This window comes from Arthrobacter sp. PTI12 (assembly GCF_056679915.1).
Genome location: NZ_CM155256.1, coordinates 2,850,285 through 3,077,804, shown reverse-complemented (window position 1 = coordinate 3,077,804; position 227,520 = coordinate 2,850,285). Strand labels below are relative to the sequence as shown.

Below are 227,520 nucleotides of genomic sequence, written 5' to 3'. Positions count from 1 at the left end.
CACGCTGGTGGGTTATGACTCCTTCACGCCGGGCACCAACTTCTCCGAAGACAACCTGGACCCGTATTCGATCACGCTCGAGGACTTCGAGGTGCAGTTTGACCGGCAGCTCACGCATTACGGCCAGCCCATCGACTTCACCGCCACCATGACCACCAGGACCGCTCCGGGGGCTGAACCGGAAGAGCAGATCCTGAAGGTCAATGAACCGCTGACCATCGGCGGCACCAGCGTGTACCTGGTAGGCAATGGCTACGCCCCCGTCATTACGGTGCGCGACGGCGAGGGCAACATTGCGCACCAGGGACCTGTTGTGTCCATTCCACAGGACGGACTCTTCACCTCCCTCATCGTGCTGAAAGTACCGGACGCACAGCCGAACCAGCTCGGTTTTGTCGGGTTCTTCCTGCCCACCGCAGCAGTAGACGAGAACGGCGTCTCCTTCTCCCGCGACCCGGACCCGTTCCTTCCGCAGCTGAACCTCAACTCCTACTACGGTGATCTCGGACTCGACGACGGAGATCCGCAGAACGTCTACGTTCTGGACACGGACACCCTGACCGAGCTGAACAGCCGGAACAGCGAGGCGGGCGGCATTGTGCTCGACGCCGGGGAAACGTTCGAACTGCCCGATGGCAAGGGCTCCATCACCTTCGACGGGCTGCGCCGCTATGCAGCCCTGGACATCACGCATGACCCGGCTGAGCTGGGCGCCCTGGTGTTTTCCTCGCTTGCGCTTGCCGGGCTCAGCGCGTCCCTGTTCATCGGCCGACGCAGGGTCTGGATTGCCACCGGCACACGCACTGACGGCAGCATCACGGTCGAGTACGGCTTGCTGGCGCGCGGTGAAGACCACCGTCTGGCGGGCGAAGGGGCAGCGATCGAAAAACTGCTCCGGCAACGCTGGCTGGCAGACAGCACCGAAGACGACGAGAATGAGACAGCGCACGCGGGGGCGTCAGCGCCCGGAAGCGGTAAGGACAACTGATGCAGAACATAAACCAGACCCTGGGACAGTACAGCGAGCTCTTCATGCTGCTCGCTGCCCTGGCGTACACAGTGGGATTCCTCGCGTTCACCTGGGACCTCGTCAAGAGCAGCCGGCGCATCCGCGAGATTGAAGCCGGTCTCGCGGAATCCGCCAAGGACCGGGAGCTGGTGCTTGCTGGCGCCGTGGCCGGAGGCAAGCGCGGAAAGGCATCCGCTGACGGCGCTCCAACGGGCTCAACCGCCGACGACGCCATGGACTATCAGGGAGAGCGACGCTCCGCCGCCCGCATCGCCGTCGCGCTCACCATCGTTGCTGCGGTGATCCATGCAGTAGCTGTTGTCACCCGCGGCGTTGCCGCTGGCCGCGTGCCGTGGGGCAATATGTACGAGTTCTGCACCACCGGCGGGCTGGTGGTCGCCGTCGTCTTCCTGTTGGTGCTCACCCGCAAGGACCTGCGCTTCCTCGGAACCTTCGTGATTGGCCTCGTGGTAGTCATGCTGTGCGCAGCCACCATTGGATTTCCGACGCCGGTGGCTAACCTGGTGCCTGCGCTGCAGAGCTACTGGCTCATCATCCACGTGTCCGTGGCCGTTGCTGCCTCCGCCCTTTTCACCCTGACCTTCGCGATGTCCGTACTTCAGCTGATCCAGGCCAGCCGGGTTGCACGTCTCGCCTCCGGCGGTGAAGACCGGCTGCCGTTCATGCGGCTGGTTCCCTCCGCGCTGAGCCTGGAGAATCTCTCCTACCGGATCAACGCGATCGCGTTCGTGCTGTGGACCTTCACCCTCATGGCGGGCGCAATCTGGGCGGAGAAGGCCTGGGGCCGGTACTGGGGCTGGGACACCAAGGAAGTCTGGACCTTTGTGATCTGGGTGGTCTACGCCGGTTACCTCCACGCCCGGGCAACCCGTGGCTGGACCGGGACAAGGGCGGCCTGGCTCTCGATTGTCGGCTACCTGTGCATCGTCTTCAACTTCACGATTGTCAACATCTACTTCTCGGGACTGCACAGCTACGCCGGAGTCTGATCCAACGCGAAGTTAAGCCTTCAGCTCCTGATGATGCGTTGCTGCCTCGCCGTTGATATGGCGGCGGTGCGGTTGTCCACGCCGAGCTTGTCGTAGATATGGACCAGATGCGTCTTCACGGTTGCCTCGCTGATGAACAGCTCTTTGGCAATACGCCGGTTCGGCATGCCGGTGGCAAGGAGTTCCAACAGCTGGATCTCGCGGGCGCTCAGGGACGTCGTCGGGCTTGAGATGCGGCCCATCAGACGCGCGGCTACTTCCGGTGCGAGCGCTGTCTGTCCGCGGGCCGCGGACTGCACCGCTCGACGGATTTCTTCCGGCGGAGCGTCTTTCAGCAGATATCCGCCGGCTCCGGCCTCCACAGCAGCGATGATGTCCGCGTCGGTGTCATAAGTGGTCAGGATCAGCACCTGCGGCGGGTCAGCCAGCGCGCGGATGCTCCGCGTCGCCGTGACTCCGTCCATGCCTTCGCCCATCTGGAGGTCCATGAGGACAACATCCACCGGGTGACCGAGGGCCGCGCGTTTTTGTACTTCTGCCAGGGCGGCAGCGCCGTCAGCCACATCTCCGGCCACGAAGACGCCGTCGAAGTCGTTGAGCATTGCCCTCAGGCCGGCCCGGACAACCGGATGGTCGTCCACCAGAAGTACGCGGATCTCAGTCATCCGCTGTCCCGTCATCAAACGGCAGCAGGGGCAAACGGATGCCGACGACGGTGCCCTCACCTGCCTCGGATTCGATGTCAAGAACTCCGCCCAAGGCGCTGATCCGCTCCCGCAGGGCCCTCAGCCCGAATCCGGTTCCATCTGTCCGCTTCATCGCAGACTCAAGTGCACCATCCACATTGAACCCCCTGCCGTTGTCGTAGATATCGAGCGTTACCTCTGAGCCCACGAAGGTGAGCGTGACGACGGCGGTGCCCGCCCCTGAGTGCTGCAGGGCGTTGGACAGAGCCGATTGCGCGGCACGCAGGAGACCAACCTCGTACGGAGCCGGCATCCGGACGGGTGTGCCGTCAATCTCAAACCGGCAACGCAGGCTGGTGCCCTGGGCTGCTGCCTGCTGTTCGACGCTTGCGCAGGTTCTGCGCAGGCTGCCGACGAGGAATTCGGGATCACCTTCAGCCGCACTCAACCCGCGCACAAAGCGGCGCGCGTCCGCAAGATTGTCGGACGCCGCCTGCTGCACCGTGCGAATGCGTTCCCGCGTCGTATCCGTTGCCCCGGCTTCGAGTGAGGCTTCGGCTGCACGTGAGATGAGGACAATGCTGGACAGGCCCTGCGCCAGCGTGTCATGGATTTCCCGGGCCAGACGCTCCCGTTCAGTGAGCACTCCGGCCTGGTGCTGCGTCCGTGCAAGCTCAGAACGGGTGCGCCGGAGCTCCTCGAGCGCCTGCCGCTGGTTGACGCCCTCCAGGTAGAGGCTCTGGTAGACGATCGTCATGACTACCGCGAAGACCGCACCGAACGTCGGACCGAGGATCATCGGCGCCTGGAGCTCTCCCTCGCGGCTCCACTGGGCCGCAATGACGACGCCGGTCAGGAGGACGATCGCAACCACTGCATGCCTGGTGCTGAGCAGGTGCAGGTGCAGGAAGAAGAGGGCGAATGCCAGCCAGGAGAAGTCGGCACTGAGCACCATGAGGACAATCCAGAGCCCGGTGACTCCGGCCAGCCAGAACCGGGCGTAGCGGGTTCCATGCGACGACGACGGCGGCACCACCTGCCGCTTGGCGGCCCGCTTCTCGCTGATGGTTCCGGCCAGGTACAGTCCGCCGAGGCACAGGGAGAAGAGAAGAACCGGATACACGACTGCCGGGCCGGGTTCGGAACTTGCGGTCGCCGCCACTCCCACCAGAAGCAGTGCCAGGAAACCGGCGTGAAGGGTGATCCGGAGCATCCGCAGGACGGTTGGAGCGGCCATGTATCCGGCCGTGCTCGCGGGGTCTCGCATACAGCAACCCTAGCCGCGCCGGGCGACAGCGACATCAACCGAATGGTTGACCGACGATTGCGGAGGCCGGCGCCCACTGCCCGCGGAGTGTTTACCGCACAATGGCGGGAGGATGCCTGCTAACCCGCGATCGCCCTCAGCAGGGGCGCCATCCGGTAGGGAATCGGTTGGCGCAGGAACATGCTGGTCCTGGTCCGCAGGATTCCCGGACACAGGCGGATTTCCTCGGACACCCGGTAGAGATCGTCAGGGTCCCGGGCCACCACGCGGCACAGCAGGTCTGTCTCGCCGGCAGGCGCAAGGCATTCGATGACCTCTGGAATGGCGCGCAGTCCCTCAACAGCGAGGTCTATGCGGTGCTGATCCAGCTCGGCAGCGACATGCGCGGAAATTCCCATGCCCAGTGCCTCCGGATCAATCCGTACGTTGTGCGGCCTGAGGACTCTTTCACGCTCGAATCGGTCGAGGCGGGCCTGGACGGTGCCTCGGGCCAGGCCCGTCCGCTGGGCGATCGCGAGAATGGTCATCCGAGGCTCGGCGTCGAGTGCCTCGAGCACAGCCCGGTCAATGGCATCTCTGGTGTGGCGCGGTTCCTTGTTCATCGGTCTGCGGAGCTCTCCAGGTGGGGGCTGGTCAGATTGACCACTATTGTCGGAAGGATTTCATTCAGCGTAGTCATTCTGACTATCCAGACCAAGGGCTGTTGTGCAAATCTTTGCACAGACCGTCAAATAGGTGACATGGAAGTGGAAACGGGACACCATCTCGGGAACACTGTGCCGCGGCTGTCAGGGAACATCAACCCGCAGCCGTGTCAGGTAGCCCACAAGGCTTTGCCTGAGCGCTACGCAAGACCGCCTACGTACCGGCCTAGGCGGTCTTGCCGTCGCTGGCCGTGCCCTCGTCGTTCTTCTTCTCCGCTTCGCGTGCACGTTCCTCAGCGTCGCGCTTTCGCTGTTCGGCCTCGCGGGCTTCCTGGCGACGCCTGACCTCGAGGTCTCGCAGAAACTGGGGATCATCATCCGGTGCCGTGGGGCCCCGCTTCTGGCGCTGGGCTGGGCGGTCGTCCCTGCCCGGCCGACCGAAGAGGAACCAGAGGCCGGCGCCCAGAAGGGGGACGAGGAGGATGGTGAAGAACCAGGCGGGTTTCGAAATGCTGCGCACCGATTCTGCCCGGCTCATGATGCAGTCGAACAGCGCGTAAATGATGACGGCGATCCCCAGGATCACGAGGAGCAGCAGCAGGCGGGGCATGCATCAATTGTAGGCGAGTAAACTTGAGACGTGCCTTTCCTAAAATTCACCGCTCTGCGCCTCGGCTTCGTCGCGGTGTTCTCCGTGATCTGCTATTCCTTGGGTCTGGGCGCGATCTTCTCGGTGATAGCCGGTGCAATTCTGGCGTGGTGCGTCACATACCTGTTCTTCCGCGAGATGCGCAATCGTGCCGCGTCCTCCCTGCAGCGCCGTTTCCGTGACGGAGCTCCGCCGGTCCGTTCAGCCAGTGAATTGCGTGATGCGGACGCCGAGGACAGCCTGGATCCCAACACCCCGGTGAATTCCGACCGCCGCAAGCCCTAGCTCCGCCGTGGAGGCGTAGCCCGGCCGCTCAAAGCTAGGCCAGCACTCCCGAGAGCACCACACCGGCGCCGAAGAGCACGCTGAAGCCGAGGTTGATGATGCTCGTCTGCTTCAGGACCGGAATGAGGCTGCGGCGCTTTTTGCCCTTGAGCATCAGCCAGCTCGGCATCAGGCACAGAGGGATGAGGAGCAGCACCAGCAGCACCCACGGGTAGTCGTAGACCAGGAGCAGCGGCAGCAGCAGGGCCACCGCGAGCATCATCACATAGCTGATACGGGCGGCGGTATCGCCGAGACGGACAGCGAGGGTAAGCTTGCCGGCTTCCCGGTCGGTGGGAATGTCCCGCACGTTGTTGGCCATCAGCAGCGCCATGGCAATGATTCCCGTGCAGACCGCACCGACCCATGCCGGGCCGCTCAGTTGACCTGCCTGCGTGTAGGTGGTTCCGAGGGTAGCGACCAGTCCAAAGAAGACGAAGACAAACAGGTCGCCCAAGCCCATGTAGCCATAGGGATTGCGCCCGCCCGTGTAGCCCCACGCAGCGGCTACGCAGCCGAGGCCCACGAGCAGCAGGAACCACGCCTGGGAGAGCACAATCAGTGCGATTCCAGCGAGCATCGCCAGCGCGAAACATCCGAAGGCCGCCCACTTCACCTGCCGCGGCTTCGCGGCCCCGGAACCCGTCAACCTCAGCGGGCCGACGCGGTCGTTGTCCGTGCCGCGGATTCCGTCGGAATAGTCGTTGGCATAGTTCACTCCCACCTGCAGGAGGATGGCGACGAGTGCGGCGAGCAGGGCGTTGACGGGTTTGAACGCGCCGAGGTCAAAAGCCGCAGCGCAGCCGATAATGACGGGCGCCACCGCCATGGGAAGTGTGCGGGGGCGCGCTCCCTCCACCCATTGCGCAGCTGTTGCCACGGTGCTCCTCCGGTTATCTGTTCTCTGGATTTTCGCTTGGATGCCCTGAACCTGCGGGCGGATTCGCTACAGCGCTGACTGCTCGAACAGTGCGCGCACGGCCATCCGGTCGGGTTTGCCATTGGGCAGCATGGGGAGTTTGTCGAGCGTCAGCACAATCCTTGGGGCCGCGTGTGACCCAAGATGCTCCTGCGCATGCTGCCGCACTGCGTCCGGATTGACCGAGCCTACGACGGCGGCAGCCACCTGTGCGCCCCACTCCGGATGCGGTACCCCCAGCACCAGTGCTTCGCTGACCCCCGGCATGCCCTCAAGGACACTGGACACTGCGACCGCGGACACCTTGAGTCCGCCTGTGATGATGACGTCATCCACGCGGCCGTGGACGGTGAGGACGCCGCCGTCAATAGTGCCGTCGTCGTCCGTTCGGAACCAGCGCCGGCCAGAGTTGAACGGGAACTTTTCCCGGGTGAGATCCGGCTGGCCCAGGTAACCGTCGGCCAGGACCGGTCCGCTGATCCAGAGCCGGCCGTCGTCGTTGGTGAGCTGTACGCCTTCGAGGGGGACGCCGTCGTACACGCACCCGCCGCAGGTTTCACTCATGCCGTAGGTGCGGACGATCTTCAGGCCGTGTGCGCGGGCTCTGCTGCGGAGGGCGTCGGTGACCGCCGCCCCGCCGAGCAGGATTGCGTTGAAGCGCTGGAGCGCCTTGATGGTGTCGGGGGCCGGGTCCTCAAGCAGCCGGTGGAGCTGCGTGGGAACCAGGGACGTGAAGCGCACTTTGTCGGTCAGTTCACCGGCAGCTTCCGTGAATCGCTCCGGGCTGAACGTCTCGGTAAGGTCCATCACCCACGGCCGTGTCCCCGCGTACAGCGAGCGCACCAACACCTGGAAGCCGGCCACATAGTGCACGGGCAGGGTGAGCAGCCACTGGCCCTCGGACTTCAGGGCGTAGGCAGTCCCCATGGCGGATGCGGCAAGGGCATCGACGCTGAGCATGGTCTGTTTTGGGGTGCCGGTGGAGCCGGAGGTGCTGAGCACTGCGGCGATCTCATCATTGGGCAGTTCGCCGTTGAAGCTCTGATGCTCGTCGGAGTGCGGTGCTACCGCAGGTCCTTCACCGGCAAGGGCCGCTGCGAGAGGTGCAAGCAGTGTATGCGGATCGAAGCCGGGCGGAGTGTGAACGGGGAAGAGTTCCATGGGCGCCTAGAAGTAGTAGGGGAAGCTGGACCAGTCGGGACTGCGCTTTTCGAGAAACGCTTCCTTGCCCTCGACCGCTTCATCGGTCATGTAAGCCATGCGCGTGGCCTCGCCGGCGAAGACCTGCTGGCCGGCCAGGCCGTCATCGGCCAGGTTGAACGCGAACTTGAGCATGCGGATTGCCTGCGGGCTCTGGTTCGCGATGTCTGCCGCGTACTCAAGCGCCACGTCCTCGAGCCGCTCGTGGTCAACGGCCTGGTTCACGGCGCCCATGGCCACCATGTCCTCGGCCGAGTACTCCCTGGCGAGGAAGAAAATCTCGCGGGCCTTCTTCTGGCCGATCTGGCGCGCGAGGAGCGCCGAGCCGTAGCCGGCATCGAAGCTGCCTACGGTCGCGTCAGTCTGCTTGAACTTGCCGTGCTGCCTGGAGGCGATCGTTAGGTCCGACACAACGTGAAGGCTGTGCCCGCCGCCTGCTGCCCACCCATTGACGACGGCGATGACCACCTTGGGCATGGTCCGCATCAGCCGCTGGACTTCAAGGATGTGGAGCCGGCCGGCGCGTGCCGGGTCGATGGTCTCCCTGGTCTCACCCTCTGCGTACCTGTACCCATCCCGCCCACGGATCCGCTGGTCACCGCCGGAGCAGAAGGAGTGCCCGCCGTCCTTGGGAGAAGGGCCGTTGCCTGTGAGGAGGACCGTTGCAACGTCCGGGGTCATTCGTGCGTGATCCATTGCGCGGTACAGCTCATCCACCGTGCCAGGGCGGAAGGCGTTACGGACCTCAGGCCGGTTGAACGCAATGCGGACAGTCGGCAGATCGCGTGTGCCGGCGCCGCGGTTCTGGCTGCGGTCCACGTGGCGGTGGTAGGTGATGTCCTGCAGATCCTCGAACCCCTCCACGAGCCGCCAGCGGGCAGGGTCGAAGACATCGGATACCTGGGGTGGGAGATCTGTGGTCACCAATCGAGTCTAGCTTTGGAGACGGGGGGAACTTCAAAGTGGTGGGCCGGCTAGCTCACGCAGAACTCATTACCTTCCGGATCCGTCATCGTGTACCAGATGTGCGGGCCTTCATTGCCCTGGTACAGGAACCGTGCGCCGCGCTTTTCCAGTGCGGTGCGGACGGCGTCCTTATCATCACCGTCAAGACGGATGTCCAGGTGCGTGCGGTTCTTGACCGTCTTGGGCTCGGGGACCTTGACGAAGAGGATGCGTTGCCGCCCCGTCTTTCCCTCCTCGTCCGGCCGGCAGATTGCCTCACCGGTGCTCCAGACGCGGATGCCGTTGTGCTCGATGAGGTCGCTCTGCTGCGCATAACCTTCTGCGAGCATCTTGTCGATGAAGTCCTGGTCCGTAGGCTCCACCCTCCAGTCCAGGGTTTCCGCCCACCAGCCTGCCTGCGTGTGGGGATCTTCGCTGTCGATCACTATCTGGATGCTGTACGTCATGAAACAAGAGGGTAGGCGCGCCCGCCGGCTCAATCCAGAAGATTCCGGACGATTCGCGTCCGCGATACATGGCTGGAGCCGAGCTTCGAAGGGCTGGACCGCGACGGTGGGGAGGACTAGCGTGGCACCCACCCGCCGGAGTTGCCGGCGCCCGGATTCAGGAGGAAGCATGGCGAACCATACTTACAGCATTTCCGAGGTCGTCGGAACGTCGCCGGACGGGGTGGACGCGGCAGTCAACAACGCAGTGACCCAGGCAGCGAAGACCCTTCGGAATCTCGACTGGTTCGAGGTCAAGGAAATCCGCGGTCATCTTGTGGATGGCGCCGTCGCCGATTGGCAGGTCACCGTCAAGTTGGGCTTCCGGCTGGAGGACTGACTCGCGTGGACTGACTCGCGTGGACCGCCTGCCGACGGCCGACCTTCGGCGGTCGACCGCGGCCGTTAAAGAAACCGTTGACGAAAGCCCGCAGCAGGGGCAGGCTGTTTCCTACGTGGTTCTAACCCGCGCCCGTCTTCTCGCCGGCGTTGAGCCCGCCCCGATGCGCAGATCCCGGGGCGGCTCCGCCGGCGCTTTTTGCCCTATCCCATTGGCGAGCCGAACACGGAACAATCCCGATCCGTCATGTCAGTTGACCGCTCCGGCGCCCCGTGCGATTCTTTATAGAACGAACGGTCGGTAATTATGCCGCCCTTCCTGCACGCTCTGACGACGACGATGACGGAGGCTGGCATGGCCGAGGCTTTTCTGGTGGGCGGGGTCCGTACCCCGGTGGGACGGTATGGCGGAGCGCTATCGGCGGTTCGCCCTGATGACCTGGCGGCATTGACCCTGCGAGAACTGGTCCACCGCACCGGCCTGGACCCCGAGACAATCGACGAGGTCATCCTCGGCAACGCGAACGGCGCCGGCGAGGAAAACCGCAACGTCGCCCGCATGGCCACGCTGCTTGCCGGCCTGCCCAACACCATTCCGGGGATCACCGTCAACCGGCTCTGCGCATCCGGTCTGTCGGCCATCATTATGGCCTCCCACATGATCAAGGCAGGAGCTGCCGACGTCGTTATTGCCGGTGGTGTCGAGTCCATGAGCCGTGCGCCGTGGGTGATGGAAAAGCCGACGACGGCATTCGCGAAGCCTGGCGCCGCTTTCGACACCTCGATTGGCTGGCGCTTCACCAACCCCACCTTCGCGGCCCAGGAGAAGACCACGTTCTCGATGCCGGAGACGGCCGAGGAGGTTGCCCGCGTGGACGGCATCACGCGGGAGGATGCAGATGCCTTCGCACTCCGTTCCCACCAGCGGGCCATTGCCGCAATCGAGTCAGGGCACTTCAAAGACGAGATCGTTCCCGTTAACACCACACACCGCAAGAAGAACGTCACCGTTGATACGGACGAGGGACCCAGACCGGACACCACGCTCGAGGTGCTCGCGGGGCTGAAGCCGGTTGTAGCAAAGGACGGCGTGGTGACGGCGGGCAATTCGAGCTCGCTGAACGACGGCGCGTCCGCCGTGATCGTAGCGTCCGAAGCCGCACTCACCCGGCTCGGCCTGACCCCGCGCGCCCGCATCGTCACGGGTGCCTCCGCCGGAGTGCCGCCGGAAATCATGGGCATCGGACCCGTCCCGGCCACGCAGAAGGTCCTCAAGCTCGCCGGCCGGTCCATCGGCGACCTCGACGCCGTCGAACTCAACGAAGCCTTCGCCACACAGTCCCTCGCCTCGATCCGCAGGCTCGGCCTCGACGAGGACATCGTCAACCGGGACGGCGGCGCCATCGCCCTGGGGCACCCGCTGGGTTCCTCGGGCTCGCGGATCGCCATCACCCTCATGGGCCGGCTGGAACGGGAAGGCGGAAGCCTGGGACTTGCCACCATGTGCGTGGGCGTGGGACAGGGAACGGCCCTGCTCCTGGAGCGTGTGTAGTGCAGACCCTGACAATCGACGACGGCGGGAACCGCCTCAGCGTCCAGCTCAACCGGCCCGAGGTCCGCAACGCAATCGACCAGCAGATGGTTGACGAGCTTCACGAGGTGTGCGCCGACCTTGAGCGCAACCCGCGGATCCTCGTGCTCTCCGGCACGGGCGGCGTCTTCGCCTCCGGAGCAGACATTGCACAGCTAAGAGAACGACGGCGCGACGACGCCCTCGCCGGAATCAACTCGACACTCTTCTCCCGGATTGCGAAACTTCCCATGCCGGTGATCGCGGCGCTGGACGGCTATGCGCTTGGCGGCGGTGCGGAACTCGCTTTCGCTGCGGACTTCCGGATCGGGACACCCGCACTGAAGATCGGCAACCCGGAAACGGGCCTCGGCATCCTGCCGGCGGCCGGCGCAACCTGGCGGCTGCGGGAGCTTGTCGGTGAGCCTCTTGCCAAGGAGATCCTGCTCTCAGGACGCGTACTGAACGCCGATGAAGCCCTCGCCGTCCGGCTCATCACCGAAATCCACCCGACCGTGGATTTGCTCCCGGCAGCGCACCGTCTCGCTGATCGCATCGCGCGCCAGGACCCACTCGCAACCCGCATCACCAAGAGTGTGTTCCATGCACCACCCGAGGCGCATCCCGTGATCGATCAGCTTGCACAGGGCATCCTGTTCGAGTCCGAGGCCAAGTTCGAGCGCATGCAGGCCTTCCTGACCAGGAAAGACACCGAACGGAAGATGAAAAAGTGAGCACAGTGGGGACCAACAGCGTTCCGGAGACCGTTGGCGTTCTGGGTGGCGGGCGGATGGGCGCGGGAATCGCACACGCATTCTGTGTGGCTGGTGCCGCCGTCGTCGTTGTTGAACAGAACGACGACGCCGCGGAGGCGGCGCGCGGACGGATCACTGCTGCGCTGGACCGCAGCATCGCCAAAGGGAGCACGCAGGAAAGCCTGGACGCGCTCTCGGCGCGGCTGCAGGTAAGCACCGATTACAAGGCTTTTGCGTCCTGCGGCCTGGTGGTCGAAGCCGTGCCGGAGGACCTTGCGTTGAAAACGGCCGCGCTGCGCGGCGTGGAGGAACACCTCGACGCCGGTGCCTGGCTCGCCACGAACACGTCCTCCTTGTCGGTCGGTGAGTTGGCAGGCGTTTTGCAGCGCCCCGACCGGTTCTGCGGCCTTCACTTCTTCAATCCGGTGCCGGCGTCAACGCTCATCGAAGTTGTCCTGGCGCCTTCCACCTCGGCAGAGCTGGCCGAGAAGGCCCGCGGCTGGGCCGAAGCACTCGGCAAGACTCCCGTGGTGGTCAAGGATGCGCCCGGTTTTGCCAGCTCGCGCCTGGGTGTTGCTATTGCCCTTGAAGCGATGCGCATGGTCGAGGAGGGCGTGGCGTCCGCTGAGGATATCGATACTGCGATGGTGCTCGGGTACAAGCATCCGGTCGGTCCGCTGAGGACCACCGACATCGTGGGCCTCGATGTGCGGCTCGGGATCGCCGAATATCTGGAGTCGACGCTGGGGGAGCGCTTTGCTCCGCCGCAGGTCCTCAGGGACAAGGTTGCACGCGGGGAGCTCGGGCGTAAGTCGGGTCAGGGGTTCTTCGCGTGGGACGAGTAGCCCATGCCGCAGGCAAGGGCTAAGGTTTTTTTATGACTGAGCGGACGACGCTGGCAGAGAAACCGCTGATCGGACCTGTTGAGCCGCCGCAGCTTCATATTATGACCTACAACATCCGGCGCCGGGTGGCTCATGTGAACCCGTGGAGCCATGATTTCTGGGGTCGCCGCGAACCGCTGGTCCGCCGGCTTCTGGCGGCCGAACAGCCCACCATCCTCGGTGTGCAGGAGGCGTTGCCGGACCAGATGCCGGCGATCCTGGAGGGGCTGGGCGAGGGTTACAGCAGCATCGGCCGCGGCCGTAACGCGGACGGCGGTGGTGAACAGTGCCCGATCGTCTACGATGCACGGCGCCTGGAACTGCTGGAATGGGATCAGGACGCGCTGTCCAACACCCCGGACACCCCAGGATCAAATGGGTGGGGCAACCTCATCCCGCGGATAGTGGTGACGGCTCGCTTCCGGGACCGTGAAACCGACAAGCAACTGACCGTCGTCAATACCCATCTTGACCACATGTCCCGAAAGTCGCGTCAGCGGTCAGCGGAGGCAATCCGGTCCCTGGTCGCGCAGACCGAGGGGGCCGTCGTCGTGACCGGAGACTTCAATACGGGCGCGGCGTCGCAGCCGTACGAGGCGATGACCAGCGGTGAAGTGCTGGCGGATGCCTGGGATGAGGCCAAGGAGCGGCTGACCGAGCTGTGGGGGACGTTCCCGCACTACCGTGCGCCGAAGCAGGGGCGCAAGCGGATCGACTGGGTCATGGTGAACTCGGGAGTCACCGTCGTGGAAACGGGAATTAACACCACCCGCTACAACGGCGCGTGGCCATCAGACCACACGCCGGTGCAGGCAATTATTACTGTGGATTAATCGAGGTGCTTCACTGCCTGGCGGATCTCGTGGAGGTACCCGTTCTTGTAACCCTTCGCGGTGGGGTGCAGAGCGCCCAAGTCCGTGAACGGCTGAATCCAGGGCTGCGGCGAACCCAGGCCGTGCCTGTCGAACCGCTTGACGACGTCGACGTAGGTGAAGCCTGCAAGTTCCGCCTGAGTGCGGATCACTGTGTTGAGCTCGTCAGTGCCGGCGTTGATGATTCGCTGCTCGGTTGGGGTGAGAACGAACGGCTGGCCAGTAGCCGGATTGATTACGGGAAGCGCGATAGTCTTGCCGAACTCTGGCGAGAACAGGTGCGGATAACCCGTCACGACCACATCAGCGTACTGAGCCGAGCCGCGAACTCCGTTGTACAGTCCGGCAAGCGCGGGGGCGAGCAGTTGCTGCGCTCCACTCACCGCCTGCGCCACAGCGGTTTCGCACGCCAGAGTGCCTTGGGTGCACGCACGTATGACGAATTGGTATCCCACGTCATTACCACCCACGGTCAACGTGACGAGGTCAGTCTCTGAGTTCAGATTCCCGAGTTCTGCCGCAACAAGACCTACCGTGTCGCCACTGCAGGTCGCGTTGGTGACCAGGTCGATCCGTTTGCGCTCGTCGAGCAGTTCGGGGTAACCGAGCGCTGATTGAAGGCAGTCTGCCGGGTCTGGATCCATGTAGTAGTTGGCCCCAACCCCGGATGCGTACGAGTCACCGAGCGCGACATATTGGGTAGTTCCGCGATCGCCTGCCGACGCCGGCAAAACCGCTGAGCCTGCAAGGAGGCCCGAAGCCAGGAGTGTGCTGGCCGCAATTCGGAGAAGTTTCATCGCATCAACATACTCCTGAACCGGGGTGCCGGATAGAGCGAAGCGGCGCGCCGTGCCGCTTGTTATTCTTCAGCCATGGCTTCGATTGATCTGGCCCAACTGCATCGACACGGCTCGCACCGTAACGTCCCCTGGGACGGCGCCGTGAATGCACGGGATCTCGGTGGCGTCAGCCCTGACATCAAGGCCGGTCGGCTGTACCGGATGGGCCGCCATGAATGGCTCACCGACGCCGGTTGGCAGCAAGCGTACGACGACGGCGTCCGCACCGTTGTTGACCTTCGAAACCCTGATGAGCGAGGACGGCGGGAAACGGATCCGGTCCTGAACACCGCAGTCCTGGACCGGTTTCAGGTGGTGAACTGCCCTACTGAGGACCAGTCGGATGAGGAGTTCATGCAGCTGGTCGGGCCCTACCTGAACTCACCGGAGTACTACCTGGAGAACCTGCGCCGATGGCCGGAGAAGATCGCCGCAGTGGTGCGGGCCGTGGTGGAGTCGGAGGGCGCCGTCGTCGTGCACTGTGCTGCGGGGCGGGACCGCACCGGCATGGTGACCGCAGTGCTGCTGACCCTCGCGGGCGTTGACCATGAGCACATTGCTGACGACTATGCGCTCGCCGTCCACGGCATCAACGAACACCACCTCGGGCAGGAGACGCCGCACGAGACGCCGAAGTCTCCCGAGGAACTGCACGACTGGGTCATGCACACCCGGGCGCATCTTCTGGAGCTGCTGGACGGCCTTGACGCCGAGGCGTATCTCCGTGACGCCGGGTTGTCGCAGGGGGAGCTTGACGCTGTCCGAGCGAAGTTGACGTTTTAGCGCCTATTTCTTCTCAAGCAGCAGATTGGTGATGCGCAGCGTGCAGAGGCGGCCGCCGTCGTCGTTGGTGATCAGCACCTCATGTGTAGCGAGGGTGCGCCCCAGATGGATGGGGGTGGCGGTGATGGTGATGGTGCCGCTGCGCGCGGACTTGTGATGGGTCGCGGAGACGTCCACGCCCACGGCAGTCTTGCCCAGCGTGCTTGCGTGGATGACGGCTGCCCAGGAGCCAACGGCTTCACCGACCGCGAGCGACGCCCCACCGTGCAGGAGGCCGAAGGACTGCCGGTTACCTTCCACGGGCATCGTCGCGACCACCCGCTCGACCGACTGTTCGAGGATCTTCACGCCCATCTTCTCGTCGAGTTCGCCGAGGGTAATCTGCCAGGGTTCGCCGGTCACTGAAGGCTCCTTGTGGGATGTGGAGGGATGGTGCGTTCATGTACTCTGGACATATTACCGAACGTCCGTTCAGTAATGTTTGTCATGTTTCTTGAGCTCCCCAAACGCGAAAGGTCAACGATGACTTCGACCGCCCTCAGCGTGGACATTGTCCCCAGCTTCATCCGCGACGCCTGGTGGACCCCCGACCAGCACACGCTGTCCGAAGACAACGCCACTGAAGTACGGGACGCCAGCACCGGCGAACTGCTTGCCATGGTGAGCACCAGCGGCCTGGACGTTGCCGACGTCGTCGATTACGCCCGGACCACCGGCCAGAGTGAACTCGGGAAGTTTACGTTCCACCAACGCGCACTGAAGCTCAAGGCGCTCGCCCAGTTCCTGAACGGACAGCGGGATCACCTCTACGAACTCTCTGCGCGGACCGGGGCCACGAAGGTGGACTCCATGGTGGACATCGACGGCGGAATCGGCGTCCTGTTCACGTTCGGTTCCAAGGGCCGGCGGGAACTGCCGAACTCGCAGGTTGTCATCGACGGGCCTGTCGAGGTTCTTTCGAAGGACGGGTCCTTTCTCGGCGAACACATCTACACCCGCATCCCCGGGGTTGCCGTGCAGATCAACGCGTTCAACTTTCCGGTGTGGGGAATGCTCGAGAAGCTGGCACCGGCGTTCCTGGCCGGGGTGCCGACCATCGTGAAGCCGGCGACGCCCACCGGCTACCTGACGGCCGCCGTCGTGAAGCTCATCATCGAGTCGAACATCCTGCCCGCCGGGTCGCTGCAGCTCATTTCGGGACCGGCCCGCGACGTGCTGGACACGCTTGATTACCGGGACATGGTGCTGTTCACCGGTTCCGCTTCCACAGCGAACAAGCTGAAGTCCCACGACAACGTGACCACGGGCGGCGTGCGTTTCTCATCCGAAACCGACTCCCTCAACGCCGCAATCCTCGGCGAAGACGCGGTTCCCGGAACGCCCGAGTTCGACGCGTTCATCAAGTCCCTCGTCACCGAGATCACGGTCAAGGCGGGCCAGAAGTGCACGAGTATCCGCCGCAGCCTGGTTCCCAAGGCTCTGGTGAACGACGTCGTTGCTGCCGCCCGCGACCGCATTGAGCAGCGCATCACGCTCGGTGACCCGCGTGCCGAGGGCGTCACCATGGGCGCGCTTGCTTCGGTCGGGCAGATGCGCGACGTCCGCGCCGCCGTCGAGACCATGCTTGCAGCAGGCGGCGAACTCGCTTACGGAACCCTGGACTCTCCCCGGGTGACCCACGCTGACGGGACCGTGGACGTCGCTGAGGACGGCGCCTTCATGGCTCCCATGCTCCTGACCTGGGAAAACTCTGATGCGGTTGAACTTCACACGGTGGAGGCCTTCGGTCCGGTGGCCTCGGTGGTGGGGTATGAGGACACCGCACACGCCGTACGGCTGGCCGCCATGGGCGAGGGGTCACTGGTGGCGACGGTCTGCACCAACGATCCGGCCATTGCACGTGAGCTGGTGATGGGCATTGCGGCCCACCACGGCCGCGTTCTGCTGCTGAACCGTGAGGATGCGCGTTCCTCCACCGGCCACGGTTCGCCGGTGCCGCACCTGGTGCATGGAGGGCCGGGGCGTGCCGGCGGTGGCGAGGAGCTCGGCGGCATCCGCTCAGTGCTGCACCATATGCAGCGCACAGCCCTGCAGGGTTCACCGAACATGCTGACCGCGATTACGGGCGTCTGGCACACCGGGGCGGACCGCAACTTTGATGAAGAGCACCCGTTCCGGAAGAACCTCGCGACACTGCGGATCGGTGATGCAGTGCGCTCGGACCTGCGTCAGGTGACGCTTGAGGACATCACGGCGTTTGCGAATGAGACCGGCGACAAGTTCTACGCGCACACCAACGAGGAAGCTGCAGCCGCGAACCCGTTCTTCCCGGGCATTGTTGCGCATGGCTATCTGCTGCTGTCCTGGGGAGCCGGGCTGTTCGTGGAACCTGCTCCGGGGCCCGTCCTCGCGAACTACGGCCTCGAGAACCTGCGGTTCATCACTCCCGTTGCTGCCGGTGACTCGATCCGCGTGACCCTTACGGCCAAGCGCATCACGCCGCGCGAGGACGAGGAGTACGGCGAGGTGTCCTGGGATGCGGTGCTCACCAACCAGAATGACGAGATCGTGGCGACCTACGACGTCCTGACCCTCGTGGAGAAGTAGGCCCGCCGGCCCGGACCGCCTATCCCACTGGGTGCCCCAACTGAGTGGGACACGGCGGTCCAATCCCACCCGGATGGACGTTCTACTGGGATTTTCGGGAAGCGAGGCCCTGCCGGACTAACCGAATGAACGAGTCGGGCTCCCGTAGGATCAATTTTGCGCTGACACGCAGGATCGGGATGCCCTTCACTGTGAGCAGGTTCCACCGCCGGCGGTCCTCCTCGAACTCCTTGTGACCGCTGTGGTGCTCCCGACCGTCTGCCTCTATTCCCAGAATCCCTTCAACAAAAAGATCAAGCCGCCCGACACCTGGGATGTAGACCTGCGAGCTGACGTGAAGACCCTCCTCCCCGAGGCGGTAGCGCGCGACTGTCTCAAGAATGGACTCGGCATGAGGATCAACCAGTCCGATGATCCGGCGCAGGGGAGCATCGCGGGCGCCGGTTGCAGAAGCGCGAAGCTGTTCGAGCGTGACCTTCTTCTGGACCACGGCGGACTCAACAATGCAGAGCGCATCCAGTTCCGGCAGGCACCTCATGCTCTGCACGCAGATGTCCGCAAGTGACAGCGGCTTGACCTGGCGGTGGACCCGGAAGACTCCTTCAAGCGGTCGGCCGTGATCGACGGTCACATGGACAAATGACGGTTCCCGGAACACCCATAACCCTAGGTGTTTCGCAGCGGTGATACAGGCAAGCTCGGCTCCCGCGCAGGCAGCGCTGACCAGTGCACTATCAGATCCCGGAAGTGCGTAGACGCCTCGGGCCGGCCGCAGAATACGCTGTGCGGATAGAGCTTCGTCAATGCGCTGACGGGGGACACCGTGGGCGAGCAGAGTACCTCGGCGCGCAACTCCTCCTTGTATCTGCAGGGCTGCGACGATGTCCATGCTTCCATACTGCCCAGGACGCATGGGGTGCGGATGGACTCGGACGGCTATGTGGATAACCCCTGCTCCCAGCGACCGGGTGAGACTGCTGGGATTGGGCTGCTTATTCCCAGCGGACGACGCATGTGGGTGGGATTCGCGGCAGGAGCTTCGGACTGTCCCGACGAGGAGGGCGTGGTGTAACCGGGCTCAAGCGTGGTGGTGCAGTCCCTCAAAGACCATGGCAATGACATCGTCGGCAAGCTTCTGCGGCGTCAGCGGCCCCCCCGGCTTGTACCACTCGACCACCGAGTTGATCGTGCCGAACAGCAGCCTCGTTGTGGTCCGCGGATCGATGTCCTTACGGATGGAGCCCTCGGACCGCGCAGCCTCAACCAGGGACGCCACCTGATGATCAAAGGCACGACGGCGCTCAAGGGCTTCGCGCTCAACCTCCGTATTGCCGCGCAGCCGCAGTAGGAGCGTCACAAAGGGAAGACGCTCGGTCAACACAGCGATGGTGCCGCGCAGCACGTACTCGAGCCGCTGATCCGCCTTGCCGGACGTTGCACTCGCATGCGTCAAGACGGCTTCGAGGCCTCCGAGCGCATGATCCAGTGCCAGGCGCAGCAGATCGCCCTTCGACGGCACGTGATGGTAGATCGCCGACTTGCTGATGCCCAGGTTCTCCGCAAGGACGCCCATCGACGTGGCCTCGTAGCCATGCCGGTTGAAGACATCGACGGCGATGTTGAGCACAGTCTGCTGATCGTATCCGGGACGTCCGCGACGGGTTGCGGCCTGTGAGCTGGGCATACGGGCTATTTTCGCATGAACGTTCGGTCAGGCCCCACTGCGGTCCGCACGTCAGACTCCAAAGAGTGCAGCACGCAGTTACAGCTTCGGCCGCAGGTCATAGATGCGCTTCAGCTTCCCGCTTGAGCGTGCCAGGGAACCGCTCTCGACGACGGACACCGCGCAGCTTGACCCGATGTGGATCTTGATCTGTTTGCTCAGCTCGGACGCTGCAGCAGCAGCGTCGTCGGCGCTCACGCCTTCGCGCGGCTCGATGCGGACAGTCAGCTGGTCCATCCGCTGCCCCTCCGGACGTGTGAGCTCCAGTTGGAAATGCGGGCTGAGCGCAGGGATTCGAAGTGCAATCTCCTCAATCTGCGTAGGGAAGAGGTTCACGCCACGCAGGATGATCATGTCATCGCTGCGCCCGGTGATCCGGTCCATCCGCCGCATGCCGGGGCGGGCGGTGCCCGGAAGCAGTCGGGTCAGGTCATGCGTGCGGTACCGGATGATCGGCAGCGCTTCCTTGGTGAGCGAGGTGAAGACAAGCTCACCGGACTGGCCGTCATCGAGCACCGTGTCAGTGAAAGGATCGATGATCTCCGGCCGGAAATGGTCCTCCCAAATGTGCGAGCCGTCTTTCGTTTCAACGCACTCTCCGGCGACGCCGGGGCCCATCACCTCGGAGAGCCCGTAGATGTCGCACGCGTCGAATCCCATTCGCTGCTCAAGTTCGGTGCGCATCCGGTCAGTCCAGGGTTCCGCCCCCAGCACCGCGGTCTTGAGGGACGTGCCCTTCGGATCAACGCCGGCCGCAACCATCGCGTCCAGGATGGTGAGCAGATAGGTGGGGGTGCTGAGGATGGCGTCCGGCTCGAAGTCCTGGATGAGCTGCACCTGGCGTTCGGTTTGCCCGCCGGAGATCGGGATGACGGTGCAGCCAAGCTTCTCTGCTCCGAAGTGTGCCCCCAGCCCGCCCGTGAAGAGCCCGTAGCCGTAGGCATTATGGACCTTGTCGCCCTTCTTGACCCCGCTGGCCCGCAGGCACCGCGCAACCAGCGACGCCCACCGGTCAAGATCCCCGGAGGTGTAACCGACAACCGTGGGCCGACCGGTGGTGCCCGACGACGCGTGAATGCGGGCCACGCGCTCCTGCGGAACCGCGAACATCCCGAAGGGGTACGTCTGCCGGAGGTCTTCCTTGGTGGTGTAGGGGAACTTGGCCAGATCGGAAAGCTCCCGAAGGTCCTCAGGGCGCACGCCGGCGTCGTCGAACTTGCGGCGGTACAGGTCCACATTCTCGTACGCGTACTTCACCGTCCACTGCAGCCGCTCCAGCTGGAGTTCCTCGATGCGCCCGCGGTCATAGGTCTCCTCGGGATCCAAGGTGGCTGCATCCGCTGCTGTCGCCTTGATGGCCGTGGTGCTCATGGGGTCCTCTTCTCGGGCTGGTTCGTGGCTGAAGCACCGCGGTCGGCTTTGTTGGGAACGGTGCGCGATCGGCCGCGGAACTCGGCAATCAGGCGGGTGCCGCCGTCGTCGTTCGCGGCAGTGATCGAAATGTCATAGAGGCCGCTCCGGCCGGCGGAGGCTTTTCGGTCAGCGACCGCGGTCAGCACATCGCCCGGAAAGGCGGGGGCAAGGAAATTGATGTCGACGCCGGATGCGACGGTGATCGCCTCCGTCTCACCGGGAGGATTGCAGGCGAGCGCGAAGGCCGAATCCGCGAAGGCAAAGACCATGCCGCCGTGAGCGATCCCGAAGCCGTTGAGCATTTCCTCGCGCAGGCGCATGGTGATGGTTGCATGCCCGTCAGCGAGACGGAGAACTTCGATTCCCATCCAGCGGGAGGCGTGGTCCTGTTCGAGGATGGGGTGCGCAGGGCGGACGTCAGTGTCCTTCATACAGGCCTCTCAGAATTATTTACCGATCGTTCATTAGGTAATACCGGAACCGCCTCCACTGTCAAGCAGATGAAGGCATTGTGGCGCGCGTGGTACCGGCAGAAATTGGCTGCAAACACGCCGGGTGGTGTCAGTCTCCCGGCGGTGCCGGCGGGTCCGGTCACCCCGGTGGTGCGGGGCTTGCCGGTGGTGCCGGAGTGGTTGGTGGTCCGACGGCGGGTGCGGAGGGGAGCGGAGGTTCAGGCACGGCCGGCCCTGAAGGTTCGGGAGAGGGCGGAGCGGGCGCCGGTGTCGTTGGGGGTGGAGGTTCGACCGGGGCGGGTCCGGTGGGTTCCGGTTCAGGTCCAGGCCCGGGCGGCGGAGCCTGGCTCGGCGCTGGGTCTGGGGGATCGGTCACGGGTGGAGGAGTAGATGCGAGATCCGGCACGGGCTCACGCGACGTATCCGGTTCCGGAACGGGAATCGGAGCGGGAACGGGGACCGGCGCAGGTGGCGGCACCGGACCCGGGGTGGGCTGCGTCGGTTCAAGTTCTGCCTGCTCCGGTGTTGGTGTCGAGGGATCTGTTGGCGTGGCCGGAGTTGAGCTCTCGTTCAAGGTGCGCTCGAAGTACGCCCGGAGATTGGCTATCGCTTCTTCGATCTCCTGCTGTTGTGCAGGCTCGATTGCGCCGATGAAACCAAGCGTTGCCAGCCGCCTACTGAGAGCGTCGAGTGCATCCAGTGCCTCCGCGAAATCGCCGTCAACAGACAATTGCGTGACGTCCAGGACATCGGCCTGTAATTGCCGCGAGGCGGCGGCACCGTAATCGGGAGCGAGACTGCACCCGCCGCTGAAAAGGATCAGGCTCAGCGCCGCCGCTGCAGCGCCCAGGCGGGTTCTTCGGCTCCTCATGGGGTCACGCTTTCCTGTAGTTCTTCCAGCAGCACACCGAGTTCTCCTGTTGCCGGAGGGTAGTTGACCGGCTCGGAACCAGCTCCGGACATAAGAGCGGGTACAAGGATGACTGCTGCAATCAAGAGCATCAGTGCCGCTGCGAGTGCAATCAACGCCCAACGAAGCACCCCAGGCTTTCTTCGTCCCTGCGGAGCTGTGGGGACAGCTGTCGCGGAATTTCCCGGCCCGCCGTCGTCCTCCCGGCCGCCGTCGTCGTCAGGTGCAGGCAGCGCTGTCCCGGGCCGCTCCTGCACCGGCTGCTGCGCCGTGGTCGGCTGCGGGTCCTGCCGGATGCGTTCCTGCTGCTCTGTGGGAGGTTCCGATGCTTCCGGCGAGTCCTTGCGGAACCCGCCCATTCCGTCCGCTGTCATGGAGGGTGAACCGAGTGCGCGGGAAACATCCTCCGCGGACGGGCGGGACGCCGGATCCCGGTGCGTCATACCCCTGAGCAGCGGGCTCCAGTGGCTACCCAGATGGGCAGGGATCACCGGGTCTCGGTGAAGGCGCGCTGCGGCTGACGCTGCCGCCGGGCCAGGGAAGGGCGCCTCTCCTGTAAGGCACTCAAGCAGCACCAGTCCGAGAGAGTAGATGTCGCTGGCAGCGGTGGCCCCGAGACCTTCCGCCTGTTCCGGACTGAAGTAGGCGGCGGTACCGACGGATTGCCCCGTCGCAGTCAGATGAGCTTCTTCCACGAGGCGGGCGATGCCGAAATCCGTGAGCTTGGGATGCTCGGCCCGGTGTGGATTGCTGCTTGTGCCGAGGAGAATGTTGGCCGGTTTCACATCGCGGTGGATTACCCGCTGACTATGGATATAGGCCAGAGCCTGGGCCACGCCCCTCCCCATGGCCTGCGTCTCTTCCGCAGTGAGGGGAGCATGGAAGTTGGCCCGGTGAAGATCCTCACCCTTGATCAACTCCATCACGAGGAAGGTCCGGCGGTGCAGGTCAACCGTGTCAGTGCTGATGTCGAAAACGGTCACCAGATTGCGGTGGTTCAGCCCCGCCAGAATCTGGGCTTCCGCCCGTTGGCGAGCTTCATCCTCGGGGCTGATCGAACCGGTGTGGAACACCTTGATGGCCACATCCCGATCAAGCACTTCATCCCGCGCCTGATGCACCGAGGCCATGCCTCCCTGACCGAGGAGGGCATCCAGCCGATACCGCCCGCCAAGGACCTGGGGTAAGCCGAGGTCGGGTTGGGAGCCTGGGTCTCCCACCGTCGTTGCAGCATGTGCCGATCCGGCACTCTTGCTGTCCATCTGTCAACTATACCGGCGCCGGGCTGTTCTGGCCCGGCGCCGGGAACCAGCGGCCCGGACGACGGGCCGAGCTCCTCCCACGCCTGAAGTTTCCATACAGAGTGTTCGGAGCCCCGGCACCGAAGTATCGCAGCAGCGCTGGAAATTCGGGAGGCTATCCTGTGGCGCTCGCTCCTGAAAGCACCCGGGTGGCAGCCAACGCGTCAGCGACAAAAGCGTAATCCCACGCGACATCCTTCCATTGTTCATACCGCCCGCTCGCACCGCCGTGGCCGCCGTCCATCTCGGTCTTGAGGACAATCGGTTCACTTCCGGTGGTTTCCTCTCGCAGCCTCGCCACCCATTTGGCCGGCTCCACGTACAGCACGCGGGTGTCGTTGAAACTCGTCACTGCGGCGATGCGCGGGTACTCGGCTGCGCGGATGTTCTCGTACGGGGTGTATTCCTTCATGTACCGGTAGACCTCGGGGTCCGTGATGGGGTTGCCCCATTCCTCCCATTCCAGGGCAGAGAGTGGAAGTTCCGGATCCAGAATGGTGGTCAGGGCGTCCACAAACGGCACCTGCGCCACAATTGCGCGGTACTTCTCGGGAGCCAGGTTGGCGACGGCGCCCATCAGGAGCCCGCCGGCGGAGCCGCCGATAGCGGCAATCCTGCTCGGGTCCACCCAACCGGAGCCGGCCAGGTGCGTGGTGGCATCGACGAAGTCCGTGAAGGTGTTCTTCTTCTCGAGCTTCTTCCCCTTCTCATACCAGGTGCGCCCCATCTCTCCGCCACCACGGATATGTGCGACGACGAAGATCACTCCGCGGTCCAGCAGCGACAGGCGCGAGATAGAAAAAGCCGGATCCATGCTGATTTCATAGCTGCCGTAGGCGTAGACAACGGCGGGGTTGCTTCCGTCCTGCTGCAGATCCCGGCGCCGAAGGACGGAGAGCGGGATCTGCGTGCCGTCCGCCGCCGTCGCCCACTGGCGTTCGGCGACGTAGTCCTCCGAGCGGTATCCGCCGCGCACCTCCGTCTCCTTACGCAGGGTGAGTACACCGCCGTCGAGCAGGTAGTCATAGACGCGCGGTGGAGTGAAGTAGGAGGCGTAGGAAAGCCGGATCACAGGGGACTCGAACTCGGCACCCGCCAGGTTGCAGGTGTAGAGCGCCTCGTCGAAGGCAGGCTCGAGCGGCACCGGCTGCGCAGGCGTGCCGAGGCCCACCCGGGGCAGGATCTGCACGCGCATGGTGGTGTCCTTGCGTACCGAAACCAGGACGTGCGTAGCGGTGACGGTGGCACCGTGGACGCGGACGGCGTCGTCGTGCTCGATCACCGGCAACCACTCCTGCTCGGCCAGCGGGCGCTGGAACTGCTCGGCGTCCACGAGGCTGACCATCGAGTTCTTCGCGCCGCGATCATGCGTGAGCAGGTAGTGCAGACGGCCCTCGATCCGCAGCGGCTCCGGCTCGTAGAGGACGCGGTCAGAGCGCGGAATCAGCGTGGTGAGACCGGCCTCCTGATTCTCAAGGTCCAGCACCCGGTACTCGCTGTACTCGGAGCAGCCGATGCCGATGAGCAGCTGGGTGCGGTCCGCGGCGAGGTCGAAGCCCGTCCACATGGCGACGTCGTCCTCCTGGTACACCAGCTCGTCCTGTTCGACGGCGGTGCCAAGCCGGTGCGATTTCACCTGGTAGGGGCGCCAGCTGTCATCAACGACGGTGTAAAACACCTGGGATCCGTCCGGTGAGAACGCAAGACCGTAGAAGATGTTGGGGATCTCGTCGGGCAGGAGCTGGCCGGTGGACAGGTCCTTGATGCGCAGGGTGAAACGCTCATCCCCGGCGTTGTCCACGCTAAAGGCCAACAGGTTCCCGTCCTCGCTGACGGTGAGGCCGCCCAGTGAGAAGAAGGGCTTGCCTTCCGCCTCTGCGTTGCTGTCGATGAGGACCTGTTCGCCCTCGACTGGTTGGCCGGCGACCACCTCAGGGGGCGTCCAATCCCGGGCGACGTCCCCGGTGTCCGATGCCCGTACCCGGCAGTGGGTGCTGTACTGCTTTCCCTCTTCGGTACGGGAGTAGTACCACCAGTCCTTCTTACGGGCGGGGACGGACAGATCGGTTTCCTGCGTGCGGTTCTTGATCTCGCTGAAGATGTCCTGGCGAAGCTGTTCCTGCCCGGCGGTGACTGCCTCGGTGTAGGCGTTCTCGTCCTTAAGATGCTCAACCACCTCGGGGTTGTCCTTGGCTCGCATCCACTCGTAGGGGTCAATCACGGTGTCCCCATGGTGGGTTCGTTCGGTGGGGACTTTCTTGGCAACGGGAGGGGTGAGAGTCATGGCTCCATCCTGCCAGAGGTAGGCCGTCCTGCCTGAGAGCGGGCAACTCAGCCGGGAGCGGCCGTGGTGGATCCCCGGACAATCAGGTCGGACTCGAACAGAACCTCGGCGCGACTGCTGCGTCCGCCGGAGAGTTCCGTGAGCAACGCCTGGACGGCGGCTTCGGCCATCGCTGAGACGGGTTGCCGCAGCGTGGTCAACGGCGGGTCGGTGAAGGCCATCAGGGGCGAGTCATCGAACCCGACAATGGACACGTCCTCGGGCACGCGGAGCCCCCGCGAGCGTGCGGCGCGGATGGCGCCAAGAGCCATGACGTCGGAGGCGCAGACAATGCCGGTGTGGCCGGAGTCCAGAAGCTCGACGGCGGCGCTGTGGCCGCCCTCGATGCTGAACATAGTGACGGCGGTGTGTTCGGCGGGATCGATCTGGTCGAGGTGCTGTTCCAGGCCGACGCGGAATCCTTCCGCCTTCCGGCGACTGGGGATGAAGTGTTCGGGGCCTGTGGCGAAACCGATGTGCCGGTGCCCAAGCGAGGCAAAGTGACGGACGGCGGTCTGGACGGCGACGGAATCGTCATTCGCGATGGCCGGGGCATCAATTTCCGGCCGTGTTCCATTGACCAGCACAAAGGGGATGCCGCGCGCACGCAGCCGTTGATATCGCTCAACGCTTGCACGGCCGTCCGCATGGGCGGCGCACACGAAGATCAGGCCGCGTGCGCCCTGATCCAGGAGAAGGGACACATACTCGTCCTCGGGAACGCCGCCGCCCGGCAGTGTGCAGAGTGCGGGAATGTAGTCATTGGGAGCAACCAGAGCGCTGATCGCGCCGGCGAAGGCAGGAAAAATCGGGTTGACCAGGTCAGGCACCACAATGCCGATCTGCCCCTTGGCCCTGCCGGACAGGCGGTCGGGCCGCTCATAACCGAGGTCATCCATGGCCGTCAGTACAGCCTGGCGCGTCTCCCTCGAGGCCCCGCTCCGCCCGTTCAGCACCCGCGAAACCGTGGGCACGCTCACCCCGGCGTGGCGTGCTACATCCTCCAGCCGGGGCTTTTCTGTCTGGGGAGGAAGGGTCACTGGTCCATCGTATCCGGCTGATACGGACCACTGAAAAGTTTCATGAAAGTTTCAGTAATCTCTTGACCGGCCAGCGACCCCTTTCTAGGGTGAGAAGCGCCTACTACCAAGATCGGACGTGCACTGGAGCGCGTCGAGGAGGATCCATGTCCAACGCACCATCCGTTTATCGCGGCCGACGGCGCGCGGCCGGGCTGGCCGCCGGTGTCTTTGCCGTACCGCTGCTCGTCAGTCTCGTGCCTGTTCCGGCGCTCGCCGATCACAGCGCTCTGCCGGCGTCCGTCACCCTCGTGGGCTCACTGCAGTCCGAGCTCGGCTGCCCCGGCGACTGGCAGCCCGAGTGCACGGCGACGGCACTGAACGAAGTCGAAGGCTCGCCCGGCACCTACAGCGCCACCTTTGACCTCCCCGCAGGGGATTACGCTTACAAAACGGCCCTCAATGGCACCTGGGCCGAGAACTACGGCGACGGCGGTGCGGCAGGAGGTGCCGATATCGCCCTGACGTCCCAGGGAGGGCAGATCACCTTCACCTACAACCACAGCACCCATGTGATTACCAGTGATGTTCCGGCCTCGCTGGTCTCCGGCGCCGCAGCCCACTGGCTTGCGCCCGGCGTCCTGGCGTGGGACCTTGCGGACGCCCCGGAGGGCTCCTCTTACCGCCTTTACTACGCGCCCGACGGCGGGTTGGAAGTGGTTGACGGCGCGGTTCCGAATGGGAATTACGTTGACCTGCAACGCAGTTCCGACTCGCTCGGCGCCGAGCTGGCCGCCACGTCTCCGCACCTGGCATCCTTCGACACTCTGGCCCTTCCGAAGAAGGCCGCGCGCCAGGCAAAAGACCTGCTCAAGGGCGAGCTGCTTGTTGTGCAGGTCGGTGCCGACGGAACGGTCCTGCAGGCCACCGGCGTGCAGGTTCCCCGCGTACTGGACGCCCTCTACCCGAAAGCCCTCAAGCGCACACTCGGTCTGAGCTGGAAGGGCCCGCGCCCGCGCTTCGACCTGTGGGCGCCGACAGCCCGCCAGGTGAGCCTCCACGTGTACCGCGAGGGGTCCGGCGGCGAGGCCCTGGCCACAGTTCCCCTGAAAGAAGGGCACGACGGCGTGTGGTCGCTTCTCGGCGAGAAGGACTGGAAAGACGCTTATTACCTCTACGAAGTGGAGGTCTACGTGCCGGAAACGGGGGCAGTGGAGCGCAACCTCGTCACCGACCCCTACAGCGTAGGCCTGTCTACTAATTCCGAGCGCAGCCTGATCGTTGACCTGGACGATCCGGCACTGGCGCCGTCCGGCTGGAAGTCGCTCGAGAAGCCAGCCCTTGCACAGCCCGAAGACCTTTCACTGTATGAACTGCACGTCCGGGATTTCTCGATTTCCGACACCACAGTGCCTGCCGAGCGCCGTGGGACGTACGCAGCCTTTGCCGAAACGGGCAGCGACGGAATGAAGCGGCTTGCGGACCTGGCGGATGCCGGGCTGAACGCCGTGCACCTCCTGCCGGTGAATGACATCGGAACGATTGAGGAGCGCCGCGACGTCCAAGCCGAGCCGCAATGTGATCTGGAGAGCTTCGCTCCTGACAGCGAGGAACAGCAGGCCTGTGTCTCTGCCGTCGCGGGCAAGGACGGCTTCAACTGGGGCTATGACCCGCTGCATTACACGACACCGGAAGGCTCTTACTCCACCAACCCTGAGGACTCCACCCGCATCCGCGAATTCCGCGACATGGTGGTGGGCCTGAACACCACGGGCCTGAGGGTGATTCAGGACGTGGTCTACAACCACACCGCCGGCGCCGGCCAGACCTCGACCAACAACCTGGACCGGATCGTGCCCGGGTATTACCACCGGTTGAACCCGACCAGCGGCGGCGTCGAGACCTCGACCTGCTGCCCAAATACGGCAACCGAGAACGCCATGATGGGCAAGCTCATGGTGGACTCCATTGTGACCCTCGCGCGCACCTACAAGCTGGACGGCTTCCGGTTTGACCTGATGGGTCACCACAGCAAGCAGAACATGCTAGACGTTCGCGCGGCGCTCGACGAGCTGACGCTGAAGAAAGACGGCGTCGACGGCAAAAGCATCTATGTCTACGGCGAAGGCTGGAACTTCGGCGAGGTGGCCAACAACGCGCGGTTCGAGCAGGCCACCCAGCTGAACATGGCGGGCACGGGCATCGGCACCTTCAATGACAGGCTGCGTGACGCCGTGCGCGGCGGCGGACCGTTCGATGAGGACCCCCGCGTGCAGGGCTTCGGCTCCGGTCTCTGGACCCAGCCCAACGGCGCGGAGGTCAATGGCACGCCAGAGGAGCAGCGCGCACGCCTGCTGCTCAGCCAGGACCAGATCAAGGTGGGGTTGACCGGAAACCTGCGGGACTACACCTTCATCGATCGCACCGGAGCGGAAGTGACCGGCGCCGACGTCGACTACAACGGCAGCCCCGCGGGCTACACCGCCGATCCGCAGGAAGCGATCACCTACGTCGAGGCCCACGACAACGAGACCCTGTTCGACAGCCTCGCCTTCAAGCTGGCGCCAGGAACATCGATGGCCGACCGCATCCGGTTCCAGACCCTCTCGCTCAGCACTACGGCCTTCGGTCAGGGCATTTCCTTCTGGCACGCCGGGGGAGAGGCCCTGCGCAGCAAGTCGCTGGATCGCAACAGCTATGACTCCGGTGACTGGTTCAACCTTCTGGACCACACCGGCACGGACAACGGCTTCGCCCGTGGACTGCCGCCGCGTGCGGATAACGCGGACAAGTACGAATTCATGAAGCCGCTGCTGGCGGATCCCGCGCTCAAGCCCGCGCCGGCGGACATCGCAACGGCTCGCGAGCAGGCTCTGTCCCTCCTCGAAATCCGCAAGAGCACGCCGCTGTTCCACCTGGGTGCGGCCGAGCTGGTTCAGCAGAAGGTGTCGTTCCCCACGGGCGGCCCTGACCAGACTCCGGGCGTGATCGTGATGCACATTGACGACACCACCGGACCGGACGTGGATAGCGAGCGGACCGGCGTCGTCGTCGTTTTCAATGCGTCTGACACTGCCGCAACCCAGACGGTTCCGGGGGCGGAAGGGCAGTCCTTCGGGCTGCATCCGGTCCAGCGCAGCGGCTCGGATGATGTGGTGAAGGCTGCGTCCTTCGACCCCGCGACGGGCAGCTTCACCGTCCCGCCGCTCACGGTGGCGGTGTTCGAGGCGAAGTAGCAACCAGGCAGGGAAAGGGCCGGAACAGCAGAGCGTGCTGTTCCGGCCCTTCGTGCGTCCCGGGACCGCACCGGTGTTGACTCTGAACTCACCTCGCCGATATCCTGAACGAACGGTCGGTAATTATTTCGGGCTGGCACTTGGGCCGGCCTCGCACAGTGAGGTGACCATCATGACAACCGCGACTGACGCTCCGCAGGACCTGACAGCGGAGCAGGAACAGTTCGACAGGCTGATCGCCGAGGACTCCCGTATTGAGCCCCGTGACTGGATGCCCGAGGCTTACCGCAAGACCCTCACCCGCCAGATCTCCCAGCACGCGCATTCCGAAATCATCGGCATGCAGCCGGAGGCCAACTGGATCACGCGCGCGCCGAGCCTCAAGCGCAAGGCCATTCTGATGGCTAAGGTCCAGGACGAAGCCGGGCACGGCCTGTACCTGTACTCAGCGGCGGAGACTCTCGGAACAACTCGCGATTCGATGATGGCTGACCTCATCGCCGGCAAGGCCCGCTACTCCAGCATCTTCAACTACCCCGCGCGCACCTGGGCTGACATGGGTGCCATCGGCTGGCTGGTCGACGGCGCTGCTATCGCCAACCAGGTGCCGCTCTGCCGTGCGTCGTACGGTCCGTACGGGCGTGCGATGGTCCGCATTTGCAAGGAAGAATCCTTCCACCAACGCCAGGGCTTCGAGATCCTGCTGGAACTCGCCAACGGAACCGAAGCGCAAAAGAAGATGGCCCAGGACGCCGTGAACCGCTGGTACGCGCCGAGCCTCATGATGTTCGGCCCTCCGGATGAGGATTCACCGAACTCCCAGCAGTCCATGGCCTGGAACATCAAGCGGTTCTCCAACGATGAACTGCGCTCGCGCTTCGTGGGCATGATCGTCGAGCAGATCAAGACCCTCGGCCTGACGCTGCCGGATGACCAGATCCGTTACAACGAAGCAAGCGGCAAGTGGGAGCACGGGCCGCTGGACTGGAACGAGTTCAAGGAAGTCCTCGCCGGCCGGGGACCATGCAACGCCCAGCGCCTCGAGCGGCGTCGCGAAGCGCACGACGACGGCGCCTGGGTCCGTGAGGCCGCAGCGGCTTACGCTGCAAAGCAAGCCGCGAAGCGTTCTGAAATGAAAGAGGCGGCATAAATGGTCGGCGGATCAACAACGGGCGACGACGGCTCCAAGGCTCCCAGCGCGGAGCAGCCGGGTCATCCGGCGGCCGAACCGTGGCCGCTATGGGAAGTATTCGTCCGGTCCTCGCGCGGTCTCAGCCACGTGCATGCCGGCTCGCTGCACGCCCCTGATGCTGACATGGCCGTCCGCAACGCCCGCGATCTGTACACCAGGCGCAACGAGGGTGTGAGCCTATGGGTAGTACCGGCGTCGTCAATCATTTCCAGCGATCCGGACGCCAAGGGGCAGTTCTTCGAGTCGCCGCAGGGCAAGGACTACCGGCATGCCACCTACTACACCAAGAGCGAAGGAGTGAAGCACCTGTGAGCGAGTCGAACGCGAGCGCCACGCGCATCACTCCGGGCAACGCGCTCCGGCCGGAGGACATTGCGGCGTCGGACGTCAAGCCGAGCGAAGCCGTGGGGGAGTACGCGCTGCGCCTGGGCGATGACGCCCTGATTCTTGCGCAGCGCCTGGGCTGGTGGATTTCGCGTGCACCGGAGCTCGAGGAGGACGTGGCGCTGGGCAATATTGCGCTGGACCAGATTGGGCATGCGCGCTCCTTCCTCGCCTACGCCGGGCATGCCTGGGGCAAGACGGAGGATGATCTCGCGTACTTCCGCGGCGAGGACGAGTTCCGCTCGTGCCACCTCGTGGAGCAGCCCAACGGCGATTTCGCGCGGACCATTGCGCGGCAGCTGGTGATTTCGCAATATCAGTTCACCCTGTACGCCCGGTTGATGAATTCCACCGATGCCACCCTTGCTGCCATCGCGGCCAAGGCCGTGAAGGAAGTTGATTACCACCGGGACCACGCCCGCCAGTGGGTGCTGCGCCTGGCGCTGGGGACGGAGGAATCCCGCCGCCGCATCATCGAGGGGATCCTTCTTACGTGGCCGTGCGTGGGTGAGCTCTTCGAGGATGATGATCTTGTGACCGGCCTCGACGGCGTCGCGGTGCGTCCTTCGGGCCTCCGCCCGGCCTTCGATACAGACATTGAGTCTCTCTTCGCCGAAGCCGAGCTTGAGGTGCCTGCTGTCCCCTTCGCCGTTGGCGGCGGGCGCTACGGGCGCCACAGCGAACACCTCGGGTACATCCTTGCCGAAATGCAGGTCCTGGCCCGCGAACATCCGGGAGCGACATGGTGACCACAATACTTACCCTTGAGCAGACTGTCTGGGACATCGCCGCAACAGTGGCCGATCCCGAGATTCCTGTGCTCACCATTGAGGATCTCGGTGTTCTTCGCGCGGTGAACATCGACAACGACGGCGCCATCACCGTCACCGTTACCCCCACCTACTCGGGGTGCCCGGCCATGGACGCCATCCGCGACGACATCATCACCGCACTCGCGGTGCAGGGCCACACCAACGTGCGGGTCAACCTGGTGCTGTCTCCGGCCTGGACCACGGATTGGATGAGCGCGGCGGGCAAGGCGAAGCTCGAGGAGTACGGCGTTGCGCCGCCCACGGGGAAGGCCGCCGCAGGCAAAGTCAGCATAGGCCTGAGCGTGAAATGCCCGCAGTGCTCATCACTGAACACCCGTGAGCTCACCCGTTTCGGCTCCACCTCCTGTAAGGCGCTCTACGTCTGCCAGGACTGCCGGGAGCCCTTCGACTACTTCAAGGTCCACTAATGGCAGTGAAACTGGCGCCGTCCACCAAGCGGAGAACCGCCTTCCACGAACTGACGGTCGCCGAAGTCCGCAGGCTCACCGAGGATGCCATTGAAGTGACCTTTGCCGTTCCGGAGGAACTGGCCGGCCGGTTTGACTACGTGCCCGGGCAGTACGTAGCGCTGCGAACCACGATGGACATCGACGGGGAACCGAAAGAGGTTCGGCGAAGCTATTCCATCTGCGCCGAGCCGCAGCCGGGGGAGATCCGCGTTGCCATCAAGAAGGATCTCGGCGGTACCTTCTCCACCTGGGCCAACGAATTCCTCAAAGCCGGCGACAAGCTGGACGTGATGAGCCCCATGGGCCAGTTCATCTCGAAGCATCCCATGGCGGGGCTGAACGATCCCGAGAGCATTGACACCACCACCGAGCACTCCTTCGTAGCGGTGGCCGCCGGCTCGGGGATCACGCCGGTCATCGCCATTGCGCGCTCGGTGCTCGCCGCCAGCCCTGCAACCCGGTTCGACCTCATCTACGCCAACAAGGCCGCGATGGACGTCATGTTCCTCGAGGAACTCGCGGACCTGAAGGACCGGTACCCCGCGCGGTTCGCGCTGCACCATGTTCTTTCCCGCGAACAGCGCATTTCCCCGCTGTTGAGCGGGCGGATCGACGCCGAAAAGCTGCAGACCATGCTGACCAGCGTCATCCGCACCGAAGAGGTGGACGAGTGGTTCCTGTGCGGTCCCTTCGAACTCGTCCAACTGTGCCGCGACACCCTCGCCGAGCGCGGCGTCGCCCCGGAGAAGATACGGTTCGAGCTGTTCACCACCGGCGAGCCGACCAAACCCGAGGGCCAGATCGGCCGGCCGGTGAAGGACGACGGCAACGCCGATTCCTACTCCATCAACTTCAACCTTGATGGCCTGCAGGGCACAGTCTCCAGCCCGACCCATGCACGCGAGTCCATCCTCAACGCGGCGCTTCGCGTCCGACCTGATGTGCCGTTCGCGTGCGCCGGGGGAGTTTGCGGCACCTGTCGCGCCAAGGTGGTCAGCGGAACCGTGGACATGGAGGAGAACTACGCGCTGGAGCCGGACGAACTGGCGAACGGCTACGTGCTGACGTGCCAGTCGAGGCCAACCAGCCCCGAAGTCACCGTCGACTACGACGCCTGACCCCCATCACAGAAGAGGAGCGGTCGCTTGATCGACCTGACCATTGACGGCAACGTCGCCGAGATAGTCCTGGACGCGCCAGAGAAGCTGAACTCCCTCAACGAGGAGGGGCTGTCTGAACTGTCAAAAGCGTACGACGACGCCGCCTCCGCTGCCGCGGAAGGCCGGGTCCGCGCGCTGCTGCTGCGGGGCGAAGGAAGGGCTTTCTGCGCCGGGCGCGATATTTCGCAGGTAACCCCCGAAACCGACGACGCCGTTGCCTACCTGGACGGGCTGGTCACCCCGCTGCTCAAGAAGATGGCGGCCTTTCCCGCTCCTACTTTCGCCGCCGCACACGGCGCCTGTCTCGGGGTAGGACTGGGTCTGTTGATCGCAACGGACGTGGTGTACGTTGCCGACTCAGCGAAGATCGGGTCCCCGTTCGCCAAACTGGGTGCAACGCTGGACTCGGGCGGGCATTGGCTGTTCACTGAACGGCTCGGCGCGCACCGCACGCTCGACCTCATTTATACAGCCGATCTGATGAGTGGTGCGGACGCCGTCGCTTCTGGACTCTTCAGTAGGGCTTTTCCGGCGGAGGAGCTGTTGCCGTCAACGAGGTCCACGGTGGAGCGGGTTGCCGAGGGTGCTACGGGTGCATTCCGCGCGTCGAAGGAACTGGTCGCATCCATTCGTGACCGGAGGCTTGGCTTGTGGGAGTCGGTTGCTGACGAGAACACCGTCCAGGGCGAGCTCTGCAGCAGCCCGGACTACGCCGAAGGATTCCGGGCATTCCAGGAGAAAAGGGCGCCCATTTTCAAGGGGTGACGGCGGCAGGAGTCCTATGTCACAGCCGATTCTGGAATCTCGCCGGAATTCAACTGGTTGTCGCAAGCATGACCTCGACAACACTCGATTCCACCGTCCGCAACGCAGAGACCAGTGTCCCGCTGGTTCCACTGCTCGACGAGCGCTGGAGCCCGCGTTCGTTTGACCCTACAGCTACCCTCACAGACGAGCAGCTCACTGCGCTGCTTGAAGCAGCACGCTGGGCGCCGTCTGCGGCGAACAGCCAGCCCCGCCGCTTTGTTGTGGGCCGCCGCGGGAGCACCACATTCGATGCGATTGTCAAGGCACTCATGGGATTCAACGCTGCGTGGGCAGGAAACTCGTCAGCGCTGATTGTAGCTATTGCGGAGACCTCCACAGTCGAAGGCGAGCCGCGGCAGTGGGCAGAGTATGACCTGGGGCAGTCGGTGGCACACCTCTCGGTTCAGGCACATCATGAGGGTCTTCACACCCACCAGATGGCGGGCGTCGACTGGGACCAGATCACCGCGGCCTTTGATCTGGCGGACAATCTGAAGCCGGTCACCGTGACCGCCGTCGGAGTTGTGGATGAGGCAGAAAAGCTGGTCGATGCGCTTGCTGAGCGTGAGACGGCTCCGCGCACGCGCTTGTCGCTGGACGAACTGGTTCTGGTCCGCGACTGAACGCGAATTCGATACGCTAAAGCAACCAGTTATGCAACGGTTTGAACTCAATACTGCGTAATCTGCGGTGAAGAGCCGACATTTGTCTTTTCGTGGCATTTACTGGGACAGGTGGCCGGAGCAGTCTGCCGGGGGGCCTCATGGGGGATGGTGACATTCAGAACGGGATGTCACCTCCAGTACGGCGGACGTCCGGTCACCACTTTCCTCGTCGTAGTGACTCCAAGATCCAGTCTCCACCTCGGGCTAGCCTAGGCGAAGCTGGTCCAACAACTCCAGTTCCTCGGATCGGCTCAATCCGGACCTGCGTTCACGCTCTTGCGTCAGCCGGCTTCGAGGACAAAGAAGATGAAGGACAGGAACGCTGTCTTCTCACCGTTCAGGATGCGCTTCGGAAGGAGTTCGCGCGGGGTGTCTGGAGATGGTGCTGGCTCGCTCACAGTGACGATGCGGTATCCCACCGATGTGAAGGCGTCGATCATCGCGTGAAGTGGCCGGTGCCAGAAGGTCAGGACCGCGGGTTCGCCATCGAAGTCGTAGTCCTCTGAGTATTGCCGGAGCGCGAAGTAGTCCTCGTCGGGCTGGGTGATCACGCTGACCGTGGGGTGGTTGACCGACAGGATCAGGCGACCCCCCGGCTTCAGCACGCGCCACAGCTCGGCAAGCGGTGCTGACCAGTCCTCCAGATAGTGCAGGACAAGGGACGAGACAACATCGTCGAAGGAATTATCGGCGAAAGGCAGCGGTTTGCTGAGATCGGCCAGGCACAGGTCCGCTGTCGCCCCCAGACGCTGTCGTGCCAGTTCGAGCATCGCGGGGCTGGAATCGAAGCCGGTCATGACAGCCCCTCTCGCGCTCAGTGCCGCGGACAGCGGCCCGGAGCCGCACCCTGCGTCAAGGATCCGATGCCCGCTAACGTCGCCGGCGAGGGCGAGCATCGCCGGCCGCTCGTAGTAGGCGTTGAGAAGGCTGGACTCGTTCTCCGCCGAGTAGCTGTCAGCAAAAGCGTCGTAGAGGTCGGCTTTCACGAATCCTCGCTCTCGCGGTCGACGACATCAGGTTGTGGATGCTGAGCGTCCGCTACATCCTGGTGGTCGTCAAAAGTCACGGACATGGTCGAGCCATACGCCGGCGCATAGGACCCGGAATAGTGCTCGGCATGAGGGCGATACCCGAAGGACGAGCTGCCATCTTCCCCCGGCCCGTCTGTTCCCCGTTGAGAGTTGCTACCCAGCAGGCTCCGGGTGAGGGCGGCACCGTCGGCCATCAACTCATTCACCGCGACTAGCAGGTGATCGTCGCTCAAGGGAGTCGCATCAGAAGCTGCAGCAAGCACGGCACGGCGAACGAGTTCCTTAGTGAAAGAGGCCGTCGTTCCCTCCGTTCCTACCGCTGCCGCGTGGACAGCTTCGGGACTGAACGCTTGCCGCGGTGCGTAAAGCCTCAACAGGGCGGCGCGTTCACCCTCATCCGGAAGCGGAATCTCGACAGCGAGGTCCACCCGGCCGGGACGCTGCGCAAGGGCGCGTTCGAGCATGACCACACGATTGGTCGTAAGCACGAACGTGACGTCCGCGTCATCATCGAGGCCGTCCATGGCGTCCAGCACTTCAAAGAGTAGAGGTTGCGGGCCATGGCCGAAGCTGCGGTCTTCCGCAATGAGGTCACAATCTTCAAGCACCACGATGGACGGTTGAAGAGCTCGTGCCATCCGGGCTGCTTCACCCACATGGGCGAGCGTGCCTCCGGACAAGATGATGGCCGTTGTTCCCGGGCTGGCGCCCAATAAGTAACGAACTGTGTGTGTTTTGCCCGTGCCGGGTGGGCCGTACAGCAGAATCCCGCGCTTGAGATGTTGTCCAGCTGCGACAAGTTCGTTCTTGTGGGCGGCAATTCCGAGGGCATGCTCGCTGATCCTGGCAAGGAGACCGTCAGGTAACACGATCTGGTTCCTGGTCAGATCCGGCCGCCGGTGGAATGTGACGCCCGCGCTACTAGGACCGAACTCCTCGACGGTGAAGGAGAGTATTTGTCCTTTGAGGATGCTTTCGCGCTGCATACGGCGCCGAAATACGGCGAGGAAGTCGGCTGTGACCGCCGCATCCGCACAGAGCACTTCCATTGAAGCGAACTGCCGACCATATCGGGGTTCCGCGTTGCGCTGCAGGAGTGCGATTGGTTCGCCGTTGTGGTGAAAGAGGCGCAGACCGAGCGCAACAGTTTGTCGTTGCTCGTCAGGACCGACTGGCAGATTGGCGTAGTCGGGCTGCGAGAGCGGAAAGTTGGGATACATGTCGGACTGCTGGACCATGTCGCTCAAGGACATATGGTGCCTCTGGTCACCGCCGCCGATGCCAGTCAGCGTGCTGTTCTCGCCCACGAGCGAGGCGAGAATTATATCCGCGTCGACCAACCGGTGAACAGGCACTTCCTCAACAACCAGCGGAAGGGACGATGGCGGAGCGCCGAGGTGGGCAGCCAAGGCATTGACCAGTTCCCGACCACGTTCCGAGGTAGGTTGTGCCGACTGCACAAGCCTGACCATCGCACCGAAATCACTAACAAACTTCGCCGTATTGTCCCCCATGCAAGGAGGCTAGCAGCCCCCGTCAAGAAGCCACTCGGGTGGCCCCACAAGAAGTGGGAGGTGAATCCAGCGGGTCCGTCCGTGTATTTATCGGCTTGCGCCGCTCATCCAGTTCTGAGTGTTCTGCTAAACGCGGTTCATGGAGCGACAAGAGGAGGACCGTTATTCCTCGGGGTGGTTGAGCGGTGGAGAATCAACGTCGTTGGTCTCGCGCTCTTCTCCATCTCGATCGTTGTGGATGCGCTTCAGGGAGACTCCCTCCAGGTAAGACGGTACAGGAGGGTCTTTTTCTTCATCACTTGTCATGTCCAAATCCTATGGACCACAGATCCCGCTTGGCGGCAAGAATGCACTCGCATCGGCGGCATTCCTAGGTAGCCCCGAAACGTCGTACCCGGCGGCCCGCAGAATCGCTCAGCGTTCGAGCACTGTGCTTCGGTCCTGATGAGTCCGCTGCCTTTCGGTAGTCTGTAGCGAACGTCTCAGTCTTGTGTTTGGGGGAAGTCAGTGCAGGTTGGTGGGATCGATTTCGTTATCGTCATGCGTCGACCAAGGGGCTAAAGAGTAGTCAGCGCACGCCCTTGCTTGGTCATTGTGTGCGGACGACGCCGGTGTTGCAGTGACCTCGGCGCTGAACGGTTACCGCTAAATTGCGCCACTCCTGCATCCCGACCACAAGTGAAGGAGACGGTATGACCGACAACAGCGGTGCTTCCCGCGACCGGGGCCCGACATTCGACGGATTAAAAATCGGTCGGGCAGCAACCGGCGCCCTCATCGACGCTGGCTACGACTCGCTGCCGGACCTACCCGCCAACCTCGATGAGTTAAGTGACATCCACGGAGTCGGCCCAAAGGCCCTGAAGCTATTGATGAATGCACGCAATCTGTAACCGGCGGGATGTCTGCCAGGGCAATTCCCCGTCCAAAGGCCCCCATGAGGACCACGCTCAATAAACCAATAAAACCGTCTTCGGAATTCCTCCTCCGCCGGGCACTCCTAGCGCGTATCCATGTCCTCAAACACCAGGAAGGTCTGGGTGTCCAGCACGCCGGGCATGGACTGCAGCTGATCGAAAATGACCCGCCGAAGATCCACATTGTCTTCAGCGCGAACCAGCAGGATGACGTCGAAATCGCCGCCCACCAGCGCAACGTGATGCACCTCCGGGATGGCACGCAGCTGCTCCCTCAACTCCCGCCACGAATGCTGGCGCACTTTGAGCGTCACATAAGCCGAGGACCTGAGCCCTGCCTTGATCGGGTCAATAAGCGCAGTGAACTTCGTCAGCACGCCGCTTTCTGTCAGCCGCGCAATCCGGGAATACGCATGCGCCCGGGAGATGTGAACGTTCTCGGCCACCGCCGTGACTGAGAGCCGGCCGTCGCGGGTGAGCTCGGCGAGGATCTTCCGGTCCACTTCATCGAGCGGCTGTTCCGCCATCTGTCTACACCCTTGTTAGTTATCCAGCTCACATTGTCGATATGTCTGCAGAATCAGCCACAGAACGACTATTCTTCCACGATATTGCCGGATTGTGGATACGAATCGGATGGCAAACGCATAATTGAGCAACAGATACAGTTCCTCAGCCATGGGCCGAGGATGCCAAGGCAGCGAAGCCGTCCCTCACAGTGGAACGGCTGAGGGAGGCAGTATGACCATTTCAACCGGCAACTCCGCCAACAACCAGTTCGGCGAGTCAATGAAGCCCACCGGTCGCAGCAGTGACCAGGGCCCTACGGCGGAGGAATACATGCTCCCGTCCGCCCAGCCGGTCCAGCTCGTGGACCCCAGCGGCGAGCACATTCACAATGACCGCTACCCCCTGCCCGACGGCGAAGCTCTCCTCAGCGCCTACGAGAAGCTGGTCGTCGGCCGCCGCATCAACGATCAGGCCAACGCACTGGTCCGGCAGGGCCGGATGGCTGTCTACCCCTCATCGCACGGGCAGGAGGCCTGCCAGGTGGCTGCCGCCGTCGTGCTTGAAAAGGATGACTGGCTCTTCCCGACCTACCGGGACACCGTTGCTGTCATCACGCGCGGCGTGGATCCCCTTGGCGTGTTGACGCTCCTGAGGGGCGACTGGCATTCCGGATATGACCCCTACGAGTACAAGACCGCCACCCAGGCAACGCCGCTGGCTACCCAGCTGCTCCACGCCGTCGGCGTGGCCCACGCGGCCAAGCTGCGCGGTGAAAACACCGTGGTGCTGGCCCTGTGCGGTGACGGCGCCACCAGCGAGGGTGACTTCCACGAGGCCCTGAACTTCGCAGCCGTGTTCCACGTGCCGGTGGTCTTCCTGGTCCAGAACAACGAGTACGCCATCTCGGTTCCGCTGAAGCACCAGACCGTGGCGCCGTCGCTGGCGCACAAGGCGATCGGCTACGGCATGCCCGGCGAACGCGTGGACGGCAATGACCTCGCTGCCATGCTGTCCGTGCTGGGCAAGGCAGTTGACCGAGCGCGCGACGGCGGTGGCCCGGCACTCGTTGAAGCCCACACCTACCGCATGCAGGCACACACCAACGCTGACGATCCGTCGCGGTACCGGGCCCAGTCCGACGTCGACGAGTGGGTTCCAAAAGACCCGATCACCCGCATGCGCACCTACCTGGGCAACCTGAACCTCCTCACCACAGAAGAGGAGCAGCGTGTCGCCGGGGCGGCCGAAGAGACGGCCAGCACCCTGCGGGACGGCCTCAACTCCGAGCCGGAGATCAACCCGGCGGACCTTTTCGAGTACGTCTACACCGAGAAGACGAGCCAGCTGCGCGAGCAGGCCGCACTCCTGGCCGACGAGCTCTCACGGGAAGGTGCCTAGCCATGACTGACACCGCAGTTCGATCCGGCTCGGCCGAAAAGGCAACCGCGAACAAGACAGGGCTCCAGCCGCTCACCTTCGCCAAGGCGCTGAATACCGCCTTGGCCGATGCCATGGAAGCTGACCCCTCCGTGATCATCTTCGGCGAGGACGTCGGCCCGCTCGGCGGCGTCTTCCGGATCACGGACGGGCTTACCGCGCGCTTCGGCGAGGAGCGCTGCTTCGATACACCGCTCGCGGAGTCCGGCATCATGGGCATGGCAGTCGGTATGGCGATGAACGGGATGACTCCCGTCGTCGAAATGCAGTTCGACGCCTTCGCCTACCCCGCCTTCGAGCAGGTGGTCAGCCACGTCGCGAAAATGTCCAACAGGACCAAGGGCAAGGTGAAGCTGCCGCTGGTCATGCGCATCCCCTACGCCGGCGGCATCGGGGGAGTGGAGCACCACTGCGACTCCTCGGAGTCCTACTACGCACACACACCCGGGCTTACGGTTCTGGCCCCCGCCACCGTGCGCGATGCCTACCTGATGCTTCGCGACGCCATCCGCTTCCCCGATCCCGTGGTCTTCCTTGAGCCGAAAAAGCTCTACTGGACCAAGGAGACACTGGATCTGGACGAGCTTCGCAAGGAAGCCGACGACGCCGCCATTACCGGTTCAACGGTGGGCCGCGCCGTGGTTGCCCGCTCCGGAACCGACGCCACCCTTATTGCCTACGGACCCTCCGTGCCGACGGCGCTGGCCGCCGCTGAAGCGGCTGCGGCCGAAGGGCGCAGCCTGGAAGTCATCGACGTGCGCTCGCTCGTGCCGTTCGACGACGAGACCGTCACCGCCAGCGTGCGGAAGACGGGACGCGCCGTCGTCATTGCGGAAGCACCGGGGTTCGCCTCGGTCGCCGCCGAGATCGTTGCCCGTGTGCAGGAGCGCTGCTTCAACTCACTGGCTGCCCCCGTGCGGCGTGTGACCGGGTTCGACATTCCGTATCCCGCACCCAAGCTCGAGCACTTCTTCCTGCCAAGCGTTGACCGGATCCTCGACACCGTGGATGAACTGCAGTGGGAGGACGCATGAGCGCCATGACAACGAGCCCCTCGGTGAAGGTGTTCCTGCTGCCTGACCTCGGTGAGGGCCTGACCGAAGCCGAACTGGTGAACTGGCTCGTGGCCGAGGGGGACACCGTCTCCGTCGACCAACCGGTGGCCGAAGTGGAGACGGCGAAATCCATGGTGGAGGTACCCTCTCCGTTCGCTGGCGTCGTTGCCCAGTTGCACGGTGAAGCCGGGACCACCATCAACGTTGGCGCTCCCCTGATCTCGGTGCGGCCCGACGGCGCAGCGGCCGAGACAGTGGCTGCCACAGCAGCTTCCACGGGTAACCCTGACGCTGAGGCGTACCGCGAGGAGGAACGAGCCGGGGTCAGCGTGCCTACGGACGCGGAGGTCGCCGCAGCGCCGGACGCCGCGGAATCAGCTGCAGAGTCGGGTGAAGGTTCGGGCAATGTCTTGATCGGCTACGGCACCCCCGGAACCGGTACCGGAGGCCGGACCCGGCGTCGCCGGGGCGACGCCGGTTCAGCCGCGGTCTCAACCTCCGCTGCGGCAGCGGAGGCGCCGGCGAGCATGGAAGCGCCGGAGACCGCTGAAGTGCCGGCAACGCAGACGCAGGACTCACCTGTGGCAGCGTCCGAGCAGCGTGCAGTGCTGTGCATCTCGCCGCTGGTCCGCAAGCTTGCGCGGGATGCCGGCCTCACTCTGTCCTCTGTCGAGGGTACGGGCGTGGACGGCATGGTCCTGCGCCGCGACGTCGAGCGCGCTTTGCAGGCTTCCGCCGGAACGTCTGGTGAAACGCAGGAGACCCTGCCCAGCACCAGCAGGAATCAAACCACCAGCATCGATCAGAGCACCGCTGGGGGAGTGGACCAGGATCGCCGCAGTGGTCTGCAAATCGCTGAGCGCATCCCCGTCCGGGGCGTCCGCAAGGCGGTAGCCGAGGCCATGACCCGCAGTCGGCGCGAGATCCCGGAAGCAACGGTCTGGGTGGACGTCGATGCCAGCGCGCTGCTTGACCTGCGCACCGAGCTCAAGCGCAGGCAGCCGGATGCAACGCCCGGCCTGCTGGCATTTGTCGCACGGTTCGCACTGGCCGGGCTCGCCCGGTACCCGGAACTGAATACGCGCATCGTCGAGCGTGAGGACGGTAGCTCGGAGATCCTGAAGTTTGACGGCGTGAACCTCGGTATCGCCGCGCAGACCGACCGCGGGCTTCTGGTTCCCGCGGTTCAGCGGGCCGACCGGATGAGCGCACGGGAACTGGATGCGGAGATCCGGCGTCTTGCCGCCGTCGCACGCGAGGGCAAGGCGACACCCGCGGAACTCACCTCAGGTACGTTCACGCTGAACAACTACGGTGTGTTCGGCGTGGACGGCAGTGCAGCGATCATCAACCACCCGGAGGCCGCGATCCTCGGGCTGGGACGGATCATTGACCGGCCGTGGGTCGTCAACGGCGAGCTCGCCGTCCGGAAGGTGACCGAGCTGACGCTGACCTTTGACCACCGTGTCTGCGACGGTGGTGTGGCCGGAGGCTTCCTGCGCTACGTTGCCGACGCAATAGAGAACCCGGGCGGCGTCCTCGCGGACCTCTGACGATTACGCTTAGCGGACAGCCGCCACCAGAGAGGAACCCATGTCCGAGCGAGAAGACGAACAGTCCCACCCCTGGACCCAGTTGGGAGACCGCGTGTGGATGCTTCGGACCGATCCTTTCGGCCTGAACACCGGACTGGTTGTGGGAACGGACCGGGCGCTCGTGATAGACACCGGGGCGGGGCCGGAACAAGCAGCCCGGATCCTCGACGCTGTGCGTGGGCTGACTGACCTGCCGCTATGCGTGGTCAACACCCATTCGCACTTCGACCACGTGTTCGGCAACGCGTATTTTGCCGCCCACGGCGCTGAGGACTTCTGGGCAACTGACCGGTGCGCCGCAGTCGTTCGCGAGAGCGGCGAGGAACAGCGTGCGGAAGTTGGCAAGACAGAGCCGGCGATGGCCGAGAACCGCGGTGATCACACGGCTATCCACCCGGCCGACAGGCACGTTTCGGGATCGCCGGTGGATCTGGACCTCGGCGGTATCTCGGTTACCCTGTTCCACCTGGGCTTCGGTCACACGGACAACGACCTTCTGGTTGGCGCCGGCAACGTGCTGTTCACCGGTGATCTGGTCGAGGAGGGCGCGGATCCCGGTTTTGAGGATTCATTCCCGGCGGAGTGGATCCGCACGCTGGGCAAGATCACGGCGCTCGATGACCTGTATGACGTCTTTGTCCCCGGTCATGGTGCGCCGGTGGACGTCGACTTTGTGGCCACGCAGCTGAACAAGATGCGCAGCGCCGTTCGGGTCACGAAGGTAGCCATGGACGAGGCATCGGTGGACATGACCAAGGCCATCCCGATTCTCCCGTACGGCCCGGAGCAGTCGCGGGCGCTACTGACTCGCCTGCGTACCCTCGCGCACTGGAAGTGGCTGGAGCGCCAGGGCAGCAGCAACTGACGACGAACCGGGCGTGCGCAGCCGGGCCTCGATGTGCTTCGCGAGCGCCTCGGCAATCTCTGCCGCGGTCCCGTTCGCATCCACGAGGGCGTAGTCCTCGAACCCGGGCAACTGCCGGTAGGAAGCGTCCAGCGCAGTGAGGAATTCAAAGGTTTCCTCGTCGGTATTCCGCGACGCAACGCGGGCCTGCGCCGTGTTCGGGTCAACGCTGAGGTAAACCACAAGATCGGGCTGCGGCAGAATGCGCAGCAACCAGGGCAGCAGTCGGCCGGCGTCAAGACCCCGCTCCCGCCGCAAGGCCAGCTGGCACTGCAGGTGGCGGTCAAAGAGAACGACACCCCGCCGTCGTCGTGCCTGCAGCGTGGAGCGCAGCACTGCAAGCACGCGGAGGAAACTCTCGACTGCATCCAGGAAGCGGCTTCCTAGCAGGGATTGAGCGGTGTGCGAGTGCCGTGACGCCCAGCGGTCGAGGGTTCGCCGGCCGCCGGGATTGCGAAACAGCGCCGCCTCGATGCCGTCCTCCCGGAGCTTGCGAACAACTGACCGCGCGGCCGTTGTTTTGCCCGCTCCGTCGATCCCCAGCAGGACCACGCGGAGAACCTGTGGATTCCTTGGGAACCGGGTCATTTTCACCTTTCACGGGTGTACTCTCTGTGAACAATCATCGCAAGGGCGGCTGGACGAAGACTGATAGCGCCAGTATCACTCTGTCTCTGCAGTTCATCCGGCTTCCCACAGCGAAGACCAGGTGAGAGGGATGCATGCTCCCGGGGAAGCCGGTGGTGAATCCCGCCGGAATGGAGAGCAATGAAAATCACGCGTAGTGCCCTTGGCCTGGTCCTTGCTGCAGCGCTCATTGGAGTGGCCGGCTGCGGTTCAGGCGGCGAGCCGACCAGTGAGGCGCCGCCGGCCGAGACCAGTAGTGCGGCCGAGCCCACGGCAGAGGAGACAACCGCAGCTGCGGAGCCCAGCGAAGCGGCCTCGGAGGCGCCCAGCGGGGCAGCTTCGGAGGAGCCCACGGAAGAAGCGCCGGCCGAGGAAATCGTCATCACCATCCGCAACTTCGAGTATGAGATGCCCGACTCCGTGCCCGCGGGGGCGGAGATCACGGTAGTCAACGAGGACACCGCACCCCACACGGTGACCACCACGGAAACCGAGGACTTCGACGCCATTGTGCAGGGCGGGGAGACCGTAACCTTCACTGCGCCGTCCGAACCGGGTGAGTACCCCTTCATCTGCACGTACCACCCCAACATGACGGGGACGCTGGTGGTGAGCAGCGATGGCTAACGCGGCAACGCACGGGCGCGTTGCCCGCGGGCGCGGACGCTCGGCTCCGCTGCTGATGGTGATCCGCGTGGTCATTGCGCTGGGGTTGGCTGTCGACGCCTACGTGCACTTCATCCTTGCTCCCCAGTACCAGCAGGCTTACCCCGACGGCATGGGCGGCGGGACTCTTTTCCGCATCCAAGCAGTGGCGGCCATCCTTGCGGGGCTCTACGTACTGATCCGCGGAAGCCGCCTGTCCTACGCCATCGCCGCGCTGGTTGCGCTCTCGGCCTTCGCCGCCGTCGTGCTGTCCGTCTATATCCAGCTCCCACAAGTGGGCCCGATTCCGGCCATGTATGAACCGCTGTGGTTCTTCGAGAAGACGCTCAGCGCGGTTGCCGAGGGCATAGCGGGAGTTCTCGCCGTCGTCGGCTTCTTCCTGGTTCCGCGGAAGGACACTGCACTGCGCTAGCGTGTGAACGGTGCCCCAGGAACCGTTCAACCTCCGAAAGATTGCCGTTGGCGCATACGGCCCCTCACTCCTGTACGGCGCGGCAACGGGGTCCATCATCCCGGTCATCGTGCTCTCTGCCACTGAGCTGGGCGCCGATGTGGCGACGGCGGCGCTCATCCTCACGCTCACCGGCATCGGATCGCTGGTCACCAACGTACCTGCGACGCTGATCACCTCCCGGTTTGGGGAGCGGTGGGCGCTGGTAGCGGCGTCGCTCTGGTGCTCGGCGGCGATGATCCTTGCGCTGTCGGCGCCTAACCTGGCCGTATTCGCGGCTGCGATCTTCATGGTCGGTATGGCAGGGGCGGTATTCGGGCTCGCGCGCCAGAGCTACCTCACTGAGGCGGTGCCCGTTCACTTCAGGGCGCGCGCTCTCTCGACCCTCGGTGGAGTGACCCGGATCGGTGTCTTTCTGGGGCCGTTCGCCGGTGCGCTTGCCATGAGTTTTCTGGGGCTCGACGGCGCCTATTGGGTGGGTGCCGGAGCTACCCTCGTTGCCGCTGTCCTCAGCTTCCAGGTTCCCGAGTTGGGTGGTCCGCGCGCGTCCCCAGGCCAGGGCACGGCGGCTGCGGCTGCGGCGCCGCCGACCCTCCAGGCAATCTTCCGAAGCCACGCCCGGGTCTTCGGCACCGTAGGCGTGGGAGTGCTGCTGATCGCCGCGGTCCGGGCCACCAGGCAGGCCGTGCTGCCGCTCTGGGCACAGGAGATAGGGCTGGACCCCGCAACGACGGCGCTCATCTATGGCCTCTCCGGCGCCATCGACATGCTGATTTTCTACCCCGCGGGCAAGGTGATGGACCTTTACGGCAGGCGCTGGGTGGCGGTGCCCTGCATGCTGATCATGGGAGTGTCGCTGCTCCTCCTGCCGCTCACGCGTGACGCGCTGAGCCTGCTGGCCGTCGCGTTGCTCATCGGGTTCGGCAACGGGATCGGCTCGGGGATCGTCATGACGCTCGGAGCAGACTTCTCACCATCGCCTGGGCGGCCGCAGTTCCTCGGGATCTGGCGCCTGCTGACGGATGTGGGGACCATGGCCGGTCCGGGAACCGTGTCTGCCGTGACGGCTGCCGCGTCCCTGGCGGGAGGTATCTGGACAACGGGCGCGCTGGGGCTCGTGGGGGCGGTTGTCATGTGGCTGTGGGTGCCGCCGAGAGAGCCGCGGGGGCGTCAGCGGTAGCGTGCCGCCGAAAAGGCCCGGCCGAGGCTCAGCTCGCGGCGCCCTGCAGCCGAGCCTGGGAGCCGAACAGCCAGCACGCCGTAGCGCTCAGCGTGTAGCCCACCCCAACGATGAGCGAGAGGCCGGACCAGAAGAACAGCGGAACGCCGGCCGTGCCTGGAACTGGAGCAGGGCCGATTGCCTGAACATACACGTAGAGACCAAGGGATAGCGCCAGGCCCAGCAGGCCCGGGACCCAGCACAGTGCCAGCCAGGCCCGGGACGCACCCCAGAACCTTCCAAATCCTTCCCACACGTTCCAGCGGTTTCCTGAGCGCAGGATCAAGAGCCCGCCGATGAGCGTCCAGGCTCCAACCACCAGGTACGCGGCCACGACGTCGGCCGGCCGGTGCCACAGGTTGATGAACGTCGCAGCCCCCGCAAGAACGGAATAGGTGCCGCCGGCCGCTGCAGCCAGCGGGCGCCAGCGGGGGGACACAACGAGGAAGATCGCCGCAGCGGCAGATGCAGCCAGCGTTGTATGCCCGGACGGAAGTGAGTTGAAATCAAGCGTGGGCACGCCGCGGTCCGGACGGTCAAAGAGGACGTTCTTAAGGATCTGCGTTGTGAGATTGGCGCCGATGATGGTGCCGAGCGCTATTCCGGCAGCCGCCCACCGCCGTCGTCCGAGTGTCACAAACAGAATCACCGCTGCCGCGATGAACACCGAAATCAGAGGCAGGCTGTCGAGGAACCGAAGGAAGGGGCCCTGGGTATCGGGTGCAGCTATGCCCGCTTCCGCCCACGCGGACTCGTCTGCGAACTGCCCAGTGGTGGTGCGGACAAACGCCCAGTAGGTCCACCCCACAGCGACAAAGCAGCCAAGCGCCCCGAGGACAAACAGCACTGGGTGCCGTGCGGCTGTGGAAAAGCGGCGTGCCGTTCTCGAGTGCTGGGTGTTCACCTGTTTAACACTGACACAGCGCCGCGTTGGTTCCTGAATCGGATGGGTTCGAGCCGTTCACCACAAAGGCCCGCCCGCACCCGCGAGGGTGCAGGCGGGCCTCACCTGGTGAAACCACGGCTACCGGGTTGTGACAGGTACCGTGATGGAGCCGCCCGCCGAGGACGTGATGGTGATGGTCGCCGTCGCGGGGGCGGTTGAGTTCCGCGTGCGGATTGTCCAGCTGCCGTCAGCCGCAACGGTTGCCGTACCAATCAGCGACCGTGCGAGATTCGTGCTCCGCGCAGTGATCGTGTTACCGGCAGTGATGGTTGCCGTCCCGGTGATTCGCCATTCACGGCGGTCGGAGCGGAACTGCGCCGATGCCGTGAGCTGGTCGGCTGGGGTGACGGTTGCCGAAGCCCCTGTGCCGAAGGTCGCCGGTGCACTGTTGCCTGCCGCGCTGGTTGCGACAAGTTTCAGTGAGTACGCCGTACCGTTGGTGAGCCCGTTCAGCACTGCGGTGCGGGCTGCGGCGTCTGTTGTCATTGTCACTGGTGTTCCCGTTGCCGGAGTGGCGGTCAGGATGTAACCCGTGATCGGCGTGTTCGCGGCAACGGCCGCTTGCCACTCGACTGTTGCAGTCCCGTTGCCCACAGTGGTCCGCACGACCTTCGGTGCCGCGGGCGCCTGGAGGGTGACTTGCACGGGAGTGAAGGCTGTCGGAGTTGCAGACGTGTCACCTGCGGCGCTCAGCGCGGTGACGACAATACCGTACGCCGTGCCGGGCGTGAGTCCTTCAAGCCGCGCGGAGGTTGCGCCGCTTGCGGCCGTGACGGTCTTTGCGACACCGGCACTGGTGGTCGCATCGACGCGGTATCCCGTCACTGCGGCGCCGTTGGCGGTCGCAGCTGTCCACGTGACATCCGCCGATCCGGCCAGGGTGCCGTCCTTCACTGCCACGCTGCCTGGAGCCGTTGGTGCAGTGGCTTCGGAGACTGCTGTCGCAGAAACGGTGACGTTGCCGCCGGAGGCAGGCATGCTCGCCTGACCGTTGAGTGCAACGACGCTGACCGGGTAGACCTGTCCACCCACCAGACCCTGAATGGTGGCCGTGGTGGCGGTGGAGCCAACCTTGATGCTTACCTCCTGGCCGAGCACGGTATCCGCCGCGATCACCTGGTAGCCGGTGATAGCCGGGGCATCCGCGGGAACGGTTGCTGGTGCCCAGGTCGCCGTGAGGGTGCCGTTGCCGGACGCCTTCGCGAAAACCTCAGTGGGCTGGTTGGGGGCCTGCCCTGCCGGACCGGCGGGGCAGCCACCGAAGCCCGGGCCGTCGATCTCCTTGAATTCGGAGATGGTCAGGCCAAGCTGAGCCTCGACAGTTGCCGGCTCGGCCTGCCAGCTCGCGACCGACGGATCTCCCGCGAAGGCTGCGTCCTGTTCCGCCTTCGAGAAGAACCCGTACGTGACGGTGAACGCGCCGTTTGCGGCCGTACCATCCACGGTGTAGCCCGCCGGTACCTCATCATCCGGCCAGCCGATTGCCCGTTCGCCGATCCCCATGTCCCGCATGTCCGGATTGACGATCTCCACACCCATGCGTGCCGTGTCCACGTCGGTGCCGTAGGTACCCTTGACGACAACCCTGCCCTCGACGTCTCCTGCGATATCGGTGGCCGGAAGGTCCTCCCTCGTCACGGAGGTGATGACGGCGGTTCCGGCGTTGGCGCCGTCTCCACTGCCATCCGCGAACTCAACGCTGACCACATCCTTGCCGGTGATGTTGGGCGTGACCACATCCCAGCAGACGCCGCCGGGGTGGTTCACCTCGAGGAAGCCGGTTGCGTCGACCACCCCGTGGGCAATGCCGATCAGGTTCCCGTCGCGGGTGACCTTGATGGTGGCATCCTGGCCTGCCTGGGCGGTGTAGCCCTCAATGGCCACCATGTCCCGCTTGGTGAAGATTTCAACGTTGCCGGGACCTACCGGCGGGTTGGCTGCCATGACGACGGACGCTCCGCCGGCCAGAAGGGCCAAAGTGGTGGTTCCGGCAAGCAGGGGAAGGGTGCGCCTGCGTGAACGCGGCGCGTCAGTGGGTGGAACGGACCTAACGGGACTTCGTGAATTCATCACGCATCCTTTCGTGACGGAGCGGACGGGCCCCGAGGATGATGCGCAGGACGGTCGCCTGCTGAAGAAACAATCGCGGATGGAACTTGGGAATAACTTGGCCACTCGTTATCACTACGCTGGTGGCATGAAGCAACCCACTGTCGAGGAACTGCTGGCGTCGGCGCGCGTCGTCTCCGTGCCGATGAGCGTCCGCTTCCGCGAACTGACCCATCGCGAGGCCCTGATTCTGCAGGGACCGGCCGGCTGGGGCGAATTCTCACCCTTTCCCGAGTACGACGACGACGAGTCGGCTACGTGGCTCCGCGCCGCAGTGGAAGCCGCCTGGCACGGATTCCCGACGCCGGTGCGCAGCCGTGTACCGGTGAACGCGACCGTGCCTGCGGTGCAGGCGTCCGGCGTCGAACCTGTCCTGGCGCGGTTCGGCGCGGTGAGCGCGGTCAAGATCAAGGTGGCGGAACGCGGGCAGTCCCTTTTCGACGACGTCGCGCGCGTGGCGGAGGTGCGCCGCCTCCTCCCGGAGGCAAACCTGCGCATCGACGCCAATGGCGGCTGGAGCACGGCCGAGGCACTGACCGCGCTGGAGTCTCTTGCCCCCTACTCACTGGAGTACGCCGAGCAGCCCGTGATGGACACAGCAGACCTGCGCGCAGTGCGGCTGGAAGTGCAGCGGCGCGGACTCCCGGTGCTCATCGCCGCTGATGAAAGCGTCCGGAAAGCCGAAGACCCGCTGCGCGTCGCCCGGGAGGACGCGGCGGATCTGATCGTTGTGAAGGTCGCGCCGCTCGGAGGCGTGCGGAGGGCACTGGACATCGTGGCGCAGGCGGGACTTCCCGCGGTCGTCAGTTCTGCACTGGACACCTCGGTGGGAATTCAAGCCGGAGTGGCCCTGGCGGCGTCGCTGCCGGAGTTGCCGTATGCGTGTGGGCTGGCAACGCTGTCGCTGATGGACGGCGACGTATCGCCTGAGCCGCTACTGCCCGACGGCGGCTGGTTGCCGGTGCGGCCGCTCACCGTTACGGAAGAGCTTCTTGATCGTCATGAGGCTCCGCGGGACCGTGCGAACTGGTGGCTCGAGCGGCTGAAGCGGGTGTCCGGGAAGCTGTAGGGATCCGGCAATGCGTGACGGCCGGTATTCGCCGGTCGTTGGGTTTGCGTTCACCGAAGGACCCTCCAAAGGTTCATTTTCCTTGTCAGGGTGGGACGGACCCCACATCTGTACACCGGAAGGTTCCTCAAGTGAGCGACACCAAGCGCCGTCTCCTGCCCATGCTCGGCCACACCAACGGCAAGCGCAGCGCCGTCACCTGCGCACTGAAGTGCGACAACGCCTGCGCGTCCGCGGTCTGCAACACCAGCAGCAACAACTACTTCCGCGACATCGTCTCCAACGAGCTCTCCCGCCGCAGCGTCATGGGCGCAGGAGCCGTGGGCGCCCTCACCATGCTCATCGGCGCCAACGCACCGCAGCTGGCGCCGGGCGGAACGGGCATTGCACCCGCCGTAGCGATGAAGCGCCACGGTGGAAAGGGGAAGCTGAAGTTCACGCCGATCGACCCGGTGGACGCGCTCGTTGACGACTTCACTGTTCCCGAAGGTTTCGCCTGGCGTCCGGTGATCCGCTGGGGCGACCCGCTGTTCCGTGGTGCTCCAGCGTTCGACGCCAACAACCAGAGCGCCGCCGCGCAAGCGCAGCAGTTCGGTTACAACTGCGACTACACCGACATCGTCGAGATTCCCGGCAGCAAAGGCCGCCGCGCCGTCCTGTTTGCCAACCACGAATACACCAACGAGAGCATCATGTTCCCGCCGGAACTTCCCGCCGGCGAAGTACGGGCCATTGCCAGCGCGGCTCACGGGCTCTCCGTCGTCCAGCTTGAGCGGAAGAACAAGAACGCGCCGTGGAGCTACATTGTGGGCGCGGGCCTCAACCGCCGCTACCTCCTGGATACCCCGTACGAGTTGACGGGCCCGGCGGCCGGATCCGAGTTCGTGAAGACCATCGATGACCCTGCAGGACGCACCATTCTCGGTACGCTGGGCAACTGCGCCGGCGGCACCACGCCGTGGGGCACCATCCTCTCCGGCGAGGAAAACTTCAACGGCTACTTCATCACCCCGGGAACGTCCGACGCCGACCGCCGCTACGGTCTCACATCCCGGCCCACCGGGCGCGCGTGGGAAACCGATGAGCCCCGTTTCGACACCCGCAACGCCGGCTACGCCAACGAAGCGAACCGGTTCGGCTACATCGTGGAGGTCGATCCATTCGATCCGAACTCCATACCGAAGAAGCACTCCATGCTGGGCCGCTTCAAGCACGAGGGTGCAAACGTCATTGTTGCGGGCGACGGCCGCGTGGTTGCCTATTCAGGCGACGATGAGCGCTTCGACTACCTCTACAAGTTCGTTTCGAAGAACACCGTCCGCACGGGAAACAGCGCCGAGGACCGCAGGGCAAACATGGAGCTGCTCTCCGAGGGTTCGCTGTATGTGGCCCGCTTCCAGGGCAACTCCGTTCCGGAAATCGACGGCACCGGTGCGCTTCCCTCCGATGGTGCATTTGACGGCGTCGGCGAGTGGCTGCCGCTGATCATTGACAACGAGTCCGCCGTTCCGGGCATGAGCGCCGCTGAGGTTGCGGTTTTCACCCGCCTGGCAGCGGACAAGGTGGGACCCACAAAGATGGACCGCGCCGAAGACGTGGAGCCCAACCCGGCAACCGGCAAGGTGTACGTCGCGTGCACCAACAACACCAACCGCGGCGTACCGGGCCAGGCTCCGGTGGACGAGGCAAACCCCCGCACCCGCAACCGTGACGGGCACATCGTGGAACTCACTGAAAACGGCGGCGACCAGACCTCCACACGGTTCACCTGGAACCTGCTGATGGTCTGCGGTGATCCCGCCACCAACTCGAGCACCTACTTCAGCGGCTACCCGACGGACAAGGTGTCCCCGATCTCCTGCCCGGACAACCTGGCGTTCGACACTGCCGGCAACCTGTGGATTTCCACCGACGGTCAGCCGGGCACCATCGGCTACTGTGACGGACTCTTCCGGGTGGGCCTCGAGGGCAGCGAACGCGGCCGGGTGGACCAGTTCCTCGCGGTTCCGCGCGACGGCGAGACCTGCGGACCGATCATCCACGACGATGAGCGCAACGTCTTCGTTGCCGTTCAGCACCCGGGAGAGGACGGTGCCTGGGGCGCCCAGAACTCCCTGTTCCCCGACTACGTCGAGGCGGGCACTGCTCCGAAGCGCGGCGAAGGCGCCCTGCCGCGCCCGTCGGTCATCCAGGTCTTCCCGGCTGAGCGCGCAGGCAAGGGCGATGACAAGCCTGGCCGCGGACACGGCAAGGGGAAGCCGCGGACGGACGACAACCGCGGGGGCCGCGACGCCAAGTAGCGCCACAACACAGGGGAACTTTGGTGCAGCTCCGGTGGGTTCGACCGGCCGTCGACCCGCCGGATCTGCGCAAAAGTTCCCTGACGTGGTGCGTAGGGATGTGAGGATGGGGGAGTGGACTCTATCGAATCAGCCCGCCGCGTGACTGCAGCCCTCGCTGCCGCCGGAATCACCGACGTCGTTCTCGCTCCCGGATCGCGTAGCGCACCTCTGGCCTACGCGCTCGCCGAGGCAGCGGAGCGCGGGGAGCTCCGCATCCACGTGCGCATTGATGAACGGGTGGGTGCCTTCACCGCGCTGGGCCTCGCGCTCGGTGCACAGCGGCCGGCCGCCGTCGTCACCACCTCCGGAACCGCTGTGGGGGAACTGCTTCCGGCGGTCATGGAAGCGAATCATGCCGCTGTACCCCTCGTGGTTCTCTCCGCTGACCGGCCGGAGGAGCTGCGCGGAACCGGCGCCAACCAGACCACCCGGCAGCCGGGACTGTTCGGTGTCCACGTCCGTGCCGCCATGGATGTCCCCGCCGGAACCGATCCTGCCCCCTTCCTCGCCCGGGCGCTCGCCGAAGCGCGCGGAGCCAGCGGTCCGGCCGGTCCGGTGCACGTGAACCTGGCGTTCCGGGACCCGTTGGTGCCCAGTATTGACGGCGCCGTGGGCTCGGCTGGGGCAGCGCGCAGCGAGGCGGGAACGGAGCCCGGAACGGCGACAGCAACAAGCGCAGTCACAGCACCAGACATAACAACCGCACCACAACGGACGACGACGACGCCTGCACCTTCCGGTGACGGCGCGCGCACCGTTGTGGTCGCCGGGCACGGTGCGGGGGAGCTGGCGGCGGTGTTCGCGCAGCATCTAGGCCTGCCGTTACTGGCTGAGCCCTCGTCGAACGCCCGGTTCGGCTCGTCGGTGATCGTCGCGTACCGGCTGCTTCTCGAGCGGTTCGGCCCGCAGATCGAGCGCGTTGTTGTCTTTGGTCGGCCCACCCTCTCCCGGCCGGTCGCGGCGCTGCTGACCAGGACGGACGTGGAACGCGCCCTGTATGTACCGGAGCCACAGGCCTGGTTCGAGGGGGGCAGGCGCTCCGAACGGCTGATCAGCACGCTCGAGGAGCTGTTGTCCTTCGCCGGCCGCGGCGCAGACGGCTGGCTCAGCGAATGGCGGAAAGCCGGGGCCCGCGCCGAGGCCGCTCTGCAACTGCATCTCGCGGACGAGCCGGTGCTGACCGGACTGCACGTGGCGGATGCAGTGTGGGAGAACACGACGGACAATCTCGTGCTCGGGTCCTCCAACCCCATTCGCGATGTGGACCTGATGGCCACGGGTGACTGGCACCCGCTCGAGGTGTACGCCAACCGGGGTCTCGCCGGGATCGACGGCACCATCTCCACCGCAGCCGGAATCGCGCTCGCAGCCGGAATCCCCACCCGGCTCCTTGTCGGTGACCTGACCTTCCTCCATGACGCCGGCGGCCTTCTGCTGGGGACGGGCGAAGAGGAACCGGACCTGCAGGTGGTAGTGCTCAATGATTCAGGCGGCGGCATCTTCGGGCTGCTTGAGCACGGGAACCCGGCAACGCTGGAGCGTTATGGATCCGCCGTCGAACGCTTGTTCGGCACGCCGCACTTCGCTAACCTCGCCGCTCTGGCGGAGGGGTACGGCGTGCCGCATCGTCTGATCAGCACAGCCGACGAGCTGGACGCAGCGCTGGAGGATCCGATCAGGGGCCGGTCGGTCCTGGAGGTGCGGACCGACCGCGCCGCGCTGCGTGCCATGCACGCGCGGGTGAAGCAGGCGGTGCTGGACGCCGTCGGGCGCTGACCGCAGCTCAGCCTCATCCAGCGGAGCAGGGCGCCGAGACTGCCCCGCTCAACGGAACAGCCGGTAGGTCTGCCAGCCGTGGCCGATGGTCGCGGCAGCTCCCCACCGGTTGCCCGGCATCGGGTAGTACCGAAGTTCTCCCGCAGCTGAGCGCGCCCGCAGACCATATGAACCGGGACCCTGGAACCCGGCAATGGCCTTCACACTGTCCATCCCCTGCCACCCATGGCCGATCACACGCCGGGCTTCATTGACGAACGCACCGGCTCCTGTGGAACGGTACAGTGCCAGCTGTCCGTTGGTCCGGATGGCGAGGATGTCCTGGTTGCCGTCGCGATCCCAGTCGGCCTGAGTGAGGCGCAGGTTTTGCCAGCCGTGGCCTATCCTGGCGGGCGCTGACAAACCGGCGCCGGCGGTGTTCGCGTAGTGCCACAGCACGCCTGCACCGTCCTTCGCCACCACGGAGGGGAACCGGCTGCCGCGGAGCCAGGCTCCCACGGTGATGTCGTAGCTTCCCCAACCATGACCTATGCTGATCGGCGCCCGGAATCCGCCGCCGAACTGACCGCGGTACAGCGTCAACCGGCCGTCATTCCACTGCGCAAGGATGTCCTGGAGCCCGTCGGCATTCCAGTCGGTGCTGAAGCCCGCCTTGAGCGTGGACCACCCGGCGCCGAGCCGCGCACGCGGACGAAACCCGTTGAGGAAGTTTGACGGATATGTCCACGACGTTCCCGTCGAGTCGACTGCGACCACGTCGGAGGAGTGCTTGATGGGCGGGTTGGAGCCGTTGTAGTAGTGCTCCATGGTGGGGATGCCTCGGGTCCGCATCTCGGTGGCCACGGACCTGCCGACATAGCGCAGGTGCCACGGCTCGAAGGTGTAGCCGGTGGTGGACTGATACCCGTCCGGGTAGCGGATGATGAACCCGTACCGGTGCGCATTCGCTGCCACCCAGCGGCCGCCCGCCGTGGTGGCGAAGCAGGCGTTGAGGCCGCATGAGCCGCTGAGGTTGCCGACGTCGACCGCCAGCCCGGTCTGGTGCTCGCTGTGGCCGGGACGGGCAGAAATGGTGTCCGCGACCGCCTGGCCGTACTGGGCCACGTACGAGTTGTACAGCGCAGCCTGCTGGTCATAGGAGCGGTACGCGCTGACCACGGCAAGCGGCGCGCCGGCGCTCCTGGCACCCGCGAAGAGGTTCTGCAGATTCGCCGACACTTCACGCCGGAGCACATAGTTGGTCCCGGGGAAGAATACGAGATCCGGCGCAATGTACCGGAGGGGATTGAGCGGCCGGGACTTGGTCACCAGCACCTGGATGTTGCCGGGGTCAGTCACCGGGAGCGCGGCAACGGCCGGCGGTGCGGTAAGCAGCCCGGTGAGCAGAGTGAAACAAACGACGACGACGGCGGCGAACCGCGCTCTCAGGCGCGGCCGTCCGGCGGTGGGAAGCTCGGACATGGGATTCCTGGGGTAGGGGAGACCAGGCGGGTTGGTGCGTATATTTTTGCACGCACCAACCCGTTTGGAAACGGCCCTCAAATCACAATTAGAGAACCTTCGAGAGGAAGCCTCGCGTGCGCTCGTGCTGCGGGTTTCCAAGGACATCATCCGGCTTGCCCTGCTCCACGACAACGCCGCCGTCCATGAAGACAACGCGGTCGCCGACCTCGCGCGCGAAGCCCATCTCGTGGGTGACCACCATCATGGTCATGCCATCACGCGCAAGCTGCTTCATGACGTCGAGGACGTCTCCGACCAGCTCCGGATCGAGTGCGCTGGTCGGTTCATCGAAGAGCATCATGTCCGGGTCCATCGAAAGCGCCCGGGCGATGGCGACGCGCTGCTGCTGGCCGCCGGAAAGCTGAGCCGGGAACGCATCGACCTTGTCCGCCAGGCCCACCTTGTCCAGGTTGCGGCGGGCGATTTCCTCAGCTTCCGCCTTGCCCCGCTTCTTCGCGCGGATCTGGGCGAGCGTCAGGTTCCGCAGGACCGTGAGGTGGGGAAACAGGTTGAACTGCTGGAACACCATGCCAATGCGGGTACGCACCTTGTCCAGGTCAGTGTCCTCATCGGTGATGTCGACGCCCTCAACGATGATGGTTCCCGAGGTGGGCTCTTCCAACCGGTTGACGCAGCGCAGCAATGTGGATTTGCCCGATCCGGACGGGCCGATGACGCAGACCACCTCGCCCTGATCAACGTGAAAGTCGATGCCCTTGAGCACCTCGTTGTCCCCGAAGGACTTGCACAGCTTGCGTACTTCAATGGCGGGTACGCCCGTTGTTTGCAGTTCGGCCATGACCTACCGGCCTCTCTTGTTATGGCGTTCCAGTTTGGCAACCAGCTGGGTCAGCGGGAGGGTGATGATCAGGTACAACAGCGCGGCAAGAACGAGAGGCGTCGAGTTTGCCTGCGAAGACACGGTGTCGCGCGCGAAAGTGGTCAGTTCCCTGTCGCCGAGCGCCATGCCCGCGATGAACAGCAGCGAGGTGTCCTTGATCAGGATGACCAATTCGTTGGTCAGCGGTGGAGTGATGATGCGGAATGCCTGCGGCAGCACCACGGACACCAGTGTCCACGAGGGCCGCATACCGAGCGAGCGTGCCGCTTCAACCTGACCTTTGGGCACAGCCTCGATGCCCGCGCGGATTGTTTCAGCGATGTAGGCCGAGGAGACAACGATCAACGCAATCAAACCGGCGCCGGTCGAACCTCCCGGCGGACGCCACTCGAAGGCGATCGGCACGGCGAACGCGAAACCGAAGATGACGAGGAGCGCCGGGAGGCCCCGGAAAAGTTCGATGTAGGCAGTGGCAACCCAGCGGTAGGGACCCACCGGAGAAAGCTTCATCAGCGCCAGGATCAGACCGCCGATCATTCCACCGATGAAGGCAATGACCGTGTAGACGACGGTGTTTTTCGCGGCCTCGGTGACGACCGTGGGAAAGGCTTCAGCCGCAACATCGAGGTTGAAGAAGTTGGTACGTATTGCTTCCCAGTCGGCAACGAGGATGACGGCAGCGACGGCAAGGATGAAAATTGCGTACAGGACTCCGCGGAACAAGCGTTTGCGGGTAGATGGTCTCACGTGTTTTACCTATCTTTCAGGAGGTGAACACGGCTGCGGCAGTCCCAGAAGCTGGAACTGCCGCAAGTCCGTGGAAGCTTACTGCTCCTCGAAGTAGGTGTTGTAGATTTCGTCGTAGGTGCCGTTGTCACGCAGCTCCGCGAGCTCGGTGTTCACAGCCTCGACGAGCGCTTCGCTGCCCTCCTTGGGGAATGCGAAACCGTACTGCTCATCAGTCTCGAACTCCGCAGCGATGGTGTACTCGCCTTCCTGCGTGTGGTTCAGGTTCACCGGCAGGTCCTGCAGGATCGCGGCAACGTTGCCGGCCTGCAGCGCCGCATAAAGCTCGGCGTCGCTCGGGAAGGCCACTACCTCGGTGTCTGCGGGGACATTATCGCGGGCGTACTGCTCGCCGGTGGTGCCCTGCTGGACGCCCACGGATTTGCCGGCGAGGTCTTCAAGAGTGGCGACGTCAGAGTCAGCAGGAACCAGAAGCGACTGCAGGGAGTCGTAGTACGGGTCGGCGAAGGTCAGGTTCTCTTCCCGATCAGGAGTGATGGTCATGGCGCTGGCGCCGACATCGCACTGCCCTGCGGCAAGCACGGCACCGGACTGCAGGCCGTCGAAGCCGACATCCTGCACCGAAAGCTCAAGGTCAAGTCCGGCAGCAATCTCCTTCATCAGGTCCATATCGAACCCGACATACTCACCGTTTTCCTCGTATTCGAACGGCTCGTAGGGGATGTCAGAGCAGACGGTCAGGGCACCGGGGGATACGAGGTCGAACTCGGAACCACCTGCTGCCTCGCCGCCCTCTTCGGACTCGGAACCGCCGCCACACGCGGTTAGTGCCAGGGTGCCGATTGCCATAACGGCGAGCGACTTGGAAATCTTGGAAAACATGCAGTACCTCAGCTCGGGACGGAGTAAAGACTCGGGACGGAGTAATGAAACGTCATGGACGATTCTATCGGTAAAGAGATGTGCATCACAGGCTACAGGAATTGCCTATTGGTAACCAAGCGCGACAGCAATCGAGTCAGGATCGTAATGGTGCCCGCAGGCCCAGCGCCTCGATCATCGGCCGGAACTTGCTCCACGTTTCCGCCAGCTCCGCCACCGGCTGGGAAGCCTCGACAATGCCGCACCCGGCGTACATCCGGACCCGCGTCGGGGTCTCGACGACGGCGCCCCGCAGGGCGATGCCCCACTCACCGTTTCCTGTTGCATCCATCCAGCCCACCGGCCCGGCATACGGTCCGCGTTCCAAATGTTCCAGCTCGCGAATCAGGTCGCCCGCCACCGTAGTGGGCGTCCCGCACACGGCGGCGGTGGGGTGGAGCGCCTCCACCAGGGCCAACGACGACGGCACGTTGCCCTCGCTGTCCACCGTGAGCTCCGCACTTACATCGGACGCCAGGTGCCACACGTTGGGAAGTTCAAGGACAAACGGTTCGCTGTGCGAGGTCATGGTCCGGGTGAAGGGCTCCAACTGCCGTGTAAGGGAGTCGATCGCAATCTCATGCTCGTGCTGCTGCTTCTCGGAACCGGCCAGAACCCGGTTCGCGTATCCGCTCTCACCGGCGGGGGCGGTTGAGCGGTCGAGGGTTCCTGCCAGCACCCGGGCGCGGGCTGTCTGGTCCTCGACCTTGATGAGCATCTCCGGCGTGGAGCCGATCAGCCCGTCCACCGAATACGTCCAGCAATCGGAGTACCGGACAGCGAGCTCGCGGAGCACCTGCGACGTCGAGATCGGGGATCCGAGTTCCGCGACGACATCGCGGGCCAGCACGAGCTTGCTCAGCTCACCTTCCCTGATGTGCGCGACCCCGCGGCTGACGGCCGTCATCCATTGCTCTTCGGTCAGGATTCCCGGGGCAATCCGGTCTCCCGAACAGGGTTTGCGTTCGGGCTCCACCTCGTCGAGGTAGGCGGCGAGTTCCGCTTCGGCGGCTGAGGCACTTAGCTCTGCGCCGTCGTCGTCCGTGATGTAGGTGATCCAGCTCTTGCCTTCCCGGCTGCCGACAAGAATGCGCGGCACTATCAGGCGCGACAGGTGACGGGACGTCTTTGAGAAGGCGAACGAGCCGAACGCCACCAGCCCGCTGCCCGGCTGGGCGAGAGGGTCAACGACGTCAGCCGCCGCAACAACCTCGCGCCACCAGGCCTGAGCCTCAGCGAAGCGGCCGGGGCCGGAGGTGGTGAAGCGCGCCGTTTCACCGAAGGCAACGATGCCTCCGCCGCGCCGGATCCAGGTGTGGACATCACTGCGGACCACGAAGTCCAGGAGGCCGGTGTCGAGCTGGAGGTCGCCCCGCTCAAAGGTGATGCTGCGGAGGGCCGGCGCCTGATTCAGCGGCGTCGCCACTGCGGCAGGGGACGGATTGCTCATGATGCTCTAGCGTACTCCCGAGCGGCAGCCCGCCCGTTCCGCTAGGCGAGGGGCCGCATTTTTCGGCACTGACAATGTTTGAGACAATGACAAAGTGAATCGAGCATCGCTGGATAAGCGTCCTGACGAAGTTGCAGCCATGTTTGACGACGTGGCGCCCAAGTATGACGTCGTGAATGACGTGCTGTCGCTGGGGCAAACCCACCGGTGGCGGCGGATCGTTGTTGATGCCGTAGACGCCAAGGCCGGCGAGCGGGTGCTCGATCTCGCAGCCGGTACGGGCACCTCCAGCGAGCCTTACGCGGACGCCGGCGTACACGTGGTCGCGTGTGATTTCTCACTTGGAATGTTGCGGGTGGGCAAGCGCCGCCGGCCGGATATCGACTTCATCGCCGGAGACGCCACCGACCTTCCGTTCGCCGACAACTCCTTTGACGCCTCCACCATCTCCTTCGGCCTGCGCAATGTGGACAGGCCCACCAGGGCGCTGGAGGAGATGCTCCGCGTCACCAAGCCTGGGGGCCGCCTCGTCATCGCCGAGTTCTCCCAGCCGATCGTTCCGCTGTGGCGAACCCTGTACACCGAATACCTGATGCGGGCGCTCCCGGCGATTGCCACCAAGGTCAGCTCCAATCCCGCCGCCTACGTCTACCTCGCCGAGTCCATCCGAGCCTGGCCCAACCAGGACGAGCTCGCGGGCTGGATCACGCAGAGCGGCTGGGAATCGGTCGCGTACCGCAACCTCAATGGCGGCATCGTCGCGGTGCACCGCGCCACCAAACCGGAGGGCACCATCACGACGACGGCGGCCGCCTCACAGACGCGCGGTCGGCGCCGCAGCAGCAGGGCTGCCAACTAGGTGTCAGTCCTCATCATCGGAGCGGGGCCTGCCGGGTCCACTGCCGCCTACTACCTGGCCGCCGCAGGGATCGAAACCACGGTTGTCGAGAAGACCTACTTTCCCCGGGAGAAAGTATGCGGCGACGGCTTCACGCCGCGCGCCGTCCGGGAGATCCAGCTGCTTGGGTTGCCGCATGGCGAGGAACTCGGCTGGCGGCGGAACAAGGGCCTGCGGCTGCTGGCCGGCGGCCGCACGGTGGAGCTCCCGTGGCCCGAACTGTCCGACTTCCCCTCCTACGGGCTTGTCCGTACGCGCCTCGGCTTCGACGAGCAGCTCGCCTCGCACGCCCGGTCCGCCGGAGCACAGATTCTCGAGGGCCACTCCGTCACCGAAGCAGTACGGGATGAATCCGGGCGGGTGACCGGCGTCGTCGTCAATGTTCTGGGTCCCAACGGGCGCCGAACCGGCGAGCAGAAAACACTCAGCGCGGACGTCGTGCTGGCTGCGGACGGCAACTCGACGCGGACCGCCGTGAGTCTCGGTATGGCCAAGCGGGATGACCGGCCGCTCGGCGTCGCTGTACGTACATACTTCACCAGCCCCCGGCATGAGGATCCGTGGATGGAGGGCTGGCTCGAGCTGCCGGACGCCTCCGGAAAGCCGCTGCCCGGATACGGCTGGGTGTTCGGTGTGGGCGACGGCACGTCGAATGTGGGCCTGGGGATTCTGAACTCCTCGGCGTCGTTCGGGAAGCTCGATTACAAGCAGGTGTTGCGTGACTGGACTGCCGGGATGCCCGCCGGGTGGGGGTTCACCGAGGAGAACCAGGTCGGCGAAATCCGCGGTGCGGCGTTGCCGATGGGGTTCAACCGCACGCCGCACTATTCACCCGGACTGTTGCTGCTGGGGGACGCCGGGGGCATGGTGTCGCCGTTCAATGGTGAGGGCATCTCCTATGCGATGGAGTCGGCGCGGTATGCGGCCGAGTTCATCGAGCGGTCGTTCACCGCTCCGCCGGGGATTGGGCGGGACACCGTGCTTGCCGGCTACGCGCCGTACATCCAGGACCAGTGGGGGAGCCACTTCACCCTCGGGCGGATCTTCGCGGGGCTCATCGGTAAACCGGCCATCCTTCGCCTCGCGCTGCGCACCGGCATGCCGATCCCGGTGCTGATGCGGTTCGTTGTGCGGATGCTGGCCAATCTGACTGACTCCTCACCGAAGGGCTTCGAGGATCGGCTGATCCATGTGCTCGAGAAGCTGGTCCCGGCAACCAGCAACCAGTAGTTTGCCCGAAACCCCTCGGGAACTTTTGCGCACGTCCGGTGGGTTCGACGGCCGTGGAACGCACCGAAACTGCACAAAACTTCCCGGGTTGTGCGCCTGATCCCCGCTGCGCTCGCATCGGGTCCCTCGCCCGATAGGCTTAGACCCATGACGGATTCCCCCCACACCAGCTGGACCCGCGCTGGCCATCCTCGGCCGCTCATCGACGAGCTGGACCCGAGCACCGGTGTGATTGCTACCGGGATGCGCCTGCCGGCGGGTTTCGCCCTGATCGCTGAGGACCCGGAGCTTGGTCCGGCGGTGTCGACGTGCCTGGCGAAGGTTGAGAAGCAGCTGCGGGAGGCGATCTCCAGTTCCGACCCCCTGGCCGATGCCACCTCCCGCCACCTGGTGGAAGCCGGCGGCAAGCGGATCCGTCCACTGTTGACCATCCTTGCCTCCCACCTCGGGGACGCAAGCAAGGCGGAGGTGGTGGTTGCCGCCGTCGTCGTCGAACTGACTCACCTCGCAACGCTCTATCACGACGACGTCATGGACTCCGCCCCCTACCGCCGCGGTGCGCCCACGGCCCACGAAGTGTGGGGCAATTCCGTGGCCATCCTGACCGGGGACCTCATTTTCGCCCGTGCGTCGATCCTTGTCTCGGAATTGGGATCGCGTGCGCTGGGCATCCAGGCGCGCACCTTTGAGCGGCTGTGCCTGGGCCAGTTGCATGAGACCGTCGGCCCCCGGGACGGCGAGGATCCGGTGGAGCACTACCTGTCGGTCATTGCGGATAAAACCGGTTCGCTGGTTGCCGCGTCCGGCCAGTTGGGTGCAATTTTTGCGGATGCACCGGCGTCGGCTGTGGACGTCATGGTGTCCTATGGCGAGAAGGTCGGAGTGGCGTTCCAGCTTGCTGACGACGTCATCGATGTCACCGGGCTGAAGGACAAATCGGGTAAATCCCCGGGTACCGATCTGCGCGAGGGCGTGCCCACGCTGCCCGTGCTGTTGCTGCGGCAGGCGGCGGCGTCCGGTGATGACTCCGCGCAGCGGGTGCTCGCGCTGGTCGACGGCGATCTGACGTCCGATGAAGCCCTGGCTGAAGCCGTGTCCGCTCTTCGCGGGCACTCCGCCACCCGGCAGGCGTGGGCTGTTGCGCAGCAGTGGGCGGAAGATGCGGTGACGGCGCTCGACCCGCTGCCTGACAGCATGGTCAAGACGGCCCTTGCGAGTTTTGCGCAGGCGGTCGTCAGCCGAGACGTCTGATTCCCGGTCAGTTCACCTCCCGCGTGCACAATCCTGCAACTTCCGGGCGTTTCGGGGGACGCCGGCCAGGGCATTCCGCGTCGTTGCTTGCGGAATGAGGAAGGAGCCCTCAAGAACCTGCAGGATTGTGCACGGTTCAGCGCCCGTGAGGCCGTCCTCGGCGTAACGCCAAGCGAATCTGATCCAACATCGCTTCCTGCTCGAACATGACGTCCTCGTAGCCGTACCGGAGAATGAGGTAACCGTTGAGGAGTGTCGCATTATTGCGGCGGTGGTCTCGTCGAAGCGCCTTTCGATCGGAGTGAAAGGCAGCGCCGTCGATCTCCACCACAAGGAAGCCGTCGAGTAGAAAGTCCACTCGTCCTACTCCTTCGATGCTTACCTGAGTCTCCACGTGGAACCCAGCCGCTACGAATAACAGTCTGGCGACCACTTCAATGGGTGATTCAGCGCATCCGGTCACGCGGCGCAAGGCTTCCCTGGCCTTCCCATTTCGGTCTCCGTCCAACCGGTCGAACAGAAAAGACAAAGCCATGTCACCACGCCGGACGGCACTCTCGACCATCACCACCGCTTCATGCAGGGGACGACAACGCAGCACGTGAAGGAGTGCATCGCCCAACCCGACCAATGGTAGGTATGGATGAGGCGGCACGCTGAGGGACCGGTGATTCACATGGGTCCCGCTTCCGCCGTCCGGGCAGCTCAGGTGGAGCATTTCGGGTGAATCCAAGCACCACAGACCGAAGTGGCTGGCTGCTGATACACAACTGAGCCGGCCGTTGTGACTCACTGCCGACACGAAATCCGAAGGCGCCCCGGGTATGGCGAGTATTCCTCGTCGTACTTTCAGGACTTACCCGGTGCTGATGGCATGATCCATGGCACGCCGGCTGACGCCGCGTTGGCGAAGCGTGCGGACTGGCGCGAAGCCACCGACATGGCGCAATTGTGCAGCAGGATCCATTCGGCCAGTGTCAAGCCAACCGGACCAGGGTTCGGACTGGAGCGTCCCAATGTGTAACTCAGCCGCCGGAGGAATTTGTGGAGGAATGCTGACCGAGCACAATCCTGCAGTTTCTCTCACCTGGACGAGTCCAGATCCGCATGTTCTCAGGGCACAACGGCGTGGCATTCCACCGATCGAGCCTGAAAGTGCACGATTGTGCTCGGGCGTAAGCAGCTAGCAGCTAAAGCGCAGCGCGGAGCTCGCCAGCCTTGCGGGCCCGGATGGCGGGGTCCACGATGGGGCGCTTCGGCGTGAAGTAGAAGCCGTCGTCGTGCCAGCGGGGGAGGACATGCTGGTGGTAGTGCCACACGTGCTGGCTTCCGGCCGGCTCGTTGTGCTGGCGGGTTGAAACGCCGTCAGGGTTCCACGCGCGCTTGATGGCAATGGCCATGTCCCGGGTGACGGTCATGATGCGGCCCGCGACGTCGTCGGGCAGTTCATACAGCAGCTCATAGTGGGCGCGCGGAGTCACCAGGACGTGCCCGGGGTTCGGCTCGAAGCCGTGGGAGGCGATGAACGCCAGCACCAGGTCATCCGAGTAGATCAGGTCGCCGGGCCTGCAGAGATTGGTCGGGAACCGAAACTCGCCGGACGCCAGATCGCAGAAGGGGCACTCATACCCCGCAGGAGCGTGCGTTGTCCAGGTCATTCTGCCTCGTCGTCGAACACCCAGTCGAACATGTCAAGCATGAACTCACTGAACGTTCCTTCCTCGTTCTTCCAGGAGGCCCGCGCATTGTTGCGCCGCCACACTATGGGATCCGGGACATTCAGCTGATCTGCCTTGATGCCCCAGACAAACTTCTCATCCACGTCTTCCATGAAGAGCAGGAATCCGTCTTCGATCTCCAGCTCGTCCGGATCCCACACATAGTGGAACGCCTCCATGAGATCTTCGGAAGCACCGACCGCGAGGTAGAACTCGTGCACGGCCATCGGAAGCGGGAAATCCTGGCCTTCGCGCAGCTCCGCCAGCTCGTCTTCCGAAAGGCCGTCTTCCGGCACCCAGGGTTCCTCGAAATAGGCAGGTACGAGGGCACGGAATTTATCCAGGAACAGCTCGGTCACAGTGGCTCCAGGTGGTGTCAGGGGGATGCCCTCATCCTATCCCGTGGACGGGGGGTCGGCGCGACGCGCGTCCTGAGCTGCGAGGGGTGCATGCCAGCCCGACCGCCACGCCATCACCCGCAGCGTGAATACCAACACAGCGACGACGATCCCCGTCACCACGTTGAACAGGCCCAGCTCTGCCAGCGCAACAGTGAGCGTTGCACCGAGGAAGGCGGGTAGGGCATACAGGTCACCGGTGAAGAGCTGCGGCACCTCATTTGCAACGACGTCGCGCAGCAGACCTCCGCCGACTGCGGTTGTCACTCCCAGCAGCACTGCCGCTACGGGGTTGAGGCCCTCGTTGATGGCCTTGAGCGCACCGACGATGCAGAACAGGGCAAGGCCTCCTGCATCGAAGAGCACCAGCGGCCGGCTTGCTTTCTCGATCCCGGAATACAGGAAGTAGACCAGGCCAGTGGCAAGCAGCGGCGGCACCAGATAGAGAGGGTTGTAGAACGCTACGGGCTCGACGTCGATGATCAGGTCCCGTGCCACTCCTCCTCCCAGCGAGGCGAGGGAAGCCAGCAGCAGCGAGCCGATCAGATCGAACCCCTTGCGCGCCGCCAGCAGCGCTCCGGACATGGCAAAGAAGAAGACGCCGAACAGGTCCAGGACCAGCGGCGCGTTCATGAGGTCTCTGCGTTACGGGACACAACTGTCAATAGTCGCAGGCGGGTGCTTCAATGGCCAACATGCAGACGCCCAAACACCCCGTCCTGATCGCCTGTTCGCACGGAACCAGCAGCGCTGAGGGGCAGGCGGCCGTCAATCAGCTGCGGGATGAGATGCGTGCCCTGCGCCCCGAGCTGGACATCCGGGAAGCCTACGTCGACGTCCAGGAGCCCGATCTTCCCGGGGTAGTGGCCTCGCTTCCGGACGGCCCGGCCGTCATCGTGCCGCTGCTGTTGTCCGTGGGGTATCACGTTAAAGTGGACATCGCCGAAGCGGTGCAGAGCCGCCCGAACACCTTCGCCGCAGCTCCGCTAGGCCCCGACCCGAGGCTGGCGGAGCTGCTGCAGCAGCGGCTGGAGGAAGCGGGCGTGCAGGTGAGTGACGCCGTCGTACTTGCTGCAGCGGGTTCCTCGGACGCCTGCGCGGCTGTGGACGTCGAGGAGCTGGCAGGGCAGCTTAACGGACTGCGGACCGGGCGGATGGTCGTCGGGTATGGGGCCAGCGCGAGCCCCTCCGTTCCGGAAGCAGTGGCAGGGGCTCATCAGGACGGCACCGCTCCGGCGATCGCCTCCTATCTGCTGGCTCCCGGCTACTTCCATGACCAGCTCGCCAAAGCCGGCGGCGCCGTGGTGAGTGCGCCGCTGCTACCGTCGACGGCGCTCGCGGAGATTGCGCTTGCCCGGTACGACGACGCCGCCAGCCGCCTTCAGGTGCCTGACCCCACCAGGGACTGCGGCAGGGCCTGCCGGCCCCTCGTCAAGGCATGCGCCAGGCCCTGACCAACGCTGGTTCTGCGAGCGCGCCAGTCCTGTCAAGACCCTGCTGGCATTGTGACGTGCTGTGTCCCCACGTGAACGGGTGTTTCCGGACCTTTGAAGGGCTTCCGAGGCCGGTCCTACTGTCTTTACATGACGAGTTCACTCGCGACCGAAGCAGCCCCTGAAGCCGGGCGAAAGCCGCGCGCGGCCAGGCCCGCTGCCAAGCCTCACGGCCAGTGGAAGGTTGACGGCACCACGCCTCTGAACCCCAATGAAACCTGGAAGCAGGAGGACAACGGGCTCAACGTCCGTGAGCGGATCGAGCAGATTTACGCGAAAAACGGCTTCGATTCAATCGATGGCACGGACCTTCACGGGCGCTTCCGCTGGTGGGGCCTCTACACGCAGCGCCGGCAGGGTATCGACGGCGGCAAGACCGCCACGCTCGAACCGCACGAACTCGAAGACAAATACTTCATGCTGCGCGTGCGCATTGACGGTGGTGCGCTCAGTACTGACCAGCTGCGGGTCATCGGCGGTATCTCCACCGAGTTCGCCCGCGACTCCGCGGACATCACGGACCGCCAGAATATCCAGCTTCACTGGGTCCGAGTTGAGGACGTCCCCGAGATCTGGAACCGCCTTGAGTCCGTCGGCCTCTCCACCACCGAGGCCTGCGGCGACGTTCCCCGCGTGATCCTCGGTTCACCCGTGGCGGGGATCGCAAAGGATGAAATCCTCGATCCCACCCCGCTCATCCGCGAACTGAGCGACCGGTTCATCGGCGATCCCGAGCTGGCGAACCTTCCGCGCAAATACAAGACCGCGATCACCGGCCACCCGAGCCAGGACGTGGTGCATGAGATCAACGACTTCGCCCTGGTCGGTGTGGTCCATCCCGAGCTCGGCGCAGGCTACGACCTCTGGGTAGGCGGCGGCCTCTCCACCAACGCCCGCCTGGCGGAACGCCTGGGCGCGTTCGTCACTCCGGAGGTCGCCGCCGAGGTATGGCTTGGCGTGACCAGCATTTTCCGGGACTACGGCTACCGCCGCATGCGCACCAAGGCCCGCCTGAAGTTCCTCCTCAACGACTGGGGTGCCGAGAAATTCCGGCAGGTCCTGCAGGACGAGTACCTCGGTTTCGAGCTCCCTGACGGTCCCGCTGCGCCCAAGCCCGATACTCCGGGGGACCACATCGGCGTCCACGAGCAGAAGGACGGGAAATTCTTCATCGGCGTCTCGCCCACGGTTGGCAGGGTCTCCGGAACAATCCTCACCTCACTCGCCGACACCCTCGAAGCTCACGGCTCCACCCGGCTGCGCACCACCCCGCACCAGAAGCTCGTAATCCTCGACATCGAGAAGGAGCAGGTGGAGCCGCTCATCTCAAAACTGGATGAGCTGGGGCTGTCCGCCCGGCCATCGCTGTTCCGCCGCTCCACCATCGCGTGCACGGGCATCGAGTTCTGCAAGCTCGCCATCGTGGAAACCAAGGTCACCGCAGCCACGGCCATCGCCGAGCTTGAGCGCCGCCTGAAAGACCTCGTTGACAGCGGCACGCTCACCCAACCGATAGCGCTGAACATCAACGGCTGCCCCAACTCGTGCGCCCGCATCCAGACTGCGGACATCGGCCTCAAGGGCATGATGCTTCCAACGCCCGACGGCGACCCCACTCCCGGCTTCCAGGTTCACCTCGGCGGCGGGCTAGCGGATTCCAACCGCGGTGAGGCAGGCCTCGGACGCACTATCCGCGGCCTGAAAGTCACCGTCGAGAACCTGCCCGACTACGTCGAACGCGTTGTCCGCCGCTATGTCGGCGGTCGCCAGGATAACGAGACCTTCGCCCAGTGGGCGCACCGAGTCGAGGAAGGAGACCTGCAGTGACGCTGTCACCCGAGAACGTTTCCTTGGAAGCCGCAGGCCGGTCCCGCCGCCCTGAAGCCGAGTTGAAGGCACTCGCCGCCGCGGGTGTCGAAGAGCTCGGCTGGAACTCCTCCGCCGAGCAGGTGATCGCCTGGGTAGCCCGAAACTTCAACCTGTCCCAGGCCGCCGTTGCCTGCTCCATGGCCGACGCCGTCCTGCCGCACCTGGTGTCGCAGCAATTCCCCGGCATTGATGTCCTCTTCCTTGACACCGGCTATCACTTCACTGAAACCCGGATTACCCGGGACGAGGTTGCCGGCCAGCTCGACGTCACAATCGTCGACGTAATGCCCGGGCAGACTGTCGCCGAACAGGACGCTACCTATGGCAAGGACCTGTTCGGCCGGGATCCCGCCCAGTGCTGCGCGCTCCGCAAGATGAATCCCCTCAAGAACGCCCTGGCCGGCTATGAGGTCTGGTTCACCGGGGTCCGCCGTGACGAGGCACCCACCCGGACCAACACGCCGCTGGTCACCTGGGACCACGTGCACAACCTGGTCAAGATCAACCCGCTCGCCGCCTGGACGTTCGACGAGCTCCTCGACTACGCGGGCGAACACCAGGTCCCCGTGAACATGCTCCTATCCAATGGCTACCCCTCGATCGGCTGCAAGCCGTGTACGCGGCCGGTAGCCCCAGGAGAAGACCCGAGAGCCGGCCGTTGGGCCGGCCTAGCGAAGACAGAGTGCGGAATCCACCAATGAGCTCATCAACCAACACCTTCCTTCCCAGCGGTGCAGGCTCCGCCTCCACCGCTGATGCCGCCCCCGCCCCTTCGCCGCACGGCCGATCTACGACCGACCAGGCGCGCGGCTCCGACAGCGGTGGCAGCCTACCCAACGCTCGCAAGCTCGCGTCGGGGCCCTCGGCTGACACCTTAGATGCCACTCCCTGGGCGGCATCAGCGGCTCCGGCTCAGCGGGCACGTCACCTCAGCGCGGAAACGGCTTTGCAGACAGACCGCATCGGGGGAGCCACGCACCGCTTGAGCTCATTGGATACGTTGGAATCCGAAGCCATTCACATTATTCGGGAAGTCGTTGCCGAGTTTGAGCGGCCCGCTTTGTTGTTCTCCGGCGGCAAGGACTCCGTGGTCATGCTGCACCTTGCCACCAAGGCGTTCTGGCCCGGCAAGGTTTCGTTTCCGGTGCTGCACGTGGATACCGGGCACAACTTTCCCGAGGTTCTCGAGTTCCGGGACCGCACGGTTGAGCGGCTCGGGATCCGCCTCGTGGTTGGGTCCGTCCAGGAGTACATCGACCGCGGCGAGCTGAGCGAACGAGCTGACGGGACACGGAACCCGCTGCAGACCGTCCCGCTGCTTGACACCATCAACGCGAACAAGTTTGACGCAGTCTTCGGCGGCGGCCGCCGGGATGAGGACAAAGCCCGCGCCAAAGAACGCATCCTCAGCCTGCGCGACGAGTTCGGTCAGTGGGATCCGCGCAACCAGCGGCCCGAGCTGTGGAACCTGTACAACGGCCGCCACACCATCGGGCAGCACGTGCGGGCCTTCCCGATCAGCAACTGGACTGAACTGGATGTCTGGCGCTACATCGAACGCGAGAACATCGACCTGCCCGGACTGTACTACGCACACGAGCGCGAGGTCTTCCGCCGTGACGGCATGTGGCGTGCCGTCGGTGACGTGTCCCAGCCAACCGAAAAGGAGACCGTTGAGACACGGATGGTCCGCTACCGCACGGTCGGTGACATGTCCTGCACCGGTGCAGTCGAATCGGCTGCGGCAGACGTGTCGGCAGTCGTGAGGGAAGTCGCCCTCAGCACTCTCACTGAACGCGGCGCCACCCGCGCGGACGACCGGATCTCGGAAGCCGCCATGGAAGACCGCAAGAAAGATGGGTACTTCTAATGAGCACAGCAGTCGAAACAGCACTTGAGCACTCAACCCTTTTCAGATTTGCAACCGCAGGCTCCGTCGACGACGGCAAGTCCACCCTCGTGGGCCGCCTCCTGCATGACAGCAAGTCAGTCCTGGCTGACCAGCTCGACGCCGTTGCGCGCACCTCCGCCGAGCGAGGCTTCGGCGGGGAAGGGGCCACCGGCAGTCAAAAGCTGGACCTCGCGCTGCTGACCGACGGCCTGCGTGCCGAACGGGAACAGGGCATCACGATCGACGTGGCCTACCGGTACTTCGCCACGGCCAACCGCACCTTCATCCTCGCGGACACCCCGGGGCATGTTCAGTACACGAAGAACACGGTGACCGGCGCTTCCACGGCTGACGCCGTCGTCGTACTGATTGACGCTCGCAAGGGTGTGCTGGAGCAGACTCGCCGTCACCTCGCGGTGGCGCGGCTGCTGCGCGTCGCGCACATCATTGTGGCGGTGAACAAGATCGACCTCGTGGACTACAGCGAGGCCGTGTTCCGCGACGTCGAGTCCCAGCTCAAGCAGGCCGCCCGCGAACTGAAGGTCGATGAACCGGCAGTCATTCCCGTGTCCGCCCTTGAGGGGGACAACGTGGTGGACCGCTCGGAGAAGACCCCGTGGTACGGCGGCCCGTCGCTGCTGGAGACCCTCGAGCAGCTGCCGGCGCTCGCCGAGCTCGAAACCGATCTCGAAGCCTTCCGCTTCCCGGTCCAGACCGTCATTCGCCCGCAGGGTGCAGTGGCTCCCGGGCTCGACGCCGACGCTTACCGTGACTACCGCGGCTACGCCGGGCAGGTGGCGGCCGGGTCCATCCGGGTGGGGGACGCCGTCATAGTGCAGCCCTCCGGACGCGAAACGACGGTCACCGGCATCGACTTCGCCGGGCAAGACCTCGAGGAAGCCTTCGCTCCGCAGTCAGTGGTGCTGCGGCTCGCCGACGACATCGACATTGCCCGCGGAGACCTGATTGCTGAAGTTAGTTCAACCGCCAGCCTCCCGCAACCCACTCAGGACCTCTACGCAGCCCTCTGCTGGCTGTCGCCGAAGCCGCTGAAGGAGGGCTCCAGGCTTCTCATCAAGCACGGCAGCAAGACCGTCCAGGGGCTGGTTCGCCAGGTCATCAACAAGCTGGACCTCGCCACGTTCGCCGATCAACCGGCGTCGGGCCTTGAGCTCAATGACATCGGAACCGCCCACATCCGGCTCGCGTCAGCGCTGCCCGTGGACAACTACGGAAACTTCCGCCGTACTGGAGCCTTCCTGGTCATCGACCCGTCCGACGGCAACACCCTGGCCGCAGGCCTGGTGGAGTCCGACCACCTTGAACTGTCTGCCCGCGAGGACGAGCGTTATGACAGCTAGCAAGCCCGGTGCGCCGTGAACGGCGCACCCACTGTGGAAATTGCTAACCTGAGCAAGAATTTCGCAAGCATCCCGGTCTTCGAGGGGCTCGACCTGTCGATTTCCAGCGGCGAGTTCGTCTGCCTGGTCGGCGGATCGGGCTCGGGCAAGTCGACCCTGTTGAACATCGTCGCCGGGCTCGATCATGCCGACGGCGGTACTGTGCTGGCGCCGCCCGCAGCAGTCATGTTCCAGGAATCGGCGCTGCTGCCGTGGCTCAGTGCGGCCGGTAACATCTCGCTTGCGCTGAAGTTCGCCGGCGTGCCGCGGCAGGATCGTCAGCAACGGACGCAGGAACTTCTGAACCTGGTGCGGCTTCCCGATGCCGGCTACCGGTTGGTCCACCAGCTCTCCGGCGGGATGCAGCAGCGGGTAGCGCTGGCACGCGCCCTCGCGCAGAACCGCAGCCTGCTCCTCATGGACGAGCCGTTCAGCGCGCTCGACTCCATCACCCGGGATTTCCTGCACGACGAGCTGGAGGATATCTGGCGAGCCACCGGCCGGACCATCGTCCTGGTGACCCACAACGTTCGCGAAGCAATCCGGTTGGGCCAGCGCGTTATTCTCCTGGCCTCCGATCAGGGTTCCATTGCCGGCGAATGGCAGGTCTCGGATACCCAGCGCCATGACGCCGTCGCCGGTGCAGCCCTGGCTGAAACAATCAGGACCGTCCTCCACCGGGAGGTGCACGGTCTTGCCGCAGTTAGCTGAACCCAGACGGTCCGCGCAGTCCGTTCCGACCGTTTCCAGGGCACGCCGGCACGGGGGAGTCCTGCTGACCCTGGCGCCGGTTGTCACCCTCGCCGTGGTCCTCGGTCTCTGGGCCGCTGCCTCGTCGATCAACGGCGGAACGGGGCCCTCAGACCTCTTCGCTGCGCTGGGACGGCTGTGGCACTCCGGAGAGGTCGTCCAGGGTGTCGCCACCAGCCTGAGCCGGGGAGTACCGGGGTTCCTCCTGTCCGTGCTCGTGGGCACTGTGCTGGCGCTGGGCTTGTCCGCCTCGATCTGGCTCCGCGCCGCCGTCGCCCCCTATATGACGTTCCTGTTGACGCTGCCAACCGTGGCCTGGGTGCCGCTGGCCATTCTCTTCTTCGGCGTCACCGACGCCACGGTGTACTTCGTGGTGCTTACCGGCGCCGTTCCGGCCATCGTCAACGGCCTGCTCGCCGGCGTGGACCAGATCCAGCCACTGCACCGCAAGGTGGGCAGGGTACTCGGCGCGGGAACCTGGGACACCGCACTCCACATCGTGCTGCCTGCGGCACTCCCGGCCTACATCTCCGGACTCCGGCAGGGCTGGGCATTCTCCTGGCGAGCGCTGATGGCCGCCGAGATCATTGCCGGCGGCCAGCAACTGGGCCTCGGCCTTGGCACGTTGCTGCAGCGCGGGCGCGAGCTCGACGACGTCGGCGGTGTCATGGCAACCATCCTGCTCATCCTCGTCGTGGGAGTAGTGATTGAAGTGTTGGTTTTCGGGCCGCTCGAACGTCACCTGCTCCGCCGCCGCGGCCTGCTCACCGGAGGTTCGCAATGACCTACCCTCTTGGACTGCAGTTGCGCGGTCGCAAGGTCCTCGTGGTGGGCGGCGGCCCGGTGGCCGCACGCCGGCTGCAGGCACTGCTCGACGACGGCGCACTGGTTACAGTTATCGCCCCCTATGCGTGTGAGGACATCACCGACGCTGCCGCCGCCGGCCGCGTGGACTGGCAGCAGCGCGAGTACCGCACCGCCGACCTCGACGGCGCGTGGCTGGTCCTCGCCCATTCCGGTTCCGCCGAAGTGCAGGACCGGATAGCCGCCGAGGCCGAAGCGCTGTGCATCTGGTGCGTCAAGGGCGGCGACTCAGCGGCGTCCGCAGCGTGGGTTCCCGCAGTCGCCCGTATCGATGACGTGACTGTTGCCGTCAACACCAACGGCGACCCCAAACGGGCGGCGGCCCTGCGCGATGGCGTTGCTGCCGCCCTCGAATCCGGTGAGCTGCCGCTGCGTCGGCATCGCACGGCCGAGGGGATGGGAACAGTCGCGCTGGTGGGCGGGGGACCGGCCGATGCCGGCCTCATCACCACCCGCGGCAGGCGCCTGCTGGCCATGGCCGACGTCGTCGTGGCTGACCGGCTCGGACCGCGTTCCCTGATCACGGGCCTTTCTGCGGACGTCCAGGTGATCGAGGTGGGCAAGCTCCCCGGCCACCATCCGGTCCCCCAGGAGGAGATCAACCGGATCCTCGTCGAGCAGGCTCTGTTGGGCAACCGCGTTGTGCGGCTGAAGGGCGGCGACCCGTACGTCCTGGGCCGCGGCGGTGAAGAGGAAGCCTACTGCCGCGATCACGGCGTGCCCGTCGAGGTGGTTCCCGGCGTCACATCCGCCATCTCCGTGCCGGCCGCCGCCGGCATCCCCGTGACGCACAGGGGAGTGGCGAAGGGCTTCAGCGTCATCACCGGTCACGAGGACATCCGGCAGCAGACAGGGCTCATCCCGCCGGGCAGCGACCACACACTGATCCTCCTGATGGGAGTGTCGCTGCTGCGTTCCTCCTCGGCGTCACTCATCACCGGCGGCCGGAAGGCGTCCACGCCCGTCGCCATCATCGAAAACGGGTGGATGGAGTCGCAGCGCGTGACCACCGGCACTCTTGAAACCATCGCGGACCTCGCCGAGCTGCGCGATGTGAAGTCTCCCGCCGTGATTGTGGTGGGAAACGTCGTCGCGCTTTCACCCCACTGGCAACCCGCCTAGCCGCTCCCGCACTACACCCGCACACCTCATCACAGCAAAGGAACACAGCCGTGTCGCAATCCTCCGCGTTCTCCTCCGGCGCCTCCCGCCGACCCTTGCGCGTCGCCGTCATCGGCTCCGGTCCGGCTGGCGTCTACGCTGCCGACATCCTGACCAAGTCAGCGCCCGTTGCCTCGGGTGAGCTGAAGGTCAGTATCGACCTCTATGACCGCTACCCGGCGCCGTACGGTCTCATCCGCTACGGCGTTGCGCCTGACCACCCGCGCATCAAGGGCATCGTCAATGCCCTGCATAAGGTTCTGGACCGCGGCGATATCCGCTTCTTCGGCAACGTTGAATACGGTACGGACCTCACGCTGGAGGACCTGCAAACCCATTACGACGCCGTCATTTTCGCCACCGGCGCGATCAAGGACGCGGACCTCAACATTCCCGGCATTGAACTTGAGGGCTCCTTCGGCGGAGCGGACTTCGTCTCCTGGTACGACGGGCACCCGGACGTGCCGCGCCAGTGGCCGCTCGAAGCCACGGAGATTGCTGTTCTGGGCAACGGCAACGTGGCCCTCGACGTAGCGCGCGTGCTCTCCAAGCACGCCGATGACCTCCTTGTCACTGAGATCCCGGACAACGTCTACCAGGGGCTGAGGAACTCGCCGGTGACGGATGTGCACGTGTTCGGCCGCCGCGGGCCGGCCCAGGTGAAGTTCACTCCGCTGGAGCTACGGGAACTTTCGCACTCACGGGACGTCGACATTGTGCTCTACCCCGAGGACTTCGAGTTCGATGCCGAGTCCGACCGGCAGATCCAGACGAACAACCAGACCAAGACCATGGTCGGCACGCTGACCAACTGGATCGCCGAGCAGCCCGAAGACCCGGCTGAATTCACCGCATCCCGCCGGCTCCACCTGCACTTCCTCCACAACCCGGTGGAGGTCCTGGGCGAGGACGGAAAGGTCACGGGCATCAGGTTCGAGCGCACCGCACTCGATGGAACCGGCAACGCCGTCGGCACCGGCGAATACCTCGACTACCCGGTCCAGGCGGTCTACCGCGCGGTGGGCTACTTCGGCTCAGCCCTGCCGGAGGTCGAGTTCGATCACCGCCGCGGTGTCATCCCGAACGACGGCGGCCGCGTGCTGGATGGCTCCGGCGTCCCCGTGGCAGGCGTGTACGCAACGGGCTGGATCAAGCGTGGCCCTGTCGGTCTCATCGGGCATACCAAGGGTGACGCGCTGGAGACGGTGACCCACCTGCTGGAGGATCTTGAGAACCTCCCGGCGGCCGCAGCGCCGGCGGATGACGCCGTCGTCAATCTTCTGAACGGACGCGGCGTGCAGTTCACCACCTGGGAGGGCTGGCTCGCGCTCGATGCGCACGAGCGCGCTTTGGGCGATGCCGCCACCGAGATCGACGGCGTGGTCCGTGAGCGGATCAAGGTTGTGCCCCGCGAAGACATGGTCTCCGTCGCCCGCACGGCGCTGGTCGACGCACCGGCCGACGCATAGCATTAGCGGCGCGCAGGCGATCCGCGCCCCGAGGTCCTACCGCCGGGGAGCGGACTCCTTGGAGAGGACCCAGACGTTGGTGTTCCCCTGACGTTCAACCGTGACTGTGGTGACCAGGGCGTTGATCAGGAACAGGCCGCGCCCGGATTCCAGCTCCTCGGGATCACCTGTTGCCGGCGTCAAAGGATCCGGATGCGCTGCCGCGTTGATTTCCAGAATGCGCGCCTGAAGCCGGGTGGCGGTGGCGCTCAACTCGACGCCGAGGCGCATCCCGGCGCGGTCGAGCGGAACTCCGTGCTCAACGACATTGGAGGCGGCCTCGATGACGGCGGTGGTGAAAGCCATCTGGTCCTCGAACGGGACATCTTCAAGGTCACTCCAGAACCGGTCAAGCTCATCGTGGAGATCGTTGATGGCCGCCGGAACTGCCTCGGCTTCGAACCGTCGCTGTGAATCGCGGTCAGTCACTGGCGAATGCCTCTTCTACCGTCGCGTAGGGAGACAGCACCCGGTTCATGTTGGTGAGCTCCAGGACCATCTGTACCTGCTTCTGCGCACAGGCAATCCGGAGATCCCCGCCTGCCTGCCGAGCGACCTTGAGGCAGCCGATCAGGGCGCCGAGTCCGGAGGAGTCCATGAAGTCCGTGGCCGCAAGGTTGACCACGATGTGGCGGCTGCCGGCTCCGACGGCCTCATCGACGGTGCTGCGCAGCGTAGGCGCTGAGACCATATTGAGCCGGCCGTTGGCCACCACCTCGGTGTACGTGCCCCTGTCCTCAATCGTGAACTGCATCAGCTTTCCTTTCCTCGATGACGTATCCCTCGTATTTCACTGCCTTGATGAGCACGCTCAACACAATCAGGTCGAAGACGACCCAGAAGACGTTGACGAACGTTCCGAGTGGTTCGTTGAGTCCGGTGGCCAGCCGGACTATGCCAACCACCGCGGCAAGGACAAGCAGCACCATGACAATCAGCTGCGGCCGAATCAGGCTCCAACTCGGTCCGCCGTCCTGCCGTGCCTTCGGCGTGACCGCAAAGCCCAGCGGACGGCCAAACCAGACGTTACGGGCCGCCGTCGTGCAGGCTTTGATCCAGGTCGGGAACAACGCCAGGCTGTACTGTTGGCCGCGCCAGGTGCTCACCCCTCGGCCCACCACCGCGAAGAGCAACTGGTTGACAATCATGAACGGCAGGAAGCGGATGAAGAAATCGAAGCTGATGCTGTTCACCGGAAGGATACCGAGCGTCAGGTAGATGATCGGTGCGGCGAAGTAGACGACGGCGGCGAAACCGCTCAGGTAGCTCCACATCGTTGCGAAGTACATCAGCCGCTGAACCAGGCTCATACCCTTCTTCAGCAACGGATTCTCGCGCAGGAGTACCTGGATGGTTCCCTGCGCCCAGCGGAGCCGCTGCGTCAGCATGGTCTTCAGATCCTCGGGCGCCAGTCCGTGGGCAAGGATCTCGTGGTGGTAGACGCTCTGCCAGCCCATCGCATGCATGCGCATGGACGTGGCCATGTCTTCCGTCACGGAAATCGTGGCCAACGGCATGACCGGTTGCGCCTCGTCATCGCGGTCCACTGAGATGGCATCGAGGACGGCCTGCACCGATTCGAGCGCGCCCAGGGGCGACCACGCTCGGTCCGACAGCTGCTCGACCGCCTGATCCAGGTTGTCCGGGACAGCAACCCCGGGTTCGCTACCGAGGTCCATGGCAGCGATCTCGGCAAGATCCGCCTCCATCGCCGACATGTCAGCCGCGACCATCTGCTGCACTGCGCTGTCCACCGAGCGGCGGACCCGGTAAGTCACCTCGGCGAGGGGCGCGCCGGCCGCTTTTTCCGTGCGCGCCGCGGCGACCGCCTTCTCGACATCGTCCAACAGTTCGGCCACCAGCGGGTTCGCGGCCTCCGGAGACTTCCGGGCGCGGCGTACCGCAGCGCGGGCGGATTTCAGCGCTGCGGTGACCGCGCTTTCCACCTCCTCGACATACCCGGCGAGTCCGAGCTGCATGAGCGCCTCACGGCGGAGGATGGCGTTGGAGCCGCAGAAGAATGCGGCGTTCCAGCCGTCCTTGCCCTGCTGGATGGGACCGTAGAAGAGGGGCGCCTGACTTCCGAGGGGGTCATCCTCGGGAACGTTCACGAAATACTGTGGTGTCTGCACGAGGCTCACGCGCCGGTTGTTGAAGTAACCGAGGGTCCGGTCCAGGATGCGCGGGTCCGGCACCTGGTCCGTGTCGAGAATGAGCAGAAACTCGCCGGAGGTGCTCATCAGGGCATTGTTGAGGTTTCCGGCCTTGGCGTGCCGGGGCCGGTTTGCCCATTCCGGCCCGCGGGTGATGTATCCGACCCCGATTTTTTCGGCGGCCTCCTGCAATTCGGGACGCGAGCCGTCGTCGAGAATCCAGGTGTTGTGCGGATAGGTGATCCGCTTCGCCGCCTCCGCGGTCTCAAGTACCATCTCCACGGGCTCGTTGTAGGTGGTGATGAAGACGTCCACCGTTGCGCCGACCGGCGGCTCGGGAGCGGTGCGGCGCTTCACCCGCCATACCGTAAGCCCAAAAAGAGCAACATCGATGAGGCTGTAGGTTTCGGCTGCGACCAGCGGCACGGCAATCCACCAGGCCTCCCAGTTCAGCGATTCCAACCAGCGCCACGCGATGTAGTTGATCCCCAGGATGACAGTGAGCACAACCAGCAGCCGCACCCAGAACGCGTTCATGCGCCGACCCCGGCTGTCCGGCGAACCACAACAGCGGTGACGTCATCTTCCACGCGTGGATCTTCCCCCAGAATCAACAGCTTGTCGCAGGCGTCTGCAGCCGAGGACGACGTGGCAACGACCTCTGCGGCGGCTGCAGCAAACTCGTCCAGTGTGTCGTAGATGTCCAGCAAGCCGTCACTGATGATGGCGAGGGCATCACCGGCAGCCAATGTCACGGTCATCACCTCCCAGTCCCAGCCCGGAACGGTGCCCAGCGGCACCCCGCCGGAGGCTAGGCGTCTCCATGAGCCGTCGGAGCTGACATGCAGTGCGAGGCCATGACCGGCGTCGATGAGGTCCACGGCGCCGTCGGAAGCGGTGAGCCGGCCGTGGAGAAGCGTGACGAAGGACGACGCACGCTCAAGGTCGGCGTCGAGGGATGCCGCCGCAGAGGTGAAGGCCCGCCCAAGGTCCGGTTCCTCGGCAGTTGAGCGCAGCACCGCGCGAACCGTGGCGGCTACCAGGGCGGCTCCCATACCTTTGCCCATGGCATCGGCGACGGAGAAGTGCATGCCGTCAAGGGTGGGGTACCAGTCGAAGAAGTCTCCGCCAACGTCGCGGGAGGGGCGAAATTGTCCCGCAATGTCGTAACCGGGCAGTTGGAGACCGTGCCGGGGCAGCAGGCTCTGCTGCACCTGCGCGGCGCGTTGCCTCTCATCGGCGTCCGCTTCAGTGGCCGCGGTGCTGGCAGCGAGCTGGCGGTTCTGGCGACGGAAAAGAGAATTGATGCGCGCTACGAGTTCGCGCGGGCTGAAGGGTTTGACGATGTAGTCGTCAGCACCGGTATCCAGTCCCTGCAAGCGGTCTATCTCACTGCCGCGGGCAGTGATCATGAGGATGTAGGCGTCTGAGATAGGCCGGATCTGTGCGCAGGCGTCCAGTCCGTTGCCGTCGGGCAGGTTGAGGTCCAGGGTAATGATGTCCACGCCGCGCCGCGCGGCTTCAACCCCCTCACGAACCGTTCCGGCCTCCGTCACCTGGAAACCCTCGCGCTTAAGCAGCGACGCCAGAAGCATCCGGATATCGGGGTCGTCCTCGATGACAAGAGCGCGGCGTTCCGGCGGTGAGACGGTCATGCTCCATTTAACCCACAATTTCCGGCCGGGTCGCACACGCCGCGTCACATCCCTGCGAAGCTGCGATTTGCCGGTTGCGCCGATCTATAGAGTTGGCAGTGTCGGAACGGCACCCGAGCGTTAGGAGCACCAGTCACCATGGACAATGTTCTGTCCTATCTGACGTTCAATACCCGGCAGTTCCACGAGATGTCGATGCGCTCACGGGTGCTGCTTAGTCAGGCTCCACTATCGATCACAACCGCGCTGCTGGCAGCAGGGAGCGTCGCTTTCCATCCGGTGGTATGGGCCAGCGCAGCGTTCCAGTGGGGCATGATCCTCAGCTGCGGAATTCTCCTGCTGTGTGCGCTCATCCCCTGGGACCGGTTGCCGTACGGACTGTTCCTGACCATTCCGGTGCTCGATTTCATCCCGATCGCGCTGCTGCGCTTCGGCGCCAACACGGAGGTCCTCGGGATCGGGCTGATGGCGGTTTTCCCGGTCCTGTGGCTGGCGGCTTCCGGCCTATACCCGCGGCTTGGCCTTGCGCTGAGCCTGATTGGCCCGTTTGCGATGATCTGGGTTCCACTGTTCGCGGCGAACGCCGGCGTCAGTGCATCGGACCTGACCCAATCAGCCCTGCTGCCCACCATCATCTTCGGCATCGCGGTGACAATCCGGGTCATGACGGCCAGCATGATGGACCAGCAGAAAGCCATGGAGGAAAAGGACCACGCACTGCAGCAGGTGCTCCACCGCAGCGCCCAGCGGGAGCGGTTGCTGAATGCCACGATGAACACCGTCGACGTCGGTCTCCTCGCCATCGACGCGGACGGGCATGACATCCTGTTCAACCGGCGCCAGCACGAGGTCCACCGGATCGGGCTGCCCGATGGGGTGGATGACGCACCGGAGAAGGACCTCCTGCTGTTCCGACCCGACGGCGTCACGCTCATCCCCACCGCAGAACGCCCGGCCTACCGCGCCGTTGCGGGTGAAACATTCTCCGATTACCTCATCCGGATCGGCGAGGGAGACCACCAGCGCGTTCTGTCAGCCTCTGCCCGCATGATGCTGGACGAGGGCGGACACCGTGAGGGCGCCGTCGTCGCTTTCAACGATGTCACTGAGCTGGTGAACGCGCTGAACGCGAAGGAGGAGTTCGTGGCGATGGTCTCCCACGAACTGCGCACTCCGCTGACGGTCATCGTCGGATATCTGGAGATGATGCTCGATGACGACCCGCCGCCGGAGACGCTGGCCGGCCTGAACGTCATCGGCCGCAACGTGACGCGCCTTCGCAGGCTCGTAGACGACCTGCTCACCGCAGCCTCCGGGCCGCCGGAAGTGTCCCCGGTGCGCGCGGACCTCGCCGACATATCCCGCGAATCAGTGGATGCCATCATGGCGCGCGGCAAGGAAGCCGGCGTCGACATTGTTGACGAGGTTCCCGTGGGCACCATCGCCCGGTGTGATCCCGCGCGGATCGGTCAGGTTCTGGATAACCTGCTCTCCAATGCGGTCAAGTATTCGCCGGCGGGCGGAACCGTTACGGTGCGTGCGCAGAAGATGCCGGGCTCCGTGGTCTGCGAGGTGGAGGATCAGGGAATGGGCATGAGCCCGGAGGACAGCGCCGAGGTGTTCTCGAAGTTCTTCCGGACCTCCAGTGTGCGGCAGGCGGCGATCCCCGGCGTGGGGCTGGGCCTGGCCATCGTCCGTTCGATCGTCGAGGAACACGGCGGCCGCATCCATTGCCGCAGCGAGCTGGGCCGCGGCACCACGTTCACGTTCGAGCTGCCGGATAGTCCTCGCGACGCCGAACCCGGCACCAGTGTGTCCACCAGCGACGCCAACCATTAGACGTGGGGGGGTTGCCCGCGCGGTGCAACAGACGACGACGCTCCCACAGCCTGAGGCTGCGGGAGCGTCGTCGTCGTGACAGGCAGTGGCTGCCTACCGTGCAGCGGCTTCCTCGGCCGTGCCGAGGTCTTCCTCCTGACGCTCCGGCTCAAGGGCCGGTGCAGCGGGAGTACGACGACGTTTCGCGCCGACAATCGCCGGATCCTTTGAGAGGTCCATCATGAGCGCCACGCAGAGGCCCACCATGATGAGGACAAACGGCGCTGCGGCGATGATCGTCAGCGTCTGCAGCGCACCGAGACTGCCGATGAAGAGCAGGACTGCTGCTACCGCGCCGGTCATGGTTCCCCACAGAATGGTGAGCCACTTCTTCGGGTTCTCGGAACCGAAGGAGGAGAGCGAGCCCAGCACGATCGAGGCGGCATCCGCGCCGGAGATGAAGAACACCGCAACGAGCAGGACGACGAGGATCGCCGTCACCGAGGCCAGCGGGTATTCAGCCAGCAGCGCGAACATCGCTGACTCCTGACTCTCCGCGTTGGCCGCGGCGATGTCCACGCCGTTATTCTGCGCGGTAATCGCGGTGCCTCCCCAGACACCGAACCAGACGAGGCTGACGAGGCTCGGCACAGCGACGACGCCGAGGATGAACTCACGGATGGTGCGGCCGCGCGAGATCTTGGCGAGGAAGGAACCGACGAACGGCGTCCATGAAACCCACCACGCCCAGTAGAAGATAGTCCAGGCTGAGAGCCAGTCCTGGCCGCCGAAGGCTCCGGTGCGAGTTGCCATCTGGGGGAGGGCAAACAGGTAGTTGCCTGCGGCGGAAGGGATCAGCTCGAGGATGAAGACCGTCGGGCCCACGATGAACAGGAAGGCGAGGAGCACCAGCGCGGCAATCATGTTGCCGTTGGAGAGCCATTTGATGCCGCGGGAGATACCGCTGACGGCGGAGACGACGAAGCACACGGTCAAGAGCCCGATGAGCCCTACCTGGACCCAGATGTTGCTTTCGATCCCGAAGACTTCGGTGAGCCCACCGTTGATCTGGACAACGCCGAGACCCAGGGAGGTAGCGGAGCCGAACAGGGTTGCGAAGATAGCGAACACGTCGATTGCGCGCAGGGCCTTGATATTGGTGCGCCCGCGGAACAGCGGAGCGAAGGCGGCGCTGAATCCGATGCCGCGTCCCTTGCGGAACGCGGAGTAGGCCAGGGCCAGTCCGACGACGGCGTAGATCGCCCACGGATGCAGAGACCAGTGGAAGAGCGTGTAGTTCATGGCCTGACGGGCGGCGGCGTCGGTACCTGGCTCCACACCTGCAAGCGGCGGCGTCAGGTAGTGGGAGATGGGTTCGGTGACGCCATAGAACATCAGGCCGATCCCCATGCCCGCGCTGAACATCATTGCAATCCAGGAGGCGCGGGAGAAGGCTGGCTTCTCATCGTCGGCTCCGAGGCGGATGCGGCCGTACTTGCTGAAGGCGAGGAATGCCGCGAAGACAACAAAGCCGGTTGCGGTGAGGACAAAGGCCCAGGAGAAATTGGTTACCAATCCATCGAGGACGCTGCTGGTGACATCGGCAAAACCGGTGGGGAAAGCGACACCGAGGATGACCAGCGCCAGCACGACCACCAGGGACGTGTAGAAGACGGGACGATCAAGAACACCCTTGCTGGGTGCTTGTGCGGAGGCCGTTCCCGGCGGCCCTGACTGTATTTGGGCAGGATTGTGTGCGGAATCAGACATACTTCCACCGTACGCTCTGTACACAAGCGCATTCGGTGTGTTAGGTGCAATGGCCCATCAGGGGTTGGATCGTGAGAAAAGTTACCGAAACTTAGCGGATTCGGGTTGCCAGCCCGGGATATTCGATAACCACGCCCTCCCTGTCGATCTGCAACTCCGCCGTGAACCCATGGTTGTCGGAGCTGTAGAGAACTACGCCGTTCCGCTCGTTGTTCGCTGAACGCAGTTGGCTGTACATCTGGCTGCTGCGCATCACCCGAAGGCTAGGAACCTCCACCCATGCCATGACCATTGAGGTCTCATCCGCCGGCGCCAACTCCTCGGAGTGCAGGTTCAACCGCAGGATGGGCATCGTGTTGGTCAGCGGGCACAGCCCCAGATCACAGTCGAGGGCACCGATCAGCAAGGAAGGGTCTTCGATGCCTGGTGCGGGGAGGTCGCATTCGCCGGAACTTGAGCCGGTGCTGGTCCACACGCCGTCACTGTCCCGCTCCAGCTCGAGGTGCCGGCTCCAGCCGTGACCATGCACCGTCGCGGTCAGGCGGCGGGTTACCCAGCCCTCCGCCGTCGTGAGCGCCCAGCTCATGGCATACGAGTCTGTCCTGGATGTGCCGTGTGCGCTCAGCCGACCCGGCTCCAGATTGATCGTGGCGGAATCCAGGCGGCCCGGATCGTCGATGCCCTGCCAGGTGTGGAGCAGACTCGTATGCAGTTGATTAGCCATTCGATTACCTTATGGAGCGTTGGGGGCGGCGCGCCAGAGAGATCGCTCGTCGGGCACCGGATTCCCCTGTTTCCGTACCAAGTTCAGAAGCAGGGGCGCGGCCTACCGGAGGCCGCGCACATTCAACGCCAGGTACAGGTGTACGCGGTCTGCGGTGATGGCGGGATCGTAGCCCGTGAGTTCGACGATCTGCTGCAGACGGTAGCGAACGGTGTTCCGGTGCAGCTGCAGCACGTCCGCAACGGCGGCCACCGACCCGTTATGAGCCAGGTACTTCTCGAGCGTGAGCATCAACTCTGCGCCGTGGCGGTCATCGAACGCCACGACCGGATCGAGCGCTTCGGCGGCCAGATCCGCCAGCGGCACGTCCTCACTTGCCATGAGGAGGGACGTGAGGCTGAGCCGGTCCGGTTGGTTGACCGCCTGGCCCCGGGTCAGCGACTCCCGCGCCTCGAAGTAGCTCCAGCGCAGCCCGCTGGGCTGGGCATAGCCGCCCCCGAAGCCTACTTTCGCTGTGAAACCGGCGCCGTGAAGGTAGGCGCTCAGCGCCTGGCTGAAAGACTCCCCGTCACCTTCCGGCACCGCGATCACCAGGCGGTCGTCCACAACGGCCGTGACGGCGTCGTCGTACGCGCCCGGCAGTGGAAGCGTCCGCAGGGCGCGGCGCTGACCGGTTGCCACATCGGCAAGCACAACGCACTGCCTCCGCGCAGTGTCGATGCCGGCGCTGCCCAGGCGCGCTGCAGCATCGCTGCCGGTGAGCGAGCCGCGCACCACGTCCTGCAGCAACTGCCCGACGACGGCGCGCTCACTCGCCCTGCGCCTGGCCTGGTTGCTCAGTTCCACGCTGATCAGGCTCTGTGCGTAGTCCGTGATGGCGTCGCGTTGGTACGGTTCGCCGATGGCCAAAGTGCAGCGGTCCTTCAGGCCCGTCGCCACCGGCATGCGGTGCCACGCGCGGTTCTGCTCAGCGGCCTGCTCAACTGCCCCGAAGCCCGGGGCGCTGCCACTGGTTGCGAACAGCACCGTTCCATATTGGGACAGCGCGACGTCGGTGCGCAGCATCGCGGCAAGCTCACGCAGGAGCTGGGGGAGCCCCCCGCCGCCCAGCAGTGCAGCGGCCAGCACCTGGTGGCCCGTGAGCAGGTTTTCGAGCCGCGCATAGTGTTCGGCGGACAGGGAATCAGCAACGATTTTTCCGATTGCGATGAATGGCGTCTCGTACGGAACGCGGAACACCGGGAGTCCGAGCTCGTCCGCCTGATCCAGGAACGCGGCGGGCACCTTCTCGTGGCCGAGACCCGTTGCAAACCCGATCGCGAGTGCGCCGGAGGCCTGGACGTGCCGGACAAAGTTCCGCTGTGAGGTGGCTGATTTCTGCCGGAGGCCGGTGGTGAGCACCACTTCGCCGCCGCTGAGGAATGGCTTCGGATCTTCCAGCTCGGTCACCGCAACCCACTGGACCGGGACGTCCGCCACAGCACTGGTGCCCACCTGTTGGAGCTTCAGTGCGGGCGTGGCAAGGAGGGCCGACAGTGTGATCGCCATAACGTCCACTATAGGCTGACGCGCTTGTGCGGATGCATCACGCTTTTGCGGAAGCGCTGTGCGTTCAAACCTAGGCGGCGTGGCGTGGACCACGTATGGTCGGCAGTGAATTTGGGCACTCCTGTCCGGAAACGAAAGGAAATACGCCGTGGTCGCAACCCTGCAGAACTTCATCAACGGCAAGTTCGTCACGCCGAGCGGCAGCGAACTGCTGGACATCGTCAACCCGACCAACGGTGAAGTGGTCGCACAGTCACCCGTGTCAGTCCAGGCTGACATCGACGCCGCGATGAGCGCCGCCAAGACGGCCTTCTCCTCCTGGAAGCGGGAGACTCCCGGGCAGCGCCAGCTCATGCTGCTCAAGCTTGCGGACGCCATCGAGGCCCACAGCGAGGAACTCGTTGAAGCCCAGCACCGCAACACCGGGCAGGTCCGCGAAATGATCGCCTCGGAGGAAGTCGCAGCCGGAGCTGACCAGATGCGCTTCTTCGCCGGCGCCGCCCGCATCCTTGAGGGCAAGTCCGCCGGAGAGTACTTCGAGGGCCACACCTCGTATGTCCGTCGCGAACCCGTTGGGGTCATCGCCCAGGTTGCACCGTGGAACTACCCGTTCCTCATGGCCATCTGGAAGATCGGACCGGCGCTCGCCGCAGGCAACACGATTGTGCTGAAGCCCAGCGACACCACTCCGGAATCCACCCTGGTCCTCGCCCGCCTGACGCAGGGCATCCTGCCCGACGGCGTACTGAACGTTGTGCTGGGCACCGGAGCCACCGGCGCAGCCATGGTTGAGCACAAGACCCCGGCCATGGTCTCGATCACCGGCTCGGTGCGGGCGGGCATCGCCGTCGCCACCGGAGCCGCGAAGGGCCTCAAGCGGGCCCATCTCGAGCTCGGAGGCAAGGCTCCTGCCATCGTCTTCGGGGACGCTGATGTGAAGAAGAGCGCGGCGGCCATCGCCGAGGCGGCCTTCTTCAATGCAGGTCAGGACTGCACCGCCGTGACCCGTGTGCTGGTGCAGGATTCGGCCCACGATGACCTCGTGGCTGCCATGGTTGAACACACCAAAACCCTGACGACGGGCGACGCCGATGACTCGAAGAACTACTTCGGTCCGCTCAACAACATCAACCACTTCAACGCCGTCAACGCCGTCATGGATGCACTGCCCTCGCACTGCTCCGTAGCGGTCGGCGGCAAGCGCTCCGGTGACAAGGGCTACTTCTACGAAGCCACCATCATCACCGGCGCCCGGCAGACTGACGACATCGTGCAGAAGGAAACCTTCGGACCGGTTATCACCGTGCAGAAGTTCTCCACCGAGGATGAAGCAATTGAGATGGCCAATGACGTCGACTACGCCCTGGCCTCCAGTATCTGGACCACCGACCACGGAACAGCCATGCGCGTCTCCCGCGACCTGGATTTCGGGGCTGTGTGGATCAACACCCATATCCTCCTCACTGCCGAAATGCCCCATGGCGGATTCAAGAGCTCCGGCTACGGCAAGGACCTCTCCATGTACGGCGTTGAGGACTACACCCGCATCAAGCACGTCATGAGCGCGCTGGACGCCTGAGAACTTCTTCGTCGAGATTCTTAGTCCAGATTCCTAGTCCAGAAAGGACTTCCTATGACCACCCAGGCACTCCAGCCGCACTTCCGGCTCGAGCAGAAGCGCCGCATCATCGGCGACTTCCCCGGCCCCAAATCCACCGCTCTCAACGCACGCCGCTCCGCCGTCGTTGCCAAGGGTGTTGCCTCCGGCGTTCCCGTGTATGTTGCGGACGCCGACGGCGGGATCCTGCACGACGTCGACGGTAACTCGTTCATAGACTTCGGCTCAGGTATCGCGGTGACAAGCGTCGGCGCGTCCGATCCCGCCGTCGTCGGCGCCGTGAAGGAACAGGTGGAGCACTTCACCCACACCTGCTTCATGGTGACCCCGTATGAGGGGTACATCGCCGTCGCAGAGAAGCTCGCCGAGCTGACTCCGGGCGATTTCGAGAAGCGGACGGTGCTGTTCAACTCCGGCGCTGAAGCGGTGGAGAACGCCGTCAAGATTGCACGGATGGCCACCGGCCGGCCAGCGGTAGCCGCGTTTGACCACGCCTACCACGGCCGCACCAACCTGACTATGGCGCTAACGGCGAAGTCGCTGCCCTACAAGGCCGGCCCCGACGGCACCTTTGGTCCGTTCGCCTCCGAGGTGTACCGCCTGCCCATGAGCTACCCGTTCCGCGAGGAAAACCCGTCAATCACGGGTGAGGAAGCGGCGCAGCGGGCCATCTCCGTGATGGAGAAGCAGATCGGTGCGGAGTCACTCGCCGCGATCATCATCGAGCCGGTGCAGGGTGAGGGCGGCTTCATTGTTCCCGCTGACGGCTTCATGCCCACCCTCGCAGCGTGGGCGAAGGCAAAGGGTGTCGTTTTCATTGCCGACGAGGTGCAGTCCGGATTCTGCCGCACCGGCGAATGGTTCGCAGTGAACCATGAGGGAGTTGTTCCTGACCTCATCACCATGGCCAAGGGCATCGCAGGGGGCATGCCGCTCTCGGCAGTCACCGGCCGGGCGGACCTGCTCGACGCCGTGCACCCCGGTGGTTTGGGCGGCACCTACGGCGGCAACCCCGTTGCCTGCGCTGCGGCGCTCGCTGCGATCGACACCATGACGGAGCTGGACTTGTCCGCGCGTGCGCGGCGAATCGAGGAGATCGTGGTGCCCCGGCTGCGCGCGCTGCAGGAGCAGACGGACATCATCGGCGAGGTCCGCGGCCGCGGCGCCATGCTCGCCGTCGAATTCGTTCTGCCGGGCACCAGAGAGCCCAACCCGGTGGCAACGAAGGCGATTGCGGCGGCATGCCTGGAGGAAGGGGTCATCATCCTCACGTGCGGAACCTACGGCAACATCATCCGGCTGCTGCCCCCGCTGGTCATTGGCGAGGAGCTCCTGAACGACGGACTGGACGTCCTCGAGAAGGCAATCCGCGCGGTCAAGTAGAGCTGAGCGCATAAACGACGACGACGGCGGTCGGCTGGGCGGTTCCCTTGAGGGACTGACCCGGCCGGCCGCCGTCGTTCTTGTGCGTTGATTCGGCAGGAAACGCCCCGAATGGAGGGTGATCAGGGGCATGTCCTGCCAACTCATGGATGGTGTCTCTTGCACACGGGCGTCGGAGCCTGCATACTAAACGAACGCAATTCGTTTATGTGATCCAGGTGACAGTGGAGAACCCGCTGGCGCGCATCGCGGTCTCACCTGAGAGAACCAGACTTCAAGACAATCCTTAACGAAGAATTCCTAACAAAGAGGTAAGGAACCCATGAGCACTATGAAGGTGCGCACCGGCGCTCCAGACGGCACACCCACGTACTCCGGCAAGGGACTGAAGACGGGGCAGCTCGGCCTCCTCGCCGTCGTCGTGATCGGTATTTCCACCATTGCGCCGGCGTACGTCCTCACCAGCACCCTGGGCCCCACGGTGCAGAGTATCGGCGTGCACCTTCCGGCGATCTTCCTGGTCGGGTTCATCCCGATGTTCCTGGTGGCGCTGGGATACCGCGAGCTCAACGCGGACAGCCCGGACAGCGGAACAACATTCACCTGGGTGACCAAGGCATTCGGTCCGTACATCGGCTGGATCGGCGGGTGGGGGCTGCTGGCGGCGAACATCATTGTGCTGTCCAACCTGGCCGGCGTCGCTGTCGACTTCTTCTATCTGTTCCTCGCCCAGCTCACCGGGCAGGAGGCCATCGCGGACCTCACCGGTATCCGCTGGCTGAATATCCTGACCTGCCTGGTGTTTGTCGGCGCTGCCGTGTGGGTTTCCTGCCGCGGCGTGAAGACCACCAAGGCCGTGCAGTACGCGCTCGTGGGACTGCAGGTCGGTGTGCTGGCGTGGTTCGTAATTGCAGCGTTCAGCCGCATCCAGCAAGGCGCAGCCGCTGACACAGTGGCGTTCAGCTGGGACTGGTTCAACCCCTTCGCCATCGAAAGCTTCTCCGCCTTTGCACTGGGACTGTCGCTGTCCATCTTCGCGTTCTGGGGCTGGGATGTCTGCCTCACGGTGAGCGAGGAATCACGGAACGGGAAGCGCACGGCCGGCCAGGCCGCAACCTGGACTGCCGTCGTCGTACTGGGTATCTACCTGCTCGGCGCCATCGCGACAGTCATGTTCGCCGGCATCGGCACTGAGGGACTGGGCCTCAACAACGCGGACATCTCCGAGAACGTCTTCGCGGCGCTCGCAGCTCCGGTCATGGGACCGTTTGCCATCCTGCTCTCGCTCGCGGTCCTGTCCAGCTGCGCGGCCTCGCTGCAGTCCACCTTCCTCTCCCCGGCCCGCAGTCTGCTGGCCATGGGCTACTACCAGGCGCTGCCGCAGAAGTTCGCAACGGTGCACCCGACGTACCGCTCGCCGGTCTTCGCAACCGTTGTAGCGGGCGTCATCTCCGCCGGGTTCTACTCGCTCATGCGCATCATCAGCGACAACGTCCTGAACGACACCATCATGGCCCTCGGCCTGATGATCTGCTTCTACTACGGCCTGACCGCACTGGCCTGCGTCTGGTACTTCCGCCGGACGGCGTTTACCTCGGCGCGGAACTTCGTGTTCCGGCTCCTGGCTCCGCTGCTCGGCGGAATCGGCCTCGTGATCGTGTTCCTGCAGACCGCGGTGGACAGCTGGGACCCGGCCTTCGGCAGCGGCTCGGAGATCTTCGGGGTGGGCCTGGTGTTCGTGATCGGAGTCGGGATCATCGCACTCGGCGTCGTGGTGATGCTCGTCGTCCGCCGTACGCATCCAGGCTTTTTCCGCGGCGAGACGCTGCGCCGGGATACTCCGGCGCTTGAGGTGGCCGAGTAGTCAGACGCTCGCGGGCTGCTGTTGCTGCCCGCTCTTGCCGGGCCTCGCGTTCTTCCGGACCGTTCGGACCATGTCCACGGTGAGGAGCGCGAGGCCTATCCATACCAGCCCAAAGCCGATCCACCGCTCCAGCGGCATCTCCTCGCGGAAAACCGTGAGGGCCAGGATGAACTGAAGGACCGGCGCGAGGTACTGCAGCATCCCGATGGTGGTCAGGGGCAGCCGTCTGGCGGCTGCCCCGAAGAAAATCAGTGGAACGGCGGTGATAATTCCCGACGCCGCCATGATCCAGAAGTGGCCAGGTCCCTCCGTGGTCAGCGTTGCGCCGCCGGAGAGCGCCAGCCAGATCATTACGACGGCGGCGATCGGCGTCAGCACTGCTGTTTCGATGCTGAGGCTGGTCACGGCGTCGACACTCGGCCCCACCCGCTTCTTCACAAACCCGTAGAAACCGAACGAAAACGCCAGCGCCAGGGCAATCCACGGAACGTTCCCGTAGCCAATCGCCAGGACGACGACGGCGACAAGCCCCATTCCCACGGCTGCCCACTGCAGCGGGCGCAGCTTTTCCCGCAGCACGAGGACACCGAGAAGTACCGACACGATCGGGTTGATGAAGTAGCCCAGCGAAGCTTCGATGGCGTGACCGTTGGTAACCCCGTAGGTATAGACGAGCCAGTTCACCGCAATCAGGAGAGCGGCAACGGTAAGGGTTCCGAGCACCCGCCGGTTCGCAAAGGCGGTGCGGACTGTGGCCCAGGACCGCAGAACGGTCAGCAGCAGTGCGCAGAAAATCAGTGACCAGAGCACACGGTTCGCGACAATCTCCACTGCGGTGGCCGGCAGCAGGATGAGGAAGTAGATGGGAAGCAAGCCCCACAGTCCGTAAGCGCCGATACCAAAAAGCACGCCCGTGGCGTTTTCGCTACGGGCAGGACGCGTACTGGTGCGGGTGCGGCTCACATGCGTGCCAACCGCCGTCGTGCCGTTCCTATTCCGTAAGCAACGCGGGTGGGGGAGCGGGTGATCCGCGCCACTGGTTTCGACGCGCATCGGACGGGGGATTTAGAATAGGAAACTGTGCGCTAATGTGCGTCCGTTCATCCCTTAGGAGAAGTCCTCAGGGAGCCCCCAGGTCATCCACCAGGAAGAAGGCATCAGTGTCCAGCACGACGTCGGTCCGTCCACTTCGGGTCGCCATCATCGGCGCAGGCCCGGCCGGTGTGTATGCCGCAGACATCCTGACAAAGTCGCAGGAGGTCAAGGGCGGAGACTTCGAAGTTTCCATCGACCTTTTTGACCAGTACCCGGCGCCGTACGGCCTGATCCGGTACGGTGTGGCCCCTGATCACCCGCGTATCAAGGGAATTGTGACCGCGCTGCATAAAGTGCTGGACCGCGGGGACATCCGCTTCCTCGGTAACGTCAACTATGGCCGCGACCTCACACTGAAAGACTTCCGCACCTTCTACGATGCCGTCATTTTTGCCACCGGTGCGGTGAAGGACGCGGACCTCAACATCCCGGGGGTCGACCTCGAAGGCTCCTTCGGCGGAGCGGACTTCGTCTCCTGGTATGACGGGCACCCTGACGTTGACCGGGACTGGCCGCTGGACGCCAAGGAGATCGCTGTTATCGGCAACGGCAACGTGGCCCTGGACATCGCCCGCGTCCTCTCCAAGCACGCCGATGACCTCCTGGTCACGGAGATTCCATCCAACGTCTACGCCGCGCTGAAGAAGTCGCCGGTGACGGACGTGCACGTCTTCGGCCGCCGCGGTCCCGCACAGGTAAAGTTCACGCCGCTGGAACTGCGCGAGCTGTCCCACTCACGGGACGTCGACATTGTGCTGTACCCGGAGGATTTCGACTTTGACGAGGCCTCGGAACAGCAGATCGCCAGCAATAACCAGACGAAGACGATGGTCAAGACGCTGACCAACTGGCTGGTTGAGCAGCCGGAAGACCCGGCGGAGTTCACGGCGTCGCGCCGCCTTCACCTGCACTTCCTGCACAGTCCTGTGGAGATCACTGACTCGCCGGAGACTCCGGGCAAGGTTGCGAACATCCGCTTCGAACGCACCCGCCTCAACGGCAGCGGCTCAGTCGAGGGTACGGGCGAGTATCTCGACTACCCGGTCCAGGCGCTCTACCGGGCTATCGGCTACTTCGGCTCCGAACTTCCGGAGGTGGGCTACGACGAGCAGGCCGGCGTCATTCCCAACGAGGGCGGCCGGGTCATCGACGAGTCAGGCAACGCGGTGCCCGGCATCTACTGCACGGGTTGGATCAAGCGTGGGCCCGTGGGGCTGATCGGCCACACCAAGGGTGACGCCCTTGAGACCATCGGCTACCTCCTGGAGGACCGCCTCAACCTGCCCCCGGCAGAGCATCCGTCGGAAGACGCCATCATCAACCTCCTTGAGGATCGCGGCGTCCGGTACACCACCTGGGAGGGCTGGCTGAAGCTCGATTCCCACGAAATGAAGCTGGGCGCCAACTACATGCACGACGACGGCAGCCTGCCTGAGCTGGTCCGCGAGCGTGTGAAGCTGGTTCCGCGCGAGGACATGATCGCGATTTCCCGCGGGGAGTAAGTGCCAGGGGTTCTTCGCGGTGGGCCGGTTTCCCCACCTTCTTAGGGATGGCTTGCCCCATAAACGGCGTGTCGGTAGGCGACACGCCGTTTCATGCTCAGTACCCGGGGAATGTGGCCCGCACGCGCGACGGCGGGAACGCCAGTTTGCACTCTGTGCAAAGTTGCACATAGTGTAAGTATGTGACAGAACAGCAAATCAGCCGCCGCGAGCAGAACAAGCTCGAAACACGGAGGGCCATTGCCCAGGCGGCTCTGGACCTCGCACGCACCCACGGCATGGGCGGATTCACGGCTGAGCAAATAGCCGATCAGGCGAACGTCTCCCGACGCACCTTCTTCAACTACTTTCACAGCCCGGAAGAGGCACTGATCGTCTCCACGGAGTCGTTTCTCGACCGCGCCGAAGCCGAACTCGCGGACCGTCCCGGGGATGAGCCCATCCTCGACGCGATGATTGCCGCGCTCGCCGCCACCACCAAGGTGGAAAACCTGAAGGACTGCGGCGACCTCTTCCGCATGGCTGCAGGCAACCCGGACCTCCTCGGTACCCACCTCCTCGCCTGGGAGCGGGCTGAAGCCCGCATCATCAGCGCGGTCGAGGACCGGCTGCGCGGCCAGGCATCAACTCTCTACGTGCACGCGCTGGTCGGCTCACTTCTCTCCTGCGCCAAGGCCGCAATGCGGGAATGGGCATCGAGTGAGAACCCGGACCACAATGCGGCGCAAACCCTCGAGGACTCCATCGTCGCGACGCTGACCATGCTGCGCGACGGCTTCTCCCGTCCTTCCTCCTAATCCAGACCTCTAACCCAGGACGCACAACACCATGGCTTTCCTCCTGTACCGACTCGGTTCCTTCGCCTACCGCCGCCGCTGGTGGGTGGTCTCCGCCTGGCTGGCCATCATGGTTGCGGTAGGTGGCTCCGCCGTCGCCTTCTCCGGCACACTGAGCAACAACTTCACCATCCCGGGCACCGAGTCACAGCGTGTCCTCAATCAGCTCAAGGAGGAGATGCCCGAGGCCGTCGGCGGCATGGGGACCATCGTTTTCCAGAGCACTGACGGTGAGTTCACCGCGGAGCAGCAGGAGGAAGTCACGGCTGCCCTCACGGAGGTGGAAGGGCTCGACGGCGTCGAATCAGTCATCGACCCGTTCGAAACTGCCCAGCAGCTCGCCGACAGCCGCGAGGAGATCGCGAACGGCAGGGCGGAACTCGGGGCCGGCGCCCAGGAGCTCGCCGACGGCGCCGCCCAACTCGATGCCGCCCAGGCGCAGCTCGATGACCAGCGCGCTCAATTTGAAGCGGGGAAGGCGTTCCTGCCCGCTGAGCAGATCGACGCAACCGTGGCGCAGCTTGATGCCGCCCAGGCCGAGATCGACGCCCAGCGCGCCCAGCTCGACGAGGGCCAGGCAGAACTCGACGCAGCCCGAGTGGAACTCGAGCGCGGAGAGCGCCTCCTCGAGGCCACCTCAGCCATTCAGTTCGTGTCCGACGACGGCACCACAGCGGTTGCCAGCGTCCAGTTCACCACCGCAGTAGACGCCATCACACCCGAGACCCGTGAAGCGGTCCAGGAAGCAGCGGGCGCCGCGACTGAAGCCGGGCTGAACGTCGAATACAGCAAGGAGATCGTCCAGGACATCTCCGAGATTTTCGGTCCGGCCGAGGTCATCGGCCTCCTGGTCGCCGCCATTGTCCTGATCGTCATGCTCGGGACGCTGGTAGCAGCCGGCCTGCCGCTGCTCATGGCCATCGTCGGCGTAGGAGTCGGCGTCGGAATAACCTTCGCACTCACCGGAGTCATCCAGATGAGCTCCATCTCGCCGGTGCTCGCGCTGATGCTCGGACTCGCCGTCGGGATCGATTATTCGCTCTTCATAGTGAACCGCCACCGCACACAGCTGCTGCGCGGCATGCCGCTGCAGGAATCCATCGCACGCGCCACCGGAACCGCGGGCAACGCTGTGCTTTTCGCGGGCATCACGGTCATCATCGCGCTGGCTGCGCTCGCCGTCCCCGGCCTGCCGTTCCTCACGATCCTCGGCCTGTCCGCTGCCGGAACAGTCGCCGTCGCCGTGTTGGTTGCGCTCACCCTGACGCCCGCGCTGCTTGGTTTCATGGGCCGCAAGGTCATCTCGAAACGCCGCTGGAAGACCGCGCACTCCGCCAGCGAGGCAGAGGCTGACGAGCACTCTGTTGACAATTCCTATGCCGCAGGCCGCGGCTGGGGCGGTTTTGTCACCCGCAAACCCATCCTCACGGTACTGGCCGGCGTCGTCGCGCTCTGTGTGCTTGCTTTGCCGGCGCTGGAACTGCGCGTCGGCCTGCCTGACGGCGGCTCCGAGCCGACCGATTCCACCGCCTACCAAGCCTACACACTGGTGGGGGAGAAGTTCGGCGAAGGCACCAACGGACCTCTCCTCGCCGTCGGTGAACTGCCCCCGATCGAGGATGAGGGCGAGCGCACCGACCTCCAGCTCGACGTCGCCGACCGCCTCGCCGCCATTGATGACGTCGTCACCGCTGTCCCTGCCGGAATCAGCGACGACGGACGCACCGCGATCTACCAGGTCATCCCGGAAGAAGGCCCGGCGAGCGAGAGCACCGAGCAACTGGTGCGTGACCTCCGTGCCGAAGCCGCCAGCATCGAGGACGCTACCGGCGTGACCGTGTCCGTCACGGGGCAGACCGCCGCGAACATCGACGTCTCCGCGAAACTCATGGAGGCCATGCCGCTCTACCTGGGCATCGTCGTCGGGCTGTCGCTGGTGTTGCTGCTCCTGGTGTTCCGGTCCATCCTGGTGCCGCTCATCGCCACCGCCGGCTTCCTGCTCTCGCTACTGGCCAGCTTCGGTGCCACCGTCGCGATCTACCAGTGGGGCTGGCTGGGAGACTTCTTCGGTGTCACCAACCCCGGCCCGATCCTGAGCTTCCTCCCCATCATCCTGATCGGCGTGCTCTTCGGTCTGGCCATGGATTACCAGATGTTCCTTGTCTCCGGTATGCGCGAGTCCTTCGTCCATGGCCGGCCCGCCAAGGAAGCCGTGCGGGTCGGATTCAGCCACGGCGCCAGGGTGGTCACGGCTGCGGCCATCATCATGGTCTCGGTGTTCGCAGGCTTTGTCTTCTCGCATCTGACCATGGTCCGCCCCATCGGTTTCGGCCTGGCGTTCGGTGTGCTGCTCGATGCGTTCGTGGTCCGGATGACCCTCATCCCGGCCGCGATGCACCTGCTGGGCCGCTCAGCCTGGTGGCTGCCGAAGTGGCTGGACCGCGTCCTGCCCGATGTTGACGTTGAAGGCGCTCGCCTGGTTGAACACACGGACGACGACGGCGCACGCCCACTGACGGAGTCGGCGCCTGTCTCAACCAGACACTGACCGTCCCAATACGCCTCCACATTCGTCTCACATGCCGAGACGAATGTGGAGGCGTATTACGTGCTCATTACGATTGACCGGTCAGTTTTCCCCACAGAGGACACAAAGCCGTGAATCTTTTCCGTACCAAGTCGATCGAACAATCGATCGCAGACTCAGGTGAGAAAGGCCGCACACTCAAGCGGTCGCTGACCACCTGGGACCTCATGATCATGGGCGTCGCAGTTGCTGTCGGTGCCGGGATCTTCTCTGTCGGTGCCCAGGCAGCAGCATTCAACGCCGGCCCTGCAGTGACCATCTCGTTTGTGCTCGCCGCCATCACCTGCGCGCTCGCCATCATGTGCTACGCCGAGTTCGCAACGGCAATGCCCGTGGCAGGCAGTGCCTACGTCTTTACCTACGCCACCATGGGAGAGCTTCTCGCGTGGATCATCGGGTGGAACCTCATCCTCGAGCTGCTGATGGCGGGCGCCGTCATCGCGAAGTTCTGGGGCGTCTACCTCAGCGATCTGTTCGCGGTGCTTAACCTCGACGTTCCGTCCCAGGTCAACCTCCTGGGCATCACGGTGTACTGGGGCCCGCTGATCATCGTCGCCATCTTCACGATGATCCTGGTGCTGGGAACCAAGCTTTCCGCCCGCGTGAACAACATCTTCACGATCATCAAGATCGCCATCGTCCTGTTCGTCATCGTCGTTGGGTTCTTCTACATTGACGGCGCAAACTACACGCCGTTTGTCCCTGCCTCCGAGGCACCGGCCGAACTCGACAGCAGCTGGGCGTCCCAGCCATTCCTGTCCTTCCTTAGCGGCGCAAATCCTGCCATGTACGGTTTCACGGGCATCATCTCCGGCGCGGCACTGGTGTTCTTCGCATTCATCGGCTTCGACGTCGTGGCCACTTCCGCGGAGGAAGTGAAGAATCCACAGAAGACCCTCCCGCGCGGCATCTTCAGCGGACTCGCCCTGGTGACCGTGCTTTACATCCTGGTGACGCTGGCCGTGACAGGCATGGTGTCCTACCAGGAGCTGGCCGCAACCGAGTCGCCGTCGTTGGCCACCGCATTCCAGCTTGTGGGTGCTGACTGGGCCGCCGGAATCATTTCCGTGGGCAGCCTGATCGGGCTGACCACGGTCATCATGGTGCTGCTCATGGGCCTGGCGCGCGTCATCTTCGCCATGAGTCGCGACGGCCTGATGCCCCGCGGACTGAGCCGGACCTCAGCCAAGCGAAGCACTCCTGCGCGTACGCAGATTCTGTGTGGCGTCGTCGTCGCTCTCCTGGCCGGTTTCACCGAGGTTGAACTGCTCGCCGAGATGATCAATATCGGCACGCTTTCCGCGTTCGTCACCGTAAGTCTGGGCATCCTGGTACTCCGGAAGAAGCGGCCCGACCTGAAGCCATCCTTCCGTGTGCCGTTCGGCAAGGTCATTCCGATCCTGTCGGCCATCCTCTGCGTGTACCTCATGCTCAACCTGGCCACCGTGACCTGGGTGTTCTTCGGGATCTGGCTCGTGGTCGGTTTCGCTATCTACTTCGCCTATGGACAGCGGCACTCACGCCTTGCCGCAGAAGATAAAACGGGCGAGCCGGTGTTGGAGGAATTGCGCGCCGGGAAGTAGGAAGTGCGCACGGGGGCGTGCTCCACGCGCTGTACTATTCAGCAATGGCGCGCCCCCCGAAACCGGAACGGAAGAACGAGCTCCTCGAGCAGATTGTCGATCATCTCCTCGACAAGACGTTCGCGAGCCTGAGCTTCCGCACCCTGGCGGACGGCCTGGGTATCAGCAGCTACGTACTCGTGTACCACTTCGGCAACCGCGAGGAACTCATCAATGAGATTGTCCGGCACATCGAGGCGCGTCATGACGCGTTGAAGCCTGAGAATCCCGAAGGATTTGCCCGGGAAGATTTCCGCAGGTGGATTCTCGATTCCTGGAACTGGCTCCTGATTGAGCGAAACCGACAGCTGCAGCGCCTTGAATTCGAAGCGGCTCTTCAGGATGCAGTGAGCCTCAATCCACGAGGCAGTGCCATGAGGAAGTTCGCTTACTGGCATTCCTTGTCGGCAGACTGGCTGGTCAATCAGGGTATGCAGCGTGCGGAGGCCGATTCCTCGGCGCGGTTGTTCACAACAAGTCTGTACGGCCTGCAGTATGACTACGTTTTGAACCAGGACCGGGATTCCGTCGAACAGGCACTGCACTTGCTGATGGACCGCTTCTTCAGCGGACTGGACCAGGCTCTCTCCCAGGCAAACAGATAAGAAGTGCAGGAAGGGCGGGCCCGCTATGGGCCCGCCCTTCCTGCGTTGCGTGGTCAAACGCTACGGACTAGAACTTGTTCGCAGCCTCGGCGTCAGAGTTCTGTGCAGCACCGGACGCGCTGCCGAGGTTGGCGCGTAGCTTGGCACCGAGATCGGCATCGACATTGGTCCAGTACTGGATGGCGCGTTCGCGGATGTCCGCAATGGTTACTCCGCTCACCGCACCGGTGATGTTCTCCAGGAAACGCGCCTTCTCGGCGTCGTTGTAGACCTCCCGGTACAGCGTTCCGGCCTGACCGAAGTCATCGTCCTCAGCGTGGAGGCTGTGGGCGGCACGCACCAGATCGCCGTCGTTCTCCCAGCCGCCCTCGGGGCCCGTCAGCGACGGATCTGCAGCAGGGCCGCCCATCGAGTTCGGTGCGTAGACCGGGGTCTGCGGCGAGTTGAAGAAGAAGCGTGCGCCGCCGTCCTTGGAGTAGTTGCGCACCTCGCTCTTCGGGGCATTGACGGGCAGCTGCGCGTGGTTGGTGCCCACGCGGTAGCGGTGTGCGTCTGCGTAGGAGAAGATGCGTGCCTGCAGCATGCGGTCCGGCGACGCGGCGATGCCCGGAACGAAGTTCGACGGCGCGAAGGTTGCCTGTTCGATCTGCGCGAAGTAGTTCTCCGGGTTGCGGTTCAGGGTCAGCTTGCCGACCGGGATCAGCGGGTAGTCCGCGTGCGGCCACACCTTGGTGAGATCGAACGGGTTGAACCGGTAGTTCTTCGCATCCTCATACGGCATGACCTGGACCTTGAGATCCCAGCTGGGGAAGTTGCCCTGCTCGATGTTCTCGTAGAGGTCACGGATGTGGTGGTCGGCGTCGGAGCCGGCGAGTGCCTCGGCCTCGTCGCCGGTCAGCGCCTCGTGGCCCTGGGCAGATTTGAAGTGGTACTTGACCCAGAACTTTTCTCCGGCCTCGTTGATCCACTGGTAGGTATGCGAGCCGTAACCGTTCATGGTCCGCCACGAGGCGGGGAGGCCGCGGTCACCCATCAGCCAGGTCACCTGGTGTGCGGACTCGGGGGAGAGGGTCCAGAAGTCCCACTGCATGTCTGCATCACGCAGGTTGGAGCCGGGAAGGCGCTTCTGCGAGTGGATGAAGTCGGGGAACTTGATGCCGTCGCGGATGAAGAACACCGGGGTGTTGTTGCCCACGAGGTCGTAGTTGCCCTCGGAGGTGTAGAACTTCAGGGCGAACCCGCGGGGGTCGCGCCAGGTATCAGGAGAACCCTGCTCACCGGCGACGGAGGAGAACCGGAGCAGCGTCTCGGTCTGTGCGCCCTGTTGGAAGAGAGCTGCCTTGGTGTACTTGCTGACGTCCTCAGTGGCCTCGAATACGCCGAATGCGCCGCCGCCCTTGGCGTGCACAACGCGCTCGGGCACGCGCTCGCGGTTGAACTGGGCGAGCTTCTCGATCAGGTAATGGTCAGTCAGCGGGATGGCGCCGTCGCGGCCCAGCGCCGAGGAATTGCTGTCGTCAACAACGGGGGCACCCGATTGGGTGGTGCTGTAGTTGGCAGTCATGGATTCTCCTTCTTTCAGTGTGTTTCAGTTAGTTCAGGAAGTAGTGGTGAAATTTTGGGCGGATGCCTCGCGGCAGTCGTTGCACAGGCCCTGATAGACGACGTCGGCAATCTGGATGGTCATCTGGTTTGAGCCCGGCGACCAGGCGGGCGTCAGGCACGGTGCATGCCCCACGGCGCAGTCCACATCCTCGATCCGGCCGCACCCGGTGCAGACGGCGTGGTGGTGATTGTCATTCACCCTGGTCTCATACCGTGCGGGCGAGTTGGGTGTTTCGATCCTGCGCAGCAGTCCGCTGACGGTGAGGTCGGAGAGCACTACGTAGACCGACTGCACGGTGATGTCGGCGAGTTCGGCGCGGACCGCAGTGACGACGTCGTCCGCGGTTGAATGCGGCGACTGCTCAACGGCGGCGAGTACCGCCAGGCGCTGCTTCGTCACCCGGCGTCCCGCTGAACGCAGGGACTCAGCCCACGTGTTCGCGGGCGCGGTATGTTCGGTCATGACACCAGTCAAACATCTGTTGTGAGTAATTCATAATAAGCCGAACCTAACGGACTACGCTGGATGGAGATGCCGGCGATGAAGGGTAGGAGAATGGGCCGCGGGCCATGGGATGACGTAGTTAAGGAGCGCGTTGCGGACTGCGTGGTGACCGTGCGGAGAGTGGGGCGGGGAGATCCTGTGGTGCTGGTTCACGGTATCGGCGTCTCGGCCCGCTACTTCGAGCGTCTCGCCGCCGAACTGGCGCGGAACAGCGCGGTGTATGCCATCGAGCTGCCCGGGTTCGGTTCCTCTCCAGGGCCGCACCGCCCGCTGTCTGTTCCGGAGCTCGGAGAGATTGTGCTGACCGTTCTGCGCAACCTCGATGTGGGCTCCGTGGTGCTTATTGGGCACTCGATGGGGTGTCAGGTGGCAACCGAAACTGCGGCGCACGGGCCGGAGCTGGTGCACAAACTCGTGCTGCTTGGCCCTACCGTGAATGATCGCGAACGCTCCATCGGCAAGCAGGCGCTGCGGTTGGCGCAGGACACGCTGCGTGAATCACCGGCCGTGAACCTGATGGTGTTCACGGACTATCTGCGCTCGATCGTGCCGTATCTGCGGACCCTCCCGGCGATGGTCGGCCACAAGCTCGAGGAGGCGCTTCCCCGCGTAGCGTGCCCGGTGGTGCTGATGCGCGGGGAACGGGATCCGATCGCCCCGACGGACTGGCTGCTGCGGCTGGCCGATGCCAATCCCAATGCCACAGTGGTGGAGGTTCCGGACGTTCCGCACGTCCTGATGTACAGCCGACCGGCAGAGACCGCTCGGGGGCTGCTCACGGGAGACCCGCATGCGGCTGCTTAGGCGCGGCGGGGCGTGGATCCTCGATTACGCCTATGTTGGCTTCTGGCAGGCCCGTGGCTTTCTCTTCCGCGGCGATGCTGGTCGGCAGCTGTCCGGGGACAAGGCGCCCGTGATTCTGCTGCCCGGTATCTATGAGCCCTGGCAGTTCATGCACCCGGTGGCATCCCACTTGCACACAGCGGGGCATCCTGTGCATGCGGTCACCGCTCTGGGCTACAACCGTGGAACCGTTCCCGCGATGGCTGAGCTGGTGGAGCAATACCTGCGTGAGCGAAACCTGACCGACGTGGTCCTTGTGGCCCACAGCAAGGGTGGCCTGATCGGGAAGTACGTCATGACCCTGCCGGATTCCGCGCCGCGTGTCCGTCAGCTCATTGCGGTGAACTCGCCGTTTTCAGGCTCGGTTTACGCCATGTTTGCGCTGCTGCCGAGCCTGCGGGCCTTCTCGCCACGGAACCGGACCCTGAACGCGCTGCGCGCCAACCTCGCGGTGAATTCGCGCATCACCTCGATCTACGGGACGTTCGACCCGCACATTCCGGGCGGCAGCGAGCTGGTCGGGGCCACCAACGTGCAGTTGGATGTGATGGGGCACTTCCGGATTCTCGGGAATGAGCGGCTGCTGGAGGCGATTGACACCGCCATCGCCGAACACGCTTCAGACTGATCCGTCAGGACGGCCCATTCAGCCTGGCGATGGCGACGGCGTCTGCCGGAGTTGAGAGCCATGGCTCGCCGTGTCCGGTCAGCACCCTGTCGGCGGGAAGCGCCGCGATCCGGTCGAGCGATTCCAGTGCCTGCGGTGAGTCCGCCGTTGCCGCTCCGGAGACGATCTGGGGTCCTTTCAGGCCGGTATAGGGATTCAGTGTGACCAGTGCGTCGCCGACGATCAGCGTTTGCCGGTCCGCGAAGTGGAGGGCCACATGGCCGGCGGTATGGCCGGGAACGTGGATGATCTCCGGGGTGCCGGGAAGGTTGCCCGCAATTCCGGGCACAAGCGGCAGCGTGTCCGTGACGCCGCGGACCGTCAAAGCCCCCGCCAGTGTCATTCTGCCGAGGATCGGCAGGCTTCCCGGATTGCGCAAGGGTACGGTCAGGCGGTTCAGCTCGTGCTTGTAGCGGTAGGGATGCGCGGCGATGTAGGCGTCCCCGGGATGGACAAGAATGGGCAGGCGGTAGGTAGTCCGCAGCTTGGCGGCTACGCCCACGTGGTCAAAGTGCGCGTGAGTGAGAACCAGTGCCACCACCGAATTCTCGAACCCGAGTTCCCGCAGCGCGGCCCTGATGTGCGGCCAGATGCCCGGAAGGCCGGCGTCGACAATCATGACGCGATCCTCCTGCTCAACGAAGTAGACGTTCACGTGGGCGTGCTTGAGCCAGTGGATTCCTTCAGCAACTTCGCTGGTAAGCATGACGATTTTCCTCCCGCTGGATGATCGGCGACGCACCGCACTGTGAGAGCAACCCTAGCCACCGTAGGAAGGAAAGTCAGCAGGCTGATGAAACGGTAGGAGGAACCGTGAGTCGTTGCCGGAGGTAACCGCTCCGCCGGTACACTTGCCGGGTGCCCAGACTCCTTGCCGATATCACTCCGCTAAAGGAAAGTCCGGCGTTCCGCAGACTGTACTTCGGCACAGCGCTGTCCGCGATCGGCACCAACCTCACCCTCGTTGCAGTCAGCCTGCAGGTTTACGACATCACGGGATCAAGCCTGAACGTCGGTCTCATCGGGTTGTTCGCACTGGTGCCGCTAATCTTCGCCGGCCTGTATGGCGGCGCGGTGGCGGACGCGCATGATCGCCGCAAGGTGGCGCTGCTGTCCGGTCTGGGACTGTGGGCGTCAACCATCGGCATCGCGCTGCAGGCCTGGATGGGTGCTGACAACATCTGGCTGTTGTACCTCCTGATCGCCGTCCACAGCGGGTTTGCAGGCATCAACCAGCCCACGCGGACGGCCATCATCCCGCGGCTGGTGCGCCCTGAGCTGCTTCCCGCAGCCAACGCCCTGTCCATGATCACGTTTGGGCTCGCCTTCACCGTCGGTCCCATGCTGGCCGGCGTGCTCATCGCCCAGGTGGGCTATGGCTGGACCTACACCATCGACGTCGTTACCTTCACCGCCGCGCTGTGGGCGCTGTTCCGCCTGCCAGCCATGCCGCCGGAAGGGCCGGTGCGCCGAGCCGGCCTTGCCACCGTCATCGAAGGATTCCGCTACCTCGGCACGCGGCCGAACATCCGGATGACGTTCCTCATTGACCTTGCGGCAATGGTCATGGCCCAGCCGCGCGTGCTCCTGCCGGCGGTGGGTGCCGTGTTCATCGGCGGCGGTGAGCTGACCGTCGGCATCCTGCTGGGAGCAAGCGCATTCGGGGCAGTCCTATCCGGACTGTTCTCGGGTCCGTTGGGGCACATCCACCGGCAGGGGCGGGCGGTCCAGTGGTCCGTCGTCGGCTGGGGCGCGTCGATCAGCGCCTTCGGGCTGGTCGTCATCCTGGCCGGGCGGTCACCCGACGGCGGGATGACGCCGTGGATCATCCCTGCCGCCGTCTGCCTCCTGTTGGCGGGTGTTTCGGACTCGGTCAGCGGCGTCTTCCGCAGCACCATTCTGCAGTCAGCAACTCCCGATGCGATGAGGGGGCGCCTGCAGGGAGTGTTCATCGTCGTCGTCGCTGGCGGCCCCAGGCTGGGGGAGCTGGTGGGCGGCGGGTTCGCCGAGTGGATCGGTGAGGGCTGGACGGCGCTGTGGGGCGGGATCGTGTGCATCCTGCTCGTGGTGCTGCTGGCACGCCTCCAACCGCGCTTCGGCCAGTACGATTCCCGGAACCCCGAACCCTGACCGGCGCTGCCCGGACTGACGCTGCCGGCGACCGGTGCTACCGGCCCAGCAGCTTGTCGTTCAGTTCCTGCGCCCTGCGGTAGTAGTCGATCAGCTGCAGCTGGGAGGCTGCCTCGGGATCCAGAACGACGACGGCGCGTGGGTGCAGCTGCAGGACCGAGGCAGGGCAGAACGCACTCACCGGTCCCTCAACCATTGCCCGGACGGCGCCCGCCTTGGTGGCACCCAGTGCCACCAAAACCGCCTGGTGCGCCTCGCGGATGGTGCCGAGCCCCTGAGTCAGGCAGAGCTGGGGAACTTCGTCGCCGGGGAAGAAGCGTGCGTTGTCTGACCGGGTGGCTCCGGCGAGGGTCTTGACCCTGGTCCGTGAATTGAGGGACGACGTCGGCTCGTTGAAGCCGATATGCCCGTTCGCCCCGATGCCGAGGATCTGGATGTCGACGCCGCCGGCTTCGCGAATGGCCTCGTCATACCTGACGGCTTCGGCCCGCAGGTCTTCCGCGTCCCCGTGAGGAGTCAGCAGTCGGGATAGCGGGAGGTCCACGTGATCCACAAACTCGCGGCGAATGGTTGAGTGGTAGGACTGGTCGTGATCCAGCGGGAGCCCCGCGTACTCATCGAGCGTGAACGCCGTGGCGTCGCTGAAACTCAGCTGTTCTTCCCGATGGCGACGGATCAGCTCGCGGTAGGTTCCCGACGGCGAACTGCCCGTCGCAAGGCCCAGCACTGCCGGCCCTTGCCGTACGCGTGCCTCGATGATGTCCGCGGCGCGCGAACCGACCTGTTCCGGTGACTCGCAGATGATGACCTGCACAGTTAAGACCTTTCCTTTGGTGCTGGCTGTTGCAGGGCACCTGAGCGGTACACCTGCAGTACTTCGAGCTCGTCTGAGGCGACCACTACATCTGCCCGCCGTCCGGGGCTGAGCATTCCGACGTCGTCGTTGCCGATGAGCCGTGCCGGAGTGGAGGATGCAGCCGCAACCGCATCGGCGAGGCTTATGCCCCAGTCGCGGCAGCGCCGCAGGTTCTCCAGCAGGCGGCTGGTGCCTCCGGCGATGGCGCCGGCGGTCCCGTCCGGGGAAGCGAGTCGCGCGGTTCCGTTGCGCACCTCGACGTCCAGTGTGCCGAGCGTGTAGTCGCCGTCGCTCATGCCGGCGGCGGCCATGGCATCCGTGATAAGAGCGATACCGTCCGCGCCGACGAGGCCGAAGACCATCCGGACGGTGTCCGGGTGCAGGTGCGCGCCGTCGGCAATCAGTTCCAGGACCATGGAGTCCGGCGCACGGCGGGCTGTTTCCAGCAGCACTGCGATCGGTCCTGGGCGGCGATGGTCCAGAGGAGGCATGCGGTTGAACAGGTGCGTGGCCGACCACGTCCCGCCCGGATTGTGCTCAAGGGCCGCACGCATCTGCGCGGCGGTCGCCGCCGTATGCCCGACCGACGGAACGACGCCGTGTTGCCGGCAGAGGGACACCAGCTCGTCGAAGTGGGCGGTTTCCGGGGCCAGTGTGAGGGACCGTATGGTTCCACGCCCGGTTTCGAGCCACTGACGAAGCAGGGCGGGATCGCCGTCGATGATTGCCGCGGGGTTCTGTGCCCCGCACATATCGGCGGCGATGAACGGGCCTTCGAGGTGCAGGCCGGCGAGTGTTCCGTCGTCGACCAGGTCCCGAAGCGCCTCAATCTGTACCATCAGCTCCTCAGCCGGTGCGGAGACCAGCGAGGCGAGCAGCGACGTCGTTCCGTTGGCAGCGTGATGGGCCGCGACAGCGCGTGCGCCATCGGGGTCGGCCGAGAAGGTGTGCCCAGCCCCGCCGTGGCAGTGCAGGTCAACCAGCCCCGGCAGGATCACCGGGACCTCCTCGACCTCCTGCGGACTCCCGGCTGGCAACTCCGACGCCGGTCCGCACCATTCGATGCGGTCCCCGGCGAGCCAGATGGCGCCGTCGTCAAGAATGTCCGCGGCCGGCTGGCCGGTGACCAGCCGGCCGCGGAGTACCCGGTTCTGGCCGCTGTTCATCTGGCCTGGGTATCCGGTCGGGGTTGGAAGTTTTGTGCAGCTCCGGTGGCATCGAGGCCGGCGGAGTCACTGAAGCTGCACAAAATTTCCCGGCGGTGGGTGAGCTGCCTGCCATAGGGCGTCATGCGGGTCCTTAGGTCTTCAGGGGCAGATGCATACTGGTCGGTTCATTCGGTGACACAGATCGAGTTCCTGGCGCAGTGACTGGTTATAACCAGTTGTTCTGATATTACAGATGCATGGAGAAAACGCACAGCGCCGGTGTAAACCGGTCAGGCGAGCTCAAGCATCTCCGGTTGCGGCGCCAGCTCCAGGAGCTCGCGCAAGGATTGAAGCCGGGCGAAGCGCTGCCCGGTGAACGCCAGCTCGAGGAGATGTTCGGGGTTTCGCGCATCACCGTGCGCCGAGCCATTTCCGATCTCGTCCGGGACGGCGAGCTGGTACGGGAAAAGGGCAAGGGCACCTTCGTGTCCCATGGCATGGTTCGGTCGGTGCTGCACCTGGCGTCCTTCAATGACGACATGCGCGCTGCCGGGTTCCAACCCAGCACCCGCGTGATCACAGCTGAGCTCTGTGAACCGCCGGACGCCGCGGCGTCGCATCTTCGCCTTGCCGAGAATGCGCCGGCATACCGGTTGAGGCGACTCCGGCTCGCCAACAATGCACCCGTCAGCGTTGACGAGTCCTGGCTCCCGCCAGCGCTGCTTCCCAACCTGCTGGCCGAAGACCTGACGGGTTCCCTCTACCGCGTGCTCTCGGCGTCCGGGCATCCGGTGCGGCGCGTGGAACAGACCGTCCAGGCAAGTGCTGCGTCAGCGGATATTGCGCAGCTGCTCGACATCGCGCTGGGCGCCCCGGTGCTCCTCTTTCACCGGCGCTCATTCACCGGACCGGAAGAACCCGGCACGCCGATCGAGTATTCGATCTCCACCTACCGGTCCGACCGCTATCAGATCTCGATGACCCTCGCGCAATAAGGTGCTCCGATAGGTCACAGCTGCCCCGTGCCGCGACATACTGGGGTCATGGACAAGCTCACCAGCACGCAGATTCTCGACGCCGGGCTCAACGACTGGCGCCAGCTCGCGCAGGGCATCCACGCCCGTTTCCGCACCGGCAGCTTCACCGCGGGGCTCCGGTTCGTGACCGCTGTGACCGAGGCCGCAGAGGCAGCCAACCATCACCCCGATGTCACCCTCACCTACCCGCACGTGGACCTGAAACTGATCAGTCACGACGTCGGTGCACTGACACAGCGCGATGTGGACCTCGCACGAGCCATCAGTTCCATCGCGCAGGAGCAGGGCCTGACGCCGCAGCCAGGGGCGCTCGCCGAAGTGGAACTCGCGCTCGATACCGCGGCGCTCGCCGACGCGGGACCGTTCTGGGCCGCGTTGCTCACCGGCGATGCCCGCAATGTGAGTGGTGACGACGTCGTGGACCCTTCCGGCCGTGTTCCGCTGCTCTGGTTTCAGGGCACAGATGCGCATGAAACCCCACGGCAGCGGTTCCACCTCGACGTGTGGGTGCCGCACGACGTCGCTGACGCGCGCATCGCCGCAGCCGTCGCCGCAGGAGGCGCCGTCGTCGACGAGGCGCAGGCGCCGTCTTTCACCGTGCTGGCCGACGGCGAGGGCAACCGCGCCTGCGTGTGCACCGTCCTTTCACGCTGAAGGGCTGCGGAACTGACGGCGGAACAGGGTGCAGCGCAGCGCCGTTGTACCGGTAGGTAAGTCAACAAGGAGAACAGGTGCACAACCACTTCAACGGGGCCAAGACGGCCCTGCTTTTCGGATCCCTGATGGGGATCTTCCTGCTGTTCGGTGCGGTGATCGCTTCGGCCACGCGCAGTTCGGCGTTCCTGTGGATCTTCGCGCTGATCGGTGTCGGCTCGATCGCGTACAGCTACTGGAACAGCGACAAACTCGCTATCCGCAGCATGAAAGCTGTTCCGGTGACGGAGCAGCAGGCGCCGGCGATGTACCGCATCGTGCGCGAGCTCAGCACCAAGGCGGGCAAGCCGATGCCCCGCCTGTACGTCTCGCCGACCATGGCGCCCAACGCATTTGCCACCGGCCGGAACCCGGAAAACGCAGCGGTCTGCTGCACCCAGGGCATCCTGCAGATTCTCAGCGAGCGCGAGCTGCGGGGTGTGCTTGGGCATGAGCTGATGCATGTCTATAACCGTGACATCCTGACCGGGTCTGTTGCCGCCGCTGTTGCCGGCGTCATCACCTCGGTTGCGCAGATGTTCGCGTTCACTGGCCTGATGGGCGGCAACCGGAACTCGGGTGGCAACCCGATCGCGGCGCTGCTGTTGGCGTTCCTTGCACCGCTTGCTGCGGGGCTCATCCAGATGGCCATCGGCCGAACCCGCGAGTACGACGCCGATGAAGACGGCGCCCGCCTCACGGAAGACCCGCTGGCTCTCGCCTCCGCCCTGCGCAAACTCGAGCGCGGAACGCAGCAGGCGCCGCTGCCGCAGAGCCAGCAGCTGGTCAACACCTCGCACCTGATGATTGCGAATCCGTTCCGCGGCGGAGGGGTGAAGAAGCTGTTTGCCTCCCACCCGCCCATGGCACAGCGCATTGCCCGCCTGGAGGGTATGGCCGGCCGCACCCTGCAGTAGTACCGGTTACAAGCCCAGAACGACGACGGCGACGCCCCCTCTCAAGGGAGCGTCGCCGTCGTTGGTTGGCTTGGATGCCTACCGCATGTTCACGAACTGGAGGTCAGCCTCGTCAAAGTTCTTGAGCAGAGCCATGGTGGTCTGCAGGTCATCGCGGGACTTGGAGCTGACGCGTAGCTCGTCACCCTGGATCTGGGATTTGACGCCCTTGGGTGCCTCATCGCGGATGAGCTTGTTAATTTTCTTGGCGATGTCCTGTGCGATGCCCTCTTTGATGGTTGTCTCGAGGCGGAATTCCTTGCCCGAGGCGTAGGGCTCGCCGGTATCGAGGGACTTCAGCGAGATGCCGCGCTTGATCATCTTGGACTGCAGGACGTCGAGCACGGCGAGCACGCGCTCTTCCGAGTTTGCCTTCATGAGGATCATCTCGCCGCTGAAATCCACCTCAGCTCCGACACCCTTGAAATCGTAGCGCTGGGCAAGTTCCTTCTGTGCCTGGTTCAGCGCGTTGGCAACTTCCTGCTTGTCTACCTTGCTTACAACGTCGAATGTGGATTCACTGGCCACCGTTGCCTCCTTCTGGTTGGTATTTTCCTGCTCCTACCCTAATTCACAGCTTCGGGACAGGCGGCGTTCATGTGCGGGTGAAACGGTGGAACCCTCAGCCGTTCTCAGGAGGAACTCTTGACCGCGCAATCGCGTCGCTACTTTGTCCATGCCCGACATGCTGTTGCCGGGTCGCTGATCATGGCCGCCTCGCTGACAGGGGTGGGAGTGGCGCCGTCGGTTGCCGCATCGCCCATCGTTACGCTGCCGCAGGAGCCGGATGTTGGGTCAGAATCCTCGTCTTCTGTCCGGTTGCAGGGCGTGCGCGCGGACCTTCAGAACGCGGTGGAGATGGGCCTGGTGACCGCTGACCAGGCGAAGGGCTTCTACGCGCAGATCGAGCGTCGGGTGGCGTCCGGTCGCTGAATTCGGCTATACCGGAACACGATTCGATAATGCGCGGGATGTTCTGTAAAGTTATTTTGCCTGCGGACGGCGATCCGCGGGCAGTCTTCCTGAAGAGTTTCTCTTCACGAGACGTTCGGCAGATTACCCGAGCGGCCAAAGGGGGCTGACTGTAAATCAGCTGGCACAGCCTACGGGGGTTCGAATCCCTCATCTGCCACTCGCCACGAAGGCCCGTACTACCCGGAAACACGGGAAGTGCGGGCCTTTCGCTGTGTCCACGCTGAATCAAGCAGCGCTTCGGGCACCAAGCGCGTGGATGTCCCAGAGGTAGCAGATGGTGCTCGCATCTGTGTTGTGCAGTGTGTTGAAGTAGAGCCACTGCCAGCCTGTAGCGCCATTGCTGTCCATCGGTGCAGGAGGGCACTGCTCGGGCGTGTGCCAGCTTTGCCCATCGAAAAGGTGGTGCACGTCTCCGGCCGGGGTTGCTGCCAGTTCCTCGCCGTGCTGTCCCCGAGGAAGCACGAGCTTCTCTTTCAGAGCGGTTGCAGGCGCCACGGCAGGTAGTTCCGTGCGTCCTGGATCGGGAATGAAAGGGAGTTTCGAGAACAGGTCGTCGAGCAGAGCGATGCTGCGTTCGAGTGATTCTTCAGCATCCAGTTGGTGGGTGAGAATCAAAGCCGTATGGCGGGTCATCTTGCGTCCTTTCCGTAGCGTTTTCGTCCGCGAAACTGACGCTATTCGAAGCGCTCCGCCCACAGCGGCACTTGCAGGAAAATGTGGATAACCGCCACCCACCTGTCGGAATTGGAATGAAGCGCGCCGTCTTGTCTGCGCGCATCCAGCCTCGCGTTGTATCAAGCGGCCTCGCGCAGAGCGAACAGGACGAGACATCTCCGCCGATTCTCGTTAGCGTGAAGACATGGCAACTATTGACATCACTGAGGCAACTTTCCCCGAGACCATCGAAACGAACGACATCGTGTTCGTCGATTTCTGGGCTGAATGGTGTGGCCCGTGTAAGCAGTTTGCTCCCGTGTACGACGCCGTGTCCCAGCAGCACAGCGACGTCACCTTCGCGAAGGTGGACACTGAAGCCGAGCAGTCGCTCGCCGCGGCAGCAGGCATCACCTCCATCCCCACGCTGATGGCGTTCCGCGAGAAGGTCCTCGTCTTCTCGCAGCCGGGTGCACTGAACAACAACCAGTTCACCGAGCTGGTCGACGCCGTCAAGGCGCTGGACATGAAGGAAGTCCACGCACAGGTCGCCGAGCAGCAGGCCAAGGCCTCCGCTGACGGCGCGCAGCCTGAAGGTGCTCAGCCCCAGGCATAACAAGACTTCGTCGAAGGCTCCGGCCCCCGTCAACAGTGGGGGCCGGAGCCTTCGCACGTTAAGCCCCAAAAAACGCACAATCCTGCAGCTTCTGGCCGGACATGACGACGACGGCGCAGCCAACCGCCGGAAACAGGCGGACGGCAGGAACACCGACAGCGAGAAGGTGCAGGATTGCGCGCACCGGCAGCAGAACCTACCGCCGCCGGTGGTCTTCGGGCGACAGCCGCGGACCGTACGCCTGCTTCCGGAACCCGCTCGCGTACAACATCCGCACCACCCGCTGACGCTGGCCCGCCCACGGTTTGAGCAACTCAAGCATGCCGGCGTCGTCAGTGCGCTCGCCGGTCAGCGCCGCCCCAACGAAGGCCGCGAGGTGGAAGTCGCCCACCGAAATCGAATCGGGACACCCGTGCGTGCGCTGAAGCACCTCGGCGGCAGTCCACACGCCGATCCCGGGAATCGAGCACAGCCCGGCGTGCACACCCGCAGCATCCAGTCCCGCCAACCGCTCCAGGCCGGACGCGACGCCGGCCGCCCGCAACGCTGCCGCCGATCGTTTCGAATCAACACCTGCCCGGTGCCACTCCCAAGACGGAACCCGCCGCCACTGTGCAGCAGTCGGAGGCAGCCGAAGCTCCCGCGGAGCGCCGGGCGCAGCGGGTGCCGGATCACCGAAGCGGGTCACCAGGTACCGCCATGCCCGCTTCGCCTCAAGCCCCGTCACCTTCTGCTCCAGAATGACGCGCACGACGGCGTCAAGCATCCTTCCGGTTGCAGGCAACCGGAGGCCGGGCTGAAGATAGCGGCCCTTCCGGGCCAACTCGGGCAGCGCGGCCGCGAAGGCAGGGGAGTCGAACGCGCTCCAGTCATCAACGAAACCCACCAGCCGTGGAACAGAGGCAAGGGCGAGGGAGGCACCCGGTCCCCACGCTGTTGCGAGCACTGAAGATGACCGCAGACCGCCCCGCTGGGACAAGCGAAGGGTGGCCGCGCCGTCGTCGTTCCGGAAAGCCATCCAAACTGCGCCTTCTCGGATCACGACAGTGGGATCGGAAGGACCGCACTGCAGCGGTCCGACGGAAGGCAGTAGCGCGTACGGCTCATGGAGCTCCCACTCTGCCGACAGAGCGGCCGGGGCGGAAGCGGTGATGGTCATGCTGTTAATGCTCGCACGTGCCGGTGACGGTTCGCCGGTCGCAGGTGCGCCGTCAGATCCATTGAGTCAGGTCCACGGAGTGCATAGCGGTAACTTGTTAACCATGAAGTTCGCCAACTCCGTCCTGGATCTCATCGGTAACACCCCCCTCATCAAGCTCAACAAGGTCACCGATGGCATCGCCGCTACGGTCCTGGTGAAGGTGGAGTATATGAATCCCGGCGGGTCGGTGAAAGACCGCATCGCCGTCAAGATCATCGACGCCGCAGAGAAAGAGGGCAAGCTGGGGCCAGGCGGCACCATCATCGAGCCGACATCGGGGAACACCGGCGTCGGCCTTGCGCTGGTTGCCCAGCAGCGCGGGTACAAGTGCATCTTCGTGGTTCCGGACAAGGTGGGCGTGGACAAGCGCAACGTCCTGGCAGCGTACGGCGCCGAGGTGGTGGTCACGCCGACGGCCGTAGCGCCGGACAGCCCGCAGTCCTACTACGGTGTCTCGGACCGCCTGACGCGCGAAATCCCAGGTGCCTTCAAGCCCGACCAGTTCTCCAATCCCAACGGCCCGCTCAGCCACTATGAGAGCACCGGCCCTGAGATCTGGCGGGACACCGAGGGGCGGATCACGCACTTCGTCACCGGCGTGGGCACCGGCGGCACCATCAGCGGCACCGGCCGCTACCTCAAGGACATTTCGAAGGACCGCGAGTCGGGGACCGTCCGCGTCATCGGCGCAGACCCTGAAGGCTCGGTCTATTCCGGCGGCACCGGGCGCCCGTACTTCGTGGAGGGCGTCGGCGAGGACATGTGGCCGGACGCCTATGACCCGTCGGTTCCGGATGAGATCATTCCCGTGAACGACGCCGAGAGTTTCGCCATGACTCGTAGGCTCGCCCGTGAGGAGGGCCTCCTGGTGGGCGGTTCGTCCGGTATGGCGGTAGTGGCCGCGCTCCGCGCGGCGAAGGACCTTACCGAGGAGGACGTCGTCGTCGTTCTTCTGCCTGACAGCGGCCGCGGCTATCTAGGCAAGATCTTCAATGACGACTGGATGAAGTCCTACGGCTTCATGGACAGCGGTGATGAGTCGTCGGTCGGCGAGGTGCTCCGCTCGAAGAACGGCGCGCTGCCGGACCTCGTGCACACGCACCCGAATGAGACCGTCCGGGACGTCATCATGATCATGAATGAGTTCGGCGTGTCCAACATCCCGGTCCTCTCGCAGGAACCGCCGGTGGTGATGGGCGAGGTCCTCGGCTCCGTCGATGAGCGCCATCTCACGGAGAAGATCTTCCACGGCACAGCCAAACTCACCGACAAGATCTCCGAGCACATGGGGGAGAAGATGCCGCTCATCGGCTCGCTTGAGTCGGTGACCAGCGCACGTGAGCGGCTGCAGGGCAGCGACGCCCTGATGGTTACCTTCGTGGGAGCGCCCGTGGGAATACTTACGCGCCACGACCTGCTGACGTATCTGAGCAGCTAAACCTTTCGAAGGAGAGCAACCCAGTGACCTCAACCAACGGCTTCAACACGCGCGCAGTCCACGCCGGGCAGACCCCTGACCCCACCACGGGCGCGGTCATTCCGCCGCTGTACCAGACAACCACCTTCGCGCAGGACGGCATTGGCCAGCTGCGCAACGGGTATGAGTACGGGCGCGGCACCAACCCCACCCGTGATTCCCTCCAGGCCCAGCTCGCAGCGCTTGAGGGTGCGGAGCATGCTTTCAGCTTCTCCTCAGGCCTTGCTGCCGAGGACGCCCTGATCCGGGCAGCTCTCCGGCCCGGCGATCACATCGTTCTGGGTAACGACGCCTACGGCGGAACCTACCGGCTCATCAACCGCGTGCTCGCGGACTGGGGTATCACCAATTCAGCTGTAGACATGTCGGATCTCGACGCCGTCGAAAATGCGGTGCACTCCGGGAAGACCCGCATGGTCTGGGTTGAGACGCCGTCCAACCCGATGATGAAGATTACCAATATTGCAGCCATTGCAGCCATCGCGAAGAAGGCCGGCGCGATGCTGGTTGTCGACAACACGTTCGCAACCCCGTACCTGCAGCAGCCGCTCTCGTTCGGTGCCGACGTGGTTGTCCACTCGACCACGAAGTACATCGGTGGGCACTCGGACGCAAGCGGCGGCGCCGTCATCCTCAATGATGCTGACCTTGCCGAGAAGGTGGGCTTCATCCAATTCGCAGTGGGCGCCGTATCCGCGCCCATGGAGGCGTGGCTGACCACGCGCGGGCTGAAGACCCTCGGTGTGCGGATGGATCGGCACAGCACCAATGCGCTCGCGATCGCCCAGTGGCTCCAGGGTCGTGAAGAAGTGGAGCGCGTCTACTACCCGGGCCTGGCGGATCACCCCGGCCATGAGCTTGCTGCGCGCCAGATGCGCAGCTTCGGCGGCATGATCTCCGTGTCTTTCAAAGGCGGAGAGCAGGCCGCGCGCACGGTCGCTGAATCGACGGAACTCTTCACGCTCGCGGAATCTCTCGGCGGCATCGAGTCCCTGATGAACTATCCGTCCGAGATGACGCATGCCTCGGTCAAGGGCACTGAGCTGGCGGTGCCGGAGAATCTGGTGCGCCTGTCCGTGGGCATCGAGGACGTTGAGGACCTCATCGCGGACCTCGAAAAGGCGTTCACGAACCTCTAGGGGATCAGCGCTTCCGGAACGGGCTTACGGTCCGGCTGACCAGCCGCACCCACTTGTTCTGCGGCTTCGGGCTGATCCGCTGGAACCAGGCTGTCGACGTCGGCAGCCACATCAGCACCACGCCGATCAGCATGACCACGCACACCACTGACAGGCCGGGCGTGCGGCGGACCAGGATCGGGACTCCGACAATGAGCCCGATCGTGGTCAGAAGTTCACGGGCGCCGCGTTTGCCCCGGCGGAGTCCCAACACCAGCACCAGCTGAACGACGGCGAGTCCGCCCAGTAGCGCACCGAGGCCGATCAGCCCCGCCCGGTCTATTTCCTGGGCTGCCGCGGAGATCAGGAAGCTTGCGGCGGCGATCAGGAACAGGACGCTGACCAGCACCTCCACGGCAATCGCTGCCCGAATGGTCAGCGGCCGTGGCGGAAGGTCTGGGCGGGGCTGTCGTGCCACGTCAGCCGCGGGGAGCTACGACGCCGGTGCGCGCCGCCTCGTCGTAACGGTAGACCTCTTTGCCGCCGATCCAGACGGTGAGCGCACGCTGCATGACATCCAGCGGATCACCGCTCCACAGGACGACGTCGGCGTCCTTGCCCGGCTCCAGGGAACCGATGCGCTCAGCCAGCCCCAGCACCTTCGCGGGGTTGATGGTGATGGAGCGCAGCGCCGTGACCGGGTCCAGCCCCTCCTTCACGGAGAGGGTCGCCTGGTGAACCAGGAAGTTGATCGGGATGACCGGGTGATCCGTGATGATGGAGATTTCGACGCCGGCCGCCGCCAACTTCCCCGGGTTGGCGATCGAGCGGCCGCGCAGCTCCACCTTGGACTTGGTGGTGAACAGCGGTCCGATCAGCACCGGGATCCCGCGCTCCGCCAGCACATCGGCGAGCAGGTGCGCTTCGGTACCGTGGTCAAGCACGAGGTCGTAGCCAAACTCGTCCGCTATGCGCAGCGCAGTGGCGATGTCGTCAGCGCGGTGGGCGTGCTGCCGCCAGGGAATCTCGCGGCGCAGCACCATGGCCAGGGCCTCAAGCTTCGGGTCACGGGCGTTCTCGTCCGCCTTGCCCATGTAGTTCTGCGCATCCATGAACGCCTTGCGGATGATCATGGCGGTGCCCAGTCGGGTGGATGGCGTTTGCTTCTTTTCGCCGTACACGCGCTTGGGATTCTCGCCGAGGGCGGACTTCAGCCCGCTGGGGGAGCGCAGCACCATCTCTTCGATGTACCGGCCGTGCGTGTGGACCGCAACGGCGAGGCCTCCGATCGGATTACCGGATCCGGGATTCACGTTCACCGAGGTCACTCCGCCGGCCAGGGCGTCGTCGAATCCTGGGTCGTATGGGTTCACGGCGTCCAAAGCGCGAACGCCGGCGGTGACGGGATCCGTCATCTCGTTGGTGTCATCGCCGGCCCAGCCCTCGCCCTCTTCATGCGTGCCTAGGTGCACGTGCGCATCGACGAAGCCGGGAAGGAGCCATTTGCCGTCGGCGTCGACGACGTCGGCACCCTCCGGAGCGGTGACGTCCGCTCCGAGTGCGGAGACCTTGCCGTTTTCGATCAGCACGGTTCCGTCGAAGGGTTCGCCTTCAATGGGAACGACGTGCGCGTTGATGATTGCTGTGACAGTCATGGGTGTAGACCTTTCGCCGGTGGTGGGGGTCACAACCAAACTTACCGTCTGCCTACACTGATCCGATGATGCAACGATCAGCCCTGATCACCGGCGCCGGCCGTCCCGAGGGGATTGGGGCGGGAATCGCCCGTGCCCTCGCGGCGGAGGGATGGGACCTTGTCCTCTCCTACTGGCACCCCTATGACGAGCGGGTGAACCAGGCCACGGATCCATACGCCCAGTTGCGGGATCTCGCCGCGGAGCTGGAGGCGATCGGCTCACGCGTCACGCTGCTGCCCGCCGATCTGGAGCAGCCGGGCACGCCGGATGCACTGATCTCCGACGCCGCCGAACTGGGTCCGCTGACGGGGCTGGTGCTCTCACACGCGGAGAGCGTCGACTCATCAATCCTCGACACCACCGTGGAAAGCTTCGACCGTCATTTCGCCGTCAACGTCCGTGCAGCGTGGCAGCTCATCCGCGCCTTCGCGCTGCAGTGCCCGGACGACGGCGGCGCAATCGTCGCGCTGACCAGTGACCATACGGTGCACAACCTGCCGTACGGAGCATCGAAGGGCGCACTCGACCGGATCGTGATCGCTGCGGCACGCGAGTTGGGGGAGCGGAAGATCAGTTCCAACGTGCTGAACCCGGGCCCGGTGGACACCGGATGGATGATCGACGAGGTACGCGAAGCGCTCATCCAGCAGCAGCCAACGGGAAGCCTCGGCACGCCGGCCGATGTGGCCGGCGTCGTCGCTTTCCTTCTCTCGCCGGCGGGCCGATGGATCAACGGTCAGCTCATCAAGGCCGACGGCGGGTTCTCGGCCTCCTGAAAAGCGCCGGCGCGTGACGTGCGCGCCGCCGGATACCATCGCTACATGACAACAGGTGCCCTTCTTGCCGTATGCCGCGTCCACGCCCTGCTGCCCACGAAGGATTCCACCGGCGTCACGGCAATCGACAAGCGGGCTACGGCCGGGCCCGTCAAAGTGCATCCGCTCGGTCTGACCGGGGACATCCAGGCGAGCCGGAAGCACCACGGCGGCCCGTCCAAGGCGGTGTACGCCTACTCACAGGAAGACGCCGACTTCTGGTCAGCGGAACTGGGACGCGACATGGTGCCGGGCAAGTTCGGCGAAAACCTCCGCGTGTCCGGAATTGAATCCACCCATGCGGTGATCGGCGAGCGGTGGCGCATCGGAGACGTTCTCCTCGAGGTGACTGAGCCGCGGACTCCATGCATGAACTTCGCCCGCTATCTGGGGGAGTCCAACTGGGTGAATCGCTTCGCCGCGGAAGGCAGGATCGGCACGTACCTCCGCGTCCTGAAGGGTGGGCACATCGAGGCGGGGGACGCCGTCGTCGTCGAGCATCGACCGGAACACGGGGTGACGGTCGGCCAGCTTTTCGCCGGCATGTCACCTGAGCAGGCAGCGAGGCTGCAGGCAGCGCACGACGACGGCGCGATCCTCACGCCGGACGTCGCCAAAGTGCTCGCCCGGGCACAGGCACAGATGAAGGCACAGCAGGTGCCAGCCTGACCTGTTCTGAACGATGCCGGAGAGGTCCTGTGGGCAGCCTCACGTCGAGATTGCGTCTCCCACGGAAGAGCCGGGAGCTCCGTGGGGTACACTTGAAACATCCCCCACACCGGTTTTCCCTTTATTCCTGCCCTCATGCGGCATGGATTGGTTGTGTTGGGGCCCGCATCGTTGATCGAAGCGGGCAGATTCATTCAGGGAGCGCCGGTCAGAAACATTGCACTTCACCGCTGTGATAGCGGTGCAAAGCTGGAATGTATGGTCCTGCCGCGGGATTGAAACAGCGCTGGATTTCCTGTTCATGCGGCTCACCACGCCGCCCGGCTCCTAGTGAAGGTCAACTTCCCCATGCCTGAAAACCTGTCCCCTGACGTTACTGCCACCCCTGAAACCGAAACTGCAGATACCGGCACGCCTGATGTGAAGTTCACCGACTTCAACCTCGACGGTCGCGTGCTTGCAGCGCTGTCCGACGTCGGCTACGAAAAGCCGTCCCCCATCCAGGCAGCCACCATTCCGGTGTTGCTGGAAGGGCGCGACGTCGTAGGCCTCGCCCAGACCGGAACCGGCAAGACCGCCGCATTTGCCATTCCCGCGCTGTCCAGGATGGCTGAGCTCGCGGACCTCAACGGTCCTGCGAAGTTCACGCAGGTCCTTGTCCTTGCACCGACCCGCGAGCTCGCGCTTCAGGTCGCTGAGGCATTCGCCTCCTACGCCAAGCACATCGACAACTTCACCGTGCTGCCCGTGTACGGCGGTTCGGCCTACGGCCCCCAGCTGGCAGGCCTGCGCCGCGGCGCTCAGGTAGTGGTCGGCACCCCGGGACGTGTCATCGACCACCTGTCCAAGGGATCACTGGACCTGTCCAACCTGCAGTACCTCGTGCTCGATGAAGCTGACGAGATGCTGCGCATGGGCTTCGCCGATGACGTGGAGCAGATCCTCGCAGGAACGCCGGAGGACAAGCAGGTTGCGCTGTTCTCGGCGACCATGCCGAGCGCCATCCGCCGCATCGCCTCCAAGTACCTGAACAACCCGCAGGAAATTACGGTCAAGTCGAAGACCACCACCGGCGCCAATACCCGCCAGCGGTTCCTGCAGGTCATGGGCCCGCACAAGCTCGACGCAATGACCCGCATCCTTGAGGTCGAGGACTTCGACGGAATCATTGCCTTCGTGCGCACCAAGATGGCCACTGAAGACCTGGCGGACAAGTTGCGTTCCCGAGGCTTCCAGGCGGCTGCCATCAACGGTGATATTCCCCAGCAGCAGCGTGAGCGCACCATCGAGGCCCTGCGTGACGGCAAGATCGACATCCTCGTGGCAACAGACGTCGCAGCCCGTGGCCTCGACGTTGAGCGCATCTCCCTCGTGGTCAACTACGACATCCCGCATGACACCGAGTCCTACGTTCACCGCATCGGCCGCACCGGCCGCGCGGGCCGTTCCGGCGATGCCATCCTGTTCATCACGCCGCGTGAGAAGTACCTGCTGCGTTCCATTGAGAAGGCGACGCGCCAGCCGGTCGAGCAGATGCACCTGCCCTCCACCGAGGCGGTCAACGAGCTCCGCCTGAACAAGTTCGCGGAGCGCATCACCGAGACCCTCGCCACTGAGGACGTCTCGATCTTCCGTGACCTGATCGCCAACTACGAAAATGAGCACAACGTGCCCGCCGCGGAGATCGCAGCAGCGCTCGCCGTCATGTCCCAGGGCGGAAACCCCATCCTGGTCAAGGACATCCCGCAGGCGCCGGCGGGCCAGAAGGAACGGGCAGGCGGCCGCAAGGACGCCTTCGGCTCCCGCGGACCCACGCGCACCCTCACCGAGGGTAACGCTACCTACCGCATCGCCGTTGGTCGCCGCCAGCGCGTCATGCCCGGCTCCATCGTTGGAGCCATCGCCAACGAAGGTGGATTGTCGTCGTCGCAAATCGGCGGGATTGACATCCGCGCGGACCACACCCTGGTTGAGCTCCCTGCCGAGCTCTCCAAGGACCAGTGGCGCGCGCTGTCCAAGACCCGCATCGGCGGCGAACTGATCCACCTCGAGCTGGACAAGGGACGGCGCCCCAACAGCGACCGCCCCGCCGGTGACTTCAAGAAGCCGCATCGCAAGGGTGAGGGCTATCGCGGTGACCGCGGACACGACGGCAGCTTCCGCACCGAGCGCTCGCACGACGGCGACTTCCGCAGCGACCGCGGAGCAACCTCCGGCGACCGCAAGCCGCGTCATCAGAAGGGCGCCGGTGCCGGTAACGGCCGCCGCGAAAAGTGGTAATTCGAGCATCCTGATGGGACGCTGAACTCCGTCCTCCGCAAAAGCGCCGGTGTTGTGCAGATTCGTGGGAAGTTCCCCACGTTTGTGCGCAACACCGGCGCTTTTCGCTGTGCTGGGCCACTCCACAACTCGATTTTTCAGCACGCGATTTAGCTGGTAAAGTTTTCTGCTGTTGCCCCCCTAGCTCAGTGGTAGAGCGCGTTCTTGGTAAGAACGAGGTCACCGGATCGATTCCGGTGGGGGGCTCTCAAATGGGAGGCCCGCCAAAGATCGTAAGATTGAAGCGGGCAGTCTCATTTATGGCGGTGTAGCTCAGCTGGTTAGAGCGCACGACTCATAATCGTGAGGTCGCGGGATCGAGTCCCGCCACCGCTACAAGTGTCAGGCCGGCGGCTCGCAGTGAGCTGTCGGCCTGTTGTGTTTTCCCGGTGCCTGCACCAGGGACGGGCTGTGGTCAGCCTCCTTATAGTATGGGGCGCGAGGCACATCGACAGGACAGGAACCATGACTGACAACGATTCGGCCTGGGGGCCGGGCGAGAACCCGGAAGACTTCCCAACCCGGGCAAGCCGACGCCGCACCGGACGTGACCCCGGAACAGGGCCCATCTCTGAGGTTCCCCGCTTCGCGGACCGCTTGTCACCGGCTCCGCAGGCGCCGCAACAGGGCGCACAGCCGGAGGGCCACACCGAGGACACCGTCCGGCGTCCGGTGCTCGACATCCGCTTTGACGAATCGGCCCATAGCGTCCGCACCATGTCCGTTCCCGTGGTCCTTCCCCAGCAACCACCAGCACCCGCTGCCGGCTCCGTGGCGCCCGCCGGCTCCATGACTCCCGCCGTATCCGCTCCCGTGCCGTCGGCTCCCGCCACGGCACCACCCACCGTGCCGGAGGGCCGCATGCAACCAGAAACCGGACCAGGTACGACGACGGCCGTCACCACCCTGCCTCCCGTTCCGTCGGTGCCCAGCACCCCCGCTGACCCTCCACGCCAGTCGCGTCGGCAGGACTCAGCCGAGGGCAGGCGCCGTTCCTTCCTGGCATCGGATAACGGAACTGTTCCCGCAGAGACCGGTTTCCGCGGTTTGCTGTCCCGGTTGGGGATCCGCGTTGCGCCATCGAAGCGGGAATTGGTCATTCGGGCGCATACGCGTGCCGTGAGCCAGCACTGGCCGGGTCCACGGACCATCTCCGTGGTGAACGGCAAGGGTGGCGCAAACAAGACGCCGACCACCGTGATGCTCGCTGCGGTTTTCGCCCGGAACGGCGGGGGACCGGTGCTCGCCTGGGACAATAACGAAACCCGCGGCACGCTGGGCTGGCGGACCGAACAGGGGCCGCACAACTCCTCGGTGATGGACTTGCTGCCCGAGACAAGTCAGCTGCTGGCTCCCTCCGCCCAGTCTGCGCTGCTTGCCCGCTACGTCCACCACCAGACGGAAGACAAATACGACGTACTGCGGTCCAAACCGGATGTGCTCGCTTCCGAGCAGAAAATCACCGCCGATAATTTCGACGCCCTCCACGAGGTTGCCTCAAAGTACTTCCGGCTGAACATCGTCGACTCCGGAAATGATGAGACCGCCGAGCGTTGGCTGCGCATGATCCACCACACGGACCAGCTGGTCATCGCCACCACCACGCTTGAGGAGCACGCGGAAGCGGGCGCGCTACTGCTCGAGGCTCTTCGTGCACGCGGTGGGAAGTATGCGGAGCTGTCGCAGAACGCCGTCGTCATTGTCAGCCAGTCAGACAAGAACGGTACAGCGGCGCAGGCCCAGCAGATTGCGGACGGTTTCGCACAGCTTGCGCGGAGTGCCGTCACCATTCCTTATGATGTGGCGCTGCTGAAGGGCCGCATCCGCTGGGGTGCGCTGAAGCCGGCGACACAGGGTGCCTGGCTTGCTGCTGCCGCCGCAGTAGCTGACGGCCTGTAATAGTCAGGTTGCTTATCATTCCGATCGTTCCTAGGCTTAACCCGTAAGCCAACGGAATGGAGGAAGCATGACTATGCACAATATTTCCGGCAAGAAAGTGGCCTTCCTGCTCACGGACGGCGTGGAACAGGTTGAGTTGACCAGCCCCTGGGAAGCAGTGAAGGGCGCTGGTGGAGTGCCCACACTCGTGGCGCCCGGCGAGGGCTCGGTGCAGGGTTTCAACGGCACGGACAAGGGTGATGAATTCCCCGTCGACCTCCCTCTCAGCCAGGCAAAGGCCGAGGATTTCGACGCACTGGTGCTACCCGGCGGCGTCGTCAATGCGGACCATCTGCGGGTGGATAAGGACGCACAGGCCTTCACACGCAGTTTCTTTGAACAGCACAAGCCCGTAGCTGCGATCTGCCATGCTCCGTGGCTGCTCATTGAAGCCGGCGTGGTCAGCGGCCGGTCGATGACCTCCTACCACACGCTCGAAACAGACCTTCGTAACGCGGGTGCTGAGTGGACCGATGATGAGGTTGTAGTGGACAAGGGGTTCGTCACCAGCCGTAACCCCGATGATCTGCCCGCCTTCAATGACAAGGTGCTCGAGGAGATCGCGGAAGGTCCACACGAGGGACAGACGGCCTGACCTCTCCGGCGGCGTACTTCAAACAGGGAGGTCCGGTAGCGTGGCGACATGCTTACCGGACCTTTCCTGTGCCACGGCGTGTCCTGGGACCGGTCCGGTCCGGCCCTCGTCCTTGCCACGCCGCCGGGCGCTCCGGCGTCGTTGCCGCTTGAGAATCTTCCGGCAGTTTTTGGATTCCGACTCCTCGGGGACAGGGGTGCACGCTTCTGCCTGGGCTATTCAAAGGTGCCGGGACCCACGGACCGCCGCTCCTTTCCCTGCCCGGAACAGACGACGGCGGAGCGCGGCTACCAGTGCGGCCCCTGTTTCGCGCGTGATGACTTCCGGTTCATGCACGACGTTCACCGCTCCGGTGTGGCGCCTCCCGGGCTTGCCGCCTACCTCGCACAGGAGCACTGGCTCTATGTCGCGACCTTCGCTGACGGCGCCACCAAGGTGGGAACGGCCTCGCACCGCAGCAAATGGAGCCGGCTGACCGAGCAGGGCGCAGTCGTTGCCCGCTATGTCGCTCGTGCGGACGACGGTCGGATAGTCCGCGTCCTTGAAGACGCTGCAACCCGCCATGCAGGCCTGCCGCAGGCTGTCCAATCGGCGGCGAAGACTGCGGCCCTGGCCCGCCCACGGGCGCCCAGGGATCTGGATGTTCTGAATGCCGCAGCGGCAGATGGCCTGCGTCAGTTGCTGGCTGCCGACGTCGGCATTGATGGGTTCGAAACGGTGGAGGAGCAGTGGGATCCGCCGGGCAGCTGGGAACAGGTACTGACAGCGCGGGCGTCGGTCTACCCGCTCAGCTTTGAGACAGGAGATCACGGTGGGGCCGTCCTTGCGTTACTCGGGCAAACCGCACTGATCGCTGTGCCGGAAGGCAGGTTCCTCCTGAACCTCGCGCTCCTGCGGGGCCGTCGCGTGGAGCTTGGGGAATTCCGATCCGCGCCCATCGCCGTGCAGGACGAACTCTTCTGACGGGCTTTGCACTTCTCGTCTTGGCCCGGACGCAGCGCAGGTAGTGATCTTCGCAACATAGTCGGAGGGTCACATCTGGATAGGTTAGGCTTGCCTTTGTAAAGCTTGCTGCGGCTGTCGCCGCTACCTTCAGGAGTACCCCTATGCCTCGACCGAAGCTCCTTGCTGCCTGCACCGCGTTTGCGGTTCCCGTGCTTGCCCTCTCCGGGTGTGGCGTGCTCGGTATCGGCGCCGCGCCTGCAGACCTGCAGATCTACTCGGCCCGCCACTATGACCTTGAGGGTGCGTTCGCTGATTTCACCGATGAAACCGGCATCTCCGTGGAGTTCATCACCGGTGATGACGCCGAGCTGCTTGAACGGCTCAAAGCCGAGGGCAGTGACACCCCTGCAGACGTTTTCATGACCGTGGACGCTGGAAATCTCTGGAACGCCGCCCGCCAGCATGTGCTGGCACCGATCAGTTCGGACGCACTGGATGAAGCCGTTCCTGAGGACCTCCGCGACCCGGAGGGGCAGTGGTTCGGTCTGGCCATGCGGGCGCGAACCCTCACCTATAACCCGGAAAATGTTGATCCGGCAGAGTTCGACGCCACGGACAGCTACGCGGGACTGGCCGATCCGAAGTGGAAGGGACGGCTGTGCATGCGCGACGCCACGTCCTCCTACACGCAGTCACTGGTCGCGAGCCTGATCGACCTCCACGGCCGGGACAAGGCACTGGAGATCGTCAGGGGCTGGGTGGCCAATGACGTGGATATCCTCAGTAATGACATCCTCCTGCTCGAAGCGATCGATGCCGGTGCGTGCGATGTGGGAATCAACAACCACTATTACCTCGCACGTACCCTCGAGGAGAACCCTGACCTGGCAGTGGACCTCTACTGGGCCAGTCAGGAGGGCGCCGGCACCCACGTGAACATCTCCGGGGCCGGTGTCGTGGCGAACTCGGACAACGCGGCGCAGGCCCAGCAGCTCATAGAGTGGCTCGCTACCACGGGGCAGAACGCCTTCGTGGACGCCAACCATGAGTTCCCGGTGAACCCGGCTGCCAAGCCCGAGCCGGTGATTGCCGAATTCGGGGAGTTCAGCCGCATGCCGCTGAACGCTGCGGCCTACGGCGACCTGAACGCCGAAGCGATCGATGTCCTGTCCGAGGCCGGCTACAAGTGAGCGAATCGTCTGTCCTGGTTGACGCAGCCGTTGCCGGTCAACGGCGGCGTCGGCTGACCGGGAACGGCCGTCCGCTGTGGTCCGCTGCTGTGCTGCTTGCCGCAGCACTGGTGGCAATGCCGGTCATCGCTGTGGTGGCCGACGGGCTCGGAAGCCTGAACTCCGGCCGCATCCCGCAGGACATCGGTTCGATGGTCCTGATCACGGTGCTCCTGCTGGTGGGAGTGGGTGTGGGGACGCTGCTGATCGGCGGCGGCCTGGCCTGGCTGGTGACTGCCTATGATTTTCCACTGCGGAAGACGCTCTCCTGGGCGCTGGTCCTTCCGCTCGCGATGCCCGCCTACATCCTGGGCTTCGTCTTTCTCTCCACCTTCGACGTCGGGGGACCGGTGCAGGCCGGTCTGCGTGCAGTGCTCGGTCCCGGCGCCTGGCTGCCTGACGTACGTACGCTGGCGGGCGCCGTCGTCGTTCTATCCCTGACGCTTTACCCGTACGTCTATTTGCTGGCGAGGTCGGCGCTTGTGGAGCAAAGCGCAACAACGTACGACGCCGCGCGCACCCTCGGTGCAGGCCGCGCCCGCACGCTGTGGCGGGTGGTGCTTCCGCTGGCGAGGCCCTCGCTTGCCGCGGCGCTGGCGCTGGTGATGATGGAAACCCTGACGGATTTTGCAACCGTCCAGTACTTCAACGTCCAGACCGTTTCCGTGGGAGTCTACCTGGTCTGGAAAGGCACCTTCGACTTCAATGCGGCAACCCAGCTTTCCGTGCTGGTGCTCTTGTTCGCCGTCGCCGTGCTGGGCGGTGAGCGGCTCCTGCGGGGACGGTCGCGGTTCCACCAAAAGCCTGGACGGGGAGAGGGCCTGCAGCCCCGAAGGCTCACCGGCTGGACCAGATGGGCTGCCGCCCTGACCTGTCTGGGGGTGCTCGGGTTGGGCTTCATCCTCCCGGTCGTACAGCTCATCGGTTGGGCTGCCGGTGAAGCGCTCGCCTCGTCCGAGCCGCTGGTGGACCCTCGCTTCGCCGAGTATCTCGTAAACAGTGTGACCGTCGCATTGTTGGTCGCAGTCGTGTGCGCAGGACTCGCGCTCGTCACCGGGCACGCCCAGCGTTTGGGCGGAGGGCCCGTCGTGGCAACTGCAGCGCAGGTTACCACCTTCGGCTATGCCGTGCCGGGGGCAGTGATCGGCATCGGTGTGCTCATCGCCTTCGCCCGCGTGGATGGATGGCTGGAATCCGCGGGCGTCCCGGGCGGAACCGGCCTGCTCGTGACCGGGTCCGTGGCGGGAATCCTTGTTGCCTACGTGGTGCGCTTCCTTGCGCCTGCCTACCAGGCGGTCGACGCGAGCTTCGCCAAGATCTCACCGGCACTGACTTCCTCCGCGCTGAGCCTCGGAGCCACACCACGCAGGCTCTTGGCACGCGTGCATCTGCCGCTGGCCCGCCGGGGCGTCGCTGTCGCTCTGGCGCTGGTGGCGATCGATGCCGTGAAGGAACTGCCGATAGTGCTTCTGCTGCGACCCTTCGGATTCACCACAGTCTCTGTCTGGGTCTACGAGTTGGCCCGGGAGAACTTCTGGGAGAAGGCTGCGCTGCCGGCATTGGGCATCATCGCCGTGGCCGTCATCCCGGTGTATTTCCTGTTCCGGCGGTCGGCGGGTCTGCAGGCAGGGGCGGTGACCCATGCGCGGTGAGGTTGTCAATGTCAGCACGGCGCTGACCCTCAGCGGGGTGAGCAGGCGGTACGGCGCCATCGCGGCCGCGACCTCCCTCGATCTGACAGTGGCTCCCGGAGAGATGCTCACCGTCATTGGGCCCTCCGGCTGCGGCAAGTCGACGATGCTGCGCATGATAGCCGGCCTGGAACGGCCGGACTCCGGAACGATCACGATCGCCGGTGATGTTGTGGCGGACCGGCGGAACTTTCAGGAACCGGAACGCCGCCGTGTGGGGCTGGTGTTCCAGGACCATGCGCTGTTTCCCAACCTCACCGTCGCCAAAAACGTTGCCTTCGGACTGAACCGGCTCTCCCTCCCCGAACGGCGGAAGCGCGTTGCCGAGGTACTGGAGCTGGTACGCCTCGATCATCTTGCCGCCCGCTATCCGCATGAGTTGTCAGGCGGAGAGCAGCAGCGGGTGGCGGTAGCGCGTGCACTGGCGCCCCGCCCCGCCGTCGTACTGCTGGATGAGCCCTTCTCCAGCCTGGATGAGACGCTCCGGGGCCGGGTACGAGCAGATATCGTAGCCGTGCTGAAGGAGACAGGAACCACCAGTCTGCTGGTGACCCACGACCAGACGGAAGCGCTGTCCGTGGGAGACCGGGTTGTCGTGATGCACGACGGCGTGATTGAACAGGCAGACACACCGGAAAAGGTGTTCGAGCAGCCCGCCACCCGGTTCGTGGCCTCCTTCATGGGCGATGCCGATTTCCTTCCAGCCAACGTCCACAACGCGCTGTTGACCTGCGAGATCGGTGTTGTCTCGACCGTGCCCGGGTGGGCCAACGTCGACGTCGACGTCGACGTCGTTCTGCGTCCGCATGAAGTGGCGCTCGCTCCGGATCCGGGCGCATCCGCACGGGTTGTGTCGCTGGAGTACCGCGGGGCGTTCGTTCTGCACTATGTCCGTCTGGCATCCGGCCGCACGCTGCGGTCCTGGCAACCGCACCATGTGCGGTACGCGCCGGGCACTGCCGTCACTGTGACGGTTGCGTCCGGGACCTCACCGACCCTGCTGGTTGATGACCGCGCCGTCACCGAGCCGCCGATCGGTATCGCAGGCCATGCACTGCAAGCGCCGGAACCGTTCCCGATTCCCACATCGAGGTGAACCTGTGTCTCTGACAACGCCGATTCTGCCCCTGAAACCCGCTACCCGGTCCGTCGGGTTCGCAGCGGACCTCGCCCTTTTCGCTGACCGCGCTGCGATCGTGACGGACGGTGAAACCCTCAGCTACCGTGATCTGGCGGAACGAGTGGAGGCTCTTGCGGACCGTCTCGGTCCGGACCGGCGGTTGGTGCTGCTGGCGGCAACCAACACCCTCGACTCCGTCGTCGCCTATCTGGCTGCGCTGTCCGCGGGGCACCCTGTGATCCTGGTACCGGGAGACAAGCCCTCCGCCGTCGACTCACTACGGAGTACTTTCGACCCGGATGTTGTCATTGACTCGGGCGGCGGGAACGGAACGCCGCGCATCCGTGAAATCCGCGCTGTAACCAGTCACGAACTGCATCCCGATCTCGCACTCCTGCTGAGCACCTCAGGATCAACGGGTTCGCCGAAGCTCGTCAGGCTCTCACACCGGAACCTCGAGGCGAACGCCGCGGCCATCGCCGAGTATCTGAGGATAGGGCCGGCGGATCGGGCTGTCACCACCCTCCCGTTGTCCTATTGCTACGGGCTATCGGTACTCAACAGCCACCTGCTCGCCGGAGCGTCGCTGGTGCTCACTGACCTCTCCGTTGTGGACCCTTGTTTCTGGGATTTGTTCCGCCGAACGGACGCAAGCGCCTTCGCCGCCGTTCCGTACACTTTCGAGCTGCTCGAGCGCGTCGGTTTCGCAGACATGGACCTGCCGACACTGCGGTACGTGACCCAGGCCGGCGGTCGCCTGTCTCCGGATCTGGTGCGTCGGTACGCGGAACTGGGGAATGACCGGGGTTGGGAGCTGTTCGTGATGTACGGCCAAACCGAAGCGACGGCGCGGATGGCCTACCTGCCTCCAGCCCTTGCCGCGGAGAATCCATCCCGGATCGGGGTGCCCGTGCCCGGCGGCAGTTTCCGGATCGATCCGGTCGATGGGCTCAAGGACGGTGAACTGGTGTACACCGGCCCCAACGTCATGCTGGGTTACGCGGAGACGTCCGCGGACCTCGCTGCTGGCCGCACCGTTGACGAGCTACGCACCGGAGACCTGGCGCGGAGGCACCCGGATGGACTGTACGAGGTGGTTGGACGGCGCAGCCGCTTCATCAAGGTCGCGGGGCTGCGGATTGACCTTGGACGGATGGAGCAGATCCTCGCCGACCTCGGCGTGCGGGCCGCCTGTGCCGGGACCGATGAACACCTGGTTGTCGCGTTGGAGGGCGATCACGAACCGGGGCTGCTCCGTAAGGTACTGGCGCCTGACCTAGGCATACCGCGCGGGGCGCTGACGATGTACGCCGTGGAGCAGATTCCCCGGCTCAGCAGCGGAAAGCCGGACTATCAGTCGATTCTCGCCCTCGCCGACCCCGCACCGGAGGCACGTGCACCGTCGGTCACCCTCAAGGAGGGGCCGCATGACGTGCGCGTGATTCTGGCCGAGCAGCTGGAGGTACCCGCAGTCGATGATGACAGCACCTTCGTATCATTGGGCGGCGATTCACTGTCCTATGTAGCGACGTCCGTACGCCTGGAGCGGGCCCTGGGCACCCTGCCCGCGGACTGGCACGTGCGGTCCGTCGCAGAGCTTGTTGAGGTTGCACAGCGCGCGGCGGCCAAAGCTCCGGTGCGTCGGCGCAGATTCTTCGCGGCCGTCGAGGCGAGCATCGTGCTGCGGGCGGTCGCCATCATCTTCATCATCAGCACGCACATCGGCCTGTTCCACTGGGAAGGGACGGCGCACGTGCTGATGGCCGCAGCCGGGTACAACTTCGCGCGTTTCCAGCTCCAGGGCGAACGCTGGCACCGGCTGCGACGCCAGCTGACCAGCATCGCCCGCATAGTGCTGCCGAGCGTGGCGCTGATTCTTCTGGGCTACATCATTACCGATCACTACAGCGTCGCCAATATCTTCCTGCTGAACGCGCTCGTCGGCCCGCAGGAAGTCACACCTGAATGGCATTTCTGGTTCGTCGAGGTGCTGACCTACCTCCTTGTCTGTGTGGTTGCACTGCTTGCCCTTCCTCCCGTTGCACGGCTGGAACGGCGTTTTCCCTTCGGGTTCCCGCTGGGATTGGCCGCCGCGGGTCTGCTGACGCGGTTCAACATCGTTGACCTCGAGGTGCCGAACACTGCCCCCGCGCTCTGGCTCTTCGCCCTTGGGTGGGCGGTGGCGAAGGCACGGCGTACCGCGCATCGCTTGCTGATCACTGCGGTTGCGCTACTGTGCATCCCCGGCTTCTTCTATGGGGACCTGGCCCGCGAAATGACCCTCCTGACAGGGATGCTGCTGCTCGTGTGGGTTCCCAGACTCCCGGTCCCCACGGTCCTTCAGCAACTCACTGTGGTGCTCGCAAGCGCATCGCTGTACATCTACCTCGTACACTGGCTCGTGTTCCCGCACCTTGAAAACCTCCATCCCTTGGTAGGCGTTGCAGCCTCCCTGGTAGCGGGGGTGCTCTACTGGGCGCTGGTCATGCGGGTGCCGGGACTGTTCCGCCGATGGACGCCGGCGCTAACCGGTCACCGGCGGGAATCGCTTCGGTAGGGTTAAAGGATGCTGAACACGCCCTGGGACACCGGATCGCCGCTGTACCGCCGGCTCGTCATCGCTGCGCTGATCCTCACCGGCGTCGGAATCCTGCTGGCCATCGCCGGAGCAATGCTCGAGACAGATCCCCTGGTCTTCGCGGCCCTGCCGATCATCATTGCGGGAATGGCGGCACATCTGGCCGGCCTGGTGGTGCGTGGACGTGACGCGCAGCGCCGCCATCGGCCTAAGGATGGTTCCGGCCCAACCAGCCGGTAGCCTGACGAGCAGTTACCCTGAACAGGCGTGCCCGCGACGGGAAGCCCGGATCATAAGGAGTTTCATGACGATCAACCCCGACCTCCAGGGGCGCAGTTACCCTGCTGGTGAGGTCTACACCGTAGGCCGCGAGAAGATTCGCGAGTTCGCCCAGGCAGTGAAGGCGACGCATCCGTCGCACTTCGACCCGGAAGCCGCCCGCGCGCTGGGGCACCGCGATGTCGTCGCGCCGCCCACCTTCGCGATCATCATCGCCCAGCGGGCTGACGCACAGCTGATCAACGATCCCGAGGCCGGCATTGATTTCACCCGCGTGGTCCACGCCGACCAGCGGTTCATCCACCACCGGCCGATCATCGCGGGGGATGAACTGGTTGCCGAACTCCACGTCGATCAGGTCCGGGCCATGGGCGGCGGAGCAATGATCACCACTCGTGCTGAGATCTCCACCGTGGAAGGTGAAAAAACCGCAACAACCACGTCATCCATCCTGGTGCGCGGGGAGGAGCAGTAAGCATGACAATTTCGCTGACAGATCTTGAAGTGGGCCAGGAAATCGGCCGTTCCTCCCTCGACGTCACCCGGCTGGACCTGGTGAAGTACGCAGGAGCATCCGGTGACTTCAACCCCATCCACTGGAATGAATCCTTTGCCCGGGGTGTGGACCTACCCGGAGTCATCGCCCATGGCATGTTCACCATGGGCGCGGCGGTCCAGGCAGTAACCGACTGGATCGGTGATCCCGCCGCCGTGATCGACTACCAGACCCGCTTCACCCGGCCGGTTGTTGTTGAGGACACCACGGCGCAGCCTGGCAGTGCCGGGGCGGTCATCGAGGTTGTCGGAGTTGTCGGGGCTGTGGACCCGGACAATTCGACTGCGCGCATTGACCTGACCGTCTCCGCCGGGGGACAGAAGGTGCTCGTCAAGGCACAGGCAGTGGTGCGGATCTGGTGACATCCCTCGCCCAGTTCACCACGTCGGCCGTCGGCGGCCCCGCCCGCAAATTCGTGGTGGCACGCACTGAAGCGGAACTCATCGAGGCGATCCGCTCCGCCGATGAGGCGGGGGAGCCGCTCCTGCTGATTGGCGGCGGTTCGAACCTGCTGGTGGCGGACAGCGGCTTCGCCGGAACAGTGGTCAAAATTGCTTCGACCGGCTTCACAGTGAACGACGACGACGCCACCTGCGGAGGCGTAATGGTTACCGCCCAGGCCGGCCAACCCTGGGATGAGCTCGTCGAGTACACAGTGCGGCACGCTTACTCCGGGCTGGAGGCGCTCTCTGGCATCCCCGGTTCCACCGGGGCGGTACCCGTGCAGAACGTCGGCGCGTACGGATCAGAGGTGTCCCACACCATCGCCATGGTGCGCACGTATGACCGCGAGACCAGGTCCATCAAATCCCTGGCCAACTTTGACCTGAAGTTCGGGTACCGGGATTCCCTCCTGAAGCGCACGACCGACGCCGGATCTCCCCGTTATGTGGTGCTCACGGTTCAGTTCCAGCTGGGACTCGGCCGCATGAGCGCACCGGTACGGTATGCCGAGCTGGCGCGCGAACTCGGTATCGACGCCGGGGGACGGACCTACGCCACCGATGTGCGACGTGCCGTCCTCAAGCTGCGTGCAACGAAAGGCATGGTGCTGGACCCGGAAGACCGCGACACCTACAGCACCGGATCATTCTTCACCAACCCGGTTGTCGACGCGGCAGAGGCGGAGTCCCTGCCGGCGGAGGCGCCCCGGTACCCGATGCCCAACGGCTCCGTGAAGCTCAGTGCGGCCTGGCTCATCGAGCATGCAGGTTTCGGCAAGGGATTTGGCCTGGCAGATGATGCCGGCCACCGCGCGGCGGGCGGCAGGGCCGCGTTGTCGACCAAGCACACCCTCGCCGTCACAAACCGCGGCGAGGCCTCGGCGGAAGACCTGCTGAGTATTGCCCGGCTGGTTGCCGATGGTGTGGAGGATCGATTCGGCATCCGTCTGCACCCGGAACCCCTGCTGATCGGCTGTTCCCTGAACTAGTTCTGGGGAGCGTGCACCGCAGGGCGCCTGCCCTTCACGTCGTTGCCCGCCGCCGCGCTTTCTCGGCTGCCGCCCGGGTCTGCATGACGGCGTGGCGGTGCCACCGGCTGTCCACCAGCTCCCGGCTGCACAGCCACTGGACCAGCCGTGAGACCAGGCTGATCTGAGCGAGCCGGTCGTGGAAATCCGGTAGCAGCCACGCGGCGCTGAGGAACCGGGGGAGTGCGAAGACGAGCTCTTCCGCACCGAGTATCCGCTCGAAGGCGCCCTCAGGCTCGAACTGCCGCTCCAGGGCGAGTAGCGCGGCCGTATCCGGACTGACCGTGGAGTGGCCCTCCCGGTCCAGAAACAGTCGCAGGTGGTCGAATACGCGCCTGTAGCGCTCAACCGTGGCGGGATGCCTGCCCGCGGCGCTCGCCGAAAAGTACCGCGTAAGGATCTGATCTACCGGAATCTGCGTCATGCAGAACAGTCTGCACCGTACCTCTGACATTTTTCTAGTACACAGATTCGAACTTCCCCGGTCTCCTCGAGAGGGCGCACGCAGGCTGGCCGCTATGCAGTGGCGGACATGAGCAGGGTCAGGCTGCGGGCTTCCGGGGCGAGAGCCGCTGTTGGCCATACATCCGGCCCGCATGAGCGGGTGCCAAGCCCGTGCTGTGCTGCGTCGAGATAAAGCCAGGAGCGATCCGAGGCTGGTAGTTCGTGCGGGTGCGCTGCGGTGGCGAGCTCTTGGGCTGTGTGTCGGGACAGCGTGAAACCGGGCAGGCGTCCCTGCGGATCCGGGAACGCGTCGATCCGCAGCCATGGGTGGGCCCCGGTGCGGAGATCGAGGGAGCGCAGGCCGCTGCGGTGGCCTGTTTCCTGTGGGCGCCCGTATTTGACGGGGAGCTCGTCGATACCAGCCTGGTACCGCCCCACCAAAGCCGCGTGGACACTGTCCGGGTAGGATTCGTGCGGGCCGAGACCGAACCAGGAGGCGCCGTCCACGGTGTCAGGTAGACCGAAACGAACTCCTGCGCGTGGCCAGACGCCTTCCCAGCCGCTGCTGGGAAGGAGATCGATGCGCAGCCATAGGCACTGTCCGTCGAGTTGCCACGTCTCATCGACGGTGACGCAACGGGCCTGGTCCGCGGCCCCGTAGCGGGTGCGGACGTGCACGGCGCCCGTTTTGGTTTCTATTGATTCAACCCTTCCGTGCATACGGTTCAGCCCGGCCGAGTGCCAGCGTTCCGCCGATGACGGGCCAGGTCGGCCGTTGCCTGGGACGCCGTGGGCATCGGGTGCCCAGGGGTCCGAGTCGATGTAGCTGCCGACTAACCGGCCGCGGTCGTTGTCGGTGGGGGCGCGGAAGAGCTCCAGGCGTGGGCCTTCTACTGTCAGGCCTGCCAGCGCGACGAGGCGGCCGTCGTCGAACACGGCCGGGCCAAGCTCAAGTCGGTTGGTGCCGACGGCCGGTGCAAGCGAACCCAGGACCGGTCGCGGACCGGCGGGCGCGGATCGTTCAGCGAGCTGCATCTGTGCGGCGGAGATCTCATGTCCTGCTTCCGCCCACGGCGTGTTCTTGGCGAGAACGGCTTCGACGGTCAGCCACGCCTCTCCCCGGCAGCCTTGCCCCGTGGTGGGCAGCGCGAGCACTGCTTCCTCGCCGGCTTCGAGGGGCCCGCCGTGCTGGCCGAGAATCGAGAGCTCACCGGAGGCGACCGTCTCACCGTTATCCTCCAGCCGCCAACGGAAGGTGAGGTCTTCGGTGCTCGCGGTATGGCGGAGATTCCGCACGCGTAGGAGGGGCTTGCTTCCAGCGTCCTTTCCGCCCGGTGATTCGAAGGAGATCCGTATGGGGGCGACGACGGCCTTGAACTCGTAGAGGCCGGGGGTCGGTGTGGAGTCGGAGAGTACGAGACCGTCGAGGACGAAGTTTCCGTCGTGGATTTCTTCTCCGAAGTCGCCGCCATAGGCGAAGTACTCGGTCCCATCGGAGGTGCGGGTACGGAGTCCATGGTCGCGCCATTCCCATACGAACCCGCCGTGCAGTCGCGGGTACCGGTCGACAAGCGCCTCGTAGAGTGAGAGGTTACCGGGGCCGTTGCCCATCGCGTGGGCGTACTCGCACAGGATGAACGGCTTGGTACGCTGCCGGGCAGCCTCGGCGGCCGAGCAGCCGAGCAGCGGATTGGTGTCGCCGTCACGGCCGATTGTCTCCGTTTCAGGCACTGTGGAGTACATGCGCGAGTAAACGTCTGTGTAGGCGCCCGTGTAGTCGCTTTCGTAGTGGACGGGTCTTCCGGTGTCCCGGGCATGTACCCACGCGGACATCGCAGCGAGGTTCGCGCCCGTACCGGATTCATTACCAAGGGACCACATGACGATGGACGGGTGGTTTTTATCTCTCTCCACCGTCCGCTCAATGCGGTCGAGGTAAGCATCATTCCAAGCAGCGTCGTCGCTCGGGTTACCGACCCAGTCGTGCCGCTCGAACCCGTGCGTCTCAATGTCGCATTCGAGAATGACCCAGAAGCCCAGCTCGTCCGCCAGTTCGAGCAGCCGCGGGTGGGGCGGATAGTGGCTTGTGCGGATGGCGTTCACATTGAAGCGCTTCATGAGTAGAAGGTCTTCGCGGGCGAAGTCTTCGTCGAATACACGTCCCTGTTCGGGGTGGGTCTCATGCCGGTTCACGCCGTGGAAGGTCACTGTACGGCCGTTAACCAGGAACTGGTCGCCAATGATTTCTACGGTTCGGAACCCGATCCTCAGCGCGATTGTCTCCGTGGTGCTGGCGACAGTCGCGTCGTAGAGTTGCGGTATTTCGGCGGACCAGGCCTGGACGCTGCCCACCTCAAGCGGCGCGACATCCGCGGGTTTGGCCCACTCGACGTCGATCCCGAGCTCCGGGATGCTGAGGCGGATGGGGAATGACGACGCCGGTGCGATCACCTCTGGATCGAGCGTCCCGATTCCGTCGTGGTAACCGGTGCGGAGCCAGAAATCCTCAATTCCACCAGCCGGGCGTGCCTGAAGTGTTACGGAGCGGAAAATGCCCGGGAGCCACCACTGGTCCTGATCCTCGACGTAGCTTGAAGCGGACCACTGATGGACGCGGACGGCGATCGTATTGGTTCCGGCCCGAAAAGCTGGCGTGACATCGAATTCTTGGGCCAGACGGCTGCCTGCCCCCCAGCCGATCTCTTCGCCGTTGACCCATACCTTGTAGCGGGATTCGACGCCCTCGAAGCGCAACACGATGCGTTCAGCCTGGACCCACTCCGCCGGAATCTCGAAGGTGCGGCGGTAGTCCCCGGTCGGGTTCTCATCAGGGACGAACGGCGGGTCGCATGGGAAGGGGAACTGGACATTCGTGTAGATCGGGCGGCTGTAGGCACCGTCACCTTCAAGCACCCAGTGCGATGGAACGGGCAACGTGTCCCACGCGGCGTCGTCGTACTCTTCTGTGGCCATACTCTCGGGCGCCTCGCCCTGGGGGAGGAAGCCTCGACCGCCGGGCGTGCCGGGCACGCCGGGGAGGAGGCGGAAGCGCCACTCACCGTCGAGCGTCAGTGACGGAGCGTCGCTGCGCAGCCAGGACCGTGCAGGGAGGCGGTTTCCTCCGCCGGGGGCGGTATCGGTGATGTAGGCGGCAACTTCAGAACGGCGGGGGATCACTTTGACGGCTCCTTCAGTGAGGTCTCCACGCTACGAGGATGGAGGACGATTATGGTTGCGACGGCCGTAATGATTGACAGAAATGCCCGGCCGTGAAGGGGCCCACTCAATCAACCGTGTCAGGCCGATTGAGTGGGCAAACTGGTTCCTGCGACGCGTTACTCGACTACAGGAATGGACTGCGCCTTCAGTGACTCAATGGTTTGCTGTTCGCCGCGTTGGAGGGCTTCCATGAGGGTGGACTCGCCTGCGATGGCGGCCCCGAAGCCGTCGGAAACGTCGGTGTAAGTCTGGGTCATGGTTGGTCCCCAAGTGAACTCGGGGTCGACGTTCTGCGCGGCCTCGGCGAAGACGTCATAGACAGCCTGCCCGCCGAAGAACTCCGACTTACCGCTGAACGCTTCGAGGTCGGCGCCAGCCTCAGCCGCCGGGTAGAGCCCGCCGAGTTCGTTTGCGAGAGCCAGTGCTTCGGGATCGGTGTTCAGCCACAACGCGAACTGCACCGCTTCATAGGGGTGATCGGATCCTTTCAGAACTGCTGTGGTGGAGCCGCCCCAGTTGCTGGCTGAGCTCTGGCCTTCGTCCCACTGCGGCATCGGGGCAACTGCCCACTTGCCTGCGCTGTCCGGGGCAGCGGCCTGCAGGTGCCTGGTGCCCCAGACAGCGGATACCCAGGTCCACTGGTCGCCTTCGCTGATTGAGGCGTTCCACTCATCGGAGAAGGAGGGCACCGTGGACACAAGGTCGTCCTCGAGCATTCCCTGCCAGTACTCGGCAACCTGCATGGACTCTTCACCGGTCAGGTTGACCTCCCAGCCATCGTCCTCGCTGCTGAACCACTCGCCCCCGGCCTGCCAGACGAGGCCGGCGAACCAGTTCACGTCCGCGCGCTGGAAGTTGTGAATGTATCCGTCTTCCTCGCGGATCTTCTCTGCCGCGGCTGCATATTCTTCCCAGGTGGTCGGCACTTCGATGCCGGCCTGCTCGAAAAGGTCGGCGCGGTAGAACATCGCCATGGGGCCGCTGTCCTGCGGAACCGCGTAGACGGCGTCTTCTTCCCCGAAGGTCACCTGGTTCCAGGTCCAGTCAATGAACTGGTCACTTGCTTCGGTGACGCCTTCGCAGGTGGCGATGTTCTCCAGACCGTCCTGGACCCGGAAGTTGGGTAGGGCGTCATACTCGATCTGGCCGAGGTCAGGGGCATTGCCCGCCTGCAACTGATTGAAGAAGTTCCGGTACGTGCCGGCGTTCCCGTTGGGGCCGGTCTGGACGGTGACCTGGATGTCGGGATTCTCCTCGTTCCACAGCTCCACCACCTGGTCCATACCGGGAACCCACGTAGTGTAGGTGAGCTCCACGGGTTCGGTGGAAGGTTCGCACGTCACTGCTTCGGGAGCGCCGGCAGAAGATCCTCCGCCGGAGCACCCAGTGAGGGCCAGCGCGGAAATTATGACGACGGCGGCGGTCTTTCCGTGATACATACGCATTCTGTTGTTCCTTTTCGTATGGACGGTACCGGTAGGCGGGCGCCTGCCGATGGGTGGAAGGGTTTATTTGACGCTTCCGGCTCCGAGGCCGCTGCTCCAGAAGCGCTGCAGGCCGAGGAAAGCGATGATGAGGGGGACGATGGAGACGAGCGCGCCGATAATCACGAACGTGCGCAGCTCCGGGATCTGGCTGATTTGGCTGTTCCACGCGTACAGACCCAGCGTCACCGGGAAGAGAGCCTGGTCGCGCAGCATGATCAGCGGGAGGAAGAAGTTGTTCCAGATGGCGACGAACTGAAACAGGAAGATCGTGACCAGGGCCGGTGCCATCAGGCGGCTGGAGACAGTGAAAAAGGTTCGCACCTCACCGGAGCCGTCCAGCCGGGCAGCCTCGAGGAGTTCCCCGGGAACCGAAGCCGCGGCGTAGATCCGCGCAAGGTAGACACCGAAGGGGCTCACAAGGCTGGGCAGGAAGACCGCCCAGTAGGTGTTGGTGAGGTTCACTTCGCTGAAGATCAGGAATAGCGGCAGCGCCAGCGCGGTGGCCGGTACCAACACACCGCTTAGGACAACATTGAAGATGAGTTCCCGGCCCCTGAACTCGTACTTGGACAGGGCATAGCCACACATGGCGGCGATGATCGTGCCGAGCACCGCGCCAGCTCCCGCGTAGAGGGCGCTGTTGGCCAACCATTTGACGAACAACCCATCCTGATACTGGAAGAGCCCGATGAGGTTGGTGAAGAACGTCGAGATGGAGTTCGGTGTGAACCAGAGCGCTGCCGTCCCTGTGATTTCGCTGCCGGACTTCGTGGAGGTGACGAGCAGCCACCAGATCGGGGTCAGGAAGTAGAGGGTGAAGACGCCCATGATGAGCATCGCCGCGGCGCGAGACATGACACTCTGCCGGGGTCCGCGGGAATGGATCTTCTCCGCGGTCGACAGGGGAACGGTTGGCGCGCTCATTGGGATACCTTCCGTTGGGTTGCCTTCAGGAAGACAAAGGAGAGGATGAACGTGGCCAGTGCCAGAACGACGGAAAACGCAGCGGCCAGGTTGTAGTTGGGCACAGAAGCGGTGGTGTAGACCGCGAGGTTCGGTGTGTAGGTGCTGCTGATCGCCGAGCTGAAGCTGCGCAGGGTCTGCGGTTCAGCGAGGAGCTGCAGCGTGCCGATGATGGAGAAAACGGCCGTGAGGATGATAGCCGGAGTCACCAGCGGGATCTTGATCCGCCAGGCGATCTGCGCGTTGGAGGCGCCGTCAAGCCGTGCCGCCTCGTAGATTTCCGTGGGAATAGCGAGCAGCGACGCGTAGATGATGAGCATGTTATAGCCCACGTACACCCAGGTGACGATGTTCGCGATGGACCACAAGACCAGGGAACCGTCGAGGAAGTTGATTTCCGAGGTGACCGCACTGAATGGCGAGAGTGAGGGGGAGTACAGGAATCCCCACATGATTGCCGCGATGACGCCCGGCACCGCGTACGGGGCGAAGAAAGCCAGCCGGAAGAACTTCTTTCCCTTGAGGAGCGGCGAATCGAGCAGTAGTGCAAACAGCAGCGCCATGCCCAGCATGATCGGCACCTGTACGACGCCGAAGAGCAGTACCCGGCCCACGGAGGCCCAGAACGCCTGGTCCTGGAAGACGAGCGCGTACTGGCTGAGACCGCCGAAGACCTGCTGCGGCGGACCGAACGTTCCTTCACGCTCAACCGTCAGGAGCGACTGGATGACCGCGAAGATGATGGGCGCCGCGTAGAAGAGGAGAAAGAGCACTGCGAAGGGTGCAACGAAGACGGCTACCGCCTTACGTGTGCTGCGTCCCTTCTGCGCCGTTCTCGGCGATCGCCCCGCCGAGCGCGGCTGGGTATGGGCCTGATTCAGGGTAGCCATCAGGAGGCCTCCTTGCCTGTTGAATGGGTGCCTATAGCGCCGACCGTGCCTATGGGAACGGCGACGACGTTGCGCAACTTCAATCCGAGCACCAGCTTCGACCCGGGGTGCCGAGTGATAGGTGGTACGCGTTCTCGCCTCAGAGTTCGTCTCGCAACCGCGAGGGCGTAGTCAAGAGTTCAGGATGTCGATATGACGAGGATAACATGAAAAACGAGTAGTTACTCTATATTTAGGCCACCTAGACTTGGCTCCATGCAAACCAAGTCAACTGCCCGGGGAGGCACACGCGGACCTTACGCGAAAACTGCCGCGCGCCAGCGTGAAATCCTGGAGGCTGCGGTAGCCGTGTTCGGGTCCAAGGGCTACAGCGCCGGGAGCATCCAGGAGGTTGCCGACCGGGCTGGAATCGCACAGACGACACTGCTGCATCATTTTCCAACCAAGGCGCAGCTTCTTGTGGCTGTCCTTGAGTACCGTGACGAAATCAGTCCTGACACCCCGGGGACGCGCGAGCATTTCACCGAGGTCGTCGTTCAGCAAGCGAAGAATAACGAAGGCGTTCCCCATCTGATCGAGCTCTACTCGGTGCTGTGTGGAGAAGCGACCACCGAGGACCACCCCGCCCGGGAGTACTTCGTGAAGCGCTTTGAGCGCCTCAGAGGGGAGTACAGCAACGAACTGCGTTATCTAGCCAGCATCGGACGACTGCGGCCCGGCATTGACCCGGGCATCGCCGGACCCACGATTGTTGCCCTGTGGGACGGCATTCAAACCCAGTGGCTTCTCAATCCGGAGGACGTTGATGTCCCGCAAACACTCAAGGCCTATCTTGATCTGATCATCATTAGTCCCGAAACTGGGTCGGCACAGCAACCCATGGCAGACAGCAGCGGGTCGTGAAAGTATTTACGCCGGCAGACCGGAGCAGCCGGGTTAGACCCCGGTAGGGAAGCAGCCCTAGAGATTGCCGGTTGCGATCAGGAGCGCGCGGCGAAGCGGCTCGGCAGCACCCCACAGGAGCTGGTCTCCCACAGTGAACGCGCTGATGTATTCCGGCCCCATTTCGAGTTTGCGGATTCGCCCAACGGGAATCTGCAGGGTACCGCTGGCCGCCACCGGGGTAAGGCCTTGCAGGGTTGCTTCCTTGGTGTTCGGGACCACCGTTGCCCACTCGTTGTCCTGATCGATCAGTGTTTCAATCTCAGTCACGGAGAGGTCTTCTGTGAGCTTCAGCGTGAGCGCCTGGGAGTGTGATCGCATGGCGCCGATCCGTACGCACAGTCCGTCGAAGGGGATCCGGGCTCCCTCGATGTCCTTGCCCAAAATCTTGTTGGTTTCCGCGCCGGCTTTCCACTCTTCCTTCGACTGACCGTTGCCGAGATCCGCGTCGATCCAGGGAATTACCGATCCAGCAAGCGGTACGCCGAACTGGGAGGCGTCCATGGCCGGATTCTTCTGCTGGGTCAGCACTGCGCGGTCGATGTCGAGAATTGCTGACGCCGGGTCTGCCAGATTCTGGGCGACTGCGCCGTGGATGGACCCGAATTGGTTCAGCAGCTCGCGCATATGCCGGGCTCCGCCGCCCGAGGCTGCCTGATAAGTCATGGAGGTTCCCCACTCAACCAGGCCGTTTCTGAACAGCCCGCCGAGGCCCATCAGCATGCAGGAGACCGTGCAGTTGCCGCCGATGAAGTCGCGGACACCGCGGGCGAGCCCGGCATCGATCACGTCCCGGTTCACCGGGTCCAGCACAATGATGGAGCTCTCCTCCATGCGCAGCGTGGAGGCGGCGTCGATCCACAGGCCGTCCCACCCGGCGTCGCGCAATTTGGGGTACACCTCTGAGGTGTACCCGCCGCCCTGGGCGGAAACGATGATGGGCAGCTTTGCCAGGGCCTCGACGTCATAGGCATTCTGCAGCGGACCGGCGCCCTCGGCGAACGACGGAGCCGCGCCACCGGCATTGGACGTGGAGAAAAAGACCGGGTTGATGAGACGGAAATCGCCCTCATCCTGCATGCGCTGCATCAGGACGGAGCCGACCATCCCACGCCAGCCGACCAAACCGACGGAGGGCGCGGACGAGGACAGGTGCGCAGCGGTTGTCATGCCTCCAGTTTAGGCGAGGATGCCACTCTCGTGCCGGTCAGTTACGTCACAGCCGTAGGGCGACGACGCCGCGCGGCTCAGTAGGCGGGCCGCGGCAGCCCGCGCGCCTCGCGCAGCTTGTGTGCGCGCCACTCCCGCACGAGGTTTTTGACGGCGAAGATCTCGAGTATCACCAGGAGAGCCGGAATAACAAGGAATCCGAGCATCCCTGAATCGCCCTCAACCAGAAGGTTCCGCAGGGGAAGGTAGACAAAGATGCCAATGATGACCGCAATAGCGAGAACATAGACAAGATGCCCCCAGCGCGTGTTGATGCGCGGACCCAACCCGAGACGCCCCACACCGTACTCATCGCGGGTATAGCTGACGAGTTCACCGTTGATCCCGCGCGTCAGCACTCGATTCTCACCGGTCCGCGCCACCTGATCCTCGTGTGCGGCCCTTGTTACGGCATCCCGGCGTTCCCGCTCGGCGTTGTAGACCAATGCTTCAGTCCTGTCGTAGTGCGCGTAATTGGGCCAGCACATCGCCGTCGGACAGGCCCCGCTTTGATTCAACGGAATCCGCGCCCGGCAGTCGGCGTCCAACAGTCCAGGCGCCCTCTTCCACCTTGATCAGCAACTCACCGGCCTCAGGGGTCTCCCGGTTCTTCACCAGTGCACCGCCGTCCGGATGTTCAGCACAGTGAGACTGCACGATGAAAAGGTTTGCTTCAGCGCTGGTGATGTCAGGCCGCTTGGCCATCGCGAACCAGGTGAGGTGGCTGCGCGGTTGCATCAGTATCTCGTACTCCGCGGATTCGATGGAGACCACGCTGTCCGAGTAATCGGGCGCTACCAGGCTGATCTCGATCCTGCGCCGGGCGGTCGTAAGTGCACGGGTCACCGCAGCCACAGGGCCGCCGACCGAGAGCACGCCGTCGCTGTCAGCAAAGGCCAGGCCGCGTGCCACAAGGGAGGAGCCGCCCGCCGCAACCATGCGGGTGTCACCGACTTCATCGCTCACCCGCAAGGCTGCGGCACTCGCCGTTGCGGCTGCGCCCGGAGCGAGGCTCAGCAGAGCTGCCACCTCGGCGAACCCGAATCCGATGGCGTCGGGATACGGGCTGTCGGCCTGCTCAGGCTTCGACACGGTCTCGGTCATCGTGCTGCTCCTCGTGCGATTGAAGTCCTAGAAACCAAAGAAATCACCGACGGCTTCGGCGCCGTCGGAAAGGGCGCCGCCCACATCCTCAGCGGTATCGGCGATTGCCCCGCCCACAGCATTGACGGCGTCGTGCACCACCGGAACGTTGTCATAGATGGCAAGGGCTCCACTGGCCACCATGGCGACTGTGCCTACTGGTGGGGGAAGGAAGGAGGCGACCCCGAGAACCGTTTTGGCACCGGAGTAAAGTGCATCGCCCGTGTCCCCGTTATTCAGGTGGTTGATCGTGTCGTACAGGTCCAGCCCGGTGCCGACGACGCCGAGCCCCTTGCCCAGCACATCGAATGCAGCGAAGGCTCGGGAGCCTTCAGTCAGGTTCAGCGCCGTATGCCAGTTCCCGTCGAAGAGGTCGCCGGAGGTGTTGAAGAAGCCGCTGAGCATGTTCGAGTTGCGCAGCGCAGTCCAGGCGGCAGGGTCGCCGAAGCCGCTCCGCAGAGCCGGCGTCAGCATCGCGCCGATGTCGAAGAGCCCGGCGCGCATGTTCGGGAACGCCTTGATGAGCTGGTACATATCCCAGCCGTCACGAAACGGCGAATCGGGACCGAGTAACCAGTCCGGACCCGGCACGTTACCGTCTTCTCCGGGGATGGGCATACGTTCCGATCCGCCCGCCGGTGTCATGCCCGGCCCGCCAGCCCCATCAGCGTCTGAACTTGTGCGCTCCTGGTCAACGGCCTGCTCCAGCAATTCGGACTTGGCTCGATCGAGACTGTTGGAAGCGGACAGGATTTGCATCCGCAGTACAGTGTTCCACTGCTGGCGCGTCTGGTCGGCGTCGCTGCCTTTCCAGAACCCGGGATTATTGACCACCGCGGAGACGCTGGCGGAGATGTCGAGCAGGGACTGTGCCCCTGCACTGCAGTGTTGCGCCAGCGAGCGCAGCTGATCCGGGTTTGCCCCCAGCGTCCCAGTCATTTTTCCCCGTGCCTCTTACCTTGCCTGATCTTCGTCCCGCTACTGAGACTACCCAGCGGGGCGGGTATCCCGCGATGGGGAGGGCTGCCCACCTTGCTCCGCCCGGGCCCACAGGCTAATCCGGAACCGGGTTCCGTTCTGCGCGGTGGTCCAGCCCTCGGACGGCTCAACTCCGGCGAGATTCCAGGAATTCGCGAGTGCAGGAGCGTAGGTGTCACCCTCCTCCGCTGAGTCGATCACCGTGACATAAGCGGCGTTCGCGTGCTGGGCCGCTTCCGCATACACCTGACCGCCGCCGATGATCCAGATCTCGTCGGCACCCTCACTGCGCTGGGCCTCGCTGACGGCCTCTTCTAGCGAGCCGACGACGACGGCGCCCCGGTATTCTGCCGGGTCCGGATCCTGTCTACTCACCACAATGTTGGTGCGGCCGGGTAATGGGCGGTACTTCTCCGGGAAGGACTCCCAGGTGCGCCGTCCCATGATGACGGGATGCCCCTGCGTGGTGCGCCGGAAGTGTGCCAGATCCTCGGGCAGGTGCCACGGCATGGTGCCGTCCCGGCCGATGACGCCGTCCACTGTCTGTGCCCAGATCATCCCTACAACAGGGCTGCCGACCAGCGCAGCGGCGCTCAGGGACTCGCTCATACGGCGATCGGCGCCTTGATGGTCGGGTGGTGCTGGTAGTTCTCCACCGTGAAATCCTCAAGCTCATAGTCGAAGATGCTCTCGGGCTTCCGGTTCAGGCGCAGTGCGGGGTAGGGGTAGGGCTCGCGGGAGAGCTGTTCGGCAACCTGCTCAACATGGCTGTCATAGATGTGGACATCGCCGCCGGTCCAGACGAACTCGCCGGGCTCAAGGCCCACCTGCTGCGCCACCATGAGGGTGAGCAGCGCGTAGGACGCAATGTTGAACGGTACGCCGAGGAAGGTGTCCGCGGAGCGCTGGTAGAGCTGGCAGGAAAGCTTGCCGTCCGCCACGTAGAACTGGAAGAAGGCGTGGCAGGGAGGCAGTGCCATGCTCTCGATATCCGCAACGTTCCAGGCCGAGACGATGTGCCGCCGGGAGTCAGGGTTGGTCTTCAACCCATCGATGAGGCGTTCAATCTGGTCGATGTGGCCGCCATCGGGCGTGGGCCACGAACGCCACTGGACGCCGTAGACGGGGCCAAGTTCGCCGTCCTCATCAGCCCATTCGTTCCAGATCCGCACCCCGCGTTCCTGAAGCCAGGACACGTTGGAGTCGCCGCGAAGGAACCAGAGCAACTCCAGGGCCACTGACTTGAAGTGCACCCGCTTCGTGGTGATGAGCGGGAAGGACTCCGCGAGGTCGAACCTCAGCTGCCGCCCGAAAACGCTGCGCGTTCCGGTGCCGGTCCGGTCCGATTTCGGGGTCCCGTTAGCCAGGACGTCGCGGAGCAGGTCTTCGTAGGGTGTGGGAACCGGAGTAGTCACGGCATTTAGTCTAAGACCGGATCCCACACGGCCGGAATCAGTCGTCGTAGGCACGGAACTGCTCGACGGAGACAACCTTGCCAGCCTTCCTGCAATTGACCTGGCAGATGATCGCCTCACCGGGAGCCAGGTACGGATCCGACGCCGGCAGCAGCTCGCCCAGCTGGGACGGCATGTGCCCACGGAGTACGTCGAACAGCAGCGGCAGCACCGGGCGGTGGCTGCACACAGCCACCGGAACGCGCCGGTCGAACAGCTTCTCAACGGTGTTGCTGGCCCGTCCAGGCTTGCGGGCGGCGTCGCGTTCCGTAATGGCGTCCACGAGTTTCAGTTTCGCGTCGGAACGCTTCACATACGGCATGATCGTCTGCACGCAGCGGTCCCACGGGCTGCTGATGATGCGCTCGGGGGACCAGGCCTCGAGCAGTCGGCTGACGGCCTGTGCCTGCCGCCGCCCGGACGCGGCCAGCGGTCGCTCGCCCTCTGCGCGGGTCCACGAGGACCGCGGCTTGGCCTTCGCATGGCGGACGATGATCAGCGGCCAGGTGGCCAGACGGTCCTCAGCAAACGCTTCAACCAGGGCGTTCAGCGGCTCTCTGTCCGAGGGGTTGCTGAGCAGCTCGGCGGCGCGTTCGGGAGAGCACCACAGGAAGTCGTCCACCTCCTTGCCATCCGGTTGGGGGGTGGCGGCGTCAACTTTCGCTGCCCAGTAATGCACCACCTTCAGGCCGGACGCCACCGGGTACTCGATGGTCGGCAAAGGGATGCCGAGCTGCACCGTAATGCCGATTTCCTCACGGACCTCGCGTACGGCGCACTCGGGTGTGGTCTCACCCGCGTCGATCTTGCCCTTCGGCCAGGACCAATCGTCATAGCGGGGACGATGGATGAGAAGGACTTCCAGCGCACCCGAGCGCCTGCGCCAGCACAGTGCACCGGCAGCGACGACGGCGGCGCCCTTCTTGCTCTGCCTGCTCTCTACCGCTGTGTCCGGCTGCGTCATCACTGGCGGGCGGGCCGCAGACGGCTGCGGGAACGGGAGGCCAATAACCACGACTGCACGTCGCTCAGGGGATTGCCGTCGTCGTCCTTGTGGTGCCGGATCCACTCTCCGTCGCTGTCCAGGTGCCAGCTCGCCGTGCCGCTGTCGAGGTAGCGGTCCATCAGTGACAGCAGGTAGGTGATGTGTTCGGGTGAGGACAGCTGGACCAGCGCCTCGACCCGGCGGTCGAGGTTGCGGTGCATCATGTCAGCTGAACCAATGAATACCGCCGGATCTCCTGCGTTCGCGAATGCGAAGACACGTGAGTGCTCCAGGAACCTGCCGAGAACAGACCGGACGGTGATGTTCTCGCTGAGGCCCGGAACGCCGGGACGTATCGAGCAGATGCCGCGCACTATTACGTCCACCCGAACTCCGGCCTGCGAGGCCCGGTACAGGGAATCGATCAGTGACTCGTCAACGATCGAGTTCACCTTGATGATGACGCGGGCTTCGAGGCCGGCCTGACTGTTGGCGATTTCCTGCTCGATGCGTTCGATCAGGCCGGAGCGGACCGAGCGCGGCGCTACGAGAAGCCGTTTGAAGGTCGACTTCGGGGCGTAGCCGGAGAGCTGGTTGAACAGCCGTGAGAGGTCCTCGCCCACCTGGTGGTTGGCGGTGAGCAGCCCGAGGTCCTCGTAGTAGCGGGCAGTGCGCGGGTGATAGTTGCCGGTGCCGATGTGGCAGTAGCGGCGGAGTCCGTCGATTTCCTGGCGTACCACGAGGGAGAGCTTGCAGTGGGTTTTCAGGCCCACAATGCCGTACACGACATGCACGCCTGCCTGTTCCAGCTTCCGCGCCCAGGAGATGTTCGCCTGCTCGTCGAAGCGGGCCTTGATCTCCACCAGCGCGAGCACCTGCTTGCCCGCCTCAGCAGCATCAATCAGCGCATCGACAATGGGGGAGTCACCGGAGGTCCGGTACAGCGTCTGCTTGATCGCCTGGACCTTCGGGTCCACCGCGGCCTGTTCGAGGAAAGCCTGCACCGAAGTGGAGAAGGAATCATACGGGTGGTGCAGGAGGATGTCCCGGCGCCGCATCGCTGCGAACACGTTCGCGGCCTTCGAGGTTTCACTCTCATTGAGGTCCCGGCTGGTGTGCGCCACGTGCTTCGGATAGTGGAGGTCGCCGCGGTCAATACGGGCGATGACGCTGAGGCCCCTCAGGTCCAGGGGAGCGGGCAGGTCATAGACCTCCGCATCCTCAACACCAAGCTCGCGGGAGAGCAGGGCGCGGATGCTGGGGTTGATGTCCGTGGTGACCTCAAGCCGGACGGGCGGGCCGAACCGACGCCGCAGCAGCTCCTTCTCGAGCGCCTGCAGCAGGTTCTCGGCGTCATCCTCCTCAACCTCGAGGTCTTCATTGCGGGTAACCCGGAAGGTGTGGTGCTCGAGGACCTCCATGCCGGGGAACAGCTGGTCCAGATGGACCGCAATGACCTCCTCCAGCGGAATGAAACGGGCAGTCCGGCCTGCCACGTTCCCCGCGCGCGGCCCGTCAACGGAGATCAGCCGCGGCAGCTGGTCGGGTACCTTCACGCGAGCGAAGAGTTCCTTGTCGCTCACCGGATTACGCACGACGACGGCGAGGTTCAGAGAGAGCCCGGAAATGTACGGGAACGGGTGCGCCGGATCGACAGCGAGCGGCGTCAGGATGGGGAAGACCTTCTCGGCGAACAGCTTGTTCAGATCCTGCCGTGCAACTTCATCCAGCTCATCCCACGTGGTGAGGTGGATGTTCTCTCCGGTGAGTGCGGGCCGGATGTGCTCGGCGAAGATGGCGGCATGGCGGCGCTGAAGCGCGAGGCCGTCGGCCATGATCGTCTCGAGCTGCTCAATGGGGCTGAGGCCGGCGGCGGACGGGACGGCCAGCCCGGTGGCGATCCGGCGCTTCAGGCCGGCCACGCGGACCATGAAAAACTCGTCCAGGTTGGAGGCGAAGATGGACAGGAAGTTGACGCGTTCCAGCAGCGCCAGGTCCGGGTCTTCGGCGAGGTCCAGTACTCGGGCGTTGAAGTGCAGCCAGCTCAGCTCGCGGTCCAGGAAGCGGTCGGCGGAAATATCGCCTGACGGCAGCAGGCTCGGGGCGAACTCCGGGATGTCGATGCGGTCCTGGGTGGCCCGGGCGGGAGCTACTTCGGATGATCCGTACCGTGCCGGTACCCGAGCGGCGGTTTCGGCTTCCATAGTGTCTCCTTTGGTGGTTCCGGCGTGGGGCGCTGCCTGCCCTGGCAGGACAGGTGAAGGCCCTGCTCAACCTTACAAGTTGCCGGCTGTATTACCTGGTGCGTACATGACGTCCACGTCCCACCGGGTGAAGCCCAGCGAACGGTACAGCGCGACGGCGGCCGTATTGTCCGCGTCGACGTACAGCATGATGGCCTGCAGCCCGAGCGAGTGCAGGTGTTCAATTCCGGCAATCGTCAAGGCCTTTCCGAGTCCCATGCCCTGCGCAGCGGGAGTCACTCCCACGACGTACACCTCGCCGATGGCAGGGTGTTTGCCGCTGCGGGGGTGCACCTTGGTCCAGTGGAAACCGAGCAGCTCCCCGTCCGACTCCCGGACCGCAAGGATCAAACCCTGTGGATCGAACCAGTCCTCCGCCATCCGCGACTCCAGGTCCTCACGGGTCATGGCGCCCTGTTCAGGATGGTGTGCAAAGGCGGCAGCATTCGCTTCAAGCCAGGCCTGCTCATCCTTGCCCGGTTCGAAGGTGCGCAGGCGCACTCCGTCAGGCACCACGGCGTCGGGCACTGTCGCTTCGAGTGCGGCGCGCGTCTGCCGCATCCGCCACAGTTCACGGACCGGGATGAACCCGGCTTTGCCGGCGAGTTCGACGGCGGCCGCATGATTCCCGTGCGACCACACCCGCAGGTCCGGCAACCGGCGGTCCTGCAGCACGCGCACCAGGCTGCTGCCAACGCCCTGGTTGCGGTAGGTGGGCCGGACCACGAGCTCAAGCACGCCGGGTTGGCTTTCGCCACGTGGAAGGCTGACGACGGCGACGCCGGCCAGCTCCTCACCCGCCTCGCCGATGCCGTTTCCGTCACTGGCATAAGTTGCAAACACCAGCAGAGAATCCGGATGTCCTGAGGAGGTACGCAGGTTGACCAGCGTCTGTTCGGACAGCGGAGGGTTGCCGTCCGCGTCTTCCGCAGCACGGGCGAGGCCGAGGATGTCCTGCAGGACCTCAGCGCGTGGGACACCGCCGATGGTGCGGATGGGCCAGGTGGGTGCGTCAGCTGCAGTCATCTGATTAGCGTAGCCGCGGGCACCACCATTCCGGGAGGATTTTGGCGGCGTCGGGCGGCGTGGGGTAGGCTTTTCAAGCGTTCGAAAGAGTGCAACCGGGGGGATGCGCCAGTGGGGCGCCCTCGATACGTTCGACCCGTATGTCCTCCACAAACACAAAGGCTCCTTCTCCGCAGCGCGGGAGGGAGCCTTTGTTTATGCCTGCCGGCTGACGTTATGCCTGCTGACTGACTGCCGAGTCACCGCTCTGGCGGCTGAGCGTGAACCGGTAGCCGACGTTCCGCACGGTGCCGATCAACTGCTCATGGTCCGGGCCCAGCTTGGCCCGCAGCCTTCGCACGTGCACGTCGACGGTCCGGGTGCCCCCGTAGTAGTCGTAGCCCCACACCTCATGCAGCAGCTGGTCACGGGTGAAAACCCGGCCGGGATGCTGCGCGAGGTACTTCAGGAGCTCGAACTCCTTGTAGGTGAGGTTCATCGGCTCGCCGCCCACCCGCGCGGTATAGCTGGCCTCATCAATGACGACGCCGGAGGCATGGATCTCGCTCGATACCTCCTCGGCCGCGGTATGTGCCCGAGAAATGACAAGGCGCAGCCGCGCCTCTACCTCCGCCGGGCCGGCGGAGTCGAGGACGACGTCATCGGCCAGCCAGTTGGCGGCGACGGCCGCCATGCCGCCTTCGGTGAGAACCAGCATCAGCGGAGCACTGAGCCCTGTGGCGCGCAGCAGCTGCGTCAGTGAGCGGGCGCCCACCAGGTCCTTCCGCGCATCGATGATGACGACGTCGGACGGTTCAGTTTCGAGCAGCGCGGTGGGCTCGGCGGGAAGGATGTGCACCTTGTGGTTGAGGAGCTCGAGCGCCGGGAGGATCTCCACGGAGGAGCCGGGGCTGTTCGTCAGCATCAGGATGTGCGGCATGTGTCCTCCAGGGATTGGGACGCGCATCATCGGGCGGGCGCAGCGGTGACCGCGTGCCGAAAACAGCAGGACGTTCCGGCAGGCCGACAGCGGATTGCAGTCCAGTATACCGGTGTGACCCGGGGCACCCCCGTAACATCGCGTCCGAAACGGCTGATCCCTCGCTACACCGCGGGAATGATCCCGCCGGGAAGGCCACGGACGGATTTGCCGCTTTCGACGCCTCACGCGTGGGTAGTGCAGTATTGCAGGGGTGAGAATGATGATGGCGGCACTGGTTGCGGCGGTAGCACTGATAGCTGTCGTCGGCGCTTCTTACGTGTCGCTGACGGTGAGCGCCGTCGCCGTCGTTGTTCTGATCCTCGTGGCCGCGATCGGGTGGCCGCATCTGCTGGGAGTCCCGGCGCGCAAGAGCCAATCCGCGGCCATCGCGCTGAGCGCCCTTGCGGCCACCGCCGCCGCCTACTTCTCCCCCTCGGGGGCAGCGCTGACCTGGCTCCCGGTTGCTGTGGCCCTCGGTGTCGGGGCAATCTTCCTCATTCAGCTCCTCCGGGGTACCGGCCAGAGTCACCGCCTCGAATCAACGCTCGGCGCGAGTTCCGGCGTGCTGCTCATCGCGCTGGGCGCCGGCTGGGTCGCTGCCGAGAACCTCGGAGTGAACGCGGGCAGCTCCGGTGTCACCCTCGTGACGGGAATCAGCGTCCTGATCGCAATCGCCACGGCCCTGCTGCCCTGGCCTGACCGCATGGTCGGGCCGCTCGGTGTTGTCCTCGCGGCGCTCGCCGGACCACTGTGCGCGCTGATCTTCACGGATGTCGAGGGCCTTGCCGCCGCAATCATCGGCGCGGTGTGCGGCGCCGTCGTCATGGCCGGCCGGCGGCTCGTCATCAGCAGGGATACGCCGCTCAATCCGGCGGCCGTGCTCGCCGTGGGAGTCGCTCCGATCCTGGGCATCGGCTCGCTCGCCTATTTCCTCGAGCGGCTCCTGCTGAGCTGACGCGCGTGTCTCCCGGAACCGTCCAGAGTGGCGCACCCGGCGGAAACACGGCGTTAGGATGGAAGCATGTCAATTCTTGCGCTGGAAATCTTCTTCATCTCCCTGTTGGTGATCGCGGGCCTCGGCATGGCCGGCTTCGCTGCACTCGTCGTCACGCGCCTGTACAAGGGCCAGAAGTAGCGTTCGCTGATCCATGTCGTTTGAGATACCGACGGACCTGACTCCCGAGCTCGTTCCGCTGTCCTGGCTTCTGGGAACGTGGGAGGGCTCCGGCAGGCTGGGCGAGGGCACCGCTGATTCCGAGCACTTCTTCCAGCGTGCCGTGTTCACCCAGCACGGGCTGCCCTACGTGCAGTACACCGCTGAGAGCTGGCTGACGGATGAAGAGGGCAATACCCTTCGTCCGCTGTCGGTGGAGACCGGCTTCTGGGCGTTGGACCGCAAACTGAACGATGCCGACGTCGGGCCCGGCCTGTCGCCGGCGGACATCGTGCCTGCCCTGAAGAGCGCTGACGAGGTCGAGCAGTTCCGTAATGATGCGGGCGGGTTCGACATCACGGCCACAATCGTCCACCCGGGCGGTATCGCAGAGCTGTACTACGGCAGCATCAAGGGTCCGCAGATCCAGCTCTCCACGGACCTCGTGATGCGCGGCCAGCACGCCAAGGACTATTCGGCGGCCACGCGGCTGTTGGGCCTGGTCAACGGAGATCTGTACTGGCGTTGGGACATCGCGGCAGACGGCAGCTCACTGGAGCCGCATGCCTCCGCGATCCTCAGGAAGTCGTCCTGAGCGGCACTGCGGATTGTATGAGTGCTCCGTTGGAATACCCCTTGCCGGAATACGCTTTGCAGCCTATGACGTTGCCAACGGTATGACTTACTCAAGCCCGCTACTTTCCCTGCCCGGCGCCGTGGCTGCCGGCGCACCCGATGAGGGGGTGGCAGCGCACTACGGTGACCCGCTCAGGGAACAGCGTTCCCTGGCCCGCGGCGAGGCCATTGTTGATCTTTCCCACCGCGGTGTCGTCACCGTCAGCGGCCCTGACCGCCTGAGCTGGCTCAACACCCTTTCCTCGCAGCTCCTGCTCGACCTGGCGCCGGGTGAATCGACTGAAACGCTCCTGCTCACCGTGCAGGGCCGGATCGAATACAGCCCCCGCGTGGTCGACGACGGCGCTACCACCTGGCTGCTCACCGAAAGCTGGGAAGCCGCTCCACTTGCTGCATGGCTTGACCGCATGAAGTTCATGCTTCGGGTAGAGATTGCGGACGTCACTGGTGACTGGGCCACGCTCGGTTCAGTCCGGCCGGTAGAGCGGTTCGCGGACAACATCACCTGGACGGACGCCTGGCCACACATCCGCACCGGCGGGTACTCCTACAGTGTCGTCGGCGAGGAATCACACCCGGGTGCGGAGCGGCCCTGGCATGAATACCTGGTTCCCCGCGCGGAACTCGCGCAGTCCGTGGATGAGCTGAACCTGGCCGGTGTCATGGCGTCGGAGGCGCTGCGCATCGCTGCCTGGCGTCCGCGGCTGGGTGTGGAGACGGACGAACGCACCATTCCGCACGAGCTGGACCTCCTGCGGACGGCCGTCCACCTGTCGAAGGGCTGCTACAAGGGCCAGGAGACCGTCGCCCGCGTGCACAATCTGGGGCACCCGCCGCGTCGGCTCGTCTTCCTGCAGTTGGACGGAAGCCAGCACACCCTTCCGGAGCGTGGAAGCGCCGTCGTCGTCGGTGGCCGGACGGTGGGTACGCTCACCTCAGTCGGGCAGCATTATGAGATGGGTGCTGTCGGTCTCGCCGTCATCAAGCGCAGCGTGGACCCTGAGGCTGGCGTAGACGTGGTCGACGGCGAGGAGCACTACGCCGCCGCACAGGAACTGATTGTCGCCACGGATGCCGGCCAGGTTGTCGGCCGTCCCACCGGACTGCTGAAAGGCGGTAGGGGATGACCGAGCAGGAAGCCCCGGATTCTTCGGCTGACGCAGCAATCGCGCTTGCTCACCGACTCCTTGACGCAGCACGTGAGGGTGACGGCGCAACCCTGCGGAAGTATCTCGACGCCGGAGTGCCGGCCACGCTGACCAATGCTGCCGGAGACAGCCTGGTGATGCTCGCGGCCTACAACGGGCACGCGTCGGTCGTCGAGGACCTCCTTGCACGTGGAGCCGACGCAGAGGCCCCCAATGATCGCGGCCAGACTCCGCTGGCCGGTGCGGTCTTCAAGGGCTACGCGGACGTAGCGAAAGCGTTGCTCAGTGCAGGCGCCAGCCCAGACGCCGGAACGCCATCGGCCCGCGACGCCGCAGCCATGTTCGGCAGGACGGACATGCTGAAGCTGTTCAGCTAGCCGCGCTGTTCCGCCTCTCCTCGCACAGCGCCGCTTTCCAGCACAACGGAGGTCTGGCTCCCTGCGTGGACAAAGCCTGCCCGGAGCGCTGTACGCTGCGAGGCCACATTGTCCGTGCGGGCACGCCACTGCGGAATGAGTCCGGCAGCCATTGATTCCTCCACGGCAACCGACACTGCATAGGATGCATGACCCCGCCGGCGTTCATCAGGGGCGGTGAGGACGCCGAGGTGGGCAAGGATGCCTTCCCAGATGTCATAGCCGGCGCCGGCGAGCGGGAGCGGCGGTTCGCTGGACTCGTCCACGAGGACGCAGCTGTTCTCCATAGCGCTCAGCCCCACCTCGGCCACATCATCCGGCGGGCAGAGCCGCTCGAGCGCCCGCGCGTGCGCGGGGTCGCTGCTGACCAGGGGCCCGCTGTCCGGGAATGACGGCAGGTTGTCAGAGAAGTACAGGTACGCTTCGCCGAGCCCCCGTCCGCCGTGCGGGCGGCTCATGGACAGCAGCGTTGAATGCCGTGAAAGTTCGACGCCGGTCAGATCCTTTGCTGCGTCCAGCGCCCAGGTGGGGCCGACCAGCGCTTCCTTCCCGAAGAGGGACACGAACATGAGCAGCGGTGCGTTGTTGTCTTCGCGGTAGATGCGGTGGCATGTGCCGGCCATGGCGCCGTCGTCGAATCCCAGCAGCCTGGACCAGGCCAACTGGATGATCGAGATTGTGCCTGGTTCGAGGTTCATGGAACTCCCGTTAGCTGGGAAGGGCAGACGTCCGGGCGGTACTCAGCCGAAGAGGATGGCCGCTTCGTCGTAGCGGTGCTGCGGAACGCATTTGAGGTTGCCGAGCGCGGCATCGAAACCCACGTGTGCGATCTCGGTGCCGTTGAGCGAGACCATGGTGCCCCACAGCCCGTCGATGACCGAGTCGACGGCAGCCATACCGAGACGCGTGGCCAGCACCCGGTCAAAGGCGGAAGGGACGCCGCCCCGCTGGATGTGCCCGAGTACCGTGGCGCGGGTTTCAATGCCCGTTCGGGCCTCGATCTCGGGAGCCAGCTGGTCCGCGATACCGCCCAGGCGCGGCCTGCCGAAGGTGTCCAGCCCGCGCTCGGAGTGCGGCTGCTCCATGTGTGCGGGGACAAAGCCTTCGGCGACGACCACCAGCGGCGCGTGGCCGCGGTCCCTGGCATCGGTGACCCACTCGCAGACCTGTTCGATGGAGGTTTGCTGTTCGGGGATGAGGATGGCGTGTGCACCGGATGCCATGCCGGCGTGTAGGGCAATCCAGCCAACGTGGCGGCCCATCACTTCGGCGACCATGCAGCGTGAGTGTGATTCACCCGTGGTCCGGAGCCGATCGATGGCTTCGGTGGCAATCTGCACGGCTGTGTCGAAGCCGAAGGTGTAGTCGGTGGCGTCGAGGTCGTTATCGACAGTCTTCGGGACGCCGACAATCTTCAGCCCGGCGTCCGTGAGGCGCTTGGCCGCTGCCAGGGTGCCTTCGCCGCCAATGGCGATCATCGCGTCGATGCCGAGCCGGTCAAGGGTGGCCTTGATCGCGTCAGGGCCACCCTTGCCGTCGAACGGGTTGGTGCGCGAGGTCCCCAGAATGGTGCCGCCCTGCTTGGAGATGCCCCGGACCGCATGCCGCGGAAGGTCGATGATGTCGCCTTCCACTACGCCCCGCCAGCCGTCACGGAACCCCACGAACTCGAGGTTGTCGGTCTTGATGCCCTTCAGGACAGCTCCGCGGATTACCGCGTTGAGCCCGGGGCAATCGCCTCCGCTGGTGAGGATTCCGATCTTCATCTAAGGCGTTTTCCAATCAATGGTGGACTTGGGTGATCTGGTCAGGCGCCTCCTTGAGCCACGTATGATTCTAGACACACTGAACCGCCGCGGGGGTTTGTGAAGACCCCGCGGCGGTTCCGGAACCTACAGTCAGCGATTCGAAACGAGTTTTTCCAGCGCAATCGTGCCGTCGGTCTTGGGCAGCAGCAGCCAGAGCACTACGTACACCGGCAGGCCGATCACGGGCAGCAGGAAGCTGAGCAGGATGCCGATCCGCACCAGTCCCACGGACCAGCCGAACCTGAGGGCGATCCCGGAGGCGATGCCGCCGAACCAGCCGCCCGGCGCGCGTTTGATGGGGGAGGAGCGGAGGGCGTTGAAGAAGGAGTTCATTAGTCCATGCTTTCGTAGTGGAAGGGGAATGTCACGGGCAGTAGGGGATTGGCTGATACCGCTCAGTTGCGGCGGTTCATTGAAAGGATGCCGCCGATGATCAGTGCCACGCCGGTGGCGACGAGGAGCACCATAGCCACGAGTACCGGGTCAAGCACCAGGCCTGTCAGTTCACCGGCCAGCACGAGGATGCCAATCACAATGGCGAGGACGCCCCAGATGATGGTCCCGGCGCGGGGCCGTGCGTCGTCGTCATGCTTGTTGGGGTTGTGCTTGTTGGGATAGAGGGTGCTCATCGTTCCTGCCTGCTTTCGGTGTCCAGGAGTGCGGTTTCGGTGGTGGCGACGGTGATGTGGCTGACCACACCGCGCATGTCGAGAATGATGCGCGGGCCGTCTGCGTCCTCGTTAAGGTGCAGGGTCCGCGGCTGCCAGATTCCACCGACGCTGGTGGTTTCACCGGCACTCACCACCTCGGTTGAGCTCAGCGCCAGCCGCGACCGCACATCAACTGGAACGCCTTCCGGAACCAGGATCCCGACGTTCCCGGCCGCTGCGTTGACGGGGATGATGACGTCCTCAGTGATGTCCGCGAGTCCGGTCAGATCCACGCGGCCCTGGCCGACGACGACGGTGTACCCCTCGGATGCCGGGCTTGCGGCCGTGATGGACCATCTGCCCTGATCGGCGAGGACCCAGTTGCCCGTCACGGGCGACGCTGACGAAAGAACGGTGGCCGCAATCCCGACCGCGGCCAGGAAACCGAGTCCGCCGGACGTGCGTCCGCGGATTCCCAGCAGGACAATTCCAAGCCCCAGAACGACGACGCCGGTCGCCAGTGCCACAGCGATGACGCTGCCGCCGAGCGCCAGTACGCCGACATAGTCAAGGACCAGCACGAGTGCTGCGAGGAGGAGCGCGCCGCCGAGGAAGATGGCGACGTCGGCTCCCGTGGGGCGCGGTGCCGACGCTTTAGCGACGGCCTTGACCGGAGGGCGGGTCGGGCCGATGAATGGTCGGGTGGGAGGAGGAGCCATCGAATAGACGTCAGTGGGCGCGGTACCGGTAGCGCTGCCGGTCCCCGCTCCATCGTTGCTGTTCCTGTTCCGGTTGGCGTTGGAGATCCAATAGACAATGAACACCGCAACCCCGATCCAGAACAGGCTCCAGATGAACCCGCCGAATCCGCCGGTATTGCCGAAGAACGGCGCGTTGGGGCGCCACAGCCCGAGGAGGGAAACAACCAGGGCACCGGTCATGCCGGACGTCCAGCTGCCGCGTGCAGCGGATTCCGCGTGGATGCGACCGTCGGGTTCCGGCAGGAGTGCCCACGCAAGCCCATAGGCGAGCAGCCCGATTCCGCCGAAGATTGCGAGCACCACAAAAAGTCCGCGGACCAGGACCACGTCCAGCCCGGTTCGGGCGGAAATGCCGGTTGCGACTCCGCCGATCCAGCGGTCCTGCCCCCGGGTCACCCGCAGGCTCCGGACCCAGCCGAAGAAGCCGGCACCGGAGCCGGCGCGTGGAGTGCTGGAAGCGGCGCCCGGGGAACCACCGGGTGTTGCACCCGGCTGGCCGCCGTCATATGCGTGGGGGTATCCGCTGCCTGCAGCGGATTCCGGAGCGCCGTCAGCGTCCCGGGGCGAGGAGGAAGGGCCATCATGCGAGTTCATATCTTCATCCTTGTCCTCCGCCGGCGTTCCAACCATCGGGGCTGACCCTGAACCATCCCTGAGCTACGGCGGTATTCCCCTGAGAACGGGTAACGGCGAGCCCTGAGCGTGCTTGGATTGACTCATGAGACCCCCGCTGCTCCGCTCCGATGATGCCCTCATCGCGGGCGTCTGCGGCGGCCTGGCAGCACACCTCGGAGTCTCGTTGCGGGTCGCCCGCATCTCCATGGTGGCGCTTTCCCTGGTGGGCGGTGTCGGCGTCGTTCTCTATGGCTGGCTGTGGCTGCTGGTTCCCACCACTGAAGAACGACGGCGGGGCGTAGCGACTCCCGCCGGCCTGCGGCTGGGCGCGCCCGTCCTCGCAGGACCGGGATCCAAACCGCCGCGGTCATTCGGTGCTGCGGGCAGCAGGGAGGTGATGATCGGCGTCGGGCTCCTCGTGGTCGCGGCCGCATTGGTGGCCCAGCAGCTCGGGGTGACCGTCCAGTGGGGCTGGCTGGTACCGGTCGGCGCGGTGGCCCTTGGCGCCGTTCTCGCGTGGTCCCAGCTCGACGAAACCCGCCGCGCCCGGCTGATGGATAACGCGGGGGCCACCCGGGCTGAAGGTGTGGCACGGCTGGCTGCGGGCCTGGTACTGGTGATGGTCGGCCTGTTGATTCTTGTTTCCGGGTCGCTGTCCTGGGAGTTCACCTGGCCGGTGCTGCTGGCCACGGCAGCGGTGCTCGGCGGTGTAGGGCTGGTACTGGCGCCGTGGGGCCTGAAGTTCTGGAAGGACCTTGAGGCTGAGCGGTCGGCGCGTGTCCGTGAAACCCAGCGCGCGGAAATCGCGGCCCACCTCCATGACTCCGTGCTGCAGACGCTGGCACTGATCCAGAACCGTGCAGCCTCCGAGCAGGATGTCATCCGGCTCGCGCGGGCACAGGAACGGGAACTGCGTCGGTGGCTCTACGCAGATACGGCGGAGCGGACCGGGAACCTCGCGGACCGCGTCAAGGCGGTTGCAGCGGAGGTGGAAGAGGAATACGGGCATCCCGTCGACGTCGTCTCCGTGGGAGAGGCACCCATGACTCCGCGCCAGGATGCCTTGGTGCAGGCAACCCGCGAGGCCATCCTCAATGCAGCCAAGCATGCGGGCGGCGCTGTCTCCGTCTATCTTGAGGCCGGGACTGCTGTCTCGCAGGTGTTTGTCCGCGACCGCGGTGCCGGTTTTGATCCGGAAGCGGTTCCGGCCGATCGGTTGGGCATCCGTGAGTCGGTCATCAACCGCATGCAGCGCCACGGAGGTACCGCGCGGATCCGAAGCTCGGAAGCGGGAACGGAAGTTCAACTGACCATGCCCGAAGAGGAAGCAGGAGCTCCGCATGACTGAGCCGATCACCGTCGTCGTTGTTGATGACCACGCCATTTTCCGGTCCGGTGTGAAGGCGGATCTCGACGGCCGTGTCCGGGTTGTCGGTGAGGCAGCCACGGTGGAGGAGGCCATCGCGGTCATCCTGGAACAGCAGCCGCAGGTAGTCCTCCTCGATGTTCATCTGCCGGGAGGCAAAGGCGGGGGAGGCGCTGAGGTGATCGCAGGATGCGGTGACGTCCGCCAGACCACGCGGTTCCTGGCGCTCAGCGTGTCCGATTCCGCCGAAGACGTAGTCACCGTCATCCGGGCAGGTGCGCGCGGATATGTCACCAAGACCATCACGGGCGCTGACATCTCCAACGCGGTGCTGCGCGTGGCGTCAGGCGATGCAGTGTTCTCGCCGCGGCTCGCCGGCTTTGTGCTCGATGCGTTCGGCACCGCAGCGGTAGCGGCCGCCGAGAGCGAACTCGACCGGCTGTCCGCCCGGGAACTCGAAGTGATGCGGCTGATCGCCCGCGGTTACAGCTACAAGGAGGTCGCGAAGGAGTTGTTCATTTCCATCAAGACCGTCGAGACCCACGTGTCAGCGGTGCTGCGGAAGCTGCAGCTCTCCTCCCGGCACGAGCTCACCCGCTGGGCGGCGGAGCGCCGGCTGCTCTAGCGTCCCTGGTCTTCGCGGGGTGCGTTATGCGACGGCCACCGCGGGCCCTGCCCGCTCCGCGATGCCCAACCACTCCGGGGCATCGCGGTGGCCGCCGGATGAAGCGCAGGTCACCAGGGCCCGCGGCGGCCGCCGCAGCGCCAAGCGCGCAAGTCAGCGCGCTGAACCGAGGAACTCCTGGAGGCGGCCGACGCCGGTCGCGAGGTCTTCGTCGCCAAGCGCGTAGGAAAGTCGAAGATATCCGCTCGGTCCAAAAGCTTCACCGGGAACCACCGCTACCTCGACGGTGTCGAGGATCAGGGCAGCCAGTTCCGCCGACGTCGCCGGCCGTGCACCGGCAAGCTCCCTGCCGAGGAGTTCGCGGACATCCGCATACGCGTAAAACGCGCCGTGCGGTGTGGGGCACTGGATACCGTCAATCTTGTTCAGCCCGGAAACCATGGCACGACGACGGCGGTCGAAGGACTTCTTCATCTCCTCCACCGCGGTCAGTGGTCCGGACACAGCTGCGAGAGCCGCCATCTGTGACACATTGGCCACGTTCGACGTTGCGTGTGACTGCAGGTTGGTTGCTGCCTTCACCACGTCCTTCGGGCCGATCATCCAACCTACGCGCCAGCCCGTCATTGCATAGGTCTTGGCCACGCCGTTCAGGATCACCACGCGGTCGCCCAGCGAGGGTGCGGCTGTCGCAATGGAGGTGAACGGGACGTCGTCGTAGGTGAGGTGTTCGTAGATCTCGTCCGTGACTACCCACAGGCCGTGACCGGCCGCCCACTCACCGATTTCGCGAACCTGTTCCGGGGAGTACACCGAGCCGGTGGGGTTGGAGGGGGAAACGAAGAGCAGGATCTTGGTGCGCGGCGTCCGTGCGGCCTCGAGTTGGTCGATGGATACCAGGTAGGACTGCTCCGGGCCGGCAAAAACCTCGACCGGGACTCCTCCGGCCAGCCGGATGGCCTCCGGGTAGGTGGTCCAGTACGGGGTCGGGACCAGCACCTCGTCGCCCGGATCCAGCAGCGTGGCGAACGACTCGTAGACTGCCTGTTTGCCGCCGTTGGTCACCAGAACCTGGGCCGGGTCCACCTCATAACCGGAATCACGCAGGGTCTTCTCGGCAACAGCCTGCTTGAGTTCCGGCAGCCCTCCTGCGGGGGAGTAGCGGTGGAACCGGGGCTGACGAGCTGCGTCGACTGCGGCATCCACGATGTAATCCGGTGTGGGGAAGTCCGGCTCGCCGGCGCCGAAGCCTATTACAGGCCGTCCTGCCGCCTTCAGCGCTTTGGCCTTGGCGTCGACGGCCAGCGTCGCTGACTCTGCAATCGCGCCGATTCGCTGGGACACGCGTCCGTTGGAGTGCTGGGACAGGGCATCAGCGGCAGTCATGGTCTTCCCGTCAGTTGAGGTGGGTTGGTCTTGGAGATGAGGTCAGGCTCGGGTGTAAGCCTTGTCTCAGCTTAGGGCTTACCCGCTGAACACAGCCTGTCGCGGCGCACTGGACGACGGGGCAGGAGGCGTTCGAACGCGCGAGGTTCGTCCGGTTCGACGTTGGGTCCGTGATTGCGTAGACTAGTTCCTCGGTGTTGAAGTCGCCATGATGGTCCGTGCCTGCGCAGCGGTATTGCTGAGGGTAGGGGCAGCAGCGAATCTTCACTCCAAAGGGTAGTGGCGCAATTGGTAGCGCAGCGGTCTCCAAAACCGCAGGTTGCAGGTTCGAGTCCTGTCTGCCCTGCGCATCACCGTCATGGACAGCATGCGGCAGTGCGGCGTTGAACGCTCTATGAGTGATGGGTCAGTGCGGCCAGCTCAGGTACCTACAGGATTGGTGAGGTTGAAGGTGACCGATACGGCTGAAAGCAGCTCCAAGGGAAACCCCGCCGGCAAGGAGAGTCCGAAGCGTGGATTCTTCGGTCGGATCATCCTGTTTGTACGTCAGGTCATCGCCGAACTGCGCAAGGTGGTTGTCCCCACCCGCAAGGAACTGATCCGGTTCACTATCACCGTCCTGGTGTTCGTGATCATCATGATGCTCATCGTCACCGGTTTGGACTTGTTGTTCGGCGCCGGTGCGGTGTGGGTCTTCGGCGGCAGCTAGTTTCTGCCCTCAAGAGGCAGTATCGAGCAAGCACAGCAATCCAGAAAGCAGGCAGCTAGGTGTCCGAGCAAGAACTCGAACGACAGATCACAACCGACGAGGAAGATCTGGGTACCGAGGATCAGGTAACAGCAGCAGGTGCGGAAGACGCCCCTGCTGATACCGCTGCGCCCGCGGACAGTGATGACGCCGCTGCTAGCGATGACTCCGCTCCCAGCGATGACTCCTCTGCCAGTGATGACGCCGCTACGAGCGAAGAAACCTCGGTTGAGGCGGACTCTGCTGAGGAGGCTCCGGAACCCGAAGTGGACCCGGTTGCCGAGTTCAAGTCGAAGCTTCGTCGCCAGGACGGCGACTGGTACGTGATCCACTCCTACGCCGGTTATGAGAACCGCGTAAAGGCGAACCTGGAAACCCGTATCCAGACCCTGGACATGGAGGATTTCATTTTCGAGATCCAGGTGCCCATGGAAGAAGTCGTGGAGATCAAAAACACCACGCGCAAGATCGTGAACCGCGTCCGTATCCCGGGCTACGTGCTGGTACGCATGGACCTCACGGATGAGTCGTGGGGCGCGGTTCGGCACACCCCCGGCGTCACAGGGTTCGTCGGTAACGCGCATGATCCCGTGCCGTTGAGCCTCAATGAGGTTTTCTCGATGCTGGAGCACACCATCGTGAAGAGTGGCGGCGAGGCAGGTAAGCCGGCGCGCGCACAGGTCACACCAGCCATGGTCAACTTCGAGGTCGGCGAGTCCGTCACCGTCAACGAGGGTCCCTTCGAGACTCTTCCGGCCACCATCTCCGAGATCAAGCCGGAATCCCAGCAGCTCGTTGTGCTGGTTTCCATCTTCGAGCGCGAGACCCCGGTTACCCTCTCGTTCAACCAGGTAACCAAGATCCAGTAAGTTTCGTCTTCGACGGGTCCGCTTTGACCCGTCAGGACGGCCGGCCGCCACGCCATGGCGGTCACCATCCCCGGGACGCTCCTGTCCCGAGGAACGAAATGTAAGAAAAGGACCCTTTCATGGCCCCCAAGAAGAAGGTCACCGGCCTCATCAAGCTGCAGATCAACGCAGGCGCCGCCAACCCGGCTCCTCCGATCGGTCCGGCACTTGGCCAGCACGGTGTCAACATCATGGAGTTCTGCAAGGCGTACAACGCCGCAACAGAATCCCAGCGCGGGAACGTTATTCCCGTTGAAATCACGGTGTACGAGGATCGCTCGTTCACCTTCGTCACCAAGACCCCGCCGGCCGCCGAGCTGATCAAGAAGGCAGCAGGCGTGCAGAAGGGTTCGGCTACGCCGCACACCGTCAAGGTTGCCAAGCTGAGCCGGGCGCAGGTTGAGGAAATCGCCACCATGAAGATGGAAGACCTCAACGCCAATGATGTCCAGGCAGCAGCCAAGATCATCGCCGGTACCGCCCGGTCGATGGGCATCTCCGTCGACTAACATCGACAACCACTGATAGATCAAAGAATGACACCGTGCCATACGGGCACAGGATGTCTGTGGCAGGGCCCAGCGCGGTCCGTAGACCACAACTGCATAAGGAGAAAGAGCAGATGGCAAAGCGCAGCAAAGCATATGAGGCAGCTGCCGCCAAGATCGACGCGAACAAGCAGTACGCGCCGGTAGAGGCAGTAGCCCTGGCGAAGGAAACCAATCCTTCATCATTCGACGCAACGGTAGAGGTGGCTTTCCGCCTCGGCGTTGATCCCCGTAAGGCAGACCAGATGGTGCGCGGCACCGTTAACCTGCCTCACGGCACCGGCAAGACCAAGCGCGTCCTGGTCTTCGCAACAGGTGACAAGGCTGAGGCGGCAATTGCTGCCGGAGCCGATTTCGTCGGGTCAGACGACATGATCGAGAAGGTAGCCGGCGGTTGGGTCGATTTCGACGCAGCAGTTGCCACCCCTGACCTCATGGGCAAGGTTGGCCGCCTCGGTAAGGTGTTGGGTCCCCGTAACCTCATGCCCAACCCGAAGACCGGTACCGTCACCCCCGACGTCACCAAGGCTGTCACCGACATCAAGGGTGGAAAGATCGACTTCCGCGTCGACAAGCACTCCAATCTCCACTTCATCATCGGTAAGGTCTCCTTCGACGAGCGCAAGCTGGCCGAGAATTACGCGATTGCGCTGGAAGAAGTGCTCCGCCTGAAGCCGTCAGCTTCCAAGGGCCGCTACATCCAGAAGGCAACGGTCACCACCACCTTCGGACCGAGCATCTCGGTTGACCCGAACGTCACCAAGGTCCTGGCAGACGCCTAGGGATTCGATGTGTTGAGGCGGGTGCGGCTATTGCTGCACCCGCCTTTTTCGTGCGTGTTCCCAGCGGGGAGCCATTGCAGTCAAGAAAGTGATTGACATTCCCCAATCACAAAGCGAGAATTCTCACCATGACCATTACCGACGTGAGTGTTCGGCCGTACGTGCTGCCGGAGTCCCTGGATGTACCCGAGGCCCAACCGTTCATTGCCGCCTCGGAGCTCAGCAACCTCATTGAACGTGAGGTGTGGGGCAATGACGATCACTGCCATACGGCACAGACGCGGTTCGAGAGCTCTAAACCGAATCATTACGAGGAGCGGGCCATCTTCCTTGCTTTTGAGGGGGAGCGGGTGGTGGGCAAGGCCGTCGTGGACGTACCGCTCACGGACAATCTTCAAACCTGCTACGCGTTCGTCATCGTCCATCCTGAGCGTCGCAGGCTGGGCTTCGGCTCAGCCCTCTACGCCGCTGTCGAGGACCATGGGCAGCGGCGCGGTCGCTCCACGATCATGGGGTGGACGGACCACCGGGCCGGTTTCGATCCGGCCAGGGTACTCACTCCGGCAACAGGGGCAGGCGCCTTCCCGTCGACGTCGCTCGCTGCCTGTTTCGCCACCGCACGCGGATTCTCCCTCGCGCAGGTGGACCGGTGCAGCGTGCTTCCGGTGAATTGGAACTCCTGCCGGCTCACAGCGCTTACCGCTGATGCCGCCAAAATCGCAGGTCCGGATTATGCCGTAGTGGACTGGGTGGACCGCTGCCCCGATGAGCTCCTCGAGGAGTACGCACACTTGCGGAAGACCATGAGCACCGACGTCCCGATGGGGGAACTGGACTGGGAAGAAGAGGTGTGGGATGGAGGTCGCGTGCGTGAGAATGAGGGCCGCCTTGAACGTGAGGGCGGCAGCAGTCTCGTTCGGGCCGTTCTACATAGGCCGAGCGGACACCTGGTCGGTCATACCATCCTCGAAAGGCGCGCGGAGAAGCCTGGAACGGCGTATCAGGAGGACACCCTGGTGGTTTCCGCCCACCGCGGTCACCGGCTGGGGATGTGGCTCAAGGCGGCGAACCTGCTTGCCGTTCCCGACGTCTGGCCGGAAACGCGGCAGGTCTACACGTGGAATGCCGAGGAGAACCGGCACATGCTTGACGTCAATATTGAGCTTGGATTCACACCTGAGGGATATACCGCCGCCTGGCAGAAGAAGCTGGAGTCCGCGGGATGAAGGGGTAGGGCGGCCAATTTGGCCGCTCCGCCCCTGTCCCGTAAGGTTGAAGTACCAAAGACCGTCGGTCGATGAACACCTGACTGAATTCGTTCAGCTTCTTGTGTGCATCTGAAAGTTCCCGTAAGGGCGGCCAGCGCAGGTGAACGAAGCTAAACCTTCCGGAGAGTAACAAGCTCTGAGTGGTCAAGCCCCGTGCATCTGCGCGGGGCGTTTTTATTGGGCCGATCACCGGCACCAATTCCCCGGAAGGAGGGTTATGGCAACGCCAACAAAGGTTTCGGCCGTGGATGAGATCACCACTGATTTCAAGGAATCCACCGCTGCTGTCCTAACCGAATACCGTGGGCTCTCCGTTGCACAGCTTAAGGAACTGCGCCGTTCACTCGGCGCCGAGACCAAATACGCTGTCGTCAAGAACACCCTGACTGGCATTGCAGCCAAGGAAGCCGGCATCGACGCGTTCGAAGGCCAGCTTGCCGGACCCACTGCAATCGCTTTCATCAAGGGTGACGCCGTTGCTGCGGCAAAGAGCCTGACGGATTTCGCGAAGACCAACCCACAGCTCGTCATCAAGACCGGTTACTTCGAGGGCAAGGCCCTCGACGCTACGGCGGTAGTCGCTCTTGCTGCTCTTGAGTCGCGTGAGTTCCAGCTGGCCCGTGTGGCAGGTGTCCTCAAGGCACCCATGTCCGCACTTGCCCGCACCGTCGATGCCCTGCGCATCAAGTTGGAGGAGAACGGGGACGCTGCACCTGCGGCAACCGCCGAAGCTCCCGCGGCAGAGGAGGCACCCGCAGCCGCGGATGCCGCTCCTGCCGAGGCTGCCGAAGAAGCAGCTGCCCCCGAAGAGAAGTAATTCTCACCCACCACACTCCGGTGCCGCGCGCACCACATCAGGAAGGATGCTTTAGCCATGGCAAAGCTCACCAACGAAGAGCTCATTGAAGCCTTCAAGGAACTGTCCATCATCGAACTCTCGGACTTCGTCAAGCTGTTCGAGGAGACCTTCGACGTCACCGCTGCTGCAGTTGCAGTTGCAGGCCCCGGCGGCGGCGGCGCAGGCGAAGCTGCTGAGGAAGAGAAGGATTCCTTCGACGTCATCCTCGAAGCTGCCGGCGACAAGAAGATCGCGGTTATCAAGGAAGTTCGCGCCCTCACCTCCCTCGGCCTGAAAGAGGCCAAGGACGTTGTAGACAGTGCACCGAAGGCTGTTCTCGAAGGCGCCAACAAGGAAACGGCAGAGAAGGCCAAGGAGGCCCTCGAGGCCGCCGGCGCTACCGTCACCCTCAAGTAGGTTCTTCGAACCTTCTAAAACAGCCCCGGAACCATCTGGTTCCGGGGCTGTTTTATGTCTGCGGCCTGATGGTCTGCGGGCACCGCAGGGCACGCCGGGTGTCAGTCGCGGTACAGCAGCAGCGCCTCGCCCTGGCCGCCGCCGCCGCAGAGGGATACCGCGGCTTTTCCGCTGCCTCTGCGCTGCAGTTCCAGTGCCGCATGGAGGGCGAGCCGTGCCCCTGATGCGCCAATAGGGTGGCCGAGCGCGATCGCACCGCCGTGGATATTGCATTTGTCCAGCGGCAGGTCGAGGTCCTTGAGGGATTGGCAGGCAACCGAACCGAAAGCTTCGTTGATCTCGACAAAATCGAGGTCAGCGGTACTCCACCCAGCGCGGTCGAGAGCCTGCTCAATGGCCTTGGACGGCTGGGAGTGCAGGGAATTATCTGGTCCCGCCACCTGGCCGGGGCGCCCTACAACGGCAAGGATCTCCCAGCCGTTGGCTTCCGCATTCTCCCGGCTGGTCAGTACCAGGGCGGCCGCGCCGTCGGACAGTGGGGAGGAGTTCCCCGCAGTGATGGTGCCATCCTTCGCGAAGGCGGGCTTCAATCCGGCGAGGGTTTCGACGGTGGTGTTGGGCCGCAACCCCTCATCCGCGGAGACAACCAGGTCATCGCCCTTGCGCTGCGGAACGTGCACGGGAACAATCTCGTCCTTGAACACTCCGGACTCTGTTGCTGCCGCGGCACGCTGGTGTGAGGATGCTGCGACCTCGTCCTGTGCTGTCCGGTCGATACCCAGGCCCGTGTTGCCGCGTTCGGTCGACGCGCCCATCGATTCGGAGTCGAAAGCGTCGGTGAGGCCGTCGTGCGCAACGGAATCGACTGCGGGCATTGTGCCGTAGGTCCAACCCTGGCGGGCACCCGGAAGCAGGTGAGGACCATGCGTCATGGATTCCTGTCCGCCGGCGACGACGACGCTCGCCTCTCCGCTGCGGATCAGCCGTGCAGCGTCAATCACCGCGGTGAGGCCGGAAAGGCAGACCTTGTTGACCGTCACGGTAGGAACATCCCAGCCGATGCCGGCCTTGATGGAGGTCTGCCGTGCTGGGTTCTGGCCACAACCGGCCTGCACAACGTGCCCCAGGATGACGGCGTCCACATCTGCGGCCGACACTCCGGACCGTTCCAGCGCACCGGCAACGGCGAAGGCGCCAAGCTCGACTGCGGTGAAGGCTGCCAGCTGTCCATTGAGGCGGCCCTGCGGAGTGCGTGCACCGCCTACGATGACAACATCCTGGGGGTTCTGCTCGGGACTGTTCATGGGAGGTTCCGCTCGCTTTCGTCATCGAATTGCACGGCGCATGGTGCTGCCGGCGCGTCCTTCTTCAAGATTACCGCCACACCGTCGCTTTTCAGCTAATGACCATTCACTGAAACCATCTTGCTGCGATCGATTGCCGTCGAACCCGTATACCACATCCGGTTGGACATTGTCGCTACCCTGACGTACAGTAGATATTTGCGTCTTCCCTCATAACCTCAGCCTTCATATAGCGGTGGGCTTTGCCACGCATTCGTCATTTAACGGAAAAGTCGGGTTGCCCTCATTGGCTTCCCTCTGGGCTGTATCCGATGAGCGAATGCGGGCGTCAGGTTGGCACCTAACCGGTGCAGGGAGTGATCGTAAGAACACGCCTGTTGGTCTGTGGAAGGATCCCTCTTGGTCGCCCCGAGCACCTCACTTAATGCAACCGCTACCAGCCAGGTCGACGCCGACGGCGCCGCACCCCGGCTATCATTCGCAAAGATTCACGAACCGCTGGACGTTCCCAATCTTCTCGCCCTGCAGACAGACAGCTTTGACTGGCTGGTAGGCAACGAGCGCTGGAAGGCGCGAGTTGAAGAAGCGCTGAAGCAGGGCCTCCAGGGTGTGGCCACCACTTCCGGCCTCGCTGACATCTTCGAAGAGATTTCTCCGATCGAGGACTTCCAGGGCACCATGTCCCTGAGCTTCTCGGAGCCTGAATTCGCTGATCCGAAGTACACCATGGCTGAGTGCAAGGACCGCGACGCAACCTACGCGGCCCCGCTGTACGTCAAGGCCGAGTTCATGAACAACAACACGGGCGAGATCAAGCAGCAGACCGTGTTCATGGGCGACTTCCCGCTGATGACGGAGAAGGGTACGTTCGTCATCAACGGCACCGAGCGTGTCGTTGTCTCCCAGCTCGTTCGTTCCCCCGGCGCATACTTTGAGCGCGCTGCGGACAAGACCAGTGACAAGGACATCTTCAGCGCGAAGATCATCCCGTCTCGTGGTGCCTGGTTCGAGCTCGAGATCGACAAGCGCGATCAGGTTGGCGTACGCCTTGACCGCAAGCGCAAGCAGTCGGTCACCGTGCTCCTCAAGGCCCTTGGCTGGACTGAAGGCCAGATCCTCGAGACATTCGGCGAGTATGACTCCATCCGCGCCACCCTCGAGAAGGACGCTACGGAGACCCAGGAAGACGCCTTGCTGGATATCTACCGCAAGCTCCGCCCGGGAGAGCCGCCCACGGTCGAGGCTGCCAAGACGCTGCTGGATAACCTGTACTTCAACTCCAAGCGCTATGACCTGGCGAAGGTTGGCCGGTACAAGATCAACCGCAAACTCGGCATCGACAAGAACCTCGGTGATTCTGACGCCTCGGTCCTGAACATCGATGACATCGTCGCGATGATCAAGTTCCTGGTTGCACTGCACGCCGGGGAAACCACCCTGACGGGCAAGCGTGACGGCGAAGACGTGGAGCTGCGCGTTGAGGTCGATGACATCGACCACTTCGGCAACCGCCGCATCCGCGCCGTCGGTGAGCTCATCGAGAACCAGGTCCGCACCGGCCTGTCCCGTATGGAGCGCGTTGTCCGCGAGCGGATGACCACCCAGGACGTCGAGGCGATCACGCCGCAGACCCTGATCAACATCCGCCCGGTTGTCGCTGCGATCAAGGAATTCTTCGGAACTTCCCAGCTATCGCAGTTCATGGACCAGAACAACCCGCTCGCCGGACTGACGCACAAGCGCCGCCTGTCCGCGCTGGGCCCGGGTGGTCTTTCCCGTGACCGCGCCGGCATGGAGGTCCGTGACGTTCACCCGTCCCACTACGGCCGCATGTGCCCGATCGAAACTCCTGAAGGCCCGAACATCGGCCTGATCGGCTCGCTGGCATCCTACGGCCGGATCAACACCTTCGGTTTCATCGAGACCCCGTACCGCAAGGTTGAGAACGGCGTCGTCACCGACCAGATCGACTACCTCACGGCAGACGACGAGGTTGAGCGGCTGATTGCCCAGGCAAACGCGCCGCTCGATTCGAACAACAAGTTCGAAGAGGACATGGTCCTCGTGCGTACCCGTGGTGGTTCAGGCGAGCCCGTTCTCGTCGAAGCCGCCGACGTTGAGTACATGGATGTCTCCCCGCGCCAGATGGTGTCCGTCGCAACCGCGATGATCCCGTTTCTGGAGCACGACGACGCCAACCGCGCCCTCATGGGTGCGAACATGCAGCGTCAGGCCGTGCCCCTGCTCCGTTCCGAGCGGCCCCTCGTGGGCACCGGTATGGAGCGGAACGCCGCCGTTGACGCCGGTGACGCCGTAACGGCCAACAAAGCTGGTGTGGTGTCAGAGGTATCGGCTGATCTGGTGACCGTCCTGAATGATGACGGCACCGAGACCAACTACCCGATCATGAAGTTCGCGCGCTCCAACCAGGGCAACGCCTACAACCAGCGTGTGCTGGTTGGCGAGGGCGACCGCGTCGAGTACAACACGATCATCGCGGACGGTCCCTCCACGGACCAGGGCGAGCTCGCGCTCGGCAAGAACATGCTCGTTGCGTTCATGTCCTGGGAAGGCCACAACTTCGAGGACGCGATCATCCTGTCCCAGCGCATCGTCTCCGACGATGTCCTGACCTCGATCCACATCGAGGAGCACGAGGTTGACGCCCGCGACACCAAGCTTGGTGCCGAGGAAATCACCCGCGACATCCCGAACGTCTCCGAAGAGGTGCTTGGCGCGCTCGATGAGCGCGGCATCATCCACATCGGTGCGGAGGTCGAGGCCGGCGACATCCTGGTTGGCCGTGTTACCCCCAAGGGTGAAACGGAACTGACCCCGGAAGAGCGCCTGCTGCGTGCCATCTTCGGCGAGAAGAGCCGCGAGGTTCGCGACACATCGCTGAAGGTTCCCCACGGGGAATCCGGCACGGTCATCGGTGTCCGCATCTTCGACCGCGACAATGACGACGAGCTGCCCCCGGGCGTCAACCAGCTGGTGCGCGTCTACGTTGCCCAGAAGCGCAAGATCACGGACGGCGACAAGCTGGCCGGCCGTCATGGCAACAAGGGCGTCATCTCCAAGATCCTGCCGATCGAGGACATGCCGTTCCTCGAGGACGGAACCCCTGTCGATATCGTCCTGAACCCGCTGGGTGTTCCGGGCCGTATGAACGTCGGCCAGGTCCTCGAGATCCACCTTGGATGGGCTGCCAAGCAGGGCTGGAAGATCGAGGGCGAGCCCGAGTGGCTCAAGAACCTTCCGAACCTTCCCCGGGAGATTGACACCACCACCGTCGCGACACCAGTGTTCGACGGCGCTACCGAGGACGAGATCGTCGGTCTTCTTGGTTCCACGAACGTCACCCGCGACGGACACCGCCTCATCGGCGAGTCCGGCAAGGCACGCATGTTCGACGGCCGCTCCGGCGAGCCGTTCCCGGATCCGATCTCCGTTGGCTACATGTACATCCTGAAGCTCCACCACCTGGTGGATGACAAGATTCACGCCCGGTCCACCGGCCCGTACTCGATGATCACGCAGCAGCCGCTGGGTGGTAAGGCGCAGTTCGGCGGCCAGCGCTTCGGTGAGATGGAAGTGTGGGCCCTCGAGGCTTACGGTGCGGCTTACACGCTGCAGGAACTCCTGACCATCAAGTCTGATGACATCCACGGACGCGTCAAGGTGTACGAGGCAATCGTCAAGGGCGAGAACATCCCCGAGCCGGGTGTTCCGGAATCCTTCAAGGTTCTGATCAAGGAAATGCAGTCGCTGTGCCTGAACGTGGAAGTACTTTCCACGGACGGCACCACGATCGAGATGCGTGACTCGGATGAAGAAGTCTTCCGGGCCGCGGAAGAGCTGGGCATCGACCTCTCACGGGCCGAGCCGAGTTCCGTCGAAGAGGTTTAGCTTTCACAGCGCCGAGCCGGCGTTCGATTGAACGCCGGTTCGGTGCACCCCTCCTCGCCCCGCACCCATAAGACTTTGTGAATTTAGAGAATAAAGAGAGACAGGGACCATATGTCCAGCGAATCCTCATTCGGCCACATGCGAATCGGCCTGGCCACCGCGGAAGAGATCCGCGGTTGGTCGTACGGCGAAGTCAAGAAGCCGGAAACCATCAACTACCGCACCCTCAAGCCTGAGAAGGACGGACTCTTCTGCGAGAAGATCTTCGGCCCATCGCGTGACTGGGAATGCTACTGCGGCAAGTACAAGCGCGTGCGTTTCAAGGGAATCATCTGTGAGCGGTGTGGCGTTGAGGTCACCCGTGCCAAGGTGCGCCGTGAGCGCATGGGCCACATCGAGCTGGCCGCTCCCGTGACACACATCTGGTACTTCAAGGGCGTTCCGTCGCGTCTTGGCTACCTCCTTGATTTGGCACCGAAAGACCTGGAAAAGGTCATCTATTTCGCCGCCTACATGATCACCTCGGTGGACGAGGAGAACCGTCACGCCGAACTGCCTAACCTCCAGGCCGAACACGACCTCGAGAAGAAGCAGCTCGTCGACCAGCGGGACTCCGACATCGCTGCCATCGCCCGCGACCTCGAGGACGAGCTTGCCCGTCTTGAGGGTGAAGGCGCCAAGGCTGCGGACAAGAAGAAGGCACGTGACTCGGCGGACCGCCAGATGGCGAACCTCCGCAAGCGTGCGGATGCTGAGATCGAGCGCCTCGAGCAGGTCTGGGACCGCTTCAAGACCCTCAAGGTTGCAGACCTCGAAGGTGACGAGGGCCTCTACCGTGAGCTCCGCGACCGCTACGGTCTGTACTTCGAGGGCTCCATGGGAGCCGAGGCTATCAAGAAGCGCCTCGAGAACTTCGACATGCAGGCTGAGGCCGCGCTGCTCCGCGACATCATCCAGAATGGCAAGGGCCAGCGCAAGACCCGCGCCCTGAAGCGCCTGAAGGTTGTCAACGCGTTCCTGACCACCACCAACAGCCCGCTGGGCATGGTGCTCGATGCCGTACCGGTGATCCCGCCGGAACTGCGCCCGATGGTTCAGCTGGACGGTGGCCGCTTCGCGACCTCCGACCTGAACGACCTGTACCGTCGCGTGATCAACCGCAACAACCGCCTGAAGCGCCTGCTCGATCTCGGCGCACCCGAGATCATCGTGAACAACGAAAAGCGCATGCTCCAGGAAGCTGTTGATTCCCTGTTCGACAACGGTCGTCGCGGACGTCCGGTCACCGGGCCGGGCAACCGCCCGCTGAAGTCGCTCTCTGACATGCTCAAGGGCAAGCAGGGCCGCTTCCGCCAGAACCTCCTTGGCAAGCGCGTCGACTACTCGGGCCGTTCGGTCATCGTCGTTGGTCCGCAGCTGAAGCTGCACCAGTGTGGTCTGCCCAAGCAGATGGCTCTGGAGCTCTTCAAGCCGTTCGTGATGAAGCGTCTGGTTGACCTCAACCACGCTCAGAACATCAAGAGCGCGAAGCGCATGGTTGAGCGTTATCGCCCGCAGGTCTGGGATGTCCTTGAAGAGATCATCACCGAGCACCCCGTGCTGCTGAACCGTGCGCCTACCCTGCACCGTCTCGGCATCCAGGCGTTCGAGCCGCAGCTGGTTGAAGGCAAGGCCCTTCAGCTTCACCCGCTGGTCTGTGGCGCGTTCAACGCTGACTTCGACGGCGACCAGATGGCAGTGCACCTGCCGCTGAGCCCGGAGGCCCAGGCTGAGGCACGCATCCTGATGCTGTCCTCGAACAACATCCTGAAGCCTTCGGACGGCCGTCCGGTGACCCTTCCTTCGCAGGACATGATCATCGGTCTGCACCACCTGACCACCAAGCGTGAGGGTTCGGCAGGGGAGGGACGTATCTTCTCCAGCCCGGCTGAGGCGATCATGGCCTTCGACTCCGGCGAGCTGCACCTGAACTCGGTCGTGAAGATTCGTGTTCCGCACTTCATTCCGGGTCCTGACACCACAGCCCCCGAAGGCTGGGAAGAAGGCACTCCGGCGCTGATCGAAACCTCGCTCGGCCAGGTCCTGTTCAACGACACTTTGCCTGAGGATTACCCCTGGGTGGACAAGGTCGCTGACAAGGGTGAGCTCTCCACGATCGTGAACGATCTCGCCGAGCGCTACCCGAAGGTCGTCACCGCGGCAACGCTGGACAACCTGAAGGACGCCGGTTTCTACTGGGCAACCCGTTCAGGCGTGACCGTGGCCATCTCCGACATCTCCGCGCCGATCAACAAGGCCGGAATCATGGAGGGCTACGAGACGCAGGCAGCCAAGGTGCAGTCGCAGTTCGACAAGGGCCTCATCGCTGATGAGGAACGCCGTCAGGAACTGATCGACATCTGGAACAAGGCAACCAACGAGGTAGCCGAGTCCATGCGCGGTGCAATGCCGAAGGACAACACCATCAACCGCATGGTGTCTTCCGGCGCCCGTGGTAACTGGCTGCAGGTTCGTCAGATCGCCGGTATCCGTGGCCTGGTGGCAAACCCCAAGGGTGAGATCATCCCGCGTCCGATCAAGTCCTCCTACCGTGAGGGCCTGTCGGTTCTGGAGTACTTCATCGCCACGCACGGTGCCCGTAAGGGTCTCGCCGATACCGCTCTGCGTACCGCGAACTCTGGTTACCTGACCCGTCGTCTCGTGGACGTGTCCCAGGACGTCATCGTCCGCGAGGACGATTGCGGTACCGAGCGCGGTCTGAATGTCACCATCGCTGTACCGAATCACGACGGCGAGCTCGTCCTGCATGAGGAAGTCGAGAACTCGGCTTACGCACGCACGCTGGCCACCGACGTCGTTGATTCCAAGGGCGAGGTGCTGGCTCCTGCTGCCTCCGACGTCGGCGACGTGCTGATCGGCAAGCTGTTTGCGGCTGGAGTGACGGACATCAAGGTCCGCTCGGTCCTGACGTGTGAGTCCAGTGTCGGTACCTGCGCACTGTGCTACGGCCGTTCGCTGGCCACCGGCAAGACCGTGGACATCGGTGAAGCAGTCGGCATCATCGCTGCGCAGTCCATCGGTGAGCCGGGCACGCAGTTGACCATGCGTACCTTCCACACCGGTGGTGTTGCATCGGCGGAAGACATCACCCAGGGTCTGCCCCGTATCCAGGAGCTCTTCGAAGCGCGTACGCCCAAGGGTGTCGCGCCGATCTCCGAGGTCGCCGGACGGGTCACCATCGAGGACGCAGAGAAGCAGTTGCGCCTCGTGGTCACTCCGGACGACGGCTCCGAAGAGATCGCCTACCCGGTACTGCGGCGTGCACGCCTACTGGTAGCCGACGGCGATCACGTCGAGGTTGGCCAGCAGCTGGTCTTCGGTGCGGTTGATCCCAAGCAGATTCTCCGCATCCTCGGCCCGCGCAAGGCACAGGAATTCCTGGTGGACGAGGTTCAGCGCGTGTACCGCAGCCAGGGCGTCGGCATCCACGACAAGCACGTGGAAGTCATCGTCCGGCAGATGCTGCGGCGCGTCACGGTCATCGAGTCCGGGGACTCGGACCTGCTCCCGGGTGAGCTGGCCGAGCGTCGCCGGTTCGAGAACGAGAACCGCCGCGTGGTGTCCGAGGGCAAGAAGCCTGCTTCAGGCAGGCCCGAGCTCATGGGTATCACCAAGGCCTCCCTCGCCACGGAGTCCTGGCTGTCAGCCGCTTCCTTCCAGGAGACCACGCGTGTCCTCACGCAGGCCGCCATGGAAGGCAAGAGTGATCCGCTGCTCGGCCTGAAGGAGAACGTGATCATCGGTAAGCTCATCCCGGCCGGCACCGGCCTGGACCGCTACACGAAGATCACGGTCGAGCCCACCGAGGAAGCCAAGGCCAACCTGTTCACCGGTCCGAGCGCGTTCAGCGACTTTGACTATGCAGGTGTCGACGGCGGACTCAGCCCTGAGTTCCATGCCATCCCGCTGGATGACTATGACATGGGATCGAGCGACTTCCGCTAGGAGACGTTTCCTTCCTGAGTGAGTGAAGGGGCCCGGACAGCAGATTCCACTGCAGTCCGGGCCCCTTTACCATGCCGTTCCAGTCACGACGCCCAATCTGTTAGACTTGTTGGGAATTGTTTGTGTGGCAGTGGATCGGCGTCTTCGGCTTGAGTCTTCGACGTATCTCCGTGTTGTAGGGAACTTGTACAACGAATGCCACATTTTTGCACGCCTACGGTCGTTTTACTCTTATCTCGCGTAGGCACGCCAAACGACTGACAAGCTCTGATTCGCCAACCGGCCGCGCGCCGGCGGTGCGATGCGGAGTCAGCAGAGATCTGATCTCGAGACAACATACGGAGAACTGAGAAGTGCCTACCATTAACCAGCTGGTCCGTAAGGGCCGGTCACCTAAGGTCTCCAAGACCAAGGCGCCCGCACTGCAGGGCAGCCCCATGAAGCGCGGTGTCTGCACCCGTGTCTACACCACCACCCCGAAGAAGCCGAACTCGGCTCTGCGGAAGGTCGCACGTGTTCGCCTCAACGGCGGCATCGAAGTAACCGCCTACATCCCGGGTGTCGGCCACAACCTCCAGGAGCACTCCATCGTGCTCGTGCGCGGCGGTCGTGTGAAGGACCTCCCCGGTGTGCGTTACAAGATTGTCCGTGGCGCACTGGATACCCAGGGCGTGAAGAACCGCAAGCAGGCTCGCAGCCGCTACGGCGCAAAGATGGAGAAGAAGTAATATGCCTCGTAAGGGCCCGGCCCCCAAGCGGCCGCTCGTTGTAGATCCCGTTTACGGATCCCCCCTGGTCACGCAGTTGATCAACAAGGTGCTCGTTGACGGCAAGAAGTCCACCGCCGAGCGCATCGTCTACGGCGCACTCGAAGGTGCCCGTGCCAAGTCCGGCGGCGATCCCGTGGCAGCTCTCAAGAAGGCCATGGAGAACGTCAAGCCAAGCCTTGAGGTTCGCTCCCGCCGTGTCGGTGGAGCCACGTACCAGGTTCCCGTGGAGGTCAAGCCGGGCCGTTCCACCGCCCTGGCCCTCCGCTGGCTGGTTGGCTACTCGAAGGCCCGCCGCGAGAAGACCATGACCGAGCGTCTCCAGAACGAGATCCTCGACGCTTCAAACGGTCTGGGTGCCGCTGTGAAGCGCCGCGAAGACACGCACAAGATGGCCGAGTCCAACAAGGCCTTCGCTCACTACCGCTGGTAATCGCGCTGCCGGTCTTTCCTACCGCTTCGGCGGTGCGGGGGACCGGCGGTCCAGCAGAACTCCACCTTAGATAAGGGAGACACCGTGGCACAGGACGTGCTTACCGACCTCAACAAGGTCCGCAATATCGGCATCATGGCCCACATTGATGCCGGCAAGACCACTACTACCGAGCGCATCCTGTTCTACACGGGTGTCAACCACAAGATCGGCGAAACGCACGACGGCGCTTCAACGACCGACTGGATGGAACAGGAAAAAGAGCGCGGCATCACCATCACCAGTGCCGCGGTGACCTGCTTCTGGGAACAGAACCAGATCAACATCATTGACACCCCCGGTCACGTCGACTTCACCGTTGAGGTTGAGCGCTCCCTGCGCGTCCTCGACGGCGCAGTCGCTGTGTTCGACGGCAAGGAGGGCGTAGAGCCCCAGTCCGAAACCGTCTGGCGCCAGGCGGACAAGTATGAAGTGCCCCGCATCTGCTTCGTCAACAAGATGGACAAGCTGGGCGCTGACTTCTACTTCACCGTGGACACCATCATCAGCCGCCTGGGCGCGAAGCCGCTCGTCATGCAGCTGCCGATCGGCGCCGAGAATGACTTCATCGGCGTTGTCGACCTGCTGTACATGCGTGCACTTGTCTGGCCCGGTGACTCCAAGGGTGACGTGACCATGGGCGCCAAGTATGAGATCCAGGAGATCCCGGCTGACCTCCAGGCCAAGGCTGAGGAATACCGCGCAGCCCTGGTCGAGGCCGTTGCTGAGTCTTCCGATGAGCTGATGAACAAGTACCTCGAGGGCGAAGAGCCCACCATCGAGGAGCTGAAGGCCGGTATCCGTAAGTTGACCATCAACTCGGAGATCTACCCGGTACTGTGCGGCTCTGCCTTCAAGAACCGCGGAGTTCAGCCGATGCTCGACGCCGTCATCGACTACCTGCCTTCCCCGCTGGATGTGCCTCCCATGGTCGGGCACGATCCCCGCGACGAGGAGACCGCGCTGACGCGCCAGCCGAGCACCGAGGAACCCTTCTCGGCGCTGGCATTCAAGGTTGCAACCCACCCGTTCTTCGGTCAGCTGACGTTCGTCCGGGTGTACTCCGGGCATGTCACGGCCGGCACGCAGGTTGTGAACTCGACCAAGGGTAAGAAGGAGCGCATCGGAAAGCTGTTCCAGATGCACGCCAACAAGGAAATTCCGGTTGACGAAGCCTTCGCTGGTCACATCTACGCGGCAATCGGACTGAAGGACACCACTACCGGTGACACCCTGTCTGATTCGGCCAACCAGATCGTCCTCGAGTCGATGAGCTTCCCGGAGCCGGTCATCTCGGTTGCGATCGAGCCGAAGACCAAGGGCGACCAGGAGAAGCTTTCCACTGCTATCCAGAAGCTTTCGGCTGAGGATCCCACCTTCCAGGTGTCCCTCAACGAGGACACTGGCCAGACCATCATCGCCGGCATGGGCGAGCTTCACCTGGACATCCTGGTGGACCGTATGCGCCGTGAGTTCAAGGTCGAGGCCAATGTCGGCAAGCCGCAGGTCGCGTACCGTGAAACCATTCGCGGCACTGTGCAGAAGCATGATTACACCCACAAGAAGCAGACGGGTGGATCGGGACAGTTCGCGAAGATCCAGATCAGGATCGAGCCGATGGACACGTCCGAGGGCGAGATGTATGCCTTCGAGAACAAGGTCACCGGTGGCCGCGTTCCGCGCGAGTACATCCCGAGTGTCGATGCCGGCATCCAGGACGCGCTCAACGACGGCATCCTGGCTGGCTACCCGGTGGTCGGTATCAAGGCAACGCTGCTTGACGGCGCATACCATGATGTTGACTCCTCCGAAATGGCCTTCAAGATCGCCGGTCGCATGGCGTTCAAGGAAGCTGCCCGCATGGCAAAGCCCGTGCTGCTCGAACCGCTGATGGAGGTGGAAGTCCGCACGCCTGAGGAATACATGGGTGATGTGATCGGCGACCTCAACTCCCGCCGCGGCCAGATGCAGTCCATGGAGGACGCAAGCGGTGTCAAGGTCATCAAGGCGCATGTGCCGCTGTCCGGCATGTTCGGGTACATCGGCGACCTGCGTTCGAAGACCCAGGGCCGCGCTGTCTACTCAATGCAGTTCGACAGCTACTCGGAGGTCCCGAAGGCAGTAGCCGACGAGATCATCCAGAAGACTCGCGGAGAGTAATCCCGGCTCGTCCGGACAGTAATTTCACCAAAATAAAAGCCCCCAGTAGACTTGCATGAGTTTCAGCCGCGAAAAGCGTGGCTGGGGAGTAAGTCTTCTAAAAACGTTCTAGGAGGAACCCGTGGCGAAGGCAAAGTTCGAGCGGACTAAGCCGCACGTTAACATCGGCACCATTGGTCACGTTGACCATGGAAAGACCACGTTGACGGCTGCCATTTCCAAGGTGCTGTATGACAAGTACCCCAACCTCAACGAGGCACGGGACTTCGCGTCCATCGACTCGGCTCCCGAGGAGAAGCAGCGCGGCATCACCATCAACATCTCGCATGTTGAGTACCAGACCGAGAAGCGCCACTATGCACACGTAGACGCTCCCGGCCACGCTGACTACATCAAGAACATGATCACCGGTGCCGCGCAGATGGACGGAGCAATCCTTGTGGTTGCTGCGACCGACGGCCCGATGGCCCAGACCCGCGAGCACGTTCTGCTTGCCCGCCAGGTTGGTGTTCCCTACCTGCTGGTCGCGCTGAACAAGTCCGACATGGTCGAGGATGAGGAACTGCTCGACCTCGTGGAGATGGAAGTTCGCGAGCTGCTCAGTGCGCAGGGCTTCGACGGCGACGATGCACCTGTGGTGCGCGTTTCCGGCCTGAAGGCTCTCGAAGGGGACCCCGAGTGGGTCAAGTCCGTCGAGGACCTGATGGATGCTGTGGACAACAGCGTTCCGGACCCCGTCCGCGACAAGGACAAGCCGTTCCTGATGCCGGTTGAGGATGTTTTCACCATCACCGGTCGTGGAACCGTTGTCACGGGCCGCGCCGAGCGTGGAACCCTGAAGATCAACTCGGAAATCGAGATCGTCGGAATCCGTCCGGTTCAGAAGACCACGGTTACCGGTATCGAGATGTTCCACAAGCAGCTCGACGAGGCCTGGGCCGGCGAGAACTGTGGTCTGCTGCTTCGCGGTATCAAGCGCGAAGACGTAGAGCGTGGCCAGGTTATCGTCAAGCCGGGTTCGATCACCCCGCACACCGATTTCGAGGCCAACGTCTACATCCTGGCCAAGGACGAGGGCGGTCGTCACAACCCGTTCTACTCCAACTACCGCCCGCAGTTCTACTTCCGTACCACTGACGTCACCGGTGTCATCACCCTCCCCGAGGGCACCGAAATGGTCATGCCTGGCGACAACACTGAGATGACCGTTGCGCTCATCCAGCCCATCGCCATGGAAGAAGGCCTCGGCTTCGCTATCCGCGAAGGCGGCCGCACCGTTGGATCAGGTCGCGTTACCAAGATCAACAAGTAGTTCCTGAACTACCTGGAAAGGCCCCGCTGCGTTACGCAGCGGGGCCTTTCGTCTTTCTGCCGTAGAGTTATCCGGTGCAAATTTACTCAAGCGTCCCCCTGCAGCGCGGCTGGCAGGTCCTCACCGATCTATGTGCCATAGCTGTCGTCGTCGTCGCCTGGCTTTTCTCGCGCGCGACTTTCGAAGCTGTTTCGGGACTCGCTGTGTTCGGGCGCGGCATGGAAGATGCCGGGATCGGTTTCCACTCGTCGATGAGTGATGCTGCGGAGCGCATCGGGGGAGTGCCCCTCATCGGGGACCAGGCAAGCGCGCCTTTCCTGAGCGCTGCGGAAGCCGGCGCATTTTTCATTAATGCCGGCCAGGACCAGCAGAACTCGGTTGCGCAGGCCGCGGCCGTCGTGGGGTGGGCTATCTTCGTGCTCCCGGTCCTGGTCCTCCTTCCGCTCTGGCTGGTTCCCCGGGTGCAGTTCGTTGTACGGTCAACACGGACGCGGCGTTTGAGCCGCGAGGCCGGGGGGATGGAGCTCCTTGCGCTGCGGGCCCTGGTCCTTGCGAAGCCCTCCCAGCTTCAGAAGGTGTCCGTTGACCCGGTCCGCGCCTGGCGGCAAGGTGACCCAGCGGACCTGGAGCGGTTGGCCAAGCTTGCCCTGAGACGCGAGGGTGTGCGTTCCCGCTAGCACCCGGACGGCGTGTGGGCAAGCTGACACAGGGCCGGATTCGCAATGTGCTGCATAATCTGGCAGACTAAATGAGTTGTTCAAGCGCCTGTGCGCGCGGTTTGAGCTGTAGTCCCGGTCAGGATAATGCCTGGCGCAGGGTCGCATCCGCCGCGGAAGCTGGCCCAAATATAACCCACCCCAATCGACAAGCTCGGTTCTATGCGGGATTCTTCGCATTCTTTTGCAGAAGACACGCGACACGCCCGAGCGCGGGGGTCGGAGCCTCGGCAGGGTGAGGAACCCGGAAGTATCCGGATTCAGCCTGCTGGAGGAGCGCCATAACAACAGGCGCACTGTACGTAGCCAGGAACGTCACCGCACGGTGGCGCTCTACATGAAGAGAGAGAGTCGAGACGCCATGGCGGGACAAAAGATCCGCATCCGGCTGAAGTCGTATGACCACGAGGTCATTGACGTTTCAGCTCGGAAGATCGTTGAGACGGTGACGCGCGCAGGCGCAACGGTAGTAGGCCCCGTGCCGCTGCCCACGGAAAAGAACGTTTACTGCGTTATCCGGTCGCCGCACAAGTACAAGGACAGCCGCGAGCACTTTGAAATGCGCACGCACAAGCGTCTGATCGACATCATTGACCCCACGCCCAAGGCCGTCGACTCGCTCATGCGCCTCGACCTTCCCGCGGACGTGAACATCGAGATCAAGCTGTAAGGGAGAGAAGATAACTATGTCTACTTCGCTTACGCGCCAGGTCAAGGGACTGCTGGCTACCAAGCTCGGCATGACCCAGGTCTGGGATGAAAACAACCTCCTCGTACCGGTGACGGTCCTGCAGGCTGACTCCAACGTCATCACGCAGCTGCGCACCGCCGCCGCTGACGGCTACAGCGCCGTCCAGATCGGCTTCGGCCAGATCGATCCGCGCAAGGTCACCAAGCCGCTCGCAGGTCACTTCGAGAAGGCAGGCGTCACGCCTCGCCGCCACGTCGTTGAGCTGCGTACATCCGATGTCGATTCCTACTCGCTCGGCCAGGAACTCTCCGTTGAGCTGTTCGAAGCCGGCCAGCAGGTCGACGTCATCGGCAAGACCAAGGGCAAGGGCTTCGCGGGCGTCATGAAGCGTCACGGCTTCCACGGCGTTGGAGCCTCGCACGGTGCGCACAAGAACCACCGCAAGCCCGGCTCGATCGGTGGCGCCTCCACCCCCAGCCGCGTCTTCAAGGGTATGAAAATGGCAGGCCGTATGGGTGCCGTTCGCCAGACCACGCTGAACCTCACCGTTCACGCTGTGGACGTCGAGAAGTCGCTGCTGCTGATCAAGGGCGCTGTCCCCGGCGCCCGCGGACAGGTCGTACTCGTACGCACCGCCGTGAAGGGAGCATAAGTCATGGCTACCAAGACTCTGAACGTCGATCTCCCCGCCGAGATCTTCGACGCACAGACCAACGTTCCGCTGCTGCACCAGGTCGTCGTGGCCCAGCTTGCTGCCGCCCGCCAGGGCACGCACAAGACCAAGACACGCGCCGAGGTCAGCGGAGCCGGCCGCAAGCCGTTCAAGCAGAAGGGCACCGGCCGCGCACGCCAGGGCTCGATCCGCGCACCACACATGACCGGTGGTGGCGTGGTTCACGGACCCACGCCGCGTGACTACAGCCAGCGCACACCCAAGAAGATGAAGGCTGCCGCCCTGCGCGGTGCCCTGTCTGACCGGGCACGCAACGGGCGTATCCACGTCATCGAGTCACTGGCCGGCGGCGAGAAGCCCTCGACCAAGGCCGCAATGGCAACGCTGCGAGGCATCTCGGAGCGTCCCAACCTGCTGGTTGTCATCGAGCGTTCAAACGATCAGGCCGCACTGTCTGTGCGCAACCTGGTTGAGGTCCACACGCTGTACGTGGATCAGCTGAACACCTACGACGTACTCGTAGCGGATGACGTGATCTTCACGAAGGCTGCCTACGACACCTTTGTGGGTACGGCCCAGGCCGCTGACGCCGACATCACAACTGAGGAGGACGCCAAGTGAGTGGCTCCATCACCAAGGATCCTCGCGACGTCGTCATTGCACCCGTCGTGTCGGAGAAGAGCTACGGCCTGATCGACGAAGGAAAGTACACCTTCCTGGTCGACCCACGCTCCAACAAGACCGAGATCAAGCTGGCCGTGGAGAAGATTTTCTCCGTCAAGGTCGACTCGATCAACACCATCAACCGTGTAGGGAAGCGTAAGCGCACCCGCTTCGGATGGGGACAGCGCAAGGACACCAAGCGCGCAATTGTCACCCTCAAAGAAGGCACGATCGACATCTTCGGCGGTCCGCTCAGCTGAGCGGAGACCACTTTAACGAGGAACTGAAAAATGGCTATCCGTAAATACAAGCCGACAACCCCGGGCCGTCGCGGCTCGAGCGTTGCCGACTTCGCAGAAATCACACGGTCGACGCCGGAGAAATCCCTGGTGCGTCCGCTCCCCAAAAAGGGCGGCCGTAACAACTCCGGAAAGATCACTACCCGTCACAAGGGTGGTGGACACAAGCGTCAGTACCGTCTCATCGACTTCCGTCGTCATGACAAGGACGGTGTCAACGCGCGCGTCGCTGAGATCGAATACGATCCCAACCGCACCGCCCGCATTGCACTCCTGCACTACATCGACGGCACGAAGCGCTACATCATCGCGCCGAACAAGCTGAAGCAGGGTGACAATGTTGAGGCCGGCCCCGGCGCCGACATCAAGCCCGGCAACAACCTGCCGATGCGCAACATCCCCGTGGGTACTGTTATTCACGCTGTTGAGCTTCGTCCCGGCGGCGGTGCCAAGATGGCACGTTCCGCAGGGGCATCGGTCCAGCTCGTTGCCAAGGAAGGCCGCTTCGCGCAGCTTCGCCTGCCGTCCGGTGAAATCCGCAACGTTGATGTGCGCTGCCGCGCCACCATCGGCGAGGTCGGCAATGCCGAGCAGTCGAACATCAACTGGGGCAAGGCAGGCCGCATGCGCTGGAAGGGCGTTCGCCCGACCGTCCGCGGTGTTGCGATGAACCCTGTCGATCACCCGCACGGTGGTGGTGAAGGCAAGACCTCCGGTGGACGTCACCCGGTCAACCCGAACGGTAAGGCCGAAGGCCGTACCCGCCGTCCCAACAAAGAAAGCGACTCGCTCATTGTGCGTCGCCGTCGTTCCGGCAAGAACAAGCGATAGGAGCCTGGAAACATGCCACGCAGCCTGAAGAAAGGCCCCTTCGTCGATCAGCACCTGTTCGTCAAGGTGGACCGCGAGAACGAGAAGGGCACCAAGAACGTCATCAAGACGTGGTCCCGCCGTTCCATGATCATCCCGGACATGCTCGGCCACACCATTGCCGTGCATGACGGGCGCAAGCACATTCCGGTGTTTGTCACCGAGTCGATGGTCGGGCACAAGCTCGGCGAATTCGCTCCCACGCGGACATTCCGCGGCCATGTGAAGGACGACCGCAAGGGCAAGCGCCGCTAAGGCGCCTGTTTCTACGGCTAAGACGAGAGAAGGAAAGCAATGGAAGCCAAGGCTATTGCGCGTCATCTGCGCGTAACGCCTATGAAGGCCCGGCGCGTCGTCAACCTTGTTCGTGGTAAGCAAGCGAATGAGGCTCTGGCAATCCTGAAGTTTGCCCCCCAGGCAGCTTCGGAGCCGGTTTTCAAGGTAGTACAGTCGGCGATCGCCAACGCACGGGTCCTCGCGGACCGCGACGGCGTGGCGTTCGACGAAGGCGACCTCATCATCAGCGAAGCGTTTGTTGATGAAGGCCCGACCATGAAGCGGTTCCAGCCGCGAGCTCAGGGTCGTGCATTTCAGATCAAGAAGCGGACCAGCCACGTCACTGTGGTAGTCGCTACCCCTGAGAAAGTGGAGGCTCGCTAAGTGGGACAGAAAGTAAACCCGCACGGGTTCCGACTCGGCATCACCACTGACCACCGGTCACACTGGTTTGCTGACAGCAACAAGCCGGGCCAGCGCTACAAGGACTTCGTCCGCGAGGACATCAAGATCCGTCAGCTCATGTCCACAGGCATGGACCGCGCCGGCATCGCCAAGGTTGAGATCGAGCGCACCCGCGACCGCGTTCGTGTGGATATCCACACGGCTCGCCCGGGTATCGTCATCGGCCGCCGCGGCGCCGAAGCGGATCGCATCCGCGGCGAGCTCGAGAAGCTCACCGGCAAGCAGGTTCAGCTGAACATCCTCGAGGTCAAGAACCCCGAGATCGAGGCGCAGCTGGTTGCCCAGGGCGTAGCTGAGCAGCTCTCTTCACGTGTGGCCTTCCGCCGCGCAATGAAGAAGGCCATGCAGTCGGCACAGCGTGCCGGTGCCAAGGGCATCCGCGTACAGTGCTCCGGCCGCCTCGGCGGCGCGGAAATGAGCCGCTCGGAGTTCTACCGCGAAGGCCGTGTGCCCCTGCACACCCTCCGCGCGAACATCGACTACGGCTTCTTCGAAGCCAAGACCACCTTCGGCCGCATCGGCGTGAAGGTATGGATCTACAAGGGCGACGTCACCGCCAAGGAGCTCGCAGCCCAGGCTGCCGCAGCACCGTCGCGTGGCCGTGGTGGCGGAGACCGTCCGGGCCGTGGCCCTGCCGGCGCTGACCGCGGCGGCGATCGCGGAGGCGACCGTCGTCGTCGTAATACCGATCGCGGTGCAGGTCAGGGTGAAGCTAACGCTGCTCCCGCCGAGTCCGCACCGGCTGAGTCCGCTGCTGCAGCGGAAGGAGGACAGGCTTAAATGCTTATCCCACGTCGAGTGAAGTTCCGTAAGCAGCACCACCCCGGTCGTTCGGGCGCTGCTACCGGCGGCACTGAGGTCAGCTTCGGTGAGTGGGGTATCCAGGCTCTGAGCCCGGCATACGTCACCAACCGCCAGATCGAATCTGCGCGTATCGCAATGACCCGTCACATCAAGCGTGGCGGAAAGGTGTGGATCAACATCTACCCTGACCGTCCGCTGACCAAGAAGCCTGCTGAAACCCGTATGGGTTCCGGTAAGGGTTCCCCTGAGTGGTGGGTCGCCAACGTCAAGCCGGGGCGCGTTCTCTTTGAACTCTCCGGTGTCAATGAAGAGGTAGCTCGCGAGGCCCTGCGCCTGGCGATCCATAAGCTGCCGTTGAAGGCACGTATCGTGCGTCGTGAGGGTGGTGAATAGTCATGGCACTCGGTTCAAAGGAACTGGCAACCGACCAGCTGGATGGGTTCGATAAGGACCGTCTGGTGGAGGAACTCGCCAAGGCTAAGGAAGAGCTGTTCAACCTGCGCTTCCAGTCAGCCACCGGTCAGCTTGAAAACCACGGCCGCCTGCGCTCGGTGAAACGGGATATCGCCCGCATCTACACCGTGCTGCGTGAGCGCGAGCTGGGACTGCGGCCCGACGTCGTAGCCCCGGTAGAAGAAGCGAAGACTGAAAAGGCCGGCAAGAAATCGAAGGGTTCCAAGGCTGCCTCCACAAAGGACGAAAAGTCCGTGGAAACACAGGCTTCTGAGGAGGATGCCAAATGAGTGAAGAGAAGAACGGCACTGTAGAGGCTGACGCCCGCGGTCACCGTAAGACCCGCCGCGGCTACGTCGTGTCGGACAAGATGGACAAGACGGTTGTCGTGCAGGTTGAGGATCGTGTGAAGCACGCCCTCTACGGCAAGGTCCTGCGCCGCAGCTCCAAGGTCAAGGTCCACGATGAGCAGAACAGCGCCGGCATCGGCGATATGGTTCTGATCAGCGAGACCCGCCCGCTGTCCGCTACCAAGCGGTGGCGCCTGGTGGAGATCCTGGAAAAGGCCAAGTAAGGCCGCAAAGGCAAGCTCTGTCGACTCGTCGACAACGGCAGTCCCTCGTTCCTCGCGGAACGGGGGACTGTTTGCGTTTCAATACGTGCTAGGATATTGAGTTTGTATGGCGCCTTCCGTGCAGATTTGGTCTGTACACCTCGAGCGTCAGCATGAAACCTCGTAAACAATCGTGCTCCGGCATAGTACTTCCCTGCGCTGCGGCGCCTGGGAGGTAAATGCCTCGGGCACGGGCGTTTAGGCTCATCCCTGGCAAAATCCAGGTGGGTCCAGAGACACCCCGATCAACCGTTCCGCAAGGCTCATTCCGTATGCATTATTTCGGTCTGAGAACCGGCGCGACGCAAGGAGTAGATAGTGATTCAGCAAGAGTCGCGACTCAAGATCGCCGACAACACCGGTGCTAAGGAAATCCTTACCATTCGTGTTCTCGGTGGATCCGGACGTCGCTACGCAGGAATTGGCGACGTCATCGTCGCCACCGTCAAAGACGCCATCCCTGGTGGGAACGTCAAGAAGGGCGATGTGGTCAAGGCCGTCATCGTCCGCACCAAGAAGGAACGCCGCCGTGCGGATGGTTCCTACATCAAGTTCGACGAGAACGCTGCCGTGATCCTCAAGGCTGACGGCGATCCCCGTGGTACCCGTATCTTCGGTCCGGTCGGTCGCGAACTCCGCGACAAGCGCTTCATGAAGATCATTTCACTGGCCCCGGAGGTGCTGTAGTCATGGCTCAGACCCGATCGAAGCTGAAGATCAAGAAGGGTGACCTCGTTCAGGTCATCACCGGTGCCAAGCAGGAGCGCGGCGGAGACCGCGGCAAGCAGGGCAAGGTCCTCAAGGTATTCCCAGAGAGCAACCGTGTACTGGTCGAAGGCATCAACCGCATCACGAAGCACACCAAGGCTGGGCAGACGCAGCGCGGCACCCAGACCGGTGGCATCGAGACCGTTGAGGCTTCCATCCACATCAGTAACGTCGCAGTGGTAGACCCGGAGAGCAAGAAGCCCACCCGAGTCGGCTACCGCACCGAAACCGTGGAGCGGGACGGCCGTGAGCGCACGGTCCGCATCCGCGTCGCCAAGGCATCAGGGAAGGATCTGTAATGACTGCTGAAGCCGTAGAAACAAAGATCACCCCCCGCCTCAAGGCCCGCTACGCATCGGAAATCAAGTCGACGCTGCTGGAGGAATTCAGCTACAGCAACGTCAACCAGGTTCCCCGGCTGGTCAAGGTCGTTGTGAACATGGGTGTTGGAGATGCCGCGAAGGACTCCAAGCTCATCGACGGTGCGGTCCGCGACCTCACCCAGATCACCGGCCAGAAGCCGCAGGTCACCAAGGCACGGAAGTCCATCGCGCAGTTCAAGCTCCGCGAAGGAATGCCGATCGGTGCACACGCAACTCTGCGTGGAGATCGCATGTGGGAATTCGTCGACCGCCTGGTCTCACTGGCACTGCCCCGTATCCGCGACTTCCGCGGCCTCAACGGGCGCCAGTTCGACGGCAACGGCAACTACACCTTCGGTCTCACGGAGCAGTCAATGTTCCACGAGATCGACCAGGACAAGATTGACCGTGTCCGCGGCATGGACATCACCGTTGTGACCACTGCCAAGACTGACGCCGAAGGCCGCGCCCTGCTCAAGGCGCTCGGCTTCCCGTTCAAATCCGAAGACTAATTCAACTACGTTGCAGGTCCGTTCCGGGGTCTGACCAGCTGATGCTGATTCTCACCGGAGTAGCGGAAACCGTTCCGAGGAAGGGCTAGAGCCCAATGACAATGACAGATCCAGTTGCAGACATGCTTACGCGTCTCCGCAACGCCAACTCGGCATACCACGACACCGTGTCCATGCCATACAGCAAGCTGAAGGCACGCGTTGCCGACATCCTGAAGGCCGAAGGTTACATCGGCGGCTGGAAGGAAGAAGAGGCTGAGGTGGGCAAGAAGCTCACGATCGACCTCAAGTTCGGTCCCGACCGTCAGCGCTCCATCGCGGGCATCCGGCGCATCTCCAAGCCGGGCCTGCGCGTCTACGCAAAGTCCACCAATCTGCCGCACGTACTGGGCGGACTGGGCATTGCCATCCTGTCCACGTCCTCCGGTCTGCTCACAGACCGCCAGGCAGCCAAGAAGGGTGTAGGTGGGGAAGTCCTCGCCTACGTCTGGTAGCGGGAAAGGGAAAGAGAAACATGTCACGTATTGGACGTCTCCCCATCACCGTGCCCGCAGGCGTTGAGGTCAAGGTTGACGGCAGTGTTGTGTCCGTCAAGGGATCCAAGGGCGAGCTGAGCCACTCTGTAGCCAGCCCCATCCAGGTATCGCTTGAGGAAAGCACCATCACCGTCTCCCGCCCGAATGACGAGCGCGAAGCGCGTTCGCTGCACGGCCTGACCCGCACCCTGATCTCCAACATGATCGTTGGAGTGACCGAGGGCTACAAGAAGAACCTTGAGATTGTCGGCACCGGTTACCGTGTGCAGGCCAAGGGTTCAGACCTGGAGTTCGCACTGGGCTACAGCCACCCCGTGGCCGTGAAGGCCCCGGAGGGCATCACGCTCACCGTGGACAGCCCCACCAAGGTGTCCGTCTCCGGCATCAACAAGCAGCAGGTCGGCGAAGTTGCTGCGAACATCCGCAAGCTGCGCCGTCCGGATCCCTATAAGGGCAAGGGCATCCGCTACGCGGGCGAAATTATTCGCCGCAAGGTCGGAAAGGCTGGTAAGTAACCATGACACTGAGCATCAACAAGAAGCGCACGTCGAAGAGCAAGTCCGCCCAGCGCGGGCGGCGCCACCTTCGGGTCCGCAAGCGCATCACCGGTACGGCTGTTCGTCCCCGTCTGGTAGTCAACCGTTCAGCCCGTCACATCTTCGTGCAGGTTGTCGACGACACCAAGGGCATGACTGTCGCATCGGCTTCGACCCTCGAGGCGGACCTGCGTTCGTTCGACGGCGACAAGACCGCCAAGGCCAAGCGCGTTGGCGAGCTCGTTGCTGAGCGGGCAAAGGCTGCGGGCATTGAGGCAGTCGTATTCGACCGTGGTGGTAACAAGTACCACGGCCGGGTTGCCGCAATCGCAGACGGCGCACGTGAAGGTGGGCTGGCACTGTGACCGAGCAGAACAACGCAAAGGAAGCCTCATTGAATACTGCAAAGGCTGAGGAGGCTGCGACTGTTGCTCCCGCGGCCGGTTCCACCGAGACGGCGTCAGCTACTGACGATCGCCGCGGCGGTGGCGGTCGCCGTGGAGAGCGCGGCGGACGCGACGGCGGTCGTGGCGGTCGCGACGGCGGTCGTGGCGGCCGTGACGGTGGTCGCGACGACAAAGACAAGTTCGTTGAGCGCGTCGTGTCGATCAACCGCGTATCGAAGGTCGTCAAGGGCGGCCGGCGATTCAGCTTCACCGCACTCGTTGTTGTCGGCGACGGCAACGGCATGGTCGGTGTCGGCTACGGCAAGGCCAAGGAAGTTCCCTCGGCTATCGCCAAGGGCGTAGAGGAAGCCAAGAAGTCCTTCTTCAAGGTTCCCCGCATCGGCGGCACCGTTCCCCACCTGGTTCAGGGTGAGGCAGCGGCCGGCGTCGTACTCCTGCGTCCCGCATCTCCCGGTACCGGTGTAATCGCCGGTGGTCCGGTGCGCGCCGTTCTGGAATGCGTCGGTATCCACGACGTCCTGTCCAAGTCCCTGGGTTCCTCGAACGCCATCAACATTGTTCACGCAACTGTTGACGCGCTGAAGAGGCTCGAAGAGCCGCAGGCAGTGGCTGCGCGCCGTGGTCTGCCGCTCGACCAGGTCGCTTCCACGTCGATGCTGCGCGCTATGCAGGATCAGAAGGCAGGTGCGTAATGACTGCTATTACACCAAAGCGCGTGGTTGTCAGCTCAGCGAAGCTGGAAATCACCCAGATCAAGTCCGTCATTGGCGGTAAGCAGAACCAGCGCGACACCCTTCGTTCACTCGGTCTGAAGCGGATCGGACACACCGTTGTCCGCAACGCTGACGCAGTGACCGTAGGCATGGTCAACACGGTTCCGCACCTCGTGAAGGTTGAGGAGGCCAAGTAATGGCAGAGAAGAAGACGGTGGAGGAATCCACCGAGAAGAAGCCGGCCCGCAAGCCTGCTGCCAAGGCTGCTGCTGCTCAGGAAACTGCTGAGAGCACGCCCCGCGTCCACGCGCTGAAGGTACACCACCTTCGTCCCGCCCCCGGAGCCAAAACCGCAAAGACCCGCGTTGGTCGCGGTGAAGGTTCCAAGGGTAAGACTGCAGGCCGTGGCACCAAGGGCACCAAGGCGCGCTACTCGGTCAAGGCAGGATTCGCGGGTGGGCAGCTGCCGCTGCACATGCGCCTGCCGAAGCTGCGTGGGTTCAAGAACCCGTTCCGCGTTGAGTACCAGGTAGTGAACCTGGACAAGCTCAACGAGCTGTACCCCCAGGGCGGCGAGGTGTCCGTGGACAGCCTGATCGCCAAGGGCGCAGTGCGCAAGAACCAGCTCGTCAAGGTGCTGGGAACGGGCGACCTCGCGGTCAAGGTGGACGTCAAGGTTCATGCCGTGTCCGCCAGCGCTGCAGAGAAGATCACCGCCGCAGGCGGATCCGTCTCGGCGCTCTAGTTCCCAGCATCGATCCCCGCCGTCGTCGTTCGGCTCGTCCTTAGGACATCAGGACGACGGCGGCAGGGGAGCCGGCTGTGATCTAGCTCATGAAGCAACTAGACTCTTGGTGGGCCGGGATCCCCGGTCCGCCAGGAGTTTGTTTCGTTAACAGGCTCAATTGATTCCCCGGGTTCTCTAGCGCCCGGTTCCACCCGTTAGACTCGGTTGGTGTGTATTGCCCGTGAAGGGCCACTAAGACTTATTCAGGAGGACGCTTGCTTAGCGCTATTGGCCGGGCTTTCCGGACGCCAGACTTGCGGCGCAAGCTGTTGTTCACGCTGGGAATCATCACCATTTTCCGTTTGGGTGCGTTCATCCCGGCGCCCGGTGTTGACTACGGCAACGTGCAGCAGTGTTTGCAGCTCGGCAACACAGAGGGCGGCCTCTACCAGTTCGTGAACCTCTTCAGCGGCGGTGCGCTGCTGCAGGTGTCCATCTTTGCTCTCGGGATCATGCCCTACATCACGGCCAGCATCATCACTCAGCTGCTCCGTGTGGTCATCCCACGCTTCCAGGAACTGCATCAGGAAGGCGCACAGGGCCAGGCACAGCTGACCCAGTACACGCGCTATCTGACAATCGCCCTCGGGCTGTTGAACGCCACGACGCTGGTGTCGCTGGCACGATCAGGTGCATTGCTGGGTAACTGTCCGGTGCCGATCATCCCGGACGACAGCCTCATCACCATTATTCTGCTCATCATCACGCTGACCGCCGGTACCGGCCTCATCATGTGGATGGGTGAACTCATCACCGAGCGCGGTGTCGGCAACGGCATGTCGCTGTTGATCTTCACGGCGATTGCTGCCGGTTTCCCCAGCTCGCTGGGTGAGATCCTGCGCACGCAGGGATGGACGGTCTTCCTCAGCGTGCTGTTGATCGGCGTTGTTACGGTGATGCTCGTGATCTTCGTTGAGCAGTCGCAGCGACGTATTCCGGTGCAGTATGCCAAGCGCATGATCGGCCGCCGCACGCTGGGAGGCAGCAGCACCTACATTCCGATCAAGGTCAATATGGCGGGCGTCATCCCCGTCATCTTCGCATCATCGATGCTCTATCTGCCGTCGCTGATTGCCCAGTTCAACACCCCTACGGACGGCGAGACACCGCCGCCGGAGTGGGTCAACTGGATCACCACGTACCTGACCTCGGGTGATCATCCCTTCTACATGGCGCTGTACTTCGCGATGATCGTGTTCTTCACGTATTTCTACGTAGCGATCACGTTCAATCCGGAGGAAGTGTCGGAGAACATGAAGAAGTACGGCGGCTTTATCCCGGGTATCCGGGCGGGGCGGCCTACCGCTGAGTACCTCCAGTACGTCCTGTCCCGCATCACCCTGCCGGGCGCCATCTATCTCGGTCTTGTTGCGCTCATCCCGTTGATCGCGCTCGTGGCCATCAATGCAAACCAGAACTTCCCGTTCGGTGGAGTCTCGATCCTCATCATGGTCGGCGTTGGCCTCGAGACGGTGAAGCAAATTGACGCGCAGCTGCAGCAGCGCCACTACGAAGGGTTATTGCGATGACACGGATGCTCATCATTGGACCGCCCGGGTCCGGCAAGGGCACGCAGGCCGCGCGGATCTCCGAGCGGCTGGGAGTGGTGGCGATTTCCACGGGAGATATCTTCCGCGAGAACGTCCGCAACGAGACACCGCTCGGCGTTGAAGCCAAAAAGTACATGGACGCCGGAGACTTCGTTCCGGACAGCGTGACCAACAGCATGGTCCGAGCCCGTCTCACTGAGGATGATGTGCAGGAAGGCTTCCTGCTTGACGGCTATCCCCGCACCGCCGCCCAGGTGACCGAGCTGGATGACATCCTCCAGCAGAATGACCTGGCCCTCGACGTCGTACTGCAGCTCACGGCGGATGACGAGGAACTGGTCCGCCGGCTCTTGGGCCGGGCGCGCCTGGACGGGCGTACCGATGACAATGAAGTTGTCATCCGGCATCGCCTCGACCTCTACCACGAGCAGACCGAGGCTGTTGTGTCCCAGTACGAGGCACGCGGCATCGTGACCCGCGTTGATGGCATCGGCGCAATCGATGAAGTCACCGAGCGCGTCATGTCGGCTCTGAAAGTAACGCAGTAACCCCGATGTTTCGCCAGCAGCGGGTCGAGTACAAGTCGGCAGATCAGATCCGGACCATGCGGGCGGCGGGCCTCGTGCTCTCCGACGCCCTGGACCAGGCGGTCGCTGCCGCACGGGTAGGCGTGTCCACCCTCGAGCTGGACGCGGTGTTTGCCGGCGTTCTCAAGGACGCCGGCGCCACCTCCAACTTCCTCGGCTATCACGGCTTTCCCAACAGCATCTGCACCTCGGTGAACCATGAAGTTGTCCACGGCATCCCCGGCGGGTACGTGCTGCAGGACGGTGACATCATCTCGATCGACGGCGGCGCTATCGTCCGCGGCTGGCACTCGGACTCCGCCCGTACGGTGATCGTAGGTACGCCCCGTCCGGAGGACGTGCACCTGTCCAGGGTCACTGAGGAAGCCATGTGGCGGGGGATTGCTGCCCTGGCCACCGGCAAGCACGTTGGGGACATCGGCGCAGCCATCGACGACTACGTCTCGGCAGCGGAAGGCCCGGCACTCGGTATCCTGCAGGACTATGTGGGCCACGGCATCGGTACGGAAATGCACCAGTCCCCGGACGTGCTGAACTACCGCAGCAGCCACCGCGGCCCCAAGATCAAGCCGGGGCTGTGCCTCGCGATCGAGCCCATGCTGGTTCAGGGACGTGTAGAAACGGCGGTCCTGGACGATGACTGGACTGTGGTCACTGTTGACGGCAAGCGCGCCTGCCAGTGGGAACACACTGTGGCAGTTCACGACGGCGGCATCTGGGTTCTCAGCGCAGCTGACGGCGGCGCCGCGAAGCTGGCGGAACTGGGCGTTACCGTCGCTCCGCTCGACTGAGGTTCGCTGGAACCACGCACGGCAGAGCGGCCGGATTTAACTTCTGGCACGCCGTAGCGTAGAGTTATTTGTTGGTTGTCGCTACTTTTGCGCCCTTTTGCGCCCTTCCTCCGAACGGATCGCTCCGTTGCGGGTGGAACGGGATCTCGCGATCCCGGGTGGGGGAGTCAGGCAATCAAAACCCCTAGACCGACCGCCGAAGCAAATGGCGGCACAGAAGTTAGCGGAGGATATGGCCAAGAAAGACGGTGTCATTGAGATTGAAGGCACTGTGAACGAGGCTCTGCCCAACGCGATGTTCCGCGTTGAGCTGGCCAACGGACACATTGTTCTAGCCCACATCTCGGGAAAGATGCGTCAGCACTACATTCGAATCCTCCCCGAGGACCGGGTGGTAGTGGAGCTTAGCCCTTACGACCTCACCAGGGGTCGTATTGTCTACCGCTACAAATAAGAACGAACGCAAAGGATAACCATGAAGGTCCAGCCGAGCGTGAAGCGGATTTGCGATAAGTGCCAGGTGGTTCGCCGCAAGGGCAACGTACTCGTAATCTGCGAAAACCCGCGCCACAAGCAGCGCCAGGGCTGAATCCTCTCTTTTGAGGGTCACCCACGCGTAGTAACACCACAATAAAAGGCAGTGCAGGGCAAGCCCCACCAGGTAAGCCCACACCCCCGGCACGGAGGCCGGGGACCGGAGATCATCCGGGCCGCACTGTTTCAGACCTCCGGTCATCAAAAGGAGAACCGCCACTATGGCACGTCTCGCTGGCGTAGACATTCCCCGCGAAAAGCGGGTTGTCATTGCGCTTACCTACATCTACGGCGTGGGCAAGACCCGTGCAGATCAGACGCTCGCAGAGACCGGGATCAACCCGGAAACCCGAGTGAAGGATCTTTCTGACGCTGAGCTCGTACAGCTCCGCGATTACATTGAAGGCAACTACAAGGTCGAGGGTGACCTCCGCCGTGAGGTAGCTGCAGACATCCGCCGCAAGGTGGAGATTGGCAGCTACGAAGGCATCCGGCACCGCCGCGGCCTTCCTGTGCGTGGACAGCGCACCAAGACCAACGCGCGTACCCGCAAGGGCCCCAAGCGCACCGTCGCAGGCAAGAAGAAGGCCGGCCGCTAGTTCTAGCGGTTGCCCATAGCCACCACCCAAAACCTTCGTAGGAGAAGTAATGCCCCCCAAGACTCGTGGAGCGGTGCGTAAACCGCGTCGCAAGGACAAAAAGAATATCGCCTTCGGTCAGGCGCATATCAAGAGCACGTTCAACAACACCATCGTCTCGATCACCGATCCCAGCGGAGCTGTTATCTCCTGGGCTTCGGCTGGCGAGGTCGGATTCAAGGGCTCACGCAAGTCCACCCCCTACGCTGCGCAGACCGCTGCCGAGGCCGCTGCAAAGCGCGCCCAGGAGCACGGCGTCCGTAAGGTCGACGTTTTCGTGAAGGGTCCGGGATCCGGACGCGAGACCGCGATCCGCTCGCTGCAGGCTGCCGGCCTTGAGGTTGGCTCCATCCAGGACGTTACCCCCAGCGCCCACAACGGCTGCCGCCCGCCGAAGCGCCGCCGCGTCTAAGTAGCTCCCTTGGCTCCAGGCTCGCCCGCGCTTCACCGGAAGTGTGGGCGGCTTGGGGCTGACTGTCGTTTAGCTACTGAGTTCCGCTCTCTAGCTTTCCCTTTCCACCATTTGTGTTGCGTCATATAGCGGATGCTCCCTGAAAGGAAATGTAAGTGCTCATTGCACAGCGCCCCACCCTGACTGAAGAAGTAGTCGCTGACAACCGTTCGCGGTTCGTCATCGAACCGCTGGAGCCCGGTTTCGGCTACACCCTCGGCAACTCGCTTCGCCGTACGCTCCTGTCCTCGATTCCCGGAGCAGCTGTCACCAGCATCCGGCTCGACGGCGTGCTGCACGAGTTCACCACCGTTCCCGGTGTGAAGGAAGATGTCACTGAGATCATCCTGAACGTCAAGAACCTGGCGGTGTCCTCCGAGCATGACGAGCCCGTGGTTGCCTACCTGCGCAAGCAGGGCCCCGGCGTCGTCACTGCAGCTGACATCGCTCCGCCGGCCGGTGTGGAGTTCCACAACCCGGACCTGCACATCGCAACCCTGAACTCGAAGGGCAAGTTCGAGCTTGAACTGACCATCGAGCGTGGCCGCGGTTATGTCTCTGCTTCGCAGAACAAGTCCGGTGACTCCGAGATCGGCCGCATTCCGGTTGACTCGATCTACTCGCCGGTCCTGAAGGTGACCTTCCGCGTGGAAGCCACCCGTGTTGAGCAGCGCACCGACTTCGACCGCCTGATCGTAGACGTCGAAACCAAGGACGCTATCGCTCCGCGCGATGCCGTTGCTTCGGCAGGTACCACCCTGGTTGAACTGTTCGGCCTCGCCCGCGAGCTGAACACCGCCGCTGAAGGCATCGAGATTGGCCCTTCGCCCAGCGACGCCGCTCTCGCCGCTGACATGGCCCTTCCGATCGAGGATCTCGAACTGACAGTTCGTTCCTACAACTGCCTCAAGCGTGAGGGCATCCACACCGTGGGTGAACTCGTTGCACGCTCCGAGGCTGACCTGATGGACATCCGTAATTTCGGTGCCAAGTCCATTGATGAGGTCAAGGCAAAGCTGGTTGACCTAGGTCTGTCCCTGAAGGATTCCCCTCCAGGGTTTGACCTTGCAGCCCGCGCCGCTGCGATTGAAGAGGACGACGACGCCTACGGCGACGAAGCACTCTAAACGTTAGAAACCTGGTGCCGCTTTAGGATGCGGCCTCGGGCACATTTATGAGGAGATAACACATCATGCCCACACCCACAAAGGGCCCACGCCTCGGTGGCGGTCCGGCGCACGAGCGCCTGATGCTCGCCAACCTGGCCGCCTCGCTGTTCGAGCACAAGCGCATCACCACCACGGTGACCAAGGCAAAGCGGCTCCGTCCCTACGCCGAGCGCCTGATCACCTTCGCCAAGAAGGGTGACCTGGCCTCGCGCCGTCGTGTCCTGGCTGTCATCAGCAGCAAGGGTATCGTCCACGAGCTGTTCACGGACATCGCCCCGGCTGTTGCCAACCGCAACGGTGGCTACACTCGCATCACCAAGATCGGCAACCGCAAGGGCGACAACGCTCCCATGGCTGTCATCGAGCTGGTGCTGGAGTCAGTTTCCGCCAAGCAGGCAGTGGTCGGCGAGGCTGAGCAGGCTGCCGGTAACGCCGCTGCCCGCGACGCTGCAGCTGCTGCACCCGTAGCTTCGGCTGAGTCCGCAGATTCACCGGAATCGGCTGATTCCGCAGAGTCGGCTGAGTCCGCTGAATCGGCACCCTCGGCAGCTTCGGCTGACGAGGTTGCGGCAGAGGACACCACGGTAAGCGCCTCTGAGGGCGACGCCGAGGAGACCGTTGTTGTTGAAGAAGGCTCCGTGCCGGAAGCAGACGAGAAGAAGTAGTTCTTCTGCTCTGCTGAACACATGAACGAACAAATGCCCGTCATCCCGTCCGTGGATGGCGGGCATTTGCGTGTTCGGATCGATTTAGCGTACGACGGCGGTCCGTTCTCCGGTTGGGCTGTCCAGCCTGGTCTGCCAACAGTTCAGGGCACAGTGGAATCGGGTCTGGAGTTGCTTTTTCGGAGACGCGTGCGCCTGACCGTTGCCGGCCGGACTGATGCGGGCGTGCACGCGCGCGGTCAGGTGACCCACATCGATCTCGAGCCGGGGGAGTGGTTTGCGCTGAGCCGGGGCCGGGACATCGATCCCGCGTTGGCCCTGAAGCGTCGCCTGCAGGCCACCGTGAACCGCTACCTGCCGCCCGGGCGGCCGCGCGTACCGCCTATGCGAGCAATCCGGCGTCACCCGTTGTGGTGCGCGCTGTGCGGCTTGCTCCGGCGGGCTTCGATGCGCGGTTCTCGGCGTTGTGGCGCCGGTATAGCTACCGGATCGCTGATCGTCTTGACGATCAGGATCCTCTGCACCGCAGCACTGTTCTGTGGCACTCGGAGGAACTGGACGAGGACTTGCTGAACGAGGGGGCCCGGCCATTGCTGGGGCTGCAGGACTTCCGGGCATTCTGCAAGCCCCGGGTGGGTGCCACGACTGTCCGGGAGCTGCAGCGATTCGAGTTTGAGCGGGAGCCGGATGGTGTTCTTCGCGCAACCATCCAGGCCGATGCCTTCTGCCACAACATGGTGCGTGCGCTGATCGGTGGCGCACTGCGGGTGGGAAGTGGTGAGGAACCGCCGGAGTGGATGGGGGAGCGGCTGCGTTCCCGTCAGAAGGACTCGCGTTCTGTCCTCGCTCCGGCGCATCCGTTGGTGCTTGAGGAAGTGCGATACCCGGACGACGCCGCCGAGCTGGCCTTGCGTGCGGAGCTCACGCGGGCGAAGCGGGATCACGTTCGGGACGATGCCTGACTAGCTGGCAGCGCAAGACCGAGGGGTCTGCGGCGCCTCGCCTGGTCGCGCACGCGGCCGTTCCGTTAGAAGGGCGGTGACGCTCCGGCCGGCGCCCGCGGCCGCGTCAGTTAGAAGGGTGGTGCCTGTGCTTGGGCGTGGATCGGCTCGGGGTGGGTGGTGTAGGTCCTTCCGGTGAGGGAGGTGGACATAATGGTGCCTTCGACTGGTTGCCGGTGTTTCCAGAAACCCATGGTTTTGAACAGGTGATGGCGTTTACAAAACGCCCCGAGGTTGTCTGCGCGAGTTTCTCCGCCCTGGGACCATGGTGTTGTGTGGTCGATTTCGCACCGTACCGCTGTCCGGTTGCAGCCGGGATGCCGGCAGGTCTTGTCCCGCACCCGTACCCAGTCCTGCAGGTCTTTGGGTGGTTTGTACCTGGTCCTGCCAACCGAGAGGACCGCTCCGCTTTCCGGGTGGGTCAGCAGCCGTGTGAATGACGGCGCGTGGCCGGCAAGCTTCCGGGCCGTGTCCGGATCGATGGGCCCATATCCGTCGAGTTCGGCGGGCTCATTCCCGCCGAGCAGGGTCATCACCGGCACGGTGACGAACACCCGCGCACCCACACCGCGATACCCATCAGACGACGATCCAGCAGAGGACCCAGCAGAGGAGGACCCTGCAGAAGACCCGGGAAAAGGCACGGAGGAGGCCCCGGCACTTGGTCCGGCAGAGGAACCGGACCCCAAAGCCGGCTGGCGGTTCGCTGTGGTGGTCGTCGGGTCCGAGGCACACGTGTGCGTGAGCAGGTCCGAGAAAACATCTGCCCGCAACTGACCAAGCGTCCGCGGCTCATCCGGGCCATTCAAGGCACGGGCAGTGACGTCGATCCGGTACTCGATCCCATACGCTTCCTCGGCGGGCAGGTAAGCGCTCAACCACGCCATACCGTCGCCAGCGGGATCCACGGCGACGGAACGTTCACGGACTTTCTTCTCCCGCCGTACGGTCAGCGCCTCGGGGTGCATCCGTTCACGCAGCCGCCGGGCACGGTTGGCCAGCTTCGCCACCGTTGTTCCCCGTGCAATCTCCAGTAGTTGCTCCTCGAAGTCCGGGATCTCCTGCTCGGAAACACCGCAGCTTTCCTGCGCCACGGTCAACGCGTGCCGGCGGGAGATCTTCCCGAGTTGCAGCGCTTCGACGGTGGCGGGGAAGAAGTTCACCAGCAGCTTCGACTGCTCAATCAGCTTCCCGGCCGAGGCGTCCGGGACTCGCAGTACCGGCCCGATCTCAGCGGCCGCGAGGCTTTCCCCGTACTCCTGCGCAACAAGGGTGCCGTATCCGTCTTCCATGAGGGACCCTACAGTGAGCTCGGCTATGCGGGTCAGCAGCTTCGCTTCCTGGGCATCGACCCAGGCCCGCAACGTAGCGAGTTCCTCCACACACTCAAGCGACGCCTCAAGATCCCGTTTGGTTACCGGATGATGCGACAACTGCCCAGCCAACGGGCCCGTGACGGAATCCGACGCCCACAACGCCGTCTCCTCAGACACCCAACCCGAATGCTTCCCCGCCATGAAAACATTCCATCACCTGCCACTGACAAAACCGCCAGACGCCCAAACACAGCCCCCAAAGCACCGGAACCCAGCTCGGCACGGAAGGCTCCGAAGAGTAGGCCCCGAAAAGTAGGCCCCGAAGAAGCTAGTTCTGCTCCGACCGGTGGAGCGGCAGGGTCACCGTAAACGTGGTTCCGGCACCTGGCTGACTGCTGCACCGGATGGTCCCGCCGTGGCTGTCGACGATCGCCTTGGTGATGGATAGGCCAAGCCCCACGCCCGGAATGGACGACTCCCGGGCCGCCGCAGTGCGGAAGAACTTGCCGAAGATCTGTGTGGTCTCATTCGGCGACATCCCGATGCCGGTGTCCTGCACTTCGAGCAGAGCAGCGTCGCTGTGCTGCCGTGCGCGGACGGTGACTGTGCCGCCGTCGGGCGAGTATTTGATCGCGTTGGAAATGAGGTTGTCCAGCACCTGACGGATCCGCAGCGGATCCGACGTGGTCCACAGGATGTCGGGGACATCCGCCTCGAGGGTCACTCCGGTGCCTGCGGTCTGCGGCCACGCCGATTCGATGCTGTGCTCAACGAGGCCGGTGAGATCGGTTGGCCGCAGATGGACGCTTGCGGCGCCGGACGCGGAGGCAAGCAGGTTGGACACCAGCGCGTACAGCCGTTCCGCGTTCCGGCGGGCAACGCAGAGCTGGTGGGTGACGTTTTGCGGGAGGTCGTGATCGTCGTCGAGCACCAGGTCAAGATGCCCGATGATCGAGGTGAGCGGCGTCCAGAGTTCGTGGGACACGTTGGACACGAAGTCCTCTTTGGCGCTCAGGGCCTCCACCATGTCCGTCACGTCGTTGGAGACGATCACGGATCCGGTGAACCGGCCGTCGCCGTCTTTCATGGCCGTCGCGGCCGTAGAGACGGCGCGCTGGTTGTCCTTCGGCCCGAGCCACACCAGATAGTTGGCGAACGTCTCGCCGGCCGCGGCCCGCTGCACGGGATACCGGGCGGTCGCCACGGGAGTGGATTTGTCCGCAGCGTAAAGGTGGCTGGCGCCGTCGTCGTTGGTATTGCCTGCCTGGACGAGGAGGTCATAGGAGCGCTGCTGGCGGTTGGTGTGGGTGCGGTTGCCGTTGGCGTCGAGGGCTACGAGGCCGACGTCGATTGTGTCGAGGATGGCTTCGAGGAGCAGCTCGCGCTCGGTGTTTTCGCCCTGGAGGCGGTCTACCTCGGCCTTCGACGCTTCGAGTTTGCGCTGGCTGTAGACGGAGTTCATGCTTGCGAAGCGCAGCGAGGTCCACACCGTAGCCATGGCCACACTCAGCAGCACGGCCGTGCCGAGCTGGCTCAGTGGCGCGAGCCCCAGCAGGGGAGCAACGCCGAGGATGAGGAACGGGCCTGCGAAGCTGGACAGCAGGCTCAGTGACGGCTTCATCCCGGACGCAGACAGCCAGATCACCGGGAAAATGGCCAGGAGGCTCAGGCCCGGAAGCACCTCAGCTGCGCCATTGCGGGTCAGCGAGATGGCCGCGAAGTCCAGCAGCGGGATGGCTACGTAGGAACCCTCGCGGAACTTCTCCCATGGAGCCAGGAAGGCCGCCGCCAGCAGGCCCGCGTGCAGGAGGAGCCCGCCAAGGAACAGGGGATCTACCAGTAGGGAGGGTGCCACGATGGCAGCGACGATGGCAATGACGGCCACCAGGAGCGCCAGTGGCAGCTCGCAAAGCCCTACCCGAGTGCGGAATTGCAGGTTCGAGTAGGCGCGCTTCACTTTCAGGAACATCACGCGATCGCTCACGGTGCCGCCTTGGCGCGCGCACACAGAACAGTAGGGACATGCCTCCGAGACCAGGACATACCATCCATTATGTGGCCACCGGATACAGCAGAAGGACCATAACTCCTAACCGGTTCACAAAGTTCCGATATTGTGACCGTAAACACCTTTGCACGCGTATGCTGTGTAGCACGTTGCGGCGGTTCACTGCTCGTCGCGGTGTTTCGTCCTTTTGTGATGAACTGAACAACCACAGTTCTGTCGGGGCCAGGAGGAGATAGTGCCAGATCCAGGTGTGGCGGTAGTCGTCGAGGATGATCTCGATGTTCGCAACCTTGTGAGCACGGTGCTCACGCAGTCGGGATTCGTTGTCCACACCGCTGCCGAGGGCCGCGACGGTGTGGCAGCGGTCAAGGAGCATAACCCGACGCTGGTTACCCTCGACGTGGGGCTCCCGGACATTGACGGTTACGAGGTGCTTCGCCGCATCCGTGGCCTCAGCGACTGCTACGTGATCATGCTGACCGCGCACAACGAGGAGATCGACACCCTCACCGCGCTGCAGTCCGGCGCCGATGACTTCGTCACTAAACCCTTCCGCCCGCGTGAACTGCGGGCGCGCATCGCCGCAATGTTGCGGTGGCTGCGCGGCGGACTCACCGAGGAACAGCCAACGACGACGACGGCGCCCGCCGCTGAGGAGCCAAACCTTCCGCCACGTCCGGATTCAGTGCTGCGGCACAACGGCCTCGAGCTGGACAAGGACACGCGCACCGTCACCGTTCGTGGTGAGGAACTGGTGCTGACCCGCAGCGAGTTCGATCTGCTGCACGAGTTGCTGCGCAGCTCCGGCGCCGTGCGGACCAAGGGTGACCTGGTGCGCGTGGTGCGGGGGCAGTACTACCGGACCGATACGTATATCAGCGAGGCCGATGAGCGGGCCATTGAGGTTCATATCGGGAACCTGCGCCGAAAGCTGGGGGAGGACTCGCGGAGCCCCCGCTGGTTGATGACCGTACGGGGTGTGGGCTACCGGCTGGTGCCCCGGCGCGTGGACTGAGTTTTCAGGGCTCAATTTACGGCTTGTTGAGGTGCAGCAGTCTTAGCTCACGCATGGTGCGTACTCCGCATCGGTGAACATGTGGGAGTGCAGCCTCAGCCTCTTCCAGTTTGCCCTCACGGAGCAGTTTTTCCAGCGCGCTTGCCAGCGTGACAAGCTGGGTGGCTCCAACCATGGTGGACGTGATCTTCACGCTGAGCACGGCGTCGAGTGAGGCGGCCTGATTCCGGCGCGCAATGGCGGAGGAGATTCGCAGGTCGCGTTCGTCCCAGACGGCAACGTAGTCGCGCACAAACGCCCGGGCGGCGGCGGGGCTGTCGAGCTGATCCTCGAGGTCATGGAGCACGTTGGGATCCACGAGAGGTGTCCTGTCTACACGGTGGCTGCCGCCCGGGGCTCTCCGCGGCTCAGCGCCGACGGCGCGCAGGGACTCTGCGTCGTCGTCATCTGCGCTGGGGCGGGAGAGAGCCATGGGCTAACGCTACTTTCACAAAATGGGAGAAAAGCGGGAATTGCATGATGCTGTGCAAACATTGCGGAATTCTTCGGCTTGCGTACTAACTGGATTTGAAGCTTGGGGTTACGAACCGCTGAACGTCGCGATTGCGTTGATGACTGCGGGTCCGAGAATGATGATGAACAGCACCGGGAAGATGAAGAAGAGCAGCGGAAAAAGTACCGTGACCGGCAGTTTCATTGCCTTTTCCTCGGCACGTTGGCGCCGCTTCACACGCATCACCTTGGCCTGCGTGCGGAGCACGCCGCTCAGGGCGATGCCGTATGCGTCAGCCTGCACAATGGCTTTCACGAAGCTGCGCAACTCCGGGATGCTGGTGCGGTCGGCGAGGGCGAGGTAGGACTCGCGTCTGCTGCGCCCTACCTGCATATCCTGCAGCGTTCGGACGAGTTCCTCAGCGAGCGGGCCTTTGCCGGTCTCGCCGGCCCGCTGCATGGCGCTTTCGAAGCCGAGGCCAGCCTCCACCGAGATGAGCATCTGGTCCAGCGTGTTCGCCAGTTCCAGTTGCATTGCTTTCTGCCGTTCCTGACCCTTGCTGTAGAGCAGTAGGTCGGGAATGAAGTAGCCAAGGACAGTCACGAAGATCGCGAGCATCGTGATCGTGGGCTTCTGGGCAGTGCTGGCCATGAGGTACCCGAGGCCAGCGCCAACCAAACATAGTGCAGGTTTCGCGCCCAGCACGCGGCCGAGCGGCAGGGATGCCGGCCGGCCGGCCAACGCAAGGAGCTTGTCCAGCTTCTCCACATAGGATGAAGGCGTGATGGCGTAACCCAGTCGAGCCAGCGTATTCGAACGATCCGCACGAACCTCTTCGGAACGACTTACTCCCCGATGGAGGTTCGCCTGGATAGCCTTGTACGTCTTGTTTCCACCGGGGCTGAGCAGGGCCCAGGCAAGATAACCCAGAGGCGCGGCGACGAGGAACAGGGATGTCAGTATCACGGGATTCACACGTGCCTCCTAGAACTTCAGATCGATGATTTTGCGGAGCCACAGACACCCGATGGTCATCATGACCACGGAGGCGCCGATCATGACCCAGCCGAGCGGATTCTCGAAGAGCGGGTCGACGTAACCCGGGCTGACAACCATGAGCATCGCGCCGATGCCAAAGGGGAGCGCTACTAGGATGTAGGCCGAAAATTTTCCTTCGGCGGCCAGTGCACGAATCTGTCCCTTGATCTCGCTGCGTTCCCGAATGGTGGCGCCCACCTGATCGAGCACCTCTGCCAGGTCTCCGCCTACTTCCCGGTTGATCTGAATAGCCTGAGCAATCCAGGCGAAATCTTCACTCTCCATCCGGTGTGAAGTGTCCAGCAGCGACGCAAGCAGGTCTTTGCCCAGGCTTGTCTCGGTAACCACCCGGCGCATCTCATCGGAGGTGGGGGCATCGGCCTCGATGGCTGCCGCATCAATGGCGCGCAGAATACTGTGTCCGGCACGCAAGCCACCGGTGAGGAGCTGCAGCGTGTCGCCGAGCTGATCCTCGAATTTCGAGCGTCGCCGCCCGATCCTAAAGACCAGGGCGACGTGACCCACGACGGGCGCAAGGATGAAGAACAGAATTCCCAGCAGTGGGCCGCCCACCACCAGACCGAGTGCCAGGCCTGCAATGCCCCCGGTGATAACGAGCAGGAACATGTCCGCCTGGGTCAGGCGCACACCGGCCGTTTCGAGTAGCTCCGGCCGATACAGTCGCTGTGGATGCTTCTTGAGGAAGCGTTCCACGGCTCGCACGGCAGAACCCGCGAACCTCGTGAACTGCGAGTCTGACTCCTCGACCGGCGGACGACGACGATCGAGGGGCACAGCGGACTGGCGCGGACGGGTGGCAAAGAAGATCAGCGCGAGTGCAGCGACGCACAGCGCCGTCCCGTAGACGAACATCAGCGTCATCGGACTACCTCCGACCGGTGAGCGCCGCGCCGAAAACAGCGGGGGACACGGTAATGCCCATGTCCTCGAACCGTTCCATGAAGCGGGGGCGAATGCCGGTGGGGATCGGCTTACCCAAGAAGCGTCCGGAGGAGTCAACGCCGGCCGAGTAATCAAAGACGAAGGCGTTCTGGAGGGTGACAACGTCGCCCTCCATGCCCTGCACCTCGGTGACGTGGGTAATGCGGCGGGTTCCATCCCTCAGGCGGGAGATCTGGATGACCAGATTCACGGCAGAGGCGAGCTGTTCGCGGATGGCGCGCAGGGGCAAGTCCATACCGGCCATCAGGACCAGGGTTTCAAGGCGCGCGACGGCGTCGCGCGGCGAATTGGCGTGCACGGTGGAAAGCGAGCCGTCGTGACCGGTGTTCATGGCCTGCAGCATGTCGAGGGATTCACCGCCACGGACCTCACCAATGACGATGCGGTCGGGCCGCATACGCAGTGAGTTCCGGACCAGGTCGCGGATGGTGACCGCGCCTTTGCCCTCGGTGTTCGGGGGGCGGCTCTCGAGGCGCACCACGTGTTGCTGCTGAATCTGCAGTTCCACGGCGTCCTCAATGGTGACGATCCGGTCCCCGTGGGGCAAGAAGGAGGACAACACGTTGAGCAGGGTGGTTTTACCCGTACCCGTACCGCCCGAGACGATGATGTTCAGTTTTGCCTTGACGCACGCATCAAGCAGCTCGGCCATTTCCGGGGTCAGTGTGCCGAAGCTGATGAGCTTCTCCACCGTCAGCGGAATCTTGCTGAACTTACGGATGGTCAGCGAGGATCCGTTCACCGCGAGTGGAGGAATGACCGCGTTGACACGTGATCCGTCCTCGAGACGAGCGTCAACGAATGGTGACGATTCGTCGATGCGCCTGCCTACCTTAGAGACGATGCGCTCAATGACCCGACGCAGGTGTTCCTCGGACTTGAAGTTTGTGTCGGCGAGGACCAGCTGCCCGCGGCGCTCGACGTAGATTTGGTCAGCGCGGTTCACCATGATCTCAGTGATGTCCTCGTCGTCGAGCAGCCGTTGCAGTGGTCCGTATCCGAGGACGTCATCGGCAACGTCCTGAATCAGTCGACGGCGCTCGTCAGGCGTGAGCGGCACCTGCTCGGCGTCGATGACCTGGCTGAGCTCTTCGCGCGCGACAGCGCGGAGGTCCTCTTCCTTAAGGGTGGAGTCACTGAAGCGGGCGCCCATGCGCTCGTAAAGGGCCTCAGCAGCACGCTGTTTGATTCCGGCGAAGACATCGATCCGGGCTGCGACCGGAGCTTCCGGTCCTTTCGACGACGTAGAGCCAACGACGACGGCTCCATGGAACGCAGGCTCGGCCGCTTCTGCGGCAGGAACCGAAGCTGAAGGTTCAACGACAACCTTCGTAGTTTTGTCGCCGCCGGGTACGGCGCTTGGTGCCGTTGTCGCCTGATTCAATCGTTCGGAAAGTTTCATCAGATCACCACACGCCGGTGTAATTTGCGTTGGGCGCGTGCCCGCCACTGTGGATCGAAGCGCTCGACCAAGCCACGCAGGTTTTTGGTGGCGGGATCGCGTACGTCTTCCTGGAGCAGCGGAACGCCACGGTTCGTGGCCAAGGACAGCGCGCGTGATCGCGGGATCGACACGTCAACCGGTGCACCGAGAGTGGCTTCGATATCCTGGACGGAAAGCCCTGTCTTGGAGTCGGCGAAATTGAGTACCACGTGGCGCGTCTCAGGGAAGAGATCCAGCTTCCCGAGAACGTCCAGACCCGAGCGGAGGCCACGCACACTGGGGACGTCCATTCCCGTTACCCACACCGCGTCTGTGCTCTGTTCAAGGGCAGCGAGACTGTGCTCTGTGAGTCCGGGACCGGTGTCTAGAATAACGTAGGCAAACTCGCCTGCGAGCTGCTTGATAAGAACCTCGAGCTGTGCGGCTGTAATGCTGTCCGCGTCTGCCGGATTGGACGAAGCGCACAGCGCATAAATGCCGGATGGGTGCGGAGTCAGGAAAGCCTTCAGGATCATCGTGTCCTGGCTTGCGGATGCTGAGACGGCATCCAGGACGGAGTACTCGGGTTCGAGGTAGAGGTTGGATGCCACATCTCCGAACTGCAGGTCGAGATCGACTATGACCACGCCCATAGGCGCCAGCTTCCCAAGCCCGACGGCGATATTGGTTGCGATGGTGGTCTTGCCGACACCGCCCTTGGGAGAGAACACGCCGATGACCAGGCCGTGCTCCTTTTTCGGAGCAACCTCGACACTATCGACACGGTGACGGCTGGCAAAAGCGTGGCAGGCACGCTCAAGGAGGAGCCGCACGGTCGGTATGTCAGCCGTAGGTTCGACAACGTCTCGAATGCCGGCCCGCATGGCCTGTAGGGCGACGCCGGACTCGTCCGGTGCCACGAGAACCATACTGACGTTGGGGAACCGGACGTCAACGATGGTGGCGAGGCGGAGCGCGCCGTCTACGGCCATGCCCGGTCCCAGGACCAGTACTTCCGGCTGTTGGACGGCGACGAGGTCGAGCAGGTCTTCTGGCTGGCCAAGCAGCTCCGGCCTGACGGAGAGCACCTCCCCGGGAAGCCCGCCGGCGGTGGCGAGGCGGACCTTCTGCTCGAAAGCGCTATCCGCTGTAATGAGGAGGAAACGGCTCATCGGTACAGTTCCTTGTCCTGGACGATGAATGGGGGAGCATCGTTTTCAGCGGCGGTTGCCTTGCTGAGCCATATGGATTCGTATTCGCTGGCGAAGATCAGCTTCGAGGCCTGGTCAGGGTTGACGGCCAGCGTCACCATGAGGGACCCGGTGGGAAGGGCTTCTGCCTCAGCGGCTTTGGCTTCTTCTTCGGTGGCCGTCGGATCTACCGGCGCGGGTTCCGGCGCGCGCTGCACAGCCGAGACCAGCACGCGGGGAAGAACCAATTGAGTTGTCTGCTTGTCCGGTTCAGCTTCAAGACCGCTATCTGCCATGGAGACGAACACCCCGACGAAGTCGCCCGCGATGACGCGGCCGCCGGCGATGCGCTGTGGTTCAACAAGGATCGACACTTCGTGCAGACCCTTGGGAACTTCGACTGCTCCGGGAGTAACGAGGTCCTCGGGCGCCACAAGCCGCTCGGTCACCAGCTGTTCGCCAGGAACCAGATCGACGGCGGTGACCAGACCGGCCGAGCTATCCAAGTTCTTGAGGGCGGTATCTGCCACTGAAGCACCGGGAAGCTGAGTTGCGGCCACGGATGCGGCCAAATCAGCGACAGGGGTGCCCGCAGGCACCGCCTGCTGAACCACCAGGACATCGACGGGGTCCAGCCCTTCGACCGCGCGAGCTTCAGCGCCGTTCGCATAGCTGAAGACCATCACGGCGCCGGCGAGGGCGAGGACAACTGCGGCAATGCCGGCTATGAGACGGGACTTCATGGGGTATCTCCGAGAGTAAGTTTGACGACGTTGGTTCCGTTGGATGGAGCGCTTGGGCTCAGCGTGTACGCGTCATCGAGTGTGACGAAGCGCTTGAAGTAGCCTTCGATGCACTTGTTGCAAATCGATGAGCCGTCCAGAGCCCAGTCGTAGGTCGCGAAGTGATAGGCCGTGACATGGAATGCCGCGAACCCCTTGATATGGAATTCGGCGTTATTGCCAGTCCCGCGCTCATCGTCGTAAAGCGGGAATAGTACCGTGCGATCCTTGATCCGATTGAAGTCGGATGACCCGCAGACCGAAGGTGCGCTCGCGCCGGGATCGCTGGCGTGCCAGGCTCCCACATACCCGCTTATTGGCGCTGTAATGGATACTCCGCAGGATGACGGAGCGGTGTCGAGCCACCCGAACCCGCCTGGAACCCATCCGCAGCCGTTGTTTCCCATCTCGAGCAGCTGGAGGGATCCGTTGCTAACGCCTGGATTGAGATTGAGCTTGCATTCCGCCAAGGCGAGGGGAAATATGGCAGGTCCTGCCACGGGCTTGCCCCAGGCAGCATGAGAGGTTAGGGAAACCTCAGCCTCATCGAAACCGAGCGCCTGTGCGAAGAAAAGAGACACGCTGTTTGGTGTGCTACCGCTTTCGAGGGCGCCGGTTGTGACTGCGACCGTACCAGCGGTTTTGTCAAGCGTGACGTTGTTTGCATTGCTTTGATTATCGAGCGCATTCGCATCCGCCATTTGTTTCGCGAGAGATCCGCTTGCGACGGAGGAACCGCACTTGGGATCCGCGGCGTTCAGCGCGCAAGTTTGAGCGATGCTAAGCGCTGCTGCGTCGGCACCATTGCGCAGCTGGGCTTTCTCGGCGTACAACATGCCGACGTCGACAGCAATCGCGGCGAAGCCGAGGAGCACGACCAGGAGGATAGCGACGATGACAGAAACGGCGCCCTGTTCGTGTTCATTCTCGGCTATCCGCCGCATAGCATCGTTCCTTTGCCGGTCATGGTGAACGGGCCGGCAATGCCGGTCAAAGTGTTGAGTGAATAGCTGATGGTGAAGGTGGTGGTCTCACCGCTTACCGTCGGGCTGCACGGAGTGGGAGCGGGGGTGAAGTTGCTAATTGTGAGCACTGGCCGCAGGGTGGATGCTGCGCCAGTGGCGGCAGCGCGCGCCTTGACCGGGTCGTTGGTGATGGCCATGACCCGGACGCCCTCGCGGGCTGCGTTCGTAAGCGTCACCTGAGCGTTGTAGGCTCGCCCGAATTCCATGATGCCGAGGAGGAGGAGCACGAGCACGGGAAGAAGGAGCGCCATCTCAACCGCGACTGCTCCACGGTCGCTCGATGGTTTCATCTCAATCCTTAGTTTGTATTGCAGGCTGCGAGACGTAGCCCGCCCGCCAGCCCAAAGAGGCACTGACGGGCTGGCTGGGTAACAATTACGGACCGGTGCAGGTGCCTGCAGTTGCCGGAGCGACTGCCGCAGCGTATGTACCACCCTTTACACTGCAAGCAGTCTTGTCGAAGGTCGTCTTGATGTTGCCGCCGAGAAGCGTGACAGCAGCGATGATGACAACGGCGATGAGGGCGACCATGATGCCGTACTCGACGGCGGTGGCGCCGGTCTCGTCGCGGTTCATGCGGGACTTGATGGTGGACTTGGCGTCTGCCAGGAATGCTACGAGCATTTGGGTTCTCCTGAGTACGAGATGGCGGCTGGCCCGTCGCCAGCTCTGCCAAAAAAGTAGCAGTGGAAATCCCTGAAAACTCCAAGTTTGAACCAATCCTGAGCGAACCCTATCCGGGGCGGCTTTTCATGAGTGTTTCCTGCGGTTTTCCTGCGCTGAGATCAGGACTTCCGTCGGCGTCCGGACGCATACTTGGTGGGCATTTCGATCATTCCGGAGGCACCTTTACGAGTTGAAACAGGGGCGGAAGTGACTGCACCCGCACCAAGAATCCGCCCGTCATGCAGTTCCAGAACGCGGCCCGCACGCTGCATCAGAAGTGGGTCGTGGGTGGAAACAATAGCAGCAACCTCATGACTGTGAACGAGATCGCTGATGAGGTCCATCATGGTGCCGGCGGTGACGCTGTCGAGCTGTCCGGTGGGCTCGTCAGCGATCAACACCTTTGGCCTGTTCGCCAGTGCCCGAGCCAGTCCAACCCGCTGCTGCTGGCCGCCCGATAGCTCCGCCGGCCGCTGGTGATGGTGCTTCCCCAGCCCCACGAGCTCGAGAAGCTCATCAACCCGCGCCTGGCGCTCAGCGGCCGGCATACCGACCAGCCGCATCGGAACCTCGACGTTCTCCGCGGCGGTCAGAATGGGGATCAGCCCGAATGACTGGAACACGAACCCGAGGTGCGTCTGCCGCAGTGTCACCCGGTCCTGCTCCCGCATCGCCGTCAGCTTCAGGTCGCCGACAAAGACGCTTCCGCTATCGGGTTCATCCAGCCCGCCGATGCAGTTCAGAAGCGTCGTTTTTCCCGAACCTGACGGACCCTTGACGATCAGCAGCTCGCCCGGTGCAACCGACAACGACACGTCGGTGCACGCGTGCACGGCGCTCTCACCGGAGCCGTACGTCTTGGTGACGCCATCCGCACGCAACGCGGGAACAGCGGCGCTCATCGCGTCTCCTCCGAAGGGCTTTCAGCGGACGCCGGAGTCACCCGCACATGATCCGGCTCCAGCCCCAACCGCACACGATCCTTCATATCCAGGCTCTCCATAAACTCCTGCGGCAACTGCAACCGCCCAACCCTGTCGATCACGGCGAACTCCTCGGCAATCAGGTGCTCATCGCCGTCGTTATTCAAGCCTGTCCGGCGCAGGGTCTCCGTAGAACAGCGGCCGTCACGGATCTGCACCGTCCGCTTCACGTGCTCGGACACGGTGGGGTCGTGCGTGACGATCAGCGTCGTCGTCCCCAGCTCCTCATTCACCCGCCGCATCGCTTCCAGCACCTCGGCGGAGGTGTGCTCGTCCAGCTCACCGGTTGGCTCATCCGACAGAATCACCTTTGGCTGATTGGACAGCGCGACGGCGAGAGCCACCCGCTGCTGCTCCCCACCGGACATTTCCTGCGGCCTGCGGTCCCGGCAGTGCGCCACACCGGCAAGCTCGAGCAGCTCGGCCACCCGAACGTCCGCATCCTTCCGGCCGGTGATGGCCATGGGCAGCGCCACATTCTCCGCAGCGGTGAGGTACGGCAGCAGGTTCCGTGGCGTCTGCTGCCAGATGAATCCCACCGTCTCCCGCTGGTACCGCGAACGCTCCTTGCGGCTGAGCCCCAGCAGCTCCACGCCCGCCACCTGCGCCTTCCCTGCGGACGGACGGTCCAGGCCGGACAGGATGGTCAGCAGCGTCGACTTCCCGGAACCCGACGCCCCGACCAGTGCCGTCATCTCACCCGGCATCACCGTCAGGTTGAGCCCCTGGAGCGCCTGCACCTCGATGCCCTCACCCTTGAAGATGCGCACCACGTCCTCACACAGGATGTGCGGCTGCGTTTCGTTTCTCACCGTTATCACCTCAGGTATCCGTCATTCGAAGAACCGCAGCCAACCGCTGCCGCCGACCAGCCGCCACAGCACCCGCCACCGAGACAAGCACCACCACCAGGAACCCGACCAGCAGCCCCAGCAACAGCAGGGGATTCAGCGCCAGCGCCGGCTCGGCAGCACCGCGGGTGAACGCTGACAGGTCGATCGCTTCGAGGATGACCAGCGGCAGCACCAGCCCGAGTGCGGTTCCCGCCAGCACTGCAGCCCCGGTGATCGGCCCGAGCTCCCACAGCATCAGTGCACCATCGCGCCGCGACGAGAACCCCAGCGTACGCAGCAGTGCGATCAACCGGTTGCGGGCAGGCGCATTCACCACAGATGTCATGACAATCGTCAACGAACACAGCACAGCCATCGCGCCGATCACCGCCCACAGCCCAAGCTGCAGCCCCCGCCCGGACGCCGATTCGAGCGTCTGTTCAACCTGCTGCTCCGGTGTCTGCTGCAGGACCGGCCCACCAGCGATGTCGGCGACAGCGTCCATCACCGGCCCGTAAGCGGCGTCGCTATCCAGGTCCGTCAGAAGCACGGACGGTTCGAAGGTCCGCTCCTCCACAGAGCCGATCGCCTGCTCACCCACCAGCATCCAGGCCGACGACGCAGAGAACACCACGTCCTCCGGACCGATGCCCACCACCTCGGCGTCCACGGAACTCCCGCGGTAGCGCAGCTCAATAGCCGTACCTTCCTCAAGCTCCAGCGCAGGCGACGCCACCACAGGTAGCGCGCCATCCGCCGCATTGCCCTCCAAGGCGTTCAGCAGCGCAGGAGGGAACGCACCCGCAAGGTCTTCCTGCACGCCCAGCACTGTCCCCGGATCAGCGGCGAGCAGGTTCACGTCCTTGGTCTGCCGGCCGCCCGTTTCAGCGCGCAGCGTTCCCAGGTCCGTCACCGCGGCCACCGACGCAACCCCCTCAGCCGACCGGATCTCATCCACCTGCTCCACCGAGAACGGCGGTCCCTGGACGCGGAGGTCAGCGCCGACGTCGGCCTGTGCCGCATCGGTGACGCCCTCACGGAATGTTGACAGCAGCACACCGGAAGAGAGCACGACGGCGAGCCCTACGATCAGCGCCAGCACCGGTACCAGCCCGGCGCCGGGGGAGCGCACGGCACGCGACGCACCCAGGAACCCGACCAGCCCCGGACCGCGCCGCCGAACCCGCGCGAACCACTCAAGCGGCACCGGATACAGGCGCAGCACCAGCACGCACACGGCCAGCGCAATGAGCAGCGGCGTCGCCGACAGCAGCGGATCCACCTCGCCGTACTCCAGCGCCCCCTGCGCCAGCCCCCGCTGCGTCAGCAGAAACGTGGCCATTCCAGCCAGCACGACGACGGCGGCTTCCGCACTCACGCGCCACCGGTTCCGTGCCGAGGAGCCAAGATCCTGCCGAGCCGCCGCTTCCGGACGATGCTGAACCGCCATCAGCACAGCAGGCACGAAAGCCGCCAGCACCGGCCACAGCAGGTGCGCCGGCGAGAACGGAACGGGCACCAGCAGGAAAGCGGCCAGCGCACCGAGCCCGGCCGCCGGGATACCGAGCAGCAATCCGTCGAGCGCAAGGGCGCCGCGCAGCTGCCAACCGCCGGCCCCACGCGCCGACGCCAGAGCCAGCGCGCCCCGCCGTCGTTCGAGGAGAAGCCGTACCGCGAGGGCGGCGGTCGCCAGGCACACGCCAAGCGGTCCGGAAGCCAGCAGCGCGAGGATCTGGTTGGTCGACGCGGCACGCTGCGTGGCTTCGGCCATCGCATCCGGTGTCTCGGACGCAAAGATCACCGTGGGCGCGGTGGGGAAGGTAGCTGGCACGGTGTGCGGGGTTCCGAGGAACTCACGCAGCTGCGCGGCGGTCTGCGGAGCGGTGCTTGCGGTCAAGGACTCGGTGGACACCGGGTACCAGTAGGACGTCTGCACATGGTCAGCCGCCCGCGAGAGGAAGGGGAACGCCATGGGAGAGACGAAGGCCGTTGCATTCACGGCGGTGCCGGTGTCCGGGTTGAAGTCCTCGGCCGCTGAGAGCAGCGTGTTGTTCAGGCTCCAGTACGGGGAATCGGCGTCCTTCGGCGCGTAGATGCCGCTGAGGACAATCGGCTGAGACCGCACCGCGTTGCTCTCATCGCCGGGTTGCCCCGGCAGGAAGACGGCGACGTTTCGCTCCTCGTCGACCGGCCACTCCGCAGACGCGGCGGAGTCCCGCGAGAGGATAATCTCCACCGGTTCCTCGCCGTACTGATCCGGAGGCGGCCCGGGCAGCGCGCCCTCCACCAGTTCGATGTGTTTCAGCGCCTGCACATCAACGGCGTAGTTGAGCACCAGTTCGCGGATGCCCTCCGGCAGCGGCCCGATGCTGGAGTTGACACCGGTAGCGAGCCAGCGGCCTTCGCCGAGGACGGACCCAAGCGGCTCGGCCAGGTCTTCGCGAATCGTGGCGAGTGCGTCCTCGGTGCGGCCGTCGCTGTCCGTCTCATCAAAGGCGCGGTCGAAGTCCTCAAGCGGCGGGAATGACGTGCTGAACGCGCGGACCGCCTGCTGGGATCCGGCGAGTTCGGACACCGACTCCTGCAGGTCCGCCGTATACATGGAGTCCACCGCCCGCGGCCACGCGCACAGCAACGCCGAGACCACCAGCACAATCGACGCCACCAGCACCGAGGGCCACCGGGAATGCCGGAACTCGCGGCGCAACAGCCGATACAGACTCACGGCGCATCCACCGTCAACGCCGGAGTGAGCGCCTGCCGCTTCACGCGCTCGCCGTAGAACCAGGCCGCGAGCACCAGGATCAGCACCTGCACCACGAGGACGCCCAGCAACGGCACGACGGCGATCGACAGCGGCGCCCGCAGTGCCTCCGACGCGTTCACCACCACCGCCTGCGCCAGCAGCGACACGGTCAGCGCCGCCACTCCCAGCCCGGTGAGCAGACCCAGTACGACGGCGGCAACCCCGACACTGAGCACCTCCCATCGGCGCCCGCGCACCTGGTCCCGCGCCTGCATGCCGAGCGCCCGCAGGATGGCCACCTCCGACCGGCGCGACTGCACGAGGGTCACGATGCTGGCCGTCAGCGCTGCGCCGCCGACGAGCAACGCTCCGATCGCGCCGATCCAAAGCGACGTGGTTGCCGGTGCCAGGAAGCGTCCGATGAGTGAGTTGTCCGCGGTGGAGACCGTTGCGCCCGGTCCGGCCAAGCCGGTGGCAGAGGCGGCGGTGGCGTTCCGGTCAGTGGACGCGAGCCAAACCTCGCCCGGCCGCGGAGGAACGGGTGAACTGGCGAGCGAGGCATAACTATAGGCCTGCAGGTCCACCAGGACGGCTGTGCTCTCCGTGGTTCCGGGAAGGACCGGGGCAGCAGCGGCAACAACGCCCTCGATCTCAACGCCGCCGGGACGCAGCGACACCGGATCGCCCACCGCGAGGTCGAGGTTCGCGAGGAGTTCAGCGGTGAGGGCCACGGGGAGGGGAGGCGTTTCCTGGGCTCCGACCATGAGCCGTGCCTGCGCGGTGCCGGCCGTTGAGCTATCCTCCGGGAAACGCACTCCGATGCCCGTCTCGAGCGGCTGCACGCCAGACTGCGCGGCCCCAAATGCGCCGGACGCCAGCCGCAGGTCGGAATCCTCGGTGAACCGGCCCTGCCCGGTGCCGATGCCGCCGTCGCTGGACACGCTCGTGATCTCGAGCTCGTAGCCGCGCAGGGACTCGGACGGTTCCAGCGCGATGTCGACCGCAGTGATCGCTGCCGGACGCAGGTCTTCGGGCAGCGTAAAGGACAGGGAGTGCGCCTGGTCGCCGGAGCCGGACAAAGCGAGCGTGCCGGCCGGCACGGGCACCAGGAGACCGGCCTCCGAGCGGATCCAGGCTGTGACGGAGGCGGAGCGGGCGGCAGCGCCGTCGTCGTCGGGTGTTTCCGAGGTGCCGCGCGAGGTGAACTGCATGCGGATCTGGGTGGCGGACGGCGTCAGCGCCAGCGCCGGTTCGGGGACGGGAGGTTCGTAGGCCAGGGCGCTCGCCAGCTCCCCGACGTCGACCAGGTCAGCGCCGTCGCCCAGGAGCCCGGGCAGCGATCCGGCATCGACCGCGAGCAGGGGAGCGGTGATCGAGGCCAGCCGCGCTTCGCCCCGGTACGCGAGGGAGGCCGCGGTGACCGCCTCACCGTCGGCGTAGGTATTCAGGAGCGGAGTGTCGCCAGCGGACCGGATGACCAGCGGACCGGGCACCGCGACACGCACGTCCGAACCATTGCCCAGCTGGGATGCCGCTTCCTGGGACCGGCTGGTGGTCTGCGCATACGCGGCAGTGAACGTGGCGGTGCCCACCGTGACGGTGACCAGCGCGATCGGAATCACGTAGGACGCGATCCGTCGGGACACCTGCCGCGCCGCCAATTGCACACCGAGAGTGGGCCGCGAGGACGTCCGGCGCTCCACCCGGCGCGCCAGCCACGCGGTGATGACCAGGGCCAGCGCGGTCCCGGACAGGAGCAGCAGGGCAGGGGCGGGCGCGGCGAGCGGGTTGACCCTCAGGGCGCCGCTGCCGGACTCCACCACCGGCGACCGGTACAGCAGGAACTGCCAGAGCGAGAGCGCGGTCGCAGCAACGAGCAGCGCCAGCACGCCGAAGGAGGCCACCCGTGCCGTACGCGCTGCATCTCCGCCCGGACTGTGCTCACGCAGAGCGTCGAGCACCGCAACCGCGACGAACACCAGCGCCGTGATCCCCGCGCACAACACCGGCACGCTCCAGCTGGCCGAGGCGAACTCACCCATCCCCTCGACATACTCTGTCTCACTGCCGGTGGAAAGCAACGGACCCAGCACGACGGCGGCAACCCACCCGAGCAGGCAACCCGCGACGGCCAGCGGCACCACTTCGAAAGCGGCGACAGCGGCGCGCTGGCCTGTCGTTGAGCCGCGGGCACTGATCAACTTGTCCTCCACAGCACGCGTATCGGCCAGGAGCCGCGCGAACTGCACCACCGTCACCGCACTCAGCGCCACCAGCAAGAGCAGGGCAATGGGAAGGACAGCCCGGACCGACTGCGTTGCATCCGCCGCGGAAGCCAGCAGGCCGGCGAGCTCACCGGACGGGATCACGCCGCCGTCGTTGATTGCTGGATCGCCGCTCAGCCGCTGCGGCAGCTGACGCAGCCCCTCAGCCAGCCGGGACAGCTCCGCCGCTGAGACCGAGTCCGCATCCACCGTGAACACCCACTGGACTTTCGGCTCACCACTCAGCTCCGGAATGGCTTCCGGAGGAACGACGACGGCGGTCGGCACCGATTCCGCGCCCTGGACGGGCACCGGGTCGAGGAAGGCGGCGTCCGGGCCCACGGGATTCAGGGTTGCCACCAGCTCGAGCCGGACCGTTCCCTCAGCACCCTCCACGGCGAACGTGTCACCCACGGCGAGGCCGAGGGATTCCGCGGTCGAAGTCTCCAGGGCAGCGGGAATGGGGCCGGTTCTGTTGAGTTCACTAGCGGCACCCGAGGTGAGTGGTGCGAGCGAGCCGGCTGCCGGCGTCGTCGTCGGTGTCCAGCCGACCGGCAGGAAGGTGAGGTCAGCCGGGAGGTTGGTGGCGCTGCCGCCGGAGGGCACCAGCGGGCGGGGCGGTGAATACGGTGCGGTGGAGATGGCGAGGCCGTTGGGAAGTCCCAGTTCGGCGAAAGCGGCTTCGGCGGCTGCCTGCTGCGCAGCGGCGTCGTCAGCGATGGTGGTGTGGATGCGGAAGAAGCCCTGCGCGCCGGAGGCTGAGGCCCCGGAAGCTGAGGCGAGGGAGCGCAGTGCCTCCGTTGCGGCCAACTGGGTGAAGCCGCTGATGCCGGCGAGGACCGCCGTCAGCATTGCGAGGGTCAGCGCAATAATGGCCAGAAGGCTGCGGCGGGCGGCAGAACGGCGCGACGCAAGTTGGACCAGCCGCACTCTTCGCCCTACCCCCTAGATGAACCTCCTGCCATCCTATGCTGATGGGTATGGCTGACGTGTTTTGACCCGGGGGTCACGTCCGCGCTAACCTTGAGAGTCGTTGTGCGTATCCCATCTCGATATGTCCATGCCCGCGTGCGGCTCAGTTGCAGAGCTACCTGGTCCGCGGATATGGCCGAGAACCCAGGGATCACCGGTGTAGCTTTCAGTCCTCACCTGAAGTTCCGGTAACGCATGCATCAGCTGCGTTGGCATCTGGAGGTCATTCTCCACGTATGCCGGCGTCACCGTAGAACAAGAAACGAAGGCAAAAACCGTGCGTACGTACACCCCGAAGCCCGGCGACATCAACCGCCAGTGGCACGTCATTGACGCCACCGACGTTGTCCTAGGCCGTCTTGCCAGCCAGACCGCAACACTGCTGCGCGGAAAGCACAAGCCGACCTTTGCCCCCCATATGGATATGGGCGACTTCGTCATTATCATCAACGCTGAGAAGGTTGCCCTCACCGGCGCCAAGCTCGAACAGAAGCGTGCCTACCGCCACTCCGGTTTCCCGGGTGGCCTGAAGTCCGTCAACTACGCAGAGCTGCTGGAGAAGAACCCGGTACGCGCTGTGGAGAAGGCCATCAAGGGCATGCTGCCCAAGACCTCCCTCGCTGCCCAGCAGATCGGCAAGCTGAAGGTTTACCGCGGTGCAGAGCACCCGCACGCGGCCCAGCAGCCCCAGACTTTCGAAATCACCCAGGTCGCTCAGTAGTCCTGGCCACCACAGACTAAGAATCACTCAAGGAGAACCGTGGCTCAGAACACTGAAGAGCTGAATGAACCAACCGAGGAGCTCACCAGCTACACCTCGGAATCGTCGGCCGTCTCGGACGCGCCCGTCAAAGAGCGCCCCGCGCTGACCGTAGGCGGCGCCGCTGTGGGCCGTCGCAAGGAAGCTGTTGCACGCGTCCGCGTCACACCGGGAAGCGGCAAGTGGATTGTCAACGGCCGCGAGCTGTCTGACTACTTCCCCAACAAGCTGCACCAGCAGGAAGTCAACGATCCGTTCAAGCTCCTCGAGCTCGACGGCGCGTATGACGTCATTGCACGCATCCACGGCGGTGGCCCTTCCGGCCAGGCCGGTGCACTGCGCCTCGGTGTTGCCCGCGCGCTCAACGAGATTGACCGCGAGAACAACCGCCCCGCCCTCAAGAAGGCAGGCTTCCTGACTCGTGACGCCCGCGTCATCGAGCGCAAGAAGGCCGGTCTCAAGAAGGCACGCAAGGCGCCTCAGTACTCCAAGAGGTAAAAATCGCCTACCCCAGGAATACCGCTGGCGCGTTATTCCTGGGTCCCCTCGGCGATTTTTCGCTCTTGGCTCCACAAGCGCTGATTTCACCAGCTTCACCCGTTACGCCCGCTCGGCTGCTGCCGGGCGGGCGTAACGCTTTAACAGCGTTCTTCGACGCTTCCCGGGTGCGGGACTTTTCTCCCTTAGGATGAACCACGATGACTAGATTATTTGGGACCGATGGCGTCCGCGGTCTGGCGAACGGCCTCCTCACCGCAGAACTCGCTTTGCAGCTTGCCCAGGCAGCGGCCGTGGTGCTGGGGCATCGGCAATCCGATGGCAGGCGCCCCACCGCCGTCATCGCGCGGGATCCGCGTACCAGTGGCGATTTCATTGCCGCTGCCGTGGAAGCCGGCCTGGCGAGTGCCGGCGTCGACGTTTTTGACGCGGGCGTCCTTCCCACACCGGCTGCGGCTTTCCTCGTTGCTGACCTGAACGCTGACTTCGGGGTCATGATCTCCGCCTCCCATAACCCGGCGCCGGACAACGGCATCAAGTTCCTGGCGCGCGGCGGCAAAAAGCTCGACGACGCCCTCGAAGATGCGATCGAATCCGAACTCCTCGCACCCCGGCACCGCCCCGTTGGGCCGGACGTCGGCCGCATCCAGCGCTTCGCCGATGCTGAGGACCGCTACGTTGTTCATCTGCTTCAGTCACTACCGCACCGGCTCGACGGCCTCAAAGTGGTGCTGGATTGCGCCAACGGCGCGGCCAGTGGCTGCTCACCCCAGGTGTTTTCCGACGCCGGCGCGGACATCGTGGTTATCGGCGCTGACCCGGACGGTAACAACATCAACGACGGCTGCGGTTCCACCCACCTCGAAATGCTGCAGGCCGCGGTGCTGGAACACGGCGCAGACCTCGGTATTGCGCACGACGGCGACGCCGACCGCTGCCTCGCCGTGGACCACGAGGGCACCGTGGTGGACGGCGACCAGATCATGGCGATCATGGCAGTTGCCCTCAACTCGGCCGGGCGCCTGAAAGACGGCACACTGGTGGCCACCGTGATGAGCAACCTCGGCCTGAAGCTCGCTCTGCGGGAAGCCGGAATCACCTTGCGTGAGACTGCGGTGGGGGACCGCTATGTTCTTGAAGGCATGCGCGACGGCGGCTTCAGCCTCGGCGGCGAACAGTCCGGACACGTCATCTTCGCTGACTACGCAACCACTGGCGACGGCGTTCTGACCGGCCTGCAGTTGGCGGCGCAGGTCGCGTTGACCGGCCGCAGCCTCAAGGAACTGTCGACCGTCATGACCAAGCTTCCCCAGGTGCTGATCAACGTCAAGGGCGTGGACAAGTCGAGTGTGAACAGCGACGACGAGGTGCAGCGTGCGGTCCGCGACGCCCAAGAATCCCTCGGGGAAACCGGCCGCGTACTGCTGCGCCCCTCCGGCACCGAGCCGGTTGTCCGCGTGATGGTTGAGGCCGCCGACATGGTTACGGCCGAGCGCACTGCCGAGACCCTCGCCGGGATTGTGCAACATCAGTTGGCGCTCGAACCCGTTTAGGCCTCCCTGCTCCGTCTAAACATGGATAGCGGACTGACTATTCATGTTTAGTGGGTGAAACATGAACAACATGAAGCATGTTCTGGGTTCTGCGGCGAGCCGGTAACCGGATGTGGCCAGCGCATAATTACGAGAAGCGGCCGTGGAGGTCTTCCGGGAGACCGCCGCGGGAGGATCGGCTCTTCGCGGAGGTGGTGGTATCCCTGCCGCCACTGATCGCCGCTCAGGATTACTACCCGGAAAAGGACACACTGGTCGCGCTGGAGGAGGCCGCCGTTGCTGTCGCTTCCCTGGACGCTACTTCCGGCGCACGCATGGCGGCGATCAGCGGTTTTCTCCTCAGGAGCGAGTCTGTCTCTTCCTCGAAGATTGAACATGTGGAAGCGCCACGGGATGACTACGCGCGGGCAGCAATCGGGATTAAAGCCAGCGCGAACGCCCGTTCAATGGTCGCTGCCACAGACGCCATCCAAGCCATGATCGACGGAGCCGGCTCCACGGGCACGATCTCGGTGGATCAGATATTGAAGGCGCACCACCTGCTCAGGAAGGACGATCCGGTCGACTTCACGTACGCCGGCCGCTTTCGCGATGTCCAGAACTGGATCGGCGGTTCTGACTACTCTCCGCGCAACGCCATTCATGTTCCCCCTCCGCCGGAACTCGTCGACGACCTCATGGCCGACCTGATTGTATTCAGCAACAGGGTCGACCTGCCGGTCATAGCCCAGGCAGCCATTGCACACGCGCATTTCGAGTCCGTGCACCCATTCACCGACGGCAACGGCAGGATCGGGCGTGCCCTCATCGGCGCTGTCTGCCGCCGCCGTCGGCTGACCACCGGGACCGTTACCCCCATCGCTTCCGCCATGGTCGCCGACGTTCAGCAGTACTTCGATCTGGTCAATGCCTACAGAACCGGCAATGTCGACCCGTTCGTGAAGTACCTGGCGGTCTCGGCGGTAAGGGCGACTGACGCAGCCCGCGCATCGATTGCCGAGCTGGAAGAGCTACCCGGTATCTGGGAGGAAGCCGCAAAGCCTCGGCGCGGTTCAGCTGATGAGAAAATCATCGCTGCCCTGCTGGAGCACCCGGTCCTCGAAGCGCACACTGCTGCCCACATCGCAGGTGTCACCCTGAACGCCGTCTATGCCAGCTTGGATCGGCTGACAGAAGCCGGAGTAATCGCCCCCATTACCCGAAGCAAGCGGGACCGAGCCTGGGCGGCGACCGAGGTGCTCGACGAGGTTGATCGGCTGAACGCGCGCTTGGCAGGCAAGTAAGGTACGGCAGTAGCTAGACGGAACGCTGTTTGAGGCTGTCGCGGATCTCGGTCAGGAGCGCAACCTGCGGGTCAACCTCTTCGACCTTCTCCTCCAGGTTCAGTTTGCGGTCGCGCCGCTCGATCAGCTTGTTCATCGGCATGACGATCACGAAGTAGACAGCAGCGGCGATCAGGAGGAAATTCACGACGGCGGTGAGGAACATCCCGAACAGGATCTCGTTGCCGTTGATGGTCACCTTCGCAAAATCGTCGAAGTTGGGTGCGCCGACCAGCGCTGAAATCAAGGGCATGAGGACGTTCTCGACGAGCGACTTCACCACCGCCCCGAACGCGGCACCGATAACCACGGCAACAGCCAGGTCAATGACGTTGCCCTTCATGATGAAGTTTTTGAATCCGTTGATCATGGGTTCAGCCTACGGGAAGATTTGCGCAGATCAGGTGAGCCCGACGGGCGTGCAAGTCGCGCGAGCTGCGCAAAAGTTCGGGGTACATCAGTAGCCGGGCGCCGGTGGCAGGTTGAAGTACTCCTCGAGGGTTGCCACGCCGTCCTTCCGCATGGCCTGCGCCAGCTCAACGCCAACGTACCGGTAATGCCAGGCCTCGCCGGAGAACCCGGTGATGCCCTCCGCCCCCAACGGATACCTCAGGATGAACCCGAACCGGTGCGCGTTGGCTGCCATCCACTGACCTGCGGCAGTGTCGGCGAAGCAGGAGGAGAGGGTGCACGCGCCGTCGTCCTGTCCCACATCGAAGGCGAGCCCCGTCTGGTGTTCGGAGAACCCGGCGCGCGCCGAGATGCGGTCAGCTGCTGCCGTGTCACCGCCGTACTGCGCCACCCAGTGTTCATAGGTCGAGACCTGGTCCTGGAAGGACCGGTACCCGCTGACCAGGGTGAGGCTCACGCCGTCGCTCGCTGCAGTTGCAAACATCTCCTCCACAGCGGCAGCGGTGTCACCACGCAGCAGGGCATTAGGCTCGGCCACGGCCAGCGGGACCGCGGGCAGTACCAGACCGGAAGGAAAGTAGTCGATCGGGTTGATCGGCCGTTGCTTGTTGACGACGACGCTCACCGAGGTTGGGTCGCCCAGCTCGGTTGGCTCTGGAGGCGGTGCAGCAACTGGAGGCGGCGGAGAGGGAGAAGCCGCAACACTCGGCGCGGCGGTGGGTTGCGCTGGTGGCGTCTCGGGGACCACCGACGGAGCAGAAGTTTCAACGGGAGCGGGTGCACGCTGTCCCGGGGCGGGAATGGTGCCGGGGGTCTGGGACACGGCCGGAGAAGGCGGAAGTGAAGAAGCGGGCGGAACCGATGACGCAGGCGCGGAGGCGGGTTTGTCCGCTGCAGGTGGCGGCGTACCGCAGGCTGACAGCGCGACGAGGAGCACCGCCGTCGTCATCCAGCTGGATGGGGTGCGGTGCCGCCGGGGTTTCGTCAGGTTTTTCGTAGCAGCATTCTTCGGATCGAGTGGTCGGCTTCCTTGGTGAGGACCAGGGTGGCGCGGCCGCGGGTGGGAAGGACATTGGCCTTCAGGTTCGGCTCGTTGATGCGGTGCCAGATGCCAAGCGCGGTCTCGCGGGCCTCCTCGTCGGTGAGTGAGGCGTACCTGTGGAAATACGACTCCGGGTTGGCGAAGGCGCCGCTGCGCAGCGACTGGAAACGCTGGACGTACCACTCCTCAATATAGGAGGTTTTCGCGTCCACATAGATAGAGAAATCGAAGAAATCGCTGAGCGCGAGGCCGGACCTGCCATCCGCCCTCATGCGCGCCGGCGCAAGGACATTCAGGCCCTCCACAATCAGCACGTCCGGCCTGCGCACCACCACTTCACGACCAGGCACGATGTTGTAGGTCAGGTGCGAATACCAGGGGGCGCGGACCTCCTCGGCGCCGCTCTTGACCTCACTGACGAAGCGCAGCAGACGACGGCGGTCGTAGGACTCCGGGAAACCTTTCCGCTGCATCAGACCGCGCCGTTCCAGTTCCTCATTGGGGTAGAGGAAGCCGTCCGTGGTGATCAGCTCAACGTTGGGGGTGCCGGGCCAGCGGCGGAGGAGCTCGCGCAGCACGCGGGCAGTGGTGGATTTGCCGACCGCCACCGAACCGGCAACGCCAATGACGAACGGCGTACGCGTGGTGGTCTCACCGAGGAAGGTATTGGTGGCGGCATGCAGTTCACCGGCGGCGGCTACATAGAGCGAGAGCAGCCGGGACAGTGGAAGGTAGACCTCGCGCACCTCGTCAAGGTTGAGGGCGTCTCCCAGGCCGCGCAGACGGAGGATGTCCTCGACGTTGAGCGGCGACTCGATCTCATTGGACAGCCGCGACCACGT

General features: G+C 64.1%; 223 protein-coding genes, 4 tRNA genes and 1 pseudogene (2 of these 228 running past the window's edge). 134 read left to right on the top strand and 94 right to left on the bottom strand.

What is annotated here, in order from left to right:
• Nucleotides 1-988 carry the 3' portion of a cytochrome c biogenesis protein ResB gene (resB, locus tag AC1MBU_RS14700; RefSeq protein ID WP_479787756.1) on the top strand. Its footprint begins 701 nt before the window's first position, so the window shows 988 of its 1,689 coding nt (coding positions 702-1,689); the start codon falls outside the window, past its left edge; it ends in the stop codon at nt 986-988.
• The gene (gene ccsB, locus AC1MBU_RS14695; RefSeq protein ID WP_277357731.1) at nt 988-2,019 is read left to right on the top strand and encodes a c-type cytochrome biogenesis protein CcsB; all 1,032 of its coding nucleotides are present in this window, start codon (nt 988-990) and stop codon (nt 2,017-2,019) included. Before resB ends, ccsB begins: the two co-directional genes overlap by 1 nt.
• Nucleotides 2,020-2,039: 20 nt before the next feature.
• On the opposite strand, the gene AC1MBU_RS14690 is transcribed toward ccsB, so the two are convergent.
• The 4 genes from AC1MBU_RS14690 to AC1MBU_RS14675 all read right to left on the bottom strand — a co-directional run bounded on the left by AC1MBU_RS14690 (nt 2,040) and on the right by AC1MBU_RS14675 (nt 5,226).
• Nucleotides 2,040-2,684, bottom strand: a complete 645-nt coding sequence (locus tag AC1MBU_RS14690; protein WP_277357730.1) for a response regulator — start codon at nt 2,682-2,684, stop codon at nt 2,040-2,042.
• Nucleotides 2,677-3,972 carry a sensor histidine kinase gene (locus AC1MBU_RS14685; RefSeq protein ID WP_479787752.1) on the bottom strand — a complete coding sequence of 432 codons (1,296 nt, stop codon included), beginning with the start codon at nt 3,970-3,972 and terminating at the stop codon, nt 2,677-2,679. Before AC1MBU_RS14685 ends, AC1MBU_RS14690 begins: the two co-directional genes overlap by 8 nt.
• Nucleotides 3,973-4,091: 119 nt before the next feature.
• Nucleotides 4,092-4,574, bottom strand: a complete 483-nt coding sequence (locus AC1MBU_RS14680; protein ID WP_277357728.1) for an Lrp/AsnC family transcriptional regulator — start codon at nt 4,572-4,574, stop codon at nt 4,092-4,094.
• A gap of 268 nt (nt 4,575-4,842) precedes the next feature.
• A complete protein-coding gene (locus tag AC1MBU_RS14675; protein ID WP_479787750.1) occupies nt 4,843-5,226 on the bottom strand; it encodes a PLD nuclease N-terminal domain-containing protein in 384 nt (127 codons plus the stop codon).
• 30 nt (nt 5,227-5,256) lie between these two features.
• On the opposite strand from AC1MBU_RS14675, the gene AC1MBU_RS14670 reads away from it, so the two are divergent.
• Nucleotides 5,257-5,550: a DUF4229 domain-containing protein gene (locus AC1MBU_RS14670; protein WP_056543557.1), complete on the top strand. Its 294-nt coding sequence runs from the start codon at nt 5,257-5,259 to the stop codon at nt 5,548-5,550.
• 34 nt (nt 5,551-5,584) lie between these two features.
• On the opposite strand, the gene AC1MBU_RS14665 is transcribed toward AC1MBU_RS14670, so the two are convergent.
• The 4 genes from AC1MBU_RS14665 to AC1MBU_RS14650 form a co-directional block, all read right to left on the bottom strand.
• Nucleotides 5,585-6,469: a 1,4-dihydroxy-2-naphthoate polyprenyltransferase gene (locus AC1MBU_RS14665; protein WP_056543559.1), complete on the bottom strand. Its 885-nt coding sequence runs from the start codon at nt 6,467-6,469 to the stop codon at nt 5,585-5,587.
• 66 nt (nt 6,470-6,535) lie between these two features.
• Complete coding sequence (menE, locus tag AC1MBU_RS14660) at nt 6,536-7,669, bottom strand: o-succinylbenzoate--CoA ligase (protein ID WP_479787747.1); 1,134 nt, start codon at nt 7,667-7,669, stop codon at nt 6,536-6,538.
• Nucleotides 7,670-7,675: 6 nt separating this feature from the next.
• Nucleotides 7,676-8,632 carry a 1,4-dihydroxy-2-naphthoyl-CoA synthase gene (locus AC1MBU_RS14655; RefSeq protein WP_346027295.1) on the bottom strand — a complete coding sequence of 319 codons (957 nt, stop codon included), beginning with the start codon at nt 8,630-8,632 and terminating at the stop codon, nt 7,676-7,678.
• A gap of 50 nt (nt 8,633-8,682) precedes the next feature.
• Entirely contained in the window at nt 8,683-9,120 is a 438-nt protein-coding gene (locus tag AC1MBU_RS14650; protein WP_479787745.1) for a VOC family protein, read from the bottom strand.
• A 169-nt stretch (nt 9,121-9,289) separates the two neighbouring features.
• Here AC1MBU_RS14650 and AC1MBU_RS14645 point away from each other — a divergent pair, with 169 nt between their 5' ends.
• The 5 genes from AC1MBU_RS14645 (at nt 9,290) to AC1MBU_RS14625 (ending at nt 13,540) form a co-directional block, all read left to right on the top strand.
• Nucleotides 9,290-9,499, top strand: coding sequence for a dodecin (locus tag AC1MBU_RS14645; RefSeq protein WP_056543571.1), 210 nt, complete (start codon nt 9,290-9,292; stop codon nt 9,497-9,499).
• 354 nt (nt 9,500-9,853) lie between these two features.
• Nucleotides 9,854-11,050, top strand: a complete 1,197-nt coding sequence (locus AC1MBU_RS14640) for a thiolase family protein (protein ID WP_479787743.1) — start codon at nt 9,854-9,856, stop codon at nt 11,048-11,050.
• Nucleotides 11,050-11,802 carry an enoyl-CoA hydratase/isomerase family protein gene (locus AC1MBU_RS14635; RefSeq protein ID WP_479787741.1) on the top strand — a complete coding sequence of 251 codons (753 nt, stop codon included), beginning with the start codon at nt 11,050-11,052 and terminating at the stop codon, nt 11,800-11,802. The genes AC1MBU_RS14640 and AC1MBU_RS14635 overlap by 1 nt, the downstream gene beginning before the upstream one ends.
• A 56-nt stretch (nt 11,803-11,858) precedes the next feature.
• Complete coding sequence (locus AC1MBU_RS14630; protein WP_479789802.1) at nt 11,859-12,668, top strand: 3-hydroxyacyl-CoA dehydrogenase family protein; 810 nt, start codon at nt 11,859-11,861, stop codon at nt 12,666-12,668.
• A gap of 32 nt (nt 12,669-12,700) precedes the next feature.
• Complete coding sequence (locus AC1MBU_RS14625) at nt 12,701-13,540, top strand: endonuclease/exonuclease/phosphatase family protein (RefSeq protein WP_479787739.1); 840 nt, start codon at nt 12,701-12,703, stop codon at nt 13,538-13,540.
• Here AC1MBU_RS14625 and AC1MBU_RS14620 read toward each other — a convergent pair.
• Nucleotides 13,537-14,376, bottom strand: coding sequence for an SGNH/GDSL hydrolase family protein (locus tag AC1MBU_RS14620; RefSeq protein WP_479787737.1), 840 nt, complete (start codon nt 14,374-14,376; stop codon nt 13,537-13,539). The genes AC1MBU_RS14625 and AC1MBU_RS14620 overlap by 4 nt on opposite strands.
• Before the next feature lie 75 nt (nt 14,377-14,451).
• On the opposite strand from AC1MBU_RS14620, the gene AC1MBU_RS14615 reads away from it, so the two are divergent.
• Entirely contained in the window at nt 14,452-15,201 is a 750-nt protein-coding gene (locus AC1MBU_RS14615; protein ID WP_479787735.1) for a tyrosine-protein phosphatase, read from the top strand.
• A gap of 3 nt (nt 15,202-15,204) precedes the next feature.
• Here the strand turns inward: AC1MBU_RS14615 and AC1MBU_RS14610 are convergent, their stop codons facing one another.
• Complete coding sequence (locus AC1MBU_RS14610) at nt 15,205-15,555, bottom strand: PaaI family thioesterase (protein ID WP_277357783.1); 351 nt, start codon at nt 15,553-15,555, stop codon at nt 15,205-15,207.
• 168 nt (nt 15,556-15,723) lie between these two features.
• Between AC1MBU_RS14610 and paaZ the strand changes: the two genes are divergently transcribed.
• Nucleotides 15,724-17,808, top strand: a complete 2,085-nt coding sequence (paaZ, locus tag AC1MBU_RS14605) for a phenylacetic acid degradation bifunctional protein PaaZ (RefSeq protein WP_277357719.1) — start codon at nt 15,724-15,726, stop codon at nt 17,806-17,808.
• Between the two features lie 82 nt (nt 17,809-17,890).
• Here the strand turns inward: paaZ and AC1MBU_RS14600 are convergent, their stop codons facing one another.
• The 8 genes from AC1MBU_RS14600 to AC1MBU_RS14565 form a co-directional block, all read right to left on the bottom strand.
• Entirely contained in the window at nt 17,891-18,697 is an 807-nt protein-coding gene (locus AC1MBU_RS14600) for a type IV toxin-antitoxin system AbiEi family antitoxin domain-containing protein (protein ID WP_277357718.1), read from the bottom strand.
• 189 nt (nt 18,698-18,886) lie between these two features.
• Nucleotides 18,887-19,492: a TetR/AcrR family transcriptional regulator gene (locus AC1MBU_RS14595; RefSeq protein ID WP_346027288.1), complete on the bottom strand. Its 606-nt coding sequence runs from the start codon at nt 19,490-19,492 to the stop codon at nt 18,887-18,889.
• 78 nt (nt 19,493-19,570) lie between these two features.
• The gene (gene paaK, locus AC1MBU_RS14590; protein WP_277357716.1) at nt 19,571-20,902 is read right to left on the bottom strand and encodes a phenylacetate--CoA ligase PaaK; all 1,332 of its coding nucleotides are present in this window, start codon (nt 20,900-20,902) and stop codon (nt 19,571-19,573) included.
• Entirely contained in the window at nt 20,899-21,375 is a 477-nt protein-coding gene (gene paaI, locus AC1MBU_RS14585) for a hydroxyphenylacetyl-CoA thioesterase PaaI (protein WP_479787732.1), read from the bottom strand. The genes paaK and paaI overlap by 4 nt, the downstream gene beginning before the upstream one ends.
• Nucleotides 21,376-21,535: 160 nt before the next feature.
• Nucleotides 21,536-22,267 (bottom strand): hypothetical protein, encoded by a 732-nt coding sequence (locus AC1MBU_RS14580; protein ID WP_479787730.1) that lies wholly within the window; start codon nt 22,265-22,267, stop codon nt 21,536-21,538.
• Complete coding sequence (locus tag AC1MBU_RS14575) at nt 22,264-23,568, bottom strand: serine/threonine-protein kinase (RefSeq protein ID WP_479787728.1); 1,305 nt, start codon at nt 23,566-23,568, stop codon at nt 22,264-22,266. The genes AC1MBU_RS14580 and AC1MBU_RS14575 overlap by 4 nt, the downstream gene beginning before the upstream one ends.
• 154 nt (nt 23,569-23,722) lie before the next feature.
• Nucleotides 23,723-25,891 carry a S9 family peptidase gene (locus tag AC1MBU_RS14570; protein ID WP_479787726.1) on the bottom strand — a complete coding sequence of 723 codons (2,169 nt, stop codon included), beginning with the start codon at nt 25,889-25,891 and terminating at the stop codon, nt 23,723-23,725.
• Between the two features lie 47 nt (nt 25,892-25,938).
• The gene (locus AC1MBU_RS14565; RefSeq protein ID WP_479787724.1) at nt 25,939-26,970 is read right to left on the bottom strand and encodes a LacI family DNA-binding transcriptional regulator; all 1,032 of its coding nucleotides are present in this window, start codon (nt 26,968-26,970) and stop codon (nt 25,939-25,941) included.
• 146 nt (nt 26,971-27,116) lie between these two features.
• Here AC1MBU_RS14565 and pulA point away from each other — a divergent pair, with 146 nt between their 5' ends.
• The 8 genes from pulA to AC1MBU_RS14525 all read left to right on the top strand — a co-directional run bounded on the left by pulA (nt 27,117) and on the right by AC1MBU_RS14525 (nt 35,633).
• Nucleotides 27,117-30,185, top strand: coding sequence for a pullulanase-type alpha-1,6-glucosidase (gene pulA, locus AC1MBU_RS14560; protein ID WP_479787722.1), 3,069 nt, complete (start codon nt 27,117-27,119; stop codon nt 30,183-30,185).
• A 172-nt stretch (nt 30,186-30,357) separates the two neighbouring features.
• Nucleotides 30,358-31,335, top strand: coding sequence for a 1,2-phenylacetyl-CoA epoxidase subunit PaaA (gene paaA / locus AC1MBU_RS14555; RefSeq protein ID WP_479787720.1), 978 nt, complete (start codon nt 30,358-30,360; stop codon nt 31,333-31,335).
• Nucleotides 31,336-31,689 (top strand): 1,2-phenylacetyl-CoA epoxidase subunit PaaB, encoded by a 354-nt coding sequence (paaB, locus tag AC1MBU_RS14550; RefSeq protein ID WP_056543633.1) that lies wholly within the window; start codon nt 31,336-31,338, stop codon nt 31,687-31,689.
• Nucleotides 31,686-32,510 carry a 1,2-phenylacetyl-CoA epoxidase subunit PaaC gene (gene paaC, locus AC1MBU_RS14545; RefSeq protein ID WP_479787717.1) on the top strand — a complete coding sequence of 275 codons (825 nt, stop codon included), beginning with the start codon at nt 31,686-31,688 and terminating at the stop codon, nt 32,508-32,510. The genes paaB and paaC overlap by 4 nt, the downstream gene beginning before the upstream one ends.
• Nucleotides 32,504-33,001, top strand: a complete 498-nt coding sequence (gene paaD / locus AC1MBU_RS14540; RefSeq protein ID WP_277357707.1) for a 1,2-phenylacetyl-CoA epoxidase subunit PaaD — start codon at nt 32,504-32,506, stop codon at nt 32,999-33,001. Before paaC ends, paaD begins: the two co-directional genes overlap by 7 nt.
• A complete protein-coding gene (gene paaE, locus AC1MBU_RS14535; protein WP_277357706.1) occupies nt 33,001-34,161 on the top strand; it encodes a 1,2-phenylacetyl-CoA epoxidase subunit PaaE in 1,161 nt (386 codons plus the stop codon). Before paaD ends, paaE begins: the two co-directional genes overlap by 1 nt.
• Before the next feature lie 27 nt (nt 34,162-34,188).
• The gene (locus AC1MBU_RS14530; protein ID WP_346027279.1) at nt 34,189-34,968 is read left to right on the top strand and encodes an enoyl-CoA hydratase/isomerase family protein; all 780 of its coding nucleotides are present in this window, start codon (nt 34,189-34,191) and stop codon (nt 34,966-34,968) included.
• Between the two features lie 68 nt (nt 34,969-35,036).
• Nucleotides 35,037-35,633, top strand: coding sequence for a nitroreductase family protein (locus tag AC1MBU_RS14525; RefSeq protein WP_277357704.1), 597 nt, complete (start codon nt 35,037-35,039; stop codon nt 35,631-35,633).
• Between the two features lie 323 nt (nt 35,634-35,956).
• On the opposite strand, the gene AC1MBU_RS14520 is transcribed toward AC1MBU_RS14525, so the two are convergent.
• From AC1MBU_RS14520 to AC1MBU_RS14510, 3 genes are all read right to left on the bottom strand, one after another.
• Nucleotides 35,957-36,661 carry a class I SAM-dependent methyltransferase gene (locus tag AC1MBU_RS14520; protein WP_479787714.1) on the bottom strand — a complete coding sequence of 235 codons (705 nt, stop codon included), beginning with the start codon at nt 36,659-36,661 and terminating at the stop codon, nt 35,957-35,959.
• Nucleotides 36,658-38,220 (bottom strand): AAA family ATPase, encoded by a 1,563-nt coding sequence (locus AC1MBU_RS14515; protein WP_479787713.1) that lies wholly within the window; start codon nt 38,218-38,220, stop codon nt 36,658-36,660. Before AC1MBU_RS14515 ends, AC1MBU_RS14520 begins: the two co-directional genes overlap by 4 nt.
• 162 nt (nt 38,221-38,382) lie before the next feature.
• Nucleotides 38,383-38,526: a hypothetical protein gene (locus AC1MBU_RS14510; protein WP_479787712.1), complete on the bottom strand. Its 144-nt coding sequence runs from the start codon at nt 38,524-38,526 to the stop codon at nt 38,383-38,385.
• A 386-nt stretch (nt 38,527-38,912) separates the two neighbouring features.
• Between AC1MBU_RS14510 and AC1MBU_RS14505 the strand changes: the two genes are divergently transcribed.
• On the top strand, nt 38,913-39,113 hold the full coding sequence (locus AC1MBU_RS14505) for a helix-hairpin-helix domain-containing protein (protein WP_479787711.1): 201 nt from the start codon (nt 38,913-38,915) through the stop codon (nt 39,111-39,113).
• Between the two features lie 107 nt (nt 39,114-39,220).
• On the opposite strand, the gene AC1MBU_RS14500 is transcribed toward AC1MBU_RS14505, so the two are convergent.
• The gene (locus tag AC1MBU_RS14500) at nt 39,221-39,664 is read right to left on the bottom strand and encodes an Lrp/AsnC family transcriptional regulator (protein WP_479787709.1); all 444 of its coding nucleotides are present in this window, start codon (nt 39,662-39,664) and stop codon (nt 39,221-39,223) included.
• A gap of 214 nt (nt 39,665-39,878) precedes the next feature.
• Here AC1MBU_RS14500 and pdhA point away from each other — a divergent pair, with 214 nt between their 5' ends.
• Genes pdhA through AC1MBU_RS14480 form a run of 4 tightly spaced genes read left to right on the top strand, consistent with a single transcriptional unit; the run spans nt 39,879 to nt 44,599 of the window.
• Complete coding sequence (gene pdhA, locus AC1MBU_RS14495) at nt 39,879-41,045, top strand: pyruvate dehydrogenase (acetyl-transferring) E1 component subunit alpha (protein ID WP_479787707.1); 1,167 nt, start codon at nt 39,879-39,881, stop codon at nt 41,043-41,045.
• Between the two features lie 2 nt (nt 41,046-41,047).
• Nucleotides 41,048-42,118 carry an alpha-ketoacid dehydrogenase subunit beta gene (locus tag AC1MBU_RS14490; protein ID WP_346027273.1) on the top strand — a complete coding sequence of 357 codons (1,071 nt, stop codon included), beginning with the start codon at nt 41,048-41,050 and terminating at the stop codon, nt 42,116-42,118.
• A complete protein-coding gene (locus AC1MBU_RS14485; RefSeq protein WP_346027272.1) occupies nt 42,115-43,692 on the top strand; it encodes a dihydrolipoamide acetyltransferase family protein in 1,578 nt (525 codons plus the stop codon). The genes AC1MBU_RS14490 and AC1MBU_RS14485 overlap by 4 nt, the downstream gene beginning before the upstream one ends.
• Before the next feature lie 40 nt (nt 43,693-43,732).
• Nucleotides 43,733-44,599, top strand: a complete 867-nt coding sequence (locus AC1MBU_RS14480; protein ID WP_277357697.1) for an MBL fold metallo-hydrolase — start codon at nt 43,733-43,735, stop codon at nt 44,597-44,599.
• Here AC1MBU_RS14480 and AC1MBU_RS14475 read toward each other — a convergent pair.
• Entirely contained in the window at nt 44,534-45,226 is a 693-nt protein-coding gene (locus tag AC1MBU_RS14475) for a dTMP kinase (RefSeq protein ID WP_479787706.1), read from the bottom strand. The genes AC1MBU_RS14480 and AC1MBU_RS14475 overlap by 66 nt on opposite strands.
• A 180-nt stretch (nt 45,227-45,406) precedes the next feature.
• Between AC1MBU_RS14475 and AC1MBU_RS14470 the strand changes: the two genes are divergently transcribed.
• Genes AC1MBU_RS14470 through AC1MBU_RS14460 form a run of 3 tightly spaced genes read left to right on the top strand, consistent with a single transcriptional unit; the run spans nt 45,407 to nt 47,562 of the window.
• Entirely contained in the window at nt 45,407-45,892 is a 486-nt protein-coding gene (locus tag AC1MBU_RS14470; RefSeq protein WP_082565812.1) for a cupredoxin domain-containing protein, read from the top strand.
• Nucleotides 45,885-46,343 (top strand): hypothetical protein, encoded by a 459-nt coding sequence (locus AC1MBU_RS14465; protein ID WP_471672066.1) that lies wholly within the window; start codon nt 45,885-45,887, stop codon nt 46,341-46,343. The genes AC1MBU_RS14470 and AC1MBU_RS14465 overlap by 8 nt, the downstream gene beginning before the upstream one ends.
• 10 nt (nt 46,344-46,353) lie before the next feature.
• Nucleotides 46,354-47,562, top strand: a complete 1,209-nt coding sequence (locus AC1MBU_RS14460; protein ID WP_479787705.1) for an MFS transporter — start codon at nt 46,354-46,356, stop codon at nt 47,560-47,562.
• Nucleotides 47,563-47,590: 28 nt separating this feature from the next.
• Here the strand turns inward: AC1MBU_RS14460 and AC1MBU_RS14455 are convergent, their stop codons facing one another.
• Nucleotides 47,591-48,505: a phosphatase PAP2 family protein gene (locus AC1MBU_RS14455; protein ID WP_479787704.1), complete on the bottom strand. Its 915-nt coding sequence runs from the start codon at nt 48,503-48,505 to the stop codon at nt 47,591-47,593.
• A 120-nt stretch (nt 48,506-48,625) separates the two neighbouring features.
• The gene (locus tag AC1MBU_RS14450; RefSeq protein ID WP_479787703.1) at nt 48,626-50,617 is read right to left on the bottom strand and encodes a fibronectin type III domain-containing protein; all 1,992 of its coding nucleotides are present in this window, start codon (nt 50,615-50,617) and stop codon (nt 48,626-48,628) included.
• A 127-nt stretch (nt 50,618-50,744) separates the two neighbouring features.
• Between AC1MBU_RS14450 and AC1MBU_RS14445 the strand changes: the two genes are divergently transcribed.
• The 3 genes from AC1MBU_RS14445 (at nt 50,745) to menD (ending at nt 55,843) form a co-directional block, all read left to right on the top strand.
• Entirely contained in the window at nt 50,745-51,725 is a 981-nt protein-coding gene (locus AC1MBU_RS14445) for an o-succinylbenzoate synthase (RefSeq protein WP_479787701.1), read from the top strand.
• Between the two features lie 161 nt (nt 51,726-51,886).
• Complete coding sequence (locus AC1MBU_RS14440; protein ID WP_479789801.1) at nt 51,887-54,025, top strand: PhoX family protein; 2,139 nt, start codon at nt 51,887-51,889, stop codon at nt 54,023-54,025.
• A 114-nt stretch (nt 54,026-54,139) separates the two neighbouring features.
• The gene (gene menD / locus AC1MBU_RS14435) at nt 54,140-55,843 is read left to right on the top strand and encodes a 2-succinyl-5-enolpyruvyl-6-hydroxy-3-cyclohexene-1-carboxylic-acid synthase (protein ID WP_479787700.1); all 1,704 of its coding nucleotides are present in this window, start codon (nt 54,140-54,142) and stop codon (nt 55,841-55,843) included.
• 48 nt (nt 55,844-55,891) lie between these two features.
• Here the strand turns inward: menD and AC1MBU_RS14430 are convergent, their stop codons facing one another.
• The 5 genes from AC1MBU_RS14430 to AC1MBU_RS14410 form a co-directional block, all read right to left on the bottom strand.
• Nucleotides 55,892-57,304 (bottom strand): D-alanyl-D-alanine carboxypeptidase family protein, encoded by a 1,413-nt coding sequence (locus AC1MBU_RS14430; protein WP_346027263.1) that lies wholly within the window; start codon nt 57,302-57,304, stop codon nt 55,892-55,894.
• Between the two features lie 88 nt (nt 57,305-57,392).
• A complete protein-coding gene (locus AC1MBU_RS14425) occupies nt 57,393-58,145 on the bottom strand; it encodes an amino acid ABC transporter ATP-binding protein (RefSeq protein WP_277359338.1) in 753 nt (250 codons plus the stop codon).
• Between the two features lie 3 nt (nt 58,146-58,148).
• Nucleotides 58,149-58,934, bottom strand: coding sequence for an amino acid ABC transporter permease (locus AC1MBU_RS14420; protein WP_346027262.1), 786 nt, complete (start codon nt 58,932-58,934; stop codon nt 58,149-58,151).
• A 78-nt stretch (nt 58,935-59,012) separates the two neighbouring features.
• The gene (locus AC1MBU_RS14415) at nt 59,013-59,816 is read right to left on the bottom strand and encodes a transporter substrate-binding domain-containing protein (RefSeq protein WP_479787697.1); all 804 of its coding nucleotides are present in this window, start codon (nt 59,814-59,816) and stop codon (nt 59,013-59,015) included.
• Between the two features lie 136 nt (nt 59,817-59,952).
• Complete coding sequence (locus AC1MBU_RS14410) at nt 59,953-61,305, bottom strand: isochorismate synthase (protein ID WP_471672059.1); 1,353 nt, start codon at nt 61,303-61,305, stop codon at nt 59,953-59,955.
• 94 nt (nt 61,306-61,399) lie between these two features.
• Between AC1MBU_RS14410 and AC1MBU_RS14405 the strand changes: the two genes are divergently transcribed.
• The 3 genes from AC1MBU_RS14405 to AC1MBU_RS14395 all read left to right on the top strand — a co-directional run bounded on the left by AC1MBU_RS14405 (nt 61,400) and on the right by AC1MBU_RS14395 (nt 64,684).
• Nucleotides 61,400-62,164: a demethylmenaquinone methyltransferase gene (locus AC1MBU_RS14405; protein WP_346027259.1), complete on the top strand. Its 765-nt coding sequence runs from the start codon at nt 61,400-61,402 to the stop codon at nt 62,162-62,164.
• Nucleotides 62,165-63,433 (top strand): geranylgeranyl reductase family protein, encoded by a 1,269-nt coding sequence (locus AC1MBU_RS14400; RefSeq protein ID WP_277359343.1) that lies wholly within the window; start codon nt 62,165-62,167, stop codon nt 63,431-63,433.
• 147 nt (nt 63,434-63,580) lie between these two features.
• Nucleotides 63,581-64,684 (top strand): polyprenyl synthetase family protein, encoded by a 1,104-nt coding sequence (locus AC1MBU_RS14395; protein ID WP_277359344.1) that lies wholly within the window; start codon nt 63,581-63,583, stop codon nt 64,682-64,684.
• Nucleotides 64,685-64,820: 136 nt separating this feature from the next.
• Here AC1MBU_RS14395 and AC1MBU_RS14390 read toward each other — a convergent pair whose 3' ends face one another.
• The 4 genes from AC1MBU_RS14390 to AC1MBU_RS14375 all read right to left on the bottom strand — a co-directional run bounded on the left by AC1MBU_RS14390 (nt 64,821) and on the right by AC1MBU_RS14375 (nt 67,433).
• Nucleotides 64,821-65,042 carry a DUF559 domain-containing protein gene (locus AC1MBU_RS14390; RefSeq protein ID WP_479787695.1) on the bottom strand — a complete coding sequence of 74 codons (222 nt, stop codon included), beginning with the start codon at nt 65,040-65,042 and terminating at the stop codon, nt 64,821-64,823.
• 832 nt (nt 65,043-65,874) lie between these two features.
• The gene (locus AC1MBU_RS14385; protein ID WP_277359347.1) at nt 65,875-66,342 is read right to left on the bottom strand and encodes an HIT family protein; all 468 of its coding nucleotides are present in this window, start codon (nt 66,340-66,342) and stop codon (nt 65,875-65,877) included.
• Nucleotides 66,339-66,761: a hypothetical protein gene (locus tag AC1MBU_RS14380; protein WP_056543734.1), complete on the bottom strand. Its 423-nt coding sequence runs from the start codon at nt 66,759-66,761 to the stop codon at nt 66,339-66,341. The genes AC1MBU_RS14385 and AC1MBU_RS14380 overlap by 4 nt, the downstream gene beginning before the upstream one ends.
• 36 nt (nt 66,762-66,797) lie before the next feature.
• Nucleotides 66,798-67,433, bottom strand: coding sequence for a trimeric intracellular cation channel family protein (locus tag AC1MBU_RS14375; RefSeq protein ID WP_277359348.1), 636 nt, complete (start codon nt 67,431-67,433; stop codon nt 66,798-66,800).
• A 62-nt stretch (nt 67,434-67,495) separates the two neighbouring features.
• Here AC1MBU_RS14375 and AC1MBU_RS14370 point away from each other — a divergent pair, with 62 nt between their 5' ends.
• From AC1MBU_RS14370 to AC1MBU_RS14330, 9 genes are all read left to right on the top strand, one after another.
• A complete protein-coding gene (locus AC1MBU_RS14370) occupies nt 67,496-68,254 on the top strand; it encodes a sirohydrochlorin chelatase (RefSeq protein WP_277359353.1) in 759 nt (252 codons plus the stop codon).
• 129 nt (nt 68,255-68,383) lie between these two features.
• Nucleotides 68,384-70,120, top strand: a complete 1,737-nt coding sequence (locus AC1MBU_RS14365; RefSeq protein WP_277359349.1) for a nitrite/sulfite reductase — start codon at nt 68,384-68,386, stop codon at nt 70,118-70,120.
• Between the two features lie 2 nt (nt 70,121-70,122).
• Nucleotides 70,123-70,863, top strand: coding sequence for a phosphoadenylyl-sulfate reductase (locus AC1MBU_RS14360; RefSeq protein ID WP_479789800.1), 741 nt, complete (start codon nt 70,123-70,125; stop codon nt 70,861-70,863).
• 245 nt (nt 70,864-71,108) lie between these two features.
• Complete coding sequence (cysD, locus tag AC1MBU_RS14355) at nt 71,109-72,032, top strand: sulfate adenylyltransferase subunit CysD (RefSeq protein ID WP_471673593.1); 924 nt, start codon at nt 71,109-71,111, stop codon at nt 72,030-72,032.
• Nucleotides 72,032-73,414 (top strand): sulfate adenylyltransferase subunit 1, encoded by a 1,383-nt coding sequence (locus AC1MBU_RS14350; RefSeq protein WP_346027253.1) that lies wholly within the window; start codon nt 72,032-72,034, stop codon nt 73,412-73,414. Before cysD ends, AC1MBU_RS14350 begins: the two co-directional genes overlap by 1 nt.
• Before the next feature lie 15 nt (nt 73,415-73,429).
• Complete coding sequence (locus AC1MBU_RS14345; protein WP_471672054.1) at nt 73,430-74,164, top strand: ABC transporter ATP-binding protein; 735 nt, start codon at nt 73,430-73,432, stop codon at nt 74,162-74,164.
• The gene (locus AC1MBU_RS14340) at nt 74,148-74,987 is read left to right on the top strand and encodes an ABC transporter permease (protein WP_277359352.1); all 840 of its coding nucleotides are present in this window, start codon (nt 74,148-74,150) and stop codon (nt 74,985-74,987) included. Before AC1MBU_RS14345 ends, AC1MBU_RS14340 begins: the two co-directional genes overlap by 17 nt.
• On the top strand, nt 74,984-76,189 hold the full coding sequence (gene cobA, locus AC1MBU_RS14335; RefSeq protein ID WP_346027252.1) for a uroporphyrinogen-III C-methyltransferase: 1,206 nt from the start codon (nt 74,984-74,986) through the stop codon (nt 76,187-76,189). Before AC1MBU_RS14340 ends, cobA begins: the two co-directional genes overlap by 4 nt.
• A 50-nt stretch (nt 76,190-76,239) precedes the next feature.
• Nucleotides 76,240-77,697, top strand: coding sequence for an FAD-dependent oxidoreductase (locus AC1MBU_RS14330; RefSeq protein ID WP_479787690.1), 1,458 nt, complete (start codon nt 76,240-76,242; stop codon nt 77,695-77,697).
• 36 nt (nt 77,698-77,733) lie between these two features.
• Here AC1MBU_RS14330 and AC1MBU_RS14325 read toward each other — a convergent pair whose 3' ends face one another.
• Genes AC1MBU_RS14325 through AC1MBU_RS14310 form a run of 4 tightly spaced genes read right to left on the bottom strand, consistent with a single transcriptional unit; the run spans nt 77,734 to nt 81,544 of the window.
• A complete protein-coding gene (locus tag AC1MBU_RS14325) occupies nt 77,734-78,165 on the bottom strand; it encodes an ATP-binding protein (RefSeq protein WP_277359810.1) in 432 nt (143 codons plus the stop codon).
• Nucleotides 78,158-78,490, bottom strand: coding sequence for an STAS domain-containing protein (locus tag AC1MBU_RS14320; RefSeq protein ID WP_277359811.1), 333 nt, complete (start codon nt 78,488-78,490; stop codon nt 78,158-78,160). Before AC1MBU_RS14320 ends, AC1MBU_RS14325 begins: the two co-directional genes overlap by 8 nt.
• On the bottom strand, nt 78,474-80,426 hold the full coding sequence (locus tag AC1MBU_RS14315) for a glycosyltransferase (protein WP_479787688.1): 1,953 nt from the start codon (nt 80,424-80,426) through the stop codon (nt 78,474-78,476). The genes AC1MBU_RS14320 and AC1MBU_RS14315 overlap by 17 nt, the downstream gene beginning before the upstream one ends.
• Nucleotides 80,423-81,544 carry a PP2C family protein-serine/threonine phosphatase gene (locus AC1MBU_RS14310; RefSeq protein ID WP_479787686.1) on the bottom strand — a complete coding sequence of 374 codons (1,122 nt, stop codon included), beginning with the start codon at nt 81,542-81,544 and terminating at the stop codon, nt 80,423-80,425. The genes AC1MBU_RS14315 and AC1MBU_RS14310 overlap by 4 nt, the downstream gene beginning before the upstream one ends.
• A gap of 138 nt (nt 81,545-81,682) precedes the next feature.
• Here AC1MBU_RS14310 and AC1MBU_RS14305 point away from each other — a divergent pair, with 138 nt between their 5' ends.
• Nucleotides 81,683-83,383: a sensor histidine kinase gene (locus AC1MBU_RS14305; RefSeq protein WP_479787683.1), complete on the top strand. Its 1,701-nt coding sequence runs from the start codon at nt 81,683-81,685 to the stop codon at nt 83,381-83,383.
• Nucleotides 83,384-83,476: 93 nt separating this feature from the next.
• Here AC1MBU_RS14305 and AC1MBU_RS14300 read toward each other — a convergent pair whose 3' ends face one another.
• The 3 genes from AC1MBU_RS14300 to AC1MBU_RS14290 form a co-directional block, all read right to left on the bottom strand.
• Nucleotides 83,477-85,132: a BCCT family transporter gene (locus AC1MBU_RS14300; protein ID WP_479787681.1), complete on the bottom strand. Its 1,656-nt coding sequence runs from the start codon at nt 85,130-85,132 to the stop codon at nt 83,477-83,479.
• Nucleotides 85,133-85,223: 91 nt separating this feature from the next.
• The gene (locus AC1MBU_RS14295) at nt 85,224-85,856 is read right to left on the bottom strand and encodes a putative glycolipid-binding domain-containing protein (protein ID WP_277359921.1); all 633 of its coding nucleotides are present in this window, start codon (nt 85,854-85,856) and stop codon (nt 85,224-85,226) included.
• 102 nt (nt 85,857-85,958) lie between these two features.
• Nucleotides 85,959-87,404 (bottom strand): PucR family transcriptional regulator, encoded by a 1,446-nt coding sequence (locus AC1MBU_RS14290; protein ID WP_479787678.1) that lies wholly within the window; start codon nt 87,402-87,404, stop codon nt 85,959-85,961.
• Between the two features lie 148 nt (nt 87,405-87,552).
• On the opposite strand from AC1MBU_RS14290, the gene AC1MBU_RS14285 reads away from it, so the two are divergent.
• Together AC1MBU_RS14285 and gabT are read left to right on the top strand one after the other, a co-directional pair.
• Entirely contained in the window at nt 87,553-88,983 is a 1,431-nt protein-coding gene (locus tag AC1MBU_RS14285) for a gamma-aminobutyraldehyde dehydrogenase (protein WP_346027244.1), read from the top strand.
• 54 nt (nt 88,984-89,037) lie between these two features.
• Nucleotides 89,038-90,405 carry a 4-aminobutyrate--2-oxoglutarate transaminase gene (gabT, locus tag AC1MBU_RS14280; RefSeq protein WP_479787676.1) on the top strand — a complete coding sequence of 456 codons (1,368 nt, stop codon included), beginning with the start codon at nt 89,038-89,040 and terminating at the stop codon, nt 90,403-90,405.
• On the opposite strand, the gene AC1MBU_RS14275 is transcribed toward gabT, so the two are convergent.
• A complete protein-coding gene (locus AC1MBU_RS14275; RefSeq protein WP_479787674.1) occupies nt 90,398-90,547 on the bottom strand; it encodes a hypothetical protein in 150 nt (49 codons plus the stop codon). The two genes, gabT and AC1MBU_RS14275, sit on opposite strands and share 8 nt — an antisense overlap.
• Before the next feature lie 180 nt (nt 90,548-90,727).
• On the opposite strand from AC1MBU_RS14275, the gene AC1MBU_RS14270 reads away from it, so the two are divergent.
• Complete coding sequence (locus AC1MBU_RS14270) at nt 90,728-92,269, top strand: APC family permease (RefSeq protein ID WP_277359281.1); 1,542 nt, start codon at nt 90,728-90,730, stop codon at nt 92,267-92,269.
• Here AC1MBU_RS14270 and rarD read toward each other — a convergent pair whose 3' ends face one another.
• Entirely contained in the window at nt 92,270-93,232 is a 963-nt protein-coding gene (gene rarD / locus AC1MBU_RS14265) for an EamA family transporter RarD (protein ID WP_479787670.1), read from the bottom strand.
• Between the two features lie 197 nt (nt 93,233-93,429).
• Between rarD and AC1MBU_RS14260 the strand changes: the two genes are divergently transcribed.
• From AC1MBU_RS14260 to AC1MBU_RS14240, 5 genes are all read left to right on the top strand, one after another.
• Nucleotides 93,430-94,866: an FAD-dependent oxidoreductase gene (locus tag AC1MBU_RS14260; protein ID WP_277359279.1), complete on the top strand. Its 1,437-nt coding sequence runs from the start codon at nt 93,430-93,432 to the stop codon at nt 94,864-94,866.
• Between the two features lie 182 nt (nt 94,867-95,048).
• Nucleotides 95,049-95,663 carry a TetR/AcrR family transcriptional regulator gene (locus AC1MBU_RS14255; RefSeq protein WP_277359278.1) on the top strand — a complete coding sequence of 205 codons (615 nt, stop codon included), beginning with the start codon at nt 95,049-95,051 and terminating at the stop codon, nt 95,661-95,663.
• Between the two features lie 31 nt (nt 95,664-95,694).
• On the top strand, nt 95,695-98,250 hold the full coding sequence (locus tag AC1MBU_RS14250) for an MMPL family transporter (RefSeq protein WP_479787668.1): 2,556 nt from the start codon (nt 95,695-95,697) through the stop codon (nt 98,248-98,250).
• A 110-nt stretch (nt 98,251-98,360) separates the two neighbouring features.
• Complete coding sequence (locus tag AC1MBU_RS14245) at nt 98,361-99,872, top strand: amino acid permease (RefSeq protein WP_346027241.1); 1,512 nt, start codon at nt 98,361-98,363, stop codon at nt 99,870-99,872.
• A 44-nt stretch (nt 99,873-99,916) separates the two neighbouring features.
• On the top strand, nt 99,917-100,516 hold the full coding sequence (locus AC1MBU_RS14240; protein WP_479787666.1) for a TetR/AcrR family transcriptional regulator: 600 nt from the start codon (nt 99,917-99,919) through the stop codon (nt 100,514-100,516).
• A 67-nt stretch (nt 100,517-100,583) separates the two neighbouring features.
• Here AC1MBU_RS14240 and AC1MBU_RS14235 read toward each other — a convergent pair whose 3' ends face one another.
• Entirely contained in the window at nt 100,584-102,080 is a 1,497-nt protein-coding gene (locus AC1MBU_RS14235; protein WP_277359274.1) for a catalase, read from the bottom strand.
• 33 nt (nt 102,081-102,113) lie between these two features.
• The gene (locus AC1MBU_RS14230) at nt 102,114-102,584 is read right to left on the bottom strand and encodes a Fur family transcriptional regulator (RefSeq protein ID WP_277359273.1); all 471 of its coding nucleotides are present in this window, start codon (nt 102,582-102,584) and stop codon (nt 102,114-102,116) included.
• Between the two features lie 93 nt (nt 102,585-102,677).
• Here AC1MBU_RS14230 and AC1MBU_RS14225 point away from each other — a divergent pair, with 93 nt between their 5' ends.
• The gene (locus AC1MBU_RS14225) at nt 102,678-103,430 is read left to right on the top strand and encodes an alpha/beta fold hydrolase (protein ID WP_471672047.1); all 753 of its coding nucleotides are present in this window, start codon (nt 102,678-102,680) and stop codon (nt 103,428-103,430) included.
• Entirely contained in the window at nt 103,417-104,097 is a 681-nt protein-coding gene (locus tag AC1MBU_RS14220; protein WP_479787663.1) for an esterase/lipase family protein, read from the top strand. Before AC1MBU_RS14225 ends, AC1MBU_RS14220 begins: the two co-directional genes overlap by 14 nt.
• A gap of 4 nt (nt 104,098-104,101) precedes the next feature.
• Here the strand turns inward: AC1MBU_RS14220 and AC1MBU_RS14215 are convergent, their stop codons facing one another.
• Nucleotides 104,102-104,842, bottom strand: a complete 741-nt coding sequence (locus AC1MBU_RS14215; protein WP_479787661.1) for an MBL fold metallo-hydrolase — start codon at nt 104,840-104,842, stop codon at nt 104,102-104,104.
• Between the two features lie 152 nt (nt 104,843-104,994).
• Between AC1MBU_RS14215 and AC1MBU_RS14210 the strand changes: the two genes are divergently transcribed.
• Nucleotides 104,995-106,266: an MFS transporter gene (locus AC1MBU_RS14210; protein ID WP_277359269.1), complete on the top strand. Its 1,272-nt coding sequence runs from the start codon at nt 104,995-104,997 to the stop codon at nt 106,264-106,266.
• A gap of 37 nt (nt 106,267-106,303) precedes the next feature.
• Here AC1MBU_RS14210 and nagB read toward each other — a convergent pair whose 3' ends face one another.
• The gene (gene nagB / locus AC1MBU_RS14205) at nt 106,304-107,080 is read right to left on the bottom strand and encodes a glucosamine-6-phosphate deaminase (protein WP_479787659.1); all 777 of its coding nucleotides are present in this window, start codon (nt 107,078-107,080) and stop codon (nt 106,304-106,306) included.
• 2 nt (nt 107,081-107,082) lie between these two features.
• Nucleotides 107,083-108,288, bottom strand: a complete 1,206-nt coding sequence (nagA, locus tag AC1MBU_RS14200) for an N-acetylglucosamine-6-phosphate deacetylase (protein ID WP_479787654.1) — start codon at nt 108,286-108,288, stop codon at nt 107,083-107,085.
• Between the two features lie 239 nt (nt 108,289-108,527).
• Here nagA and AC1MBU_RS14195 point away from each other — a divergent pair, with 239 nt between their 5' ends.
• The 3 genes from AC1MBU_RS14195 (at nt 108,528) to htpX (ending at nt 110,917) form a co-directional block, all read left to right on the top strand.
• Entirely contained in the window at nt 108,528-109,265 is a 738-nt protein-coding gene (locus AC1MBU_RS14195) for a GntR family transcriptional regulator (RefSeq protein ID WP_277359266.1), read from the top strand.
• Nucleotides 109,266-109,313: 48 nt separating this feature from the next.
• The gene (locus tag AC1MBU_RS14190; protein ID WP_479787651.1) at nt 109,314-109,961 is read left to right on the top strand and encodes a 4a-hydroxytetrahydrobiopterin dehydratase; all 648 of its coding nucleotides are present in this window, start codon (nt 109,314-109,316) and stop codon (nt 109,959-109,961) included.
• Nucleotides 109,962-110,038: 77 nt separating this feature from the next.
• Nucleotides 110,039-110,917 carry a zinc metalloprotease HtpX gene (gene htpX / locus AC1MBU_RS14185; protein ID WP_277358726.1) on the top strand — a complete coding sequence of 293 codons (879 nt, stop codon included), beginning with the start codon at nt 110,039-110,041 and terminating at the stop codon, nt 110,915-110,917.
• A gap of 78 nt (nt 110,918-110,995) precedes the next feature.
• Here htpX and AC1MBU_RS14180 read toward each other — a convergent pair whose 3' ends face one another.
• Complete coding sequence (locus AC1MBU_RS14180) at nt 110,996-111,484, bottom strand: YajQ family cyclic di-GMP-binding protein (protein WP_479787649.1); 489 nt, start codon at nt 111,482-111,484, stop codon at nt 110,996-110,998.
• Between the two features lie 117 nt (nt 111,485-111,601).
• Here AC1MBU_RS14180 and AC1MBU_RS14175 point away from each other — a divergent pair, with 117 nt between their 5' ends.
• Nucleotides 111,602-111,889, top strand: a complete 288-nt coding sequence (locus tag AC1MBU_RS14175) for a hypothetical protein (RefSeq protein ID WP_471672042.1) — start codon at nt 111,602-111,604, stop codon at nt 111,887-111,889.
• A gap of 117 nt (nt 111,890-112,006) precedes the next feature.
• Nucleotides 112,007-112,088, top strand: a tRNA-Tyr gene (locus AC1MBU_RS14170).
• Between the two features lie 68 nt (nt 112,089-112,156).
• On the opposite strand, the gene AC1MBU_RS14165 is transcribed toward AC1MBU_RS14170, so the two are convergent.
• Nucleotides 112,157-112,564, bottom strand: coding sequence for a hypothetical protein (locus tag AC1MBU_RS14165; protein ID WP_479787647.1), 408 nt, complete (start codon nt 112,562-112,564; stop codon nt 112,157-112,159).
• A 226-nt stretch (nt 112,565-112,790) separates the two neighbouring features.
• Here AC1MBU_RS14165 and trxA point away from each other — a divergent pair, with 226 nt between their 5' ends.
• Nucleotides 112,791-113,201, top strand: a complete 411-nt coding sequence (gene trxA / locus AC1MBU_RS14160; protein WP_277358723.1) for a thioredoxin — start codon at nt 112,791-112,793, stop codon at nt 113,199-113,201.
• A gap of 58 nt (nt 113,202-113,259) precedes the next feature.
• Here trxA and AC1MBU_RS14155 read toward each other — a convergent pair whose 3' ends face one another.
• Both AC1MBU_RS14155 and AC1MBU_RS14150 read right to left on the bottom strand, forming a co-directional pair.
• On the bottom strand, nt 113,260-113,385 hold the full coding sequence (locus AC1MBU_RS14155) for a hypothetical protein (RefSeq protein WP_479787644.1): 126 nt from the start codon (nt 113,383-113,385) through the stop codon (nt 113,260-113,262).
• Between the two features lie 12 nt (nt 113,386-113,397).
• Nucleotides 113,398-114,360: a DNA-3-methyladenine glycosylase family protein gene (locus tag AC1MBU_RS14150; protein WP_479787642.1), complete on the bottom strand. Its 963-nt coding sequence runs from the start codon at nt 114,358-114,360 to the stop codon at nt 113,398-113,400.
• Nucleotides 114,361-114,463: 103 nt separating this feature from the next.
• Between AC1MBU_RS14150 and AC1MBU_RS14145 the strand changes: the two genes are divergently transcribed.
• Complete coding sequence (locus AC1MBU_RS14145) at nt 114,464-115,840, top strand: cystathionine beta-synthase (protein WP_471672039.1); 1,377 nt, start codon at nt 114,464-114,466, stop codon at nt 115,838-115,840.
• Between the two features lie 23 nt (nt 115,841-115,863).
• Nucleotides 115,864-117,018 (top strand): cystathionine gamma-synthase, encoded by a 1,155-nt coding sequence (locus AC1MBU_RS14140; protein ID WP_479787640.1) that lies wholly within the window; start codon nt 115,864-115,866, stop codon nt 117,016-117,018.
• A gap of 4 nt (nt 117,019-117,022) precedes the next feature.
• Here the strand turns inward: AC1MBU_RS14140 and AC1MBU_RS14135 are convergent, their stop codons facing one another.
• Together AC1MBU_RS14135 and AC1MBU_RS14130 are read right to left on the bottom strand one after the other, a co-directional pair.
• On the bottom strand, nt 117,023-117,475 hold the full coding sequence (locus tag AC1MBU_RS14135; RefSeq protein WP_277358719.1) for a hypothetical protein: 453 nt from the start codon (nt 117,473-117,475) through the stop codon (nt 117,023-117,025).
• 1 nt (nt 117,476) lies between these two features.
• Nucleotides 117,477-118,652, bottom strand: coding sequence for an amidohydrolase (locus tag AC1MBU_RS14130; RefSeq protein ID WP_479787637.1), 1,176 nt, complete (start codon nt 118,650-118,652; stop codon nt 117,477-117,479).
• A 65-nt stretch (nt 118,653-118,717) separates the two neighbouring features.
• Here AC1MBU_RS14130 and AC1MBU_RS14125 point away from each other — a divergent pair, with 65 nt between their 5' ends.
• From AC1MBU_RS14125 to AC1MBU_RS14050, 16 genes are all read left to right on the top strand, one after another.
• Nucleotides 118,718-119,470: an SDR family NAD(P)-dependent oxidoreductase gene (locus tag AC1MBU_RS14125; protein ID WP_277358717.1), complete on the top strand. Its 753-nt coding sequence runs from the start codon at nt 118,718-118,720 to the stop codon at nt 119,468-119,470.
• Between the two features lie 45 nt (nt 119,471-119,515).
• Nucleotides 119,516-120,178 carry an MOSC domain-containing protein gene (locus AC1MBU_RS14120; protein WP_479787633.1) on the top strand — a complete coding sequence of 221 codons (663 nt, stop codon included), beginning with the start codon at nt 119,516-119,518 and terminating at the stop codon, nt 120,176-120,178.
• A gap of 348 nt (nt 120,179-120,526) precedes the next feature.
• Nucleotides 120,527-122,458 carry a DEAD/DEAH box helicase gene (locus AC1MBU_RS14115; RefSeq protein ID WP_277358715.1) on the top strand — a complete coding sequence of 644 codons (1,932 nt, stop codon included), beginning with the start codon at nt 120,527-120,529 and terminating at the stop codon, nt 122,456-122,458.
• A 174-nt stretch (nt 122,459-122,632) separates the two neighbouring features.
• A tRNA-Thr gene (locus tag AC1MBU_RS14110) sits at nt 122,633-122,704 on the top strand.
• A 55-nt stretch (nt 122,705-122,759) separates the two neighbouring features.
• A tRNA-Met gene (locus AC1MBU_RS14105) sits at nt 122,760-122,833 on the top strand.
• A 129-nt stretch (nt 122,834-122,962) separates the two neighbouring features.
• The gene (locus AC1MBU_RS14100) at nt 122,963-124,396 is read left to right on the top strand and encodes a MinD/ParA family ATP-binding protein (RefSeq protein ID WP_479787630.1); all 1,434 of its coding nucleotides are present in this window, start codon (nt 122,963-122,965) and stop codon (nt 124,394-124,396) included.
• Nucleotides 124,397-124,463: 67 nt separating this feature from the next.
• On the top strand, nt 124,464-125,030 hold the full coding sequence (locus tag AC1MBU_RS14095; RefSeq protein ID WP_056543877.1) for a type 1 glutamine amidotransferase domain-containing protein: 567 nt from the start codon (nt 124,464-124,466) through the stop codon (nt 125,028-125,030).
• A gap of 48 nt (nt 125,031-125,078) precedes the next feature.
• Entirely contained in the window at nt 125,079-125,993 is a 915-nt protein-coding gene (locus AC1MBU_RS14090) for a DUF2797 domain-containing protein (RefSeq protein WP_479787628.1), read from the top strand.
• A 143-nt stretch (nt 125,994-126,136) separates the two neighbouring features.
• The gene (locus AC1MBU_RS14085) at nt 126,137-127,165 is read left to right on the top strand and encodes an extracellular solute-binding protein (RefSeq protein WP_479787626.1); all 1,029 of its coding nucleotides are present in this window, start codon (nt 126,137-126,139) and stop codon (nt 127,163-127,165) included.
• Nucleotides 127,162-128,856 (top strand): ABC transporter permease, encoded by a 1,695-nt coding sequence (locus tag AC1MBU_RS14080; protein ID WP_479787624.1) that lies wholly within the window; start codon nt 127,162-127,164, stop codon nt 128,854-128,856. The genes AC1MBU_RS14085 and AC1MBU_RS14080 overlap by 4 nt, the downstream gene beginning before the upstream one ends.
• Entirely contained in the window at nt 128,846-129,991 is a 1,146-nt protein-coding gene (locus AC1MBU_RS14075; protein ID WP_479787622.1) for an ABC transporter ATP-binding protein, read from the top strand. The genes AC1MBU_RS14080 and AC1MBU_RS14075 overlap by 11 nt, the downstream gene beginning before the upstream one ends.
• Before the next feature lie 4 nt (nt 129,992-129,995).
• Nucleotides 129,996-132,572, top strand: coding sequence for an AMP-binding protein (locus AC1MBU_RS14070; RefSeq protein ID WP_479787620.1), 2,577 nt, complete (start codon nt 129,996-129,998; stop codon nt 132,570-132,572).
• A gap of 9 nt (nt 132,573-132,581) precedes the next feature.
• The gene (locus tag AC1MBU_RS14065) at nt 132,582-132,833 is read left to right on the top strand and encodes a hypothetical protein (protein ID WP_277358709.1); all 252 of its coding nucleotides are present in this window, start codon (nt 132,582-132,584) and stop codon (nt 132,831-132,833) included.
• Nucleotides 132,834-132,897: 64 nt separating this feature from the next.
• Nucleotides 132,898-133,347, top strand: a complete 450-nt coding sequence (locus tag AC1MBU_RS14060; RefSeq protein ID WP_056543893.1) for an FAS1-like dehydratase domain-containing protein — start codon at nt 132,898-132,900, stop codon at nt 133,345-133,347.
• Nucleotides 133,348-133,349: 2 nt separating this feature from the next.
• Nucleotides 133,350-133,790 (top strand): MaoC family dehydratase, encoded by a 441-nt coding sequence (locus tag AC1MBU_RS14055; RefSeq protein WP_277358708.1) that lies wholly within the window; start codon nt 133,350-133,352, stop codon nt 133,788-133,790.
• Nucleotides 133,787-134,860 carry a UDP-N-acetylmuramate dehydrogenase gene (locus AC1MBU_RS14050; protein WP_479787617.1) on the top strand — a complete coding sequence of 358 codons (1,074 nt, stop codon included), beginning with the start codon at nt 133,787-133,789 and terminating at the stop codon, nt 134,858-134,860. The genes AC1MBU_RS14055 and AC1MBU_RS14050 overlap by 4 nt, the downstream gene beginning before the upstream one ends.
• Before the next feature lie 34 nt (nt 134,861-134,894).
• On the opposite strand, the gene AC1MBU_RS14045 is transcribed toward AC1MBU_RS14050, so the two are convergent.
• From AC1MBU_RS14045 to AC1MBU_RS14025, 5 genes are all read right to left on the bottom strand, one after another.
• A complete protein-coding gene (locus AC1MBU_RS14045) occupies nt 134,895-135,323 on the bottom strand; it encodes a hypothetical protein (RefSeq protein ID WP_277358706.1) in 429 nt (142 codons plus the stop codon).
• A gap of 92 nt (nt 135,324-135,415) precedes the next feature.
• Complete coding sequence (locus AC1MBU_RS14040) at nt 135,416-138,520, bottom strand: glycoside hydrolase family 2 TIM barrel-domain containing protein (protein WP_346027216.1); 3,105 nt, start codon at nt 138,518-138,520, stop codon at nt 135,416-135,418.
• A gap of 158 nt (nt 138,521-138,678) precedes the next feature.
• A complete protein-coding gene (locus AC1MBU_RS14035) occupies nt 138,679-140,007 on the bottom strand; it encodes an ABC transporter substrate-binding protein (RefSeq protein WP_479787615.1) in 1,329 nt (442 codons plus the stop codon).
• A 63-nt stretch (nt 140,008-140,070) separates the two neighbouring features.
• Nucleotides 140,071-140,904, bottom strand: a complete 834-nt coding sequence (locus tag AC1MBU_RS14030; RefSeq protein WP_479789798.1) for a carbohydrate ABC transporter permease — start codon at nt 140,902-140,904, stop codon at nt 140,071-140,073.
• 65 nt (nt 140,905-140,969) lie between these two features.
• On the bottom strand, nt 140,970-141,902 hold the full coding sequence (locus AC1MBU_RS14025; protein WP_479787613.1) for a carbohydrate ABC transporter permease: 933 nt from the start codon (nt 141,900-141,902) through the stop codon (nt 140,970-140,972).
• Between the two features lie 255 nt (nt 141,903-142,157).
• On the opposite strand from AC1MBU_RS14025, the gene AC1MBU_RS14020 reads away from it, so the two are divergent.
• Nucleotides 142,158-142,805, top strand: coding sequence for a TetR/AcrR family transcriptional regulator (locus tag AC1MBU_RS14020; protein WP_346027213.1), 648 nt, complete (start codon nt 142,158-142,160; stop codon nt 142,803-142,805).
• Between the two features lie 57 nt (nt 142,806-142,862).
• Here the strand turns inward: AC1MBU_RS14020 and asd are convergent, their stop codons facing one another.
• From asd to AC1MBU_RS13970, 10 genes are all read right to left on the bottom strand, one after another.
• Nucleotides 142,863-144,014 (bottom strand): aspartate-semialdehyde dehydrogenase, encoded by a 1,152-nt coding sequence (gene asd, locus AC1MBU_RS14015; RefSeq protein WP_056543905.1) that lies wholly within the window; start codon nt 144,012-144,014, stop codon nt 142,863-142,865.
• A 77-nt stretch (nt 144,015-144,091) separates the two neighbouring features.
• The gene (locus AC1MBU_RS14010) at nt 144,092-144,499 is read right to left on the bottom strand and encodes a hypothetical protein (protein WP_479787611.1); all 408 of its coding nucleotides are present in this window, start codon (nt 144,497-144,499) and stop codon (nt 144,092-144,094) included.
• Between the two features lie 4 nt (nt 144,500-144,503).
• Nucleotides 144,504-145,157: a hypothetical protein gene (locus tag AC1MBU_RS14005; RefSeq protein WP_479787609.1), complete on the bottom strand. Its 654-nt coding sequence runs from the start codon at nt 145,155-145,157 to the stop codon at nt 144,504-144,506.
• A 27-nt stretch (nt 145,158-145,184) separates the two neighbouring features.
• Complete coding sequence (locus AC1MBU_RS14000) at nt 145,185-146,135, bottom strand: hypothetical protein (RefSeq protein ID WP_479787606.1); 951 nt, start codon at nt 146,133-146,135, stop codon at nt 145,185-145,187.
• 48 nt (nt 146,136-146,183) lie between these two features.
• Entirely contained in the window at nt 146,184-146,783 is a 600-nt protein-coding gene (locus tag AC1MBU_RS13995) for a dihydrofolate reductase (protein WP_346027209.1), read from the bottom strand.
• Complete coding sequence (locus tag AC1MBU_RS13990; RefSeq protein WP_277358695.1) at nt 146,780-147,589, bottom strand: thymidylate synthase; 810 nt, start codon at nt 147,587-147,589, stop codon at nt 146,780-146,782. Before AC1MBU_RS13990 ends, AC1MBU_RS13995 begins: the two co-directional genes overlap by 4 nt.
• Before the next feature lie 37 nt (nt 147,590-147,626).
• Nucleotides 147,627-148,592 carry an NUDIX hydrolase gene (locus AC1MBU_RS13985; RefSeq protein ID WP_479787603.1) on the bottom strand — a complete coding sequence of 322 codons (966 nt, stop codon included), beginning with the start codon at nt 148,590-148,592 and terminating at the stop codon, nt 147,627-147,629.
• Nucleotides 148,592-150,817, bottom strand: a complete 2,226-nt coding sequence (locus AC1MBU_RS13980; RefSeq protein WP_471672018.1) for an RNA degradosome polyphosphate kinase — start codon at nt 150,815-150,817, stop codon at nt 148,592-148,594. Before AC1MBU_RS13980 ends, AC1MBU_RS13985 begins: the two co-directional genes overlap by 1 nt.
• A 72-nt stretch (nt 150,818-150,889) precedes the next feature.
• Nucleotides 150,890-151,882, bottom strand: a complete 993-nt coding sequence (mshD, locus tag AC1MBU_RS13975) for a mycothiol synthase (protein WP_056543922.1) — start codon at nt 151,880-151,882, stop codon at nt 150,890-150,892.
• Between the two features lie 214 nt (nt 151,883-152,096).
• Nucleotides 152,097-152,801 carry a winged helix-turn-helix transcriptional regulator gene (locus AC1MBU_RS13970; protein ID WP_056543925.1) on the bottom strand — a complete coding sequence of 235 codons (705 nt, stop codon included), beginning with the start codon at nt 152,799-152,801 and terminating at the stop codon, nt 152,097-152,099.
• Nucleotides 152,802-153,060: 259 nt separating this feature from the next.
• Here AC1MBU_RS13970 and AC1MBU_RS13965 point away from each other — a divergent pair, with 259 nt between their 5' ends.
• The 4 genes from AC1MBU_RS13965 to AC1MBU_RS13950 all read left to right on the top strand — a co-directional run bounded on the left by AC1MBU_RS13965 (nt 153,061) and on the right by AC1MBU_RS13950 (nt 156,157).
• On the top strand, nt 153,061-153,798 hold the full coding sequence (locus AC1MBU_RS13965) for a hypothetical protein (RefSeq protein WP_471672016.1): 738 nt from the start codon (nt 153,061-153,063) through the stop codon (nt 153,796-153,798).
• A 193-nt stretch (nt 153,799-153,991) separates the two neighbouring features.
• Nucleotides 153,992-154,591, top strand: a complete 600-nt coding sequence (locus AC1MBU_RS13960) for a heme-binding beta-barrel domain-containing protein (RefSeq protein ID WP_479787599.1) — start codon at nt 153,992-153,994, stop codon at nt 154,589-154,591.
• A gap of 82 nt (nt 154,592-154,673) precedes the next feature.
• Nucleotides 154,674-155,759: a CAF17-like 4Fe-4S cluster assembly/insertion protein YgfZ gene (ygfZ, locus tag AC1MBU_RS13955; RefSeq protein ID WP_479787597.1), complete on the top strand. Its 1,086-nt coding sequence runs from the start codon at nt 154,674-154,676 to the stop codon at nt 155,757-155,759.
• Nucleotides 155,756-156,157, top strand: a complete 402-nt coding sequence (locus tag AC1MBU_RS13950; RefSeq protein WP_277359841.1) for an ankyrin repeat domain-containing protein — start codon at nt 155,756-155,758, stop codon at nt 156,155-156,157. The genes ygfZ and AC1MBU_RS13950 overlap by 4 nt, the downstream gene beginning before the upstream one ends.
• Here the strand turns inward: AC1MBU_RS13950 and AC1MBU_RS13945 are convergent.
• From AC1MBU_RS13945 to AC1MBU_RS13925, 5 genes are all read right to left on the bottom strand, one after another.
• Entirely contained in the window at nt 156,154-156,894 is a 741-nt protein-coding gene (locus tag AC1MBU_RS13945; protein ID WP_346027204.1) for a GNAT family N-acetyltransferase, read from the bottom strand. The genes AC1MBU_RS13950 and AC1MBU_RS13945 overlap by 4 nt on opposite strands.
• Before the next feature lie 42 nt (nt 156,895-156,936).
• A complete protein-coding gene (locus AC1MBU_RS13940) occupies nt 156,937-157,962 on the bottom strand; it encodes a 6-phosphofructokinase (RefSeq protein ID WP_479787593.1) in 1,026 nt (341 codons plus the stop codon).
• Between the two features lie 132 nt (nt 157,963-158,094).
• A complete protein-coding gene (locus tag AC1MBU_RS13935; RefSeq protein WP_277359844.1) occupies nt 158,095-158,337 on the bottom strand; it encodes a PspC domain-containing protein in 243 nt (80 codons plus the stop codon).
• 62 nt (nt 158,338-158,399) lie between these two features.
• A complete protein-coding gene (locus AC1MBU_RS13930) occupies nt 158,400-158,633 on the bottom strand; it encodes a hypothetical protein (protein ID WP_479787591.1) in 234 nt (77 codons plus the stop codon).
• Nucleotides 158,630-160,009, bottom strand: coding sequence for a PspC domain-containing protein (locus AC1MBU_RS13925; protein WP_479787589.1), 1,380 nt, complete (start codon nt 160,007-160,009; stop codon nt 158,630-158,632). Before AC1MBU_RS13925 ends, AC1MBU_RS13930 begins: the two co-directional genes overlap by 4 nt.
• 124 nt (nt 160,010-160,133) lie before the next feature.
• On the opposite strand from AC1MBU_RS13925, the gene AC1MBU_RS13920 reads away from it, so the two are divergent.
• On the top strand, nt 160,134-161,378 hold the full coding sequence (locus AC1MBU_RS13920) for a PspC domain-containing protein (RefSeq protein ID WP_479787588.1): 1,245 nt from the start codon (nt 160,134-160,136) through the stop codon (nt 161,376-161,378).
• Nucleotides 161,371-162,021 (top strand): LuxR C-terminal-related transcriptional regulator, encoded by a 651-nt coding sequence (locus AC1MBU_RS13915; protein ID WP_056543963.1) that lies wholly within the window; start codon nt 161,371-161,373, stop codon nt 162,019-162,021. Before AC1MBU_RS13920 ends, AC1MBU_RS13915 begins: the two co-directional genes overlap by 8 nt.
• A gap of 153 nt (nt 162,022-162,174) precedes the next feature.
• Here AC1MBU_RS13915 and AC1MBU_RS13910 read toward each other — a convergent pair whose 3' ends face one another.
• Nucleotides 162,175-163,407: a pyridoxal phosphate-dependent aminotransferase gene (locus tag AC1MBU_RS13910; RefSeq protein WP_479787585.1), complete on the bottom strand. Its 1,233-nt coding sequence runs from the start codon at nt 163,405-163,407 to the stop codon at nt 162,175-162,177.
• 273 nt (nt 163,408-163,680) lie between these two features.
• Here AC1MBU_RS13910 and AC1MBU_RS13905 point away from each other — a divergent pair.
• From AC1MBU_RS13905 to rplL, 8 genes are all read left to right on the top strand, one after another.
• A tRNA-Trp gene (locus tag AC1MBU_RS13905) sits at nt 163,681-163,753 on the top strand.
• A 105-nt stretch (nt 163,754-163,858) separates the two neighbouring features.
• A complete protein-coding gene (gene secE, locus AC1MBU_RS13900) occupies nt 163,859-164,116 on the top strand; it encodes a preprotein translocase subunit SecE (RefSeq protein WP_235563106.1) in 258 nt (85 codons plus the stop codon).
• A 59-nt stretch (nt 164,117-164,175) separates the two neighbouring features.
• Nucleotides 164,176-165,024, top strand: a complete 849-nt coding sequence (gene nusG / locus AC1MBU_RS13895; RefSeq protein ID WP_346027198.1) for a transcription termination/antitermination protein NusG — start codon at nt 164,176-164,178, stop codon at nt 165,022-165,024.
• A 119-nt stretch (nt 165,025-165,143) separates the two neighbouring features.
• A complete protein-coding gene (gene rplK, locus AC1MBU_RS13890) occupies nt 165,144-165,572 on the top strand; it encodes a 50S ribosomal protein L11 (RefSeq protein WP_056543970.1) in 429 nt (142 codons plus the stop codon).
• 113 nt (nt 165,573-165,685) lie between these two features.
• The gene (gene rplA, locus AC1MBU_RS13885; protein WP_056543973.1) at nt 165,686-166,393 is read left to right on the top strand and encodes a 50S ribosomal protein L1; all 708 of its coding nucleotides are present in this window, start codon (nt 165,686-165,688) and stop codon (nt 166,391-166,393) included.
• A gap of 128 nt (nt 166,394-166,521) precedes the next feature.
• Nucleotides 166,522-167,619, top strand: coding sequence for a GNAT family N-acetyltransferase (locus tag AC1MBU_RS13880; RefSeq protein WP_479787582.1), 1,098 nt, complete (start codon nt 166,522-166,524; stop codon nt 167,617-167,619).
• Nucleotides 167,620-167,878: 259 nt separating this feature from the next.
• Nucleotides 167,879-168,478, top strand: coding sequence for a 50S ribosomal protein L10 (rplJ, locus tag AC1MBU_RS13875; protein ID WP_056543979.1), 600 nt, complete (start codon nt 167,879-167,881; stop codon nt 168,476-168,478).
• 57 nt (nt 168,479-168,535) lie between these two features.
• A complete protein-coding gene (gene rplL / locus AC1MBU_RS13870) occupies nt 168,536-168,916 on the top strand; it encodes a 50S ribosomal protein L7/L12 (RefSeq protein WP_056543982.1) in 381 nt (126 codons plus the stop codon).
• A 101-nt stretch (nt 168,917-169,017) separates the two neighbouring features.
• Here rplL and AC1MBU_RS13865 read toward each other — a convergent pair whose 3' ends face one another.
• Entirely contained in the window at nt 169,018-170,220 is a 1,203-nt protein-coding gene (locus tag AC1MBU_RS13865; protein WP_056543985.1) for an acetyl-CoA C-acetyltransferase, read from the bottom strand.
• A gap of 399 nt (nt 170,221-170,619) precedes the next feature.
• Here AC1MBU_RS13865 and rpoB point away from each other — a divergent pair, with 399 nt between their 5' ends.
• From rpoB to AC1MBU_RS13680, 37 genes and pseudogenes are all read left to right on the top strand, one after another.
• Complete coding sequence (rpoB, locus tag AC1MBU_RS13860; protein ID WP_056543988.1) at nt 170,620-174,129, top strand: DNA-directed RNA polymerase subunit beta; 3,510 nt, start codon at nt 170,620-170,622, stop codon at nt 174,127-174,129.
• Between the two features lie 111 nt (nt 174,130-174,240).
• Nucleotides 174,241-178,134, top strand: a complete 3,894-nt coding sequence (locus tag AC1MBU_RS13855; RefSeq protein ID WP_277359146.1) for a DNA-directed RNA polymerase subunit beta' — start codon at nt 174,241-174,243, stop codon at nt 178,132-178,134.
• A gap of 353 nt (nt 178,135-178,487) precedes the next feature.
• Nucleotides 178,488-178,862, top strand: coding sequence for a 30S ribosomal protein S12 (gene rpsL, locus AC1MBU_RS13850; protein WP_026531947.1), 375 nt, complete (start codon nt 178,488-178,490; stop codon nt 178,860-178,862).
• Nucleotide 178,863: 1 nt separating this feature from the next.
• A complete protein-coding gene (rpsG, locus tag AC1MBU_RS13845; RefSeq protein WP_056543994.1) occupies nt 178,864-179,334 on the top strand; it encodes a 30S ribosomal protein S7 in 471 nt (156 codons plus the stop codon).
• An 84-nt stretch (nt 179,335-179,418) separates the two neighbouring features.
• On the top strand, nt 179,419-181,533 hold the full coding sequence (gene fusA, locus AC1MBU_RS13840) for an elongation factor G (protein ID WP_056543999.1): 2,115 nt from the start codon (nt 179,419-179,421) through the stop codon (nt 181,531-181,533).
• 121 nt (nt 181,534-181,654) lie between these two features.
• Nucleotides 181,655-182,845, top strand: coding sequence for an elongation factor Tu (gene tuf / locus AC1MBU_RS13835; RefSeq protein ID WP_056544003.1), 1,191 nt, complete (start codon nt 181,655-181,657; stop codon nt 182,843-182,845).
• A gap of 74 nt (nt 182,846-182,919) precedes the next feature.
• Nucleotides 182,920-183,522, top strand: a complete 603-nt coding sequence (locus tag AC1MBU_RS13830) for a hypothetical protein (protein ID WP_479787578.1) — start codon at nt 182,920-182,922, stop codon at nt 183,520-183,522.
• Between the two features lie 400 nt (nt 183,523-183,922).
• A complete protein-coding gene (gene rpsJ, locus AC1MBU_RS13825) occupies nt 183,923-184,231 on the top strand; it encodes a 30S ribosomal protein S10 (protein WP_003803825.1) in 309 nt (102 codons plus the stop codon).
• Between the two features lie 16 nt (nt 184,232-184,247).
• Nucleotides 184,248-184,904 (top strand): 50S ribosomal protein L3, encoded by a 657-nt coding sequence (gene rplC / locus AC1MBU_RS13820; protein WP_056544007.1) that lies wholly within the window; start codon nt 184,248-184,250, stop codon nt 184,902-184,904.
• A 3-nt stretch (nt 184,905-184,907) separates the two neighbouring features.
• Nucleotides 184,908-185,546 (top strand): 50S ribosomal protein L4, encoded by a 639-nt coding sequence (gene rplD / locus AC1MBU_RS13815; protein WP_277359144.1) that lies wholly within the window; start codon nt 184,908-184,910, stop codon nt 185,544-185,546.
• Nucleotides 185,543-185,848 (top strand): 50S ribosomal protein L23, encoded by a 306-nt coding sequence (gene rplW / locus AC1MBU_RS13810; RefSeq protein WP_056544012.1) that lies wholly within the window; start codon nt 185,543-185,545, stop codon nt 185,846-185,848. The genes rplD and rplW overlap by 4 nt, the downstream gene beginning before the upstream one ends.
• Before the next feature lie 30 nt (nt 185,849-185,878).
• Nucleotides 185,879-186,718, top strand: a complete 840-nt coding sequence (rplB, locus tag AC1MBU_RS13805; RefSeq protein ID WP_056544015.1) for a 50S ribosomal protein L2 — start codon at nt 185,879-185,881, stop codon at nt 186,716-186,718.
• 12 nt (nt 186,719-186,730) lie between these two features.
• Nucleotides 186,731-187,012: a 30S ribosomal protein S19 gene (rpsS, locus tag AC1MBU_RS13800; RefSeq protein ID WP_011692805.1), complete on the top strand. Its 282-nt coding sequence runs from the start codon at nt 186,731-186,733 to the stop codon at nt 187,010-187,012.
• 39 nt (nt 187,013-187,051) lie between these two features.
• Complete coding sequence (gene rplV / locus AC1MBU_RS13795) at nt 187,052-187,417, top strand: 50S ribosomal protein L22 (RefSeq protein ID WP_056544018.1); 366 nt, start codon at nt 187,052-187,054, stop codon at nt 187,415-187,417.
• Nucleotides 187,418-188,278, top strand: coding sequence for a 30S ribosomal protein S3 (gene rpsC, locus AC1MBU_RS13790; protein WP_056544021.1), 861 nt, complete (start codon nt 187,418-187,420; stop codon nt 188,276-188,278).
• Nucleotides 188,279-188,695, top strand: a complete 417-nt coding sequence (rplP, locus tag AC1MBU_RS13785) for a 50S ribosomal protein L16 (protein WP_056544024.1) — start codon at nt 188,279-188,281, stop codon at nt 188,693-188,695. It begins immediately after the preceding gene.
• A 2-nt stretch (nt 188,696-188,697) separates the two neighbouring features.
• Complete coding sequence (rpmC, locus tag AC1MBU_RS13780) at nt 188,698-189,045, top strand: 50S ribosomal protein L29 (protein ID WP_056544026.1); 348 nt, start codon at nt 188,698-188,700, stop codon at nt 189,043-189,045.
• Nucleotides 189,042-189,329, top strand: a complete 288-nt coding sequence (gene rpsQ, locus AC1MBU_RS13775; protein ID WP_056544030.1) for a 30S ribosomal protein S17 — start codon at nt 189,042-189,044, stop codon at nt 189,327-189,329. The genes rpmC and rpsQ overlap by 4 nt, the downstream gene beginning before the upstream one ends.
• A gap of 357 nt (nt 189,330-189,686) precedes the next feature.
• Nucleotides 189,687-190,055 (top strand): 50S ribosomal protein L14, encoded by a 369-nt coding sequence (gene rplN / locus AC1MBU_RS13770; RefSeq protein WP_056544033.1) that lies wholly within the window; start codon nt 189,687-189,689, stop codon nt 190,053-190,055.
• A 2-nt stretch (nt 190,056-190,057) separates the two neighbouring features.
• Nucleotides 190,058-190,435 (top strand): 50S ribosomal protein L24, encoded by a 378-nt coding sequence (rplX, locus tag AC1MBU_RS13765; RefSeq protein WP_056544036.1) that lies wholly within the window; start codon nt 190,058-190,060, stop codon nt 190,433-190,435.
• The gene (gene rplE, locus AC1MBU_RS13760; protein ID WP_056544039.1) at nt 190,435-191,010 is read left to right on the top strand and encodes a 50S ribosomal protein L5; all 576 of its coding nucleotides are present in this window, start codon (nt 190,435-190,437) and stop codon (nt 191,008-191,010) included. Before rplX ends, rplE begins: the two co-directional genes overlap by 1 nt.
• 95 nt (nt 191,011-191,105) lie before the next feature.
• The gene (gene rpsH, locus AC1MBU_RS13755; RefSeq protein WP_056544043.1) at nt 191,106-191,504 is read left to right on the top strand and encodes a 30S ribosomal protein S8; all 399 of its coding nucleotides are present in this window, start codon (nt 191,106-191,108) and stop codon (nt 191,502-191,504) included.
• A 20-nt stretch (nt 191,505-191,524) separates the two neighbouring features.
• The gene (gene rplF, locus AC1MBU_RS13750; RefSeq protein WP_056544046.1) at nt 191,525-192,061 is read left to right on the top strand and encodes a 50S ribosomal protein L6; all 537 of its coding nucleotides are present in this window, start codon (nt 191,525-191,527) and stop codon (nt 192,059-192,061) included.
• A gap of 2 nt (nt 192,062-192,063) precedes the next feature.
• Entirely contained in the window at nt 192,064-192,447 is a 384-nt protein-coding gene (rplR, locus tag AC1MBU_RS13745; protein WP_056544049.1) for a 50S ribosomal protein L18, read from the top strand.
• On the top strand, nt 192,444-193,181 hold the full coding sequence (rpsE, locus tag AC1MBU_RS13740) for a 30S ribosomal protein S5 (protein WP_404800762.1): 738 nt from the start codon (nt 192,444-192,446) through the stop codon (nt 193,179-193,181). The genes rplR and rpsE overlap by 4 nt, the downstream gene beginning before the upstream one ends.
• Nucleotides 193,181-193,399 carry a 50S ribosomal protein L30 gene (rpmD, locus tag AC1MBU_RS13735; protein ID WP_056544055.1) on the top strand — a complete coding sequence of 73 codons (219 nt, stop codon included), beginning with the start codon at nt 193,181-193,183 and terminating at the stop codon, nt 193,397-193,399. The genes rpsE and rpmD overlap by 1 nt, the downstream gene beginning before the upstream one ends.
• Complete coding sequence (gene rplO / locus AC1MBU_RS13730) at nt 193,399-193,947, top strand: 50S ribosomal protein L15 (protein ID WP_479787570.1); 549 nt, start codon at nt 193,399-193,401, stop codon at nt 193,945-193,947. Before rpmD ends, rplO begins: the two co-directional genes overlap by 1 nt.
• A gap of 257 nt (nt 193,948-194,204) precedes the next feature.
• Nucleotides 194,205-195,518, top strand: a complete 1,314-nt coding sequence (gene secY / locus AC1MBU_RS13725; protein ID WP_277359633.1) for a preprotein translocase subunit SecY — start codon at nt 194,205-194,207, stop codon at nt 195,516-195,518.
• On the top strand, nt 195,515-196,087 hold the full coding sequence (locus tag AC1MBU_RS13720) for an adenylate kinase (RefSeq protein ID WP_479787567.1): 573 nt from the start codon (nt 195,515-195,517) through the stop codon (nt 196,085-196,087). Before secY ends, AC1MBU_RS13720 begins: the two co-directional genes overlap by 4 nt.
• 5 nt (nt 196,088-196,092) lie before the next feature.
• A complete protein-coding gene (gene map / locus AC1MBU_RS13715; RefSeq protein ID WP_479787565.1) occupies nt 196,093-196,917 on the top strand; it encodes a type I methionyl aminopeptidase in 825 nt (274 codons plus the stop codon).
• Between the two features lie 232 nt (nt 196,918-197,149).
• The gene (infA, locus tag AC1MBU_RS13710) at nt 197,150-197,371 is read left to right on the top strand and encodes a translation initiation factor IF-1 (RefSeq protein ID WP_019481515.1); all 222 of its coding nucleotides are present in this window, start codon (nt 197,150-197,152) and stop codon (nt 197,369-197,371) included.
• A gap of 21 nt (nt 197,372-197,392) precedes the next feature.
• Complete coding sequence (gene rpmJ / locus AC1MBU_RS13705) at nt 197,393-197,506, top strand: 50S ribosomal protein L36 (protein WP_024475611.1); 114 nt, start codon at nt 197,393-197,395, stop codon at nt 197,504-197,506.
• Between the two features lie 166 nt (nt 197,507-197,672).
• Entirely contained in the window at nt 197,673-198,050 is a 378-nt protein-coding gene (gene rpsM, locus AC1MBU_RS13700; protein WP_056544063.1) for a 30S ribosomal protein S13, read from the top strand.
• Between the two features lie 49 nt (nt 198,051-198,099).
• Nucleotides 198,100-198,501 carry a 30S ribosomal protein S11 gene (rpsK, locus tag AC1MBU_RS13695; protein ID WP_026545640.1) on the top strand — a complete coding sequence of 134 codons (402 nt, stop codon included), beginning with the start codon at nt 198,100-198,102 and terminating at the stop codon, nt 198,499-198,501.
• A 155-nt stretch (nt 198,502-198,656) separates the two neighbouring features.
• Complete coding sequence (locus AC1MBU_RS13690; RefSeq protein ID WP_056544066.1) at nt 198,657-199,667, top strand: DNA-directed RNA polymerase subunit alpha; 1,011 nt, start codon at nt 198,657-198,659, stop codon at nt 199,665-199,667.
• A gap of 65 nt (nt 199,668-199,732) precedes the next feature.
• On the top strand, nt 199,733-200,374 hold the full coding sequence (gene rplQ, locus AC1MBU_RS13685) for a 50S ribosomal protein L17 (protein ID WP_204531689.1): 642 nt from the start codon (nt 199,733-199,735) through the stop codon (nt 200,372-200,374).
• A gap of 21 nt (nt 200,375-200,395) precedes the next feature.
• Nucleotides 200,396-201,336, top strand: a pseudogene (locus AC1MBU_RS13680) (tRNA pseudouridine synthase A).
• 110 nt (nt 201,337-201,446) lie between these two features.
• On the opposite strand, the gene AC1MBU_RS13675 reads toward AC1MBU_RS13680, so the two are convergent.
• Nucleotides 201,447-202,892, bottom strand: a complete 1,446-nt coding sequence (locus AC1MBU_RS13675) for an HNH endonuclease (protein ID WP_479787559.1) — start codon at nt 202,890-202,892, stop codon at nt 201,447-201,449.
• Nucleotides 202,893-203,019: 127 nt separating this feature from the next.
• Nucleotides 203,020-204,675 carry a sensor histidine kinase gene (locus AC1MBU_RS13670; protein ID WP_479787557.1) on the bottom strand — a complete coding sequence of 552 codons (1,656 nt, stop codon included), beginning with the start codon at nt 204,673-204,675 and terminating at the stop codon, nt 203,020-203,022.
• Between the two features lie 259 nt (nt 204,676-204,934).
• Between AC1MBU_RS13670 and AC1MBU_RS13665 the strand changes: the two genes are divergently transcribed.
• Nucleotides 204,935-205,714 carry a response regulator transcription factor gene (locus AC1MBU_RS13665; RefSeq protein ID WP_479787555.1) on the top strand — a complete coding sequence of 260 codons (780 nt, stop codon included), beginning with the start codon at nt 204,935-204,937 and terminating at the stop codon, nt 205,712-205,714.
• Nucleotides 205,715-205,730: 16 nt separating this feature from the next.
• Here the strand turns inward: AC1MBU_RS13665 and AC1MBU_RS13660 are convergent, their stop codons facing one another.
• The 13 genes from AC1MBU_RS13660 to AC1MBU_RS13600 form a co-directional block, all read right to left on the bottom strand.
• On the bottom strand, nt 205,731-206,186 hold the full coding sequence (locus AC1MBU_RS13660) for an Hpt domain-containing protein (protein WP_479787553.1): 456 nt from the start codon (nt 206,184-206,186) through the stop codon (nt 205,731-205,733).
• A 108-nt stretch (nt 206,187-206,294) separates the two neighbouring features.
• Nucleotides 206,295-207,182, bottom strand: coding sequence for a type II secretion system F family protein (locus AC1MBU_RS13655; protein ID WP_479787551.1), 888 nt, complete (start codon nt 207,180-207,182; stop codon nt 206,295-206,297).
• A 9-nt stretch (nt 207,183-207,191) separates the two neighbouring features.
• Nucleotides 207,192-208,121: a type II secretion system F family protein gene (locus tag AC1MBU_RS13650; protein WP_479789797.1), complete on the bottom strand. Its 930-nt coding sequence runs from the start codon at nt 208,119-208,121 to the stop codon at nt 207,192-207,194.
• A gap of 10 nt (nt 208,122-208,131) precedes the next feature.
• Nucleotides 208,132-209,610 (bottom strand): TadA family conjugal transfer-associated ATPase, encoded by a 1,479-nt coding sequence (locus AC1MBU_RS13645; RefSeq protein WP_479787549.1) that lies wholly within the window; start codon nt 209,608-209,610, stop codon nt 208,132-208,134.
• Entirely contained in the window at nt 209,610-210,803 is a 1,194-nt protein-coding gene (locus AC1MBU_RS13640) for a CpaE/TadZ family protein (protein ID WP_479787547.1), read from the bottom strand. Before AC1MBU_RS13640 ends, AC1MBU_RS13645 begins: the two co-directional genes overlap by 1 nt.
• Nucleotides 210,800-211,564 (bottom strand): Flp pilus assembly protein CpaB, encoded by a 765-nt coding sequence (gene cpaB / locus AC1MBU_RS13635; RefSeq protein WP_479787545.1) that lies wholly within the window; start codon nt 211,562-211,564, stop codon nt 210,800-210,802. The genes AC1MBU_RS13640 and cpaB overlap by 4 nt, the downstream gene beginning before the upstream one ends.
• Nucleotides 211,561-212,478 (bottom strand): TadE/TadG family type IV pilus assembly protein, encoded by a 918-nt coding sequence (locus AC1MBU_RS13630; RefSeq protein ID WP_479787543.1) that lies wholly within the window; start codon nt 212,476-212,478, stop codon nt 211,561-211,563. Before AC1MBU_RS13630 ends, cpaB begins: the two co-directional genes overlap by 4 nt.
• 56 nt (nt 212,479-212,534) lie before the next feature.
• Complete coding sequence (locus AC1MBU_RS13625; RefSeq protein ID WP_479787541.1) at nt 212,535-212,918, bottom strand: TadE family protein; 384 nt, start codon at nt 212,916-212,918, stop codon at nt 212,535-212,537.
• A gap of 85 nt (nt 212,919-213,003) precedes the next feature.
• A complete protein-coding gene (locus tag AC1MBU_RS13620) occupies nt 213,004-213,252 on the bottom strand; it encodes a Flp family type IVb pilin (protein ID WP_479787539.1) in 249 nt (82 codons plus the stop codon).
• A gap of 161 nt (nt 213,253-213,413) precedes the next feature.
• Nucleotides 213,414-214,196, bottom strand: a complete 783-nt coding sequence (locus tag AC1MBU_RS13615) for an ABC transporter ATP-binding protein (RefSeq protein WP_479787537.1) — start codon at nt 214,194-214,196, stop codon at nt 213,414-213,416.
• Nucleotides 214,193-215,098 (bottom strand): ABC transporter ATP-binding protein, encoded by a 906-nt coding sequence (locus AC1MBU_RS13610; RefSeq protein ID WP_479787535.1) that lies wholly within the window; start codon nt 215,096-215,098, stop codon nt 214,193-214,195. The genes AC1MBU_RS13615 and AC1MBU_RS13610 overlap by 4 nt, the downstream gene beginning before the upstream one ends.
• 1 nt (nt 215,099) lies before the next feature.
• On the bottom strand, nt 215,100-217,835 hold the full coding sequence (locus AC1MBU_RS13605) for an FtsX-like permease family protein (protein WP_479787533.1): 2,736 nt from the start codon (nt 217,833-217,835) through the stop codon (nt 215,100-215,102).
• The gene (locus AC1MBU_RS13600; protein WP_479787529.1) at nt 217,832-221,050 is read right to left on the bottom strand and encodes an FtsX-like permease family protein; all 3,219 of its coding nucleotides are present in this window, start codon (nt 221,048-221,050) and stop codon (nt 217,832-217,834) included. The genes AC1MBU_RS13605 and AC1MBU_RS13600 overlap by 4 nt, the downstream gene beginning before the upstream one ends.
• Nucleotides 221,051-221,369: 319 nt before the next feature.
• Here AC1MBU_RS13600 and rplM point away from each other — a divergent pair, with 319 nt between their 5' ends.
• From rplM to AC1MBU_RS13580, 4 genes are all read left to right on the top strand, one after another.
• Nucleotides 221,370-221,813, top strand: coding sequence for a 50S ribosomal protein L13 (gene rplM, locus AC1MBU_RS13595; RefSeq protein ID WP_056544112.1), 444 nt, complete (start codon nt 221,370-221,372; stop codon nt 221,811-221,813).
• A 39-nt stretch (nt 221,814-221,852) separates the two neighbouring features.
• Complete coding sequence (gene rpsI / locus AC1MBU_RS13590; protein WP_056544114.1) at nt 221,853-222,350, top strand: 30S ribosomal protein S9; 498 nt, start codon at nt 221,853-221,855, stop codon at nt 222,348-222,350.
• 200 nt (nt 222,351-222,550) lie between these two features.
• Nucleotides 222,551-223,903, top strand: a complete 1,353-nt coding sequence (gene glmM / locus AC1MBU_RS13585; RefSeq protein ID WP_479787528.1) for a phosphoglucosamine mutase — start codon at nt 222,551-222,553, stop codon at nt 223,901-223,903.
• 77 nt (nt 223,904-223,980) lie between these two features.
• Complete coding sequence (locus AC1MBU_RS13580; RefSeq protein WP_471671990.1) at nt 223,981-225,186, top strand: Fic family protein; 1,206 nt, start codon at nt 223,981-223,983, stop codon at nt 225,184-225,186.
• A 13-nt stretch (nt 225,187-225,199) separates the two neighbouring features.
• Here the strand turns inward: AC1MBU_RS13580 and mscL are convergent, their stop codons facing one another.
• The 3 genes from mscL to coaA form a co-directional block, all read right to left on the bottom strand.
• Entirely contained in the window at nt 225,200-225,595 is a 396-nt protein-coding gene (mscL, locus tag AC1MBU_RS13575; protein ID WP_277359690.1) for a large conductance mechanosensitive channel protein MscL, read from the bottom strand.
• An 87-nt stretch (nt 225,596-225,682) separates the two neighbouring features.
• Nucleotides 225,683-226,459: a M15 family metallopeptidase gene (locus AC1MBU_RS13570; RefSeq protein WP_277359689.1), complete on the bottom strand. Its 777-nt coding sequence runs from the start codon at nt 226,457-226,459 to the stop codon at nt 225,683-225,685.
• Between the two features lie 161 nt (nt 226,460-226,620).
• A protein-coding gene (coaA, locus tag AC1MBU_RS13565) for a type I pantothenate kinase (RefSeq protein WP_404800763.1) crosses the window boundary here: on the bottom strand, nt 226,621-227,520 show its 3' portion. 111 nt of this gene lie beyond the right edge of the window; 900 of the gene's 1,011 nt are visible here — the last part of the coding sequence; its start codon lies off the right edge, out of view; its stop codon occupies nt 226,621-226,623.

Coding starts and splice junctions, on each gene's coding strand:
- ccsB (WP_277357731.1), top strand. CDS start 988: ATGCAGAACATAAACCAGACCCTGGGACAGTACAGCGAGCTCTTCATG.
- AC1MBU_RS14690 (WP_277357730.1), bottom strand. CDS start 2,684: ATGACTGAGATCCGCGTACTTCTGGTGGACGACCATCCGGTTGTCCGG.
- AC1MBU_RS14685 (WP_479787752.1), bottom strand. CDS start 3,972: ATGCGAGACCCCGCGAGCACGGCCGGATACATGGCCGCTCCAACCGTC.
- AC1MBU_RS14680 (WP_277357728.1), bottom strand. CDS start 4,574: ATGAACAAGGAACCGCGCCACACCAGAGATGCCATTGACCGGGCTGTG.
- AC1MBU_RS14675 (WP_479787750.1), bottom strand. CDS start 5,226: ATGCCCCGCCTGCTGCTGCTCCTCGTGATCCTGGGGATCGCCGTCATC.
- menE (WP_479787747.1), bottom strand. CDS start 7,669: ATGGAACTCTTCCCCGTTCACACTCCGCCCGGCTTCGATCCGCATACA.
- AC1MBU_RS14650 (WP_479787745.1), bottom strand. CDS start 9,120: ATGACGTACAGCATCCAGATAGTGATCGACAGCGAAGATCCCCACACG.
- AC1MBU_RS14645 (WP_056543571.1), top strand. CDS start 9,290: ATGGCGAACCATACTTACAGCATTTCCGAGGTCGTCGGAACGTCGCCG.
- AC1MBU_RS14640 (WP_479787743.1), top strand. CDS start 9,854: ATGGCCGAGGCTTTTCTGGTGGGCGGGGTCCGTACCCCGGTGGGACGG.
- AC1MBU_RS14630 (WP_479789802.1), top strand. CDS start 11,859: ATGGGCGCGGGAATCGCACACGCATTCTGTGTGGCTGGTGCCGCCGTC.
- AC1MBU_RS14625 (WP_479787739.1), top strand. CDS start 12,701: ATGACTGAGCGGACGACGCTGGCAGAGAAACCGCTGATCGGACCTGTT.
- AC1MBU_RS14620 (WP_479787737.1), bottom strand. CDS start 14,376: ATGAAACTTCTCCGAATTGCGGCCAGCACACTCCTGGCTTCGGGCCTC.
- AC1MBU_RS14615 (WP_479787735.1), top strand. CDS start 14,452: ATGGCTTCGATTGATCTGGCCCAACTGCATCGACACGGCTCGCACCGT.
- AC1MBU_RS14610 (WP_277357783.1), bottom strand. CDS start 15,555: ATGGGCGTGAAGATCCTCGAACAGTCGGTCGAGCGGGTGGTCGCGACG.
- paaZ (WP_277357719.1), top strand. CDS start 15,724: ATGACTTCGACCGCCCTCAGCGTGGACATTGTCCCCAGCTTCATCCGC.
- AC1MBU_RS14600 (WP_277357718.1), bottom strand. CDS start 18,697: ATGGACATCGTCGCAGCCCTGCAGATACAAGGAGGAGTTGCGCGCCGA.
- AC1MBU_RS14595 (WP_346027288.1), bottom strand. CDS start 19,492: ATGCCCAGCTCACAGGCCGCAACCCGTCGCGGACGTCCCGGATACGAT.
- paaK (WP_277357716.1), bottom strand. CDS start 20,902: ATGAGCACCACGGCCATCAAGGCGACAGCAGCGGATGCAGCCACCTTG.
- paaI (WP_479787732.1), bottom strand. CDS start 21,375: ATGAAGGACACTGACGTCCGCCCTGCGCACCCCATCCTCGAACAGGAC.
- AC1MBU_RS14580 (WP_479787730.1), bottom strand. CDS start 22,267: ATGAGGAGCCGAAGAACCCGCCTGGGCGCTGCAGCGGCGGCGCTGAGC.
- AC1MBU_RS14575 (WP_479787728.1), bottom strand. CDS start 23,568: ATGGACAGCAAGAGTGCCGGATCGGCACATGCTGCAACGACGGTGGGA.
- AC1MBU_RS14570 (WP_479787726.1), bottom strand. CDS start 25,891: ATGACTCTCACCCCTCCCGTTGCCAAGAAAGTCCCCACCGAACGAACC.
- pulA (WP_479787722.1), top strand. CDS start 27,117: ATGTCCAACGCACCATCCGTTTATCGCGGCCGACGGCGCGCGGCCGGG.
- paaA (WP_479787720.1), top strand. CDS start 30,358: ATGACAACCGCGACTGACGCTCCGCAGGACCTGACAGCGGAGCAGGAA.
- paaB (WP_056543633.1), top strand. CDS start 31,336: ATGGTCGGCGGATCAACAACGGGCGACGACGGCTCCAAGGCTCCCAGC.
- paaD (WP_277357707.1), top strand. CDS start 32,504: ATGGTGACCACAATACTTACCCTTGAGCAGACTGTCTGGGACATCGCC.
- paaE (WP_277357706.1), top strand. CDS start 33,001: ATGGCAGTGAAACTGGCGCCGTCCACCAAGCGGAGAACCGCCTTCCAC.
- AC1MBU_RS14525 (WP_277357704.1), top strand. CDS start 35,037: ATGACCTCGACAACACTCGATTCCACCGTCCGCAACGCAGAGACCAGT.
- AC1MBU_RS14515 (WP_479787713.1), bottom strand. CDS start 38,220: ATGGGGGACAATACGGCGAAGTTTGTTAGTGATTTCGGTGCGATGGTC.
- AC1MBU_RS14510 (WP_479787712.1), bottom strand. CDS start 38,526: ATGACAAGTGATGAAGAAAAAGACCCTCCTGTACCGTCTTACCTGGAG.
- AC1MBU_RS14505 (WP_479787711.1), top strand. CDS start 38,913: ATGACCGACAACAGCGGTGCTTCCCGCGACCGGGGCCCGACATTCGAC.
- AC1MBU_RS14500 (WP_479787709.1), bottom strand. CDS start 39,664: ATGGCGGAACAGCCGCTCGATGAAGTGGACCGGAAGATCCTCGCCGAG.
- pdhA (WP_479787707.1), top strand. CDS start 39,879: ATGACCATTTCAACCGGCAACTCCGCCAACAACCAGTTCGGCGAGTCA.
- AC1MBU_RS14490 (WP_346027273.1), top strand. CDS start 41,048: ATGACTGACACCGCAGTTCGATCCGGCTCGGCCGAAAAGGCAACCGCG.
- AC1MBU_RS14485 (WP_346027272.1), top strand. CDS start 42,115: ATGAGCGCCATGACAACGAGCCCCTCGGTGAAGGTGTTCCTGCTGCCT.
- AC1MBU_RS14480 (WP_277357697.1), top strand. CDS start 43,733: ATGTCCGAGCGAGAAGACGAACAGTCCCACCCCTGGACCCAGTTGGGA.
- AC1MBU_RS14475 (WP_479787706.1), bottom strand. CDS start 45,226: ATGACCCGGTTCCCAAGGAATCCACAGGTTCTCCGCGTGGTCCTGCTG.
- AC1MBU_RS14470 (WP_082565812.1), top strand. CDS start 45,407: ATGAAAATCACGCGTAGTGCCCTTGGCCTGGTCCTTGCTGCAGCGCTC.
- AC1MBU_RS14465 (WP_471672066.1), top strand. CDS start 45,885: ATGGCTAACGCGGCAACGCACGGGCGCGTTGCCCGCGGGCGCGGACGC.
- AC1MBU_RS14450 (WP_479787703.1), bottom strand. CDS start 50,617: ATGAATTCACGAAGTCCCGTTAGGTCCGTTCCACCCACTGACGCGCCG.
- AC1MBU_RS14445 (WP_479787701.1), top strand. CDS start 50,745: ATGAAGCAACCCACTGTCGAGGAACTGCTGGCGTCGGCGCGCGTCGTC.
- AC1MBU_RS14440 (WP_479789801.1), top strand. CDS start 51,887: ATGCTCGGCCACACCAACGGCAAGCGCAGCGCCGTCACCTGCGCACTG.
- AC1MBU_RS14430 (WP_346027263.1), bottom strand. CDS start 57,304: ATGTCCGAGCTTCCCACCGCCGGACGGCCGCGCCTGAGAGCGCGGTTC.
- AC1MBU_RS14425 (WP_277359338.1), bottom strand. CDS start 58,145: ATGGCCGAACTGCAAACAACGGGCGTACCCGCCATTGAAGTACGCAAG.
- AC1MBU_RS14415 (WP_479787697.1), bottom strand. CDS start 59,816: ATGTTTTCCAAGATTTCCAAGTCGCTCGCCGTTATGGCAATCGGCACC.
- AC1MBU_RS14410 (WP_471672059.1), bottom strand. CDS start 61,305: ATGAGCAATCCGTCCCCTGCCGCAGTGGCGACGCCGCTGAATCAGGCG.
- AC1MBU_RS14395 (WP_277359344.1), top strand. CDS start 63,581: ATGACGGATTCCCCCCACACCAGCTGGACCCGCGCTGGCCATCCTCGG.
- AC1MBU_RS14385 (WP_277359347.1), bottom strand. CDS start 66,342: ATGACCTGGACAACGCACGCTCCTGCGGGGTATGAGTGCCCCTTCTGC.
- AC1MBU_RS14375 (WP_277359348.1), bottom strand. CDS start 67,433: ATGAACGCGCCGCTGGTCCTGGACCTGTTCGGCGTCTTCTTCTTTGCC.
- AC1MBU_RS14370 (WP_277359353.1), top strand. CDS start 67,496: ATGCAGACGCCCAAACACCCCGTCCTGATCGCCTGTTCGCACGGAACC.
- AC1MBU_RS14365 (WP_277359349.1), top strand. CDS start 68,384: ATGACGAGTTCACTCGCGACCGAAGCAGCCCCTGAAGCCGGGCGAAAG.
- AC1MBU_RS14350 (WP_346027253.1), top strand. CDS start 72,032: ATGAGCACAGCAGTCGAAACAGCACTTGAGCACTCAACCCTTTTCAGA.
- cobA (WP_346027252.1), top strand. CDS start 74,984: ATGACCTACCCTCTTGGACTGCAGTTGCGCGGTCGCAAGGTCCTCGTG.
- AC1MBU_RS14320 (WP_277359811.1), bottom strand. CDS start 78,490: ATGCAGTTCACGATTGAGGACAGGGGCACGTACACCGAGGTGGTGGCC.
- AC1MBU_RS14315 (WP_479787688.1), bottom strand. CDS start 80,426: ATGAACGCGTTCTGGGTGCGGCTGCTGGTTGTGCTCACTGTCATCCTG.
- AC1MBU_RS14310 (WP_479787686.1), bottom strand. CDS start 81,544: ATGACCGTCTCACCGCCGGAACGCCGCGCTCTTGTCATCGAGGACGAC.
- AC1MBU_RS14305 (WP_479787683.1), top strand. CDS start 81,683: ATGGACAATGTTCTGTCCTATCTGACGTTCAATACCCGGCAGTTCCAC.
- AC1MBU_RS14300 (WP_479787681.1), bottom strand. CDS start 85,132: ATGTCTGATTCCGCACACAATCCTGCCCAAATACAGTCAGGGCCGCCG.
- AC1MBU_RS14295 (WP_277359921.1), bottom strand. CDS start 85,856: ATGGCTAATCAACTGCATACGAGTCTGCTCCACACCTGGCAGGGCATC.
- AC1MBU_RS14290 (WP_479787678.1), bottom strand. CDS start 87,404: ATGGCGATCACACTGTCGGCCCTCCTTGCCACGCCCGCACTGAAGCTC.
- gabT (WP_479787676.1), top strand. CDS start 89,038: ATGACCACCCAGGCACTCCAGCCGCACTTCCGGCTCGAGCAGAAGCGC.
- AC1MBU_RS14270 (WP_277359281.1), top strand. CDS start 90,728: ATGAGCACTATGAAGGTGCGCACCGGCGCTCCAGACGGCACACCCACG.
- AC1MBU_RS14250 (WP_479787668.1), top strand. CDS start 95,695: ATGGCTTTCCTCCTGTACCGACTCGGTTCCTTCGCCTACCGCCGCCGC.
- AC1MBU_RS14240 (WP_479787666.1), top strand. CDS start 99,917: ATGGCGCGCCCCCCGAAACCGGAACGGAAGAACGAGCTCCTCGAGCAG.
- AC1MBU_RS14235 (WP_277359274.1), bottom strand. CDS start 102,080: ATGACTGCCAACTACAGCACCACCCAATCGGGTGCCCCCGTTGTTGAC.
- AC1MBU_RS14230 (WP_277359273.1), bottom strand. CDS start 102,584: ATGACCGAACATACCGCGCCCGCGAACACGTGGGCTGAGTCCCTGCGT.
- AC1MBU_RS14225 (WP_471672047.1), top strand. CDS start 102,678: ATGGGCCGCGGGCCATGGGATGACGTAGTTAAGGAGCGCGTTGCGGAC.
- AC1MBU_RS14220 (WP_479787663.1), top strand. CDS start 103,417: ATGCGGCTGCTTAGGCGCGGCGGGGCGTGGATCCTCGATTACGCCTAT.
- AC1MBU_RS14215 (WP_479787661.1), bottom strand. CDS start 104,842: ATGCTTACCAGCGAAGTTGCTGAAGGAATCCACTGGCTCAAGCACGCC.
- nagA (WP_479787654.1), bottom strand. CDS start 108,288: ATGAACAGCGGCCAGAACCGGGTACTCCGCGGCCGGCTGGTCACCGGC.
- AC1MBU_RS14195 (WP_277359266.1), top strand. CDS start 108,528: ATGGAGAAAACGCACAGCGCCGGTGTAAACCGGTCAGGCGAGCTCAAG.
- AC1MBU_RS14190 (WP_479787651.1), top strand. CDS start 109,314: ATGGACAAGCTCACCAGCACGCAGATTCTCGACGCCGGGCTCAACGAC.
- AC1MBU_RS14165 (WP_479787647.1), bottom strand. CDS start 112,564: ATGACCCGCCATACGGCTTTGATTCTCACCCACCAACTGGATGCTGAA.
- trxA (WP_277358723.1), top strand. CDS start 112,791: ATGGCAACTATTGACATCACTGAGGCAACTTTCCCCGAGACCATCGAA.
- AC1MBU_RS14150 (WP_479787642.1), bottom strand. CDS start 114,360: ATGACCATCACCGCTTCCGCCCCGGCCGCTCTGTCGGCAGAGTGGGAG.
- AC1MBU_RS14145 (WP_471672039.1), top strand. CDS start 114,464: ATGAAGTTCGCCAACTCCGTCCTGGATCTCATCGGTAACACCCCCCTC.
- AC1MBU_RS14130 (WP_479787637.1), bottom strand. CDS start 118,652: ATGACTGTCACAGCAATCATCAACGCGCACGTCGTTCCCATTGAAGGC.
- AC1MBU_RS14125 (WP_277358717.1), top strand. CDS start 118,718: ATGATGCAACGATCAGCCCTGATCACCGGCGCCGGCCGTCCCGAGGGG.
- AC1MBU_RS14120 (WP_479787633.1), top strand. CDS start 119,516: ATGACAACAGGTGCCCTTCTTGCCGTATGCCGCGTCCACGCCCTGCTG.
- AC1MBU_RS14115 (WP_277358715.1), top strand. CDS start 120,527: ATGCCTGAAAACCTGTCCCCTGACGTTACTGCCACCCCTGAAACCGAA.
- AC1MBU_RS14100 (WP_479787630.1), top strand. CDS start 122,963: ATGACTGACAACGATTCGGCCTGGGGGCCGGGCGAGAACCCGGAAGAC.
- AC1MBU_RS14095 (WP_056543877.1), top strand. CDS start 124,464: ATGACTATGCACAATATTTCCGGCAAGAAAGTGGCCTTCCTGCTCACG.
- AC1MBU_RS14090 (WP_479787628.1), top strand. CDS start 125,079: ATGCTTACCGGACCTTTCCTGTGCCACGGCGTGTCCTGGGACCGGTCC.
- AC1MBU_RS14085 (WP_479787626.1), top strand. CDS start 126,137: ATGCCTCGACCGAAGCTCCTTGCTGCCTGCACCGCGTTTGCGGTTCCC.
- AC1MBU_RS14075 (WP_479787622.1), top strand. CDS start 128,846: ATGCGCGGTGAGGTTGTCAATGTCAGCACGGCGCTGACCCTCAGCGGG.
- AC1MBU_RS14065 (WP_277358709.1), top strand. CDS start 132,582: ATGCTGAACACGCCCTGGGACACCGGATCGCCGCTGTACCGCCGGCTC.
- AC1MBU_RS14060 (WP_056543893.1), top strand. CDS start 132,898: ATGACGATCAACCCCGACCTCCAGGGGCGCAGTTACCCTGCTGGTGAG.
- AC1MBU_RS14055 (WP_277358708.1), top strand. CDS start 133,350: ATGACAATTTCGCTGACAGATCTTGAAGTGGGCCAGGAAATCGGCCGT.
- AC1MBU_RS14045 (WP_277358706.1), bottom strand. CDS start 135,323: ATGACGCAGATTCCGGTAGATCAGATCCTTACGCGGTACTTTTCGGCG.
- AC1MBU_RS14035 (WP_479787615.1), bottom strand. CDS start 140,007: ATGCGTATGTATCACGGAAAGACCGCCGCCGTCGTCATAATTTCCGCG.
- AC1MBU_RS14030 (WP_479789798.1), bottom strand. CDS start 140,904: ATGTCTCGCGCCGCGGCGATGCTCATCATGGGCGTCTTCACCCTCTAC.
- AC1MBU_RS14025 (WP_479787613.1), bottom strand. CDS start 141,902: ATGGCTACCCTGAATCAGGCCCATACCCAGCCGCGCTCGGCGGGGCGA.
- AC1MBU_RS14020 (WP_346027213.1), top strand. CDS start 142,158: ATGCAAACCAAGTCAACTGCCCGGGGAGGCACACGCGGACCTTACGCG.
- asd (WP_056543905.1), bottom strand. CDS start 144,014: ATGACAACCGCTGCGCACCTGTCCTCGTCCGCGCCCTCCGTCGGTTTG.
- AC1MBU_RS14005 (WP_479787609.1), bottom strand. CDS start 145,157: ATGACCGAGACCGTGTCGAAGCCTGAGCAGGCCGACAGCCCGTATCCC.
- AC1MBU_RS14000 (WP_479787606.1), bottom strand. CDS start 146,135: ATGACTGGGACGCTGGGGGCAAACCCGGATCAGCTGCGCTCGCTGGCG.
- AC1MBU_RS13995 (WP_346027209.1), bottom strand. CDS start 146,783: ATGAGCGAGTCCCTGAGCGCCGCTGCGCTGGTCGGCAGCCCTGTTGTA.
- AC1MBU_RS13985 (WP_479787603.1), bottom strand. CDS start 148,592: ATGACGCAGCCGGACACAGCGGTAGAGAGCAGGCAGAGCAAGAAGGGC.
- AC1MBU_RS13980 (WP_471672018.1), bottom strand. CDS start 150,817: ATGGAAGCCGAAACCGCCGCTCGGGTACCGGCACGGTACGGATCATCC.
- mshD (WP_056543922.1), bottom strand. CDS start 151,882: ATGACTGCAGCTGACGCACCCACCTGGCCCATCCGCACCATCGGCGGT.
- AC1MBU_RS13970 (WP_056543925.1), bottom strand. CDS start 152,801: ATGCCGCACATCCTGATGCTGACGAACAGCCCCGGCTCCTCCGTGGAG.
- AC1MBU_RS13965 (WP_471672016.1), top strand. CDS start 153,061: ATGATGATGGCGGCACTGGTTGCGGCGGTAGCACTGATAGCTGTCGTC.
- AC1MBU_RS13960 (WP_479787599.1), top strand. CDS start 153,992: ATGTCGTTTGAGATACCGACGGACCTGACTCCCGAGCTCGTTCCGCTG.
- ygfZ (WP_479787597.1), top strand. CDS start 154,674: ATGACTTACTCAAGCCCGCTACTTTCCCTGCCCGGCGCCGTGGCTGCC.
- AC1MBU_RS13950 (WP_277359841.1), top strand. CDS start 155,756: ATGACCGAGCAGGAAGCCCCGGATTCTTCGGCTGACGCAGCAATCGCG.
- AC1MBU_RS13945 (WP_346027204.1), bottom strand. CDS start 156,894: ATGAACCTCGAACCAGGCACAATCTCGATCATCCAGTTGGCCTGGTCC.
- AC1MBU_RS13940 (WP_479787593.1), bottom strand. CDS start 157,962: ATGAAGATCGGAATCCTCACCAGCGGAGGCGATTGCCCCGGGCTCAAC.
- AC1MBU_RS13935 (WP_277359844.1), bottom strand. CDS start 158,337: ATGAACTCCTTCTTCAACGCCCTCCGCTCCTCCCCCATCAAACGCGCG.
- AC1MBU_RS13930 (WP_479787591.1), bottom strand. CDS start 158,633: ATGAGCACCCTCTATCCCAACAAGCACAACCCCAACAAGCATGACGAC.
- AC1MBU_RS13925 (WP_479787589.1), bottom strand. CDS start 160,009: ATGAACTCGCATGATGGCCCTTCCTCCTCGCCCCGGGACGCTGACGGC.
- AC1MBU_RS13920 (WP_479787588.1), top strand. CDS start 160,134: ATGAGACCCCCGCTGCTCCGCTCCGATGATGCCCTCATCGCGGGCGTC.
- AC1MBU_RS13915 (WP_056543963.1), top strand. CDS start 161,371: ATGACTGAGCCGATCACCGTCGTCGTTGTTGATGACCACGCCATTTTC.
- AC1MBU_RS13910 (WP_479787585.1), bottom strand. CDS start 163,407: ATGACTGCCGCTGATGCCCTGTCCCAGCACTCCAACGGACGCGTGTCC.
- rplK (WP_056543970.1), top strand. CDS start 165,144: ATGGCCCCCAAGAAGAAGGTCACCGGCCTCATCAAGCTGCAGATCAAC.
- rplA (WP_056543973.1), top strand. CDS start 165,686: ATGGCAAAGCGCAGCAAAGCATATGAGGCAGCTGCCGCCAAGATCGAC.
- AC1MBU_RS13880 (WP_479787582.1), top strand. CDS start 166,522: ATGACCATTACCGACGTGAGTGTTCGGCCGTACGTGCTGCCGGAGTCC.
- rplJ (WP_056543979.1), top strand. CDS start 167,879: ATGGCAACGCCAACAAAGGTTTCGGCCGTGGATGAGATCACCACTGAT.
- rplL (WP_056543982.1), top strand. CDS start 168,536: ATGGCAAAGCTCACCAACGAAGAGCTCATTGAAGCCTTCAAGGAACTG.
- AC1MBU_RS13865 (WP_056543985.1), bottom strand. CDS start 170,220: ATGAACAGTCCCGAGCAGAACCCCCAGGATGTTGTCATCGTAGGCGGT.
- AC1MBU_RS13855 (WP_277359146.1), top strand. CDS start 174,241: ATGTCCAGCGAATCCTCATTCGGCCACATGCGAATCGGCCTGGCCACC.
- rpsG (WP_056543994.1), top strand. CDS start 178,864: ATGCCTCGTAAGGGCCCGGCCCCCAAGCGGCCGCTCGTTGTAGATCCC.
- rpsJ (WP_003803825.1), top strand. CDS start 183,923: ATGGCGGGACAAAAGATCCGCATCCGGCTGAAGTCGTATGACCACGAG.
- rplC (WP_056544007.1), top strand. CDS start 184,248: ATGTCTACTTCGCTTACGCGCCAGGTCAAGGGACTGCTGGCTACCAAG.
- rplD (WP_277359144.1), top strand. CDS start 184,908: ATGGCTACCAAGACTCTGAACGTCGATCTCCCCGCCGAGATCTTCGAC.
- rplB (WP_056544015.1), top strand. CDS start 185,879: ATGGCTATCCGTAAATACAAGCCGACAACCCCGGGCCGTCGCGGCTCG.
- rpsS (WP_011692805.1), top strand. CDS start 186,731: ATGCCACGCAGCCTGAAGAAAGGCCCCTTCGTCGATCAGCACCTGTTC.
- rplV (WP_056544018.1), top strand. CDS start 187,052: ATGGAAGCCAAGGCTATTGCGCGTCATCTGCGCGTAACGCCTATGAAG.
- rplP (WP_056544024.1), top strand. CDS start 188,279: ATGCTTATCCCACGTCGAGTGAAGTTCCGTAAGCAGCACCACCCCGGT.
- rpmC (WP_056544026.1), top strand. CDS start 188,698: ATGGCACTCGGTTCAAAGGAACTGGCAACCGACCAGCTGGATGGGTTC.
- rpsQ (WP_056544030.1), top strand. CDS start 189,042: ATGAGTGAAGAGAAGAACGGCACTGTAGAGGCTGACGCCCGCGGTCAC.
- rplX (WP_056544036.1), top strand. CDS start 190,058: ATGGCTCAGACCCGATCGAAGCTGAAGATCAAGAAGGGTGACCTCGTT.
- rplE (WP_056544039.1), top strand. CDS start 190,435: ATGACTGCTGAAGCCGTAGAAACAAAGATCACCCCCCGCCTCAAGGCC.
- rpsH (WP_056544043.1), top strand. CDS start 191,106: ATGACAATGACAGATCCAGTTGCAGACATGCTTACGCGTCTCCGCAAC.
- rplF (WP_056544046.1), top strand. CDS start 191,525: ATGTCACGTATTGGACGTCTCCCCATCACCGTGCCCGCAGGCGTTGAG.
- rplR (WP_056544049.1), top strand. CDS start 192,064: ATGACACTGAGCATCAACAAGAAGCGCACGTCGAAGAGCAAGTCCGCC.
- rpmD (WP_056544055.1), top strand. CDS start 193,181: ATGACTGCTATTACACCAAAGCGCGTGGTTGTCAGCTCAGCGAAGCTG.
- rplO (WP_479787570.1), top strand. CDS start 193,399: ATGGCAGAGAAGAAGACGGTGGAGGAATCCACCGAGAAGAAGCCGGCC.
- AC1MBU_RS13720 (WP_479787567.1), top strand. CDS start 195,515: ATGACACGGATGCTCATCATTGGACCGCCCGGGTCCGGCAAGGGCACG.
- map (WP_479787565.1), top strand. CDS start 196,093: ATGTTTCGCCAGCAGCGGGTCGAGTACAAGTCGGCAGATCAGATCCGG.
- infA (WP_019481515.1), top strand. CDS start 197,150: ATGGCCAAGAAAGACGGTGTCATTGAGATTGAAGGCACTGTGAACGAG.
- rpmJ (WP_024475611.1), top strand. CDS start 197,393: ATGAAGGTCCAGCCGAGCGTGAAGCGGATTTGCGATAAGTGCCAGGTG.
- rpsM (WP_056544063.1), top strand. CDS start 197,673: ATGGCACGTCTCGCTGGCGTAGACATTCCCCGCGAAAAGCGGGTTGTC.
- rpsK (WP_026545640.1), top strand. CDS start 198,100: ATGCCCCCCAAGACTCGTGGAGCGGTGCGTAAACCGCGTCGCAAGGAC.
- rplQ (WP_204531689.1), top strand. CDS start 199,733: ATGCCCACACCCACAAAGGGCCCACGCCTCGGTGGCGGTCCGGCGCAC.
- AC1MBU_RS13675 (WP_479787559.1), bottom strand. CDS start 202,892: ATGGCGGGGAAGCATTCGGGTTGGGTGTCTGAGGAGACGGCGTTGTGG.
- AC1MBU_RS13660 (WP_479787553.1), bottom strand. CDS start 206,186: ATGGCTCTCTCCCGCCCCAGCGCAGATGACGACGACGCAGAGTCCCTG.
- AC1MBU_RS13645 (WP_479787549.1), bottom strand. CDS start 209,610: ATGAAACTTTCCGAACGATTGAATCAGGCGACAACGGCACCAAGCGCC.
- AC1MBU_RS13640 (WP_479787547.1), bottom strand. CDS start 210,803: ATGAGCCGTTTCCTCCTCATTACAGCGGATAGCGCTTTCGAGCAGAAG.
- cpaB (WP_479787545.1), bottom strand. CDS start 211,564: ATGAAGTCCCGTCTCATAGCCGGCATTGCCGCAGTTGTCCTCGCCCTC.
- AC1MBU_RS13625 (WP_479787541.1), bottom strand. CDS start 212,918: ATGAAACCATCGAGCGACCGTGGAGCAGTCGCGGTTGAGATGGCGCTC.
- AC1MBU_RS13620 (WP_479787539.1), bottom strand. CDS start 213,252: ATGCTCGTAGCATTCCTGGCAGACGCCAAGTCCACCATCAAGTCCCGC.
- AC1MBU_RS13615 (WP_479787537.1), bottom strand. CDS start 214,196: ATGAGCGCCGCTGTTCCCGCGTTGCGTGCGGATGGCGTCACCAAGACG.
- glmM (WP_479787528.1), top strand. CDS start 222,551: ATGACTAGATTATTTGGGACCGATGGCGTCCGCGGTCTGGCGAACGGC.
- AC1MBU_RS13580 (WP_471671990.1), top strand. CDS start 223,981: ATGTTCTGGGTTCTGCGGCGAGCCGGTAACCGGATGTGGCCAGCGCAT.
- mscL (WP_277359690.1), bottom strand. CDS start 225,595: ATGATCAACGGATTCAAAAACTTCATCATGAAGGGCAACGTCATTGAC.